This is a genomic window from Phycicoccus sp. Soil803 (assembly GCF_001429685.1).
Lineage (GTDB): Bacteria > Actinomycetota > Actinomycetes > Actinomycetales > Dermatophilaceae > Pedococcus.
Genome location: NZ_LMST01000001.1, coordinates 2,411,913 through 2,635,790, shown reverse-complemented (window position 1 = coordinate 2,635,790; position 223,878 = coordinate 2,411,913). Strand labels below are relative to the sequence as shown.

At 70.8% G+C, this 223,878-nt stretch carries 218 protein-coding genes, 5 tRNA genes, 3 pseudogenes and 2 riboswitches (2 of these 228 running past the window's edge); of the genes and pseudogenes, 125 read left to right on the top strand and 101 right to left on the bottom strand.

Going from position 1 to position 223,878, the window contains the following annotated elements; genetic code table 11:
• Both ASG95_RS12105 and dxs read left to right on the top strand, forming a co-directional pair.
• On the top strand, positions 1 to 690 hold the final stretch of the coding sequence (locus tag ASG95_RS12105) for a glycogen debranching N-terminal domain-containing protein (protein WP_057377625.1). It extends 1,392 nt beyond the left edge of the window; 690 of the gene's 2,082 nt are visible here — the last part of the coding sequence; the start codon falls outside the window, past its left edge; the stop codon is at positions 688 to 690.
• 47 nt (positions 691 to 737) lie between these two features.
• Positions 738 to 2,606, top strand: coding sequence for a 1-deoxy-D-xylulose-5-phosphate synthase (dxs, locus tag ASG95_RS12100; protein WP_057377624.1), 1,869 nt, complete (start codon positions 738 to 740; stop codon positions 2,604 to 2,606).
• On the opposite strand, the gene ASG95_RS12095 is transcribed toward dxs, so the two are convergent.
• Together ASG95_RS12095 and ASG95_RS12090 are read right to left on the bottom strand one after the other, a co-directional pair.
• Positions 2,578 to 4,464 carry a helix-turn-helix domain-containing protein gene (locus ASG95_RS12095; protein ID WP_057377623.1) on the bottom strand — a complete coding sequence of 629 codons (1,887 nt, stop codon included), beginning with the start codon at positions 4,462 to 4,464 and terminating at the stop codon, positions 2,578 to 2,580. The genes dxs and ASG95_RS12095 overlap by 29 nt on opposite strands.
• A gap of 28 nt (positions 4,465 to 4,492) precedes the next feature.
• The gene (locus ASG95_RS12090) at positions 4,493 to 5,257 is read right to left on the bottom strand and encodes a 3-hydroxybutyrate dehydrogenase (RefSeq protein WP_056920824.1); all 765 of its coding nucleotides are present in this window, start codon (positions 5,255 to 5,257) and stop codon (positions 4,493 to 4,495) included.
• A gap of 151 nt (positions 5,258 to 5,408) precedes the next feature.
• Between ASG95_RS12090 and ASG95_RS12085 the strand changes: the two genes are divergently transcribed.
• Positions 5,409 to 6,161 carry an SDR family NAD(P)-dependent oxidoreductase gene (locus tag ASG95_RS12085; protein WP_057377622.1) on the top strand — a complete coding sequence of 251 codons (753 nt, stop codon included), beginning with the start codon at positions 5,409 to 5,411 and terminating at the stop codon, positions 6,159 to 6,161.
• Positions 6,162 to 6,234: 73 nt separating this feature from the next.
• Here the strand turns inward: ASG95_RS12085 and ASG95_RS12080 are convergent, their stop codons facing one another.
• The 4 genes from ASG95_RS12080 to ASG95_RS12065 form a co-directional block, all read right to left on the bottom strand.
• Positions 6,235 to 8,382 (bottom strand): 3-hydroxyacyl-CoA dehydrogenase NAD-binding domain-containing protein, encoded by a 2,148-nt coding sequence (locus tag ASG95_RS12080; RefSeq protein WP_057377621.1) that lies wholly within the window; start codon positions 8,380 to 8,382, stop codon positions 6,235 to 6,237.
• Positions 8,379 to 9,596: a thiolase family protein gene (locus ASG95_RS12075; protein ID WP_057377620.1), complete on the bottom strand. Its 1,218-nt coding sequence runs from the start codon at positions 9,594 to 9,596 to the stop codon at positions 8,379 to 8,381. Before ASG95_RS12075 ends, ASG95_RS12080 begins: the two co-directional genes overlap by 4 nt.
• 179 nt (positions 9,597 to 9,775) lie before the next feature.
• Entirely contained in the window at positions 9,776 to 11,020 is a 1,245-nt protein-coding gene (locus ASG95_RS12070; protein WP_057377619.1) for an HRDC domain-containing protein, read from the bottom strand.
• A gap of 59 nt (positions 11,021 to 11,079) precedes the next feature.
• A complete protein-coding gene (locus ASG95_RS12065) occupies positions 11,080 to 11,667 on the bottom strand; it encodes a DUF3000 domain-containing protein (protein ID WP_082592547.1) in 588 nt (195 codons plus the stop codon).
• A gap of 79 nt (positions 11,668 to 11,746) precedes the next feature.
• On the opposite strand from ASG95_RS12065, the gene ASG95_RS12060 reads away from it, so the two are divergent.
• Together ASG95_RS12060 and hemE are read left to right on the top strand one after the other, a co-directional pair.
• Positions 11,747 to 12,571, top strand: a complete 825-nt coding sequence (locus tag ASG95_RS12060) for a DMT family transporter (protein ID WP_057377618.1) — start codon at positions 11,747 to 11,749, stop codon at positions 12,569 to 12,571.
• Positions 12,572 to 12,589: 18 nt separating this feature from the next.
• Positions 12,590 to 13,624: a uroporphyrinogen decarboxylase gene (gene hemE / locus ASG95_RS12055; RefSeq protein ID WP_056920830.1), complete on the top strand. Its 1,035-nt coding sequence runs from the start codon at positions 12,590 to 12,592 to the stop codon at positions 13,622 to 13,624.
• A 42-nt stretch (positions 13,625 to 13,666) separates the two neighbouring features.
• On the opposite strand, the gene ASG95_RS12050 is transcribed toward hemE, so the two are convergent.
• Entirely contained in the window at positions 13,667 to 14,653 is a 987-nt protein-coding gene (locus tag ASG95_RS12050; protein ID WP_057377617.1) for a DUF4349 domain-containing protein, read from the bottom strand.
• 133 nt (positions 14,654 to 14,786) lie between these two features.
• On the opposite strand from ASG95_RS12050, the gene hemG reads away from it, so the two are divergent.
• The 3 genes from hemG (at position 14,787) to ASG95_RS12035 (ending at position 18,156) form a co-directional block, all read left to right on the top strand.
• Positions 14,787 to 16,307 (top strand): protoporphyrinogen oxidase, encoded by a 1,521-nt coding sequence (hemG, locus tag ASG95_RS12045; protein ID WP_057378883.1) that lies wholly within the window; start codon positions 14,787 to 14,789, stop codon positions 16,305 to 16,307.
• Positions 16,308 to 16,311: 4 nt separating this feature from the next.
• Positions 16,312 to 17,025, top strand: a complete 714-nt coding sequence (hemQ, locus tag ASG95_RS12040; protein ID WP_057377616.1) for a hydrogen peroxide-dependent heme synthase — start codon at positions 16,312 to 16,314, stop codon at positions 17,023 to 17,025.
• A gap of 183 nt (positions 17,026 to 17,208) precedes the next feature.
• Positions 17,209 to 18,156 (top strand): type IV toxin-antitoxin system AbiEi family antitoxin domain-containing protein, encoded by a 948-nt coding sequence (locus tag ASG95_RS12035; RefSeq protein ID WP_057377615.1) that lies wholly within the window; start codon positions 17,209 to 17,211, stop codon positions 18,154 to 18,156.
• 36 nt (positions 18,157 to 18,192) lie between these two features.
• Here the strand turns inward: ASG95_RS12035 and msrB are convergent, their stop codons facing one another.
• Positions 18,193 to 18,624, bottom strand: a complete 432-nt coding sequence (gene msrB / locus ASG95_RS12030) for a peptide-methionine (R)-S-oxide reductase MsrB (protein ID WP_056920835.1) — start codon at positions 18,622 to 18,624, stop codon at positions 18,193 to 18,195.
• Positions 18,625 to 18,793: 169 nt separating this feature from the next.
• Between msrB and ASG95_RS20915 the strand changes: the two genes are divergently transcribed.
• The gene (locus tag ASG95_RS20915; RefSeq protein WP_082592545.1) at positions 18,794 to 20,974 is read left to right on the top strand and encodes an ATP-dependent DNA ligase; all 2,181 of its coding nucleotides are present in this window, start codon (positions 18,794 to 18,796) and stop codon (positions 20,972 to 20,974) included.
• Positions 20,974 to 22,143 (top strand): S9 family peptidase, encoded by a 1,170-nt coding sequence (locus ASG95_RS12020; RefSeq protein ID WP_056920836.1) that lies wholly within the window; start codon positions 20,974 to 20,976, stop codon positions 22,141 to 22,143. The genes ASG95_RS20915 and ASG95_RS12020 overlap by 1 nt, the downstream gene beginning before the upstream one ends.
• Positions 22,144 to 22,171: 28 nt before the next feature.
• On the opposite strand, the gene ASG95_RS12015 is transcribed toward ASG95_RS12020, so the two are convergent.
• A complete protein-coding gene (locus tag ASG95_RS12015; RefSeq protein WP_082592543.1) occupies positions 22,172 to 22,888 on the bottom strand; it encodes a dihydrofolate reductase family protein in 717 nt (238 codons plus the stop codon).
• A 50-nt stretch (positions 22,889 to 22,938) separates the two neighbouring features.
• Here ASG95_RS12015 and zapE point away from each other — a divergent pair, with 50 nt between their 5' ends.
• The 3 genes from zapE to ASG95_RS12000 all read left to right on the top strand — a co-directional run bounded on the left by zapE (position 22,939) and on the right by ASG95_RS12000 (position 25,440).
• Positions 22,939 to 23,943, top strand: a complete 1,005-nt coding sequence (gene zapE, locus ASG95_RS12010) for a cell division protein ZapE (RefSeq protein ID WP_057377614.1) — start codon at positions 22,939 to 22,941, stop codon at positions 23,941 to 23,943.
• A 41-nt stretch (positions 23,944 to 23,984) separates the two neighbouring features.
• The gene (locus ASG95_RS12005) at positions 23,985 to 24,950 is read left to right on the top strand and encodes a polyphosphate kinase 2 family protein (RefSeq protein WP_057377613.1); all 966 of its coding nucleotides are present in this window, start codon (positions 23,985 to 23,987) and stop codon (positions 24,948 to 24,950) included.
• A gap of 109 nt (positions 24,951 to 25,059) precedes the next feature.
• Positions 25,060 to 25,440 (top strand): VOC family protein, encoded by a 381-nt coding sequence (locus ASG95_RS12000; RefSeq protein WP_056920839.1) that lies wholly within the window; start codon positions 25,060 to 25,062, stop codon positions 25,438 to 25,440.
• A gap of 26 nt (positions 25,441 to 25,466) precedes the next feature.
• On the opposite strand, the gene ASG95_RS11995 is transcribed toward ASG95_RS12000, so the two are convergent.
• Complete coding sequence (locus ASG95_RS11995; protein ID WP_057377612.1) at positions 25,467 to 27,113, bottom strand: acyl-CoA dehydrogenase family protein; 1,647 nt, start codon at positions 27,111 to 27,113, stop codon at positions 25,467 to 25,469.
• Positions 27,114 to 27,145: 32 nt separating this feature from the next.
• Between ASG95_RS11995 and ASG95_RS11990 the strand changes: the two genes are divergently transcribed.
• From ASG95_RS11990 to ASG95_RS11975, 4 genes are all read left to right on the top strand, one after another.
• Positions 27,146 to 28,306, top strand: coding sequence for a YihY/virulence factor BrkB family protein (locus tag ASG95_RS11990; RefSeq protein ID WP_235543813.1), 1,161 nt, complete (start codon positions 27,146 to 27,148; stop codon positions 28,304 to 28,306).
• Between the two features lie 32 nt (positions 28,307 to 28,338).
• A tRNA-Gly gene (locus ASG95_RS11985) sits at positions 28,339 to 28,411 on the top strand.
• 22 nt (positions 28,412 to 28,433) lie between these two features.
• Positions 28,434 to 28,504 (top strand) — tRNA-Cys (locus tag ASG95_RS11980).
• A gap of 31 nt (positions 28,505 to 28,535) precedes the next feature.
• Positions 28,536 to 28,610 (top strand) — tRNA-Val (locus tag ASG95_RS11975).
• A 128-nt stretch (positions 28,611 to 28,738) separates the two neighbouring features.
• On the opposite strand, the gene ASG95_RS11970 is transcribed toward ASG95_RS11975, so the two are convergent.
• Positions 28,739 to 28,975, bottom strand: a complete 237-nt coding sequence (locus tag ASG95_RS11970; RefSeq protein WP_057377611.1) for a hypothetical protein — start codon at positions 28,973 to 28,975, stop codon at positions 28,739 to 28,741.
• 946 nt (positions 28,976 to 29,921) lie between these two features.
• Here ASG95_RS11970 and ASG95_RS11965 point away from each other — a divergent pair.
• Entirely contained in the window at positions 29,922 to 30,917 is a 996-nt protein-coding gene (locus tag ASG95_RS11965; RefSeq protein ID WP_082592540.1) for a universal stress protein, read from the top strand.
• A 104-nt stretch (positions 30,918 to 31,021) separates the two neighbouring features.
• Here ASG95_RS11965 and ASG95_RS11960 read toward each other — a convergent pair whose 3' ends face one another.
• On the bottom strand, positions 31,022 to 32,005 hold the full coding sequence (locus ASG95_RS11960) for a universal stress protein (protein WP_056920843.1): 984 nt from the start codon (positions 32,003 to 32,005) through the stop codon (positions 31,022 to 31,024).
• A 547-nt stretch (positions 32,006 to 32,552) separates the two neighbouring features.
• Positions 32,553 to 33,074, bottom strand: coding sequence for a dsRBD fold-containing protein (locus ASG95_RS22070; protein WP_082593824.1), 522 nt, complete (start codon positions 33,072 to 33,074; stop codon positions 32,553 to 32,555).
• 430 nt (positions 33,075 to 33,504) lie between these two features.
• Here ASG95_RS22070 and ASG95_RS11950 point away from each other — a divergent pair, with 430 nt between their 5' ends.
• The 3 genes from ASG95_RS11950 to ASG95_RS21630 all read left to right on the top strand — a co-directional run bounded on the left by ASG95_RS11950 (position 33,505) and on the right by ASG95_RS21630 (position 35,353).
• Positions 33,505 to 34,416 (top strand): universal stress protein, encoded by a 912-nt coding sequence (locus ASG95_RS11950; RefSeq protein WP_057377609.1) that lies wholly within the window; start codon positions 33,505 to 33,507, stop codon positions 34,414 to 34,416.
• A gap of 87 nt (positions 34,417 to 34,503) precedes the next feature.
• Complete coding sequence (locus tag ASG95_RS21345; protein WP_369820377.1) at positions 34,504 to 34,770, top strand: SHOCT domain-containing protein; 267 nt, start codon at positions 34,504 to 34,506, stop codon at positions 34,768 to 34,770.
• 145 nt (positions 34,771 to 34,915) lie between these two features.
• The gene (locus ASG95_RS21630) at positions 34,916 to 35,353 is read left to right on the top strand and encodes a pyridoxamine 5'-phosphate oxidase family protein (protein WP_056920848.1); all 438 of its coding nucleotides are present in this window, start codon (positions 34,916 to 34,918) and stop codon (positions 35,351 to 35,353) included.
• A 381-nt stretch (positions 35,354 to 35,734) separates the two neighbouring features.
• Here ASG95_RS21630 and ASG95_RS11935 read toward each other — a convergent pair whose 3' ends face one another.
• The 4 genes from ASG95_RS11935 to ASG95_RS11920 form a co-directional block, all read right to left on the bottom strand.
• On the bottom strand, positions 35,735 to 38,143 hold the full coding sequence (locus tag ASG95_RS11935; protein WP_255358328.1) for a heavy metal translocating P-type ATPase: 2,409 nt from the start codon (positions 38,141 to 38,143) through the stop codon (positions 35,735 to 35,737).
• A gap of 123 nt (positions 38,144 to 38,266) precedes the next feature.
• Positions 38,267 to 38,839: a DUF305 domain-containing protein gene (locus ASG95_RS11930; RefSeq protein WP_057377606.1), complete on the bottom strand. Its 573-nt coding sequence runs from the start codon at positions 38,837 to 38,839 to the stop codon at positions 38,267 to 38,269.
• A gap of 82 nt (positions 38,840 to 38,921) precedes the next feature.
• The gene (locus ASG95_RS11925) at positions 38,922 to 39,377 is read right to left on the bottom strand and encodes a hypothetical protein (RefSeq protein ID WP_057377605.1); all 456 of its coding nucleotides are present in this window, start codon (positions 39,375 to 39,377) and stop codon (positions 38,922 to 38,924) included.
• A 271-nt stretch (positions 39,378 to 39,648) separates the two neighbouring features.
• On the bottom strand, positions 39,649 to 40,161 hold the full coding sequence (locus ASG95_RS11920) for a hypothetical protein (protein WP_057377604.1): 513 nt from the start codon (positions 40,159 to 40,161) through the stop codon (positions 39,649 to 39,651).
• 313 nt (positions 40,162 to 40,474) lie between these two features.
• Here ASG95_RS11920 and ASG95_RS22425 point away from each other — a divergent pair.
• Positions 40,475 to 40,873 (top strand): annotated as a pseudogene (locus tag ASG95_RS22425) (hypothetical protein); the annotation flags it as partial.
• Positions 40,870 to 41,271, top strand: coding sequence for a hypothetical protein (locus tag ASG95_RS11915; RefSeq protein WP_157581995.1), 402 nt, complete (start codon positions 40,870 to 40,872; stop codon positions 41,269 to 41,271). The pseudogene ASG95_RS22425 and the gene ASG95_RS11915, both read left to right, overlap by 4 nt.
• Before the next feature lie 153 nt (positions 41,272 to 41,424).
• Here ASG95_RS11915 and ASG95_RS11910 read toward each other — a convergent pair whose 3' ends face one another.
• The gene (locus ASG95_RS11910) at positions 41,425 to 42,255 is read right to left on the bottom strand and encodes an ABC transporter permease (RefSeq protein ID WP_057377602.1); all 831 of its coding nucleotides are present in this window, start codon (positions 42,253 to 42,255) and stop codon (positions 41,425 to 41,427) included.
• Entirely contained in the window at positions 42,252 to 43,154 is a 903-nt protein-coding gene (locus tag ASG95_RS11905) for an ATP-binding cassette domain-containing protein (protein WP_200961910.1), read from the bottom strand. The genes ASG95_RS11910 and ASG95_RS11905 overlap by 4 nt, the downstream gene beginning before the upstream one ends.
• A 279-nt stretch (positions 43,155 to 43,433) precedes the next feature.
• On the opposite strand from ASG95_RS11905, the gene ASG95_RS11900 reads away from it, so the two are divergent.
• Positions 43,434 to 45,389 (top strand): thiamine pyrophosphate-binding protein, encoded by a 1,956-nt coding sequence (locus ASG95_RS11900; RefSeq protein ID WP_057377600.1) that lies wholly within the window; start codon positions 43,434 to 43,436, stop codon positions 45,387 to 45,389.
• 102 nt (positions 45,390 to 45,491) lie between these two features.
• Here ASG95_RS11900 and ASG95_RS11895 read toward each other — a convergent pair whose 3' ends face one another.
• Positions 45,492 to 46,436 (bottom strand): S1C family serine protease, encoded by a 945-nt coding sequence (locus ASG95_RS11895; protein ID WP_057377599.1) that lies wholly within the window; start codon positions 46,434 to 46,436, stop codon positions 45,492 to 45,494.
• 102 nt (positions 46,437 to 46,538) lie between these two features.
• Complete coding sequence (locus tag ASG95_RS11890) at positions 46,539 to 47,408, bottom strand: CHAD domain-containing protein (protein WP_057377598.1); 870 nt, start codon at positions 47,406 to 47,408, stop codon at positions 46,539 to 46,541.
• A 159-nt stretch (positions 47,409 to 47,567) separates the two neighbouring features.
• Here ASG95_RS11890 and ASG95_RS11885 point away from each other — a divergent pair, with 159 nt between their 5' ends.
• Positions 47,568 to 47,768, top strand: a complete 201-nt coding sequence (locus ASG95_RS11885) for a three-helix bundle dimerization domain-containing protein (protein WP_056920860.1) — start codon at positions 47,568 to 47,570, stop codon at positions 47,766 to 47,768.
• Between the two features lie 192 nt (positions 47,769 to 47,960).
• Here ASG95_RS11885 and ASG95_RS11880 read toward each other — a convergent pair whose 3' ends face one another.
• Positions 47,961 to 48,659 carry a spermidine synthase gene (locus ASG95_RS11880; protein ID WP_057377597.1) on the bottom strand — a complete coding sequence of 233 codons (699 nt, stop codon included), beginning with the start codon at positions 48,657 to 48,659 and terminating at the stop codon, positions 47,961 to 47,963.
• Between the two features lie 100 nt (positions 48,660 to 48,759).
• Between ASG95_RS11880 and ASG95_RS11875 the strand changes: the two genes are divergently transcribed.
• Positions 48,760 to 49,365: a GNAT family N-acetyltransferase gene (locus ASG95_RS11875; protein ID WP_057378881.1), complete on the top strand. Its 606-nt coding sequence runs from the start codon at positions 48,760 to 48,762 to the stop codon at positions 49,363 to 49,365.
• A 15-nt stretch (positions 49,366 to 49,380) separates the two neighbouring features.
• Here ASG95_RS11875 and ASG95_RS11870 read toward each other — a convergent pair whose 3' ends face one another.
• On the bottom strand, positions 49,381 to 49,869 hold the full coding sequence (locus ASG95_RS11870) for a MarR family winged helix-turn-helix transcriptional regulator (RefSeq protein ID WP_056920862.1): 489 nt from the start codon (positions 49,867 to 49,869) through the stop codon (positions 49,381 to 49,383).
• Between the two features lie 109 nt (positions 49,870 to 49,978).
• On the opposite strand from ASG95_RS11870, the gene ASG95_RS11865 reads away from it, so the two are divergent.
• The gene (locus tag ASG95_RS11865) at positions 49,979 to 50,557 is read left to right on the top strand and encodes an NADPH-dependent F420 reductase (protein WP_057377596.1); all 579 of its coding nucleotides are present in this window, start codon (positions 49,979 to 49,981) and stop codon (positions 50,555 to 50,557) included.
• An 80-nt stretch (positions 50,558 to 50,637) separates the two neighbouring features.
• Here ASG95_RS11865 and helR read toward each other — a convergent pair whose 3' ends face one another.
• Positions 50,638 to 52,836 carry an RNA polymerase recycling motor ATPase HelR gene (helR, locus tag ASG95_RS11860; protein WP_057377595.1) on the bottom strand — a complete coding sequence of 733 codons (2,199 nt, stop codon included), beginning with the start codon at positions 52,834 to 52,836 and terminating at the stop codon, positions 50,638 to 50,640.
• Between the two features lie 127 nt (positions 52,837 to 52,963).
• Complete coding sequence (locus tag ASG95_RS11855; RefSeq protein ID WP_082592534.1) at positions 52,964 to 53,611, bottom strand: hemerythrin domain-containing protein; 648 nt, start codon at positions 53,609 to 53,611, stop codon at positions 52,964 to 52,966.
• Positions 53,612 to 53,750: 139 nt separating this feature from the next.
• Between ASG95_RS11855 and ASG95_RS11850 the strand changes: the two genes are divergently transcribed.
• Positions 53,751 to 54,311, top strand: a complete 561-nt coding sequence (locus tag ASG95_RS11850) for a 1-acyl-sn-glycerol-3-phosphate acyltransferase (RefSeq protein WP_056920866.1) — start codon at positions 53,751 to 53,753, stop codon at positions 54,309 to 54,311.
• Between the two features lie 47 nt (positions 54,312 to 54,358).
• Positions 54,359 to 54,748, top strand: coding sequence for a DUF2237 family protein (locus ASG95_RS11845; protein ID WP_057377593.1), 390 nt, complete (start codon positions 54,359 to 54,361; stop codon positions 54,746 to 54,748).
• Between the two features lie 20 nt (positions 54,749 to 54,768).
• On the opposite strand, the gene ASG95_RS11840 is transcribed toward ASG95_RS11845, so the two are convergent.
• Both ASG95_RS11840 and ASG95_RS11835 read right to left on the bottom strand, forming a co-directional pair.
• Positions 54,769 to 55,164, bottom strand: a complete 396-nt coding sequence (locus ASG95_RS11840; protein ID WP_057377592.1) for a DUF1801 domain-containing protein — start codon at positions 55,162 to 55,164, stop codon at positions 54,769 to 54,771.
• 55 nt (positions 55,165 to 55,219) lie between these two features.
• Positions 55,220 to 57,313 carry an ATP-binding protein gene (locus ASG95_RS11835; RefSeq protein ID WP_057377591.1) on the bottom strand — a complete coding sequence of 698 codons (2,094 nt, stop codon included), beginning with the start codon at positions 57,311 to 57,313 and terminating at the stop codon, positions 55,220 to 55,222.
• Positions 57,314 to 57,627: 314 nt separating this feature from the next.
• On the opposite strand from ASG95_RS11835, the gene ASG95_RS11830 reads away from it, so the two are divergent.
• From ASG95_RS11830 to ASG95_RS11805, 6 genes are all read left to right on the top strand, one after another.
• Complete coding sequence (locus ASG95_RS11830; RefSeq protein WP_235543810.1) at positions 57,628 to 58,167, top strand: (2Fe-2S)-binding protein; 540 nt, start codon at positions 57,628 to 57,630, stop codon at positions 58,165 to 58,167.
• Positions 58,164 to 59,159, top strand: coding sequence for a xanthine dehydrogenase family protein subunit M (locus ASG95_RS11825; RefSeq protein WP_057377590.1), 996 nt, complete (start codon positions 58,164 to 58,166; stop codon positions 59,157 to 59,159). The genes ASG95_RS11830 and ASG95_RS11825 overlap by 4 nt, the downstream gene beginning before the upstream one ends.
• Positions 59,156 to 61,417, top strand: a complete 2,262-nt coding sequence (locus tag ASG95_RS11820) for a xanthine dehydrogenase family protein molybdopterin-binding subunit (RefSeq protein WP_200961909.1) — start codon at positions 59,156 to 59,158, stop codon at positions 61,415 to 61,417. The genes ASG95_RS11825 and ASG95_RS11820 overlap by 4 nt, the downstream gene beginning before the upstream one ends.
• 71 nt (positions 61,418 to 61,488) lie before the next feature.
• Positions 61,489 to 62,322 carry an ABC transporter ATP-binding protein gene (locus ASG95_RS11815; RefSeq protein ID WP_082592528.1) on the top strand — a complete coding sequence of 278 codons (834 nt, stop codon included), beginning with the start codon at positions 61,489 to 61,491 and terminating at the stop codon, positions 62,320 to 62,322.
• Entirely contained in the window at positions 62,319 to 63,080 is a 762-nt protein-coding gene (locus tag ASG95_RS11810) for an ABC transporter permease (RefSeq protein WP_057377589.1), read from the top strand. The genes ASG95_RS11815 and ASG95_RS11810 overlap by 4 nt, the downstream gene beginning before the upstream one ends.
• An 18-nt stretch (positions 63,081 to 63,098) precedes the next feature.
• A complete protein-coding gene (locus ASG95_RS11805) occupies positions 63,099 to 63,863 on the top strand; it encodes a MerR family transcriptional regulator (protein WP_057377588.1) in 765 nt (254 codons plus the stop codon).
• Positions 63,864 to 63,909: 46 nt separating this feature from the next.
• Here the strand turns inward: ASG95_RS11805 and ASG95_RS11800 are convergent, their stop codons facing one another.
• The 3 genes from ASG95_RS11800 to ASG95_RS11790 are packed head-to-tail and all read right to left on the bottom strand — an operon-like array spanning position 63,910 to position 65,519.
• On the bottom strand, positions 63,910 to 64,548 hold the full coding sequence (locus ASG95_RS11800; RefSeq protein ID WP_057377587.1) for a dihydrofolate reductase family protein: 639 nt from the start codon (positions 64,546 to 64,548) through the stop codon (positions 63,910 to 63,912).
• A gap of 10 nt (positions 64,549 to 64,558) precedes the next feature.
• Positions 64,559 to 64,948 carry a TraR/DksA C4-type zinc finger protein gene (locus ASG95_RS11795; protein ID WP_082592526.1) on the bottom strand — a complete coding sequence of 130 codons (390 nt, stop codon included), beginning with the start codon at positions 64,946 to 64,948 and terminating at the stop codon, positions 64,559 to 64,561.
• On the bottom strand, positions 64,941 to 65,519 hold the full coding sequence (locus tag ASG95_RS11790; RefSeq protein WP_057377586.1) for a dihydrofolate reductase family protein: 579 nt from the start codon (positions 65,517 to 65,519) through the stop codon (positions 64,941 to 64,943). The genes ASG95_RS11795 and ASG95_RS11790 overlap by 8 nt, the downstream gene beginning before the upstream one ends.
• 153 nt (positions 65,520 to 65,672) lie before the next feature.
• Between ASG95_RS11790 and ASG95_RS11785 the strand changes: the two genes are divergently transcribed.
• On the top strand, positions 65,673 to 66,809 hold the full coding sequence (locus ASG95_RS11785; RefSeq protein WP_057377585.1) for a DNA glycosylase AlkZ-like family protein: 1,137 nt from the start codon (positions 65,673 to 65,675) through the stop codon (positions 66,807 to 66,809).
• A 16-nt stretch (positions 66,810 to 66,825) separates the two neighbouring features.
• Here ASG95_RS11785 and ASG95_RS11780 read toward each other — a convergent pair whose 3' ends face one another.
• Genes ASG95_RS11780 through ASG95_RS11770 form a run of 3 tightly spaced genes read right to left on the bottom strand, consistent with a single transcriptional unit; the run spans position 66,826 to position 68,983 of the window.
• On the bottom strand, positions 66,826 to 67,263 hold the full coding sequence (locus ASG95_RS11780; protein WP_057377584.1) for a nuclear transport factor 2 family protein: 438 nt from the start codon (positions 67,261 to 67,263) through the stop codon (positions 66,826 to 66,828).
• 36 nt (positions 67,264 to 67,299) lie between these two features.
• Positions 67,300 to 67,758 carry an isoprenylcysteine carboxylmethyltransferase family protein gene (locus ASG95_RS11775; protein WP_057377583.1) on the bottom strand — a complete coding sequence of 153 codons (459 nt, stop codon included), beginning with the start codon at positions 67,756 to 67,758 and terminating at the stop codon, positions 67,300 to 67,302.
• A gap of 55 nt (positions 67,759 to 67,813) precedes the next feature.
• The gene (locus ASG95_RS11770; RefSeq protein WP_057377582.1) at positions 67,814 to 68,983 is read right to left on the bottom strand and encodes a DUF4185 domain-containing protein; all 1,170 of its coding nucleotides are present in this window, start codon (positions 68,981 to 68,983) and stop codon (positions 67,814 to 67,816) included.
• A 67-nt stretch (positions 68,984 to 69,050) separates the two neighbouring features.
• Positions 69,051 to 69,306: riboswitch (cobalamin riboswitch) on the top strand.
• Positions 69,307 to 69,439: 133 nt separating this feature from the next.
• On the opposite strand from ASG95_RS11770, the gene ASG95_RS11765 reads away from it, so the two are divergent.
• Together ASG95_RS11765 and ASG95_RS11760 are read left to right on the top strand one after the other, a co-directional pair.
• Positions 69,440 to 71,914 carry a ribonucleoside-diphosphate reductase subunit alpha gene (locus tag ASG95_RS11765; RefSeq protein ID WP_235543802.1) on the top strand — a complete coding sequence of 825 codons (2,475 nt, stop codon included), beginning with the start codon at positions 69,440 to 69,442 and terminating at the stop codon, positions 71,912 to 71,914.
• Positions 71,911 to 72,963, top strand: a complete 1,053-nt coding sequence (locus ASG95_RS11760; protein WP_235543792.1) for a ribonucleotide-diphosphate reductase subunit beta — start codon at positions 71,911 to 71,913, stop codon at positions 72,961 to 72,963. The genes ASG95_RS11765 and ASG95_RS11760 overlap by 4 nt, the downstream gene beginning before the upstream one ends.
• Positions 72,964 to 73,070: 107 nt before the next feature.
• Here ASG95_RS11760 and ASG95_RS11755 read toward each other — a convergent pair whose 3' ends face one another.
• Entirely contained in the window at positions 73,071 to 74,009 is a 939-nt protein-coding gene (locus tag ASG95_RS11755) for a magnesium transporter CorA family protein (RefSeq protein WP_200961908.1), read from the bottom strand.
• An 88-nt stretch (positions 74,010 to 74,097) separates the two neighbouring features.
• Positions 74,098 to 74,523: an OsmC family protein gene (locus ASG95_RS11750; protein ID WP_057377580.1), complete on the bottom strand. Its 426-nt coding sequence runs from the start codon at positions 74,521 to 74,523 to the stop codon at positions 74,098 to 74,100.
• A gap of 164 nt (positions 74,524 to 74,687) precedes the next feature.
• Here ASG95_RS11750 and ASG95_RS11745 point away from each other — a divergent pair, with 164 nt between their 5' ends.
• The 4 genes from ASG95_RS11745 to ASG95_RS11730 all read left to right on the top strand — a co-directional run bounded on the left by ASG95_RS11745 (position 74,688) and on the right by ASG95_RS11730 (position 78,823).
• Entirely contained in the window at positions 74,688 to 75,347 is a 660-nt protein-coding gene (locus tag ASG95_RS11745; RefSeq protein ID WP_057377579.1) for an HPP family protein, read from the top strand.
• A 42-nt stretch (positions 75,348 to 75,389) separates the two neighbouring features.
• Positions 75,390 to 77,048, top strand: a complete 1,659-nt coding sequence (locus tag ASG95_RS11740; RefSeq protein ID WP_162259400.1) for a GAF domain-containing protein — start codon at positions 75,390 to 75,392, stop codon at positions 77,046 to 77,048.
• 112 nt (positions 77,049 to 77,160) lie between these two features.
• On the top strand, positions 77,161 to 78,108 hold the full coding sequence (locus ASG95_RS11735) for a universal stress protein (RefSeq protein ID WP_057377577.1): 948 nt from the start codon (positions 77,161 to 77,163) through the stop codon (positions 78,106 to 78,108).
• 64 nt (positions 78,109 to 78,172) lie between these two features.
• Positions 78,173 to 78,823, top strand: coding sequence for a response regulator transcription factor (locus tag ASG95_RS11730; RefSeq protein ID WP_057377576.1), 651 nt, complete (start codon positions 78,173 to 78,175; stop codon positions 78,821 to 78,823).
• On the opposite strand, the gene ASG95_RS11725 is transcribed toward ASG95_RS11730, so the two are convergent.
• The gene (locus tag ASG95_RS11725) at positions 78,801 to 79,226 is read right to left on the bottom strand and encodes a pyridoxamine 5'-phosphate oxidase family protein (protein WP_057377575.1); all 426 of its coding nucleotides are present in this window, start codon (positions 79,224 to 79,226) and stop codon (positions 78,801 to 78,803) included. The genes ASG95_RS11730 and ASG95_RS11725 overlap by 23 nt on opposite strands.
• Entirely contained in the window at positions 79,226 to 80,104 is an 879-nt protein-coding gene (locus ASG95_RS21335) for a universal stress protein (RefSeq protein WP_057377574.1), read from the bottom strand. Before ASG95_RS21335 ends, ASG95_RS11725 begins: the two co-directional genes overlap by 1 nt.
• 124 nt (positions 80,105 to 80,228) lie before the next feature.
• Between ASG95_RS21335 and ASG95_RS11715 the strand changes: the two genes are divergently transcribed.
• Positions 80,229 to 80,660 carry a pyridoxamine 5'-phosphate oxidase family protein gene (locus ASG95_RS11715; RefSeq protein WP_057377573.1) on the top strand — a complete coding sequence of 144 codons (432 nt, stop codon included), beginning with the start codon at positions 80,229 to 80,231 and terminating at the stop codon, positions 80,658 to 80,660.
• 85 nt (positions 80,661 to 80,745) lie between these two features.
• Positions 80,746 to 81,336, top strand: coding sequence for a hypothetical protein (locus tag ASG95_RS11710; protein WP_057377572.1), 591 nt, complete (start codon positions 80,746 to 80,748; stop codon positions 81,334 to 81,336).
• A gap of 80 nt (positions 81,337 to 81,416) precedes the next feature.
• Here the strand turns inward: ASG95_RS11710 and ASG95_RS11705 are convergent, their stop codons facing one another.
• The 3 genes from ASG95_RS11705 to ASG95_RS11695 all read right to left on the bottom strand — a co-directional run bounded on the left by ASG95_RS11705 (position 81,417) and on the right by ASG95_RS11695 (position 84,133).
• Positions 81,417 to 82,184 carry an SDR family NAD(P)-dependent oxidoreductase gene (locus ASG95_RS11705; protein WP_057377571.1) on the bottom strand — a complete coding sequence of 256 codons (768 nt, stop codon included), beginning with the start codon at positions 82,182 to 82,184 and terminating at the stop codon, positions 81,417 to 81,419.
• Between the two features lie 228 nt (positions 82,185 to 82,412).
• Positions 82,413 to 83,030 carry an FMN reductase gene (locus ASG95_RS11700; RefSeq protein WP_057377570.1) on the bottom strand — a complete coding sequence of 206 codons (618 nt, stop codon included), beginning with the start codon at positions 83,028 to 83,030 and terminating at the stop codon, positions 82,413 to 82,415.
• The gene (locus tag ASG95_RS11695; RefSeq protein WP_056920890.1) at positions 83,027 to 84,133 is read right to left on the bottom strand and encodes a CE1758 family FMN-dependent luciferase-like monooxygenase; all 1,107 of its coding nucleotides are present in this window, start codon (positions 84,131 to 84,133) and stop codon (positions 83,027 to 83,029) included. The genes ASG95_RS11700 and ASG95_RS11695 overlap by 4 nt, the downstream gene beginning before the upstream one ends.
• Before the next feature lie 90 nt (positions 84,134 to 84,223).
• Here ASG95_RS11695 and ASG95_RS11690 point away from each other — a divergent pair, with 90 nt between their 5' ends.
• Complete coding sequence (locus ASG95_RS11690; protein WP_057377569.1) at positions 84,224 to 84,955, top strand: cyclopropane-fatty-acyl-phospholipid synthase family protein; 732 nt, start codon at positions 84,224 to 84,226, stop codon at positions 84,953 to 84,955.
• Between the two features lie 16 nt (positions 84,956 to 84,971).
• Here ASG95_RS11690 and ASG95_RS11685 read toward each other — a convergent pair whose 3' ends face one another.
• The gene (locus ASG95_RS11685; RefSeq protein ID WP_200961907.1) at positions 84,972 to 86,168 is read right to left on the bottom strand and encodes a CapA family protein; all 1,197 of its coding nucleotides are present in this window, start codon (positions 86,166 to 86,168) and stop codon (positions 84,972 to 84,974) included.
• Positions 86,169 to 86,203: 35 nt separating this feature from the next.
• On the opposite strand from ASG95_RS11685, the gene ASG95_RS11680 reads away from it, so the two are divergent.
• From ASG95_RS11680 to ASG95_RS11660, 6 genes are all read left to right on the top strand, one after another.
• Positions 86,204 to 87,229: a chorismate-binding protein gene (locus tag ASG95_RS11680; protein WP_057377568.1), complete on the top strand. Its 1,026-nt coding sequence runs from the start codon at positions 86,204 to 86,206 to the stop codon at positions 87,227 to 87,229.
• Complete coding sequence (locus tag ASG95_RS11675; protein WP_057377567.1) at positions 87,226 to 88,071, top strand: aminotransferase class IV; 846 nt, start codon at positions 87,226 to 87,228, stop codon at positions 88,069 to 88,071. Before ASG95_RS11680 ends, ASG95_RS11675 begins: the two co-directional genes overlap by 4 nt.
• Positions 88,068 to 88,565, top strand: coding sequence for a TIGR02611 family protein (locus ASG95_RS11670; RefSeq protein WP_235543790.1), 498 nt, complete (start codon positions 88,068 to 88,070; stop codon positions 88,563 to 88,565). Before ASG95_RS11675 ends, ASG95_RS11670 begins: the two co-directional genes overlap by 4 nt.
• A gap of 100 nt (positions 88,566 to 88,665) precedes the next feature.
• A tRNA-Val gene (locus ASG95_RS11665) sits at positions 88,666 to 88,742 on the top strand.
• Between the two features lie 395 nt (positions 88,743 to 89,137).
• On the top strand, positions 89,138 to 89,305 hold the full coding sequence (locus ASG95_RS20890) for a Flp family type IVb pilin (protein WP_082592511.1): 168 nt from the start codon (positions 89,138 to 89,140) through the stop codon (positions 89,303 to 89,305).
• Between the two features lie 276 nt (positions 89,306 to 89,581).
• Positions 89,582 to 90,517 carry a TIR domain-containing protein gene (locus ASG95_RS11660; protein WP_057377566.1) on the top strand — a complete coding sequence of 312 codons (936 nt, stop codon included), beginning with the start codon at positions 89,582 to 89,584 and terminating at the stop codon, positions 90,515 to 90,517.
• Between the two features lie 66 nt (positions 90,518 to 90,583).
• On the opposite strand, the gene ASG95_RS11655 is transcribed toward ASG95_RS11660, so the two are convergent.
• From ASG95_RS11655 to ASG95_RS11640, 4 genes are all read right to left on the bottom strand, one after another.
• A complete protein-coding gene (locus tag ASG95_RS11655) occupies positions 90,584 to 91,624 on the bottom strand; it encodes a glutathione synthetase (protein WP_057377565.1) in 1,041 nt (346 codons plus the stop codon).
• Complete coding sequence (locus tag ASG95_RS11650; protein WP_057377564.1) at positions 91,621 to 92,787, bottom strand: flavohemoglobin expression-modulating QEGLA motif protein; 1,167 nt, start codon at positions 92,785 to 92,787, stop codon at positions 91,621 to 91,623. Before ASG95_RS11650 ends, ASG95_RS11655 begins: the two co-directional genes overlap by 4 nt.
• Complete coding sequence (locus ASG95_RS11645) at positions 92,784 to 93,575, bottom strand: N-formylglutamate amidohydrolase (RefSeq protein ID WP_057378873.1); 792 nt, start codon at positions 93,573 to 93,575, stop codon at positions 92,784 to 92,786. Before ASG95_RS11645 ends, ASG95_RS11650 begins: the two co-directional genes overlap by 4 nt.
• A 656-nt stretch (positions 93,576 to 94,231) precedes the next feature.
• Positions 94,232 to 94,855, bottom strand: coding sequence for an antibiotic biosynthesis monooxygenase (locus ASG95_RS11640; RefSeq protein WP_057377563.1), 624 nt, complete (start codon positions 94,853 to 94,855; stop codon positions 94,232 to 94,234).
• 136 nt (positions 94,856 to 94,991) lie between these two features.
• Between ASG95_RS11640 and ASG95_RS11635 the strand changes: the two genes are divergently transcribed.
• From ASG95_RS11635 to ASG95_RS11595, 10 genes and pseudogenes are all read left to right on the top strand, one after another.
• Positions 94,992 to 96,488 carry a cobyric acid synthase gene (locus ASG95_RS11635; protein ID WP_057377562.1) on the top strand — a complete coding sequence of 499 codons (1,497 nt, stop codon included), beginning with the start codon at positions 94,992 to 94,994 and terminating at the stop codon, positions 96,486 to 96,488.
• A 525-nt stretch (positions 96,489 to 97,013) separates the two neighbouring features.
• A complete protein-coding gene (locus ASG95_RS11630; RefSeq protein WP_157581983.1) occupies positions 97,014 to 97,619 on the top strand; it encodes a hypothetical protein in 606 nt (201 codons plus the stop codon).
• Between the two features lie 229 nt (positions 97,620 to 97,848).
• Positions 97,849 to 99,789: a sialidase family protein gene (locus tag ASG95_RS11625; protein WP_157581980.1), complete on the top strand. Its 1,941-nt coding sequence runs from the start codon at positions 97,849 to 97,851 to the stop codon at positions 99,787 to 99,789.
• A gap of 668 nt (positions 99,790 to 100,457) precedes the next feature.
• Positions 100,458 to 101,210 carry a dienelactone hydrolase family protein gene (locus ASG95_RS11620; RefSeq protein WP_057377559.1) on the top strand — a complete coding sequence of 251 codons (753 nt, stop codon included), beginning with the start codon at positions 100,458 to 100,460 and terminating at the stop codon, positions 101,208 to 101,210.
• Position 101,211: 1 nt separating this feature from the next.
• Positions 101,212 to 101,472, top strand: coding sequence for a DUF6295 family protein (locus ASG95_RS11615; RefSeq protein ID WP_057377558.1), 261 nt, complete (start codon positions 101,212 to 101,214; stop codon positions 101,470 to 101,472).
• Between the two features lie 2 nt (positions 101,473 to 101,474).
• Positions 101,475 to 101,837 (top strand): hypothetical protein, encoded by a 363-nt coding sequence (locus ASG95_RS11610; protein ID WP_200961906.1) that lies wholly within the window; start codon positions 101,475 to 101,477, stop codon positions 101,835 to 101,837.
• A 67-nt stretch (positions 101,838 to 101,904) separates the two neighbouring features.
• Positions 101,905 to 103,323: an FAD-binding oxidoreductase gene (locus ASG95_RS11605; protein WP_235543788.1), complete on the top strand. Its 1,419-nt coding sequence runs from the start codon at positions 101,905 to 101,907 to the stop codon at positions 103,321 to 103,323.
• A gap of 62 nt (positions 103,324 to 103,385) precedes the next feature.
• Positions 103,386 to 104,237 (top strand): annotated as a pseudogene (locus ASG95_RS22065) (class I SAM-dependent methyltransferase); the annotation flags it as partial.
• 1 nt (position 104,238) lies between these two features.
• Positions 104,239 to 104,576, top strand: a 338-nt coding sequence (locus ASG95_RS22060) for a class I SAM-dependent methyltransferase (RefSeq protein WP_235543779.1), incomplete at its 5' end; no start/stop codon positions are given.
• Positions 104,561 to 104,995, top strand: coding sequence for a VOC family protein (locus ASG95_RS11595; RefSeq protein WP_235543777.1), 435 nt, complete (start codon positions 104,561 to 104,563; stop codon positions 104,993 to 104,995). The genes ASG95_RS22060 and ASG95_RS11595, both read left to right, overlap by 16 nt.
• Before the next feature lie 104 nt (positions 104,996 to 105,099).
• Here the strand turns inward: ASG95_RS11595 and ASG95_RS11590 are convergent, their stop codons facing one another.
• Together ASG95_RS11590 and ASG95_RS11585 are read right to left on the bottom strand one after the other, a co-directional pair.
• Positions 105,100 to 107,016 carry an acyl-CoA dehydrogenase gene (locus ASG95_RS11590; protein WP_057377555.1) on the bottom strand — a complete coding sequence of 639 codons (1,917 nt, stop codon included), beginning with the start codon at positions 107,014 to 107,016 and terminating at the stop codon, positions 105,100 to 105,102.
• Positions 107,017 to 107,045: 29 nt separating this feature from the next.
• Positions 107,046 to 107,720: a TetR family transcriptional regulator gene (locus tag ASG95_RS11585; RefSeq protein WP_057377554.1), complete on the bottom strand. Its 675-nt coding sequence runs from the start codon at positions 107,718 to 107,720 to the stop codon at positions 107,046 to 107,048.
• An 89-nt stretch (positions 107,721 to 107,809) separates the two neighbouring features.
• On the opposite strand from ASG95_RS11585, the gene ASG95_RS11580 reads away from it, so the two are divergent.
• Genes ASG95_RS11580 through ASG95_RS11570 form a run of 3 tightly spaced genes read left to right on the top strand, consistent with a single transcriptional unit; the run spans position 107,810 to position 111,328 of the window.
• On the top strand, positions 107,810 to 109,135 hold the full coding sequence (locus tag ASG95_RS11580; RefSeq protein ID WP_082592509.1) for an acetyl-CoA C-acetyltransferase: 1,326 nt from the start codon (positions 107,810 to 107,812) through the stop codon (positions 109,133 to 109,135).
• Positions 109,135 to 110,478 carry a 3-oxoacyl-ACP reductase gene (locus ASG95_RS11575; RefSeq protein ID WP_057378870.1) on the top strand — a complete coding sequence of 448 codons (1,344 nt, stop codon included), beginning with the start codon at positions 109,135 to 109,137 and terminating at the stop codon, positions 110,476 to 110,478. Before ASG95_RS11580 ends, ASG95_RS11575 begins: the two co-directional genes overlap by 1 nt.
• 1 nt (position 110,479) lies before the next feature.
• Positions 110,480 to 111,328 (top strand): MaoC/PaaZ C-terminal domain-containing protein, encoded by an 849-nt coding sequence (locus ASG95_RS11570; protein WP_057377552.1) that lies wholly within the window; start codon positions 110,480 to 110,482, stop codon positions 111,326 to 111,328.
• A gap of 3 nt (positions 111,329 to 111,331) precedes the next feature.
• On the opposite strand, the gene ASG95_RS11565 is transcribed toward ASG95_RS11570, so the two are convergent.
• On the bottom strand, positions 111,332 to 112,816 hold the full coding sequence (locus ASG95_RS11565; RefSeq protein ID WP_162259399.1) for an alpha/beta hydrolase: 1,485 nt from the start codon (positions 112,814 to 112,816) through the stop codon (positions 111,332 to 111,334).
• 123 nt (positions 112,817 to 112,939) lie between these two features.
• Here ASG95_RS11565 and ASG95_RS11560 point away from each other — a divergent pair, with 123 nt between their 5' ends.
• Positions 112,940 to 114,160 (top strand): aromatic acid exporter family protein, encoded by a 1,221-nt coding sequence (locus ASG95_RS11560; RefSeq protein WP_057377550.1) that lies wholly within the window; start codon positions 112,940 to 112,942, stop codon positions 114,158 to 114,160.
• Positions 114,161 to 114,173: 13 nt separating this feature from the next.
• Here the strand turns inward: ASG95_RS11560 and ASG95_RS11555 are convergent, their stop codons facing one another.
• On the bottom strand, positions 114,174 to 114,689 hold the full coding sequence (locus ASG95_RS11555) for a GNAT family N-acetyltransferase (protein ID WP_200961905.1): 516 nt from the start codon (positions 114,687 to 114,689) through the stop codon (positions 114,174 to 114,176).
• Positions 114,686 to 115,342: an NAD(P)H-binding protein gene (locus ASG95_RS11550; RefSeq protein ID WP_057377549.1), complete on the bottom strand. Its 657-nt coding sequence runs from the start codon at positions 115,340 to 115,342 to the stop codon at positions 114,686 to 114,688. The genes ASG95_RS11555 and ASG95_RS11550 overlap by 4 nt, the downstream gene beginning before the upstream one ends.
• A 72-nt stretch (positions 115,343 to 115,414) precedes the next feature.
• Between ASG95_RS11550 and ASG95_RS11545 the strand changes: the two genes are divergently transcribed.
• Together ASG95_RS11545 and thrS are read left to right on the top strand one after the other, a co-directional pair.
• Positions 115,415 to 116,116: a GPP34 family phosphoprotein gene (locus ASG95_RS11545; protein ID WP_057377548.1), complete on the top strand. Its 702-nt coding sequence runs from the start codon at positions 115,415 to 115,417 to the stop codon at positions 116,114 to 116,116.
• A 125-nt stretch (positions 116,117 to 116,241) separates the two neighbouring features.
• Entirely contained in the window at positions 116,242 to 118,227 is a 1,986-nt protein-coding gene (gene thrS / locus ASG95_RS11540) for a threonine--tRNA ligase (RefSeq protein ID WP_057377547.1), read from the top strand.
• 19 nt (positions 118,228 to 118,246) lie between these two features.
• On the opposite strand, the gene ASG95_RS11535 is transcribed toward thrS, so the two are convergent.
• Entirely contained in the window at positions 118,247 to 118,729 is a 483-nt protein-coding gene (locus ASG95_RS11535) for a GNAT family N-acetyltransferase (protein WP_057377546.1), read from the bottom strand.
• 18 nt (positions 118,730 to 118,747) lie between these two features.
• On the opposite strand from ASG95_RS11535, the gene ASG95_RS11530 reads away from it, so the two are divergent.
• The gene (locus ASG95_RS11530; RefSeq protein WP_057377545.1) at positions 118,748 to 119,317 is read left to right on the top strand and encodes an HIT domain-containing protein; all 570 of its coding nucleotides are present in this window, start codon (positions 118,748 to 118,750) and stop codon (positions 119,315 to 119,317) included.
• On the opposite strand, the gene ASG95_RS11525 is transcribed toward ASG95_RS11530, so the two are convergent.
• Both ASG95_RS11525 and ASG95_RS11520 read right to left on the bottom strand, forming a co-directional pair.
• Complete coding sequence (locus ASG95_RS11525) at positions 119,214 to 120,089, bottom strand: hypothetical protein (protein ID WP_200961904.1); 876 nt, start codon at positions 120,087 to 120,089, stop codon at positions 119,214 to 119,216. The two genes, ASG95_RS11530 and ASG95_RS11525, sit on opposite strands and share 104 nt — an antisense overlap.
• A complete protein-coding gene (locus ASG95_RS11520; RefSeq protein WP_157581977.1) occupies positions 120,086 to 120,574 on the bottom strand; it encodes a hypothetical protein in 489 nt (162 codons plus the stop codon). Before ASG95_RS11520 ends, ASG95_RS11525 begins: the two co-directional genes overlap by 4 nt.
• A 36-nt stretch (positions 120,575 to 120,610) precedes the next feature.
• On the opposite strand from ASG95_RS11520, the gene ASG95_RS11515 reads away from it, so the two are divergent.
• From ASG95_RS11515 to pdxS, 6 genes are all read left to right on the top strand, one after another.
• Positions 120,611 to 121,039, top strand: coding sequence for a thiol-disulfide oxidoreductase DCC family protein (locus tag ASG95_RS11515; protein WP_057377543.1), 429 nt, complete (start codon positions 120,611 to 120,613; stop codon positions 121,037 to 121,039).
• 7 nt (positions 121,040 to 121,046) lie between these two features.
• Complete coding sequence (gene pgsA, locus ASG95_RS11510; RefSeq protein ID WP_056920918.1) at positions 121,047 to 121,661, top strand: phosphatidylinositol phosphate synthase; 615 nt, start codon at positions 121,047 to 121,049, stop codon at positions 121,659 to 121,661.
• Between the two features lie 13 nt (positions 121,662 to 121,674).
• On the top strand, positions 121,675 to 122,637 hold the full coding sequence (locus ASG95_RS11505) for a phosphatidylinositol mannoside acyltransferase (RefSeq protein ID WP_057377542.1): 963 nt from the start codon (positions 121,675 to 121,677) through the stop codon (positions 122,635 to 122,637).
• Complete coding sequence (locus ASG95_RS11500; RefSeq protein ID WP_057378868.1) at positions 122,634 to 123,821, top strand: glycosyltransferase family 4 protein; 1,188 nt, start codon at positions 122,634 to 122,636, stop codon at positions 123,819 to 123,821. The genes ASG95_RS11505 and ASG95_RS11500 overlap by 4 nt, the downstream gene beginning before the upstream one ends.
• Positions 123,821 to 124,408 (top strand): hypothetical protein, encoded by a 588-nt coding sequence (locus ASG95_RS11495; RefSeq protein ID WP_056920921.1) that lies wholly within the window; start codon positions 123,821 to 123,823, stop codon positions 124,406 to 124,408. The genes ASG95_RS11500 and ASG95_RS11495 overlap by 1 nt, the downstream gene beginning before the upstream one ends.
• A gap of 217 nt (positions 124,409 to 124,625) precedes the next feature.
• Positions 124,626 to 125,537 carry a pyridoxal 5'-phosphate synthase lyase subunit PdxS gene (pdxS, locus tag ASG95_RS11490; RefSeq protein WP_057377541.1) on the top strand — a complete coding sequence of 304 codons (912 nt, stop codon included), beginning with the start codon at positions 124,626 to 124,628 and terminating at the stop codon, positions 125,535 to 125,537.
• A gap of 118 nt (positions 125,538 to 125,655) precedes the next feature.
• On the opposite strand, the gene kynU is transcribed toward pdxS, so the two are convergent.
• On the bottom strand, positions 125,656 to 126,891 hold the full coding sequence (kynU, locus tag ASG95_RS11485) for a kynureninase (protein WP_057377540.1): 1,236 nt from the start codon (positions 126,889 to 126,891) through the stop codon (positions 125,656 to 125,658).
• 98 nt (positions 126,892 to 126,989) lie between these two features.
• On the opposite strand from kynU, the gene ASG95_RS11480 reads away from it, so the two are divergent.
• Positions 126,990 to 128,528: a helix-turn-helix transcriptional regulator gene (locus ASG95_RS11480; RefSeq protein WP_056920924.1), complete on the top strand. Its 1,539-nt coding sequence runs from the start codon at positions 126,990 to 126,992 to the stop codon at positions 128,526 to 128,528.
• A gap of 154 nt (positions 128,529 to 128,682) precedes the next feature.
• Positions 128,683 to 129,774: a class I SAM-dependent methyltransferase gene (locus ASG95_RS11475; protein ID WP_056920925.1), complete on the top strand. Its 1,092-nt coding sequence runs from the start codon at positions 128,683 to 128,685 to the stop codon at positions 129,772 to 129,774.
• Positions 129,775 to 129,794: 20 nt separating this feature from the next.
• Here ASG95_RS11475 and ASG95_RS11470 read toward each other — a convergent pair whose 3' ends face one another.
• The gene (locus ASG95_RS11470; RefSeq protein WP_056920926.1) at positions 129,795 to 130,310 is read right to left on the bottom strand and encodes a GNAT family N-acetyltransferase; all 516 of its coding nucleotides are present in this window, start codon (positions 130,308 to 130,310) and stop codon (positions 129,795 to 129,797) included.
• Between the two features lie 81 nt (positions 130,311 to 130,391).
• On the opposite strand from ASG95_RS11470, the gene pdxT reads away from it, so the two are divergent.
• The 10 genes from pdxT (at position 130,392) to ASG95_RS11420 (ending at position 140,453) form a co-directional block, all read left to right on the top strand.
• On the top strand, positions 130,392 to 131,000 hold the full coding sequence (gene pdxT / locus ASG95_RS11465; RefSeq protein WP_056920927.1) for a pyridoxal 5'-phosphate synthase glutaminase subunit PdxT: 609 nt from the start codon (positions 130,392 to 130,394) through the stop codon (positions 130,998 to 131,000).
• A complete protein-coding gene (locus ASG95_RS11460) occupies positions 130,997 to 131,758 on the top strand; it encodes a YebC/PmpR family DNA-binding transcriptional regulator (protein ID WP_056920928.1) in 762 nt (253 codons plus the stop codon). Before pdxT ends, ASG95_RS11460 begins: the two co-directional genes overlap by 4 nt.
• A gap of 82 nt (positions 131,759 to 131,840) precedes the next feature.
• The gene (ruvC, locus tag ASG95_RS11455; RefSeq protein ID WP_057377539.1) at positions 131,841 to 132,392 is read left to right on the top strand and encodes a crossover junction endodeoxyribonuclease RuvC; all 552 of its coding nucleotides are present in this window, start codon (positions 131,841 to 131,843) and stop codon (positions 132,390 to 132,392) included.
• On the top strand, positions 132,389 to 132,991 hold the full coding sequence (gene ruvA, locus ASG95_RS11450; RefSeq protein ID WP_057377538.1) for a Holliday junction branch migration protein RuvA: 603 nt from the start codon (positions 132,389 to 132,391) through the stop codon (positions 132,989 to 132,991). The genes ruvC and ruvA overlap by 4 nt, the downstream gene beginning before the upstream one ends.
• Positions 132,992 to 132,994: 3 nt before the next feature.
• Positions 132,995 to 134,098 (top strand): Holliday junction branch migration DNA helicase RuvB, encoded by a 1,104-nt coding sequence (gene ruvB / locus ASG95_RS11445; RefSeq protein ID WP_056920931.1) that lies wholly within the window; start codon positions 132,995 to 132,997, stop codon positions 134,096 to 134,098.
• Positions 134,099 to 134,287: 189 nt separating this feature from the next.
• A complete protein-coding gene (gene yajC / locus ASG95_RS11440; RefSeq protein WP_235543775.1) occupies positions 134,288 to 134,635 on the top strand; it encodes a preprotein translocase subunit YajC in 348 nt (115 codons plus the stop codon).
• Positions 134,636 to 134,647: 12 nt separating this feature from the next.
• Positions 134,648 to 136,429 carry a protein translocase subunit SecD gene (gene secD / locus ASG95_RS11435; RefSeq protein ID WP_057377537.1) on the top strand — a complete coding sequence of 594 codons (1,782 nt, stop codon included), beginning with the start codon at positions 134,648 to 134,650 and terminating at the stop codon, positions 136,427 to 136,429.
• Positions 136,426 to 137,589, top strand: coding sequence for a protein translocase subunit SecF (secF, locus tag ASG95_RS21330; RefSeq protein ID WP_057377536.1), 1,164 nt, complete (start codon positions 136,426 to 136,428; stop codon positions 137,587 to 137,589). Before secD ends, secF begins: the two co-directional genes overlap by 4 nt.
• 14 nt (positions 137,590 to 137,603) lie before the next feature.
• The gene (locus tag ASG95_RS21325; RefSeq protein WP_057378867.1) at positions 137,604 to 138,134 is read left to right on the top strand and encodes an adenine phosphoribosyltransferase; all 531 of its coding nucleotides are present in this window, start codon (positions 137,604 to 137,606) and stop codon (positions 138,132 to 138,134) included.
• A gap of 9 nt (positions 138,135 to 138,143) precedes the next feature.
• Complete coding sequence (locus tag ASG95_RS11420) at positions 138,144 to 140,453, top strand: bifunctional (p)ppGpp synthetase/guanosine-3',5'-bis(diphosphate) 3'-pyrophosphohydrolase (protein ID WP_057377535.1); 2,310 nt, start codon at positions 138,144 to 138,146, stop codon at positions 140,451 to 140,453.
• Between the two features lie 45 nt (positions 140,454 to 140,498).
• Here ASG95_RS11420 and ASG95_RS11415 read toward each other — a convergent pair whose 3' ends face one another.
• From ASG95_RS11415 to ASG95_RS11405, 3 genes are read right to left on the bottom strand one after another with little or no spacing between them, the layout of a single operon-like run.
• Complete coding sequence (locus tag ASG95_RS11415; protein WP_235543773.1) at positions 140,499 to 142,334, bottom strand: DUF349 domain-containing protein; 1,836 nt, start codon at positions 142,332 to 142,334, stop codon at positions 140,499 to 140,501.
• A gap of 2 nt (positions 142,335 to 142,336) precedes the next feature.
• Complete coding sequence (locus ASG95_RS11410) at positions 142,337 to 143,149, bottom strand: peptidylprolyl isomerase (protein WP_057377534.1); 813 nt, start codon at positions 143,147 to 143,149, stop codon at positions 142,337 to 142,339.
• A gap of 5 nt (positions 143,150 to 143,154) precedes the next feature.
• Entirely contained in the window at positions 143,155 to 145,221 is a 2,067-nt protein-coding gene (locus ASG95_RS11405) for a penicillin acylase family protein (protein WP_057377533.1), read from the bottom strand.
• Positions 145,222 to 145,284: 63 nt separating this feature from the next.
• Between ASG95_RS11405 and ASG95_RS11400 the strand changes: the two genes are divergently transcribed.
• The 3 genes from ASG95_RS11400 to ASG95_RS11390 are packed head-to-tail and all read left to right on the top strand — an operon-like array spanning position 145,285 to position 148,604.
• Positions 145,285 to 145,986, top strand: coding sequence for an MBL fold metallo-hydrolase (locus tag ASG95_RS11400; protein ID WP_057377532.1), 702 nt, complete (start codon positions 145,285 to 145,287; stop codon positions 145,984 to 145,986).
• Positions 145,983 to 147,350: a histidine--tRNA ligase gene (hisS, locus tag ASG95_RS11395; RefSeq protein WP_057377531.1), complete on the top strand. Its 1,368-nt coding sequence runs from the start codon at positions 145,983 to 145,985 to the stop codon at positions 147,348 to 147,350. Before ASG95_RS11400 ends, hisS begins: the two co-directional genes overlap by 4 nt.
• A 6-nt stretch (positions 147,351 to 147,356) precedes the next feature.
• Positions 147,357 to 148,604, top strand: a complete 1,248-nt coding sequence (locus ASG95_RS11390; RefSeq protein ID WP_057377530.1) for a 4-alpha-glucanotransferase — start codon at positions 147,357 to 147,359, stop codon at positions 148,602 to 148,604.
• Here the strand turns inward: ASG95_RS11390 and ASG95_RS11385 are convergent.
• Positions 148,584 to 149,207, bottom strand: a complete 624-nt coding sequence (locus tag ASG95_RS11385) for a hypothetical protein (protein WP_057377529.1) — start codon at positions 149,205 to 149,207, stop codon at positions 148,584 to 148,586. The genes ASG95_RS11390 and ASG95_RS11385 overlap by 21 nt on opposite strands.
• Between ASG95_RS11385 and xerD the strand changes: the two genes are divergently transcribed.
• The 9 genes from xerD (at position 149,206) to ASG95_RS11340 (ending at position 157,541) form a co-directional block, all read left to right on the top strand.
• Positions 149,206 to 150,156 (top strand): site-specific tyrosine recombinase XerD, encoded by a 951-nt coding sequence (gene xerD / locus ASG95_RS11380; protein WP_056920941.1) that lies wholly within the window; start codon positions 149,206 to 149,208, stop codon positions 150,154 to 150,156. The two genes, ASG95_RS11385 and xerD, sit on opposite strands and share 2 nt — an antisense overlap.
• A gap of 217 nt (positions 150,157 to 150,373) precedes the next feature.
• Complete coding sequence (locus ASG95_RS11375) at positions 150,374 to 151,189, top strand: ParA family protein (RefSeq protein WP_056921233.1); 816 nt, start codon at positions 150,374 to 150,376, stop codon at positions 151,187 to 151,189.
• A gap of 70 nt (positions 151,190 to 151,259) precedes the next feature.
• Positions 151,260 to 152,171 (top strand): ScpA family protein, encoded by a 912-nt coding sequence (locus ASG95_RS11370; protein ID WP_057378866.1) that lies wholly within the window; start codon positions 151,260 to 151,262, stop codon positions 152,169 to 152,171.
• Entirely contained in the window at positions 152,164 to 152,808 is a 645-nt protein-coding gene (gene scpB, locus ASG95_RS11365) for an SMC-Scp complex subunit ScpB (RefSeq protein WP_057377528.1), read from the top strand. Before ASG95_RS11370 ends, scpB begins: the two co-directional genes overlap by 8 nt.
• Positions 152,805 to 153,767 (top strand): pseudouridine synthase, encoded by a 963-nt coding sequence (locus tag ASG95_RS11360; RefSeq protein WP_056920943.1) that lies wholly within the window; start codon positions 152,805 to 152,807, stop codon positions 153,765 to 153,767. The genes scpB and ASG95_RS11360 overlap by 4 nt, the downstream gene beginning before the upstream one ends.
• A 36-nt stretch (positions 153,768 to 153,803) precedes the next feature.
• Positions 153,804 to 154,886 carry a prephenate dehydrogenase gene (locus tag ASG95_RS11355; protein ID WP_057377527.1) on the top strand — a complete coding sequence of 361 codons (1,083 nt, stop codon included), beginning with the start codon at positions 153,804 to 153,806 and terminating at the stop codon, positions 154,884 to 154,886.
• Positions 154,887 to 154,914: 28 nt separating this feature from the next.
• Positions 154,915 to 155,619 (top strand): (d)CMP kinase, encoded by a 705-nt coding sequence (cmk, locus tag ASG95_RS11350; RefSeq protein WP_057377526.1) that lies wholly within the window; start codon positions 154,915 to 154,917, stop codon positions 155,617 to 155,619.
• 285 nt (positions 155,620 to 155,904) lie between these two features.
• On the top strand, positions 155,905 to 157,362 hold the full coding sequence (gene der, locus ASG95_RS11345; RefSeq protein WP_056920947.1) for a ribosome biogenesis GTPase Der: 1,458 nt from the start codon (positions 155,905 to 155,907) through the stop codon (positions 157,360 to 157,362).
• Positions 157,363 to 157,464: 102 nt separating this feature from the next.
• Positions 157,465 to 157,541 (top strand) — tRNA-Pro (locus ASG95_RS11340).
• A gap of 39 nt (positions 157,542 to 157,580) precedes the next feature.
• Here the strand turns inward: ASG95_RS11340 and ASG95_RS11335 are convergent.
• The 5 genes from ASG95_RS11335 to ASG95_RS11315 form a co-directional block, all read right to left on the bottom strand.
• Positions 157,581 to 158,798 carry a site-specific integrase gene (locus ASG95_RS11335; protein WP_057377525.1) on the bottom strand — a complete coding sequence of 406 codons (1,218 nt, stop codon included), beginning with the start codon at positions 158,796 to 158,798 and terminating at the stop codon, positions 157,581 to 157,583.
• Positions 158,795 to 158,968, bottom strand: coding sequence for a helix-turn-helix domain-containing protein (locus ASG95_RS11330; RefSeq protein WP_162259398.1), 174 nt, complete (start codon positions 158,966 to 158,968; stop codon positions 158,795 to 158,797). Before ASG95_RS11330 ends, ASG95_RS11335 begins: the two co-directional genes overlap by 4 nt.
• Positions 158,969 to 159,000: 32 nt before the next feature.
• Complete coding sequence (locus ASG95_RS11325) at positions 159,001 to 160,545, bottom strand: replication initiator (RefSeq protein WP_057377523.1); 1,545 nt, start codon at positions 160,543 to 160,545, stop codon at positions 159,001 to 159,003.
• Between the two features lie 305 nt (positions 160,546 to 160,850).
• Positions 160,851 to 161,483 (bottom strand): PGPGW domain-containing protein, encoded by a 633-nt coding sequence (locus ASG95_RS11320; protein ID WP_057377522.1) that lies wholly within the window; start codon positions 161,481 to 161,483, stop codon positions 160,851 to 160,853.
• Positions 161,484 to 161,565: 82 nt separating this feature from the next.
• Positions 161,566 to 161,907 carry a hypothetical protein gene (locus tag ASG95_RS11315; protein WP_057377521.1) on the bottom strand — a complete coding sequence of 114 codons (342 nt, stop codon included), beginning with the start codon at positions 161,905 to 161,907 and terminating at the stop codon, positions 161,566 to 161,568.
• A 137-nt stretch (positions 161,908 to 162,044) separates the two neighbouring features.
• Here ASG95_RS11315 and ASG95_RS11310 point away from each other — a divergent pair, with 137 nt between their 5' ends.
• Positions 162,045 to 162,299, top strand: a complete 255-nt coding sequence (locus ASG95_RS11310; RefSeq protein ID WP_157581974.1) for a hypothetical protein — start codon at positions 162,045 to 162,047, stop codon at positions 162,297 to 162,299.
• Positions 162,300 to 162,342: 43 nt separating this feature from the next.
• Here the strand turns inward: ASG95_RS11310 and ASG95_RS11305 are convergent, their stop codons facing one another.
• Positions 162,343 to 162,678: a hypothetical protein gene (locus ASG95_RS11305; protein ID WP_157581971.1), complete on the bottom strand. Its 336-nt coding sequence runs from the start codon at positions 162,676 to 162,678 to the stop codon at positions 162,343 to 162,345.
• Positions 162,679 to 163,313: 635 nt separating this feature from the next.
• Between ASG95_RS11305 and ASG95_RS11300 the strand changes: the two genes are divergently transcribed.
• The gene (locus tag ASG95_RS11300) at positions 163,314 to 163,493 is read left to right on the top strand and encodes a hypothetical protein (RefSeq protein ID WP_057377518.1); all 180 of its coding nucleotides are present in this window, start codon (positions 163,314 to 163,316) and stop codon (positions 163,491 to 163,493) included.
• Between the two features lie 721 nt (positions 163,494 to 164,214).
• On the opposite strand, the gene ASG95_RS22420 is transcribed toward ASG95_RS11300, so the two are convergent.
• The 5 genes from ASG95_RS22420 to ASG95_RS11280 all read right to left on the bottom strand — a co-directional run bounded on the left by ASG95_RS22420 (position 164,215) and on the right by ASG95_RS11280 (position 168,289).
• The gene (locus ASG95_RS22420; RefSeq protein ID WP_162259397.1) at positions 164,215 to 164,709 is read right to left on the bottom strand and encodes an ATP-binding protein; all 495 of its coding nucleotides are present in this window, start codon (positions 164,707 to 164,709) and stop codon (positions 164,215 to 164,217) included.
• A 494-nt stretch (positions 164,710 to 165,203) separates the two neighbouring features.
• Positions 165,204 to 165,977 (bottom strand): hypothetical protein, encoded by a 774-nt coding sequence (locus ASG95_RS21320; RefSeq protein ID WP_057377517.1) that lies wholly within the window; start codon positions 165,975 to 165,977, stop codon positions 165,204 to 165,206.
• A gap of 687 nt (positions 165,978 to 166,664) precedes the next feature.
• Entirely contained in the window at positions 166,665 to 166,877 is a 213-nt protein-coding gene (locus ASG95_RS11290) for a hypothetical protein (RefSeq protein ID WP_057377516.1), read from the bottom strand.
• Positions 166,874 to 167,635, bottom strand: coding sequence for a class I SAM-dependent methyltransferase (locus tag ASG95_RS11285; RefSeq protein WP_057377515.1), 762 nt, complete (start codon positions 167,633 to 167,635; stop codon positions 166,874 to 166,876). Before ASG95_RS11285 ends, ASG95_RS11290 begins: the two co-directional genes overlap by 4 nt.
• Before the next feature lie 9 nt (positions 167,636 to 167,644).
• Positions 167,645 to 168,289 carry a DUF2461 domain-containing protein gene (locus tag ASG95_RS11280; RefSeq protein ID WP_057377514.1) on the bottom strand — a complete coding sequence of 215 codons (645 nt, stop codon included), beginning with the start codon at positions 168,287 to 168,289 and terminating at the stop codon, positions 167,645 to 167,647.
• A gap of 34 nt (positions 168,290 to 168,323) precedes the next feature.
• Here ASG95_RS11280 and ASG95_RS11275 point away from each other — a divergent pair, with 34 nt between their 5' ends.
• A complete protein-coding gene (locus tag ASG95_RS11275; protein WP_057377513.1) occupies positions 168,324 to 168,773 on the top strand; it encodes a YdeI/OmpD-associated family protein in 450 nt (149 codons plus the stop codon).
• Here the strand turns inward: ASG95_RS11275 and ASG95_RS11270 are convergent.
• Positions 168,770 to 169,912, bottom strand: coding sequence for a MalY/PatB family protein (locus tag ASG95_RS11270; protein ID WP_057377512.1), 1,143 nt, complete (start codon positions 169,910 to 169,912; stop codon positions 168,770 to 168,772). The two genes, ASG95_RS11275 and ASG95_RS11270, sit on opposite strands and share 4 nt — an antisense overlap.
• Before the next feature lie 41 nt (positions 169,913 to 169,953).
• On the opposite strand from ASG95_RS11270, the gene ASG95_RS11265 reads away from it, so the two are divergent.
• The 10 genes from ASG95_RS11265 to gcvP all read left to right on the top strand — a co-directional run bounded on the left by ASG95_RS11265 (position 169,954) and on the right by gcvP (position 178,884).
• Entirely contained in the window at positions 169,954 to 170,568 is a 615-nt protein-coding gene (locus ASG95_RS11265) for a CDP-alcohol phosphatidyltransferase family protein (RefSeq protein WP_057377511.1), read from the top strand.
• Positions 170,565 to 171,548, top strand: a complete 984-nt coding sequence (locus ASG95_RS11260) for a DUF881 domain-containing protein (protein ID WP_057377510.1) — start codon at positions 170,565 to 170,567, stop codon at positions 171,546 to 171,548. Before ASG95_RS11265 ends, ASG95_RS11260 begins: the two co-directional genes overlap by 4 nt.
• Complete coding sequence (locus ASG95_RS11255; RefSeq protein WP_056920954.1) at positions 171,545 to 171,877, top strand: small basic family protein; 333 nt, start codon at positions 171,545 to 171,547, stop codon at positions 171,875 to 171,877. The genes ASG95_RS11260 and ASG95_RS11255 overlap by 4 nt, the downstream gene beginning before the upstream one ends.
• Before the next feature lie 25 nt (positions 171,878 to 171,902).
• A complete protein-coding gene (locus ASG95_RS11250; protein WP_056920955.1) occupies positions 171,903 to 172,652 on the top strand; it encodes a DUF881 domain-containing protein in 750 nt (249 codons plus the stop codon).
• Between the two features lie 73 nt (positions 172,653 to 172,725).
• A complete protein-coding gene (gcvH, locus tag ASG95_RS11245; RefSeq protein ID WP_057377509.1) occupies positions 172,726 to 173,115 on the top strand; it encodes a glycine cleavage system protein GcvH in 390 nt (129 codons plus the stop codon).
• Between the two features lie 108 nt (positions 173,116 to 173,223).
• Positions 173,224 to 173,679: an FHA domain-containing protein gene (locus ASG95_RS11240; RefSeq protein WP_056920957.1), complete on the top strand. Its 456-nt coding sequence runs from the start codon at positions 173,224 to 173,226 to the stop codon at positions 173,677 to 173,679.
• Between the two features lie 14 nt (positions 173,680 to 173,693).
• Positions 173,694 to 174,422 carry a MerR family transcriptional regulator gene (locus ASG95_RS11235; RefSeq protein WP_235543769.1) on the top strand — a complete coding sequence of 243 codons (729 nt, stop codon included), beginning with the start codon at positions 173,694 to 173,696 and terminating at the stop codon, positions 174,420 to 174,422.
• A 19-nt stretch (positions 174,423 to 174,441) separates the two neighbouring features.
• Positions 174,442 to 174,939 carry a bifunctional nuclease family protein gene (locus tag ASG95_RS11230; RefSeq protein WP_056921235.1) on the top strand — a complete coding sequence of 166 codons (498 nt, stop codon included), beginning with the start codon at positions 174,442 to 174,444 and terminating at the stop codon, positions 174,937 to 174,939.
• A gap of 214 nt (positions 174,940 to 175,153) precedes the next feature.
• The gene (locus ASG95_RS11225; protein WP_157581965.1) at positions 175,154 to 175,744 is read left to right on the top strand and encodes a MerR family transcriptional regulator; all 591 of its coding nucleotides are present in this window, start codon (positions 175,154 to 175,156) and stop codon (positions 175,742 to 175,744) included.
• Positions 175,745 to 175,821: 77 nt separating this feature from the next.
• Positions 175,822 to 175,929: riboswitch (glycine riboswitch) on the top strand.
• 72 nt (positions 175,930 to 176,001) lie between these two features.
• Positions 176,002 to 178,884, top strand: coding sequence for an aminomethyl-transferring glycine dehydrogenase (gene gcvP / locus ASG95_RS11220; RefSeq protein WP_057377506.1), 2,883 nt, complete (start codon positions 176,002 to 176,004; stop codon positions 178,882 to 178,884).
• A 2-nt stretch (positions 178,885 to 178,886) separates the two neighbouring features.
• On the opposite strand, the gene ASG95_RS11215 is transcribed toward gcvP, so the two are convergent.
• Complete coding sequence (locus ASG95_RS11215) at positions 178,887 to 181,988, bottom strand: AAA family ATPase (protein WP_057377505.1); 3,102 nt, start codon at positions 181,986 to 181,988, stop codon at positions 178,887 to 178,889.
• Positions 181,985 to 183,169: an exonuclease SbcCD subunit D gene (locus ASG95_RS11210; RefSeq protein WP_057377504.1), complete on the bottom strand. Its 1,185-nt coding sequence runs from the start codon at positions 183,167 to 183,169 to the stop codon at positions 181,985 to 181,987. Before ASG95_RS11210 ends, ASG95_RS11215 begins: the two co-directional genes overlap by 4 nt.
• A gap of 135 nt (positions 183,170 to 183,304) precedes the next feature.
• Between ASG95_RS11210 and ASG95_RS11205 the strand changes: the two genes are divergently transcribed.
• The 3 genes from ASG95_RS11205 to ASG95_RS11195 all read left to right on the top strand — a co-directional run bounded on the left by ASG95_RS11205 (position 183,305) and on the right by ASG95_RS11195 (position 186,092).
• On the top strand, positions 183,305 to 184,786 hold the full coding sequence (locus ASG95_RS11205) for a glutamate-cysteine ligase family protein (protein WP_056920963.1): 1,482 nt from the start codon (positions 183,305 to 183,307) through the stop codon (positions 184,784 to 184,786).
• Positions 184,787 to 184,908: 122 nt separating this feature from the next.
• On the top strand, positions 184,909 to 185,454 hold the full coding sequence (locus ASG95_RS21620; RefSeq protein WP_056920964.1) for a hypothetical protein: 546 nt from the start codon (positions 184,909 to 184,911) through the stop codon (positions 185,452 to 185,454).
• A complete protein-coding gene (locus tag ASG95_RS11195) occupies positions 185,451 to 186,092 on the top strand; it encodes an RES family NAD+ phosphorylase (RefSeq protein WP_162259396.1) in 642 nt (213 codons plus the stop codon). Before ASG95_RS21620 ends, ASG95_RS11195 begins: the two co-directional genes overlap by 4 nt.
• Here ASG95_RS11195 and ASG95_RS11190 read toward each other — a convergent pair.
• The 7 genes from ASG95_RS11190 to ASG95_RS11160 all read right to left on the bottom strand — a co-directional run bounded on the left by ASG95_RS11190 (position 186,089) and on the right by ASG95_RS11160 (position 194,005).
• Positions 186,089 to 187,057: an ABC transporter ATP-binding protein gene (locus tag ASG95_RS11190; RefSeq protein WP_057377502.1), complete on the bottom strand. Its 969-nt coding sequence runs from the start codon at positions 187,055 to 187,057 to the stop codon at positions 186,089 to 186,091. The genes ASG95_RS11195 and ASG95_RS11190 overlap by 4 nt on opposite strands.
• Positions 187,054 to 187,827 carry an ABC transporter ATP-binding protein gene (locus tag ASG95_RS11185; RefSeq protein ID WP_057377501.1) on the bottom strand — a complete coding sequence of 258 codons (774 nt, stop codon included), beginning with the start codon at positions 187,825 to 187,827 and terminating at the stop codon, positions 187,054 to 187,056. Before ASG95_RS11185 ends, ASG95_RS11190 begins: the two co-directional genes overlap by 4 nt.
• A complete protein-coding gene (locus ASG95_RS11180) occupies positions 187,824 to 188,708 on the bottom strand; it encodes an ABC transporter permease (RefSeq protein ID WP_057377500.1) in 885 nt (294 codons plus the stop codon). Before ASG95_RS11180 ends, ASG95_RS11185 begins: the two co-directional genes overlap by 4 nt.
• Positions 188,705 to 189,718: an ABC transporter permease gene (locus ASG95_RS11175; RefSeq protein WP_057377499.1), complete on the bottom strand. Its 1,014-nt coding sequence runs from the start codon at positions 189,716 to 189,718 to the stop codon at positions 188,705 to 188,707. Before ASG95_RS11175 ends, ASG95_RS11180 begins: the two co-directional genes overlap by 4 nt.
• A 15-nt stretch (positions 189,719 to 189,733) precedes the next feature.
• Positions 189,734 to 191,311 (bottom strand): ABC transporter substrate-binding protein, encoded by a 1,578-nt coding sequence (locus tag ASG95_RS11170; RefSeq protein ID WP_057377498.1) that lies wholly within the window; start codon positions 191,309 to 191,311, stop codon positions 189,734 to 189,736.
• A 77-nt stretch (positions 191,312 to 191,388) separates the two neighbouring features.
• Complete coding sequence (locus ASG95_RS11165; protein ID WP_057377497.1) at positions 191,389 to 192,951, bottom strand: hydantoinase/oxoprolinase N-terminal domain-containing protein; 1,563 nt, start codon at positions 192,949 to 192,951, stop codon at positions 191,389 to 191,391.
• The gene (locus ASG95_RS11160) at positions 192,935 to 194,005 is read right to left on the bottom strand and encodes a DUF917 domain-containing protein (protein WP_056921236.1); all 1,071 of its coding nucleotides are present in this window, start codon (positions 194,003 to 194,005) and stop codon (positions 192,935 to 192,937) included. The genes ASG95_RS11165 and ASG95_RS11160 overlap by 17 nt, the downstream gene beginning before the upstream one ends.
• A gap of 104 nt (positions 194,006 to 194,109) precedes the next feature.
• Between ASG95_RS11160 and ASG95_RS11155 the strand changes: the two genes are divergently transcribed.
• The gene (locus ASG95_RS11155) at positions 194,110 to 195,591 is read left to right on the top strand and encodes a CdaR family transcriptional regulator (RefSeq protein WP_057377496.1); all 1,482 of its coding nucleotides are present in this window, start codon (positions 194,110 to 194,112) and stop codon (positions 195,589 to 195,591) included.
• An 11-nt stretch (positions 195,592 to 195,602) separates the two neighbouring features.
• Here the strand turns inward: ASG95_RS11155 and ASG95_RS11150 are convergent, their stop codons facing one another.
• Positions 195,603 to 196,223 (bottom strand): histidine phosphatase family protein, encoded by a 621-nt coding sequence (locus ASG95_RS11150; RefSeq protein ID WP_235543767.1) that lies wholly within the window; start codon positions 196,221 to 196,223, stop codon positions 195,603 to 195,605.
• A 25-nt stretch (positions 196,224 to 196,248) separates the two neighbouring features.
• Between ASG95_RS11150 and ASG95_RS11145 the strand changes: the two genes are divergently transcribed.
• From ASG95_RS11145 to ASG95_RS11135, 3 genes are read left to right on the top strand one after another with little or no spacing between them, the layout of a single operon-like run.
• Positions 196,249 to 197,094, top strand: coding sequence for a PhzF family phenazine biosynthesis protein (locus ASG95_RS11145; protein WP_057377494.1), 846 nt, complete (start codon positions 196,249 to 196,251; stop codon positions 197,092 to 197,094).
• Entirely contained in the window at positions 197,094 to 197,633 is a 540-nt protein-coding gene (locus tag ASG95_RS11140) for a DUF1697 domain-containing protein (RefSeq protein ID WP_056920975.1), read from the top strand. Before ASG95_RS11145 ends, ASG95_RS11140 begins: the two co-directional genes overlap by 1 nt.
• The gene (locus ASG95_RS11135; protein ID WP_056920976.1) at positions 197,633 to 198,082 is read left to right on the top strand and encodes an OsmC family protein; all 450 of its coding nucleotides are present in this window, start codon (positions 197,633 to 197,635) and stop codon (positions 198,080 to 198,082) included. Before ASG95_RS11140 ends, ASG95_RS11135 begins: the two co-directional genes overlap by 1 nt.
• Here the strand turns inward: ASG95_RS11135 and ASG95_RS11130 are convergent.
• From ASG95_RS11130 to tdh, 3 genes are read right to left on the bottom strand one after another with little or no spacing between them, the layout of a single operon-like run.
• Positions 198,079 to 198,642, bottom strand: a complete 564-nt coding sequence (locus ASG95_RS11130; RefSeq protein WP_057377493.1) for a dihydrofolate reductase family protein — start codon at positions 198,640 to 198,642, stop codon at positions 198,079 to 198,081. The two genes, ASG95_RS11135 and ASG95_RS11130, sit on opposite strands and share 4 nt — an antisense overlap.
• A 9-nt stretch (positions 198,643 to 198,651) precedes the next feature.
• Positions 198,652 to 199,860, bottom strand: a complete 1,209-nt coding sequence (locus tag ASG95_RS11125) for a glycine C-acetyltransferase (protein WP_057377492.1) — start codon at positions 199,858 to 199,860, stop codon at positions 198,652 to 198,654.
• 3 nt (positions 199,861 to 199,863) lie between these two features.
• Positions 199,864 to 200,901, bottom strand: a complete 1,038-nt coding sequence (tdh, locus tag ASG95_RS11120; RefSeq protein WP_056921237.1) for an L-threonine 3-dehydrogenase — start codon at positions 200,899 to 200,901, stop codon at positions 199,864 to 199,866.
• Positions 200,902 to 201,005: 104 nt separating this feature from the next.
• Here tdh and ASG95_RS11115 point away from each other — a divergent pair, with 104 nt between their 5' ends.
• Positions 201,006 to 201,626, top strand: coding sequence for an L-threonylcarbamoyladenylate synthase (locus ASG95_RS11115; RefSeq protein WP_057377491.1), 621 nt, complete (start codon positions 201,006 to 201,008; stop codon positions 201,624 to 201,626).
• A gap of 3 nt (positions 201,627 to 201,629) precedes the next feature.
• On the opposite strand, the gene ASG95_RS11110 is transcribed toward ASG95_RS11115, so the two are convergent.
• Positions 201,630 to 202,475 carry an aldo/keto reductase gene (locus ASG95_RS11110; protein WP_057377490.1) on the bottom strand — a complete coding sequence of 282 codons (846 nt, stop codon included), beginning with the start codon at positions 202,473 to 202,475 and terminating at the stop codon, positions 201,630 to 201,632.
• A gap of 2 nt (positions 202,476 to 202,477) precedes the next feature.
• A complete protein-coding gene (locus ASG95_RS11105) occupies positions 202,478 to 203,077 on the bottom strand; it encodes a TetR/AcrR family transcriptional regulator (protein ID WP_162259395.1) in 600 nt (199 codons plus the stop codon).
• A 147-nt stretch (positions 203,078 to 203,224) separates the two neighbouring features.
• On the opposite strand from ASG95_RS11105, the gene ASG95_RS11100 reads away from it, so the two are divergent.
• Entirely contained in the window at positions 203,225 to 204,691 is a 1,467-nt protein-coding gene (locus ASG95_RS11100; protein ID WP_057377488.1) for an MFS transporter, read from the top strand.
• A gap of 157 nt (positions 204,692 to 204,848) precedes the next feature.
• On the opposite strand, the gene ASG95_RS11095 is transcribed toward ASG95_RS11100, so the two are convergent.
• On the bottom strand, positions 204,849 to 205,259 hold the full coding sequence (locus ASG95_RS11095) for a VOC family protein (protein ID WP_056921238.1): 411 nt from the start codon (positions 205,257 to 205,259) through the stop codon (positions 204,849 to 204,851).
• Between the two features lie 5 nt (positions 205,260 to 205,264).
• Positions 205,265 to 205,726: a helix-turn-helix transcriptional regulator gene (locus tag ASG95_RS11090; protein ID WP_056920983.1), complete on the bottom strand. Its 462-nt coding sequence runs from the start codon at positions 205,724 to 205,726 to the stop codon at positions 205,265 to 205,267.
• A 34-nt stretch (positions 205,727 to 205,760) separates the two neighbouring features.
• Between ASG95_RS11090 and ASG95_RS11085 the strand changes: the two genes are divergently transcribed.
• The gene (locus ASG95_RS11085) at positions 205,761 to 206,300 is read left to right on the top strand and encodes a hypothetical protein (protein ID WP_235543765.1); all 540 of its coding nucleotides are present in this window, start codon (positions 205,761 to 205,763) and stop codon (positions 206,298 to 206,300) included.
• On the opposite strand, the gene ASG95_RS11080 is transcribed toward ASG95_RS11085, so the two are convergent.
• The 3 genes from ASG95_RS11080 to ASG95_RS11070 all read right to left on the bottom strand — a co-directional run bounded on the left by ASG95_RS11080 (position 206,218) and on the right by ASG95_RS11070 (position 209,468).
• Positions 206,218 to 206,577, bottom strand: a complete 360-nt coding sequence (locus ASG95_RS11080; RefSeq protein ID WP_057377486.1) for a single-stranded DNA-binding protein — start codon at positions 206,575 to 206,577, stop codon at positions 206,218 to 206,220. The two genes, ASG95_RS11085 and ASG95_RS11080, sit on opposite strands and share 83 nt — an antisense overlap.
• Positions 206,578 to 206,700: 123 nt before the next feature.
• On the bottom strand, positions 206,701 to 207,801 hold the full coding sequence (gene cax, locus ASG95_RS11075; RefSeq protein WP_200961902.1) for a calcium/proton exchanger: 1,101 nt from the start codon (positions 207,799 to 207,801) through the stop codon (positions 206,701 to 206,703).
• Between the two features lie 14 nt (positions 207,802 to 207,815).
• The gene (locus tag ASG95_RS11070; protein ID WP_057378864.1) at positions 207,816 to 209,468 is read right to left on the bottom strand and encodes an HAD family acid phosphatase; all 1,653 of its coding nucleotides are present in this window, start codon (positions 209,466 to 209,468) and stop codon (positions 207,816 to 207,818) included.
• A gap of 151 nt (positions 209,469 to 209,619) precedes the next feature.
• Between ASG95_RS11070 and ASG95_RS11065 the strand changes: the two genes are divergently transcribed.
• The 4 genes from ASG95_RS11065 (at position 209,620) to ASG95_RS11050 (ending at position 213,744) form a co-directional block, all read left to right on the top strand.
• Positions 209,620 to 210,132 carry a GNAT family N-acetyltransferase gene (locus ASG95_RS11065; RefSeq protein WP_057377485.1) on the top strand — a complete coding sequence of 171 codons (513 nt, stop codon included), beginning with the start codon at positions 209,620 to 209,622 and terminating at the stop codon, positions 210,130 to 210,132.
• A 251-nt stretch (positions 210,133 to 210,383) separates the two neighbouring features.
• Complete coding sequence (locus ASG95_RS21795; protein WP_057377484.1) at positions 210,384 to 211,571, top strand: D-alanyl-D-alanine carboxypeptidase family protein; 1,188 nt, start codon at positions 210,384 to 210,386, stop codon at positions 211,569 to 211,571.
• 81 nt (positions 211,572 to 211,652) lie between these two features.
• Positions 211,653 to 213,215, top strand: coding sequence for an MFS transporter (locus tag ASG95_RS11055; RefSeq protein ID WP_057377483.1), 1,563 nt, complete (start codon positions 211,653 to 211,655; stop codon positions 213,213 to 213,215).
• A 169-nt stretch (positions 213,216 to 213,384) separates the two neighbouring features.
• Positions 213,385 to 213,744, top strand: a complete 360-nt coding sequence (locus ASG95_RS11050) for an RNA polymerase-binding protein RbpA (RefSeq protein WP_056920989.1) — start codon at positions 213,385 to 213,387, stop codon at positions 213,742 to 213,744.
• A gap of 82 nt (positions 213,745 to 213,826) precedes the next feature.
• Here the strand turns inward: ASG95_RS11050 and ASG95_RS11045 are convergent, their stop codons facing one another.
• The 10 genes and pseudogenes from ASG95_RS11045 to pta all read right to left on the bottom strand — a co-directional run.
• Positions 213,827 to 214,324 (bottom strand): FxsA family protein, encoded by a 498-nt coding sequence (locus ASG95_RS11045; RefSeq protein ID WP_056920990.1) that lies wholly within the window; start codon positions 214,322 to 214,324, stop codon positions 213,827 to 213,829.
• Entirely contained in the window at positions 214,309 to 215,076 is a 768-nt protein-coding gene (locus ASG95_RS11040; RefSeq protein ID WP_057377482.1) for a polyprenol monophosphomannose synthase, read from the bottom strand. The genes ASG95_RS11045 and ASG95_RS11040 overlap by 16 nt, the downstream gene beginning before the upstream one ends.
• A complete protein-coding gene (gene lnt / locus ASG95_RS22055; RefSeq protein ID WP_157581962.1) occupies positions 215,069 to 216,346 on the bottom strand; it encodes an apolipoprotein N-acyltransferase in 1,278 nt (425 codons plus the stop codon). Before lnt ends, ASG95_RS11040 begins: the two co-directional genes overlap by 8 nt.
• A 97-nt stretch (positions 216,347 to 216,443) precedes the next feature.
• Positions 216,444 to 216,797 (bottom strand): annotated as a pseudogene (locus tag ASG95_RS22215) (hypothetical protein); the annotation flags it as partial.
• 345 nt (positions 216,798 to 217,142) lie between these two features.
• Positions 217,143 to 217,553, bottom strand: coding sequence for a hotdog domain-containing protein (locus tag ASG95_RS11030; RefSeq protein WP_056920992.1), 411 nt, complete (start codon positions 217,551 to 217,553; stop codon positions 217,143 to 217,145).
• A complete protein-coding gene (locus ASG95_RS11025; protein WP_082592495.1) occupies positions 217,553 to 218,404 on the bottom strand; it encodes an OAM dimerization domain-containing protein in 852 nt (283 codons plus the stop codon). The genes ASG95_RS11030 and ASG95_RS11025 overlap by 1 nt, the downstream gene beginning before the upstream one ends.
• On the bottom strand, positions 218,401 to 219,990 hold the full coding sequence (locus ASG95_RS11020; RefSeq protein WP_235543763.1) for a lysine 5,6-aminomutase subunit alpha: 1,590 nt from the start codon (positions 219,988 to 219,990) through the stop codon (positions 218,401 to 218,403). The genes ASG95_RS11025 and ASG95_RS11020 overlap by 4 nt, the downstream gene beginning before the upstream one ends.
• Positions 219,991 to 220,048: 58 nt before the next feature.
• Positions 220,049 to 221,680: an amidohydrolase gene (locus ASG95_RS11015; RefSeq protein ID WP_369820376.1), complete on the bottom strand. Its 1,632-nt coding sequence runs from the start codon at positions 221,678 to 221,680 to the stop codon at positions 220,049 to 220,051.
• Between the two features lie 10 nt (positions 221,681 to 221,690).
• Positions 221,691 to 222,893: an acetate/propionate family kinase gene (locus ASG95_RS11010; protein WP_057377479.1), complete on the bottom strand. Its 1,203-nt coding sequence runs from the start codon at positions 222,891 to 222,893 to the stop codon at positions 221,691 to 221,693.
• Positions 222,893 to 223,878 carry the 3' portion of a phosphate acetyltransferase gene (pta, locus tag ASG95_RS11005; RefSeq protein WP_235543761.1) on the bottom strand. It continues 1,075 nt past the right edge of the window, so the window shows 986 of its 2,061 coding nt (coding positions 1,076-2,061); its start codon lies off the right edge, out of view; its stop codon occupies positions 222,893 to 222,895. Before pta ends, ASG95_RS11010 begins: the two co-directional genes overlap by 1 nt.

The following is a 223,878-nucleotide window of genomic DNA, read 5'->3' as shown; positions in this document are numbered from 1 at the left end:
GGGGCGTTGCGGGAGCGCGTGCGGCGGGCGTTCTGGGTCGAGGGCGGTGCGGGCCGCTACCTCGCGATGGCGCTCGACGGGTCGGGCAAACCCGTGGACGGGCTGGGCTCCAACATGGGGCACGCGCTCGGTACCGGCACGCTGGACGCCGCGGAGGCCGCCGCGGTCGGGGAGACGGTGACGGGTGACGAGCTGCTCGACACCTTCGGCGTGCGCACCCTCGGCACCGGCAACGGTGGGTTCAACCCGATCGGCTACCACACGGGGTCGGTCTGGACCCACGACACCGCCATCGTCGCGCTGGGGCTGGCCCGCGAAGGGCTGACCGGGGCGGCTGCCCGCGTGGCGCAGGCCCTCGTCGCGTCCGCCGAGGCGTTCGACTACCGCTGGCCCGAGCTCTACTCGGGGCTGCCCATGCTGGGTCGCCCCTCGCCCTACCCCGCCTCGTGCCGACCCCAGGCGTGGTCCGCGGCCTCGGCCGGTGCCATCCTCACGGTCGCACTCGGCCTGCGCGCCGACCTGCCCGGCGGCGTCCTGCACGTCGAGCCGGTCCTGCCCCTGCCGTTCGGCGCGCTCCGCGTCGACGGCCTGCGGCTGGGTGGCGTGCCCTTCACGGTGTCCGTCAGCCGCGACGGTGAGGTGGAGGTCACCGGGGTCCCGCAGGAGGTCCGGATCAGCCGGGGCGCATAGACTCGGGCGGTTCCCCTGCAGAGATGACAACCGGAAGGACGGCGTGCGTGGGAGTGCTCGAGACCATCACCGGCCCGGCCGACCTCAAGGCGCTGACGCCTGCCCAGCTGCCCGGGCTGGCCCAGGAGATCCGTGACTTCCTCGTCGAGTCCGTCTCCAAGACCGGCGGCCACCTCGGCCCCAACCTCGGGGTCGTCGAGCTGACCATCGCGCTGCACCGCGTCTTCGACAGCCCCCGGGACGCCATCGTCTTCGACACCGGCCACCAGTCCTACGTGCACAAGCTGCTCACCGGCCGGCACGACTTCAGCCAGCTCAAGAAGCAGGGCGGCCTGTCGGGCTACCCGAGCCGGGCCGAGTCCGAGCACGACGTGGTCGAGAACTCCCACGCCTCCACCGCCCTGTCCTGGGCCGACGGCATCGCCAAGGCCCGGCGACTGCGCGGTGAGAAGGGCCGGCACACCGTGGCGGTCATCGGCGACGGCGCACTCACCGGGGGCATGGCCTGGGAGGCGATCAACAACATCGCCGCCGACAAGGACCTGCCCCTGACCATCGTGGTCAACGACAACGAGCGGTCCTACGCCCCGACCATCGGCGGCCTGGCCGACCACCTCGCGACCCTGCGCACCACCCGTGGCTACGAGCGCTTCCTCGACTGGGGCAAGAACACCCTGAGCCGGACCCCCGTGGTCGGCGGAGCGATGTACGAGACGCTGCACGGGATGAAGAAGGGCATCAAGGACATCGTCGCGCCGCAGGGCATGTTCGAGGATCTCGGCCTGAAGTACCTCGGCCCGGTCGACGGCCACGACGAGCAGGCGGTCGAGGCGGCGCTGCGTCGCGCCAGGGCGTTCGGCGGGCCCGTGCTCGTCCACGTCATCACCGAGAAGGGCCGCGGCTACGACCCCGCCCGGCGGCACCAGGGCGACCAGTGGCACGCCATCGGCAAGTTCAACCCCGAGACCGGCCTGCCGTTCGAGGTGAGCGGCCGGATCTGGACCGACGAGTTCAACGACGAGATGGTCGCGATCGGCCGCGAGCGCGAGGACGTCGTCGCCCTCACCGCGGCGATGCTCATCCCGGTCGGCCTCGACGGCTTCGCCGCCGCGTACCCCGACCGCGTCTTCGACGTCGGGATCGCCGAGCAGCACGCCGTCACCATGGCCAGCGGCCTGGCGTATGCCGGCCTGCATCCGGTCGTCGCGGTCTACGCCACCTTCCTCAACCGGGCCTTCGACCAGCTGCTGATGGACTGCGCGCTGCACAAGGCGGGCGTCACCTTCGTCCTCGACCGGGCCGGCGTCACGGGGAGCGACGGCGCCTCGCACAACGGCATGTGGGACATGACGATCGCCTCGGTCGTCCCCGGCCTGCGGCTGGCCGCGCCCCGCGACGGCGACCAGGTCAAGCGCCAGCTGCGCGAGGCCATCGACGTCACCGACGGGCCGACCGTGATCCGTTTCCCCAAGGGTGATGTCGGGCCGGCCGTCGACGCCATCCGCCAGGACGGGGTCGTCGACGTGCTCCACGAGACCTCGACGGACCGGTGCGACCTGCTCCTCGTCGGGGTCGGTGCCTTCGCTGCCATGGCCGTCGACATCGCGGGCAAGCTCGAGGCGCAGGGACACTCGGTCACCGCCGTCGACCCGCGCTGGGTGCTGCCGGTCAGCGACGACCTCGTCGACATGGCTCGCCGCGCAGGTGCCGTCGCCGTGGTCGAGGACAACCTCGTCAGCGGGGGAGTCGGCGCCGCGGTGACCCTGGCCCTGCGCGAGGCCGAGGTCGACGTGCCGGTGCACGTGCACGGCATACCGAAGCGGTTCCTCGACCACGCGTCGCGGGGACAGGTGCTCGAGGAGGTCGGCCTCACCGCGGACGCGGTGGCTACCTCGTTGGCGACCCGCCTGCGCTGAGCCTGTTCACCTGCAGACGCATCAGGCGCAGCGCGAGCTGGAGCTCGAGCGCGTCGTCGGGGCGCTGCCAGTGCGGTCCGAGGAGCGCGGAGATCCGCTCCAGTCGCTGGCTCACGGTGTTGACGTGGACGTGCAGGTCGGTGGCCGCGTGCCGGGGGCTGCCGCCGGCGTCGAAGTAGGCCTGGAGGGTCTTGACCAGCTCGGAGCCGCGGCGGGCGTCGTAGTCGAGCAGGGGACCCAGGTGCTGGGCGACGTACCCACTGACGTCGGGTGCCGACCCGACGACCAGACCCGCGAAACCGAGGTGGCCCGCGCTGGCTCCGGTGCCTGCCAACCCGAGCGAAACGAGCGCGGAGACCGTGCGGACGGCTTCGCGCCACACGGCCGGCAGGTCGGCGCCGAGGGTGGTCGGACCGGCCGCGCCGACGGTCACGGTGGCGAGCCGGCTGAGCCGGCGGGCCAGCTCGGCAGCGGCTTCGTGCGGGTCCTGCGAGGGCAGGAGCGCGACCACGTGGCCGTCGTGCTCACCGACGACCGAGCCCTGCCCGGCTGCGGCGTGGGCGGCGAGGAGCAGGGTGCGGCGCGGGGTGTCGGGGTCGGCGTGGGCGACCAACACGGCGTGGGGAGCGGTGGGATCGATGCCCTGCGCCCGCGCCCGCGTGGCCAGCGACGTCGGGTCGCCGCGACCGCTGACCAGGTCGGCCACGAGGTCGGTGCGGACCCGTTGCTCGGCCTCGGCCGCGGTGCGTTCGAAGAGCAGCACGAGCGCCGTCACCACCGACGCCCGCTCGACGGTGCGCCGGTCGGCGTCGTCGAGGATGCCCACGCCCCCGAGGACGAGGGTGCCGAGCGGGGTCTGGGGGGCCTTCACGCCGATCGCCCACTGGTCCGTGCCGGGGTCGTGGGCGAGCCGTCCGGTGCTGTCCGTCTCGCGGACGGCGCGCGACCGGGCCAGCGCACCGGCGTTGCCGTCGTCCGGCAGCGGGGCCGACCCGTGGGTGCTGAGCAGCTCGCCCTCCGAGCTCAACAGCACCACCCAGCCCCCGAGCAGGTCGCCCAGTGCCTTGGTGATGTCGTCGACCCCTCCACCCGCGAGCACCAGCTCGGCGAACCGGTCGTGGGCAGCGGCGGCGCGCTCCACCCCGGCCGTGTGGCGTCGGACCTCCTCGGCGCTGCGGGTCTGCACGATCGACACCGCGGCCAGCGCCGCGAGCGAGCCCAGCAGGGCCACCTGGTCGGGGGAGAAGGGGCGCGGGGAGCGGTTGGCCGCGAACAGCACGCCCACGAACTCGTCCTCGACGAGCAGCGGCGTGCCGCAGATCGACACCAGACCCTCGTCCCCGACGGCGCTGTCGATGGTGCCGGTGTGCTGGAAGCGGTGGTCGTGGAGGTAGTCGGCGCTCCAGTAGGGCTTGCGCGTCGAGGCCACCAGCCCGCCCAGGCCGTCGCCGAGCGACAGCCGCACCTCCTGGAACTCGGCGCTCACGGAGCCGTCGGTCGCGCGCATGAAGGTGTCGCCCGCCTCGGGGTCGAACAGCGTGAGGTAGGAGACGTCCGTCCCCAGCAGCGCCCTGGCCCGGCGGACGATCGCCTCGAGGATGCCGCTGGGGTCACGCATCGCAGCCAGGTCACGAGCTGTCTCGACGAGGCCGGTGAGCTCGGCCTCCCGGCGACGCCGCGAGTCGAACGCAGCGCGCACCCGCAAGGCCAGCTCGCGGGCCTCGTCGGCGGCCTGGGCCGCAGCGGCGTCGTCGGTCGCGGCGGTGCCGGGCACCACCGCCTCGAGCTCGGCCGCCGGAGCACCCTGCGCGAGCAGGCGCAGCAGCGTCATCGCGGGGGAGTCGTCGTGGGCGTCCATCGAGTCGGATCCTAGGCGGCGGACCCGCTCAGTGGGCGGTCCAGCCGCCGTCCATCGAGAACGACGAACCAGACACGGAGTCCGCCGCCGGGCTGCACAGGAACGCCACCAGCTCGGCCACCTCGTCCGGCTCGACCAGCCGCTTGAGGGCCACCGGCGCCAACATGACCCGGTCGACGACCTCGTCCTCGGAGATGCCGTGGGTGCGGGCCTGGTCGCTGATCTGCTGCTCGACCAACGGCGTCCGCACGTAGGCCGGGTTGACGCAGTTGCTCGTGACCCCGTGCTCGCCACCCTCGAGCGCGGTCACCTTCGACAGGCCCTCGAGCCCGTGCTTGGCGGAGACGTAGGCGGCCTTGTAGGCGCTGGCCCGCAGCCCGTGGACGCTCGAGACGTTGACGACCCGGCCCCAGCCCTGGTCGTACATGTGGGGCAGGACGCGTCGGGTCAGCCGGAACGGCGAGGTCAGCATGAGCCGGATGATCAGGTCCCAGGTCTCCACCGGGAACTCGTGCAGCGGGCTGACGTGCTGGATCCCGGCGTTGTTGACCAGGATGTCGACGGTGCCCGGCAGGGCGTCGACCGCGTCGAGGTCGGCCAGGTCCACCGCGAGCGCCTCGACCGCGCCGACCCCGTCGAACCGGGAGAGGCCCTCGGCGTCGCGGTCCACGGCATACACGCTCGCCTTGGCGGCGACCAGCCGCTCGACGCAGGCGGCCCCGATGCCGCTGGCGGCCCCGGTCACCAACGCGCTCCGTCCGGACAGGTCGAGCAGCGTCGGCGTCATCGGCATGCGGCGAGACTAGGTGCGGCGCGAGCACCCGAGCATGTGGTGCCAGCCCACAGTTCGCCGCCGACCTGTGGTGCGTCGGGACCCCCTCGGGCGGGCGCCGTGTGGGGCGGTGTCGGGGGTGGTGTCGGGGGTGGTGCCTAGCGTCGTGGCCATGGACCTGGAGGAGAGCACGGTCGTGGTCACCGGGGGCGCGACGGGGTTGGGCGAGCACCTGGTGCGGTCGTTCGCCGACTGCGGCGCCCGCGTGGTCATCGCCGACCGCGACGCGGCGGCGGCACAGCTGCTCGCCCGTTCGGTCCGCGAGCGTGGCGGGTCGGCCAGCGCCTGCCGGTGCGACGTCACCGTGGAGCGTGACCTGCAGGCGCTCCTGGCCCTGGCTGGGGACTTCGGCGGTGTCGACGTCCTGGTCAACAACGCGGGTGGCTGGGGGACAGCGGCCCACCAGTACCCGGACGCAGCGTTCGAGGAGTGGAGCCAGGTCCTCGACCTCAACCTGCGGGCTCCGATGCGCCTGCTCCAGCTCAGTCTGGACGGGATGCGCCGGCGCCGCCGGGGCGCCGTCGTCAATGTGGCCTCCAGCGCGGGGGTGGCGTCGTCCGCCTACGGCAGCCCTCCGTATGCCGTGGCGAAGGCCGGCCTCATCCGCCTCACTACCGCGCTGGCCGGGTTGCAGGCCGAGGGGGTCCGAGTCACCTGTGTCGTGCCGGGGTGGATCGGGCTACCGAGGGCACACACCGAGCGAGCGGCCCTCGACCCTGCCGAGCAGGCCAGGGTGCCCGCGCTCGTGCCGCCCCACCTGGTCGCCGGCGAGGTCGTGCGCCTCGTCCGGGAGGACGTCACGGCCGGCACCGTGGTCGAGCTGCTCGACGGCACCGATCGCCGGGTCGTCCCACCCGCACAGTGACCTGCTGACCTGCTGGTGGCCGGCACACCGTCGCTCCGGTATGCCGGCCACCGGCCCTTGCTGGGACCCTCGCCTAGGCGGGGACGCTCGCGGCGCCCGGCGGCAGGAAGCGCCGCCCGGTCACCTTCTCGGCCACGCCTGCACGGTCGAGCAGGGGAGTGAGGCCGCCGTTCCAGAACTGGAACCCGGCACCGGTGATCATGGCCAGGTCGAGGTCCATCGGCGCAGCGACCACGCCCTCGTCGAGCATCCGGCGCGCCTCGTCGGCGAGCACGCCCAGCACCCGCTCACGGACCTCCTCGGTGGACAGCACCACCGGGTCGGCCGGCTTGTCGAAGAGCGCCTCGACCTCGGGGTCGACGACCGGCTTGCCCTCGGGCCAGGTGTAGATGGCCGACTTCTTCGCCGCGACGACCTTGCGCAGGTTCTCGGACACGTAGAAGCGGTCGGGGAACGCCTTGGCCAGGGTCTCGTTGTTGTGCAGCGCGATGGCCGGACCGACCAGGCCGAGGAGGATGAACGGCGGCATCGGGGCGAGCCCGGCGAACGCGCGGTCAGCGACCTCGATCGGCGTGCCCTCGTCGACGACCTTGGCGACCTCGCCCATGAACCGGCCGAGCAGGCGGTTCACGATGAACGACGGGCTGTCCTTGACGAGGATGGTGGTCTTCTTCAGGCCCTTGCCGGTGGCGAACGCTGTGGCCAGGGTGGCGTCGTCGGTCTGCTCGCCCTTGATGATCTCGAGCAGCGGCATGACGGCGACCGGGTTGAAGAAGTGGAACCCGACGACCCGCTCGGGGTGGGCCAGCCCGGAGGCCATCTCGGTGATCGACAGCGACGAGGTGTTGGTCGCGAGGACGCACTCGGGGCTGACGATCGCCTCGACCTCGGACCACACCTGCTGCTTGACCGACATCTCCTCGAAGACCGCCTCGATGACGAAGTCGGCGTCCGCGAAGCCGTCCTTGGACGTCGCGCCGGTGACCAGGCCCTTGAGCCGGTTGGCCTTGTCGGAGCTGACCCGCTTCTTGCCGAGCAGCTTGTCGACCTCGCCGTGCACGTAGCCCACGCCCTTGGCGACCCGCTCCTCGTCGAGGTCGGTCATGACCACCGGCACCTCGAGCCGCTGGGCGAACAGCAGGGCGAGCTGGCTCGCCATGAGTCCGGCGCCCACGATGCCGACCTTGGTGACCTTGCGGGCCAGCGCCTTGTCGGGCGCGCCGGCCGGGCGCTTGGCGCGACGCTGCACGAGGTCGAACGAGTACAGCCCGGCCCGCAGCTCGTCACCCATGACGAGGTCCGCGAGCGCCTCGTCCTCGGCCGCGAAGGCCTCGTCTCGGGTGGCGGTGCGCGCCTGGCCGACGAGCTCCAGCGCGCGGTAGGGCGCGGGGGCCTGGCCACCGGTCTTGAGGTCGACCAGGCCCTTGGCGGCCTTGATGGCTGCAGTCCACTCGGCCTCGTCCGTCGAGACCGCAGGCCGCTCGACCGTGGTCTGCCCGGTCAGGACCGAGGCGGCCCAGAGCAGCGACTCCTCGAGGAAGTCGGCCGGCTCGAGCAGGACGTCGGCGAGGCCCAGCTCGAAGGCCTGCGGACCCTTGAGCATGCGGTTCATGTTCATCGGGTTCTCGATGATGACCTTGAGGGCGTTCGCCGGGCCGACCAGGTTGGGCAGCAGGTAGCAGCCGCCCCAGCCGGGGACCAGGCCGAGGAAGGTCTCCGGCAGCGCGAGCGCGGGCACCCCGGCCGAGATGGTGCGGTAGTCGGCGGACAGCGCGATCTCCACGCCGCCACCCATGGCCGCACCGTTGACGAACGCAAAGGTCGGCACGGGCAGGTCCATGATCGCCGCGAAAGCGGCGTGTCCCGCGCGAGCCACCTCGAGCGCCTGCTCGCGGTCCGCGGCCTGCGAGACTGCCTTGAGGTCGGCACCGACGGCGAAGATGAACGGCTTGCCGGTGATGCCGACGGCCTGGATCTCGCCCGCCTCGGCGCGCGCCCGCAGGGCGTCCACCGTGGTCTTGAGACCGGCGATGGTCTGCGGGCCGAAGGTGTTGGGCTTGGTGTGGTCGAAACCGTTGTCCAGCGTGACCAGGGCCAGCGTGCCGGCCTTGCCGGGGAGGGTGACGTCGCGCACCGGGGTGTGCGTCACGACCTCCTCGAACGCGGGGGCGGTGGTCGCGGCGGTGGTCGTGGCGGTGGTGTTCGTCGTGGCGTCGCTCATGCCGCGACCTCCTTGCCGTAGTCGGCGTGGTGGGGGTTCTCCCAGATCACGGCGGCACCCATCCCGATCCCGATGCACATCGCGGTCAGGCCGAAGCGCACCTCCGGGTGCTCCTCGAACTGGCGGGCGAGCTGGGTCATCAGCCGCACGCCGGACGACGCGAGCGGGTGGCCGATGGCGATCGCGCCGCCGTACTGGTTGACGCGGGGGTCGTCGTCGGCGATGTCGAAGTGCTCGAGGAAGGCGAGCACCTGCACCGCGAACGCCTCGTTCAGCTCGAACAGGCCGATGTCCTCGATCGACAGGCCGGCCTTGGCCAGGGCCTTCTCGGTGGCGGGGACGGGACCGATGCCCATCACCTCTGGCTCGACACCCACGAAGGCGAAGTCGACGAGCCGCATCTTCACCGGCAGGCCGAGCTCGCGGGCCGCCGTCTCCGACGCCAGGATGCAGGCGGTGGCACCGTCGTTGAGCCCGGCCGAGTTGCCGGCGCTGACGTTGCCGTGCGGGCGGAACGGCGTCTTGAGCGTGGCGAGGTCCGCCACCGTGGTGCCCGGGCGCGGGGGCTCGTCCTGGGTGGCCAGACCGTAGCCGAGCTCCTGGTGACGGGTGGCGACAGGCACGAGGTCGGGCTGGATCTGCTCGTTCGCGTAGGCCTTGGCGAGCTTGTCCTGCGACCCCACGGCATACGCGTCGCTGCGGTCCTTGGTGATCGACGGGTAGCGGTCGTGCAGGTTCTCCGCCGTCGAGCCCATGACCAGGGCGGACGGGTCGACCAGCTTCTCCGCGACGATCCGCGGGTTGGGGTCGACGCCCTCACCCATGGGGTGGCGGCCCATGTGCTCGACGCCACCGGCGATGGCGATGTCGATGGAGCCGAACGCGATCGAGCTCGCGGTGGTCGTCACGGCGGTCATCGCACCGGCGCACATCCGGTCGACCGAGTAGCCGGGGGTGGTCTTGGGCAGGCCCGACAGGAGGGCGGCCATGCGTCCGAGGGTGAGTCCCTGGTCGCCGATCTGCGTGGTGGCGGCGATGGCCACCTCCTCGACGCGCTCCGGGGGGAGCTCGGGGTGGCGGCGCATCAGCTCGCGGATGCAGCGGATGACGAGGTCGTCGGCGCGCGTCTGGGCGTACATGCCCTTGTCGCCGGCTTTGCCGAACGGTGTCCGGACACCGTCGACGAACACGACCTCATGAAGGGTGCGGGGCACGGGTGGCCTCCCTGGGTATGTGGATCAAGCTCGGGGTGGTGGTCCACCGGTGTGCCGGTGGGTTACCCGCTTGATGCTACTCTGCGGTAACAAGCGGGTCACCGGACCTCGCGAGTGAGAGCCGTCACCCAGGCAGGTATCTCTCCACTTGGAACGAAACCTGCATTGCGGGAACCCGGTCAGGCGTCGGGGTTGGCCTCGAAGGCCGCCTCGATCATCGGCGCGACGACCGCGGTCTGCCAGTGCCGGGCGCCGAGCCCGGACAGGGCGTCGGCGAACGCTGCCGCCGTGTGCTGCTCCGGCGGTGACCAGATCACGCGGCGCAGGGGCTCCGGCGACAGGACGTTCTCGACCGGGATCTCGTGCTCGGTGGCGAACGCGGTCAGCGCCTCCCGGGTGGCCGTGAGCCGGGCTGCGGCGACCGGGTTGCGCTCGGCCCACGACCGCTGCGGCGGCGGGCCGTCGGAACGCAGGGTCATCGGCGGCAGGTCGGCTTCCGGGATCGCATTGGCCCGGGTGATGGCGTCGAGCCACTGGCGCTGGTAGCGGCGGACCGAGCGGTGCCCGCTGGGCAGGGCGCCGGTCTCGGTGGGCGACTCCATCGCGACCTCGACCAGCACGGCATCGGGCAGCACCCGGCCGGGGGAGACGTCGCGGTCCTGGGCGATCTGGTCGCGGGTCTCCCACAGCTCGCGCACCACGGCGGCGATCCTGCGGTGCCGGACCCGGTGCATCCCGCTGGTACGGCGCCACGGGTCGACCCGCTGCGCAGGACCGGTGAAGTCGAGCAGCGCCTCGAACTCCTCGCGCGCCCAGCTGTCCTTGCCCTGGCGGGCCAGGTCGACCCCCATCAGGTTGCGGACGTCGACGAGCACCTCCACGTCGAGCGCGGCGTAGCGGAGCCAGGGCTCCGGCAGGGGGCGGGTGGACCAGTCGACCGCCGAGTGCTCCTTGGCCAGCGAGAGGCCCAGGTAGTGCTCGACGACGGCCGCCAGGCCGACCCGCGGCAGACCCAGGAGGCGCCCCGCGAGCTCGGTGTCGAACAGCTGCTGGGGTCGCAGTCCCACCTCGGCCAGGCAGGCCAGGTCCTGGGTGGCGGCGTGCAGGATCCACTCGGCGCTGCCGATCGCGTCGTTGACCGGGGACAGGTCGGGGCAGGCGATCGGGTCGATCAGCCAGGTGCCGGAGCCTTCCCGACGCAGCTGCACGAGGTAGGCCCGCTGGCCGTAGCGGTAGCCGCTGGCGCGTTCGGCGTCGAGGGCGACCGGGCCCTCACCCGCGGCGATCGCCCGGGCCGCGTCCATCAGCGCCCGCTCCGACTCGACCACCGGCGGCACCCCGTCGACGGGCATGTCGAGAGGAGTCAGCGGCGGGGCTGGCTTCTGCTCGGGCTCCACCGCCTGGTCGGCGTCGGTGTCGGTCACCGGCTCAACCTATCGGCCCAGCGCGTCCCGGCACTTGCTGACGCTCAGCACCCCACCGTTCAACGACGTGGTCCGGGCAGGGCGATGACGCCTTCCGGCAGCGGCGGGAGGCCCGCGATGGTGCACAGCAGGTCGGACCAGGCGACCAGGTGGGCACCGACGTTGCCGGCCACCGGCGTCCACGAGGCGCGGACCTCCATCTCGACGCTGGCGGGGCGGTCGGACAGCCCCGCGAAGCTCTCGGAGACGACCCGGGTGACCGTGCCCGCCTCCGCGGTGTAGCCGAGGTGGTGGCTCTTCAGCGCATCGGTCAGCCACGACCACCCGACCGCCCCGAGCATCGGGTCGTTGGCCAGCTCTGGCTCGAGCTCGGCCCGGGCGAAGGTCACCGCCCGCCAGGCGCCGTCCCAGGGGTCCGGGACCGACGGGTCGTGCAACAGCACGAACCGTCCTGAGGCGAGCTCGTCCTCGTCCGCAGCGGCACCGACGACCTCGGCGGTGAGCGCCACGGCATACGGCGCGATGCGCTGGGGAGCGGGGACCTCGGTGAGGCGGATCTCGGGGCGCAGCCGCGCCCCGCGCAGGTCGCTGAGCGCCTGCGTGAACTCGGGAGATTGGTCGCCAGGGACCGTTCGGCTGCCCACCATCAGAGGGTATGCCGCGGCGTCGGATATCACAGGGAGGTTGCCGTCCGCGTCGTGTCGCGGTGACCGGTACCGTGCGCGGATGCTCTCCCTGCTCGCGCTCGCCTCCAGCGCGTGCTGGGGGACCTCCGACTTCTTCGCCGGGTTGTTCTCCCGGCGCCGGCCGGCTGTCGCCGTGGTGGGTTGGACCCAGTCGCTCGCGTTCGTCGTGCTGTGCGTCGTCGTGGCGATCCGCTGGGACCACGTCACGTGGAGCGGTTGGCCGCTGTGGTCGGTCGGCGCCGCGGTCTCCGGCGTGGCCGGGCTGCTCTGCTTCTACACCGCGCTCGCCACCGGCACCATCGGCGTCGTCGCTCCCATCGCGGCCCTCGGTGTGGCCGTGCCCGTGTTCCTCGGGGTCGCCACCGGGGACGAGCCCTCCTCCTGGACCTGGGTCGGCATCGTGGTCGCGGTCGTCGGGGTGACCCTCGCCTCCGGGCCCGAGCTGAGTGGCGGGGTGTCCCCGCGGCCGGTGGTCCTGGCCGGCATCGCGGCGGTCGGGTTCGGGCTGGCGCTGTTCTGCATCGACCGGGGCGCGCGCTCCTCCACCCTGATGACCCTCTGGGGGATGCGTGGGGTGTCGTTCGTCGTCTTCGCGACCCTGGCCCTCGTCGTGCGCAGCCGCGGTGGCGTCGTGGTGAAGGAGCTGCCGCCCCTGCTGCTCATCGGCTGCGGCGACATGGGTGCGAACCTGCTGTTCGGCATCGCGTCGTCCCGCGGGCAGGTCAGCGTCGCCAGCGTCCTCGGCTCGCTCTACCCGGTCGTCACCATCCTGCTGGCGCGGCTGCTGCTCAAGGAGAAGCTGCGACGCATCCAGCAGGTGGGCGCGGTGCTCTCGCTCACGGGCGCGGCGATCATCGCCCTCTAGGCCACCTAGAATCTCCCGGTGACCTCCCCCCACGACTCTGCCCTGGTCCGTGCTGCCCGCCGCGAGCCCGTCAGCCACACGCCGGTGTGGTTCATGCGCCAGGCCGGGCGGTCGCTGCCGGAGTACCGCGCGGTCCGTGAGGGCATCGGCATGCTCGACTCGTGCCGCCGCCCCGACCTCGTCACGGAGATCACCCTGCAGCCGGTGCGCCGCCACGGCGTCGACGCCGCGATCTTCTTCTCCGACATCGTGGTGCCGCTGGCTGCCGTGGGGGTCGACCTCGACATCGTGGCGGGGGTGGGCCCGGTCGTCGCCAAGCCGATCCGCACCCGCGCGGACCTCGACCGGCTGCCCGAGCTGACCCCCGACCACGTCCCGTACATCACGGAGGCCGTCGGTCTGCTGACGGCTGAGCTGGGGGCGACCCCCCTCATCGGGTTCGCCGGCGCCCCCTTCACCCTCGCCAGCTACCTCGTCGAGGGCGGCCCGAGCAAGAACCACGAGCACACCAAGGCGCTGATGTACGGCGACCCCACGCTCTGGCACGACCTGTGTGCCCGGCTGGCCCAGATCTCGGGTGCCTTCCTCGACGTGCAGGCCGCGGCCGGCGCCTCCGCCGTGCAGCTCTTCGACTCGTGGGTCGGTGCGCTCCCGCGCGCCGACTACGAGCGCTTCGTGGCCCCGCACTCGACCGCCGCGCTCGCCGCGGTCTCGGGCCGCGGCATACCGACGATCCACTTCGGGGTCGGCACCGGTGAGCTGCTGGCGTCCATGGGCGCCGTCGGCGCCGATGTCGTGGGCGTCGACTACCGCGTGTCGCTCACTGACGCACTGGCCCGGCTCGACGGCCGGTATGCCGTGCAGGGCAACCTCGACCCCGCGCTGCTCTTCGCTCCGTGGGAGGCGTTGGAGGCCAAGGTGCGCTCGATCGTCGAAGAGGGCCGGGCCGCCCCGGGGCACATCTTCAACCTGGGCCACGGTGTCCCCCCGGACACCGACCCCGACGTGCTCACCCGGGTCGTCGAGCTCGTGCACGAGGTCGGTCAGCGCTGACGCACTCAGGCGCTGACCGACCTCGGCATGCCCCCACGGGACCTACTGCGGCAGGACTGTGGGCGACGGGTTCACCGGACGTCGCCGACGCAGGTACCACCACACCGGAAGGCCCAACAGGGCGAACAGGGCGAGGAAGGGGAGCAGCGCTCCGAGGACGGTGAGCAGCACGCTCAGCGAGGCGGTGAACGCGTCCCAGCCGCCCTTGAGCCCGACGAGGAAGCCGGCCTGGTCGGGCTCCTCGACGATCGCGCCCGGCTCGGTGGTCAGGCTGATCTGGATGGGGGAGCGGGCCACGCTGCCCTTGAGGGACGCGAGCTGCGCCTCGAGCGCCTCCAGGTCCGACTGGCGACGGGTCAGCTCGGCCTCGAGGGCGACGATCTGGTTGAGGTCCTTGGCGTCCTCGAGGAAGGCGCGCACCCGCTCGACGCTGACGCGCATCGTCTGGAGGCGTGAGGTGGTGTCGACGATCTGGCCGCCGACGTTCTCGCTGGAGCTCGTGGAGCGGATGACGGTGCCGACCGACCCGAGCTCGGCGATGACCCGGTCGAGCTCGGCGGAGGGCACCGAGATGGTGATCTCGCCATAGGTCGTCGCGGTGACCTTGGCCGACTCGGCCAAGGGTGCGTCACCAGCCGCCGTGCCGATGTTCTCCGACAGGACGATGCCCTGGGCGGTGGCGGTGGTGGCCCGTACCTTGGCCACGGCCTGGCCGATGTTCTTGACCTTCAACGCGATCGAGGCTCGACGGGCCAGGGAGTCCTGGCTGGCGGCGAGGTTGGCGGTCGTCACCGGGTCGGCCGACGACCCGCTGGCGCCCTTGCCGGGGCTGCCGGCGGACGAAGGCGTGTTGCCGGAGTCGGCGGCGCGACCGCCGGACTCGTCGGAGAACCCCGCTTGGGGGCTCGAGGCGGCCGAGTCGGCCGAGCTGCCGGCGCTGTCGTCGCCGGCGCACGCGGCGAGGGCAAAGGTGGCGAGGAGGGCTGCGCCGATGGCGGCAGCGGTGCGGTGCGAACGAACACGGATCATGGCGACTCCCTGGTGGTGGAGCGGGTCGTGGAGAGGTCGTGCGGCGGTGCGGATACCGGTGCGACTCGTGCCGTGCGCTCGACGTTCCCACCCGGTGGTGTCGAAAGAGTCACGATCTTGAAAGGGTGTGGGCATGGTCGGGTCACGAATCCTCATCGTCGGGGGAGGCATCGCTGGGCTTGCCTGCGCTTGGGAGCTGTCGCATGCGCTTCCCGACGCGACCATCACCCTGATCGATGCCGCCGACCGCCCGGGTGGCAAGCTCCGCCGGGAACCAGTGGCCGGGGTCGCTCTGGACGTGGGCGCCGAGTCGGTGCTTGCCCGGCGACCCGAGGCGCTCGACCTGGCCGCCGAGCTGGGACTCGGCCTCGACGTCGTGCACCCGGCGACCACCGCTGCCTCGATCTGGTCGCGCGGCGACCTCCACCCGATGCCCCAGGGGACGCTCATGGGCATCCCCTCGTCGGCGTCCTCGGCGCTCGGCATCCTGTCGCCCGAGGAGGTGGCCAGGGCGGAAGCCGAGCAGCCCTGGGAGGCTGGCGAGTTCGACGACGTGTCAGTCGGTGACTACGTCTCGGCACGGTTGGGTGACGCGGTCGTCGACCGCCTCGTCGAGCCCCTGCTGGGTGGCGTGTATGCCGGTCAGGCCAGGTTGCTGTCGCTGCGCGCCTGCCTGCCCCAGGCCTTCGAGGCGGCCCGTCGCGGGGAGTCGCTGACCGCTGCCGCGGGAGCGGGGGCCGCCGCCGCGCAGCCGACGGCCGACCAGTCCGCGCCGCCACCCGTCTTCGCGGGTCTGGCCGGCGGGGTCGGACGACTCGCCGAGGTGCTGGCCGAGTCGCTGCGGGCACGTGGAGTGACGATCCGCAGCGAGACCATCGTCCGCGAGCTGCACCGTGAGCCGGTCACCGCGGGCTCCGCGGGCTCGGGGGGTGCGACGGGGTCGACGGGCTCGACGGGCTCGACGGGGTCGACCGGGTCGAATGGTGGCGGCTGGACGGTCGTCGTGGGACCGCAGCCCCGACCTGAGCGGCTGCGCGCCGATGCCGTGGTGCTCGCCACCCCGGCGGCCCCGACGAGCCGGCTGCTCGCGCCCCACCTACCGGTGGCGGCGAGGGCCTTGCGGGAGATCGACTACGCCTCGATGGCGATCATCACCCTCGCGGTGGGTGCCGATGGCCCGCAGACCCCGCCCCTCCCCGGCTCCGGGTTCCTCGTCCCTGCGGTGGAGGGGCGCACCATCAAGGCGAGCACGTTCTCGTCGACCAAGTGGAAGTGGACCGCCGACGCCGCTGACGACCTGTCCTTCCTGCGGGCGTCCGTGGGTCGCTACGGCGAGACCACCGACCTGCAGCGACCCGATGACGAGCTGGTCGCGATCGCGGTGGCCGAGGTCAGCGAAGCCCTCGGGCACCAGCTGCCCCGCATCGTCGACACGCACGTGCAGCGGTGGGGCGGGGCCCTGCCGCAGTACACCGTCGGTCACCTCGACCGGGTCGCGAGGATCCGGGCCGACACCGCGACGGCACCCGGGCTGGAGCTGGCCGGCGCGGCATACGGTGGCGTCGGTGTCCCGGCCTGCATCGCCAGCGGTCGCTCCGCGGCGCAGGCCGTGGCCACCCACCTGCGGGCGCGGTCGGCCGGCGCGGGAGGATAGGGGCATGAGCGAGCCGCACCCCTCCAACCCGAACGCCGCCCGGATCCGCGAGATCAACGAGTCGATCCGCTACGCGATGTGGTCGGTGTTCGCGGTCACCGCCCCCCTGGGTGACGACCGCGAGGTGATGGCCAAGGAGGTCGAGGAGCTCTTCGCGTCCCTCGAGGCGGACGGTGTCGTGACCCGTGGCGTCTACGACGTCGGCGGCCTGCGTGCCGATGCCGACTTCATGGTGTGGTGGCACGCCGAGCGGGTCGAGGACGTGCAACGGGCCTACCGCGCCCTCCTGCGCACCGACTTCGGCCACCTGCTCGAGCCGACCTGGTCGGCGGCGGCGCTGCACCGGCCGGCGGAGTTCAACAAGAGCCACATCCCCGCGTTCCTCGCCGACGAGGCGCCCAAGGACTTCATCTGCGTGTACCCGTTCGTGCGGTCCTACGAGTGGTACCTGCTCCCCGACGCCGAGCGCCGCGACATGCTCCGTGAGCACGGCCAGCAGGCGCGCGACTTCCCCGACGTGCGCGCCAACACCATCGCGTCGTTCGCGCTCAACGACTACGAGTGGATCCTGGCCTTCGAGGCGGACGAGCTGCACCGGATCGTCGACCTGATGCGCGAGCTGCGGGCGTCGAGGGCGCGGATGCACGTCCGCGAGGAGCTGCCCTTCCACACCGGTCGGCGGGTGGAGGTCGGCGAGCTCATCGCCTCCCTGCGCTGACCCCTGCCCCAGCTTTATCGGGTCTAGCCAGAAGGTTGACCCTCGCCACACTTCGGAACCGGTGTGCAGGTCAACCTTCCTGTGGAAAGCCAGCTGTCCACAGGTCTTGGGGACGCATCCAGCCCTCCACAGGCGCAGATCGGGGATGCGGCGGACTGTGATCCACCACAGCACCATGCCTGCATGAACCCGCTCCTGGCCCCGCTCAGCACCCTCGACCACCAAGTGTTTACGACAAAGGAGGCGGCCAGCCGGGGCCTGACCCCTTTCGACCTGGTGCGACTGGTGAAAGCCGGGGAGCTCGAACATCTGGCCAGGGGGGTGTACGCGTTTCCGGGCGCCGAGGGCGAGCGGGCCGAGCAGCGACACCTGCGCCTCGCGGCCGGGGTATGCCGTCTCTACCCCGACGCGGTGTTGACGCACCACTCCGCAGTGTTGGCTCTCGGACTCCCGGTCTGGGGCGCGAACCTGTCGAAGGCGCACCTTGCGAGGAATGTTCCGGCCGAGCGGATCGCGCAGCACTGGGTGATCAGACCGCGGCCGCCCTGGCTCGAGCAGGTGAAGGGATCGGTGGGATCGTGCGCCTCGGTGGCGGCCACCACCGTCCACCATGCATTGGAAAGTGGAAGCGTGGCCGGCATCGTGGCAGCAGACTTCGCGCTTCATGAAAAGCGGTTGACGGTGCCGGAACTGGAGGCGATGGCAGCGCACGTGGCGGGTTGGCCACGCTCACACCACGTGACGACGATGTTGGCGCACATGGACGGCCGCAGCGAGTCGCCGGGCGAGTCGCGCCTGCGGGTCGACCTGTCGATGGCAGGCATCGACGTGGTCCCGCAGGTGACCATCACCGATGCGTCAGGAAAGTTCGTCGCCCGAGTCGACCTGCTGGTCCGCGGCACCAATGTGGTGATCGAGTTCGACGGATTGGTGAAGTATCGCGACCGCGGATTCGAAGCACTCGTGGCAGAGAAGGCGCGCGAGGACGAGCTGCGTCGTCTCGGCTTCGTCGTCCTTCGGTTCGTCTGGTCAGACTTGGCCAACCCTGGCCGGATCGTGCGACGGGTACGCGAGGCGATGGCTGCTTCCCCCCACAACGTTGACCTTCACCCCGGTTCCAAAGTGGGGTGAAGGTCAACGTTCCTGCTAGACCCGATAAAGGTGGGGTCAGGCGGGGGTGGCGTCCTTGGGGCGCATCGTCAGGCTGATGCTGTTGATGCAGTAGCGCTGGTCGGTCGGGGTGCCGTAGCCCTCGCCCTCGAAGACGTGTCCCAAGTGACTGCCGCAGTTGGCGCACCGGACCTCGACCCGCTTCATGCCCATCGTGACGTCCTCGATGTACTCCACCGAGTCGCCGGCGAGCGGCGAGTAGAACGACGGCCAGCCGCAGTGGCTGTCGAACTTGGTGTCCGAGGTGAAGAGCTCCGCGCCACAGGCCCGGCAGGCGTAGACGCCCTCGGTCTTGGTGTCGGTGTACTCACCGACGTAGGGACGCTCGGTGCCAGCCTGGCGGAGCACCTGGTACTCGGCCGGGCTGAGCTCGGCGCGCCACTCCTCGTCGGTCTTGGACACGGCGTACGTGCGGTCGGTCTGCTCCATGCTCACGCTGCGACTCCTTCGCGGGACGGTGACGGTGTTTCGTCGGCTGTGCTTGCTCCAGATGGGCCTCACGACCATCTCAACGCAATCGGTGCCCATTCTGGTCCCACCTCTCCTTACGACCCGATGACGGGCGCACGGTGACGGAGGCCCCGGCTAGGCTCGCGCCATGGCGGCCAAAGCAACCGAGCTGGAAGTCCCGGGGGGTCCTGAAGGGTCGCGGTTGGTCCGTGTCTCGAGCCCTGACCGGCTGATCTGGCCCGACGACGGGATCAGCAAGCTCGACCTCGCGCAGTACGCGGTGGAGGTGTCCGACGGCTTCATGGGGGCCCTGGGCAACCGTCCCGTGACGCTCCAGCGCTTCCCCGAGGGCATCACCGGCGAGGAGTTCTGGACCAAGAACCCGCCCAAGGGCATGCCCGACTTCATCAACCCGGTGATGTGCACCTACCCCTCGGGGCGCAAGCACCTCCAGGTGGTCGTCGACGAGCCGGCGGCGGTCGTGTGGGCGATGCAGATGAACACCGTGACGTTCCACCCCTGGCCGGTGCGCACCAGCAACGTCGACAACCCCGACGAGCTGCGCATCGACCTCGACCCCCAGCCCGGGCGCGACTTCAAGGACGCGGTCGAGGCGGCCCTGGTCCTGCGCGAGCTGCTGACCGAGCTCGGGCTCACGGGGTGGGCCAAGACCTCCGGCAACCGCGGCGTGCACGTCTTCGTCCGCGTCGCGCCCACGCACGAGTTCCTCGACGTGCGACACGGGGTGATCGGGATAGCGCGTGAGCTCGAGCGTCGGCTGCCCGACCTCGTCACGACCTCGTGGTGGAAGGAGGAGCGGGGCGAGCGGGTCTTCGTCGACTTCAACCAGGCCTGCCGTGACCGCACCATCGCGTCGGCCTACAGCCCGCGCCCGCTGCCCGGCGCGCCGGTGAGTATGCCGGTGAGCTGGGACGCGCTCGCGGGCGTCAGCCCCGGCGACTTCACCGTGCGGACCGTGCCCGGCATCGTGGGCACGGACGGCGATGCCTGGGCCGGGATGGACGATGCCGTGGGCGATGTGTCCGCGGCGATCGCGTTGTGGGACAAGGACCTCGAGGAGCGCGGGCTCGGCGAGCTGAACTTTCCCCCGGACTACCCGAAGATGCCGGGGGAGCCGCCCCGCGTGCAGCCGAGCAAGCGCCGCAAGGACAAGACGGACGAGGACTACATGCCGCCCAAGGCCTTGCGCGACGCCGACCTCCGCACGGTGTGGGGCCCGGTCGTGCCACCGGTGGCGCCGATGCTCGCCAAGCCGGTCAAGGGCATCCCGACCGGCGACTACCTGTTCGAGCCGAAGTGGGACGGCTTCCGGTCGATCATCTTCCGGTCGGGTGACCAGGTGGAGATCGGCAGCCGCAACGAGAAGCCGATGACCCGCTACTTCCCCGAGGTGGTGGAGGCGGTGCTGGCCAACTTCCCGGAGAAGTGTGTGGTGGACGGCGAGATCGTCCTCATCGGCGCGAGCGGTGACCGGCTCGACTTCGACGCCCTCCAGCAACGGATCCACCCTGCCGCCAGCCGGGTGAAGAAGCTGGCGGCCGAGACGCCGGCGAGCTTCGTCGCGTTCGACCTGCTGGCGATCGGCGACGACGACCTCACCGAGCGACCGTTCTCGGAGCGCCGCGCGCGCCTGGCCGAGGCCTTCGCGAACGTTCAGCCACCCATCCACCTGACCCGGGCCACCGATGACCCGGCGGTCGCGCAGGAGTGGTTCGAGCAGTTCGAGGGCGCCGGGCTCGACGGGGTCATCGCCAAGCCGCTCGACATCGCGTACGTCCCGGACAAGCGCCTCATGCTCAAGATCAAGCACGAGCGCACTGCCGACTGCGTGGTGGCCGGCTACCGCACCCACAAGAGCGGCGACGAGGCGATCGGCTCGTTGCTGCTGGGGCTGCACACGGAGGACGGCTCGCTCCAGAGCGTCGGCGTCATCGGGGCCTTTCCGATGGCCCGGCGCAAGGAGCTGTTCGAGGAGCTCCAACCCCTGGTCACCGACTTCGACCACCACCCGTGGGCCTGGGCGGCCGAGGAGATGGGCAGCCGCACGCCGACCAGCGGTGCGACCTCCCGGTGGAACGCCGGCAAGGACCTGTCCTTCACACCGCTGCGCCCCGAGCGGGTGGTCGAGGTGAAGTACGACCACATGGAGGGCAGCCGGTTCCGCCACACGGCCCAGTTCGTGCGTTGGCGTGCAGACCGTACGCCGGAGTCGTGCACCTACGACCAGCTCGAGGAGCCAGTCAGCTTCGACCTCGCGGACGTGCTGGGCGAGGCTGCCGTGGCCAGAGCCGTGACGGGGGAGCAGTAGTGGCGGCGGCGTCGACGCCGGGCCGCAAGGCGGCCATCGCCGGAGCGGTCACCGCGGGCTCGCTCGCCGCGGCGGGCGCCCTCAGCACCGTCGGCGCGGCGTCCTACTTCGCCCGTCGGGTGCTGACACCCGACCGCCAGCGCCCGGACGACACCCAGATCCTCGCGGTCGACGCCGACTCGGTGACGCTGGGCGTCAGCCCGGACACGCTCTCGCCCGGTCGCTACGGACTCTGGCTCGACGGCGACCGAGGTCACGCGCGGGTGGGGGAGGTGCTCGAGGTGCACGAGGGCTCCGGCCGGGTGCGCCGTGAGCTCCTGGGCGTCGACTTCGGCCAGCTCACCAGCGGCTTCGGCCGCTGGAACCAGTACTACTTCGCCAGTCCACCGGACCGTGCGCTGGGGTTGCGCACCGAGTACGTCGACGTCGACACCGAGCTCGGCACCATGCCGGCCTGGGTCGTGCCCGCGCCCGCCCCGTCGGACCGCTGGGCGATCCTCGTCCACGGTCGCGGCGCGCGGCGTCAGGAGGGGCTGCGGGCGGTGCGCCCCCTGCACGCGGCGGGCATCAACGTCATCATCCCCAGCTACCGCAACGACCTCGGTGCCCGCAGCGGCCCTGACGGTCGCTACAACCTCGGTCTGTCCGAGTGGCGCGACATCGAGGACGCGGGGCTGCTCGCGGTCCAGCGGGGTGCGCGTGAGCTGGTCCTGGTGGGCTGGTCGATGGGTGGCGCGATCGTGCTGCAGACCCTCGCGCGGTCCTGGCTCGCCGAGCACGTGAGCCACGTGGTCCTCGACGCACCGGTGATCGACTGGGGAGACGTGATCGCGCACCATGCGCGAGCCAACGGCATACCCGCTCCCATCGGTGGGCTGAGCCGGGCCCTGATGGGACGGCGGTCGGCGCGCCGGCTCGTGGGCGTGCACGACCCGGTGGACGTGGCGAAGACCAACTGGGTGTCGCGGGCCGGCGAGCTGGCGCACCGCATCCTGCTGATCCACTCGGTCGACGACGAGTTCGTGCCGGTCGGCCCGTCGCTGGCCCTCGCGGGGGCGCGGCCCGACCTCGTGACGATGGAGCGGTGGGACCGCGCCAGGCACACCAAGGAGTGGAACGTCGACCCCGAGCGCTGGGAGGCCGCGGTGTCGGAGTTCGTCGGCTCCTGACGATCCAGCGACTGACCCCGCTCGTGGGTCAGCGGTTGACGAACCAGCGGCTGAGGATGGTGCCGTCCTCCTCGAGGAGGAGCGTCGGCGACGCAGGCAGGTTGAGGTGCGGACCGCGGGCGATGGTGGGGTGCTCGCCGCCGACGAGGATCGGCGACCACGTGAGGTCGAGCTCGTCGACGACGCCTGCCGCCAACATGCTGTTGAGCAGGCTCGGGCCACCTTCGCAGAGGATCTGGCGGAAACCCTTGTCCTCCAACATGTTCCGCATCTTCACGAAGTCCACGGCCTGATCGCCCACCGTCAGGACGAACTCCTCCCCGATCAGGGAGCGCGAGGCGTCCAGCGTGGCGGGGTCGGCACCCTCGCGGGTGATCAGGTAGACCGACCCGAACGGACCGTCGACCACGCTCGGCGGCACCGCGCCCTGGTGGCTGACCACCATGAGCACGGGCGCCCTCGGGTCCTCGGCGCGCAGGGACGGGTAGGCCTCGGCCCGCACGGTGCCCGCACCGACGATGACGACGTCGGTGAGGCGACGCAGCAGGTCGAAGACCACATGGTCGGCCGGCGTGTTGATGCTCCCCGAGCGGTCGTCGGCACCGTTGGCCGCACCGTCGAGGCTGGCCACGAAGTTGGCGCGCAGCCAGCGGCGGGCGGGCGCAACGTAGAGATCCGCGAGGGTGGCGGCGTCGACGTTCACACCGGGGGCATGGGTGCTGGACGAGTCGAGCAGCAGGCGCATGTCCCACAGTGTTGCATTTATCCCCTGACTCCTCTCACTAGGCTGCGCTCGTGCCTGGCTCGCTCGTGGACCGATTCCCGCAGCTCGACCGTGGGCGGTTGGTGCGCGAGCTCGTGCCACCGCCCCGCTTCGATGCCGAGCGCTTCACGACCTACCGACCCGATCCGGCCGAGCCGTCCCAGGCCGCGGCGGTGACCCGGCTGGAGGGGTATGCCGCGGGGCTGGGACAGCGCGCGGGTGGCGGGTGGTTCGGGCGCCGCAAGGCCCCGGCGGACAACGGGCGCGGGATCTACCTCGACGGTGGGTTCGGGGTCGGCAAGACCCACCTGCTCGCGTCGCTGTGGCACGAGGCCGATGGTGAGAAGGCCTTCGGGACGTTCGTGGAGTACACGAACCTCGTGGGCGCCCTCGGATTCCAGCCGACTGTCGAGGCGTTGAGTGGGCACCAGCTGGTGTGCATCGACGAGTTCGAGCTCGACGACCCGGGCGACACCGTCCTGATGGCCACGCTGCTGTCGCGGTTGGCCGGCGCCGGTGTCTCGCTGGCCGCCACGTCGAACACGCTGCCCGACGCCCTGGGCCAGGGACGGTTCGCGGCGGAGGACTTCCTGCGCGAGATCCAGGCGCTCTCGGACCGCTTCGAGGTGCTCACGGTGGACGGGCCCGACTACCGACACCGCGACAGCGTGGACAGCCCGCCGCCGTCCTCCGAGGAGGAGGTGCGCGCGGGCGTCGACACCGAAGGCGGCGTGCTCGACCACTTCGTCGACGTCACGCGGCACCTCGCCCAGGTGCACCCGAGCCGCTACCGCGCGCTGCTCGACGGGGTCACCGCAGTCGGTTGGACGCACGTGCGCCCGGTCACCGACCAGGCCGTGGCGCTGCGCCTCGTCGTGCTGGCCGACCGCCTCTACGACGCGGACATCCCGCTCTACGCGAGCGGGCTCCCGCTCAGCGAGGTGTTCTCCGCGGAGATGCTGGCCGGCGGCTATCGCAAGAAGTACTACCGGGCCATCTCCCGGTTGACTGCCCTCGCGCGGCACGACCCGGGCTGACATCCCTCGCGCGGTCTGACCTGCACTGACAGGATGCAGGAATGAGCAAGGGCAAGAAGGGCAGCGGCAAGAAGGACGAGAAGGCCAAGGGCAGCAAGAAGGGCAAGGACGGCAAGAAGTCCAAGGTCGCCGGCCTCGACGCGACGGTGGCCTCGGACAAGGGCGTCCCGGCGCCGTCGAGCTTCGCCGACGCGCTGCGGGTGGGCGAGGGCTTCATCCTCGCCGACCTCGACACCCGCTCGACCCCCGGCTTCGACGGCGACAAGGCCGCGGGCGAGGAGGCCCTGGCCGCCCGGGCCGGCGAGATCAGCCAGTTCCAGGAACGGCTGTATGCCGAGTCCAAGGGGCCCGTGCAGCGTTCCCTGCTGCTCGTGGTGCAGGGAATGGACACCTCGGGCAAGGGCGGCATCATGCGCCACGTCGTGGGCCAGATGGACCCGCAGGGCGTGAAGTACACCGCGTTCAAGGCTCCGTCGCGGGAAGAGCGGGCGCACCCGTTCCTGTGGCGGATCCGCAACGCCCTGCCGGCGCCGGGCCAGGTCGGCGTCTTCGACCGGTCGCAGTACGAGGACGTCCTGATCGTGCGGGTCCACGAGCTGGTGCCCCGCGCGACCTGGTCCCGGCGTTACGCGCAGATCAACGACTTCGAGGCCAAGGCGGTCGCCGACGGCACGACGATCATCAAGGTCATGCTCAACATCTCCTCCGACGAGCAGAAGGCCCGGCTCACCGAGCGCCTCGAGCGGGAGGACAAGCACTGGAAGTACAAGCCGGGCGACGTGGACGAGCGGATGCACTGGCCGGAGTACCAGGCGGCCTACCAAGCGGTCCTCGAGAAGACGTCGACCGACGCGGCGCCCTGGTACGTCGTGCCGGCCGACCGCAAGTGGTACGCCCGCCTGGCCGTCCAGAACCTCGTCCTCGAACACCTCGAGCGGATGGACCCGCAGTGGCCAGCCGCCGACTTCGACGTGGAGGCCGAGAAGGAGCGACTCGCCAAGTCGTAGGGCGCCCGTGAGCGCGCGGTGGGACCTGCCGCGATGACTTCTGCTGGCGCGCCCGGTCAGTACCGGTGTCGGAGCAGGCTCTGACCACGACCCACGGAAGGAAGCAACGATGCTCAGCGAGTCCAAGGCCTTCAGCGGATTCTCGGTGCCCGACACCGAGGCCGCCCGCGCGTTCTACGCCGACACCCTCGGACTGGAGGTGACCGAGGACCACGGCATCCTCAGCATCCAGCTCGGGGGAGGGCACCGCGCCATCGCCTACCCCAAGCCGGACCACGAGCCGGCGGGCTTCACGATCCTCAACTTCCCGGTGCCCGACATCGAGGCGACGGTCGACGAGCTGACCGCGCGAGGGGTGTCCTTCGAGAAGTACGAAGGCACGCAGATGGAGACCGATGCGAAGGGGATCTTCCGCAAGGGCGGCCCACTGATCGCGTGGTTCACCGACCCGGCCGGCAACGTGCTGTCCGTGATCGAGGACGCCGGCTGACGGACCTGACCGACCCGTGACCTGCCCTAGGCGATGAACGCCCGGTCGACGATCGCCCGGGCGTGGGCGGCCGACAGGCCTGCGTCCAGGGTCCCGAAGGTCACGCCGTGCTGCCCCCCGAGGCGGCTGGCGACGAAGGCGTCGGCCACCTCCGTCGGGGCGTGGCGGGCGAGCAGGGCGGCCTGCAGGGTCACCGCGAGGTGCTCCACGACCTGGCGTGCCCCAGCCTCGGCACCCGGCTCCGCGGCATACCGGACGACGTCGTCGACGCGGGCGATGGCGGCGTCGAGGACGGCGCTGTGCCCGTGCGCCAGCGCGAGCTCCTTGCGGAACGCCTCGACCGACACGGGTTCGCGGGTGATCGCCCGCAGGACGTCGAGCGCGTTGACGTTGCCCGAGCCCTCCCAGATCGAGTTGAGCGGGGCCTCGCGGTAGAGGCGAGCCAGGCCGTTCTCCTCGACGTAACCGTTTCCGCCCAAGCACTCCAGCGCCTCGGCGACCATGGGCGCGGTGCGTTTGCAGACCCAGTACTTGCCCACGGCCACCCCCAGCCGCGAGAGCGCCGTGTCGCCCTCGTCCACCGCGTGGGCCAGGCGTAGTGCAAGTGTCGTCGCGGCCTCGACCTCGAGCGCCAGGTCGGCCAGGACGTTCTGCATCAGCGGCTGGTCGACGAGCAGCCCCCCGAAGGCCGAGCGGTGTCGGGCGTGGTGGACCGCCCGCACCAGCGCCGCGCGCATCGTGGATGCCGAGCCGAGGATGCAGTCGAGTCGGGTGGCCGCCACCATGTCGAGGATCGTGCGGATGCCGCGGCCCTCGTCGCCGACCCGCACACCCCAGGTGCCGTCGAGCTCGACCTCGGACGACGCGTTGGACCGGTTGCCGAGCTTGTCCTTGAGGCGTTGCAGCGCAAAGGAATTGCGCGTGCCGTCATCGAGAGCGCGGGGCACGAGGAAGCAGCCCACGCCTGCCTCGGTCTGGGCCAGCACGAGGAACCCGTCACTCATCGGTGCGGAGCAGAACCACTTGTGACCGGTCAGGCGGTACGTGTCGCCACCCTCCACGGGACCGCCCGGGGTGGCGACCGCCCGCGTGGTGTTGGCGCGCACGTCCGAGCCGCCCTGCTTCTCGGTCATGCCCATGCCCACGAGGGCGCCACGCTTCTGGTCGAGTGGCCGCAGCCCGAAGTCGTAGCTACGAGAGGCGAGCTGGGGGAGCCAGCGCTGCTGGAGGGCGGGGTTGGCTGCGAGAGCCGGCGCGGCGGCATACGTCATCGAGATGGGGCAGAGGTGACCCTGCTCGTTCTCGGACCAGGCGATGAAGCCCGCGGCGCGACGCACGTGCGCCCCGCTGCCGGACGGCTGCGTCCACGGCTCCGCGGTGAGCCCGGCGCCGACGCCGACATTCATCAGCTCGTGCCACGCCGGGTGGAAGTCCACCTCGTCGAGGCGTTCGCCGGTGGGGGAGTGGGTGCGCAGGACCGGCTCGTTCTCGTTGGCCTGCACCGCCCATTCGCGCGCCTGCGCGCTGCCGGCGCGGGCGCCCAGGGCGCAGACCTCGTCGTATGCCGCCTGGCCGGCCCAGCGCCGCAGGCCCTCGTCCAGCGCGGGCTGGGACGTGACGGTGTTGACGTCGGGGAGTGGGGGTACCTGGTTGGTCACGGCGTGGGTGGGCACGGGGGCACACTATGCCGGGATACCGTGACGGGGTGACTCCCAAGGCCCGGGTACGGCGCGCGTTGCTCCGCGTGCCCGGCGCCATGCCCGCGGCGAGGCTCACGGTGGAGACGATCCGGGTCTGCCTGCGCTACCGGGTGACCGGTCTGGCGTCGGAAGCCGGCTTCTTCATGTTGCTGTCGCTGCCGCCCCTGGTGCTCGGGCTGATCGGCGGGGTGGGGTACGTCGGCGGCTGGCTGGGTCAGGACATCGTCGACCAGGTCATCGACGGCATCCAGACGTTCTCGGAGCGCTTCCTGGTGGCCGACGTGGTCACCGGCACGATCCTGCCCACCGCCGACGACGTGCTCAAGAACGGCCGGGGCGACCTGATCTCGCTCGGCTTCCTGCTGTCGATCTGGTCGGGGTCGAGAGCCCTCAACGTCTTCGTCGACACCATCTCGATCATGTACGGACAGTCCGGGGTGCGGGGGATCGTCCGCACCAGGGCGCTGTCGCTGACCCTCTACTTCCTCTCGCTCGTCGTGGGGATCGTGGTGGTCCCGCTCGTGGTGATCGGCCCCTCGTGGCTCGGGGACCTGCTGCCCGAGGAGGTGCACTTCCTGACCTACCTGTACTGGCCGGTGGTGAGCGTCCTGGCTGTCGCCAGCATCGCGACGTTGTTCCACATCTCGACGCCCAAGCGGTCTCCCTGGCTGCGCGACGTGCCCGGTGCCGTCCTGACGCTGGTGATCTGGGTGCTGGCGTCGTTCGTGCTGCGCGGGACGATCACCGCGTCCGTCAAGGGCGGGACGTCGATCTACGGACCGCTGTCGACGCCGATCGTGCTGCTGATCTTCCTCTATGCCCTCGCGATCGCCGTGCTCATCGGTGCGGCACTCAACGCCGCCATCAGGGTCATGTGGCCGGTCGAGGACCGGCTCTCCCTGCGGGCCAAGGGCGTCGCCTGGGCCAGGGGCTGGCTGAAGCGGCGCAGGGCCGGCGGGGGGCCCGTGAACGCCCCACTCGACGCCACTGACACCCGCGCTGCGGGGCAGGACGAGCAGCTGTCGACGTCGGTGCAGGGGCTGCGCGACGAGGCCCGAAAGCCGCTCACACCGATGCCACGCAAGCCCGGAACCGACTCGGACGACACCCAATTTGGAGACGACGCCGATGATCGGATAATGTCTGCACGCACGCGCAGCGGGTGAAACACCCCGTTCAACACCAATAGCGCGTGTAAGCGGATGTAGCTCAGTTGGTAGAGCGCAACCTTGCCAAGGTTGAGGTCGCCGGTTCGAGCCCGGTCATCCGCTCGGAGGGTTTGACCGCCTTCACGGTGGAGTGGCCGAGAGGCGAGGCAGCGGCCTGCAAAGCCGCGTACACGGGTTCAAATCCCGTCTCCACCTCGACACGTACGAACCCGAAAAGCACCACCCGGGGCGATTGGCGCAGTGGTAGCGCGCTTCCTTGACACGGAAGAGGTCACTGGTTCAAACCCAGTATCGCCCACCATCGATGACGAAGGCCCTGACCCGCGCAAGTGCGGGTCAGGGCCTTCGTCATGGCGCGCCCGTCGACACCTCCGTCGCGCTCGGTCTGGCTTGCGTGCGAGGAGCCGGCTCCGACACAGGTGGGGGGCCTCATCCCAGGCTGAGGAGGAGCAGTCCGCCGACACACGCGGCGACGAGGCCGATGGTGGCCACGTAGAGCAGGGCTGAGGTTCCCACCACGCCTTCCCCCATCACGTCAGGCTCCCGCGAGAAGCGGTACATCACCACCAGTAGGGACGGCAGCAGCACGGCGTTGAGCACCTGGGTGAGCACCAGCACCGGAACGAGGGAGACGCCAGGCAGGAGGACGGCACCCGCCGTAGCCACCCCTGTGGATCGTCTGCAGCACCGGCCCCCTCGGCAGGCGTGACGCCTTGACGTCACCCTCCCCAAGCAGCATGCCCCTGACGGGGAAGCCGGCCGCCACGAGGAGCCTGCCGTCAGCCTCCTGACCCAACCGGGCGAAGGGCGGTCCGGAAACGTGCGTACATCAGCCTCGGCGACTTCTCGGACGCGAACGAATGCACCACCGATGAAAGACGCGAGCTGGTCCTGACCGACCGTGGCGCGGACGACCAGCGCGGGCTGCTCGGACAGCCTGACGGCCTCGACCTGGTACTCGGATGGCTTCGTCTCACCGGTCATGCGGCACTCGAGTGCTGCTCGGCTCAGTGAGCCAAGGGCTGCTCCATCACGAACGCCCCTGCCCGCTGGCCGTGGTGCGCGCCCAGGACTGAGGAGTCCGGGACGACCGACGCAGGCCCCGGACAGCACGGCGCGTCCGGGGTCCTGACGTCTGGCGAACTGCCGCGCGTCCGGGGATGACCAAGGGTCCCGGATACGACCGCACGAGGGTCCCGGGTACCACTGCAGGTCCATGGCGCCACCGCACTACAGGACCAGGTTCGGACCCGGTGAGGCAGCCAGCTCAAGCACCTGTGCTGCGGGGGCGTCGTCTCGAGCCGCAGCCCCAGCTGTCCCGCGTGAGCAGGAGGTCGCACGGAGGCGTCTCGAGCAGTGACGTGTCGATGCTGTTGGGCTGACCGCTTCGGGTCGGGTGGACTCCCAGGACGAGAACGTCATCGGGCTCTGGCAATTTCACTGTCCCGGTGACCGGTGGAGCGTCACAGGGACCAAGGGCCTGTCTTCGGGCTACAGCCGCCGCCCCGGTCGAGCTCATCACGTATTCGGGACCAAGGCCCCGGGTGCCCCCGCCGGACTCGCTCCATCGTGGTGGAACGGGACGTAGGCGTCCCGGGACGAAAGGATCGAGATGCCGCGCTCAAGCCCAGTCGTCGTCGGTTATGACGGTTCAGGACGTGCCCTCTCAGCTCTGAAGTGGGCCGCCCGCGAAGCCGGCGATCGCGGACTTCCCCTTCGGGTCGTCCGGGCCATTCCGTATGCCGCGGTGCTGGAGGCCGCTCCAGGGCTCGCCCCTGGGCACCGCACCACTCACGAGGACAAGGTGCTGGACGAGGGCATTCGGGTCGCGAACATGCTTCTGGATCCGGATCAGGTGAGTGGGGTGTCCATCCCCGGGCACCCGGCGGGCGTCCTCGCCGATGCCTCAGCCCATGCTGCCCTGGTCGTCGTCGGCCAGCGCGCACAGGACGGTCCCGTCTCCAGTGCTGTCGGTTCCACCTCGCTGGTCCTGGCTGACCGGGCGCCCTGTCCGGTCGCGGTTGCCCGGGGAGCCCTTGCGCCGGAGCGCTCCCTCCTACCCGTCGTCGTGGGGGTCACCGAGGATAAAGGCTCGCGTGCCGCCCTTGACTTCGCCGCAGAGACGGCCGAGCTCCGGGATGTGCCGCTGACCATCGTGTCGGCTTGGTCGCTTCCTCCGACCCGAGAGTGGGCCCGGAGCTCGCCCGACTTCGACACCGTCGCTCAGGTGGCCCGCCACCTCAAGGCGCGGGCCGCAGCCGTTGCCGAGGCGAGCAAGATCTACGTCCACCGGCACCATCCCGCGGTGGCAACGCGGACCGAGGTCGAGCCCCTCGACGCAGCAACGGCGCTCGAGATCGCCTCCCACCGAGCCGGTCTGCTGGTGGTCGGGGCCACAGGCGGTCGCGGACCGGGTTCTGGTGGACGGTCCGGTGACGCAGGACGAACCTGGTTGCCCGGGCGGGGCCAAGTCGCACGGGCAGTCCTGGGTCGCGCCGCCTGCCCGGTGGTGGTCGTACCCGTGCGCACCGCCACTGCGGACGAGGCAGGAGCCTCGTCGCACGAGGTGGACACCGACGCCACTGATAGCGCTCCGACCAGCGTCTAGTAGCACTCCGGCCAACGTCGCCAACAGGTCTGGTCCAGGGTGGCTCGGCGGCGGCGGTGCACCGTGGCAGGGGCGAAGGTCCTCCATCGGCGTCACCGTGCTTCTCAGAGGCGTTCGCGCACTGGGGGCACCGGAAGGTGGAACTCGCGGCGGCGGTGCGAGGTCCCGGCCGTTTGGGTCGAGGTCTGGTCCGAGGCCGAGACGACTGCTACTGGGCAGTGCGCGTCGTGGAGGACCCGCTGCGAGACCGAACCGAGGACCAATCCCTTGGCACTCCCGCGGCCCCGGGTGCCCAGCACGAGGAGCGCGGCGTTCTCGCTCTGCCGTGCAAGCTCTGCCACGGGGTGGCCCCGCACCACGTGCCGACACACGTCCACCGTGGGGAACTCGCTGGCATAGCCCGCCACCGCCTCGGCCACAAGGGCGCGTTCCTGCTCATCGGCCTGCTGCCAGTCCACCGACCACGCCAGCGCTGCTGCCGTCGCGTCGACGTCGAGGTCCCACGTGTGCACGACGGTGACCCCCAGCTGCTGGCGCTCGGCTGCCTCGAACGCGAAGCGGAGGGCTGCCGCGGAGTCGGCAGAACCGTCCACGCCGACGATCACCCGCATCTCGGAGAGAGACCTGCTGGGTGCCTCGTGAACCACGACGACCGGACTGTGCGCGCGCGGCGCGACGTACGACGAGACCGATCCCATGAGCAGCCCGCGTACCCTGCCCACCCCGCGAGCACCGACGACGACCAAGGCAGCCGAAGACGATGCCTCGACGATGGCTGCCCCGGGATCGTCGGGCACGACCCTCGCAGCGACCTCGAGCGTGGGGTGGCCGGCGCGAGCGCGCTCGACCGCGGCCGCGGCAGTCTCCTCGGCTGCGGCGTGGATCGCGCTCGACGGCTGGGGTGGCACCGGCCCACCGGGTCCAGCCGAGCGAGCCGCGGGGTAGTCAGGCGAGTAGGCCTGGAGTACCACCAGCGGGGCCCGACGCCGGTCTGCCTCGGCGGCTGCCCAGTCGAGTGCGAGCTCTGCGTGCGGCGAGCCATCGACACCGACCACGACGGGTTGGCGACTGTCTTCGTGGGCGTTCATGGCTTCTCCCTAGTACGACCACCTGGTGCAACCAGACTCCCCAGCAGTCACACCATGGGACAGGGCCCTTGGTCCCGGGGCGCAGCTCAGACCGAACGAACTCCGAGCACGCGGGTGACGGCCATGGCGGCGACGCCGGAGGGGCCCGCCACCAGTCAGGCCAGGGCGCCGACCGGAACGGTCTCGAGGAGCTGGCGAACGGGCGCGACGAGGCTTGCCGAGACGAGCATCGCCCCGCCAGCGCCAAGAGCGGGAGCAAGGGGTCCGAGCGCAGGTCACCCACCCCGCCCCGTCGTGGGGTGCGCAGGCCCCACGCGACGCCCAGTTGGCCCGTCCCGAGCGCCAGCAGGGCGGCCGTCGCGCGAACCCGGCGGACTCACTGCTGTCGCGACCAGGGCTTGCCCCGTGAGGAATCTGTCCCTGAGTGCCGTGCGCCAGCCTCAGTTGGCCTCGGAGGTTGTCAGCCCGTCCAGCACGGATCCGTCGGTGAGCGAGTTGAGCGCTCGGTTTCCGGGCGACGAATTGGGCTGCACACGGACTCACGTCATCAACGCGCCCGGAGGCTCACGTCGTGCTCGCCGGTGATCCCTTCGATGTCGTCGGCCGCCGTCTCCAGCAGCTGGTCGGCAAGACGTCGCAGGGCCCGGGCCACCGCAACCTCGTCACCGATCTCAGGGACGGCGCGGTCGTGGCCGCTGCGGTGGCTACGGCCGTGTGCCGTCAGGTGCTCGGGCGAGTCGGACAGCAGCACCACGGTGGCTTCGGCGTCGTCGTCCGAGCCCAGGATCGACACGCGAACCTCCCAGTCACGCACGCGTGGATGTGCTCCGGTCCGATGGGGCTGAGAACTCGTGGGCCTGGGCTCGGCTGCACCCTCGGGGTCGTGCGATGTGACCCGCAGTATCGAACCGGGTCCGGGGTACAGCAGCCCCTCGTGGCCGTCGCTCCAGCGGACGACGTACGGAGGCTCCCCGTCGTCCCCACGGGCCTCGAGCACCTCGCCGTCACGCAGAGGGCCGTCGATGTTGGGTGCGGCGAGGATGATGCGATCTCCGGGCTTTGCTCTCATGGTCTCCTCCAGAAGGTCTTGGCCATTCAAGGCTCCTCCCACCGGGCGTCGGGCGGTAGGTCCAAGGTCCCGGCGTCCGCGACATCCGGCCTCGGGGAGTCGTGCCGGAGGTGGTGGACAGGACCAATGCCCCTGTCCGCCGCCGGCAGGGCCGAGGACAGTGGGGGCGAGCTACCGCCGTCGGCCAGGACGCGGGCAGGATGGACAGGGGCAGCACCGTGACCAGCTCGGCAGGATCAGCGATCCCGGCTCGGATGCCCGCGTGGGAGGTCACTGGTCAAGCGGGCCGACTGTGCGCGCTCGGCGGGACGTCGTTGAGCAGGGACTTTCGGCCCTCACCCAGCGGGGTGGGGAGCCGCATGCTCTCACCGGGGCAATGGCAGGTCGGGAGTTCCGCGAGCCAGCCGGCCCCTAGCTCAGGAGGAACGTCATGGTCGACCAGTCAGAGCACCGCCTGGCCAAGGGAATTGTCGTCGGGTATGACGACTCCCCGGGCTCCATCGCGGCCCTGGAATGGGCTGCGATCACGGCAAATCGGTGGGGCGCGACCCTCACGGTGATGCACAGTGTCGACCTTGCGGCGGCACCCATGGAGCCGGCCTACGACGTGGCTCGGCTTCCGGACAGCCTCGGCGAGGCGGGCCGCGAGCTCCTCGGTGATGGGGTCGCTCGGGCCCGGCAGCTGATGACCCAGCCCTCGGAGGTGGCCGGCTTGTTGGCCCTCGGCTCCCCGGCCGCCGAGCTCGTCAACGCGTCCAAGGATGCCGACCTCGTCGTGACCGGCAGTCGTGGACGGGGCCCGTTTGCGGCCGGGCTGCTGGGCTCGGTCGCTTACGCGGTCACGGCGCACGCTGCCTGTCCAGCCGTAGTGGTGCACCCGGAGCGTCCGGTCCAACCGGGTCACGACCATCCCGTCGTCGTGGGCGTTGACGAGTCGCAGGCGTCGGAGAGTGCTCTGGACCTCGCGGCCGAGATGGCAGCCATCTCCGACGCTGCCCTGCACATCGTGCACGTGGCCCACGGCTCCTTCTCGCCAGACGCCCAGGCCTACGTCGAGAGCGCCCTCGCCGGCACCGAGCACACGAAGGCGGTGCGCGCGCACGCGGAGGACCTGGTCGGTCGTGCTGCTCGCCGGGCTCAGGCGACCTTCGCGAACCTGCCCATCGAGACGGAAGTCTTGTACGGCAGCGCAGGGCACGTGCTGAGCCCGCTGGGTGCACACGCGGGACTCATCGTTGTGGGCACCCGAGGACACGGCGGGTTCGCGGGGCTGCTGCTCGGCTCGGTCAGCCACACCGTCATCCACGAGTCGTCATGTCCCGTCGTGGTCGTGCGCGGCTGACAGGCGGCAGATCCTTCGGGACCTTTGGCACAGCCCACGGGAACCAGCCCATGCAACGCTGACAGCCTGGAACAACAACCCGACGAGGTGAGCCTGATGATGGACTGGGTGGACGGGGAAACCAGCTTGATGATGATCGTCGTCATGGTGGTTCTGACCATTCTGCTGGTGGTCGGTCTCGTGGTGGGGATCAATGCTCTGTATCCCTCTGCGGGACAGGGCGATCGCACACCTCCTGCGCAGAATGGGCCACCTCGCACGGCAGCGGAGGAAGAGCTTGAGCTGCGGTACGCGCGCGGGGAGATCGACGCAGAGACGCTCGCCCGGCAGCGAGCAGTGCTGCGCCAACGATGAGACCTCCGTCCGCGAACTGCCCGCGGGACTCCGCGAGGCTCGCCGAGCTGCGGTGGCTACGGAACATTTGCCCCGAATCGGCGGGGCGGCACGTCGACCGCCACAGCCATCTTCACCGCACCGACGTAATGAACAGAGTCTGGTCATGACCCCACCACAGGACGAGAAACCCCACACCGGCAATTTCGCTGAATTGTCGGAGACCGAGTGCGAGGAGCTCCTGACGCACCACGCGGCCGGCCGAGTCGGTTTCATGGCGGGTGAGGGGCCGCAGATCTTGCCAGTGACCTATCAATACCGTGCCGGCAGAGTGATCTTCCGTACGTCCCCCAATGGCCCTCTGGCTGGGCTCGTCCGGCGAACCAGTGTCGCCTTCGAGATCGACGCAATTGATGAGCAGAACAAGTCCGGCTGGAGCGTTCTCGTTCTCGGATTCGCTGAAGCGATGACACACGACCAGCTCCTCGCATCGGCCTGGGAGACCGGACCGGTGCCCTGGGCGGACGGAGCTCGCAACCTCTTCATTGAGATCGAGCCGCGTAAGATCAGCGGCCGCGCGGTGACGTCAGCCACCCGCGGCTGACCCCACCGACGTGCCGCCGCTGCAACGCGCTTCTGAGCCGGACGTGCTGGCGCTGGTCACCTCGCGGCGCTGTGAAGGTTGCAGGTGATGCGCGAGTTGACGCCACGCAGAGGTCCTAGTCCGGGTGACGGGGAACGCGAGGCTCCCCGCGCCTCTTCCCCTGAATCCCTCCGGCGCGGGGCTCCTCTTCCCGAGGTGAGTGTGCGCCTGAGCCGGACCCGCTGCAATGGTCAGTACTAGGCATGTACCCCCTCCCTGGCCAGTGCGAGAATGAATCGCGTGTGCCGCTGCTCCGGGGTGCCGGTCGCGAACAGGACGGCCGGGTCGGCCGGAGGAGACTCCCATGGGTGAGGCTGAGGACAGCGCGGTGGTTCGTGCGGGTCACAGGTGTTGGGCACGCAGTCGCAGGGCATTGTCGATGACGCTGACGGAGGACAGGGCCATCGCGGCGGCAGCGATCATCGGCGACAGAAGTAGCCCGAAGGTGGGGTAGAGGACCCCGGCGGCGATCGGGATTCCTGCGACGTTGTACATGAATGCGAACACGAGGTTCTGGCGGATGTTGCCCATCGTGGCTTGGGACAGCTTCCTGGCGCGGACGATGCCGGTCAGGTCGCCCTTGAGCAGCGTGATGCCCGCGCTCTCGATGGCCACGTCGGTGCCGGAACCCATGGCGATGCCCACGTCCGCCGCAGCCAGAGCTGGGGCGTCGTTCACGCCGTCGCCCGCCATCGCGACCACGCGTCCTTCGCCGCGGAGCCGCTTGACGACGTCCGCCTTGTGGTCCGGCATCACCTCCGCCTCGACCCGGTCGATGCCAAGCCTGCGGGCGACCGCTTCCGCGGTGACGCGATTGTCCCCGGTGAGCATGACCACGTCGATTCCTTCCTCGCGCAGCGCCTTCACCGCGGACGGCGTGGTCTCCTTGACTGGGTCGGCGATCGCGACGATCCCGGCAACCTGGTCGTCGACGCTCGCGAAGATCACCGTGGCACCATCCTCGCGCAACCGGTCAGCCTGCCTCATCAGGCCGCTCGGGTCGAGACCTTCACCGGACAGGAACCTGGCGCTGCCGACCCGCACCCGGCGCTGGTTCACGGTCCCGACGACGCCCCTGCCGACCGGCGCGTCGAAGTCGGTCACATCCGGCACGGTCAACCCGGCATCGGTGGTGGCGTTGACGATCGCCGCGGCGAGCGAGTGTTCGGAGGCGCGTTCGACCCCGGCGACGAGCCGGAGCAGCTCGTCGCGGTCGAAACCGGACGCGGTGACGACCTGCGTGACGGAGGGTTTGCCCTCGGTGAGGGTGCCGGTCTTGTCCACGACGAGCGTGTCGACCTTCTCCATCCGTTCAAGCGCCTCGGCGTTCTTGACCAGGACCCCGAGCCCCGCGCCGCGGCCGACGCCGACCATGATCGACATGGGGGTCGCGAGCCCGAGTGCACACGGGCAGGCGATGATCAGGACGGCCACGGCCACCACGAGGGCGTGGGCCAGTCGCGGGTCCGGTCCGACCGTGGCCCACACGGTGAACGCGATGATCGCGATGACGATGACTGTGGGCACGAACCAGGCGGCCACCCGGTCCGCGACCCGCTGGATCGGTGCGCGAGAGCGTTGCGCGTCGGCGACCATCTGCACGATCCGGGCCAGCATGGTGTCCCGGCCGACCTTCTCGGCCCGCACCACCAGCGACCCGGACCGGTTGATCGTCCCCCCGATCACCGTGTCGCCCACGGTCTTGGTCACCGGCATCGACTCACCCGTCACCAGCGACTCATCCAAGGTGGACCGGCCCTCCTCGACGGCCCCGTCCACCGGAACCTTCTCACCCGGCCGGACCCGGAACCGGTCACCAACACCGACCCTGTCCAAGGTGACCTCCTCCTCGTTCCCGTCCACGTCGATCCGCCACGCGGTATCCGGGGTCAGGTCGAGCAGGGCCCGGATCGCCCCAGAGGTCTGCTCCCTGGCCTGCAGCTCCAGCACCTGCCCGAGCAGCACGAGAGTGGTGATGACCGACGCGGCCTCGAAGTACACATCGACCGCACCATCCATCCGGAACGCGTCTGGGAAGATCCCCGGTGCGACGGTGGCGACCACGCTGAACAGCCACGCGACACCGGTGCCCATCGCGATGAGCGTGAACATGTTCAGCTTCATGGTGCGGACTGAGGTCCAGCCGCGCTGGAAGAACGGCCACCCGCCCCACAGCACCACCGGTGTCGCCAGAGCCAATTGAACCCACGCCGAGGCCCTTGGGGAGATGACGTCGTGGATCGCCGGGATCAGGTCCCCACCCATCCCGAGGATGACCACAGGGAACGAGAGGGCGACCCCGACCCAGAACCGGCGCCTCATTTGCGCCAGTTCCGGGCTGGGACCGCTGTCCGCGGTCACCATCACGGGTTCGAGAGCCATCCCACAGATCGGGCACGACCCCGGACCGGGGCGCCGGATCTCCGGATGCATCGGGCAGGTCCACTCCGCGACCTCACCGGCGCGAACGGCAGCCGCGCCAGCAGGGGATTCCCCGTGCCCGGCAGGGTCGTGCCCGGCCTGGTCGTGCCCGCCGTGGTCGTGCCGGGCATGGTCGTGACCGGCGTCGAGGGACACGTAGTTCTGCGGGGCGGCGTCGAACTTCGCCTGGCAGTGCCCTGAGCAGAAGTAGTAGTTCTGCCCGTCGTGGTCGGAGCGGTACTCGCTCGTTGCCGGGTCGACGTCCATCCCGCAGACAGGGTCCTTCACCACGGTGTGCGCTACGGGCGCGAGGTCAGCGTGCGCGTTCATATCGTTCATAATACCCCCCAGGGGTATGTACTCAACGGGTGGGAGTTGTCGCCGCACTGGCGCGCGACGGGCCGAAGGCCCGGTCGGCCGCGTCCATAGGCAGCAGCCGACCGAGCTGGCAGGTCAGGACTTCAGAAGGTCTTTCATCACGGCGATCTCGGCCGTCTGATCCGCCTCGATCTTCTTAGCGAGGGCGATCGCGTCGGGATTCTTGCCGTCGGCCTGTTCCGTCTTCGCCATCTCGACCGCACCCTCGTGGTGCTCGATCATCATGGTCAGGAACATCCGGTCGAACGCAGCTCCGTCAGAGGAGTCGAGCGACATCATGTCGGCGTTGGTCATCATGCCGGGCATCCCGTCAGAGCCGTGGTTCATCCCGCCCATGCTGCCGCCGGAGGGCACGTCCTTGCCCCAGGCTTTGAGCCAAACCGACATCGTCTTGATCTCCGGTCCCTGAGCCGCCTCGATCTTGGCGGCCAGGTCCTTCACCTCAGCAGTCGAGGCGTGCGAGGCGGCCATCTTTGCCATCTCCACTGCCTGCTCGTGATGAGGAATCATCGACTGCGCGAACGTCACGTCCGCGTCGTTGAACTCACTACTCGAACTACTGCTGCCGTTGCCTGCGTCATTTCCGCACGCGGTCAAAGCCAGCGCTGCCACCAGGGCCAGCGCGAGCACACCAATAAATCGCTTCATCACGGGTCGTCCAATCAGGTCTATACGAATGTGGGCATGCAGAAACCGCGGACCACCGCCTCCTGGGCGGGTCCGCTGGGGATCAGCAGCGCCGAATCGACAGATTGATCAAAGACGGCGGATCGGGGTCCCGACCATGGGGCCCAGGCGCGCGAGCTGGGGCACTCACCAGCCGGTAGAGCGGAAGGGCAGGCGCGTTCCCCAGCATCCGCAGGAGAACGGTCAGCGCCAGAGCCAGAACGGCCATGCACATCTCCGCCATACCCGAGTCCATGCTCGACGCCCCAGCGGAGACCACGGCACCCATCGCTTCTAAGGGAGCCGCGATCCCATGCGCGGCAGCCGCCATCAGGTCCTGGCCGGCGGCCAGCGGCGCAGAGGCCGGAGCATGCGTCGCGACCGCGTGCACGGACGGGTCCATCCCCCCGCCGTGGCTGTTCATGCCATGCATCGCGACAATCCCCACCAGGAGGACGAGCAGGCCAACGAACCACAGCGCGCGCCGCGCCGCAGTCCCAGACCGACCCAGAGTGCTCATTGCTCCCCAGTGTAAGCAGGACCCCGGGCGGGCAACCCAGGGCTATCGTCCCGTTCACCCCCGAACCCGGTCGAGACCTCGGCCCACTCATTCATGCTTGTGCCCCCATCGTCGGGTGAACCACTGACCTCAAGAAGCGAGAGCAGGGGCGCCGCGGTTCCGTGGAACATCGGGACGAGGGCACGTGGGGCCCGATTGAAACTTCCGGATCACCTTCTGGATCTCGTCGTGGTGAATCAACTGGACAGTCGCGGGGAAGGGAGGTCACAACTCAGTCGAGTGCCTCGCAGACGGCTTGCCTCACCGCGTCACCGGCCTTGGGGGTGGCGCTGATCGGGCCGGTCGCGAAGTCGAGCTCGTCGTGTCCGACGTGCGTCACGAGGCGCCGATTGTCGATCTCGACGTACTCGAACAGCCCGGAGCGCGTGACGGCATAGGGCGCCCCACTCGAGTCGAGCGACAGGGTCAGGTTGAAGTCTCCGCCGCGCACGATCGAGCGCGAGGTGTCGGCAGAGGAGTAGAAGTGGCCGATGTAGTGGACGTGGCGGACCTCGCGGTCTGGCCACCGGGCGACGCTTCGCTGGACGTCGAAGTCGACGAGGAGGACGAAGTCGCCGCAGCTCCCGGCATTGTCACCGAAGGCCTGGTAGTCGGCGACAGCGTCGGCGAGGGTGTAGCTGAAGGACGTCTCGAAGTGCTCTGGGCCGCTGGCAGAGGCTGGGGCGGCCACCGCCAGGGCGAGTGGGAGGAGCGCCAGGGTCACGGCGGATCGGGTGGGGGACATCGAACTCTCCTTTCAAGGGATGTACATGCATCAGCGCACGGAGGTCGAGACTCGCTCGACTGGTGGCCCATGGCGGCGGACTCACCTGACTGGCCGGAGGCGCCCTGCCTGCGTTCCGCCCAGAGGTCGAGCCGAGAACTGGGTTGGCAGCCAGAGTGCGAGCCCGTGGCATCCGGCAGTGTTGGTGCGAGCGGTGATCGGCTTCTTCACAGCAGCTGCCTTTCGAGGTTCTTCCAGACTCCTCGTGGCTTCCGGCGGTCGCATCGGTTGATTGGCTTAGTACCTCCGGGCCTGTCGACGTGGGACCGACAATGCGCAGCAGATGCTGGACGAGGCGCAGGCGATGGTGCGCACGGCTGGCTCGTCGAACGTCGAGCTGGTCGCCGACGACCTGTTCGCCAGCGCCTTGCCCGAGGCGGGGTTCGACCTGGTGCACGCGCGGTTCCAGCTCGCGCCGCTGGGCAGGATGGCCGAGCAGGTTGCGGCCCACCGCCGGCTCCTCGCGCCCGGCGGCATACTCGTGCTCGAGGACCCTGACACGCGAGGCAGGGCTCGCGCCCGAGGTGCGCGCCGAGGTCGTCGCGCTCGAACCCGGACACCCGTATCTGCGGCTCCCTCGTGCATAGCCCGCGTGAGCCATTGTCGGCTCCGTTGGTGCGGCAAGAGACTTGCTTATCGGTGTGTCAACCGGAGAAGGGCGGAGACATCATGAAGAAGACAATTCTCTCAATAGCGGCAGGCGGGATCTTCGCGTGCGTCAGCGCGATGCTCGCACCGCCGGCGTGGGCGGCCAGCGGAGGACTGGCCGATACGTGGACCTCTGTGGACGCGGACGGAAGCACCCAGACACTGAGCATTACCGGATCCGGCGGCCAGGCCTATGCGATCGTCTACGACGACGAGTCAGCCACAGGCGCCTGCAGCGGCGCCCCTGCCCGGATCGTCGGCCCGGGCTTCGTGGACGGCAACGACGTCGTCATGGAAGGCACGCTTGTCTGCCTGCCTGGCGGGAACCCGTTCCGGTCGCGGCTGGCGATCGGCTTCAGCTACGACGCCGGCACCGACACCCTCACGGACTCCTTTGGAATCGTCTGGCATCGAGCGGGGTGACTCGAGCGGTTGCGGACGGACGTTGGGGGAGTGGTTCGTGCTCAGAGGGGATGCCCATGGTCGTCAGCGGACGGTGCGAAAGTCGTAGAAGAACGGCCCCTGACCTGCGAAAGCGCGGGTAGGGGCCGTTCGCGTGGGGAGGATCGCCCAAGGTCACTTCACCTCGGCGCGTCGGACGACGAACAAACCGACCGCCATCGGCAACAGAAACCACACCACACCGGAGGCGGCGAGGTGCTGCCACTGTTGGCTGGTGAGGGTGCCTTCGAACAGGGGTCGCTGGGCGTAGCTGTAGTCGACCCAGGGCTGTACGTCGGCGAACCACCTCTGGTTTGCGGCCATCAGGCCCAGCAGCGGTGGCAGGACGAGGGTGTAGACGAAGTACGTCACGATCGCCCCCGCCGAGTTCCGGATCACCAAGCCCAGCATGAACCCGAACAGCATGCCGAGGACGCTGCCGAGGACGATCAGCGCGAAGTGGGCGGCGGAGACGTTCCAGACCGGATCCACGCCCGCGACGGCACTCCCGAGGAGGGTGCCGAGGACACCGACGACGAGGGCGACGAACATCGACACGACTCCCACGGTCGTGGCTGCGAGGAACTTGGCGTGGAGCACCCGACCGCGATGCGGCACGAGGGTGAAGGTCGTCAGGCCGCTGCGCTGGCTCCACTCGCTCGTCACCGCCAGGATCCCGATCATGGGCAGGATCACCGTCATCGGCGCCCCGATGGCTGCGGCGAAGTTGTCGAAGGTCAGCTGGTCGTCCGGGGCGAACACGATGATGGCTGCGGTGGCGAGGACGTTGGTGATGACCAGGCTGGCCATCAGCCAGAAGCCGGAACGCGTATTGAACATCTTGCGCAGCTCGACCCCGATGATGCGGGTGAGGGGGATCCGCGGCTGCGGCCTGCGGGTGCGACCGACGACCGCGTCCGGCTGCGAGGTCGCCGGGGCCGAGGGCGTGAGGACGGTGGTGGTCATGCTGCTGCTCCTTCGCGCTGAGTGTCTGCGGTGAGCTCAAGGAACATCTCCTCGAGCCCGGCCCCTTCGGCGGCGCGGAGCTCGGTGAGCACCACATGCGCGTCCAGTGCGATCTGGCCGACCTGGTCTGGGGAGGCCTCGGTGCGCACGCTGCCGTCAGGGTGTGCGGTAATGCTCAGCCCGGCGGACTCCATCGCCCGTGCGAGTGCCGCCGCATCGCGGGCGCGGACGATGGTGCCGGCGGCTGCCAACAGGTCGGACTTGGTGCCCTGCGCCACGAGTCGTCCGTTGCCGATCACCACGAGGTCGTCGGCGACCACCTCGATCTCGTGCAGGAGGTGGGAGGACAGGAGGACGGTGCCGCCCTGGTCGGCGAACCCACGCAGGAGGTCGCGCATCCACCGGATGCCGGCGGGGTCGAGGCCGTTGGCCGGCTCGTCGAGGATGAGCACGCCGGGATCGCCGAGAAGGGCGGTCCCGATACCGAGGCGCTGCCGCATCCCCAGGGAGTAGTCCCGGACGCGCCGGTCGGCCTCGTGGGAGGTGAGGCTCACCAGGTCGAGCATCTCCTGGACCCGGTTCCTGGGAAGGCCCATCGTCCGCTGGGCCAGGGTGAGGATCTCGCGACCGGTCCGGCCGGCGTGCTGGGCGGAGGCATCCAGGAGGACGCCCACCTCCGTGCCGGGGTTGGGGAGGTCGGTGAACCGGCGTCCGTCGACCATGACGGTGCCAGAGGTGGCGGGCGTGAGCCCGACGATGATGCGCATCGTCGTCGACTTGCCTGCGCCGTTGGGGCCGAGGAAGCCGGTCACCCGACCGGTGGCCGCGGTGAACGAGACGTCGTCGACGGCGGTCATCCCGCGGCCATACTTCTTGGTGAGTGATTCTACGGTGATCATGTCGAGCATCGTGGCCCGGGCGGCGGCACGGCCACATCGGGGAGAGGCCGGATGCTCCCCCTGAGCCGACCCTGATGCCGTCTCAGGGTGCCGGACCTCGGGTGCCGAGGAACTGCGCCCACGGAGACGGTGCGCGGCGGGTCCCCCGCGCGGACAGGGCGTCACGGATCGCCGCCTGCGGCTTCATCGTTGCGAGAAGCGGCTCGGCGGCCGTTTTCGTGGCTGGCTCCAAGGTGTGTACTGAGCCGGTATCGGTTCGCGCGGGCCCGAGGAGCGTCCATGGACAGCACCACGACGTCATGGCACGAGGTGCCACCGCAGGACGTGCCCGACGAGGGCAGGGTGCGAAGTGTCACCGTCGACGGGCGCTCGATCGCACTCACCCGATGTGGGGGACATCTCGGGGCGCTGGAGAACCACTGCCCCCACCAGGGCGGCCCACTCGGCGAGGGGTCGATCGAGGGCGGGCTGCTCCGCTGCCCCTGGCACGGCTACGACTACGACCCGATCACCGGCGCACCTCCGGGGGAGCTGGCCGACCACCTGGACGACCGGGTCGCCGCCTATGAGGTCGAAGAAGGCCCCGGCGGCGTCCAGGTGCGGCTGCCCGACCGGTTGGCGCCTGGCCGCACGGTCGCCGACGTGCTCGTCGAAACCCTTGTCGCCCATGGCATCGACACCGTCTTCGGGATGGTCGGCCACTCGAACCTGGGGTTTGCCGATGCCCTCCGGCATGCCGAGGAGCGTGGTGAGCTGAGATTCGTCGGCATCCGGCACGAGGGCGCGGCGGCGTTCGCGGCAAGCGCGTACGGCAAGCTCACCGGACGGCCCGCGGCGTGCTTCGCCATCGCCGGGCCGGGGTCCACGAACCTGCTGACCGGTCTGTACGACGCCAAGCTCGACGGCGCACCCGTCGTGGCCATCTCGGGACAGGTCCCGTCCAGGGTGCTGGGCCGCGGGGCCTTCCAGGACCTCGACCTGAGCGCGGTGTTCCGTGACGTGGCGATCTCGACGACCACCGTGCAGGCGGGCAGCGACCACGCCGAGCTGGCCGCGCTAGCGGTCAAGCACGCCCGCGACGGCCGCGGCGTCGCGCACCTCGTGCTGCCCGATGAGGTGCAGGCGCAGCCCTCGTCAGCACCAGCGGGGTCCCCGGACGGTCGCTACTCCCACAGCCCCGTTGGCCCGGAGCCGGACGCACTCGCGAGGGCCGCCGAGCTCGTCGCGTCGGCGGTGCGCCCGGTCCTCGTTGTAGGGCACGGCGCTCGCGGCGCCGGGCGCGAGGTGATCGCGCTGGGCGAGCAGCTCGGCGCGCCGGTGCTCACCACCTTCAAGGCCAAGGGCCTGGTCCCGGACACCCACCCGCTGGGCGCGGGCGTCCTCGGACGCAGCGGCACGCCAGTCGCGAGCTGGCTGATGAACGAGGCCGACCTGCTCGTCGTGGTCGGAGCCTCCTTCTCCAACCACACGGGCATCGCGCCGTGGCAGCGGATCGTGCAGATCGACGACACTCCCACCGCGATCGGACGCTTCGACGCGGTCACCGCCGACCTGCTCGGCGATGCGGCCGTCGCGGTCCCAGCCCTTGCTGAGGCGGTGCGGGTGGCCGGGGCGCGGGCCCAGGACCAGCGCGACGACGTGGCTGCGCGGTGGGCGATCTGGCGGGCCGAGAAGGCCCGCCGGGTGGCCGACGACCGCGGTCGCGGTGTGTCGGCGGCCGCGGTCTTCGCCGCGCTCTCCGAACACCTCCCGGTCGATGCCGTGGTGGCCGTCGACGTCGGCAACCACGCCTACTCGCTCGGCCGCTACCTCGAGTCCAAGGGCCAACCGGTGCTGATGTCGGGCTACCTCGGCTCGATCGGCTTCGGCTACCCGGCGGCGATGGGTGCCTGGGCCGCCGACCCCACGCGGCCGGTCGTCGCGGTCACCGGCGACGGAGGCTTCGGCCAGTACGCCATGGAGCTGACGACGGCGGTGCACCACGGCATACCCGTCAAGCACGTGCTGCTCAACAACAACTCGCTCGGCAAGATCAGCAAGGAGCAGCTGGCGGCCGACTACCCGGTGTGGCACACCTCGCTGACCAATCCGGACTGGGCCGCGTATGCCGCGCTGTGCGGCGCCCGCGGAATCCGCGTCACCCAGCGCGGGGAGCTCGATGCGGCGATGGTCGAGCTGTTCGCCACCGAGGGTCCGGTCCTGTTGTGTGTGGAGCAGGACCCTGAGCTCTTGTGAGCCACCCTCGCGCCACGCGCGAGGTGAATGGACTCGGACGGAACGCGTGTCCTCGAGAGGCTGCCCGGCTGCCCGGCTGCCCGGCTGCCCGCGGGCGCGTCTTCAGTCCGGTAGCTCGCTCGGCAGCACCACTGCATCGACGAGGGCGCCGTTGCGGATGACGGTGACCTCCATGCGCCGACCGATCGCATCGGCGAACAGGCGCTTCTGCAGCGACTGGGCGTCGCCCAGGGGGGCGCCGTCGATCGCGAGCACCAGGTCGCCGGCGAGCAAGCCACTCTTGGCGGCGGGGCTGCTCTCGACCACCTCGACCAGGCGCAGTGCGCCGCGCTGTCCGTAGCGCTCGGACTGGGCGGGCGTGAGTCGGGCGGGGGTGCTCACCATGCCGAGGTACGCACGCCGCACGCGCCCGTCGTGCATCAGGGCGTGGATGATCTGGTGCGTCGTGGCGTTGATGGGCACCGCCATCCCGAGGCCGATCCCTGCGACAGCGGTGTTGATCCCCACGACCCGGCCTCGGCTGTCGGCCAGGGCTCCGCCGGAGTTGCCCGGGTTGAGGGCGGCATCGGTCTGGATGACGTCCTCGATCAGGCGCGCCGTCGTGCGGGTGCGCACCGGCATGCTGCGCCCGAGGGCACTCACGACACCTGCGGTGACCGTCCCGGAAAGGCCCAGCGGGTTGCCGACGGCCACCACGAGTGAGCCCACGAGTAGTGAGCTCGCGTCGCCGAACTCGGGGGGTGCTGGCACGTCGCGATCAGCTCGGATGACGGCAAGGTCTGACAACGGGTCGCGGCCCACGACCTCGAAGCGAGCCTCCGTGCCATCGGCGAACTCGGCACTTCCCCCTCTGGCATCGCCGACCACGTGGGCATTGGTGACCAAGTGCGCTTCCCTGGTCAGGACCACGGCCGATCCCGTGGACTCCCCGCGGCGCGACCGGATCCGCAGGGCGGCAACCTTGGGCGTCAGCTCCGCCGCGACGGAGGTGACGATCGCCGAGTAGGCGTCCAGGGCGGCCGACTCTGCCGCCGGGTCAGTGCTCACGCCTGTGACAACGAGCGCCCCTGAGGCGGGATTCCGGGGTTCACCGAGGGCGAACGGCAGGAGCAGAGGCCGAGGGGCTTTGGCGCGGCGTCGGGCGCGCACTCAGGTGAACAGCCGTCGGGCGAGGCGCTGGGCCTTGACCTCGGTCTCGCGGGCGCGTCGCTGCTCGGCTTCATGGAGCAGACCGAAGGTGAAGCTGCTCTCGCCGGGGGCCTGGTCGGCCACGTCGGCAAGGCGGCGAAGCAGCTGGGCGCTGACCACGCTGTCCTGGTGCTCACCGAGCAGCGCCTGCAGCCGTCGGTAGCGGCGTGCGGCCTTGGTGGCTCCTGTCGACTCGACGCTGGACACCACCTCCGCCGCGTAGCGCGCCCGCTTGGCCGCCTTCCGGGCCCGGTGCATGTCCTCGACGTCGTCGGAGCGGTGCGCGTGCCTGAGTCGCTCGGCGACAGTGCGGTCCGCACGCCGCACCATGGGGGTGAGGGTGGACTCGGCCCGGCTGGCCTTGGCGGTCCAGGGCGGTTCGGTGCTCCATCGCTCGAGATGGTCGACCAGTGCGCGATGCCGTTCGCTGGTCAGCGCCGCGACCACGGCCGCCCAGTGCTGGAGTCGGTCGTGGCCGAGCTCGACGTCGATCCGAGTGCGTACCGGGCCGACGACCAGCTCCTCGTCGAGGCCGGCGACCAGCGCATCGAGTCGGTCCTGCAGGACCTGCAGGTCGCGCACCGGGCTCAAGGTGCCGGCCCACCAGCGCAGCTCGCGATCCAAGTGCGTGGCGGCCGGCGTGTCAAAGAGGGGCCCGTAGACGCGCAGGACGCTCCGGGCTCGGCGGGCCGCGACCCTCCCGGCGTGGACGACCGACTCATCGCCCTCCCGGAGCCTGTCGTCGGCGGTCAGCAGGGCCGTGAACTGCGCTCCCAGGTACGGCCCGACGAGTGACGCGGCACTGCCCGGGGTCGTCGTGGAGCCACTCATCGACAGACATCCTCCCTTCGCAGGGCCACCTGCACTCGATGCGTTTCGGGCGTCCCCGCGCGGGTCGGGACCCTCGTATTGTCGCGGACGGTTCCGTTCGGCGCGGGCTGCCGCGAGACTCCTCTTGCCCCGGCCCCGGGCCGGGATCACACTGACCGGATGAACGCGCACGACGAGGTAGCCGCACTCGACGAAGTCCAGGAGCGGCTGTCCCAGCGGTTCCCGGACCTGGGGCCCGACGTGGTCGAGGCGGCCGTCCGCGTGGCGCACTCCCAGCTCACCGGCCCGATCCGGGACTTCGTGCCGGTGCTCGTCGAGCACATCGCCCGAGACCGCCTGGGCTCGCTGGTGAGGCGCTAGCAGGGGGCGGCGGCCTGCCGCGATCACCCGGCCCAGGCTGGGTGACCAGACAGAGAGGACCGCGATGCCCGTCCGTCACGGCACGATGAACACCGCCCGCCCGGAGCGCTACGCCAAGCAGCTCGCCGGGCCCACCTCGAGCGGTTCGGTCAGCGCGACGAGCTCGATGTCGTCTGGCAGCCGGCCTAGGGCTCAACGACGCGGTCGGACCGCCAGGTAGACCGTGTTGGTGGACTCACCACCGGTCAGCGGGTTGGGGAACCGGACGACGTGGGCGGAGGCGTGGTCGAAGACCTCGCCCATCCGCCGCACCACCTCGGGCTCGGGTGGCTCGTCCGACCACAACGCGAACGCGCCGTCGTCGGTGACCATGCCGGCCAGCCGGGCGAAGCCCTCGACCGTGTAGAGGTCGCCGTGGTCGTCGCGCAGCAGCCAGTCGGGTGCATGGTCGATGTCCAGCAGGACCGCGTCGTAGGTGCGGTCGGCGCGGCCCGTGCGCACCAGGTCGAAGAAGTCGTCGAGCACCAGGCGCACGCGCGGGTCCGCGGCCATGCCCTCGGTGTCGGGCAAGAGGTTGCGCTGGTGCCACGAGATGACCTGCTCGAGCGCCTCGACGACGGTCAGCTCGGCCACCCGGTCGTCCTCGAGGGCGGCCAGCGTGGTGTAGCCCAGGCCGAGCCCACCGACCAGCACGGTGAGCGACTCGCCGGCCACCGCTGCGAGGCCGATGCGCGACAGCTCCTCCTCCCCGGTGGTGAACTGGCTGGACATCAGGAAGTCGTCGTCCAGCTTCACCTCGTGCACGTCCCGCTCGGTCACGCGGTCCCAACGCCGGCGGAGGCTGATGACGCCCCAAGGGGTGTCGGCCCAGTCAAGCTCCTCGATCCTCACCTCCCGAGACTAGTCGCGTCGTCGGCGGCGTCAGGCCGAGCCGTCGCCCGTGGCGCTGTCGACGGCCGTGGCTGTCGGCGGCTGGTGGGATGCTGCGGCCATGGGAGGACAGGACACCAGCACGACCACCACCCGCTCGTTCACGACGCGACTGCTCACCGAGGAGACCTGGCCGGACTTCGCGGCGCTCGTCGAGGCGAACAACGGCGTCTGGGGCGGGTGCTGGTGCATGGGCTTCCACCCCGAGGGTGTCGGTGCAGGCAAGACGGTCGCGGGCAACAAGGCCGCCAAACAGGCCCACGTCCGTGCGGGCACGGTCCACCAGGTGCTGGTCTACGAGGGTGACGACTGCGTGGGCTGGTGCCAGTTCGGGCCGCCCGTCGAGCTCCCCAACATCAAGAACACCAAGGCCTACGCGAAGGAGCTCACCCGCGAGCCGGACTGGCGGATCGGCTGCATCTTCACCGGCAGCCGGCACCGCGGGCAGGGTGTCGCCCGGGCCGCGGTCGCGGGGGTCATCGAGGCGATCCGGGCAGCCGGCGGGGGAGTCGTCGAGGCCTACCCGGAGCAGGTCGAGGCGCGGCCGCCACAGCGCGGCGCCTACTTGCACACCGGCCCCGAGACCTTGTTCGAGGAGTTCGGCTTCGAGCGCGACCGCCAGATCGCCAAGTGGCGCTGGGTGATGCGGCTCGACGTCGCGGGCTGAGCCGTCAGTGCCGGCTCAGCTGGTCGCTTCGTACAGCGGAGCCAGGGCGCGGTCGGTGTCGAGGGTCGGCAGGAGGGCGTCGCAGATCTCGCGGAGCTGCCTCACCTGGGCCGGGGTCAGCGGGTCCAACACGTGCCGCCGCACGGCCTCGACGTGACCGGGCGCCGCCGCGACGACGGCCTCCCAGCCGGCGGTCGTGAGGCGGGCGTTGGTGGCCCGTCCGTCCTGGGGACACGGGAACCGCTCGACCAGCCCCCGGTCCTCGAGCCGGCGCACGACGTGGGAGAGCCGGGGGAGGGTGGCGTTGGTGCGCGCCGCGAGGGCCGTCATCCGCAGCGTGCGCTCGGGCGACTCGGAGAGCATCGCGAGCACGTAGTAGTCGAAGTGCGTGAGCTGGGAGTCACGGCGCAGCTGCGCGTCGAGCGCGCTGGGCAGCAGCTCCACCACGGCGATCAGGCGCAGCCATGCCGCGCGCTCGTCCGCGTCCAGCCATCTCGGTTCCATGGGACGAGTCTAGCGAATACTTGAAGGAACAACTAAATCGTGTATGGTGTTACTTGAAGCAACAACCAAACCGAAGGCGACACCCGTCGCCCAGACCCAGGAGCACCTCATGGCACACCTCTCCATCATCGGCACCGGCAACATGGGCCAGGCCATCGCGGCCGTTGCGGGCCGCGGCGGACACACCGTCCAGCTGCTCGGCCAGGGCGACACCGCGACGCAGGTGACCGGCGAGATCGTGGTCCTCGCCGTCCCGTACCCGGCCGTCAGCACCGTCCTCGCCGAGCGTGGCGAGAGCCTGGCCGGCAAGGTCGTCGTCGACATCACCAACCCGCTGAACTTCGAGACCTTCGACTCCCTCACCGTCGCCTCCGACGGCTCCGCCACGGCCGAGATCGCCGAGGCACTCCCGCAGTCCCGCGTCCTGAAGGCGTTCAACACCAACTTCGCGGGCACCCTCGCCGCGGGCACCGTCGGCCCGCTCGGTACCACGGTCCTCATCGCCGGCGACGACGCCGACGCCAAGAGCGACCTGGCCGGGGTGATCACCTCCGGTGGTCTGGAGGCCATCGACGCGGGCTCCCTCTCGCGCGCTCGCGAGCTCGAGGCGATCGGCTTCCTGCAGATCACCCTCGCCGCCGGCGAGAAGGTCGCCTGGACGGGTGGCTTCGGCGTCGTCGCCGCCTGACCCAGCCCGGCTGACCAAGCCAGCCACGTATGCCGCGTCCGCCCCGGAGAGGGGCGGGCGCGGCATACGTCGTCTGGACGTCAGCTGGTGAGGAGCACGAGCTGTTGGGTGGCGCGGGTCATCGCGACGTAGCGGTCGACGGCACCCTCGATGCCCGCGCCGAAGGCCTGCGGGTCGACCAGCACCACGAGGTCGAACTCCAGGCCCTTGGCGAGCTCGGGCGTGAGCGACCGGACCCGGCCGTTCGCCGCGAAGGACGGGTCGCCGACGACGCACGCGACGCCTTCGGGATGGGCAGCGAGCCAGGTGTCGACGACCGACCGGAGGTCTGCGGCAGGCCCGTGCACCACCGGCAACCCGTTGCTGCGGATGGAGGTCGGGACGTTGGCGTCGGGCAGCGCGGCGCGGATCACCGGTTCGGCCTCGGCCATCACCTCCTCGGGCGTGCGGTAGTTGATGCTGAGCGAGGACAGCGTGCTGCGGTCCAGCCCCACCCGCTCGAGCCGCTCCTGCCACGACTCGGTGAAGCCGTGCCGGGCCTGCGCCCGGTCACCCACGATCGTGAAGCTGCGGGAGGGGCACCGGGCCAACAGCATCTGCCACTCGGCGTCGGTGAGCTCCTGTGCCTCGTCGACGACGATGTGCGCGAACGGTCCGGCGAGCAGGTCCTGGTCGACGTCCCGGAGGGCGTCCTCGTCGACCCAGCGGTCCTTGAGGTCCTGTCCCTTGAGCATCGACATGACCTTCATCTCGGAGTCGTCGGTCGCGATGAGGTGCTCGACCACCTGCGCCATCTGCTCGCGCTCAGCCGCGACCGCCGCCTCCTGCCGGCGCCGGCGGCGGGACGCCTCGGGGTCGCCGAGCCGCTGCCGGGCGGCATCGAGCAGGGGCAGGTCGGACGTCGTCCAGGCCTGGGCATCCCTGCGCTGCAGCAACCTCACCTCGTCCGGGCTCAGCCACGGGGCGCACATCCGCAGGTAGGCCGGTACCGACCAGAGGTCACCGACCAGGTCGGTCGCCTCGACGAAGGGCCAGGCCCGGTTGAGCGCGTCCTGCAGCTCGCGGTCCTGCTGGAGCGACCTGCGCAGCAGCTGGGTCGGCACGTCCTCGTCGTGCTGGTCGACGATGATCGTCACCAGCTCCTCCCAGACCTGGTCGCGCGCCTCGTTGTGGGGAGTGCCCGGGTCGGCGGCGTCGAACGCCGTCGCCCAGTCGTCGGGCGTGAGCCGCGCGTCGTCCCAGGGCGTGGTGACCGTCATCGCCTCGGTCGGTGGTTCCTCGTAGAACCGCACGGCCTGGTCGACCGCACGCACGAGGTCGGCCGAGGACTTGAGGCGGGCCACCTCGGGGTCTGCCTCGACCTGCGCGGTGCCGCCCTCGGGCACGAGGTCGCGCACGGTACAGGTCTGGACGCCCTCCTCACCCAGGCTGGGCAGCACGTCCGAGACGTAGGCGAGGTAGGGCTGGTGCGGGCCCACGAACAGCACGCCACCGCGCCGGTGACCCAGCCTCGGGTCCGCATAGAGCAGGTATGCCGAGCGGTGCAGTGCCACGACCGTCTTGCCCGTGCCGGGCCCACCGTCCACCACGAGCGCGCCGCGGGAGCTCGCTCGGATGATGGAGTCCTGGTCGGCCTGGATCGTGCCGAGGACGTCGCGCATCCGCGCCGAGCGGTTGCTGCCCAGGCTGGCGATGAACGCCGACTGGTCGTCCAGGGCCGCAGCGTGACCCGTGAACCCCTCCGCGGTGAAGACCTCGTCCCAGTAGTCGTTCACCCGGCCGCGTGACCAGCGGTAGCGGCGCCGGAAGGTCAGGCCCATCGGGTTCGCGTGGGTCGCCGCGAAGAACGGCTCGGCCGCCGGGGAGCGCCAGTCGACCAACAGCTGGCGGCCGGTGCGATCGGTGAGCCCGAGCCGGCCGACGTAGACCGGCTCGCCTCCGTCGCTGGCGGCCGAGCCGGCGGACACCATGTGCCCGAGGCACAAGTCGAGCCCGAACCGACGCAGGGCGCGCAGCCGAGCGGTCAGCCGGTGCACCTCGAGGTCGCGTTCCAGCACCTCCTGGCCGGCTCGCGCCGGTGCCGTGCGCTCGGCACCCAGGCGCTCGGACAGCTCGGTGATGGTCTCCTCGAGGCTCTGTCGGATGGCCTGGAAGTGGTCCTCGTCGCGGGCGATGAGGCCCGGGTCTGCCTTCGCAGAGAGGTGGTCCGGCAGGTCGAACGCCCCTGCATCCTTCACCTCGAGACCCTGAGCCCCTGCTTCGCGGTCGACCTCGTGCATGCGGCGGCTGCCCCCTTCGTTCGTCCCGGTCACGAGGGACGATTCTCAGGCAGCAGCAGGGCCTTGCCGCAAGGCCCCCTGTGCGCTATACGTTGGAGAGGGAGGACAGGTGGACTTCCCGCAGCACCTATCGGCGTGGAGGGGTCGCCGCCCAGATCGGTGCGATCTCCTTGCGGTACCCGCGCCCGAAGATCCCTCCGATGATCGACAGGACCGGCGCGGGCACGCTCGCGGTGATGCCCGCACGCTCCTCGGGTGACGCGCCGTCGAGCACCCACGAGAAGAACCGACCGCCGCGGGCCAGGCCGGTCTTCCCGAACGCCCTGCCCATCGCCTTGATCTCGGGGGTGTCCTTCTTGGCCTGGTAGACCGGTTCGAGCTCGGCCTCCTCGTGGTCGAGGTGCGCCACCGTCACGGTGCGCAGGGTCTCGAAGCAGGCCTTGGCAGCGGTGGCCTGCGCGTCGCCGGGGTCGCGCAGCAGACCGGCCATGGCGACGCGGGTCTCGGCGAGCGCGGCAGCCATGGTGTCGTGCTCGGCGTCCATGGCGTCGAGCAGCTCGGTGCTCACTCCCACCGCGTGCAGCGCCGGCCAGGCGATCTGGTGCTCGCCCTCGTGGTGGTGGGTGAGCTGGTCGTCGAAGTTCGCCCACGCGGTGGCGAGCTGGGCGGCCCTGGCGCGGTCGCCGGGCTGGAACGTCCCGAGCGCGGTGATGAACCGGTCGAGGTCGCGCCGGAAGGCGCCGTGGATGGCCTTGTTCATGCTCATCTCTCCCATGGCAGGACTGTAGGGCCGCAGCCCGGATCCGTGAACCGTCAACAGGCGGGGCCGGGTAGCCTTCCCTCACCGATCCGCATCCCCTGCGGGGCTGGCACGTGCGCCTTCCCCCCGGGAGGGGCCCCACCGAGAGGCACTGATGAGGAGTCGACTCGCCAGCCTCGTGCTGCGGGCCAGCCGCTGGACCGCCGTGGGGGAGGTGCCCCGGACCGGGGTCCTCGTGGGCGCGCCGCACACCTCCAACTGGGACTTCGTGATGATGCTGCTCATCATGTGGCGAGGTGGCGTGACCCCTCGGGTGCTGATCAAGAAGGAGCTGTTCAAGGGTCCGTTGGGCTGGCTGCTGCCGAGGCTTGGTGGGCTCCCGCTCGACCGGGACAACCCTGGAGCCGTGGTGCGGGAGCTGGTGCGTGAGGCGCGCAGTGGCGAGCCCTTCCTGCTGATCCTCGCGGCCGAGGGTACGCGCCAGAAGGGCGAGTACTGGAAGTCCGGGTTCTGGCGCATCGCGCGCTCGGCCAAGCTCCCCATCGCCCTGGCCTTCATCGACGGGCCTACTCGCACAGCAGGATTCGGTCCGACGATCACGGCCACTGCTGACGTCGTGGCCGACATGGACAAGGTCAGGGAGTTCTACCGCGACAAGCGCGGCATCCACCCCGAGCTGCGCACCGAGCCCCGCCTGCGCGAGGAGCAGCGCTAGGGCAGACTGCAGTGAGGCAGCTCTCGACCAGGACCGGAGGAGGCAGCGTGGCGGAGCGCAACGTCCTGGGTGGCGAGCTGGAGCAGTGTGGCACGAGCCCGATGACGGGCTTCTACCGCGACGGCTGCTGCACGTCGGGGCCGGAGGACCTTGGCAGCCACACGATCTGTGCCGTGGTCACGAGCGAGTTCCTCGAGCACCAGCGCGGCATCGGCAACGACCTCGCGACCCCGATGCCCGAGTACGGCTTCCCCGGCCTGGTGCCGGGTGACCGCTGGTGCGTCACCGCCCTGAACTGGGCCCGGGCCCACCGGGACGGAGCCGCAGCGCACGTCGTGCTCGCGGCCACCAACGAGGCGGTGCTGCGGGTGGTGCCCCTCGAGGCCCTGCGTCAGCACGCCGTCGACGTGCCGCCGGACCTGAGCTCGCTGACCTGAGCTCGCTGACCTGCGCGGGCTCAGCCCTTCTTGAGCTGTCGCCACCCACCGGCGCGGTTGTTGGCGATGATCTGGCGCAAGAACTCCAGGAGCGCCGGCTCGTCGATGGGGTCGCCCTCCCAGAACGCGATGGTCCGGGCGGTGGTGTTGTCGTGGCCGCCGGTCACGAGGCCGTGTGGGTCCGGCACGATCGCACCGTCGTAGACGAACAGGTTGACGTGGTCCTTCGTGGCCAGCAGCGCACACACGTTGCCAGCCAGGACGAAGTAGGGCTGGACCCGTCGCTTGACGACCTCGCGCACCTCGGGATCGGCGGTGTGGATGATGTCGCGCAGGTGCTGGCACAGCTCGCGCTGCCAGCCCGGCAGCGGCTCGAGGTAGGCGTCCACGCCCGGGTCCCGGTGGTAGGTGTCCATGAGAGGTAGACCGGCGCGCTGGGGCCGACTCATCGGCATACCGGCTTGCTGGTGGTCAGTGCAGCGGCCCGCTCGGGGCGATGGCCGAGGCGAGCGGGAAGAGGACGGTGAAGGTGGATCCCTGCCCGAGCACGGAGTCGACCCTGATCGTGCCCTCGTGCCCGTCGACGATCGCCTGCACGATCGACAGCCCGAGGCCGGTGCCCTGCACGGCGCGCTCGGTGGCGTCGGTCGACCTGAAGAACCGGCGGAAGACCTGTCGCTGGTCCTCCTCCGAGATCCCGTAACCGCTGTCGCTGACCACCAGTCGCGCCTTGGCGCCGCCCCGCTCGTCCCGCACGGTGTCGAGGGTCAGCGTCACGATGCCGCCGTCGGGCGTGAACTTCACCGCGTTGGACAACAGGTTCAGGACGACCCGCTCGATGGCGGTGTCGTCGCCGTCCACCGTGACCGGTCGGCTGGCGATCTCGTGGCGCAGGTGGAGGTTTCGCCGCTGGGTGAGAGGACCGGTGGCCTCCCAGGCGTGGTCGACGATGGCGGCGAGGTCGCAGGGTCGTTTGGCCAGGTTGAGCTGGCCCGACTCGATCCGCGAGTTGAGCAGCAGGTCCTCGATCAGGCCCAACAGCCGTCGTCCGTTGCGGTCGATCCGGGACACCAGGTCGAGCTGCTTGGGCGACATCTCCCCGACGGCCCCGTCCTCGAGCATCTCGGTGTACCCGAGCACGCTGGCCAGCGGGGTCCGGAACTCGTGGCTGACGGAGGAGAGGAAGTCGGTCTTGGTCTGGTCGAGGGCGGTGAGCTCCTCGACCGCGTTTCGCTCGCGCTGCAGCGCGAGCTGGACCGCCTCGGACGCGACCCGGCGCTCGGTGACGTCCTCGGCAACGCCGATGTAGCCGATCACCGAGCCGTCCTGGTCGACGATGGGGCTGATCGTGAGGTCGACCACGATCCGCTTCTGGTCGCTGGTCACCCAGGTCCAGTCGCGGGTCTCGCTGCGGCCGGCCTGGTCGAGCCCGTGGACCAGCACCTGTGGGCCCGGCGACAGGCCGAGCTCCGCGGCCCGGGCGGCCACCTCGGCCGGCTCGTGCAGCTCGACCCAGTTGAGCGAGCCGACGACGTCCTCGGACTGGTAGCCCAGCAGGTTCGTGGCCCCGCGGTTGAAGAGGGTGATGGTGCCGGTGGAGTCGGTGCCGATGATGGCGGTGGCCGCTGCCGAGTTCAGCACGGTCTGGGTGAAGGTCGCCTCGCTGAAGAGGTCGGCCAGCGCGTCGCGACGCTGGGCCGACGCCACGGCCAGCGCCAGACCGGTGACGGCGGCGGTGACGAGGAACGCCTGCGTGAGGGCCCCCACCGTCTCCGGGGCGACGGCGCCGGACTTTCCGGCGATGGCGAACGGCCCGTAGCCCTCGCTGGTGAGCCCGACCACGATGACCCCCAGCACCGCCAGCTGGGTGGCGAGGGCCCGCAGGTCCAGCCGCGTCGCCCCCCAGACGAGGACGGGCAGGGGGAGGAAGGCGAGGGGAAGGCCGTTGGTCGACGCGAAGACCCAGAGGGTGACGGCGAGCAGGACGATGCCCTGGAGGAGGTCCTCCAACCGCCACGGGATCGTCGCCTTGGTGGAGACGGCGACCCCGAGTGGCGCGAGCGTCAGCACTGCAGCCGCATGGGAGGCGGTCACGGCGTACGCGGTCGGGAAGAAGGTGCGGTCGAGGGCGTAGGTGACGATGAGGCCGGCCAGCACGCCGAAGACGAGCGCCCCCGCAAGCGTCGCGAGCAGGAGCCGCCCCAGGTCGTCCAGCGCGGCCAGCCTGGGGCGGCGGCCGCCCCGGGTCATCGCCCACCAGACCACCGCGGCCTCGGCGGTGTTGGCGAACCCGAAGTAGGTCGCCACGAGCGGTGTCCGTCCGCCGTACCAGTTCGCCAGGCCGCTGCTCACGACCATCCCGGCCAGCACGATGGCAGCTCGTCGGCGGTTCGGTCCGGTGGCGAGCAGGAACGCGATCCCCAGACCCGCGGCCGGCCACCAGACGGCCACCGACGAACCCGGTGGGGCGAACCGGACCGCCGTCGCGCCGAGGACGAAGATGCCGACCAGCACCAGCCCTGCGGCCACGTCCCACCGACGGAGGAGGGCAAGCGCGCGGTTCACCGCGCTCCGCCCGGCCCCGGCCCGACCAACCCCCGAGCCACCGGCGGCACGGGAGGGCGATCCTCCTGGCAGGTGGGCATGGGTCATTCTTGCGCAGCAAGCACCCAGAGGTGGGGGACATCGGAGGTGTCGCCTCGCGAGGAAACTCGGCAGAGGTTCCACCCGGATCTCCCACATCGTCCGTCTAGTGGGTGTGGAGTGGTGTGCGGGAGGCAGGAAAGGGGGCCGGCGTGGAGCCGCGTGAGGACGACGTCCCAGACCTCGCGACACTTTCCGACGCTGGACTAGTCTCCGGACTGAGGAAGGGAGACGCCGTGACCGTGCAGTCCAGCACCACCCCCGCGGTCTCGTTCACGCTCAACGGCGCCCCCATCGAGGTGGCCGTCGAGGCCGGGGTGAGCCTCCTCGACCTGCTGCGCGAGCGCCTCGACCTGACCGGCACCAAGAAGGGCTGCAACCAGGGGGCCTGCGGGGTCTGCACCGTCCTCGTCGACGGCCGGCGCGTGCTGGGGTGCCTCACCCTCGTGGCGCAGCTCGACGCCCGCGAGGTGACCACGATCGAGGGCATCGGCACCCCCGAGCAGCCGCACGACCTCCAGCGGGCCTTCATCGGCGCCGACGGGTTCCAGTGCGGCTACTGCACCTCGGGCCAGATCTGCTCGGCCTTGGGGATGTTGCGCGAGCTCGCTGACGGCGTGCCGAGCGCTGTCGCCGAACACGTTGCAGCGCAACCCGGTTCGAGTGAGCTGGAGGTGCGCGAACGGATGAGCGGCAACCTGTGTCGCTGTGGCGCCTACAACGGCATCGTGGACGCCATCACTGCCTACGCCGACGCCGCGGGCGGTCACCGATGAGACCGGTCTCGTATGCCGTGCCCGCCAGTGTCGACGAGGCGCTGGCGGCCATCGCCGACCTGCCCGGCGCGAAGTTCCTCGGCGGGGGGACCAACCTGGTCGACCTCATGCGCGAGGGGATCGAGGCGCCCGCCGTCCTGGTCGACGTGACCAGGCTGCCGCTGGCGGAGATCACCGAGACCGCCGACGGTGGTCTGCGCATCGGGTCCGGCGTCCGCAACACCGACCTCGCCGCGCACCCGTTGCTGCGCGAGCGCTACCCCGTCGTGGCCCAGGCAGTGGTCATGGGTGCCTCCGGCCAGATCCGCAACATGGCGACCGTGGGGGGCAACCTGCTGCAGCGCACCCGGTGCCTCTACTTCTACGACCATGCGGCCGCCTGCAACAAGCGCGAGCGGGGCGCTGGCTGCGACGCCGCCGCCGGCCACAACCGGATGGGCGCCGTCCTCGGGGCGAGCGAGCACTGTGTGGCCGTGCACCCGTCCGACCTCGCGGTGGCGCTGGTGCTGCTCGACGCCCAGGTCGAGGTGGTGAGCCGCAGCGGCACCAGGCTGATCCCCATCGGCGACTTCCACCGCCTGCCGGGCCAGACCCCCGACGTCGACACGACGCTGGCCGCCGACGAGCTGGTCACGGCCGTGCTCCTGCCGCCGGAGCCCCTGGCCCTCCGGTCGCGCTACCGCAAGGTCCGCGACCGTGCTTCCTATGCCTTCGCCCTGGTGTCGGTCGCTGCCGCACTCGAGGTGCGTGACGACAGCGTCACCCAGGTGCGGGTCGCCCTCGGCGGGGTGGCCCACAAGCCTTGGCGCGCAACGGTTCTCGAGGAGCAGCTGACTGGTCGGCCCGCCACCGACGAGGAGTTCGAGCGCGCCGCCCGGGCCGAGCTGGCGCAGGCGGTCGGAGGGCCCGACACCGAGTTCAAGATCGGGCTGGCGGTCCGCACCATCACCGCGACCCTGCGCCAGCTGCGCGACGAAGGGGGTGCGGCTTGACGATCGCCCCGGAGCGCACGACCACGACCGCACCGCCGACGGAGGCTCCGGCCGGCGCCCCCGGCCCGGCCATCGGGCGTGCCGTGGACCGGGTCGACGGGCTGGCGAAAGCCACGGGTACGGCACGGTTCTCGGCCGAGTACCCGATCCCGGGACTGACCCACGCGGTCCTCGTCCACGCGCCGATCGCCCGCGGTCGCATCACCGCCCTGGACACCACGGTCGCCGAGGCGCACCCGGGCGTGGTCCTCGTCCTCACCCACCACAACGCCCCGCGCCTCACGCCGCCGCCCGCCCGGATGAACCCGATGGACCTGTCGACCATGGCGGCCGGCAGCACGATCCCGTTCCTCAACACCGACGAGGTGCACGTCGACGGCCAGCCGGTCGCGGCCGTCGTGGCCGAGACCCTCGAAGCCGCCCAGTACGCCGCCTCGCTGGTCCGGGTCGAGTACCTCGAGGTCACACCGACCGGCGACTTCGACGCCGAGCTCGGCAACTCCACGCCGGTCCGCTCGATGCCCGTCATGCCGCCGACCGGCGGCAAGCGCGGTGACGCGCGGGCGGCATACGGGAGGTCGCCGGTGCAGGTGGACCTCGCCTTCAGCACCCCGCAGCACAACCACAACGCCCTCGAGCCGCACGCGACGACCGCCGAGTGGGACGGTGACCGGCTCACGGTCTACGAAGGCTGCCAGAACATCGACTGGACCCAGAAGTACCTCGCCAAGCGGTTCGGGATCCCTGCCGGTGACGTGCACGTCGTGGCGAAGTTCGTCGGCGGCGCGTTCGGGGGCAAGTCGAAGGTGTGGGCCGCGACCCTCATCGCCTGCATGGCGGCGAAGGTGGCCCAGCGACCGGTGCGGCTGGCGCTCACCCGCGAAGGTGTCTACCGCACCGTCGGGGGGCGCACCCCGACCCGACAGCGGGTGGCGATCGGCGCCTCGGCCTCGGGCCACATGGAGGCCCTGATCCACGAGGTGACCTCCCGCAAGGGCCGGGTGGGTGGCGAGGCCGACCAGGTCGTGGCCTGCAGCCTCGACCTCTACGACGCCGCGGCGATCCTGGCCGAGCAGCGGATCGTCGAGCTGGACCTCATGCCCAACACCGCGATGCGCGCGCCGGGGGAGGCGCAGGGCAGCTTCGCCGTCGAGTCCGCGGTGGACGAGCTCGCCGTGGTGCTGGGGCTGGACCCGGTCGACCTGCGGCTGCGCAACCAGCCGGGGGAGCGCAGCCCGGTGCACGGCACCCGCTACTCGCACCGCCGGCTCGCGCAGACCCTCGAACGCGGACGCGATCTCTTCGGCTGGGCCGACCGACCCGCGCCCGGCACCCGCGACGGCAAGGACCTCGTCGGGTGGGGCGTCGCCGCAGCCATCCACCCGTCCTGGGAGTTCATCGCGAACGTCCAGCTCACCGTCGACGCGACCGGTGGCGTCACCCTGGCCTGCGCGTTCCACGAGATGGGCATGGGCACGGCGACCGTGGTCGGCCAGATGGTCGCGGACTGCCTCGACGTGCCGCTCGAGCGGGTGACCGCCGTCTACGGCGACTCCGACCTGCCGATGGGTCCCGGCGCCGGTGGCTCGGGGCAGACCGCCAGCCTGGCCGCCTCGGTCGAGCGGGCCTGCCGCGCGATGCGCAAGCGCCTCGACTCCCTGGCCGATCGCGTGGGTATGCCGGATGGTTCCGACCCGGGGGAGGTCCTGTCCCGCGCGGGCGAGGGATCGCTGACCGTGGAGGTCGGGGCCGACAGCGGACCGCGGGCGACGTGGGGGCAGGTGCGGTTCCTGTCGAAGATGGTGCTCGACAGCCGGCGGTGGATGAAGGCGGCCACCGGGGCGCACTTCTGCGAGGTACGGGTCGACGCCGACACCGGGGAGCTCCGCGTGACCCGGTGGACCAGCGTGTTCGACGTGGGCCGGGTCGTGAACCCCAAGACCACCCACAGCCAGCTGCGCGGCGGCATCGTCATGGGTCTGGGACTCGCGATGGGGGAGGAGACGCTGATCGACACCCGCAGCGCGCGGATCATGAACCCCAGCCTGGCCGAGTACCACGTGCCGGTCCATGCGGACGTGCCCCACCTCGACATCCACACCCTCGACGACCCCGACCCGCAGATGCCGCTGGGCATCCTCGGAGCCGGTGAGGTGGGCATCGTCGGGGTCGGTGCCGCCGTGGCCAACGCGGTGCGCCACGCCACCGGTCGCCGGGTCACCGACCTGCCGCTGACGCTGGACCGCATCGTGGGCTGATCAACCGTCCCGGGGGCGCCTCGGAACCGGGCTTGACCTTGACGCAGGGTCAGGGTTGCACCCTTTGCGTCATGACCACACCATCACCCATCATCGAGATCGTCGGGCTCACCAAGTCCTACGCCGACCACGAGGTGCTCAAGGGCGTCGACCTGACCGTCTCCCAGGGCGCCATCCACGCCCTGCTCGGCACGAACGGAGCCGGCAAGACCACCGTCGTGCGGATCCTGTCCACCCTGCTCAAGGCCGACGGCGGCACGGCCGTGGTGCACGGCCACGACGTCGCCACCGCCCCGGACCGGGTCCGCGAGTCCATCAGCCTCACCGGCCAGTTCGCGGCCGTCGACGAGGTCCTCACGGGGCGCGAGAACCTCGTCCTCGTCGCCGAGCTGCGCCGACTCCGTGAGGCGAGCGCTGTCGCCGACGAGCTGCTGGCACGGTTCGACCTCACCGAAGCGGGCGGACGCCGAGCGGGCACCTACTCCGGCGGCATGCGCCGCCGGCTGGACATCGCGATGAGCCTGATCGGCAACCCGCCGGTGCTCTTCCTCGACGAGCCGACCACCGGGCTCGACCCGCAGTCGCGGCTCGAGGTCTGGGCCACCATCCGGGAGCTCGCCGGACGAGGCACCACGGTGCTCCTCACGACGCAGTACCTCGACGAGGCCGAGCAGCTGGCCGACCGGATCGCGATCCTGCACGAGGGTCGGATCATCGCGGACGGCACGCTGGCCGAGCTCAAGCAGCTCTTCCCGCCGGCCGAGGTCGAGTACGTCGAGAAGCAGCCGTCGCTCGAGGAGATCTTCCTCGCCGTCGTCGGCCACGACCACGACCACAACGACCACCACGACACCCACGCGCACGCACCCGCCGCCCCGTCGACCCCTGCAAAGGACGCCCGATGACCACCGACCTCGTCCACGACACCACGGTCCTGCTCAAGCGCTCGCTCCGGCACATCCTGCGCAGCCCCGACACCATCATCACCACGGCGGTCACGCCGATCGCCATGCTGCTGCTGTTCGTCTACGTCTTCGGCGGCGCGATCGACGTCGGCGGGGCCAACTACGTCACCTACCTGCTCCCGGGGATCCTGCTCATCACCGTCGCGTCCGGGATCGCCTACACCGCGTTCCGGCTCTTCACCGACGTCTCGGGCGGCATCTTCGAGCGCTTCCAGTCGATGCCGATCACCAGGTCGGCGCTGCTCTGGAGCCACGTGCTCACGTCCGTCGTCGCCAACCTGACGTCGCTCGTGCTCGTCGTGCTGGTCGCCCTGGTGATGGGATTCCGCACCGGTGCAGGGGTGCTCGCCTGGCTCGCGGTCCTCGGGATCATGGTGCTGTTCACGCTCGCCCTGACCTGGCTGGCCGTGATCCCGGGCCTCACGGCGAAGTCGGTGGACGGCGTGAGCGGGTTCTCCTACCCGCTGATCTTCCTGCCGTTCGTCAGCTCGGCCTTCGTGCCCACGGCGGGGATGCCCGGCCCGGTGCGCTGGTTCGCGGAGCACCAGCCGGTCACCTCGATCGTCAACACCATCCGCGCGCTCTACGCCGAGCAGCCGTTGGGCAACGACGGCTGGCTCGCCCTGGCGTGGTGCGTCGGGCTGCTGCTGGTGGCCTACGCCCTGGCGATGCGCACCTACCGCACCAAGGTCGCCTGAAGCGCGAGGATGGGAGCCATGCTCACGATCAGCCAGCTCGCGTCGTACGCCGGCGTGACCGTGCGTGCCGTCCGGCACTACCACGCCAAGGGCCTGCTGCCCGAGCCCGAGCGCGACGCGTCGGGATACCGGCGCTATGACGCGGCCGCTGTCGTCGAGCTCGTGCGGATCCGCACGCTCGCCGACGCCGGCGTCCCGCTGGCCAGGGTGCAGGAGCTGCTGGTCGCGGATGACGAGGAGTTCGCGGCGGCGGTCGAGGACATCGACCGCCGCCTGCGCTCGGAGATCCGCCAGCGCCAGCGGCACCGCGAGCGGATCGCGCAGCTCGTCGCGGGCGAGAGCCTCGCCCTGCCGCCGGAGGCGGTGGCCTACCTCACGCGGCTGCGCAGCCTGGACGTCCCCGAGGAGATGGTCGAGGCCGAGCGCGACGCGTGGATCCTCGTGGCCGCGCAGATCCCCGAGCGGATGGCGTTCTACATGGAGACGAAGGAGCGACAGCTCGACGACCCCAACGTGCGTGACCTCTACCGCGACCTGGCTGAGATCACGCAGTGGTCGGCGGACGACCCGCGCCTCGACCAGGCGGCCGAACGGCTGGCCGCGCAGTTCGAGCAGGTGCCCGACGACGCGTGGGACGAGGAGATGCTGCCCCAGGACCTCGCCGACCTGCTGGACGGCGTCTTCCTCTCGTCCGTGCCCGGCGCCCGTCGCATCCTCACGCGGCTCGAGCAGCTCGGCTGGACCGGGTGGACCAACATCCAGCGGCTGGAGCCAGCCGGCTGACGGCGCGGTGTGCCACGTAGCCGAGCCACGCGGCATACCGCACCGCTCAGGCGGTGGCCTTGCGCGTGAAGGTGAGGTGCGTGACCCCGCTCGGGGTGGAGACCGCCTCGATGTCGTAGGTGTCCTCGATGCCCTCCAGGCCGTCCCAGATCCGCACCCCACGGCCGAGCAGGATGGGCACCTGCACGAGGTGCAGGTGGTCGACCAACCCGGCGAGGACGAAGTCGCGGACCACCGTGGCGCCACCGCCGATCCGGATGTCCTGGTCTCCCGCTGCCGCGCGAGCCTGCTCCAGGGCCTCGGCCGGGCTGGCGTCGAGGAAGTGGAACGTCGTGCCGCCCTCCATCTCGATCGAGGGCTTGGCGTGGTGGGTCAAGACGAAGGTGGGCGTGTGGAACGGCGGGTTGGGCCCCCACCAGCCCTGCCACTCGGGGTCGTCCTGCCAGCCGGGCGGCCCGAACTTGTTGGCGCCCATGATCTCCGCACCGATGCCCGGGGTGTGCCTTTCGGCGAAGGCGTTGTCGCCCCCGAGCGACCCCCGGCTCTCGTCCCAGTAGCGGGTCGCGAACATCCACTCGTGGAGTCGCTCACCGGCATGGCCGAAGGGGGCCTCGAGGGACTGTGGCTCGCCGGTGGCGAAGCCGTCGAGCGAGATCGACAGGTTGTGGACCCGCGTGATGGACATGGTGCTCTCCTCAGGTGGTGGACTGGACGTGCGCGACGCAGGTGCGAGCCGTCGGCCTGGCCTCGAGCCTCGCTGGCGCGATGGGCTCGCCGCACACCTCGCAGAGACCGTAGCTGCCGCCGCGCAGTCGGGCCATGGCCGCATCGATCTGGGCTAGCTGGTCCTGAGCCGCGCCGATCAGGGAGGACAGCTGCGAGCGTTCGTAGGCGATGGTCTGGCCCTCGGGGTCGTGCTCGTCGTCGGCGTTGGAGTCCTGCGAGGCAGCGAACAGCGACTGGAGGTCGCTGTTCATGGACGCCAGCCGAGCACGCACCTCGTCGCGCTCCTCGCGGAGCCGCTCGTCGACGGCGTCGCGGTCGACCTCCACGGCGGACTCTCCAGGACCGTCGGGCTCAACCATGGAGGGTCGGTCGGTAGACGAGCTCCTGGATGTCATGGTCGAGGGTCCGGTGCTCGACCAGCTCCAGGTCGAAGTCGGCAGCCCCTGCGAAGATCGGACCCAGACCGGTCTGGCCGGTGATGACCGGGAAGATCGACACCTGGACGAAGTCGACGAGGCCTGCGGCCATGAGGGCCCGGTTCATCGCGAGGCTTCCGTGTGAGCGCAACGGCATATCGGACTCCTCCTTGAGGCGGGCGACCACGTCGAGGGCATCGCCCCTCGCGATCGTGGCGTCCGGCCAGTCGAGCGGTCCGTCGAGGGTCGACGACACCACGATCGCTGGGAGGTTCACCATGAGTGTGACCCACGGGTCGCGCACCTCGGGGTCCTCGGTGCTGTCGGCCAACATGTCGACGAACGCCCGGAAGGTGTTGGCGCCGAACACCATCCGCTGGTCCTCGGCGTAGAGGTCGAGGCGGTGGTCGAGCAGCTCCGGGCCCTGCTTCCCCCAGTAGCCGGTCCAGTCGCCGCTGGCGGCGCCGTAGCCGTCGAGGCTGCTGAAGACGTCGAAGGTGTAGGTGGCTGTCATGGGTCTCTCCCGTCCTGTGGGTCGTGTGGGCGTTCGGTTGCTACCGATGCAGACCCGCGCCGACCGGCGAACTCATCGTCGCCCATCGCCTCACGGTCCGCCCGCTGGCCGAACAGGGAGCCTTTCGTCCGGAACTCGTGCGAGGCTCCGCCCATGGACGTGCGCAGGGCCGAGGTGTCCGTGTCGTGGAGCCAGGCACTGGCCTGGCGGCTGGAGCGACACCTGCTCGCACCCGCGGGGTCGGAGTCCGTGGCCGGGGTCGTCCGTCGGCTCGGCGCGGTGCCCTCGATGGACGAGTCGCTCGCTGAGCTCGCGGTGCGGACCCGCCGGACGTCCTCGCGGCCCGGCGAGCTGGCGAAGGCCTTGGCAGCGGGGACGGTCATCAAGGTCTTCGCCTTCCGCGGTGCCGTGCACTACCTGTCGCCCGAGGACGGCGGTGCCTACCTGGCCCTCCGGGCCGCGGGACGACAGTGGGAGCTGCCCAGCTGGGTCGACTACTACCGCCTCGCGCCCGAGGACTGGCCGGACTTCCGGGCGGCCGTGCGGGACGCGCTACACGATGGTCCCCTGACCCTCGCCGAGCTGGGCGACACGCTGACCCGGCAGGCGGCATACCGGCACCTCAAGCCGGTCTTCGACGACGGTGCCGGCACCCTCATCAAGCCCCTCGCCTGGCAGGGCGACATGGGCTTCGGCCCGCCCCGCGACGGGCGGGCCACCTTTCAGCGGCTCGACACCAACCCCCGCTGGGCCGGGATCCCGGACCTCGACGTCGCGGGCCCGGCTGCCATCAGGGCCTACCTGGGCACCTATGGTCCGGCGACGGTCGACCACGTGCACTACTGGCTGGGCAGCGGCCTGAGTGCGGGACGCAAGCGGCTGAACGGCTGGCTGCACGGTCTCGGCGACCGGCTCGTGCCAGTCGACGTGGATGGCACGGTGGCGCACGTTCTGCGCGAGGACGTCGACGGGCTGGCGGCTACCCGGCCCACCGACGCCGTGCGGTTCCTGCCCGGCCACGACCAGTGGGTCATCGGCCCCGGGACCAAGGATGCGCACGTGACACCGCCAGCGTGCCGGGAGCTGATGACGCGCAAGGCCAACCCCGTCACGCGAGCAGGCGTGGTCTGCGGGACCTGGGCGCGGCGGGGCGACGCGCTCACGGTGAGCTGGCTCGACGCCGCGAAGCGCCCCGACGCGGCCCTGGAGGAGGAGGGTGACCGCCTGGCGTCACTGCTCGGCGGCGGGCTACGGGTGCGGCTCACCTCCCCGACCCGACCTGCAACCTGAGTGCCCCGGAGGGTGCTCAGGTTGCAGACTGGTGCGGGGGTGGTCGGTAGAGCTCCGCGACGGCCGCCTCGATGTCGTCACCCTCGACGTCCACCGGCTCGACGTAGAGACGACCCTCGGCGACCAGGTCGTCGCGGATGACGAGCACGATGACACCACGCATCGAGAAGCCGGAGCCGTCGACGTGGTGTCCGCGCCAGTCGACCTCCGCCCACTCGGTGTCGCCGTCGACGATGTGGGCCAACAGCTCGGCGTGGAAGTCGGGGACTCCCTCGAAGACGGAGGTCCAGTTGGCGAGCACCTGGGCGCGGCCCCGGAAGGCGCGGCCGGGGTGCGCCGGCTGGGCACTCACGTAGTCCTCGGCGAAGTGCGACGCGAAACGATCGGCGTCGTGGGCGTTCTGGGCCTCGGTGAGGCGCTCCATCATGCTCGTCATCATCGGCCTGCTGTTCATGGGCACCTGCTGTTCATCGGCCTGCTGTTCATCGGCTCAGACCCACCGCCGCACGCGAGACCGGTAGGCGTCGTACTCGGCCCCGAACTTGCCGGCCAGGTAACGCTCTTCGGGACGGATCGCGCCCCACCAGAGTGCGGCCACTCCGATCGGCACGAGGACCAACGCCCAGAACGAGTGTGCGAGGAGCGCCCATCCGACGTCGAGGGCGACGAGCCCCACGTAGAGCGGGTTCCGGCTCAGCCGGAACGGCCCCGACTGGAGCACGAGAACGGTGGCGCCGCCGGGCAGCACCGCGGTGTCGTGGGTGACCATGTGGGCCAGCGTCCAGCCGTTCCACAGCACGAACGCGACGACCAGGGCCCAGCCGACCCACCGGACTGCCGAGCCGGTGACCGCGACGGGGTCGGCCGTGGCCGCGCTCAGGAGGAGCCCCGCGGCGAGCGGCACCCCCAGGGCCACCGGTGGCCAGATCCGGAACGCAGGCGCATCCACGACTGCCATCGTCGCCCGACGCCGTCCGGTCGGCAAGGGCCGGCGGCCGGTCAGGTCAGGGCCGGTCGAGCTCCGCGAAGACCGGGCGACCCAGGGACGGGTCGGTGAGCAGCCGGCTGAAGTCGGTGGTGTTGCGCGAGATCGAGATGAGCAGCTTGCCGTCGGCCAGCGTGATGCCGGGGTGGGCCAGCGGCGCGTACTGGAGCTGCCCGGACGGGTCCTGGAAGTCCGCCCGCGTGCCGCGCCGGGCGGTCCAAGGGCCGACGGGGGAGTCGGACGTCCAGGCGTAGACGGTGTTGCCGAGGTCGCCGTCGCGCTTGGAGACGATGACGTACCTCCCGTCGAGCACGTCCACAGACAGGGTCTGGGAGACGCCTCCGCGAGCCGGCAGGACGACCGCCGCCCGCGACGGCTCGCCCACCCAGGCCGTCCCGTCCCAGAACTGCCACGTCGCGCGGTCGCGCGCGTCGGCGATCGGTGCGCGGGCGGCATACAGGGCCCGTCCGAACGAGTCCTTGCTGGGCAGGCGGGTGCCGTAGACGTAGAGCCAGCCACCCCGGACCGTCATGGCCGAGCCCCAGTTGACCTGGTCGGCGGCAGTGCTGTCGGGGGTGATGTCGAGCTGCTCCCGCAGGGTCGGTGCACCCCCGGGCGCGACGTCGAAGAGGGACGCGCTGCTCCCGAGGTAGGTGAAGTCGAGGCCGCCCGCAGTGCCCCGACGGATGCGGGCCGAGACGACGACGAGTACGTCGCCCTCGGGCCGGGACACCGACACCACGGACATCGGCCAGTGCACGACACCATCGGCGCGGTCCGGGATCACCGGCCCCTGACCGGCCGCCTCGACCTGCGACGTGCACAGGCCGCTCGTCACGAGCATGGAGTTGGCGACGATGCGCGGGGTGATGCCGTCGCCCCGCACGGTGTCGCCGAACACCCACACGATCCGGTCGTCGGGAAGCCGCGCGCTCGCCCCGATGTCGCCGGCCTGCCACAGGGGGAGGTCCAGACCCGCGACGATCCGGTTGAGCTGGGTCACCGTCACCGCCGGCGGCTTCCCGGTCGGCGTCACCCGAGCGCAGGTCGGCGTCAACCGCGGGTATGCCGCGTCGCCGGGCGTCGTGCCACCGCCGCCACCGGGCGTGGTGGAGCAGCCCGCGAGCACCGCGGTGAGCACCAGCCCGGGCGCTGCGCCCCCGAGGAGGGAAGGGGTGGCGCGGCGCATGGCGGCAATCCTAGGGACGCGACACGCGGACCCAACATGTGGTGCCACGAATTCGCACCACCACCCGCATATGGTGTCTCTTGCTGGTCCGGAGGCCGCGCAATCGGTCTCCGGGGCAAGAGGGAACCCGGTGTGAATCCGGGACTGCCCCGCAGCGGTAAGCGGAAACGACCGCCGTCATCAAGCACTGCTCGCACCACGCGGGTGGGAAGCGACGGCCAGTAGGAACCGCCCCGACGACCCGAGCTCGCCAGAGCTCACCCCACGGTCGCCGAGGCGAAGGTCCGCGAGTCCGAAGACCTGCCAGCGACCGCACACGCCGTGTGCGGTGAGTCGTGGCCTCGAGGGCGGGTCACACGACCTGCACAGACGACCGCACCCGGTTTGCCGAGGCGGTGGCTGTGTCGTCGTCCCCTCCTCGACCCGCGGCACCGAATCGCTCGCGAGGAGAGAGCAGTGACCGACACGACCACCGAGGTCATCGACGACATCCCGGCCGTCGAACCCCCGACCGCCCGCCGCACGACCATGGCCGTGCGCAAGCGCAACGGCGACAGCGAGCCCGTCGACGTCATGAAGATCGTCCGGGCGGTGGAGCGCTGGTGCGACGACCTCACCGAGGTCGACCCGATGGCCATCGCCACCCGCACCATCAGCGGCCTCTACGACGGCGCAACGACGGCCGAGCTCGACCGGCTGTCGATCCAGACCGCCGCGGAGATGACGGCCGCCGAGCCCGAGTACTCGCGGCTGGCCGCCCGCCTCCTGTCCAACTACATCGACAAGGAGGTGCGCGGCCAGCAGATCGCGTCGTTCAGCCAGGCCGTGCGGCTCGGCCACCTCGAGGGGCTGATCGGTGACGAGACCGCTGCCTTCGTCGAGGCCAACGCCCGCAAGCTCGACCACGCGGTGGACGTCAGCAACGACCGCCGGTTCGAGTACTTCGGGCTGCGGACCGTCTACGACCGCTACCTGCTGCGCCACCCCGACACCCGGATGGTGCTGGAGACGCCGCAGTACTTCCTGCTGCGGGTCGCCTGCGGCCTGTCGCACACGCCACAGGAGGCGATCGGGTTCTACCGGCTGATGGCGTCGCTGGCCTACCTGCCCAGCTCGCCGACCCTCTTCAACTCCGGCACCCGGCACACCCAGATGTCGTCGTGCTACCTCGTCGACTCACCCCAGGACGACCTCGAGTCGATCTACGACCGCTACGCCCAGGTCGCCAAGCTCTCGAAGTTCGCGGGTGGCATTGGCATCTCGTGGTCACGGGTGCGGTCGCGCGGGGCCCTCATCCGTGGCACGAACGGCCACTCCAACGGCATCGTCCCGTGGCTGCGCACCCTCGACTCGTCGGTGTCCGCGGTCAACCAGGGTGGTCGTCGCAAGGGTGCCGCGTGCGTCTACCTCGAGCCGTGGCACCCCGACATCGAGGAGTTCCTCGAGCTGCGCGACAACACCGGCGAGGACGCCCGGCGCACCCACAACCTCAACCTCGCCAACTGGGTGCCCGACGAGTTCATGCGCCGCGTCGAGGCCGACGAGCAGTGGAGCCTCATCGACCCGAACGAGGTGCCCGAGCTGCCGGATCTCTGGGGGCCGGCCTTCGAGGAGGCGTATGCCGCCGCGGAGCGCGACGGGCGCTTCGTGCGACAGGTCAGCGCGCGCGAGCTCTACGGCAAGATGATGCGGACCCTGGCCCAGACCGGCAACGGCTGGATGACCTTCAAGGACGCCAGCAACCGCACCTGCAACCAGACCAGCGACGACCAGCGCCCGGGAGCCCCGGTGGTGCACCTGTCGAACCTGTGCACCGAGATCATCGAGGTCTCGAGCAACGACGAGACCGCGGTCTGCAACCTCGGCTCGGTCAACCTCGCCCAGCACCTCACCCCCGGGCGCGACGCGGTCGACTGGGAGAAGCTGCGCGCCACGGTCCGTACCGCGGTCACCTACCTCGACCGGGTGATCGACATCAACTACTACCCGAGCGAGGAGTCGGCGGCGTCCAACCCGCGCTGGCGCCCCGTGGGGCTGGGCGTGATGGGGCTGCAGGACGTGATGTTCGCGTTGCGCCTGCCGTTCGACTCGCCGCAGGCGCAGGAGCTGTCCACGCGGATCGCCGAGGAGGTCTACCTCTCGGCCCTGGAGCGGTCCAGCCAGCTGGCCGCCGAGCACGGTGCGCACCCGGCATACGAGCAGACGCGCGCCGCGCGTGGTGACCTGCAGCCCGACCTCTGGGACGTCACGCCGACCCAGACCGAGCGCTGGGTCATCGTGCGCAAGGCCATCAAGGAGAACGGACTTCGCAACTCGCTGCTCATCGCCATCGCCCCGACGGCCACGATCGCGTCGATCGCGGGCGCCTACGAGTGCATCGAGCCGCAGGTGTCCAACCTGTTCAAGCGCGAGACGCTGTCGGGGGAGTTCCTCCAGGTCAACACGGCGCTGGTCCGCGAGCTCAAGGCGCGTGGGCTGTGGACTCCCGAGGTGCGCGAGGCGATCAAGCGCAGCGACGGGTCGGTGCAGGGCATCGCGGAGATCCCCGAGGACGTCCGGCTGCTCTTCCGCACCGCGTGGGAGCTGCCCCAGAAGTCGCTCATCGAGCTCGCCGCCGCTCGTCAGCCCTACATCGACCAGAGCCAGTCGCTCAACCTCTTCCTCGCGTCGCCGACGATCGGGAAGCTCAGCTCGATGTACCTCTACGCGTGGAAGGCCGGGCTGAAGACGACCTACTACCTGCGGTCGCGCCCGGCCACCCGCATCCAGCAGGCCACCATCTCGATGGCCTCCACCCGACCGGACACCGCGCCGGCCGCCAGCGGGGCACCCGCCGTCCTGACCCTCACCCCGACCGACGAGGCAGTGTCCGATCAAGCCGTGATCGCCTGCTCCCTCGAGAACCCCGAGAGCTGCGAGGCCTGCCAGTGACCATCGACCAGACGACCGACACCACCGTGGCCACCGACCACTCGGCCACTCGGATGCTCCTCGACCCGGGGATGAACCTCACCCTGCGGCCGATGCGCTACCCGCACTTCTACGAGCGCTACCGCGATGCGATCAAGAACACCTGGACCGTCGAGGAGGTCGACCTGCACTCCGACCTCAAGGACCTGCAGCGGCTGACCGCCGCCGAGCGGCACCTCGTCGGCCGGCTGGTGGCGTTCTTCGCCACCGGCGACACCATCGTCGCGAACAACCTGGTACTCAACCTCTACCAGCACATCAACTCCCCGGAGGGCCGGCTCTACCTGAGCCGTCAGCTGTTCGAGGAGGCCGTGCACGTGCAGTTCTACCTGACCCTGCTCGACACCTACGTCCCCGACGAGAAGGAGCGGCACGAGGCGTTCTCGGCCGTCGACAACATCCCGTCGATCAAGGACAAGGCCGACTTCTGCTTCCGGTGGATCGACTCGGTGTTCGACCTCGACAAGCTGGAGACGAAGGAACACCGACGGGCCTTCCTGCTCAACGTGATCTGCTTCGCGGCCTGCATCGAGGGACTGTTCTTCTACGGCGCGTTCGCCTACGTCTACTTCCTCCGGTCGCGCGGCCTGCTCAACGGTCTCGCGAGCGGCACGAACTGGGTGTTCCGCGACGAGTCGATGCACATGGCCTTCGCGTTCGACGTGGTGGAGACGGTGCGCCGCGAGGAGCCGGACCTCTTCGACGACGAGCTCGCCGACCAGGTGCGGGCGATGATGCGTGACGCCGTCGACGCGGAGGCGCAGTTCGCGCAGGACCTGTTGGGCGGGGGAGTGGCGGGGCTCTCGACGACCGACATGCGCACCTACCTCGAGTCGGTGGCCGACCGCCGGCTGGAGCAGCTGGGGCTCGAGCCGGAGTACGGCTCGAAGAACCCGTTGGCCTTCATGGAGCTGCAGGACGTGCAGGAGCTGTCGAACTTCTTCGAGCGTCGCGTCTCGGCCTACCAGGTCGGCGTGTCGGGATCCGTCGAGTTCGGTGAAGAGTTCTAGGGACGAGGACTTCTAGGCGGGGGGCGAGCAGGTATGCCGGGTGGTCACCATGGGGGGCGACCGCCCGGCATACCCCTGTCGTCGCTCACCACCAGCTCACCACCAGATCACCACCAGCCCTGGCGGCGCGCCCAGCGCAGCAGCCACAGGCTGATCGACGCCATCACGGCGAGCACGATGATGAGCTGCACCCAGTGGGTGCTGCCGTTGACGATGACGTTCATGCCGTAGATCGACGCGATGGCGGTGACCGGCAGCGTGATCGCCGCGATGACGGCCAGCCGCTCCATCGCCACGGTCATCTTCGTGGTGACCCTGGTCTGGTAGAGCTCGATCACCCCGAAGAGGAACTGGCTCTCGCCGTCGGCGAGGCTGCGCACCCGGTCGAACTGCTCGGACAGGTCGCGGGCGTGGCGCTGCGACTCCTCGCTGGCGAACCGCTCGAGCGAGGCCAGCCGCCCGTAGATCTCGTGCGCCTGCCCGGCCTGGGTCCGCGAGATCAGCAGCTCGTGGCGCAGCAGGAAGAGCTCCTCGAGCAGCTCCTCGGGCTGGTGGAAGTCCGAGCCCATCACCCGCATCTCCAGCGCTGGGAGCCGGCTCGCGACGTCCTTGACCGCCGCACTCTGCCGTCGCGCCACCGCCGACCCGATCGCGTAGGACAGCTCGCTCGGGGTCTTCGGCCGGAACCGACCGGCCCGCATCCGCTCCTGGACGGTGCGGGTCTCCTCCGTCGCGTCTGCGAGCGACACGGCCGGGTTGCGCGGCCCGTGCACGGTCACGAGGTAGCGACGACCCACGAGCTGGTCGAGCTCGAGCATGTGGACGTGACCGCCCTCGCCGGCCAGCGGCGTGTGCACGATGACGAACGTGTGGTGCTCGTAGCCGTGCACGGACGGCACGAAGTTCCTCTCGCGACACGCCTTCACGACCAGGGGGTGGGCGTGGAAGTGGTCGCGCAGGAGCGCCTCGGCGGCGTCATCGAACTCGGGGATGTCGACCCAGACGAAGCCCTCGTCGCGGCGCAACAGGTCGTCGACCTGCCTCACGTCGTGCTCCTCGAGCCCGGCGTCGGACACCCACCAGGCGTCCATCACGGCTGTTCGCTCCAGCTCCGCGCTGGCCCGAGCCCCGGCCTCAGCCGGTGAAGCTCGTCTCCAGCGTGATCGGGATCTTGAGCGCCTGGCTCACCGGGCAGTTGGCCTTGGCGTCCTGCGCTGCCTCCTCGAACTGCTCGGCGGTGATGCCGGGGACGTTGCCGACGACCGACAGTGCGCTACCCGTGATGCCGGTGCCCGGCTGGAACGTCACCTTGGCGGTCGTGTCGAGAGAGGTCGGCGGGTGTCCCGCCTTGTCCAGCGCAAGGGACAGGGCCATCGAGAAGCAGCTCGAGTGCGCTGCCGCGATGAGCTCCTCGGGGCTGGTCTTGCCGTTCGGCTCCTCCGACCGCGCGGCCCACGACACGTCATACGTGCCGATCCCCGAGGACTCGAGACTGACCTGGCCGGCGCCCTCGAAGAGGGAGCCCTCCCAGTGCGTGACGGCGGTGCGGGTGGTGGCCATGAGTTCTCCTTCGAGCAGCGGAACGGTCGGCCCCAATCTAGGCGCTCCGCCGACAACCGCAACGGGCGGGACGAAGGGCCCTGTCCCGGGCCTCCTCGGCGCGGCACCGTGGGTGGCGGCGAGCGGCCGCACGTTCGCCGCCACCGAGGAGAGGAGCACCCCCGATGCTGGTGCGTGAGCTGCTGACCCGTGACGTGGTCCACGTGCGCGACACCTCGGCCCTGGACGCCGCCGTCCGGGTGCTGGCCGAGCAGCGCGTGTCCGCCCTGCCCGTCGTGGACGCCACCGGTCGGGTCGTCGGCATCCTCAGCGAGGCGGACGTGCTGCGGCTCCACCTGTCCGCGGACCCTCGGGCCCACCTGCGCCCCGTGGCGGACGCCCCCGCGGAACCGTGGCCGGCGACGGTCCTCGAGGTGATGAGCCCCGACCCCGTGGTGGCCCACGAAGGAAGTGACGTGGCCGAGGTGGCTCGGGTCCTGGCCGACACCGGCTGGAAGAGCCTGCCCGTCGTGGACGGGCAGCATGCGCTGGTCGGCATGATCAGTCGCAGCGACGTGATCCGGGAACTGTCCACGCGCGACGCCGACATCTGGCTCCGGGTGGTCAGGGAGCTGGCCCAGCTGGACCGACCACGGTGGACGGTCTCGGTCGCCCGTGGCGTGGTGACGGTCAGCGGGGTCCGTGGAGGGCGGGACGCGAGACTGGCCGCCGCCGTGGCCGCGACCGTCCCCGGCGTGCGCGACGTCGTGGTGCAGGGCACCGACGAGCCGGAAGGCGTTGACCCTGCGGAGCAGTCCATGAAGGACTCAGACCCGGCTGACTGACAACGCCCCGTGTCGGTCGACGTCGGACCCTACGATGAGGCCGTGGAACCAGAGCCGACACCGCCCGAGCAAGGACCGGGCACGATCGCCCGCTTGTCCGGGCTGGACCTCGACGACCTGATCGAGGAGCTCCGGTCCCGCGCCGGGAGCGCGCGCACGGCGCAGGACCGGCTGGGCGCCCTCCTCGACGCCGTCGTCGCCGTCACCTCCGACCTCGAGCTGGCTGCCGTGCTGCGCCGCATCGTCGAGTCCGCGTGCCAGCTGGTCGACGCCACCTACGGCGCCCTGGGAGTGCTCGGCCCCAGCGGTGAAGAGCTGATCGAGTTCGTCACGCACGGGATCTCGGACGAGGCCCGGGCCGCCATCGGGCCTCTGCCGCACGGCCGTGGCCTGCTCGGGATGATCATCACCAGCCCGCACCCGCAGCGGGTCGACCGGATCAGTGAGCACCCCGACTCCTACGGCTTCCCCGCCAACCACCCCCAGATGACGAGCTTCCTGGGGGCGCCGGTCCGGATCCGTGACCAGGTCTTCGGGAACCTCTACCTCACCGACAAGCGCGGCGCCGAACGCTTCACCGAGGACGACGAGACGATCCTCACCGCCCTGGCCGCAGCCGCGGGGGTGGCGATCGACAACGCGCGGCTCTACGACCGCAGCGTGACCCAGCAGCACTGGGGCGAAGCGACCCGGGACCTGGTGTCCGCGCTGCTCGCGGGGCGATCCGAGGAAGAGGTGCTCGCCGAGGCGACCCAACGGGTGCTCGACCTCACCGGCGCCGACTGCGCCCTCATCGCCCAACCCGTGGGGAAGGACCTGGTCGTCGTGTCCGCCGCAGGTCCGAAGGCACCGGTCGTCGGCACTGTCCTGGACGATGCCGAGGCGAGGGCCGCCCTGGCCTCGGCGCCCACCGACCCCGACCCTGCTGCGGACCACGCCGTGGTCCCGCTCACGGCGGGTGCGCCGACCAACCCGCTCGGCGTGATCGTCGTCGCGGGGCTGCCCCCCGAGCTCGGCGGCTCCTCCGCGCCCCTGCTCGACTTCGCCCAGCGGCTGGCTGTGGGGATCACGGCTGCCAGGTCGCAGCGGGAGCAGGCACGCGTCGACCTCCTGGAGGACCGCGACCGAATTGCCCGCGACATGCACGACCACGTCATCCAGCGGCTCTTCGCGACGGGGATGTCGCTGCAGTCCGCCAGCCGCCTCACCAGCGAGCCGACCGCTCGCGACCGCATCGAGACGGCAGTGGACGAGGTCGATGCCGTGATCAAGGACATCCGCCACACGATCTTCGCCCTCAACCGCGCATCGGACGCCCGCAGCCTCGCGTCCGAGATCACGACTATCTGTGACGGCGCCGTGGTCAGCCTGGGGTTCGCGCCCTCACTGACGATGAGGGGGAGTGTGTCCGACGTCCCCGACGACCTGGCGGCCGACCTGTTGGCTGTGGTGCGCGAGGCGCTCAGCAACGTGGCTCGGCACGCGCGAGCCAGCGAGGCGGAGGTCGTGGTCGAGGTGGGGGAGTCGGTGCGGGTCCGGGTGCGAGACAACGGCATCGGCCTGACCGACGGAGTCACCCGCTCCGGGCTCGACAACCTAGGGCGTCGGGCCAGTGGGTGGGGTGGCCGGTTCGAGCTCGCTGCGGCTGAGTCCGGGGGAACGCTGCTCGACTGGGAGATCCCCCTCTCGGCGACCCGCTGACCTTCGACTGCCGAGCCCGCGACCCGAGCCCGCCACCCCCCCGCGGAACCCACCCGCCAACCCGGGACCTAGGGCCCTGTCGACCGCCGTCACCGCCGAACAGGATTGAGCCATGACGCCGCACCTCGATGCCCCGGCCAGGGCAGACGGCCGACTGGACGTCGGGAGCGTCCTCGGAGCCCCGGTCGTCGTCGGCTTCGACCAGAGCCCTGCGTCGGTCGCTGCCGTGCAGTGGGCGGCCACCCAGGCTGCCCGGCTCGGGGCCGAGCTCGTGGTCCTCAGCGCCTCGGAACCACCCCTCCCGACCGCCACCGGCGGCGACGCCCTCGGCACGGGATCGGACCTGTGGAGGGCGAGCCGGTCGGCCGCCGGCCGTGGGGTCTCGCTCGCCCGGGAACGCAACCCCGAGGGCGCCATCGCGGCGGTCGGGGTGGTCGGCGGCCCGGCCGGCGAGCTCGTCGCCCGCTCCAGCGAGGCGGGTCTCGTGGTGGTGGGCCGCAACCGTCGCAGCGCATTGCAGGCAGCGGTCCTCGGGTCGGTCTCGTTCGCCGTGGCGATGCATGCGCGGTGCCCCGTCGTCGTGGTCGGCGACGGTGCCGGGAGCGAGCCCGGTCCCGCGGCGCCCGTCGTGGTCGGGGTCGACGGCTCACGGCCCGCACGCGGGGCGGTGGGGCTCGCAGCCGAGCTCGCTCGCGTGTGGCAGGCGCCCCTGCACGTCGTGAGCACCTGGCACGCGCCGGTCGCGACGGGGTGGCCCGACCTCCCGGCGGACGCCTCGGTGGTCACGTCGACCGAGCCTTGGGTATCGGCCGCCCGCGCCGCGGTGACCGCCGCGATCGGGCAGGTCACGGCGGCATACCCCGAGCTCACGGTCACCGGGAGCGTGGTCGAGGGCCGCGCCGACGACGTGCTCGTCGACCTGTCGCGGCACTCCGGGCTGGTGGTCGTCGGGAGCCGGGGACGCGGCGGCTTCGCGGGTCTGATGATGGGCTCGGTGAGCCACGCCGTCATGCGCAGGGCCGGCTGCCCCGTCGCGGTGGTGCGGCGCGGCTCGCTGTGAGCAGGCATCATGGGTATGCCGTCGCGCTGCCTTCGAGGGCCGGCCGGCTGAGAGGGTGGAGGGCATGACGATCAGCGTGTACCTGCTCGACGACCACGAGGTGGTCCGCCGCGGCCTGCGCGAGCTCCTCGAGGTCGAGGACGACCTCGAGGTGGTGGGTGAGTCGGGCTCGGCCACCGAGGCGGCCCGGCGTATCCCTGCACTTCGGCCCCACGTGATGGTCCTCGACGCGCGGCTGCCGGACGGGTCCGGGATCGACGTGTGCCGCGACGTCCGCTCGGTCGACCCGCACATCCAGGCGATCATCCTGACGTCGTACGACGACGACCGGGCGCTCACCGCCGCGGTGGCCGCCGGAGCCGCCGGCTACGTCCTCAAGGACGTCCGGGGCTCGGACCTGGTGGCCTCCATCCGTCGGGTGGCCGCGGGGGAGTCACTCCTCGACCCTGACGTGGTGCAGCGCCTGCGGCAGGCCTGGGGCCACGAGCAGCCGACCGACCCGAAGCTGGCCGCGTTGACGCCGCAGGAGCGGCGCATCCTCGACTGCGTCGCTCAGGGCCTGACCAACCGCCAGATCGGCGAGTCCCTCTCACTGGCGGAGAAGACGGTCAAGAACTACGTCACGTCGGTGCTGGCCAAGCTCGGCATGGAGCGGCGCACCCAGGCCGCTGTCTACGTCGCCGGGCAGGGAGTCAGACCAGCGCGCGACCGGTGATGCTCTGGGTGCGCACGCGCACCCACGTGCTCGGTCCCGGGTGCGGCGGGACCCACGGCGCGCGCGCCGCCTGATCGAGCCGACGGACGTCCGACTCGTCGTCGACGACCAGCGCCGTCCCCTGGACGACGACGCTCCAGCCGGTCCTCGTCGAGGCATCGAACTGGTCCACCTCGAACGCGACCGGGTCGCGGTCGACCGCGGCCTGGATCTTGGAGTCACCCGTGGTCCGGAAGCACACGTCGACGCCGTCGACCGTGTGCACCACCGGCAGGATGGTCAGCTCACCGTCGAGGTGGAAGGCGAGCCGGCCGACCGGGACCTCGACGAGCTTCGCGAGGCACTCGTCGAGGTCGAGGACCTCGAGACCCGTGTGGTCGGTGGGACGGACGATGTCGGCCATCACGCACCCCCACTCGAGCGAACCACCATCACCGGGCAGTGCGCGTGGTGGAGGACTCCTTGGCTGACCGACCCGAGCAGCAGGCCGGTGAACCCACCCCGACCACGACTGCCGACGACGAGCAGCTCGGCTCCGCGCGAGTGGTCGACCAGGGCCTCGACCGGGTGGGCGCGCAGGACGTGCTGGCGGACCTGCACGTCGGGGTACTTGTCCGACCAGCCGGCGATCGCCGCTGATGCCACGGCGTCCTCCTCCTGGGCCACGACGTGGGTGACGTCCTCGGTCGCGAGCGCGGCCAGGCCGGTCACCTCGTCGAGGAACCACGCATGGACCACGGTCAGCGGCACACCGAGCCGGTCGGCCTGCTCGAACCCAGCGGCGATCGCCGCCTCGGAGATCCCGGACCCGTCCGACCCGACGACCACCCCGGGCCGGTCGGGGAGCTGTTGGGGGAGCTCGCGCACGACCACGACCGGGCAGAGGGCGTGGGCCGCGACGTCAAGCGAGGTCGAGCCCAGCAGGACGCTCCCCAGGGCGCTGCGGCCCCGAGCGCCCACGACCAGACAGGTGGCATCCCGCGACTCGTCCACGAGCAGGGCAGCGGCGTTGCGGTACGCACTCGCGGTCGTGACGTGCACGCTCGGAGCCAACGCTCGGACCCGATCGGTGGCGGCGCCGAGGATCTCGTCTGACTCGGTCGTGTGCACGTCGAACCCGGCCTCGACCGTGGGGCCGCGCAGCGGCATCATCCGCGCGTAGACGAGGTGCAGCGGCGCGTGGGCGCGCTGGGCCTCGGCAATCGCCCAGTCGAGGGCCCGGTCGTACGGTGGCTGTCCGTCGACCCCGACGACGACGGGGCGGGTGGTGGTGGACGACATGGCTCCTCCTAGCCTCCTGCCGGCCTGATCTGCCGGACCTGTCCTCAGCGTCACCCCGAGGACGACGGCAGGACAGGGACCTTGGACCCTGATCCCTGCGCGGCCCCTGGGGAATCGTGGACGCATGGAAACGCAGACCGAGCTCACCGTCGCCCAGTGCTGGCAGGCCCTCAGGGAGGGCGTGGTCGGGCGCATCGCCGTGGTCCACGACAGGCGGCCCGACATCTTCCCGATCAACTACGCCGTCGACCACGGGACGGTGGTCTTCCGGACCGGTTCGGGGACGCTCTTCACGTCCTCGGACGGCACCTTCGTCGCCTTCGAGGTCGACGGCTACGACGTCGAGCGGGCCGAGGCGTGGAGCGTCGTCATCCGTGGCGTCGCCCACGAGGTCTACCAGCTCGACGACGCGCTCGAGGCGATGCGACTGCCCGTGCATCCCTGGCACGACGCGCCCAAGCCCCGCATCATGCGCATCCACCCCGACTCGGTCACCGGCCGCCGGTTCGTCGTCAAGGGCGGCTACCAATCCCGAAGTCGGGACCTTCGGCCCTGAACGCCCGGCTCTGTCGACGCCAGAGTTGAGGTGTCAGAACGGAATACAACGCGGGTGCCACGCACCCGAAGGAGGAACCACCACCATGCGACGACGCACCCTGGATGCCCTGCTCACGACCGGCGGCCTCATCGTCGCCGCAGTCCTGCTGGTGGTTGGGGGACTGATGACGTGGGCCAGCAGCTTCGTGGACAACGAGGTCCACTCGCAGCTCTCGGCCCAGCACATCACCTTCCCGGCGAAGGGCAGTGAGCAGCTCAACGACCCGCTCGTGAAGCCCTACCTCGAGCAGTACGCCGGACAGCAGCTCACTACGGGCGCACAGGCCAAGGCCTGGGCCGACCACTACATCAAGGTGCACCTCGACGAGTCGACCGGTGGGAAGACCTACTCCGAGCTGAGTGCCGCCGCCCGGGCCAACCCGGACGACCCGAAGGCCAAGGCCATGGTCGACCTCGCCTTCAAGGGCGAGACCCTGCGCGGCCTGCTGCTCAACGCCTACGCCTTCGGCACCATGGGCACCATCGCGATGTATGCCGCGTGGGTCAGCTTCATCGGGGCGGCGGCGATGCTGGTGCTCGCGCTGCTCGGCTTCCGGCACCTGCGCCGGGTGCCGGTCGAGGAAGAGGTCGGCCACGGCTCACGCCACACGGCGGTGAAGCCGGCGATCGCCTAGGCCGCACCGACCCACGGACCAGAGCCCTCGCCCCCCTGCGGCGGGGGTTCTGCCGCGTCTGGCGCAGAAGGCAGCTGGCCTCAGAAGGCGGTGTAGCCGCCGTCGGCCACCAGCACCGAGCCGGTGACGAACGAGGACGCGTCGCTGGCGAGAAAGATGACCGCCGGGGCGAGCTCCTCGACCGTGCCGTAGCGCTGCATGGGGGCGTCGTCGATCCAGTGCTGGCGGAACTTCGGGTCGTCGACGGGGGACATGTCCGTCTTGATGTAACCCGGTGCCAGGGCGTTGACCCGCACCCCGTGTGGCGCCCACTCGGCGGCCAGGCTGCGGGTCAGGTGGTGCACGGCAGCCTTGGACGCGTTGTAGGCGGGTTGCCACTGGGGCCGGTTGACGATGAACCCCGACATCGAGCCGATGTTGACGATCGACCCGGCGCCCTGGTCGACGAAGTGTCGCCCGAAGGTCTGCGAGCAGGTCCACACCGCATCGAGGTTGACGGCCATGACGGCACGCCAGTCCTCCGGGGTCACGTCGAGGGCCGGAGCGTGCACGCAGGCGCCGGCGTTGTTGACCAGCACGTCCACCCGGCCGTGCAGCGACAAGGTGGCCTCGAGCACGCGTTGCACGTCGGCCGACACCGTGACGTCGGCGGCCACGAAGTCGGCCCGGACGTCGTTGTCGCGCAACGACCCGAGTACCTCCTCGGCAGCCTCGGCGTCGCGGCCCACGAGGACGACCGCTGCCCCGGCGTCACCGAGGGCGCGGGCGAAGCCGGCACCGAGTCCTCGGGTCCCGCCGGTGACGACGGCGACGCGGCCGGCAAGGGAGAAGCGCTCCAGTGCGTTCATCCGACCAATCTAGGGCTCGGGAACCCGCACGACACCGGTGCCGACGCGGCATACCCACGCCTCCGCGGTCGGCGACGACGCGCCGAGAGTCGGCCATTGGCCCGCTTCCCGGCGCGAAACGGGCCCCTGGGCGCCGAAAGTCGGCCAATGGCCCGCTTTCCCTTGCGAGATCGAGCTCGCACGTCGGAAGTCGGCCACTTGGTCGCTTCCCCGCCGGGACGGCGCCGGTCAGCGGCCGAGCAGCTGCTCGAACGGCACGGGGTCGGCGAACTCGTCGACCCGGTCGGTCCCCGGCGGGCGCCCGGTGAGGAGGTCGGCGAGCTCGCCGGCTGCCACGTCGATCCGGCCCGAGAGACCGGTGTCGAGCGTGCCGCCGCTGCCCCAGTCCTCCGACGCGGCGAACACGGCGGTCGGGACGGTGATCGCCTTGAGGTAGGCGAACATCGGCCGCATGGCGTGCTCGAGGACGAGCGAGTGACGGGCCGTCCCGGCAGTGGCCGCCAGGAGCACCGGCGTGCCCCGCAGGGCGCCGTCGTCGAGGACGTCGACGAAGGTCTTGAAGAGCCCGCTGTAGGACGCCTGGAAGACCGGCGTGACGGCGATGACGGCGTCGGCGTCACGCACCGCGTCAAGGGCCGTCCGGAGCTCACCGGTGGCGAACCCGGTGAGGAGGGCGTCGGCCATCGCGTGCGCGTGCTCGCGCAGGTCGACGGTGACGACCTCGGCCTCGTCGCCGCGCTCCAGGAGCGCGTCGCGGGTGGCGGTGGCCAGCCGGTCGGCGAGCAGCCGGCTGCTGCTCGGCTGGCCGAGACCGGCCTGCACCACCACGACTCGACGGGTGCTCATCGGGTGACCTCCAGGTCCTCGTGCTTCGTGGCGCCGGCGGCGAGCCGGCTGGCGTGGGTGGGGGCGTCGGGCACGTGGGCCGGCTTGCGAGCCGCGGCGATCTTGCGCAGCTCGGGCACGACCTGGGTACCGAGCAGCTCAACCTGCTCCATGGCGGTCTTGTGCGGGAGCCCGGCGTGGTCGACGAGGAACAGCTGGCGCTGGTAGTCGCCCACCGCGTCGGCCATGCCGGCGTACCGCTCGATGACCTGCTCGGGCGAGCCCACGGTCAGCGGCGTCTCGCGGGTGAAGTCCTCGAGCGACGGACCGTGTCCGTAGACCGGCGCGTTGTCGAAGTAGGGGCGGAACTCACGCACCGCGTCCTGGCTGTTGGCCCGCATGAACACCTGGCCGCCGAGGCCGACGATCGCCTGGTCGGCGGTCCCGTGGCCGTAGTGGGCGAACCGGCGGCGGTACAGCGCGACCATCTGCTTGGTGTGGCTCATCGGCCAGAAGATGTTGTTGTGGAAGAAGCCGTCACCGTAGTAGGCCGCCTGCTCGGCGATCTCGGGGCTGCGGATCGACCCGTGCCACACGAACGGCGCGATGCCGTCGAGGGGACGCGGCGTCGAGGTGAAGGACTGCAGCGGGCCGCGGTACTTGCCCTCCCAGGTGACGTTCTCCTCGGTCCAGAGCCGGCGCAACAGCGCGTAGTTCTCGACCGCGAGCGGGATGCCGTCGCGGATGTCCTTGCCGAACCACGGGTACACCGGGCCGGTGTTGCCGCGACCCATCATCAGGTCGATGCGACCGTCTGCGAGGTGCTGCAGGTAGGCGTAGTCCTCGGCCAGCCGCACCGGGTCGTTGGTGGTGATCAGCGTCGTGGAGGTGGAGAGCACCAGGCGCTCGGTGACGGCGGCGAGGTGGGCGAGGAGCACGGTCGGGTTGGCCGGGGCGGCGAACGGCGGGTTGTGGTGCTCGCCGGTGGCGAACACGTCGAGCCCGACCTGCTCAGCCAGGCGGGCCAGCTCCACGGTGTGCTTGATCCGCTCGTTCTCGCTGACCGTCGTCCCGGTGGTGGGGTCGGTGGTGACGTCGCCGACCGTGAAGATTCCGAACTGCATCTCGCTCGCGCTCCTGGCTAGGTAGTTTCAATTTCAACTATCGTAACGGTGCGACCACCCGGCGCATTCCCGTGCGGCAGAGTGTGGCGCATGGCCGCCCCGTCCTCAGTCCCCGACCCCGCCCGCACCCGCTATGACCGGATGCGCTGGAACACGCCGCTGTCGCATGACCACGCGGCGCTCTTGCTGGAACGCCTCGCGGTGGGGGAGGGCGACCGGGTGACCGATCTGGGCTGCGGGTGGGGTGAGCTCCTGCTGCAGGCCGTGGAGCCCACCGGCGCCACGGGCATCGGGGTCGACACCGACGCCGACGGGCTGGAGCGGGGCCGTGCGCTGGCCGTGGCGCGCGGTCTCGACTCGCGGGTCAGGTTCGTCGAGGCGGAGGGGGCCTCGTGGGACGAGCCTGCCGACCGGCTGCTGTGCATCGGGTCCAGCCACGTGCTCGGGGGCACCGGTCCTGCCCTCGCCCGGCTGGCCGAGCTGACCCCGCGCGGTGGACGGCTGCTCTTCGGTGACGCCTGCTGGACCGCCCCGCCCACTGCCGTGGCGGCCGAGATGTTCGAGGAGGTCGAGTCCCTGACCGACCTGCTCGAGCACGTGCACGCCAGCGGGTGGCGGGTGCTGCACCTGTCGACCGCCGACCAGCGGGAGTGGGACGACTTCGAGTCGACCTGGCGCGCGGCCCGGCAGGAGTGGCTGATCCGCCACGGCGACGACGGCCGGGCTCCGGAGGTGCGCAGCAGGCTTGACGCGCAGCTCGACGCCTACGTCCGCACCTACCGGGGCGTGCTCCAGTTCTGCTACCTCGTCCTCGGTCGCTGAGCGCAGCGGTGGAGGGTCACCGTGGAGCGGTGGCGAGGTTCGCGCACTGACCGGCCTGCTTCCAGAGCGCCAGGAGCCGAGCGCTGTCGGCAGCCGACGGCGGCCTGGGTATGCCGTCCGCGCCGATCAGCATCGGCGTCCAGACTGCTTTGCGCACCGCACTGGTCGTGGTGCGCTTGGTGCCCTTGGCCGCCTTCACGTCGATGGACAGGGTGAGCACCCCGGACCGAGAGTCGGGCTCGTGGCTGCGCCACCAGACGAAGTTGCCGAAGCCGTAGTCGACGTAGGACCGGCCGAGCCACCCGGCTCCGTTGACCCGGTGCGAGTGCCCCCCGACGATGATGTCCGCGCCGGCCTGCTCGAGAGCCTGGGCGGTCTGCACCGAGAGCCGGTCAGGGCACTTCTGGTAGTCCAGGCCCCAGTGCAGGAAGACGACCACGACGTCGTAGCGGGCGGCTGCCCTGCTGACGGCGTTGCGGAGCCGGGTCACGGGTGAGGCGCTGGCGATGCCGCCCTTGCCCGGGCCTGCCGAGTAGCGCGCCAAGGTCATCTCGAAGACCTCCGAGGCGCCGAAGACCGCCACCTTCAGGCCCTTGGCCGACAGGACCGCGGGCGCGAAGGCCTCGTCCTCGTCCGTGCCGATGCCGACGATCGGCACGGGGCTGGCCTGCTTCGCCGCCAGCGTGTCCTGCAGCCCCACCGGTCCGTAGTCGACCCCGTGGTTGTTGGCCATGCTGACCGCGTCGATGCCGGCGCCCTTGATGGTCTCGAGGGCCGAGGCGGGTGCCCGGAAGTGGAACTCCTTGCCGATCTTGGTGCCGCGCTCGGTGATGGCGGTCTCGAGGTTCACCATGGCCAGGTCGGCTGCGCCGAGGGACGACTGCAGCTCGTCCAGCCCGTGGGGATCCCGGGCCAGCGGGGCCAGGTAGTCCTCGAAGTGCACGTCACCGGCGAACGCCATGGTGAGGGTGCCGGGGTCCGACGGGGGAGCCGTGGTGGTCGTGGTGCTCGACGCAGTCGGCGCTGCGTCAGACGTCGACGGCGATGGAGCGGTCGTGGCCGTCGCAGGGCTGGTGCCGGCGGCAGGGGCCGGGGTGGCGGCCTGACAGCCCGTGAGGGCCACCACGACGGCCAGCACCAGGGTCGGGGCCAGCGTCGGGGTCAGTCTCGGGGCCGAGCGGGCGGCAGCCGCGGCAACGGCGAGAGGGCGCATGATCGGGAAGTCTAGGTCGGCCTAGGATCGCCCACGTGGAGGCGGCGACCGGACATGCGAGGTTCGGCTCGGTCCTGGCCACCCAACCCGTCGAGGTCCGCCACGACCTCGACTCCCTGGCGAGCGGCTTCTGGGCCGTCGTCGCCGAGTTCGAAGGCAAGGTCACGGCCGTGCGCTTCGCCCAGGTGGACCGCTCGGCACCCGCCGGGCGGCCGACTCCCTGGGTGCCGCTGGAGGGCGAGTGGCACACGAGCCTGGACCACGCGGCATACCTCGCGGGGGTGGGCGAGATCCGCGAGCGGATCGCCGCGGGCACCGTCTACCAGGTGAACCTCTGTCGGGTGCTCTCGCACGAGCTGCCCGAGGAGGCCGATCTCGACGGGCTCGCGCTGCTCCTCGAGCGCGGCAACCCGGCACCGCACGCGGGGCGGGTGGTGGTGCCGTCCGCGGGGCTCGACGTCGTGTGCGCCAGCCCGGAGGCGTTCCTCCTGCGGGACGGCGACCGCCTCGAGTCCCGCCCGATCAAGGGGACGGCCACCAGCCTCGACGCGATGCTGCCCAAGGACTACGCGGAGAACGTCATGATCGTCGACCTCGTGCGCAACGACCTGTCGCACGTCTGCCGGGAGGGGACCGTGCAGGTCGACCACCTGTGTCGACCCGAGGAGCACCCCGGGATGGTGCACCTCGTGTCCGCCGTCTCGGGACGGCTGCGACCGGGTGTCGGCTGGGGCGAGGTGCTGGCGGCGACCTTCCCCCCGGGTTCGGTCTCCGGCGCGCCCAAGCACACCGCCCTGCAGGCCATCGTCGACCTGGAGCCGACTGCCCGTGGCCCGTACTGCGGCGCGATCGGCTGGGTCGACGCCGACCGCGGGACCGCGGAACTCGCCGTCGGCATCCGCTCGTTCTGGGCGCAGAGGGACGGCACCGGGCAGCGGTGGCTGCGGTTCGGCACCGGCGCGGGGATCACGTGGGGGTCCGACCCCGAGCAGGAATGGGTGGAGACTCAGGTGAAATCCCGACGTCTCGTGGGGCTGGCGTCTGGGAAGGTGGAGGCATGAGCAACGAGCCACGCGTGTGGGTCAACGGTCGGCTGACCGCGGTCGACGAACCGTCGATCACGGCGCTCGACCACGGGGTGACGGTCGGCGACGGCGCGTTCGAGACGGCAAAGATCGACCGTGGCCAGGTGTTCGCCGCGACCCGGCACGCCCGGCGGCTCGACCGCACCCTCGCCGGGCTCGGCCTGCCTGCTGCCGACCACGACTACATCGCCGAGGGTGCCAAGGCCGTCCTCGGCGCGGGGGAGCAGATCGAGTTCGGTCGGCTGCGCTACTCCGTGACCGGTGGGGCGGGCCCCCTCGGGTCCGACCGCGACGACAGCCCGCTCACCTACATCGTCACCGCCGGCGCCCAGCCGCGCCCGCCGCAGAGCGCGTCCGTCGCCGTCGTCCCCTGGACGCGCAACGAGCGGTCCGCCGTGGCCGGGCTCAAGACCACCTCGTATGCCGAGAACGTCGTCGCGCTCGCGTACGCCAAGGAGCGCGGGGCGATCGAGGCGGTCTTCGCCAACACGCGTGGCGAGCTGTGCGAGTGCACCGGGTCGAACATCTTCGTAGTCGTGGGTGGGGCGATCCTCACCCCGCCGCTGGACTCGGGCTGCCTGGCCGGGATCACCCGCGAGGTGACGATCGAGTGGTGCCGTGAGGACGGGCTCGAGGTTCGCGAGGAGGCCCTGCCGCTGGAGATCCTGCGCGAGGCCGACGAGGTCTTCATCACCAGCAGCACCAAGGACGTCCTGGCCATCCACGGCGTCGACGACCGCGCCCTGGAGCCGGGGCCGGTCACGGCTCGGGCCGCGTCCGTGTTCGCCCGGCTCTGCGTCGAGCGGATGGACCCGTGAGTGAGCGTCCCGGGCCGGTCACGCCGGGGGAGCCGGTCGTTGATGAGGTGGTCGACGAGGTTGTCGACGAGGTTGTGGACGACGAGGTCGACGAGGTCGACGACGACTGGGAGTGGCGGCGCCGGATCCGCGCGAACCCGGCGGTGTACCCCGTCTACCGGGCTGCTGTCATCGTCCTCGGGCTCGTCATCGCGGTGGTCGGGCTCGCCCTGGTGCCGCTCCCGGGACCGGGGTGGCTGATCGTCTTCGCCGGGATCGCGATCCTGGGGTCGGAGTTCGAGCCGGCGCAGCGGCTGCTCGACTGGGCCAAGGCCAGGCTCAAGGACTGGAGCGAGTGGCTCGCCCCCAAACCCCTGTGGTTCAAGGGTCTGGTCGGGCTGGTGACGCTGGCGCTGGTGCTGGCGATCTTCTACGGGCTGTTCCTCCTTTCGGGCGTTCCGAGCTTCTTCCCCGACGCCATCGAGGACTGGATCGAGGGCCTGCCCGGGCTCTGACCGGGGTTGGTCGCCGGGCGGGGGGCCGATTTCACCTCGCGCGCCCGATCCGGCTATTCTTCGGCAGGCCCGAAAGTCACCCTTGCGTGACGAGGGCACTGGACGTGTAGCTCAGTTGGTTAGAGCGTTCGCTTCACACGCGAGAGGCCAGGGGTTCGAGTCCCTTCACGTCCACCATCACCAAACAGCCCCGGATCTGCCGATGCAGATCAGGGGCTGTTTGCCGTGATGGGTCGAACCTTCAGCGGCGTGCGTGCCGAAGGTCACTGAGATCCGCTCCACCAGAGGGTGCTCGCCAAGAGATGCCCTGCGCGGAGAGCTGCACATCGTCCAACCGGCCTACGCCGTTCGCGCTCGAGGTCGACCGTTTGGGGTCGCTCGAATGGCGGACGACGCGCGCTCGGGCGGCGTCTATCCTTACGTTCCGGCCAGCCCCCTGGAAGTGCACTGCACGGGCGCTGGCCGGCCCATTGGTGGGAGGGATGTGCTCCCTCAAAGGGAGGAGCCTTCCGGTCAGGTGGTCTGCCACCCTCGGACCATCCGTTGGCACCCCATGAGGATGGAAGTCTCCAATGTCCAAGCACATCACCAAGTTCCGGGCCCTCCTGACCGAGCGCGGCGCCACCGCCGTCGAGTACGGCCTGATGGTCGCCCTCATCGCGCTCGTCATCATCGTGGCCGTCGCGTTGCTGGGTACGAACCTCTCGACCATCTTCCACGACGGCGCCACCAGCATCTGAGTCCTGCGATCCTCGGGGCCCCCTGACCCGGAGGATGCGTCGCTCTCGTGGCTCTCACCGCTGCTGGAAATGGCGCGATACGCACGCTTCTCGTGGCTGCGCCCCGTACGGTGCATGCGTGGACGGGGGAAGGGACGAGCAGGTCATGCGGCTGCGGTGTGCCGGCACGTGCCGGATCTGTGGCGTCGGCGCGGCCAGCCGCCCGGGCCTTTGCCCGAGGCTGCTTCGGTACGCTGATCGGTAGAGAGCCGGTCGACGTGAGAAGTGGGAGTACCCATGGCCAAGCCCCGCATCTTCCTGGGCTCGTCGGGCAGACAGGCCAAGTTGCTCAAGGCGCTGGCCCGTGGGCTCGAGGACGTAGCGAACGTCGAGCCGTGGACCGCGACCTTCAATCCTGGTACCACCACCCTCGGACGGCTGGTCGAGCTGACTCGTGAGGTCGACTTCGCGGCCTTCGTCTTCGCCCAGGACGACTGGACCCGCGCCGAACCCAACACCCCAGACGCCGATGCAGCGGCCACGGGCCAGGCCTCCCCACGCGACAACGTCGTCTTCGAGGCGGGACTCTTTGGCGGTGTCCTTGGTATGGAGCGAACGTTCATCCTGCACGCGAACGGGGCAAAGTTGCCGACCGACCTGCTTGGCCTGACCTGCGTCCGGTATGGCGACGCGACCAAGGCGGCCGAGGTCAAGGCTGTCAACCAGAAGTTGCGTAAGGCGATCGAGGACATCGGTGGACTGTCCCGGATCGAGGGCCTGTGGTGGCAGTTCTCGATGACCGAACGAAGCACGTTGGAGCCCTCTGCGGTGAGCCTGTTGCAGATCTCACGGGACCGCGACCGCCTGCTGGAAGTCAACGGCCGCGCCTGGCAGGAGGACGGCACCCTGTCCGCCCGCTACTGGAGCGAGGCGACCAAGGAGATGAAGGACCACGGCGGCATCTTCTACGCGTGGAAGGGCGAGCGCCCGCGTCACGCGAACGCACCGGCAATCCATGGAACCGGCGAGATCAAGCTCGAGACGGAGGACCGCGCCGCCGGCTTCTGGACCACCCGGTCGGACGACGAGCCCACGCTCAACGCCCGGACGTCCGGCGTCTACCTGAGGGCCGACGCCGATGACCTCAAGGTCCTGGACGGGCGTGACAATCAGGCTCGCGCGGCCCTGATCGCCGAGCGAATCCTGGACTGGAAGTCGCTGGCGAACTCCTGAGGGCTCGTCGCCTCGCGCAGGCGCGGACCGCACGAGGAGATCGAAGGCTGCATGGCGCCTGCTGACTCAACTGGTCGCGAGCCGAGAGTTGTCGATGTGGCTGTAGTACTTGCGGATCCGGACCTTTCGCTCCAGCTCGCCGATGATCACGTGCGCGAAGTTCACGTCGTACAGCGCCTGAGCACTGCCGATGCCGCCCGGGCTGAAGACGTTGATCTCCATGAGCTTGTCACCCACTATGTCGAGGCCCACGAGGAACATGCCGTCGGAGACCAGTTTCGGCCGGACGATCTCGACCATTTCCAGCATCGTGTCAGTGACGGTGGCCTTCGCGACCTCGCCGCCGGCCGACATGTTGGAGCGCATGTCATTGGTCTTGTTCATACGTCGGAATGCGGCGTACTTGCCTTCGTGCTGGAGCGGCTCGCCGTTCATCACGAAGAGGCGGATGTCGCCGTTCTTGGCTTCCGGTAGGTACTCCTGCGCCACGACGTAGCCGTCGCGCGAGATGGCCTCGATGATCTGGTTGAGGTTGGGCCCTTCCTTGCGGTCGATCAGGAAGACGCCACTGCCACCAGAGCCTTGGAGCGGCTTGAGCACAGCCTTGCCCCCGAGGTCGTCGATGAAGCTGCTGATCAGTGCCTGGTCGCGCGAGATGAGCGTGCGTGGCCTGACGATCTCCGGGAAGTGCTGGAAGTACGCCTTGGACAGCGCATTGGCCAGGCTGGTGGGGTCGTTGACGACGAGTACCCCGCAGCTCGCAATCAGCTGGCCGAATGCCACTCCGGCGTTGTTGGCCCAAGGCGCCGACTCGGCGTCGTCGGCGGGGTCGTTGCGGAGCATGACCACGTCGAACTCCTCGAGCCCGATCAGCTGCTCGACGTCGGGCTTCTTCACGTCATCGAGGTGTCGCTCGAGTGAGCGGTAGTTCTTCGCGTGACCCATCCGGGCCTTGGCGCTCAGCGAGCCGTCGGGCTCGTAGGAGAAGTCACCGACGCCAACGAACCACGCCTCGTGGCCCATGCTCTTGGCGGCCATGGCGAGCCGGTTGGTGGTGTAGCGCGGGTCCTCGGTGTTGACGTCGTTGACGACGAAGGCGATCTTCACGACACCCCTCCCAGGAGTGTGCTGAGCTCATTGGTCGTTGCGGCCAGTTCGATCCGGCGGACTGCCGCAGGGTCGGCGAGGTACCGGGGTATGAGCCGAGCAGGCAAGAGCGCGCCCTTCTCATCCAGCTCGGCGATGAGGGGCAGATCGTCGAGCGAGAACTTGCCGCGCCAGAGCAGGTCGAGGCTCCCGCCCTCGCGCAGGTGCGCCAGCAGGTCGACCAGGCCCCGGAGATAGATGGCGTCCTTGGTCATCCCACCGGCGCGGTAGACCCGCATCACTGTGTTGAAGGCACTTCCCCGCGGGAATCCGGCCTCGAGCAACCCGCCGTGGGCCTGGGAGAAGCTCGCCCCCGCGACGAGCCGGTGCACCGTGACGACCCGACCGGCGAGCTGGCGCAGCCGGAACGCGGTGAGCCCGCCACAGGCTACCTCGGCCAGCACGGCCAGCCCCTCCTGCGTCTCGTCATAGCCCGCCAGGCCGGTGCCGAGTACTTTCACCAGCTGAGCGGCGCCGTTCACCTGGGTCACGAGGTGGGTGCCGACCTCATGGTGCAGCAGGCCCTCCGCCCGAGCACGTTGCACGGAAGCCTCTGTGCCGATGAGCAGGGTGTCACCCGAGACCATGACCCCGTTGACGTCTGGCCTGATCTCCGCATGCATCTCGATCTCGGGGTCCTGCTCGCGGTAGTGCCCGATCTCGGCCAGCGCGAGTTCGAGGAACTCCTCAGCGTCGAGCGACGCACCCCGGGTCTCTGCGGACGGCACGGCCTCCAGCACTGACTCGGCCTGCTCACGCAGCGCCGGCGACACCCCGCCGTACAGCTCGATGCTCAGGCCGAGGAAGTCGTCGGTATCGCGGGCGCGCAGCATCTCCAGCTGCAACTCCATCTCGCGATGCTTGGCGCGCAACAGGTGAGCAAGCGTGGTGTCCTCCACCGACCCGATGTCGATCGCGGCGAGCTGCTCGACCACGACCTCGGGCTCCACCTCGAGCTCCCGGTAGGTGAACACGGGCTCCGTGACGTCGCCGTCGAGGAACTCGGCGCGCACGTCCGCGGCATTCACCGGCGTGACCTCGAGCAGGAACTTCATGCTGGCCGAGAGCTGGGCCAGAGCATGATCGACGGCGCGGTCAGGCGCACTCAGCGGAGATCTGGTCATCGGAGTCGATCCAGCTCCTCTCTCAAGCCGGGCAGGGCCGCCTCGAGGGCCACACTGGCACACTCGAGCGCAGCCTGGTTGAGCTCACCGGTCCACTCGTCCATGAAGGTCTTCTTGAATTCCAGGGCCAGCACACAACCCACCCGCGGATAGCGGTCGTGCACGAACCAGGCGATGTTGCGCCCCTCGAACGCGACGTTCTCGCGGGCGTCCATTGGTCCACAACCCAGGTCCTTCGAACGCAGATCCCTCATGAACCGCTCGAGCAGTGGTTGGAACAGGTCGTGGTCGACGCTGCCGGTGCCGACGTTCACCTCCGGGTTCTCGTGCGCCGGGGCAGCCGGCTGGTCCTCGCCGTCGCGGCGGTGGTTGTAGGAGTGCACGTCGAGCAGGACGAACGGTCCACGCTCGGCAACCTGGTCGAGGCGCGCGCCGAGAGCGTCGAAGAACGCGTCGTACGTCGCGAGGCTGCCCTCGAACTGTGCGTCCGGGAGGTCTCCGTCGCGCCACACCTGGAGCCCCCAGCAGTCGTCCGGGGTGCGATAGATCGCTTCGCGGCGCGGCCGATTGAGGTCGCACTCGAACCGGGACCGATGGGTCAGCACCCGGTCGGGCACGACCGCGGCGATCCGGTCCGTGTAGGGGTCTTCCTCCCGTAGGCGCTCGGCGTCGTCAAGCACCATCAACTCGACGAGGTCGGGGCGCACATCGTGTCCGGCGTGGACGGAGGTGGCGACCACCGGGCCCGTCCAGTCACCGATGAACTCAACGATCTCGGAAGTAGCCATGTGCACGACTTACCCGCCCCGCGGCCGGTTCACACACCCGTCCTGTGCCGCCCGGTCCGGGGAGGTGCACGAAGCAGCGACCTGACGCGCTTTCGGGCCAACTGCTTGACTGACAAGATCGTGCCGGGAGCGAGGGTGGAATCCACTGGGTCCCTTCGGCACGCGCCCGGGCGGCTGGCTCGATCACCGAGCCCGGGTTGGCTGAGTGTCGACGTCTAGGAGGATGCGATGCGCAACGAGGCCATGGAGCGTCTGGGTGTCCTGGTCGGGCCGTGGCGGACGACGATGCGAAATGCGTGGTTGGCCGCAACGAATAGCGGGTCGCTGGGAGGCGTCCGAGGACCACGGAACCACGTGGCGCAAGGACTTCGACCTCATCTTCGAGCGTGCGTAGGGAGTCTTGCGCGTCAGCGCTTGTCTCACGTAGCTGAGGGCTGAGCCGACAACGCGTGCAATGACGTGCTGGCTCCGAGCCGGTCGTGCTCTGCGGGGCGGGAGCTGGCTCGGTCTTGCCGTGGGCGACTCATCGAACACTGGACATGCATGGGCTGGGGAGCCCTGAGAAGCCACATGCAGGCGTCAACGCCTAGTCGCGCGCGCCGTCGAGTGCACCGCATGGTGACCCGACGGCGCACGACCGCGGTTTGACCGTGGAGTCAGACCAGCTCAGGCACGTGCAGGTGGGCCATGGCCACGTCCATCTCGGCCACGTCGTCGACCTTTGCGTCGAGCCGTTCGCTGGCCCGGTGGCGAAGGTCCTTGGCCGCCTCGCGCGTGGCCTCGAGCTGGGCCCGCGTCTCGAAGGTCACCGTGCCGACGATGCGGCCGGAGTCCCGGCTGATCATCAGGTTCGCGCTGCAGAACCCGTCCCACTCCTGCAGCGTCGGAAGGATGAGTGTCTTGTAGACGTCGATGGCCCGGTCGGCAAGTCCCTGGTCCCCACTGAGCCACGTGATGCGAGCGCAGGCCCCATCAGGGCTCGCGTGGTCGCGGTGCATCACGGCGACCTCCCAGGTCGCGACCTCGCTGGACGTCGCCCCAAGGGTGTCCTCCGCGTCGGATCGCAGGGGCTTCACCTGTTCGGCGCTGGCCTGCATGGCGGCCTCCGACTCCCACGAGGTCGTGGCGATGCAGCGGCCCGACTCGCGGTCGACGAGCAGCGACATGCCGGCACAGCCGTCCATGGCTGTCACGGCGGGGAAGACCTGGTCCCGGACGTGGGCGATCCCGTCCTCGACCTTGGAGCGATCCGCCTGGATCGTGGTGGTACGTGCGTACACGACGTGCTCCCTTGATCGGGGCAGCGCCCCGACGGCGCTGCCGTCACCGGTTGATCTTTCTCCTCCGGCGTGGGTCCGTCTAGGGACAATTGGGGCGGCCTCGGGATCCCCGCCGTGGGTTCGTAGGCTGAGCACCGTGAAGGGGTCACTGCTGGTCGCCGGGACGACGTCGGACGCCGGCAAGAGTGTGGTGACCACGGGGCTGTGCAGGCTGTTGGCCCGCCGCGGGGTCCGGGTGGCTCCGTTCAAGGCCCAGAACATGTCGAACAACTCGATGGTCGTCGCCGGCCCGGACGGGCTCGGCGCCGAGATCGGCCGCGCCCAGTGGATCCAGGCTGTGGCTGCGGGGGCCACGCCCGAGGTGGCGATGAACCCCGTCCTCCTCAAACCGGGGAGTGATCGGCGCAGCCACGTCATCCTCAACGGGCACCCGGCCGGCCTGATCTCCTCAGCCGAGTTCGCAGGGTCGCGAGGGTCGCTCGCGAAGGCGGCGTTCGCGGCATACGACGACTTGGTATGCCGTTTTGACGTGGTCGTCTGCGAAGGCGCCGGAAGCCCCACCGAGATCAACCTGCGGGAGCACGACTACATCAACATGGGGCTGGCGCGGCACGCCGACATGCCGGTCATCGTCGTCGGAGACATCGACCGAGGCGGTGTGTATGCCGCGTTGCACGGCACCGTGGCGCTCCTCCAGCCGGCGGACCAGCGACTGGTGGCCGGGTTCGTGGTGAACAAGTTCCGGGGGGACGAGACCCTGCTCGAACCGGCCAACCGCGAGATCGAACGCATCACAGGTCGCCCGGTGCTCGGGGTGATCCCGTGGAGCCCCGCCGTGTGGTTGGACTCGGAGGACGGCCTCGACCTCGCGGGACGAGCGGCCGACGCCGAGCACCCGCTGGTGGTTGCGGTGGTGAGGTTCCCACGGATCAGCAACTTCACCGACCTGGACGCCCTCGGGCTGGAGCCCGACGTCGACGTGCGGTTCGCGTCCCGACCACAGGACCTCGCGGACGCGGACCTCGTCGTGCTCCCCGGGACCCGGGCGACCATCGCGGACCTGGCCTGGCTCCGGCATCGTGGCCTCGACCGTGCCGTCGTCACCCACGCCGCCGCCGGACGCCCCGTGCTCGGCATCTGCGGCGGGTTCCAGATGCTTGGACGCACGATCAGCGACCCGGATGGTGTCGAGGGCGCGGCCGGGACGGTGGTCGAAGGACTGGGGCTGCTCGACACCACGACCACGTTCGCGCGCGAGAAGGTCCTGCGCCTCTCGCAGGGAACGGCGTTGGGCGCAGCGGTGTCCGGCTACGAGATCCACCACGGGGTGACCACCACCGGTGGCGAAGAGGAGTTCTTCGGCGGCGCCCGCCGACAGCACGTGCTCGGGACGATGGTGCACGGCAGCTTGGAGTCCGACGGCTTCCGGCATGCGCTCCTGGGCGAGGTGGCCGCGCGGGTGGGCCGCCCGCACACCGCCAGTGGAGTCAGCTTCGAGGCGGCTCGGCAGGCCCGGCTCGATCTGTTGGCTGACCTGGTCGAGGGGTGCGTCGACATGGACGCGATCGACGCCCTGATCACCAGAGGAGCACCGGGCGGGCTGCCGGCTCTGCCGCCCGGGGACTCGCGGTGAGCGGCCGCGCGACCCATCACTGAGAGAAGCAGCCCTGCGGTTGGGCGGCTCGGGATGGGCCTTGAAGAGGATCCGATCCTTGCTCTGACTCGACCGGCCGTGGGCCAAGAACCTCCTGGGAGTCAAGTTCACCCATCGGATCGACGTTGAGCTCTGGGCGTTCTGTATCGGGGCTCGGAAGGTACCTCTTGCTCTCGAGCCTGGCCATGGGACTCGCCGATCTGCTCGGCAAGTGGCACCCCCGTGGCGGGAGCATCCGGGGAACGGTGGGATCGAGCGTCCCACCCCTGATCGCGTTGGTGGCCCAAGGGTTCTGGGGCTGATGCTGGCTGGCGGTCCAGCCTCCAGCCGTCGTGTTCTGGTCCACCGTCGTGTTCTGGTCCACAGTCGTGTTCTGGTCCACAACGGTGTCGGCCACGCGGCCACACGGATGGCCCCCGGCGCGGATGCGGACGGCTGACGCTGGTCGCCATGCTGCTGAGATCAACCACCCGAGCGACAAACGTGGAAGCCGAGGAGCCGACCATGCAACGACCACTTGTCACATCCGTGGCCGCGCCCGCCGCCCCGGCCGTCGTGCCGCCGGTCGCCGCGCCCTCAACGGGGTCGTGCGCGGTCTTCGGCCACGAGATCGACAACCGAACGGTCGCCGCCGGCAACCCGCGGTGCCGACGGTGCGGCCAGCCGTTCCTGTTCGAGGACGGCAGGGTCAGCCACACCCGCCACGTGCTGGGCTGCTTCCTCCGCCATCACACCTACATCCGCATCGACCGACGCGCCGGACACAACGAGTACATGTGTGTTCGCTGCGGGCATCCGCTGCTCCTCGCCGTGGACGACGACCCCCACGAGCCCTTGGCGGCGTTTCCCAAGCGGGTCCGCTATCTGTGCGGCGTGTTCGGCCACGCCGTCCACGAGGTCACCGCCCGGAGCGGCTTCATCGAGTACGGCTGCGACTGCGGGCACAGCTTCCTGCTCGCGAAGGAGGGCCTCACCCGGGTCACGCACCCGTTCATCTGCCGGGTGTCGGGGCACCGAGTGGCCTTCGTGGAGCAACGCGGACGGTGCCACGAACACCGTTGCCTCGACTGCGGGCACACGTTCGGATGGATGGACGCCGACGCGGGTTGACGAGACCCACCGGGTGATCCGTCACGCGGTTCGGAACTATGGGTCGGCTGTGTACCTGATGGTTGCGGTCGCCAACGAAAGTCGTCTTGTGCCTGCGTCACGGGTGGTTTGCACTCTCCTGCGCCTTTTGGTGGACGCGGCGACTGTGACTTGGGGCGACGATGACGGGTGGGCGCACCCGCAAACCGACGGCACTGGAGGCCCGACCGGGTGCGTGTTGGGAGGCGTCATGGCGTCCAGAACTCTTGTGGCGGGCGTCGCCGTTGCCGCGACGGTAGCCCTGGTCAACGTGGCCCCCGCGGAGGCGCGGGATCGGCCCTTCTCCACCTTCCGCATGGTCGTCCGACCTGTGCTCGACCCCGGTGACGGGGGCAGCACCACGGGGGGCAGCGGCCAGTTCAGCAAGGTAGCCATCGAGAGGTACCGCTGCAGCGTCGCTGCCGGCGCGGCATACGGCACCCCCGCCGGCGCCATGGACATCTCGTGCAACGACACCGAGCCCTATCGTCAGGACTTCAACCCGGACAACGAGCTCGCGATCGCGGTCAACCCCAAGGTGCCGACCCACCTTCTTGCGGGATCCAACGACTACTTCTACCGGTTCAACAACTCGACCGGTGTGAGGCAGGCGCTGGTCCCAACCGGCTTCTTCACCTCGATGGACGCGGGGTCGACGTGGGTCGACGGCCAGGTCCCGCTCGTCAGCGGCAACGGTGCCGGTGATCCGTCACCGGCGTTCAACGGCAAGCTGTCCGGGAGCTCGGCAGAGACAGGCTGGGCGATGATGGCGCAGCTGGAGAACACCGGTGGCCAGGGCGGCCCTTACGTGTCGCAGGGTGACGTCTCGGTCAGCTGGTCCGCCGACGGAGGCATCACGTGGAACGAGCCTGTGACCGTGATGAAGGGCAAGGGGGCCGGCATCGGCCCGGCCAACAGCGCGCTGTTCTTCGACAAGGAATGGCTGACCGTCGACAACCACCCGAGCTCGCCGTTCTACGGGCGCGCCTACCTCGTGGCGGCGCGGTACCTCAACGGGCTCCAGGGCTCGTACAACGAGTCCCCGGTGTACTTCGCCTACTCCGACGACGGTGGCAGGACCTGGTCCAACCCGAAGGAGATCTCTGGCACGAACCCGGTCTGCAGCGCCCAGAGCGCGGGCCCGGCAGGGGAGTGCGACGAGGACAGCTTCCCGATCCCTGAGGTCGCCACGAACGGTGACCTGGTCGTGCACTTCGCCAACGGCAACGTCGACGCGGGCTGGGAGACGGCGGGCGAGTACGAGCAGACCCTGCTGGCGGTGAAGTCCACCAACGGTGGCGCCACGTTCGGCGCGCCTGTCGTCATCGCCCCGCTCGAGGACGGCGCTGCGGACACCCCGTTCAGCGTCATCGGGCGCCAGACCGTGACGGGACACCAGATCCGGTGGCAGTCACCGGGCACCATCACGGCCGACCCGACCAACACACAGCACTGGGCGGTCGTCTACAACGACAACTTCGCGGGAGTGCACGACAACGCCCCTGCCAGCTGTCTGAACGACATCCCGGGTTCAGCTCCGGACTACAACCCGTGCGATGCCGTGACCAACACGAACATCTACCTGGCTGAGAGCTGGAACGGCGGGGCGTCGTGGACGCCACGGATCACCCTCGACGGCTCTGCGGGTGACCAGTGGTTCCCCTGGGCGGACTTCCGCTCCGACGGCTCACTCGTGGTGGCCTACGACTCCAACGAGAACATGGCCGATCCCGGCGATGACCGCGACGACACCTTCAACCACGTGTTGCTGACTGTCGCGCCGCGCACCCCGGCTGGCGGGGCCGCGGTGATCACCGGCCGTGAGGTGCTGGTGCCCAACGGCGCTGGGCGTCAACCGACGGAACAGGTCGACATCTCCGTGACGCACTGGAGCGGACAGTACGTGCCTCAGAGCGCCTGGCCCCGCATCTGCGGCCCGGACGGTTACACCGACCCGCCCGTGGTCGACGCAACCGGCAAGGACTGCAACGTCTTCGACGGTGACTACACCGGTCTCGTGGTCGGTTCCGACGACCACGTCAACGTGGTCTGGACCGGGCTGAACCGGTGGGCTGTCTCGCCCCAGACGGACGCCTACACCGGGCTCCCTCACGACGGGTACGCCCAGGATGCGATGTTCTCCCGCAGGTAGACGCGTCATCGCCCTTGGGCCGGAGCCGGGGCCTCCTGCGGGGGACGGGGCCGAGACTGCGTCGTTCGATCCTTGAGGTTTTGGTGGGCCCGGTCGCGTTCCCCCTGCAAGCAACCGGACCCACCAAAGCCCTGCCCCTCCTTGCCGCTATCGACTTCCCCCGAAGTCGATCCGGCCCCCAACTCGGAGGTTAGGGCCAGGTCAAGAAAGAGTCATCACTTGGTATGGGGCCGGTATTGCCAGATCCGCTTCTGTCCCGGTTTGCCACTGAATAGACTGACCGTTCGGTGGATCCCGCCTCGGCCGAACGGTGGACCCAGTCGCGGGGCCTCCATGGCGAGGGATCCGGGCCTCCATGACGAGGGAGGTGAGCCTCCATGGCGAGGGAGTCAGCGCACCTGGACTAGGACCGCAAGGGGTCGCCGTCCAGATCGTGCTCGGTACTGTGATCACAGCGCGGTTGGGGCCTGCACCCCCACTTGCCCACGCCGCGTAGCCGCCCCGCCCACACCCCTGTAGGGAGGGGCGGCGCCCGAAGCAAGCGCACCGCCCCGCATTGTCATCCTGGGCAGTGGGCAGTGGGCAGTGGGCAGTGGGCAGCGGGTCGGGCCTTGGCCTCATGGCGGGTGTCAGGGCCGACGTGGCGGGCGAGGCATAGCATCCGAGACGTGAGCGACTCCCTCAGTGCGACCACCGTCTTCCTCACCGGCGCCGACGACGCGGAGGTCGAGGCCTACCTCGCCCGTCCCGACGGCGAGCACACCCGTGGGGGAGTGGTGGTGATCCACCACCTGCCCGGCTACGACCGGGCCACCAAGGAGGTGGTGCGCCGGTTCGCCGAGCTCGGCTACGACGCGATCTGCCCCAACCTCTACAGCCGCGAGGCCCCGGGAGCAGACCCGTCCGACGCAGCCGCGACAGCCAGGGCGCAGGGTGGCGTGCCCGACGCAAGGCTGGTCGACGACGTCGGTGCCGCCGCGGCATACCTGCGGGCACTGGCGACCAGCAACGGCTCTGTCGGCGTGATCGGGCACTGCTCAGGCGGCCGGCAGGCCGTGCTCGCCGCGTGCCGCCTCGACCTCGACGCGGCGGTGGACTGCTACGGCGCCTTCGTCACGGGCGAGCCGCCGCAGGGCTACCCGCTGAAGGTCACCAACCTCGTCGACCAGCTGCCGGACCTCAGGGCGCCGCTGCTGGGACTCTTCGGCAAGGAGGACAAGACGCCGAGCCCCGAGCACGTCAAGGAGCTTGACCAGCGCCTCACCGAGCTCGACAAGCCCCACGAGTTCCACTCCTACGACGAGGCCGGCCACGCGTTCTTCGCCACCGACCGCCCGAGCTACCGCGTCGCCGCGGCCAACGACGGCTGGGAGCGGATCGCGTCCTTCTTCGACACCCACCTCGCCGGACGGGAGAGCTGAGATGTGCACCTACGCAACGGTTTCCGAGCAGGTCCAGGGCAGCGCCAAGGGTCCCGGAGGCCCGTGGTTCCACGTCACCGACGCCACCGTCTACTACGACCACCCCGCCCACGCGATGGCCGAGCACACCCTCAACATCGACCTCGCCGACCCCTCGCGCGGCCCGGGGGCCCGGCTGGCCGTCGAGCTGACCCGCGACTCGGCCACCCGGCTCGTCCGGGCCATCGAGGAAGCCCTCGCCTCCGCACCGGAAGGCATGTGACCGTGGCCGAGGTGACCGAGCTCCACGTCTATCCGGTCAGCGGCGAGCCCGGCCGTGACCTCGAGGAGGCCGCCGTCGACTCCGAAGGCCTGGCCGGCGACCGGCGCAAGAAGGCGGCGGTCCACGTCGTGGCGGCTGCCGACGTCGCGCCCGACACCCGGGCCAACCTCGTGGTGTCGCTCACCCCGGTCGAGCTGGAGGCAGCCATCGGTGGGCTTCTCGTCACCGGCGGCGTCGAGCTCGAGGTCACCGGCACCGCCCGCAACTGCCCGGGGGTGTATGCCGCCGTGCGTCACCCGGGCGTCGTGCGCGTCGGCGACGAGGTGACGGCAGTCGCTCCGGACGGCGCTGTCGATGCGGGCTGAGCTGCCCGGAGACCAGGTGCTGACAACTTGCGTGACGAGTGTCGGCACGGCGGCATAAGGTCAGGGTGTGCCGGACTTCGTCTCCGCTGGGACTGGGCGGATCGTGAAGGCTCCCACGGACGCTCGTGCGCGCCACGACGCCGCCGTGGGTCGTCTTGCTGCCAGCTACGCGGCCATCCCGCTCGATGCCCCGGTGCGGCTGGCCAAGAAGACCTCCAACCTCTTCCGGGCCCGCGCGCGCACCGACGCGCCCGGGCTCGACGTCGCCCTGCTCGACCAGGTGATCGCGGTCGACGCCCAGGCCCGCACCGCCGACGTGCAGGGCATGTGCACCTATGAGCACCTCGTCGAGGCGACCCTGCCGCACGGCCTCGCGCCGCTCGTGGTGCCCCAGCTCAAGACCATCACCCTGGGTGGCGCCGTCACCGGGCTCGGCATCGAGTCGACCTCGTTCCGCAGCGGTCTGCCCCACGAGTCGGTGCTGGAGATGGACATCCTCACCGGGGCGGGCGAGATCGTCACCGCCCGACCGGAGGGGGAGCACGCCGACCTCTTCCACGGGTTCCCCAACTCCTACGGCACGCTCGGCTACGCCACCCGGCTGCGGATCGCGCTCGAGCCGGTCGACCCCTTCGTCGCCCTGCGCCACGTCCGGTTCCACGACGTCGAGTCGCTCGTCGCCACGATGGGCCGGATCTGCGACGCAGGGGAGCACGAGGGGGAGCGGGTCGACTACCTCGACGGTGTCGTGTTCTCCGCGACCGAGTCCTACCTCACCCTGGGCAGGAAGACGGCCCAGCCCGGACCGGTCAGCGACTACACCGGCCAGCAGGTCTACTACCGCTCGATCCAGCACGGCTCGCCGCTGCCCAAGGTCGACCGGCTCACGATCCACGACTACCTCTGGCGCTGGGACACCGACTGGTTCTGGTGCAGCCGGGCGTTCGGCGCGCAGAATCCTCGCGTGCGCCGGCTCTGGCCGCGTCGCTACCGGCGCAGCTCGTTCTACTGGAAGCTCATCGCGCTCGACCACCGGTTCGACGTCGCCGACCGGTTGGAGGCGCGCAAGGGCCGCCCGCCGCGCGAGCGCGTCGTGCAGGACATCGAGGTGCCGCTGGGGCGGACCGCCGAGTTCGTCCACTGGTTCCTGCGGGAGATCCCCATCGAGCCGATCTGGCTCTGCCCGGTCCGCAGCAAGGACCAGTGGCCGCTCTACCCGCTGAAGCCGGGCCAGACCTACGTCAACGTCGGCTTCTGGTCCAGCGTGCCCCGCGACCCGGCCGAGCCCGACGGCGCGGCCAACCGCCTCATCGAGGAGCAGGTCACCGCCCTCGACGGGCACAAGTCCCTCTACTCCGACGCCTACTACGACGAAGCCCAGTTCTGGCGCCTCTACGGCGGCGACACCTACGCCGACCTCAAGCGCCGCTACGACCCGAAGTCCCGACTGCTTGACCTCTACTCCAAGGCGGTGCAACGCAAGTGACGATTCTCAGGACCAACCGGACCGACTCCCAGCACAGCTCCCCGGGCCCCGAAAAGCTGTCGATGGCTGAGATCCTCGATGCCGTGACCGCCGACGACGTGCCGCTGCGGTTCACCGCCTTCGACGGCTCCGCCACCGGCCCGGAGGACGCCCCCTACGGCCTCGATCTCAAGTCACCGCGGGGCGCGAGCTACCTCGCCACCGCGCCCGGCGACCTCGGCATGGCGCGCGCCTACGTGGCCGGCGACCTCGACCTCACCGGGGTCCACCCCGGCGACCCCTACGAGCTCCTCGACGCGATGGGCAACCTGCACTTCCGGATGCCGCCGCCCAAGACCGCCGCGGCCATCGCCCGGTCGCTCGGTGTCGAGCTGCTCAAGCCGCCGCCGCCTCCCCCGCAGGAGGCGCTCCCGCGCTGGCGCAGGGTGGCCGAAGGCCTGCGGCACAGCAAGACCCGCGACGCCGAGGCGATCCACCACCACTACGACGTGTCCAACACGTTCTACGAGTACGTCCTCGGGCCGTCGATGACCTACACCTGCGCGTGCTACCCGCACGACGGCGCCACCCTCGAGGAGGCACAGGAGAACAAGTACCGCCTCGTCTTCGACAAGCTCCGGCTCAAGGAGGGCGACCGGCTCCTCGACATCGGCTGTGGCTGGGGCGGGATGGTCCGGTATGCCGCGCGGCGGGGCGTGCACGTCGTCGGCGCCACGCTCTCGGCCGAACAGGCGAGCTGGGCGCAAGAGGCCATCCGCCGTGAGGGTCTGCAGGACCTGGCCGAGGTGCGTCACAGCGACTACCGCGACATCCACGAGACCGGGTTCGACGCGATCTCCTCGATCGGGCTGACCGAGCACATCGGGGTGCGCAACTACCCGGCCTACTTCGCCTTCATCAAGAACCACCTGCGCNCCTTCATCGACCGCTACGTGTTCCCCGACGGCGAGCTGACCGGCTCGGGCACGATCATCGCCGCCGCCCAGGACGCAGGTCTCGAGGTCCGCCACGAGGAGAACCTCCGCGAGCACTACGCCCGCACCCTCGCCGGCTGGTGCGCCAACCTGGTCGACAACTGGGACGCCTGCGTCGACGAGGTGGGCGAGGCAACGGCTCGGGTGTGGGGCCTCTACATGGCCGGCTCGCGGGTGGGCTTCGAGCGCAACATCGTGCAGCTCCACCAGGTGCTGGCCGTCAAGCTCGACGACCGGGGCCAGTCTGACCTGCCCTTGCGACCGTGGTGGAACGCCTAGTGGAGCAACGACTCTCGCTGGTGACCCTGGGAGTCTCCGACCTCGACCGGGCCGAGCGCTTCTACACCGCCCTGGGCTGGGAGCGGGGCAACGACGACGACGGGGTCGCCTTCTTCCAGTGCGGAGGGATGGTGGTCGCGTTGTGGGACCGTGGCGCGCTGGCCGAGGACTCCGTCGTCGAGGACAACGGTGGGTGGGGCGGGGTGACCCGGGCCCTCAACCTCCGCAGTCCGGCGGAGGTCGACGAGGTCCTCGACCAGGCGGAGGCCGCCGGGGCCGTCATCGGTCGCCGCGGTGCCGACACGTCGTGGAGTGGCTACACGGGGATCTTCATCGACCCCGACGGCCACCCGTGGGAGGTCGCCCACAACCCGTTCTGGACGGTCACCGACGACGGCCGCACCCTGCTCCGCGGCTGAGCCACGCGGCATACCGGCACGTGTTGCCACTGGGTGGGCAGGGACCCGCCGATTGGCGGGTCTGGTGAGGCTCAGGTGGCAACAAGTGCGGGCAGACGGGCCGGTCAGGCGAGGGGGGACAGCAGCTCGGTGCCGAGCCAGGCTTTCGGGATCCCGAACGCGTCGACCAGCTCCTGGGCGTGCGGGCGCAGCGCCGCGCACAGGTCGTTGACCGCGGCCGTGACCTGCTTGCTGCGCGCCGGGGTGATCCGCCCGTGCTCGAGGAACCAACCCTTGTCGGCCTCGATGCTGCTCAGCGCGTAGAGGTCGCACACCCGCGACAGCGTCTGGGCGGCTGACGGGTCGTCACACCGGTCGATGGCCGCGACGAACGACTCGAGGATGGTGCGGTCGACGTGGGCGCGGGCCGCCTCGATCACGTGGTCCTGGGCGTCGTTGAAGACGTCGAAGAGCTCGGCGCCGGGCTTGCCGGTCTTGCGCAGGCGCAGCGCCAGGGTCTCGAGCAGGTGCTTCTCGCGGTCCTCGAAGAGGTCGAGCTGCCAGCCGCGGTCGGTCGGGCCCTTCTCGCTGTCGCGGCCCGGTGCGGAGTCGATGAGGCGCTGGATCAGGCCCCGCGCGGAGGTGCGCTCGATGACGGCGCCGGCGAACTGCCGAGCCCCGAACCGCACCATGCCCAGGGTGTCGAGGTCGCCGAACGCGTCGCGGTAGTTGGTGAGCAGCCCCTTGGCGACGAGCTGCAGCAGCACGGTGTTGTCGCCCTCGAAGGTGGTGAAGACGTCGGTGTCGGCCTTGAGGGCGGGCAGTCGGTTGACCGCCAGGTAGCCGGCGCCGCCGCAGGCCTCCCGGCACACCTGGATCGTCGCGGTCGCATGGGCCGTCGCGACCGCCTTCGTGCCCGCCGCCCGTGACTCGAGCTCGCGCTGTTGGTGGTCGTCGGCGGCATCACCGGCCGACTGCACGTCGTGCATGAGCCCGACCAGCTCGTTCTGGGCGAACTGCAACGCGTAGGACTTGGCGAGCGCGGGCAGGAGCTTGCGCTGGTGCACGCGGTAGTCGAGCAGGATCACCTCGTCGGTGCCGCCGGGAGGGGCGAACTGGCGGCGGTGACCGGCATACGTGATGGCCAGGGTCAGGGCGGTGCGGGTGGCCGCGCCGGCACCACCGGCCACGCTGATCCGTCCGCGCACCAGCGTCCCGAGCATGGTGAAGAACCGACGGGTCGGGTTGTCGATGGGCGAGGTGTAGGCGCCTTGCTCGTCGATGTCGCCGTAGCGGTTGAGCAGGTTGGTCCGCGGCACGCGCACCTGGTCGAACGACAGGCGGCCGTTGTCCACCCCCGGCAGCCCGGCCTTCGCGCCGCAGTCGCCGATCGTCACGCCAGGCATGGCGGCACCGGACTCGTCGCGGATCGGCACGAGGACGCAGTGCACCCCGTGGCTCTCGCCCTCGGTGACCAGCTGGGCGAAGACGGCGGCCATCCGTCCGTCGCGGGCGGCCCCGCCGATGTAGTCCTTGCGGGCGCGCAGGTCGGGCGTGTGGACGACGAGCTCGTCGGTGGCCGGGTCGTAGGTGGCGGTGGTGCCCAGCGACTGCACGTCGGAGCCGTGCCCGGTCTCCGTCATCGCGAAGCAGCCCGGCAGCGTCGCGTCGATGATCGAGGGGAGGTATGCCGTGTGGTGGCGTTCGGTGCCGAGGTTCGCCACCGCCCCTCCGAACAGTCCCCAGTGCACCCCGGCCTTCACCATGAGCGACAGGTCTGCGTGGCCGAGCAGCTCGAAGGCGGTCACCGAACCGCCCAGGTCGCCGTTGCCGCCGATGGCCTTGGGGAAGCCGCGCTTGGGGTGGCCGGTGGCGGCCAGCGCCTGCACCTGGTCGGCGATCCGCGCCCGGTAGGACTCGAGGTCGAGCGGCTCGCTGGGAGGGGCGAACCGCTCCGGGTCGAGGTCGGTCCTGGCCTCGTCGCGGATCGCGGCCCAGCGACCGTCGAGGGTCTTCTGGAGGGCAGTGGCGAGAGTGGTCATGGGGAGCTCCTGGGTCGGTGCTGCTCAGGTCAGGGGGTCTCGTCGGGCCAGGCAGCGGAGAGCCCGCCCCAGGCCAGGTCGGTGAGGTGTTGGGTCAGCTCTGGTCGGCTCATCGCGTCGGTCTCCGCCAGCCACTGGTCGGCCGCGGCGCGCACCATCCCCACGAGGCCGGCACCCCACACCTTTGCGGGTGCGGCGTCGCGTCCGGCGCGGGCCAGCGCCTCCGCGATCACGAGGGACATCTGTGCCGCGATGTGGCCGGTCACCGGCGCCGCCGGGTCTCCTGCCGGCTGGTCGAGCAGGGGAGCGGTCACCACGAACCGGTAGACCTCCGGGTCCTTCTCGACCAGCGTGAGGTAGGCGTCGATGGCCCCGGCGATCAGCCCCCGCGGCGAGGAGTCCGCGCTCGCGAGGTCGTCACCGGCCGCGCCGGTGGCCTGCGCCAGGTTGCGCAGGATCAGCGCGTCGACGCTCTCCGACACCGCGGCATACAGGCCCTGGCGGTCGGTGAAGTGGCGGTAGACGACGGTCTTCGAGGTGCCGGCCACGGCGGCGATGTCGTCCATCCCCACGCCTGCCCCGTGCTGGCGGATCGCGCGCAGGGTCGCGTCGACCAGCTCGCGGCGGCGGGCTGCCCGGTGTTGGTCCCACCGGGTGCTGCGGCCGTCGGGAGCCGGGCTCGCCGGCTGCGTGGTCGTGGTCACAACGCTGGACAGTAGCAGGTACTAGGTGTACCTGCTACTGTCCGTATCAGTTACTTGCCCCACAGTCCGACCCACCTCAGGAGCACCCCGTGTCCCCCTCAGCGTCGTCATCCCGATCCGTGTCCCGGACCTCCGGCCAGCCCCGTCGGGCTGCCGTCATCGGCGGCAACCGGATTCCCTTCGCGCGCCAGAACGCCGCCTACGCGAAGGCCTCGAACCAGGACATGCTGACCGCCGCCATCGAGGGCCTGGTGGCCCGGCACGGCCTGGCGGGGGAGCAGGTGGGCGAGGTCGCCGCTGGTGCGGTGCTCAAGCACGCCCGCGACTTCAACCTGACCCGCGAGTCGGTGCTGGGGTCGAGCCTGTCTGCCCGCACCCCTGCCTACGACGTGCAACAGGCCTGCGGCACCGGACTCGAAGCGGCCATCCTGGTGGGCAACAAGATCGCGCTGGGCCAGATCGAGTCCGGCATCGCGGGTGGCACCGACACCGCCTCGGACGCGCCGATCGCCGTCAACGAGGGCCTGCGCGAGACGCTCCTGACGCTCAACCGCGCGAAGACCCCGGGGCAGCGCGTGAAGGCGCTCACCGGGCTGCGCCCCAGCCAGCTGGTGCCCGAGATCCCGCGCAACGTCGAGCCCCGCACCGGGCTGTCCATGGGTGAGCACATGGCCCAGACCGCCAAGCAGTGGGGCATCAGCCGCGAGGCCCAGGACGAGATCGCCGCGGCCTCCCACCACAACCTCGCCGCCGCCTACGACCGGGGCTTCTTCGACGACCTGATGACGCCGTTCCTCGGGCAGACGCGCGACCAGAACCTGCGCCCCGACTCCACCGTCGAGAAGCTCGCCACCCTGAAGCCGGTCTTCGGCAGGGGTGAGAGCGCGACCATGACGGCGGGCAACTCCACGCCGCTCACCGACGGTGCCTCTGCCGTGCTGCTCGGGTCGGACGAGTGGGCCCAGGAGCGCGGGCTGCCCGTGCTCGCGCACCTCGTCGACGCCCAGACGGCCGCCGTCGACTACGTGACCGGCAACGAGGGCCTGCTGATGGCCCCCGCCTACGCCCTGCCCCACCTGCTGGCCCGCCAGGGGATGAAGCTGCAGGACTTCGACCTGGTCGAGATCCACGAGGCCTTCGCCGCCACCGTGCTCACCACCTTGGCCGCTTGGGAGAGCGAGGAGTTCTGCCGCGACCGGCTGGGCCTCGACGCGCCAATCGGAGCGCTCGACCGCGACCGGCTCAACGTCAACGGGTCGTCCCTCGCGGCCGGTCACCCGTTCGCAGCGACGGGTGGCCGCATCGTCGCCTCGCTCGCAAAGATGTTGCACGAGAAGGGATCCGGTGCCCGTGGCCTGATCTCGATCTGCGCCGCGGGTGGCCAGGGTGTCATGGCGATCCTCGAGGCCGCGTGATGGCGGGCACCTACGCCGGCCTCGTCAACAGCCCGGTCGGCAGAAAGCTGGCGACCCAGCTGGGGCTGCCTCGCCCCGCCACGCTGCGCAGGTATGCCGTGGGCGAGCCACTCGTGGAGGGGTCCGTCCTCGTCGGTGGGCTCGGCCCGGCACCCGTCGCGGAACGCGTGCGTGCCCTGCTGAAGAGCGAGGGGATCGACACGGTGGACGAGCTGGCTGACGGCGACCGGGTCGCGGCCGTCGTCGCCGACCTCACCGAGGCCGCAGAACCGAGCGACCTCGACGCCCTGCGGGCGCTCGTGGCGCCAGCCCTCAAGGGCCTGCGTCCCAGCGGTCGGGTCATCGTGGTGGGCCGGGAGCCCAGCAGTGCCAACGGTTTCGCGCAGGCGGCGACGCGACGGGCTCTCGAGGGCATCACCCGGTCCATCGGCAAGGAGCTCCGTGCGGGAGCCACCGCGAACCTCGTCCTCGTCGGTGACGGTGCGGAGGCCAATGCCGACGCGGCGGTGCGCTTCCTGCTGTCGGGCCGCGCGGCATACGTCGACGGTCAGGTGGTGCGCGTGGGGCCGGGCACGCCCACCGAGCCCGCCGACTGGGCAAAGCCGTTGGCCGGCAAGGTCGCTGTCGTGACCGGGGCCGCCCGGGGGATCGGTGCCTCGATCGCGGACGTGCTGGCCCGTGACGGTGCCACGGTCGTCTGCGTCGACATCCCTGCCGCCGGCGACTCGCTGGCCCGCACCGCGAACCGGGTCGGCGGCACGGCGCTGCAGCTCGACGTCACCGCTGACGACGCCGGACGCCAGATCCTCGACCACGCCACCGCCCGGCACGGCGGTCTCGACATCGTCGTGCACAACGCCGGCATCACCCGCGACAAGCTGCTCGCCAACATGGACGAGGCCCGCTGGTCGTCGGTGCTCGACGTCAACCTCGGGTCGATCCTGCGGATGAACGAGGTGCTGCTCGCCGACGGGGGCATCCGCGACGGCGGCCACGTCGTCCTCGTGTCGTCGATCGCCGGCATCGCGGGCAACCGCGGCCAGACCAACTACGGAGCGTCCAAGGCCGGGGTGATCGGACTCGTCGACGCGCTGGCGGCGGACGACGGCCTCCGGGCTCGGGGCATCACGGTCAACGCCGTGGCACCGGGTTTCATCGAGACCGAGATGACCGCCAAGGTCCCCTTCGCCACCCGCGAGGTCGGCCGGCTGCTCAACTCGCTCAACCAGGGCGGTCTGCCGGTGGACGTCGCCGAGACCATCGCGTGGTTCAGCCAGGACGCGAACGCGGGCGTCACCGGCAACGTGGTCCGCGTGTGCGGCCAGAGCCTGCTGGGGGCGTGACGTGGCGGTCCGCACGCTGACCGAGTCACCTTCTCTGGCACCGCTGTTCGCGAAGGCAGCGCTCACGCAGCGCGGTCGGCGGGGCGACCTCCCAGACGCCGCGCTGCGTCGCGAGGGCGTCGTCGTCGACCGTGACCACCTGCTCGGCTACCAACGGGTCTGCGGGTTCGGGGGGAGCGACGTGCTCCCGCACACCTACCCGCACGTCCTCGGGTTCCCCCTCCAGGTCGCGCTGATGGCCGACCGGTCGTTCCCGCTGCCCTTGCCGGGGCTGGTCCACCTCGAGAACCAGATCACCGTGCACCGCCGGCTCACTGCCGACGACCTCATCGACCTCACCGTCCACGCGGAGCACCTGCGCCCCCATCCGAAGGGCCAGCTCGTCGACCTGGTCACCGAGGTCGACGTCGACGGCGAACGGGTCTGGGAGGGTCGCAGCACTTACCTGCGGCGCGGCCGCCCGAACCCCGACGTCGACCGCGGTGAGCCGGCGCCGCCACTGCCCGACGGGCCGCCCGCCGGCATCGTCCGCGTCCCCGAGGGGCAGGGCCGGGCGTATGCCGCGGTGTCGGGTGACGTGAACCCGATCCACCTGCGTGCGCTCACCGCCAGGGCGATGGGCTTCCCGCGCGCCATCGCCCACGGGATGTGGACGGCGGCTCGCACGCTGGCCGCCCTCGGCCCCGGCACCACCGGGCCCAGTGCGTCCCACGTGTGGTTCGCCAAGCCCGTCCTGCTGCCCAGCACCGTCGAGCTGGTCGTGGCCGACGCAGGCGCGGTCACGGTGGCCGGCCTGCGATCCGCCAAGGAGCCGCCGACCACCCACCTGACGCTGACGTTGGAGCACTGAGCCTCACGCTGCGCAGCGGGTGCCGTCCGACGGGAGGCTGAGGGAGATCAGGTAGGCGTCGACGAGCGCGTCAATGCAGGGGTCGCGGGTGAAGGCGGCGTGGGCGAAGCCCTCCCAGGTGATCAACGTCGAACCGTTGCCGAGGACCCGTGTCATGCTCACCGCGCCGGCATACGGGGTGGCGGGGTCGTGGATCGTGCCGATCACCATCAGCGGTGGTGCGGCCTCGGCCACGGGTACCGGCAGGGTGTGCTTCGGTGCGGTCCAGAACGAGCAGCCGAAGAGCTGCCAGGTGCCCCACACCCCAAAGGTCGGGTAGGACTTCTTGAAGTGCGCGGCGAGCCTCCGGATCTCCGCCTCCGTCGGTGCGGCACCGCTGTCGGTGCAGTTGATGACGAACCGTCCGTCGCTCTCCGTGGTGTCGTCGGGGTCGTTGCCCGAGGCGTCGCGCAGGTCCCACAGGGTGCCGGAGTCGCCGTCGTCGGCCTCGATCAGCCCGGCGGCCAGGTCGGGCCACCGGTCGACGTCGTACAGCGACGAGGCGACGGCGTCGAGCACCTCGCTGCCGCGCATCGGTTCGTCGCCCTGGGGGCGCCCGCTCCGGATCGGCGAGCGGTCGGCCTCGGCCACCAGCGCGGCGATGAAGGCGCGGACGTCGGTCAGCCGAGGGCAGGACCGGTCGAGGCACCAGGCGATGAACTCGTCGAGCGAGTCCTCGAACCCTTTGACCTGGTGCTCTGCCGTGACGACCGCCGAGGTCTGCGGATCGGTGGGGGCGTCGAGCACGCCAGCGCGGATGGCGCCGGGGTAGAGCCGCGCGTACTCCGCCCCCAGCTTGGCTCCGTAGGACCCTCCGACGAAGGTGAGCTTCGTCTGTCCCAGCGCGGCGCGGATGGCGTCGATGTCCGCGGCCGCGGCGGTGGTGCCGAAGAGGGAGGCCCGGTCGCCGAGGCTGGTGAGGCACTCCTCGGTGAAGGTCCGAACGACCCGGGCCGCCGCGGCATACCCCGCGTCGGTCGACACGTCGGGCAGGGTGGCGGGACGCTTCACGTGCTCGCACCTGATCGGGTTGGAGTGCTTCACCCCACGAGGGTCGAAGCCCACCACGTCGAACTCGGCCAGCAGCCGGTCGGACAGCCGGCCGACGAGGAAGGCGTGGTTGTCGACCCCGGACGAGGCCGGCCCACCGGGCACCAGCAGCACGATCGGTCGCGTGGCGTCCAGGTCGTGGCCGGTCGTCGCCCTGATCAGCTGGAGGACGAACGTCCCGGCCGCCGGGCGGGTGCGGTCGAGCGGCACAGTGAGCCTGCCGCAGCTGAAGCTGAGCCGGGCCAACCGCTCCGGCGGCACCGGCGGGGCCGACAGGTCGGTGACGCCCTGGCAAGAACCCCATCGGACACCGGTCGCGTCGGACTCGTCCGGCTCTCCCGAACACGAGGCCAGACTCAGGGCAACTGCCGCGACCGCGGCGGGCACACGGCGCCGCACGCGACCAGTACAGCAGCGGGCCGGGCCCAGCGCGATCACCCACCCGAGCCATCTTGGGGCGGACCCCAACTGTGCCATCGCGCGATGGGGACGGAGCGGTCCGGTGGCCCTAGGGTCAGCAGCATGGAGTCCCCAGCCGACGGGCCGAAGCCGTCCCCGCGGTTCGGTGCCCTGCGCGAGTCGGCTCGGGGCGCGGCCCGCGCCGTGGGTGAGGCGGTCCGCCACGCCGGACCCGAGCGGGACGCTGCGGTGCTGATGGGCAAGGCGGCCCTCGCCACCGTCCTCGCGTGGCAGTTCGCGGTGCGAGTGCTGCACAGCCCGGCACCCTTCTACGCGCCGATGGCGGCCCTCCTCGTGGTGGACCGCACCATGGTGCGCTCCCTCTTTGCCAGCGCCCAGCGACTGGTGGCCGTCATCGTCGGCATGAGCGCAGCCTGGTTGGTCGGCGCCACGCTCGGGGTGCACTGGTGGAGCATGTTGCCCGTCATGGCGCTCGCCCTGCTCGTCGGCCGGTGGCGCCGGCTGGGCGACCACGGCATCCAGGTCCCGACCATGGTGCTCCTGTCGCTCATCACCGTCGGTGGGACGGACACGGAGTTCACCTACCTCACGATCGTGGAGACCCTGGCTGGCGGCGTCATCGGGGTGCTGACCAACGCGATCGTGGTGGCACCACTGCACATCCAGCAGCCGCGTGACCAGATCCGCGCGTTGACACGACAGGTCTGCCTGCTGCTCAACGACATCGCGGCCGGCCTGCGCGAGGGCTGGGACGGCGACCAGGCCCGGGGCTGGTTCGACACCAGCACCGACCTCCTCAGGTCGGCCCCGGACATCCACGCCTCGATCGAGACCGGCCAGGAGAGCACCCGGTTCAACCCACGCGACAACGTGCGCCGGCTGCAGGTCGACTGGGAGGGGTACGCGCAGACGGTCGAGGCGATCCGGCGCGGTCAGTGGCAGGTGAGCGGGATCGCCCGGACCCTCGTGGACGCCGCCGATGACGAGGCGAACCAGCCGAGACCGACCCAGCGCTTCCTCGACAGCTATGCCGGCGCGCTCGACGAGATCGCCGGCGCCCTGAGCCACTTCGGGCTGGAGGGGGAGAAGGAGCAGGCCGTCGTCCGCGGCTACCTGCAGTCCGCCGAAGAGATCCTCACCGAGCTGGAGAACGTGGTCCGCACCACCGAGCTCGAGGACGAGCGGGCCTGGCCGGCCTACGGCGCCATGCTGCTCGACGCCCAGCGCCTGATCCGGGAGCTGGCGGTGCACTCGAGGACCGCGGTGATGCCCACTGACAGCGGCCCGATCCGCAAACCACCTGGCCGCATCGTCGGACGATGACGTCGGCGGGTCGTCAGCGGCCGTCGAGGCGCTTGGCGAAGTACCGGGAGAGGTCGGAGTCGGCGTAGTGGCCGAACCGGATCGTCGGCTCGTACCCCTGCCCCTGGTATAGCGCGATCGCCTCGGGCTGCATCATGCCGGTCTCCAGCGCCAGGACCTCCACGCCGGCCGTCCGGGCCGAGTCCTCGAGGGCGGCCAGCAGCCGTCGCGCGAGCCCTTGGCGGCGCAGGGTGGGGGAGACGAACATCCGCTTCACCTCGGCGCAGCGGCCACCGATGGCGGCATCGAGCTCTGACCGCAGCCGCCAGCCGCCCATCGCGACGGGCGACCCGTCCACCAGTCCCAGCAGGAAGCGGCCGCGCGGCTCGTCGAACTCCGTCGGGTCGACGGGGGAGTCGTCGGGTCCGCCGTAGATCTGCACGTAGTAGTCCTGCACCTCGGCGGCCACGAGGGCCTGCACCCGCGGGTCGGTGAACGCCACCTGCTGCACGGACCACGCCGGGGCAGGGTCAGGGATTCGCGCGGTCACGAGCCGAGGGCCGCGACAGCCTGCTCGACGGGCACCTTGCCCGACACGAGGTCGACGGTGCGTCCCCGCCCCGCGCCCGTGACCAGCAGCTCGGCGAGCACGGCGGCGACGTCGCGCCGGGTGACCGAGCCCCGGTCGAGCCCCTCGCCGAGGGCCACCCGACCCGTGGGCTCGTCGTCCGTGAGCCGCCCGGGCCGCACGACCGTCCACTCGAGCGCGGTGCGTGCCCGGAGGTCGTCGTCGGCCGCCCCCTTGGCCCGCAGGTACACCTGGAACACGTCGTCGCTGTCGGGGTCTGCTCGCTCTGTGCCCATCGCCGACACCATGAGGTAGCGGGTCACCCCGGCCTGCTCGGCGGCATCGGCGAGCAGTGCCGCAGCGGCCCGGTCCACGGTCTCCTTGCGGTCCGCGCCACTGCCCGGACCGGCACCCGCGGCGAACACGACCGCGTCAGCGCCGGCCACGGCGGCGGCCAGCTGGTCGACGGTGGCCTTCTCGAGGTCGACCACCTCACCGCGAGCGCCCTGCTTGGCGAGGTCGGCGAGGTGGTCGGGGTTGCGCACCAGGCCCACGGGCTCGTGACCGGCGTCCGCCAGGAACCGCTCGAGGTGCAGGGCGATCTGGCCGTGGCCTCCGGCGATGACGACGATCATGGAGCCTGTCTACCACCACGTTGTGTGCCCTCGGGCACTGTCGAGGGCGCGTGCGTTTCCTACAGTGAGGACATGACGCGACGCCCGCTCACCGCCGAGTTCCTGCTCCTCGCCCTGGGCGACGAGGACGGCCGGCCGCGGATCGACAGCACCAAGCTCAAGGCGGCGGTCGCCGGCGCGGCAATCGTCGACCTGGCCCTCGACGGTGCCCTTCGGCTGAGTGAGCCCGGCGACCCCGAGCACAAACCCGGACGGCTGGTCCGCACGACCCGCCACGTCGCCGACCCGTTGCTGGCCGAGGTGGCGCGGCTGTCGCACGACCGCAAGCCGAAGGACGCGGTCGGCCGGATCGGCGGCGTGAGCGCGTGGAAGGACCGGGCCGGCAGCCTCAAGGACGCCGTGCTCAGCGACCTCGCGGCCCAAGGAGTCCTGAGCCGCGAGCAGGGCAAGGTGCTGGGGCTCTTCCCGAGGACGTCCTGGCCACTCGCCGACCCGGCTGTCGAGCGCGAGGTGCTCGGCCGGGTCCGGGCCACGGTGGTGGGTGGTGTCGAGCCCGACGAGCGAACCGGCGCCCTGGTGGCCCTCCTGCACTCGGTCGACCTGCTGCCCAAGCTGTTCCCGGACGAGCCCAAGCGCGAGGTCCGGGCCCGCGGCAAGGCGGTCGCCGACGGTGACTGGGGTGCGGAGGCGGTGCGCAAGGCGGTCCAGGACGTGCAGACCGCCATCACGGCGTCCATCGTCGCCTCGACGGTCGTCGCCAGCGGCGGCAGCTGACCGGCCGCGCGCAACTCGCGCGCGAGGGTTGCGAGGCGGCCGATAGCATCGGTATGCCGCCTGCGGGCCTCCGCGCGCGGCATACCGACAGCCCCATCACCCAACCAGCAGGAGAAGCCACCACCATGTCTGCCCAGATCACCGTCAACGTCGCTGGAGACGAGCGATCGGTGCCGGAGCAGACGACCGCTGCCGAGCTGTTCGAGGGTGACCGCGCCGTCCTCGTCGCACGGGTCAACGGTGAGCTCCGCGACCTGGCCCACGTGCTCTCCGACGGCGACGCCGTCGAGCCGGTCACCGCCCAGGAGCAGGACGGCCTGGACGTCCTGCGGCACAGCGCTGCCCACGTGCTGGCGCAGGCCGTGCAGGAGGTCAACCCCAAGGCCAAGCTGGGCATCGGGCCGCCGGTGCGCGACGGCTTCTACTACGACTTCGACGTTGCCGAGCCGTTCACCCCCGAGGACCTCAAAGCGCTCGAGAAGGTCATGCAGCGCATCGTCAACGAGGGCCAGACCTTCGCCCGTCGCGAGGTCAGCGACCAGGAGGCGGCCGCCGAGCTCGCCGACGAGCCCTACAAGATCGAGCTGATCGGGCTCAAGGGCGGCGCGGCCGGCGATGCTGCGGAAGGCGCTGACGTCGAGGTCGGTGGCGCCCAGCTCACCATCTACGACAACCTCAAGCGGGACGGGTCACGGGCGTGGGGCGACCTGTGCCGTGGCCCGCACGTGCCGTCGACCAAGGTGCTCGGCAACGCGTTCAAGCTGATGCGCAGCGGCGGCGCCTACTGGCGTGGCAGCGAGAAGAACCCGCAGCTCCAGCGGGTCTACGGCACCGCGTGGCCGACCAAGGACGAGCTCAAGGCCTACCTCGACCGGCTCGCCGAGGCCGAGAAGCGCGACCACCGCAAGCTCGGCGCCGAGCTCGACCTGTTCAGCTTCCCCGACGAGCTCGGCTCGGGTCTCGCGGTGTTCCACCCCAAGGGCGGGATCATCAAGCGCGAGATGGAGGACTACGTCCGCCGCCGCCACATCGAGGAGGGCTTCGAGTACGTCGGGACCCCCCACATCAGCAAGGACGGGCTGTTCCACACCTCGGGCCACCTGCCCTACTACGCCGACACCATGTTCCCGCCGATGGAGTTCGAGGGCACCGAGTACCGCCTCAAGGCGATGAACTGCCCGATGCACAACCTCATCTTCCGCTCGCGCGGGCGGTCCTACCGCGAGCTGCCGTTGCGGTTGTTCGAGTTCGGCTCGGTCTACCGGTTCGAGAAGTCCGGCGTGGTCCACGGCCTGACCCGGGTGCGCGGCATGACCCAGGACGACTCGCACTCCTACGTCACCGCCGAGCAGGCGCCGGGCGAGGTCAAGCACCTGCTCGACTTCTGCCTCGGCCTGTTCCGCGACTTCGGCCTTGACGACTTCTACCTCGAGCTGTCGACCCGCGACACCGAGGGCGACAAGAAGGACAAGTTCATCGGGTCCGACGAGGAATGGGAGGTCGCGACCGCGGTGCTCGAGCAGGTGGCTGAGGAGTCCGGGCTCGAGCTGGTGCCCGACCCCGGTGGCGCGGCCTACTACGGCCCCAAGATCTCGGTGCAGGCGCGGGACGCCATCGGCCGCACCTGGCAGATGTCGACCATCCAGTACGACTTCAACCAGCCCGCGCGGTTCGGTCTCGAGTACCAGGCGTCGGACGGCACCCGCAAGCAGCCGGTGATGATCCACTCGGCGAAGTTCGGCTCGATCGAGCGCTTCATCGGCGTGCTCGTCGAGCACTACGCGGGTGCGTTCCCGGTCTGGCTGTCCCCAGTGCAGGTGGTGGGGATCCCGGTCGCCGAGGACTTCAACGACTACCTGTGGGACGTGCTGTCGCAGATGAAGGCCAAGGGGATCCGGGTCGAGCTCGACGAGAGCGACGACCGGTTCCCGAAGAAGATCCGCAACGCCTCGAAGTCGAAGGTGCCGTTCGTCCTCATCGCCGGTGAGGAGGACCGGGCCAAGAACGCCGTGTCCTTCCGCTACCGCAACGGCGAGCAGAAGAACGGGGTGCCGATCGCGGACGCGATCGCCGAGGTCCTCGAGGCCGTCGCCTCACGCCGTCAGGTGTAGTCGGGGCGGACCGGCGCCGTCAGGTGCCGTCGGGTGCTGTGGGAGACCACGTCATGAGCACGTCCGGGGCGTGCTCCTCGTTGTCACCGTCGGTCCACTCGACCGCGACGAACCCGTGGCGGCGGTAGAAGCGCAGCGCATCGTGGTTGTCCTGGAAGGCCCACAGCCGCAGCCCGCCCGGGAAGCGCTCCTTGGCGAGGTCGACGAGACGGCTGCCCAGCCCCTGCCCGGTGTGCGAGTGGTCGAGGTAGAGGTGGCCGAGCTGGTCGGGCGCCATGAGGGCGAGGAAGCCGATCATCCGTCCGTCGAGGACGGCGACGTGGACCTCGAAGTCGGGCAGCAGGACCTCGCGCACGAACGGCAGCACGGTCTCGCGGGGGTGGGCGATCATGGGGATCGCCGGCACCGACTGCTCCCGCACCCGCCAGAACAGCTCGGCCAGCTCGACGGCGTCGTCGGGTACGGCGCGACGGATGGTGGGCTCGGAGGCGGTCTCGGGCACGCCTCATAGGATCACGACATGACGGACGCGATGCAGCCCGACACGGAGTTCGCCGGTGCCAAGGACGGCTTCGAGCGCCTCTGGACCCCGCACCGGATGGCCTACGTCACGGGGGAGCGCCCCAGCGAGGACGCCGGTGACGGCTGCCCGTTCTGCGCAGCGCCGGACAAGGACGACCAGACCGGCCTCATCGTGCACCGCGGCAGCACCTGCTACGTCGTGATGAACCTGTTCCCCTACAACCCCGGCCACGTCCTGGTCTGCCCCTACCGCCACGTCTCGCTCTACGTCGAGCTGACCGACGAGGAGACCAGCGAGTTCACCCGGCTGACCAAGGAGGCCATCGCCGCGATCGACGCCGCGTCCGGGCCGCACGGTTACAACATCGGCATGAACCAGGGAGCCGTCGCCGGCGCGGGGGTGCAGGCCCACCTGCACCAGCACATCGTCCCGCGCTGGGGTGGTGACTCGAACTTCCTGCCGGTCATCGGACAGACGAAGGCGCTGCCGATGCTCCTCGAGGACGTGCGGTCACGGCTCGTCGCAGCGTGGCCGGGTGGGGCAGCCGCTCCAGCGGCAGGAAGCTGAGCAGGCAGACCACCAGCGGCAGGAAGTGGATCTTCAGCATCACGTAGGTGCTGAGGTGGAAACCCGCCCAGAAGAGCAACGCGGCACACAGCGCTCTTCCCTTGAGCCACAACAGGACCGGCGAGGTGAACTCGGCCACCAGGACGACCCACTGCAACGCATGGGTGAGCGCCGGGTGTGACCCGACCCAGGGCCCGATGCCGTTGGGACGACGGGTGAGCGCCCAGATGAGCGTCGCGCCGTTGGCCCAGCCCCAGCCACCGAAGCGCATCTTGGCGCTGGCCGACAGGAAGTAGATCGAGACCGCGCCGATCTGCACCATGCGGATCGCCCAGCCGGCGGCCTGCGACTGCACGTCGACATCGGAGAGACGGGCTCGGCCGACGGTCGGCAGGACGAACAACGCCACCACGAGGGCGAAGTGGTCGTGGTCGACCTTGGAGTAGGCGAACGCGTTGCTCACCCAGTCGAGCATGCCGACGGCACACACCCACCCCGCGAGTCGTGGCAGGCGGCCGGTGACCGCGATCGCAGAGCTGACCAGCACCACGGCCAGCAGCACTCGGACGTAGTCGTGGGAGGGGGCCGGCAGGTGAAGCAGCGTGCGCACCTCCAGCCCGCGGTAGAGGCTCGGGGGCACGTCGCCGTGCGGGATCGGGTCGGTGACGATCCACAGCACGTCGAGCCACACGAAGGCGTAGACGAAGACCCGCAGCCAGGCCACCCGCGCGAGCGGGAGCTCCGGGGCGAAGAACCTCTCGACGCGGTTCACTGCGCACCCCCTGGCAGGCCAGAGGGCTTGGGCTGCAACGGGGCACGGACCTGCCACGTCGCGAGCGTGTAGATGGTGGTCGCGCCGGTGCCGATCTGCGTGGACGTGTTGCGCAGGTAGATCACGACGTACGCGGGCTGGTGGGGGAGGCGGCGCGCGTGCAGCACGGCGATGTCCTGCAGCAGCTCGGGGTGGGCGATGATCCGCGGAGCCTGGCCCTCGATCTCGGCCCGCTCGATGCCGATCATCTCCTTGGACAGCGGCACCCGCACGACCTCGCCGTCCACGGTCAGGGCGTCCATCGTCAGGGAGTTGATGACCCCGTCGTTGCGCACCGAGAAGGCGTACTGCGACATCGGGGCGAACGGCCACCAGTCGTCGTCGCCCACCCACGTGCCGAGGCAGACGGTCGTCACCACCGCCGCGGTCACGGCGAGCCGCCACAACACGGCATACGGACCCAACGGCCTGGACGTCCCCCTCACGCGGTCATGCTCCCACGCGGGTGACAGACTGGAACCATGGACATGGAGCGGGGACTGCTCATCTTCGACGGGGACTGCGGGTTCTGCACGACCAGTGCGCGGTTCGCGACCCTGTGGGTCGACCGTCGCGACCGCTACGACATCAAGCCCTGGCAGCAGGTCGACCTCGCCCGCTTCGGCCTGACCGAGGCCGACTGCATCGAGGCCGCCCAGTTCGTGCGCCCCGACGGCACCGTCGCGGCGGCCCACCTCGCCATCGCCGAAGGGCTCAAGCACGGCGCCCCGCCGTGGCGGCCGCTCGGCCACCTGGTCACGCTGCCGGGGGTGCGCTGGCTGGCCGGCCGCGTCTACACGTGGGTCGCCGACCACCGCTATGCCCTTCCGGGCGGGACGCCCGCGTGCGCACCGGCACACCTGTCGGACGGCACGGTGGCCGGGAAGTCGGGCTCAGCCTCAGTAGGCTGACCCCACCATGCTCAACAAGTACGCACGCGCCCTCTTCACGAAGATCTTCACCCCGGTCGCCCGGCTGCTCCTCAAGCTGGGCATCAGCCCTGACGTGGTGACCGTCGTCGGCACGCTCGGCGTGTGTGCCGGCGCGCTGGCGTTCTACCCGCGCCACGAGTTCTTCTGGGGCACCGTCGTCATCACGCTGTTCGTCTTCTCCGACACCGTCGACGGCGTCATGGCGCGGATGTCCGGCCGGTCCGGCAAGTGGGGCGCCTACCTCGACTCGACCCTCGACCGCGTGGGCGACTCGGCCATCTTCGGCGGGCTCGTGCTCTGGTATGCCGGGAAGGGCGACGACTTCCTGATGGCCGGTCTGGCGCTGGCCTGCCTCATCCTCGGCAGCGTCGTCTCCTACGCGAAGGCCCGGGCCGAGGGGCTCGGCTTCACCGCCAACGTCGGGATCGCCGAGCGCGCTGACCGCCTCGTGGCGGTCCTCGTGATCACCGGGCTCGTGGGACTGGGGCTGCCCGAGGTCGTCCTCACCATCGTGCTCGCCCTGCTCGCGGTCGCCAGCCTCGTCACCGTCTTCCAGCGGATGCTGCTCGTGCGCCAGCAGGCGCTCGGCCAGACCTCCTGACCGGGCTGGTGTCATGACCGGGCTGGGCGACCTCCTCGCCGTCAGCGGGTACCGCCTCGGGTGGGGCGCCGTCCGACGGCTCCCCGAGCGCACGGCATACACGGTCTTCGAGCAGCTCGCCGACCTCACCACCGCCCGTGGCGGCAAGGGCGTGCAACGGCTACGGAGCAACTACGCGAGAGTGCGCCCCGACCTCGACGAGTCCGCGCTCGACAGCCTGGTGCGCGAGGGCATGCGGTCCTACCTGCGCTACTACTGCGAGGCGTTCCGACTGCCCGACCGCAGTGCGGACGACGTGGCCGCGTCGGTGCGGGTCGAGGGCGACGGGCCGGTGCGAGCCGAGCTCGCCGCTGGGCGCCCCGTCGTGTGCTTCCTCGGTCACCTCGGCAACTGGGACCTCGCCGGCGCCTGGGGCACGACCGACCTCGCGCCGGTCGTGACCGTCGCCGAGCGCCTCGAGCCCGAGGAGGTGTATGCCGAGTTCCTCGCCTTCCGGGAGTCGCTCGGCATGACGATCCTGCCGCTGACCGGCGGTGGTGACGTCTTCGCCCAGCTCCGGGGTCACCTGACCAAGCCGGTGCTGATGCCCCTGCTGGCCGACCGCGACCTCACCGACCGCGGTGTCGAGGTGGACCTGTGCGGTCACCGCTCGAAGATGGCCGCGGGCCCGGCCGCCCTGGCCCTGGCGACGGGTGCGGCCCTGCACCCCGTGTCGATCCACTACGAGCGCCTCGACCGGCCGAGCTGGAAGCACCGCACCGTCATCACGTTCCACGACCGGGTCGAGGTGCCGACCACGGGGGCGACCCGCGCGAAGGCGGTGGCCATGACGCAGCAGTGCGCGGACGCGCTCGGCGCCGCCATCGTCGAGCACACGGCCGACTGGCACATGCTGCAGCGCGTGTTCCTCGACGACCTCACGCCGAGCGTCGACGAGTCCCCGCGGGCGGATCGCGTGACCGGGACGTGGCCATGAGGATCGGCATCGTCTGCCCCTACTCGTTCGACGTGCCGGGTGGGGTGCAGTTCCACGTCCGCGACCTCGCGGAGCACTTCCTCGGCCAGGGGCACCACGCCTCGGTGCTCGCCCCCGCCGACGAGGACACCCCACTGCCCGGCTACGTCGAGTCCGTCGGGCGGGCGGTCCCGGTGCGCTACAACGGCTCCGTCGCCAGGCTGAACTTCGGGCCGCTGACTGCCGCCAGGGTCGGTCGCTGGCTGGAGGCAGGCGACTTCGACGTCCTCCACATCCACGAGCCGGTCACACCCAGCATCTCCCTGTTGGCGCTCTGGTCCGCCGAGGGCCCGGTCGTGGCGACCTTCCACACCTCGAACCTGCGGTCCAGGGCGATGCAGGCGGCCTACCCGTTGCTGCGCCCCAGCCTGGAGAAGATCAACGGGCGGATCGCCGTGTCCGAGGACGCTCGGCGCACCGTCACCACGCACCTGGGGGGCGACGCCGTCGTGATCCCCAACGGGGTCAACGTCGCTCGCTTCGCCGACGCCGTGCCGGCCGAACGCTGGACCGGCACCGACACCGCCCCGACCATCGCTTTCCTCGGCCGGATCGACGAGCCCCGCAAGGGACTCCCGGTGCTGGCTGCCGCCATGCCCGCGGTGCTGGCGAAGCACCCCGGCGCCCGCGTCCTGGTCGCCGGGCCGGGTGACGTCGAGGCCGCCCGCGAACGCCTCGACCCGGCGGTCGCGGCGGCCACCGAGTTCCTGGGCATGGTCAGTGACGAGGACAAGGCGGCGCTGCTCTCGTCCGTCGACCTCTACGTGGCGCCCCACACCGGCGGCGAGAGCTTCGGCATCGTGCTGGTCGAGGCGATGAGCGCCGGGGCCCCCGTCGTGGCGAGCAACCTGCCGGCCTTCGTCCGCGTCCTGGACGGTGGGCAGGCCGGCTGCACGTTCGCCAACGAGGACAGCGCCGACCTCGCCCGCCACCTGGTGCGGCTCCTCGGTGACCGCACCGAACGCGAACGCCTGGGGGAGACCGGGCACCGGCGGGCCTGGGTCTTCGACTGGTCGGTCGTGGCCGAGGACGTCATGGCGGTCTACGACACCGTCACCCACGGGACCGACGAGCTGCGGGCCGAGGCCTCCGTCGACACCCGATGGACCCGGCTGCTGCGCGGCCGTCGAGGAGGCGAGGACTGATGGACTCACTCACCTGGGGTGTCGTCGTGGTGGCGGTGCTGCTCGGCGTCGCCTGGTACCTCTCCTACAGCGCAGCACGCCTGGACCGTCTCCACACCCGGGCCGAGGGTGCGCTGTCGGCGCTGGACGCCCAGCTGGTGCGTCGGGCCGAGGCCACCCTCGAGCTGGCCAACTCGGGAGCCGTCGACCCGGCCAGCGCCCTGATGCTGGCGGGGGCGGCCTCGGAGTCCTTGGAGGCGCACAACGAGCGGGCGCTCGAGGACGACCTGCTCGACGGCCAGAGCTTCGGCGCGCGCGAGGTCCTCGAGAGCGACCTCACCGAGGCGCTCCAGGCAGCCCTGACCGCGGAGGTCGTGGCCGACCTGCGGGCGGAGGGCACCGACGCCCTCGGGGCCAGCGCGCTCCAGCGGGTCGAGGCGGCCGGGGTGCGCGTCCAGCTGGCCCGGCGGTTCCTCAACGACGCGGTGACCGACGTGCGTCGGGTCCGCCGCAAGCCCGTGGTGCGGCTGTTCCGGCTGGCCGGGCACGCCGACCTGCCGCGCACCGTCGAGTTCGACGACGAGCTGCCCCCCGCCGTCCGCGACTGAGCGCACCCGCGTTCCCGGCCGCGCGGCATACCCGCCTGTTGTCCCGCCACTTCTGGCCACTGGTGCTGCTCCGCGGCTGCATTCCGGGGCTCCGGTGCGGCATGGGTGGCCCGAAGTGCGAGACCGAGCCGGGGTCGGGGGTGCCGTCGGGACCCACTAAACTCGGGTGTGAAGCGCGTTCCCCGCGCTGCGCCCTGCACATTCTTGGAGTGACCCCATGTCCGCGGACACCAGCAGCCCCAGCCAGCCCACCACCGGCACGTCGCGCGTCAAGCGCGGCATGGCCGAGATGCTCAAGGGCGGCGTCATCATGGACGTCGTCAACGTCGAGCAGGCCAAGATCGCCGAGGACGCCGGAGCCGTCGCCGTGATGGCGCTCGAGCGCGTCCCGGCCGACATCCGCGCCCAGGGTGGCGTCTCGCGGATGTCCGACCCCGACATGATCGACGGCATCATCGAGGCCGTCTCGATCCCGGTCATGGCCAAGGCCCGCATCGGCCACTTCGTCGAGGCCCAGGTCCTGCAGTCCCTCGGGGTCGACTACATCGACGAGTCCGAGGTGCTGACCCCGGCCGACTACGCCAACCACATCGACAAGTGGAACTTCACGGTGCCCTTCGTCTGTGGTGCGACCAACCTGGGTGAGGCCCTGCGCCGGATCACCGAGGGCGCGGCGATGATCCGCTCCAAGGGTGAGGCCGGCACCGGCGACGTCTCCAACGCCACCACGCACATGCGCCAGATCCGCCAGCAGATCCGCAAGCTCCAGAATCTGCCCGAGGACGAGCTGTTCGTCGCGGCCAAGGAGCTCCAGGCGCCCTATGACCTGGTCAAGGAGGTCGCCGAGCTCGGCAAGCTCCCCGTCGTGCTGTTCACCGCCGGTGGCATCGCGACCCCGGCCGACGCGGCGATGATGATGCAGCTCGGCGCCGAGGGTGTCTTCGTCGGTTCCGGCATCTTCAAGTCCGGCAACCCGGCCCAGCGCGCCGAGGCGATCGTCAAGGCGACCACCTTCTTCGACGACCCCGACGTGATCGCCAAGGTCTCGCGCGGTCTCGGCGAGGCGATGGTCGGCATCAACGTCGACGAGATCCCCGAGCCGCACCGCCTCGCCGAGCGCGGCTGGTAGCCCACCCCCGACCCGCAGCTTTATCGGGTCTGGCAAGAACCTTGACCCTCACTCGGCTTCCGAAGTCGAGTGAGGGTCAACCTTGTCCCTTGACCCGATAAAGCTGGGCCGGGTGGGGTCAGGTGACGGTGCTGCGGGCGCGGAACTCGTCGCGCTCGTACTCGCGACCGTCCAGCACCGCCGCGACGTGCTCGGCGGCCGCGACCACGTCGGCGTGCGAGAGGTAGAGCGGGCTGAAGCCCAGCCGCACGATGTCGACCTCCCGGAAGTCGCCGATGACGCCGCGCGCGATGAGCGCCTGCACCACGGCATACGCCTCCGGGTGTCGCAGGCTCACCTGCGAGCCGCGTCGCGCCCCGTCGCGGGGCGTCGCGAGGGGGAGCTCGACGCCCAGGGCGTCGAGCGCCTCGATGAACAGCCCCGTCAGCGAGAGCGACCGGGCCCGCACGTCCTCGATCGAGAGCCCGTCGTATGCCGTGAGCGCACCTTCCAGCGTGAGCAGGCTGAGCAGGGGAGCGGTGCCGACCCTGGCGCGGGTGATGCTGGCCGCGGGGGCGTAGTCGGTGGACATCCCGAACGGGTTGGCGTGGCCCTGCCACCCCGACAGCGGGTTGTCGAACGCGGCCAGGTGCTCGCGCCGGACGTAGATGAACGCCGGCGCGCCCGGGCCACCGCTGAGGTACTTGTAGCCGCAGCCCACCGCCAGGTCGGCGCCGCCCTCGTCCAGCCCCACCGGCATGGCGCCCGCGGAGTGGCACAGGTCCCAGCAGACCAGGGCGCCGACGGCGTGGGCGGCGCGGGTCAGGGCGGGCAGGTCCCACTGCTCGCCGGTGCGGTAGTCGACCTGCGAGTAGGCGGCCAGGGCCAGCGACTCGCCCAGCTCGGCGATCCGGGCCGGCGCCTCCGGGGTCGGCACGAGCTCGAGGGTCAGGCCGAGCAGGTCGCAGGCCGAGCGGGCGATGTAGACGTCGGTCGGGAACGAGTCCGGGTCGGTCAGCACCGTGCTGCGTCCCGGCCGCATCCGGGACGCGGCGACGATGGTCTTGAAGAGGTTGACCGAGGTCGAGTCGGTCACGACGACCTGGCCGGGAGCGGCGCCCACGAGCGAGCCGATGCGGTCACCCACGCGCTCGGGCGCACCCCACCAGTCGGACTCGTTCCAGGCCCGGATGAGCTGCTCGCCCCACTGCCGCGCCACCACGTCGGCGGCCGTCCGCTCGGCCTCGACCGACAGTGCCCCCAGCGAGTTGCCGTCGAGGTAGATCACGCCCTCGGGGATGCGGAAGGCGCTGCGTCGGTCAGTGGCTGAGTGCTGCGCGTCGAGGTCGCGAGCGCGGGCGGCGAGGTCGGTCATGTCCGCAACCTATCGGGGCGGTGGCCGGCGATGTCAGGGCCCCGAGGACCCCGGTTTCGAGGGGGGGGTCCGGCGTACCCTGACGCTGGGAGGTGGACATGGCGGGCGCACTCACCATCGAGGAGCTGGAGCGCGAGGCCGACCAGGCCTGGTGGCGCGGCGACGGCGCCGCGTCGATGGCCGCGTCTGAGGAGGTCTACCGACGACGGGTGGATGCCGGTGACCCGGCGGGTGCCGCCCACCAGGCGCTCACGCTCACTCTCGAGTGGGTGACCCGCGGAGACATCGAGGTCGCCTCCGGCTGGCTCAACCGGGCCCGCAAGCTGCTCGCCGGCCTGGCCCCGTCCGCCGACCACGGCTACCTCGCCTATCTCGAGGCGACCATCGCGATGGACGCCGAGGGTGACTCCGGGCCGGCCCACGAGGCCGCCGCCATGCTGTCCAGCATGGCCGCGGCGTTCGACGACCCAGCGCTGGCCTGCTTCGCCCTCGTGCTGTCCGGGGTCGCGGCGGTGCGGGACGGGCACCCGAGGGAGGGCTTCGGCGACCTCGACGAGGCGATGCTCCCGGTGCTGGCCGGCCAGGTGCCCGCGCTCTGGTCCGGGGACATCTACTGCTCGGTGATCCACCTCTGCGAGGGCCTCGGTGACCTGGCCCGGGTGCGAGCCTGGACCGATGCGCTGGAACGCTGGGCGATCCCCCAGTCCCAGACCTTCATGTATGCAGGGGTGACCAGGATCCACCAGCTCCAGCTGATCGCCGCGGAGGGCGGCTGGGACGTCGTGGAGAGCGAGCTGGGGCAGCGCAGCGAGGGACTGATCGGGTCGCACGGCTGGCTCGCCGGTGCCGGGTACCACGAGCTCGGTGAGGTGCGACGGCTGCGTGGCCAGGTCGGCCCGGCGAGGGAGGCCTTCGACGCGGCACTCGCGCTGGGGGTCGACCCCCAGCCGGGCCTGGCGCTCCTGGCCCGCGCTGCCTCCGGTCCGTCGGCGGGACTGGCCTCCCTCCGGGCCAGCCTCGGTCAGCGCGGCCGACTCGAGCGCGCCCGCCTGCTCCCCGCGGCGGTGGGGCTGGCCCTGGAGGCCGGCGACGCGGCATACGCCCACTCGCTCGCCGAGGAGGCCGAGGCCACGGCCGAGCGCTACGGCACCCCTGGCATGCTGGCCGGGGCGGCCCGCGCGCGGGCCTCGGTGCTCCTGGCCGAGTCGCGTCCGGAGGAGGCGGTCCCGCACCTCGAGCTCGCGGCCCAGGTCTACCGCGACCAGCGCTACCGCTACGCGAGCGCCCAGGTCCACGAAGGGCTCGCGGAAGCACACCGGCTGCTCGGCCGTGACACCGCGGCCCGCGCCGAGCTCGCCTGCGCCCACGAGATCTACCGCCAGCTGGGCGCGGTGACCGACCTCGCGCGGTTGTCGCCGCCGACGCTGCCCGCCGGGCTCACGCCGCGCGAGGCCGAGGTGCTGGCCTGCGTCGCCTCCGGGGCGAGCAACCGCGAGGTGGCCAGGGCGCTGTTCATCAGCGACAAGACGGTCGGTCGGCACCTGGCGAACATCTACCTCAAGGCCGGGGTGAGCTCCCGCACCGCCGCCGCCGCGTGGGCTCGGACCCACGGCATCGCCACCCGCGAGCCGGTCTGACCCTGGACGAACGCTGGGTCTGCACCATCTGCACCACTGGTGGCGCAGCGACCTGCACGATCCGCCCGACGCGACGCCAGTGCCGCGGCTCCTAGCGTCGACGGCACGAGGTCGCACCCGCTGGAGGTCGACCCGGACCCGGAGGGAGCACACCATGACCACACTCGAGCAGCCGGCCGTCACGACGACCGAGGAGCAGGACACCCAGGACCCGCAGGCCGTGGCCGAGCGGATGGTCCAGGTCCTCAACGACGGCGCGATCACCGTCCTCGGGAGCATCGGGCACCAGCTCGGTCTCTTCGACGTCCTCACCACGCTCCCGTGGGCGACCAGCGAGCAGGTGGCCGATGCGGCCGGCCTGACCGAGCGGTACGTCCGCGAGTGGCTCGGCGGCGTCGTCACCGCCGGCTGGGTGGAGTACGAACCGGACGGGCGGCTCTACCGGATCCGCCCCGACCACGCGCCGTTCCTCTCCGGGACGGGCGTCGACAACATCGCCCGCACGATGAGCCTGGTCACCCTCATGGGAGAGGTCACGCCGAAGGTCCTCGAGACCTTCCGCACCGGCGGCGGGCTCGCCTACGCCGACTACCCGGGCTTCCACGACGGCCAGGCCGCCGACAGCGCCGCCGTCAACGACGCCTCCCTCATCGACGCCATCGTGCCGCTCACCGGCGTCGTGGACCGGTTGCGGGCCGGCATCGACGTCGCGGACATCGGCTGCGGCGAGGGACACGCGGTGAACCTGCTGGCGCGCGAGTTCCCGAACAGCCGGTTCTGGGGCTTCGACTTCAGCCCCGAGGCACTGGTCCCGGCCCGCGCCGAGGCCGCGGCCTGGGGCCTGACCAACGCGACGTTCGTCGAGTGCGACGTCGCCAACGAGGCCGAGGAGGAGGCCTACGACCTGGTGACGGCCTTCGACGCGATCCACGACCAGGCGCACCCGGCGACGGTGCTGTCCAACATCCAGCGCTCGCTACGTCCGGGTGGGACGTTCCTGATGGTCGACATCAAGGCCTCCAGCCACCTGGAGAACAACCTGGAGCTGCCGTGGGCCAGCTTCCTCTACGCGATCTCCACCGTGCACTGCATGTCGGTGTCACTCGGTCAGGACGGCGACGGGCTGGGGACGGTCTGGGGGACCGAGCTCGCGACCCAGATGCTGCGCGAGGCCGGGTTCGCCGAGGTGCACCAGTACGAGCTCGAGCAGGACCCGTTCAACGCCTACTTCGTTTCTCGGCGGTAGGGGTCGGGCGTCCACTGAGGTCAGTCCGGCAGCACCATGAACAGCACCGGGAGGTGGTCGTCGGGGAGCCACCAGGGACGCCCCTCGCCGACCACCTGCCAGCCGGTGCGCCGGTAGAGCTCGACGGCGGAGGCGGTCTCCTGCACGACGTCGAGCACCGGGGTCCGCCCCGACCCGCGGATCGCGTCGACCGCCGTCGCGAGCAGCGCGGTGCCGATGCCCCGGCCGACCACCGTGTGGTCGACGAACAGCACCGCGACCGCGGCGAGCTCCTCGCGCGGACGGCCGGCACCGGCAGTCCACAGGTCGGCCTCGAGCCCGGGCTCGACCCGCGACACGGCCACGTGGCCGACCACCCGGTCACCGAGCTCGGCGACCCACGCAGCGTCCTCGTCGGCGCGGGCGATGAACGACTCGACCGGGAACGGCAGCGGCCAGTTCTGGGGGTACCCGGAGTGCGGCTGCTGGGCGGCCAGCACGTCGGCCAGGGCCGGGATGTCATCCGCAGTGCGCTCGCGCACCACCACCTCGCTCATGGCGTCACTGTAGGGGGGCCAGTCCTGCGCAGTGACAGGCCGGGGCGTGGCCGCTACCCCCGCGGCCGTAGCATTCCGGGCGTGACCGACCAGCCCACCATCGGAGTGCTCGCCGTCCAGGGTGACGTGCGAGAGCACCTGTATGCCGTGGAGCAGGCGGGCGCGCGCGCCACCACCGTGCGTCGCACGACCGAGCTCGACGGGGTCGACGCCCTCATCATCCCGGGGGGCGAGTCGACCACCATGGACAAGCTGGTCCGGGCCTTCGAGCTGCGCGACCCGCTGCGTGAGCGGCTGGGAGCGGGCATGCCGGCCTACGGCTCCTGCGCGGGCATGATCATGCTCGCCGACCGGATCGCCGACGCGCGTCCCGACCAGCAGACCCTCGGGGGGCTGGACATCACGGTGCGGCGCAACGCGTTCGGGCGGCAGGTCGACTCCTTCGAGGAGGACCTGCACATCCGCGCCATCGGCGGCGCTCCCATGCGTGCCGTGTTCATCCGCGCGCCGTGGGTCGAGGAGGTGGGGGAGGGCGTCGACGTGTTGGCCCGCGTCGAGGACGGACCCGCCGCAGGTAGGATCGTCGCCGTTCGTCAGGGGTCGCTGATGGCCACCTCCTTCCACCCGGAAGTGACCGGTGACCACCGGTTCCACCAGTTGTTCGTCGAGATCGTGAGAGGCAAGGCATGAGCGGCCACAGCAAATGGGCAACCACGAAGCACAAGAAGGCTGCCATCGACGCGAAGCGGGGCAAGCTCTTCGCCAAGCTCATCAAGAACATCGAGGTCGCGGCCCGCACGGGCGGCGGTGACCCGACCGGCAACCCGACGCTCTACGACGCGATCCAGAAGGCCAAGAAGACCTCGGTCCCCAACACCAACATCGACAACGCGGTCAAGCGCGGGTCCGGTGCGACGGCTGGCGGCTCCGACTGGGAGACGATCACCTACGAGGGCTACGCGCCCGGCGGCGTCGCCGTGCTCATCGAGTGCCTGACCGACAACCGCAACCGCGCGGCGGCCGAGGTGCGCACTGCGCTGACCCGCAACGGTGGCCAGCTGGCCGACCCCGGCTCGGTGTCCTACGTCTTCGACCGCAAGGGCGTCGTCATCGTCCCCAAGGGCGACAAGACCGAGGACGACATCCTCGAGGTGGTGCTGGAGGCCGGCGCCGACGAGGTCAACGACCTCGGCGACTCCTACGAGATCATCTCCGAGGCCACCGACTTCGTGGCCGTCCGCAAGGCGGTCCAGGACGCCGGCATCGACTACGACTCCGCCGAGGCGTCGTGGGTCCCCAACCTCAAGGTGCCGCTCGACGCCGACGGCGCGCGAAAGATGATCCGCGTGATCGAGGCCCTCGAGGACTCCGACGACGTGCAGGACGTCTTCGCCAACGGCGACATCAGCGACGACGTGCTCGCCGAGATCGAGGACGACGAGGAGTAGAGGCGTGTTGCTGCGCTCGCAGGTGCGGGCCGGTGTGTAGCGTTTGACCGAACACCTGTTCGGACATGAGGGAGCTGCAGTCGTGCGCGTACTCGGGGTCGACCCCGGCCTGACCCGGTGTGGCATCGGGGTGGTCGAGGGAGGTCGTGGCCGGCAGGTCCGGCTGGTGGCCGTCGGGGTCGTGCGCTCGCCGGCGACCGAGCCCACCGCCGAGCGGCTGCTCTACCTCCAGACCGAGCTCGACACCTGGCTCGACCGGTTCCAGCCCGACGCGATCGCCGTCGAGCAGGTCTTCGCCGACGTCAACGTCGCCAGCGTCATGCACACCATGCAGGCCTCGGCCATCCCGCTGCTCGCCGCCGCCCGGCGCGGGCTGCCGGTCGAGCTCCACACGCCCACGTCGGTGAAGGCCGCGGTGACCGGCTCCGGCCGCGCCGACAAGGCGCAGGTCACCGCGATGGTCACCCGCATCCTGCGGATGGAGTCCGCCCCCAAGCCGGCCGACGCCGCCGACGCCCTCGCGATCGCGATCTGCCACCTGTGGCAGGGAGCCGCGTCCAGCCGCCTGCAGGACGCGGCCCGCGCGGAGCAGGCCCGGCTGCGGTCGGTGGGCCGAGCCGCGGTGGCCCGGTGATCGCCAGCGTCCGTGGCGCGGTGCGCCACGTCGGCCTCGACCGCGTCGTCGTCGAGGTCGGGGGAGTCGGCATGCTGCTGCACACCACCCCGGCGACCGCGTCGGCCCTGCACCTCGGTCAGGAGGCGCTGCTCGCCACGACGCTGGTCGTGCGCGAGGACTCGCTGACCCTCTACGCCTTCGGCTCCGACGACGAGCGCGACATCTTCGAGCAGGTGCAGACCGTGTCGGGGGTCGGGCCCCGGATCGCCCTCGCCATGCTGTCCGTGCTCGCGCCCGACCGGCTGCGCGCCGCCGTGACCAGCTCCGACCTCGCGACGCTCACCAAGGTGCCGGGCATCGGCAAGAAGGGCGCCGAGCGCATCGTGCTCGAGTTGCGTGACAAGCTCGGGATGCCGTCCGGCGCGGCCGCCGGCGCGACCGCGGCCCCGGCAAGCCCCACCGACGCCTGGCGCGACCAGGTGGCCGAGGCCCTCGTCGGGCTCGGCTACTCCGCCAAGCAGGCCGAGGACGCGGTGTCCCGTGCCGCCGAGGCGGCGCCCGCGGGGGCCGACGTCTCGGCGATGCTCCGCGCCGCCCTCCGCGAGCTTGGGCGCTAGGCCATGGCTGACGGCTTCTCCTCCGAGATGTTCGAGGACTCCTCGATCGACGCCACGTCGCGCGTGGTCGACGCCGACAGCGAGGCCGACGAGCGCACTGTCGAGGCAGCCCTGCGACCTCGGCGCCTGAGCGAGTTCACCGGACAGACGCGGGTGCGCGACCAGCTCTCCCTGGTGCTCGAGGCGGCCCGTCGGCGCGGGACCCCACCCGACCACGTGCTGCTCTCCGGACCGCCGGGGCTGGGCAAGACCACCTTGGCGATGCTGATCGGCACCGAGCTGGAGCGCCCCATCCGCATCACGAGCGGCCCGGCGATCCAGCACGCCGGCGACCTGGCCGCGGTGCTCTCGTCGCTGATGGAGGGCGAGGTGCTCTTCCTCGACGAGATCCACCGGATGTCCCGGTCCGCCGAGGAGATGCTCTACCTCGCGATGGAGGACTTCCGGGTCGACGTGATCGTCGGCAAGGGTCCCGGCGCGACCGCGATCCCGCTCGAGCTCCCGGCCTTCACCGTCGTGGGGGCCACGACGCGGGCCGGCCTGCTCCCCGCCCCGCTGCGCGACCGGTTCGGGTTCACCGGCCACCTCGACTTCTACGCCGCCGAGGACCTCGTGACGATCCTCGAGCGGTCGGCCCGGTTGCTCGAGGTGTCGGCCGACACCGACGGCATCACCGAGATCGCCCGCCGCTCCCGGGGCACCCCGCGGATCGCCAACCGCCTGCTCCGCCGGGTGCGGGACTGGGCGCAGGTGCACGGGCGGCAGGTCGTCGACGAGGAGGCGGCCCACGCGGCCCTCGCCCTCTTCGACGTGGACGACCGTGGCCTGGACCGGCTCGACCGCGCCGTGCTCGACTCCCTGTGCCGCCGGTTCGGCGGTGGTCCGGTGGGGCTGTCGACCCTGGCCGTGGGCGTGGGGGAGGAGGCCGACACGGTCGAGACGGTCGCCGAGCCGTTCCTCGTGCGCGAGGGCTTCATCACCCGCACCCCACGCGGACGGGCCGCCACGGCCCTGGCCTGGGAGCACCTCGGGCTCACCCCGCCGGCCGGGCAGGTCGCCCAGCCGAGCCTCCCGCTCGACACCGGCGAGGGCCGCTTCGGGAGCTGAGCTCCGCCGCAGCAACACCCTTCAGCTTCGCCAAAGGTCACAATTGGAACGCGGCCACGGTGGGGCACGTTGGTCGGTATGCCGTGCGTCACCTACACTCGGGCGGTCCCCCGGCTGGAGTCGGGGACCTGCGTGTGCCCGACTGCGTGGCGCCGCACACCGACTGCCCCAACTCGAAGGGACTGCTCCATGACGTTAGGCATGCCGGCCACGCTGACGGCGGTCACGGCTTCCGGCGGGGGCTCGCCCGTCGCCAGCCTGCTGATCTTCGCGCTGCCCGTCCTGCTGATCGTCTTCATGGTGTTCAGCCAGCGGCGTCGTCAGCGCGAGGTCCAGTCGCTCCAGGCGGCGCTGGTCGTCGGTGACGAGGTCTGCACGACGTCCGGGCTGTTCGGCACCATCAAGTCCCTCGACGACAAGACCGCCACCCTGGAGATCAGCCCCGGGGTCACCGTCCGCTTCGACCGGCGAGCCATCGGCACCAAGACTGTGCCGACCGGCCCAGCTGACCCGGGCACACCCGGCACCACCGAGTAGAGGTCCCTGCACGTGGCAATCAACCCGTACAACCGCAAGCCGCTGAAGATCCTGTCAGCGCTGGCGGCCGTCACCCTCGGCCTCTACGGCCTCCTCTTCGCCGCGACCACCTGGGGTGACGCGCAATGGGCACCCAAGCTGGGGCTCGACCTCGACGGCGGCACGCAGCTGGTGCTCAAGCCGGTGCTCGTCGGGGCGAACAAGGTCACCAACGAGCAGCTGAGCCAGGCCCGCGACATCATCGTGCAGCGGGTCGACGCCAACGGTGTCGCCGGCGCCGAGGTGACCACGCGCAACAGCGAGGACATCGTGGTCAGCGTGCCGGGCAAGAGCCTCGACAAGACCACCGAGGACGCGATCCGCAAGTCCTCGCAGATGCGGTTCCGCCCGGTGCTGGCCACCGCCCCGGGCACCAACCAGCCGGTGCCCACCGGGACCTCGACCGGCACCGCGACCGGGACGGCCACCGGCACCGCGACCGGGACGGCGACCGGCACGGTGCCCAAGGCGACCGGCACGGCCACCACGGCCGGCTCCGGGGTGCCCGGTGCATTCGTCAAGAGCACCACCGAGCCGACGGGGTCCGCCACCGCTAGCAGCACGACGGCACCGACCGGCTCGACGGCCAAGCCGGCCAACTCCAGTGACCTCGCCTGGATCACCGACGACATCTCCAAGGCCTACCAGGCGCTCGACTGCTCGGTCCCCGGTGTGACCGACAAGATCGTCGATGACCCCGCGAAGCCCCTCGTGACCTGCAGCGACGACGGGGCCGAGAAGTACGTGCTCGGCCCGGTGGTCGTCAACGGCGACCAGATCGCCGACGCCGCCGCCGGTTACCGACCGCTGTCCAACGGGCAGCCGTCCAGCACCGTCGAGATCAGCCTGACCTTCAAGTCGTCCGGCACCAAGGCCTACGGCGAGGCCAGCAAGCGGATGGTCTCGCTCGAGTCGCCGCGCAACCAGATGGCCGCCACCCTCGACTCGCGCGTCATCGTCGCGCCGTACTTCGAGGCGGCCATCCTCGACGGACGGGCCAGCATCTCCGGCTCGTTCACGATCGAGTCGGCCCGCGACCTCGCCAGCCAGCTGAAGTTCGGCGCGCTCCCACTGTCCTTCACGCTGCAGACCCGCGACCAGATCAGCCCCACGCTCGGCAGCGAGCAGCTCCGGATGGGCCTCATCGCGGGCATCATCGGCTTCGCGCTGGTGTTCCTCTACTCGCTCGCGCAGTACCGCGCCCTGGGCCTGGTCACCGTCGCGTCGATCATCATCGCGGCGTTGCTGACCTATGTCGCGATCGCCATCCTGGGGTGGTCGCACAACTTCCGCCTCGACATGGCGGGGGTGACCGGCCTGATCGTGGCCATCGGTGTGACCGCCGACTCGTTCATCGTCTACTTCGAACGCATCCGTGACGAAGTCCGCGAAGGACGGCCACTGCGGGCAGCCGTCGACACCGGTTGGCGCCGGGCCCGGCGCACCATCCTGGCCGCTGACGGGGTGAACTTCCTGGCCGCCTTCGTGCTCTACCTGCTGGCGTCGTCGAACGTGCGCGGGTTCGCGTTCACGCTCGGCCTCACCACGCTCATCGACCTGCTCATCGTGGTGCTCTTCACCCACCCGCTCGTCGCACTGCTGGCGGGCACGAAGTTCTTCGGTGGCGGACACCGGTGGTCGGGTCTCGACCCCGAGCGCCTCGGCGCCAAGGCCCAGAAGCCCCGGTATGCCGGGCGCGGACGGGTCGCGATGCCCACCAACGCACGGACCGCGAGCGACGGGAGCGCGCTGTGATCAACTTCGCCGTACTGGGCAACGACCTCTACACCGGGAAGCGGTCGGTCGACTTCGTCGGTCGTTACAAGCGCTGGTACGCGCTCTCCGGCGTGTTCGTGCTGATCGCCGCCCTCGGCCTCGTCTGGCACGGGCTCAACCTGAGCCTCGAGTTCCGCGGCGGCTCGGAGTTCCGGGTCTCCAAGGTGGCCTCGGGCCAGGACTACGAGGCCAGGGCGAAGGATGCCGTGGGCACGGTGCCGAACGCGGGTGCCGCCGAGGTGACCAAGGTCGGCACCGGCACCGTCCGCGTGCAGACCGAGAAGCTGGGCGAGAACGACATCCGCTCGGTGCAGTCGGCGCTGGCCAGCGAGTTCAAGACCGACCCGGGCAACGTCTCGGCCTCCTTCGTCGGACCTTCGTGGGGCGCCTCGGTCAGCCAGAAGGCGCTGAAGGCCCTGCTGGTCTTCCTCGGGCTCGTCTCCCTCGTCATGGCGGTCTACTTCCGCACCTGGAAGATGGCCGTCGCCGGGCTGGTCGCCCTGCTCCACGACCTGTTCATCACCGTGGGGATCTACGCGCTGGCCGGGTTCGAGGTCTCGCCGGCGACGATGATCGGCTTCCTGACGATCCTCGGCTACTCGCTCTACGACACGGTCGTGGTGTTCGACAAGGTCCGGGAGAACACCACCGAAGCGCTCGGCAACGGTCGGATGACCTACCAGCAGGCGGCGAACCTCGCGGTCAACCAGACGCTGGTTCGCTCGATCAACACCACCATCGTGGCCCTGCTGCCGATCGCGTCGATCCTGGTGATCGGCTTCGTCTTCCTCGGTCCGGGCACCCTGCTCGACCTCGCGCTGGCGCTCTTCGTCGGTATCGCGGTGGGCGCCTACTCGTCGATCTTCATCGCCACCCCGCTCCTGGTGCACCTGCGCCTGAAGGAGCCGGCGATCATCGACCTCGACAAGAAGGCGACGCGCTACCAGGCCCGCCACGGTGGTGTGGTCTCGTCCTCGGACGCCGCACCGGTGGAGCACGAGCCGGATGCCGAGGAGCTCGCCGAGGGCCGGGAGCCGGTCCCGTCGGCGGCGCGCACCGGTGCCGTCCGCGAGACGCACAAGTACGCGACCAGCGGTCCCCGCAACCAGCCCAAGCGCCCCCCGAAGTCTCGTCGGTGAACAGCGGCACGTCGGTGAGCGAGTCGCTCGCCGCCCGGGTCACCGCGCGGCTGCGTGACATCCCGGACTTCCCGACGCCCGGGATCCTGTTCAAGGACGTCACGCCGGTGCTCGCCGACGGCGAGGTCTTCGGCGACATCATCCGCGACATGGCCGACCGGCGCCGCGGCAGCATCGACGTCGTCGTCGGCATCGAGGCCCGCGGCTTCATCTTCGGGGCAGCCCTGGCGCACGAGCTCGGCATCGGCTTCGTGCCGGTCCGCAAGGCGGGCAAGCTGCCCGGAGCCGTGCACGGCCTGACCTACGACCTCGAGTACGGCTCGGCCACCATCGAGATCAACCAGGACTCCTTCGTCGGTGGCGAGCGGGTGCTGGTCGTGGACGACGTCCTGGCCACGGGCGGCACCGCAGCAGCCGCGTGCGAGCTGCTCGACCAGGCCGGGGCCGAGGTGGTGGCGTTCGAGACGCTCGTCGAGCTGGCCTTCCTGCCCGGGCGCGAGCGGTTGTCCGGACGCGAGATCCACTCGACCGTGGTGGTCACGTAGGCTTCCGACATGACTGAGGACGTCGTCACCGGGCCGGTGCCCACCGGCGCGTCCTCGGCGAACCGCGTCCGCGCCCGACTGGCCAGGTTCGGCAGTCGCGGGGGCCCGACCAACCCGGTCCTCGAGCCGTTGCTCCAGACCGTGCGGGCCACCCACCCCAAGGCCGACCTGACCGTCATCGAGCGGGCTTACGTCGTCGCCGAGGAGGCCCACCGCGGCCAGAAGCGCAAGTCCGGCGACGCCTACATCACCCACCCGCTGGCGGTCACGACGATCCTCGCCGAGCTGGGCATGACGCCGGCCACGCTGGCAGCGGCGCTGCTGCACGACACGGTGGAGGACACGGCATACAGCCTCACGCAGCTCGAGAAGGACTTCGGGCGCGAGGTCGCGATGCTGGTCGACGGCGTCACCAAGCTCGACAAGGTGACCTACGGCGACGCGGCGCAGGCCGAGACGGTCCGCAAGATGGTCGTCGCCATGGCGCGCGACATCCGCGTCCTCGTCATCAAGCTCGCCGACCGCCTCCACAACGCCCGCACCTGGCGCTACGTCTCGGTCGAGTCCGCCCAGCGCAAGGCGCGCGAGACCCTCGAGATCTACGCGCCCCTGGCCCACCGGCTCGGCATGAACACCATCAAGTGGGAGCTCGAGGACCTGTCGTTCGCGACGCTCTACCCGAAGGTCTACGACGAGATCGTCCGCCTCGTGGCCGAGCGCGCGCCGGCCCGTGAGGAGTTCCTGTCGGGGGTGCGCGAGCAGGTCAGCGAGGACCTCAAGGGCGCCAAGATCAAGGCGACGGTCACCGGCCGCCCCAAGCACTACTACTCGGTCTACCAGAAGATGATCGTGCGCGGCCGCGACTTCGAGGACATCTACGACCTCGTCGCGGTCCGCGTGCTGGTCGACTCGGTGCGCGACTGCTACGCCGCGCTCGGTGCCCTGCACGCGCGGTGGAACCCCCTGCCCGGGCGGTTCAAGGACTACATCGCTATGCCGAAGTTCAACATGTACCAGTCGTTGCACACGACGGTCATCGGGCCCGAGGGCAAGGCCGTCGAGATCCAGATCCGCACTCACACGATGCACCGCAGGGCGGAGTACGGCGTCGCCGCGCACTGGAAGTACAAGGAGGACGGCACCGCGCCGAGCGCCGGCACCAAGGAAGGCGAGACCGGCCCGATCAACGACATGGCGTGGCTGCGCCAGCTGCTCGACTGGCAGAAGGAGACCGCCGACCCGGGGGAGTTCCTCGACTCGCTGCGGTTCGAGATCAACGCCCGCGAGGTCTACGTCTTCACCCCCAAGGGTGAGGTCGTGGCGCTGCCGGCCGGGGCGACGCCCGTCGACTTCGCCTATGCCGTGCACACCGAGGTCGGGCACCACTGCATCGGGGGCCGCGTCAACGGTCGCCTGGTCCCGCTGGAGTCCACCCTCGAGAACGGCGACGTCGTCGAGGTCCTCACCTCCAAGGCCGACGGCGCCGGCCCGTCCCGCGACTGGCTCACCTTCGTCAAGTCGCCGCGGGCCCGCAACAAGATCAAGCAGTGGTTCTCCAAGGAGCGCCGCGAGGAGGCGATCGAGACCGGCAAGGACGCGATCGCCCGCGCCATGCGCAAGGAGGGCCTCCCGCTCCAGCGGCTGCTCACCGTCGAGACCCTGACCGGGCTCGCCTCCGAGCTGCGCTACCAGGACATCGACGCCCTGTATGCAGCGGTGGGCGAGGGGCACGTGTCCGCCCAGCACGTGGTGGGCCGGCTCGTGGCCTCCCTGGGTGGCGAGGAGGGCGCGTCCGAGGACCTCGCCGAGGCGACCACCCCGACCCGGTCGATGCGCCGTCGCTCGGGCGATCCGGGCGTGGTCGTGGTCGGCACCGCTGACGTGTGGGTCAAGCTCGCGCGCTGCTGCACGCCCGTGCCCGGCGACCCGATCATGGGTTTCATCACCCGTGGCAACGGCGTCTCGGTCCACCGGACCGACTGCACCAACGCGGAGTCGCTGCTCTCGCAACCGGATCGGATGATCGAGGTCGAGTGGGCGCCGTCATCGGCGTCGGTCTTCCTCGTGCAGCTCCAGGTCGAGGCGCTCGACCGCAACCGCCTGCTCTCGGACGTCACTCGGGTGCTGTCCGACCAGCACGTCAACATCCTGTCGGCCTCGGTGCAGACGTCACGCGACCGCGTCGCCATCAGCAAGTTCACCTTCGAGATGGGCGACCCCAGCCACCTCGAGCACGTCATGAAGGCGGTCCGCAAGATCGACGGCGTCTTCGACGTCTACCGGATCACCGGCACCAAGGCCACGGCCGCGAAGGCCTAGCCGAACGGCATACCCCGCCTCGACGCGGCATACGAAAGCCGTTGTCTAGGAACCGAACTCGTCGACGTTCCCGCGAGCCTGGGCCAGCCACTGCTCCTGCGCCTCGAGCTTGGCCTGGGCGTCCTTGACCTTCTTCTCGTTGCCGGAGGCCTGCGCCTTGGCCAGGTCGTCCTTGAGCGAGGCGACCGAGGCCTCGAGCTGGTCGACCATGCTCTGGGCGCGAGCCGCGACCTCGGGGTTGGACTGCTTCCAGCGCTGGTCGTCGGCGTCGCGGACGGCCTGCTCGATGCGGCGCATCCCCTTCTCCATGCGGTCCACGTCCCCACGAGGCACCTTGCCGGCCGCGTCCCACTTGTCCTGCAGGGCGCGCAGCGCGGCCTTGGCCGTCTCGAGGTCGGTGACCGGCAGGATGGCCTGGCCCTCCTTGAGCAGCTCCTCCTTGACGGCGAGATTGCCACGGAACTCCTCGTCCTCCTTGGCCGAGATCTCGTCCTTGGCCGTGAAGAACGCGTCCTGGGCCGCCTTGAACCGCTCCCACAGCGCGTCGTCGTCGGCGCGGGAGGCGCGACCGGCCTGGCGCCAGCGGTCCATCAGTCGCTTGAAGGCGCCGGCGGTCTGGCCCCAGTCGGTGCTGGCGGACAGCGCCTCGGCCTCCTTGACCAGCTCCTGCTTGGCAGCCTTGGCCTCGGCCTGGGTGCCTTCGAGCTGGGCGAAGTGCACCCGGCGGGCCTTGTCGAAGGAGTTGCGGGCCTGGCTGAACCGCTGCCAGAGCGCACCCTCGGTCTCGCGGTCGAGGCGGGCGCCGCCACGCTGGTGCTTCTTCCACTCGTCGAGCAGCTCACGCATCCGCGCGCCGCTGCTCTTCCACTGGATCTTGTTCTCGGGCTGGCCGGCGATCTGCTCGGCCTCGGCGACGATCGCCTCGCGCTCGACGGCGGCTGCGGCCCGGGCGGCGCTGCGCTCGGCGGCCTCGGTCTCCTTGCGCGCCTTCACCAGGGTCTCGATCTCGGCAACCTTGGCGTCGAGGATGGCGAGGTCGCCCACGACGTTGGCCTCGGCGCAGTGCTCGCGCAGCTTGGCCAGGCCCTCGGTCGCGTCCTTGGACGAGAGCTCGGTGGTCGTCAGCCGCTGGTGCAGCAGCTCCGCCGAGGCGTAGAGCTCGTCGTACTTGCGGGCGAAGTAGTGCAGCGCCTCCTCGGAAGTCGCGCCGGGGTAGGCGCCGACCTCGCGCTCACCGTCGCCGGTCTGCACGAAGACGGTCCCGTCCTCGGCGACCCGACCGAACGTCTCCGACGGCGGCCCGGGCGGAGCCGCGACGGTCAGCGCCGCAGGCTGCGCGTGGGCGACCTTGCGGACCGCGGCCGGGGTCGGCACGGGGCCGGGCTTCGGGGTGGGGCGAGGCACCGGCTTGGCAGCGGGAGCTGCTGCGGGCGCGGCGGGCTCCGGGACGGCCTCGGCAGCAGGCTCGGCCACGACGGGCTCGGGAGTCACCTCCGGGGCGACCTCGACCTCGACCTCAGGTGCAGCCTCGGGCTCGGTGGCGGCCTCGGGCTCGGTGGCAGCCTGAGCGTCGGGTGCAGCCTCGGCGGCAGGGGCCGGCTCGGGAGCTTGCTCGGGCTCGGGTGCTGCCTCGGCTGCGGGCTCCGCCGCCTCAGGCTCGGGTGCTGCCTCGGGCTCGGGTGCCGCCTCAGGCTCGGGTGCTGCCTCGGGCTCGGGTGCTGCCTCGGCTGCGGGCTCCGCCGCCTCGGGCTCGGGTGCTGCCTCGGCCGCAGGCTCCGCCGACTCGGGCTGCGGTGCTGCGGTGTCGGGGGCCTGGCTGTCGTCGGGCTCGGGCGTGCTGCTGTTCGAGGTGGTGTCGGCCGGGGGAGTCTGCTCGGTCACGGTCAGGCCTTCTTCTCGGTCACAGCAACCTTGAGGATGCTGATGGGCGCGGCAGGGGCACCATCGGTGGCGCCTCCACTCACGCCTGCTGCGGCGATCTTCTCGACAATATCCATACCGCCGGTCACCGTGCCGAAGATGGAGTAGCCGCCACCCTCGGTCGGGAGCTTGGTGTCCTTGTAGACCAGGAAGAACTGGTCGGCGTTGCTGTTCGGGTCGCTGGTGCGGGCCATGGCCAGCGTGCCCTTGGGGTAGGTGCCGTCCTTGGGTGCGTTCTCGATGCCGTAGGAGTACCCGGGACCGGAGCCGGTGCCCCCGAGCGGGTCACCGCACTGGAGCACGAAGATGCCCTCGGTGGTGACGCGGTGGCAGGGCGAGTCGGCGAAGTAGTTGGCCTTGGCCAGCGCGACGAACGAGGCGACCGTCTGCGGTGCCTTCGCGCCGTCGAGCTGGAGCGTGATGTCGCCGCAGTTGGTGGTGACGACGGCGGTGAACGTCTTGCCCGCAGCGGTCGCCTTGTCGGGCTTGGCGGCCTTGGGCACCTCGGACGGGGGAGCGGGCGCTGCGGTGCAGCCCTCGACGGCGGCGGTGGTGGCGCTGGTCGCGCTGGGGGTCGTGGGTGCCGCCGCGGGGGTCTTGGTGTCGTCACCGAGCTGGGTGGTCAGGAAGACGAACGCGGCCACGACCACGAGCACGGCCGCCACGACGACGGCCACCTGGCGGTTGCGAGCCGCCTCGCGCTCCTTGAGGGCCTGCTTGGCTTCGAACTTCTCCGCACGGCGGCGCGCCCTGGCGCGCTCCTGTTCCCTGGTCACGGCCGTCAGTCTAGGCAGGGACCCTCGGCGAGGTCGTCGTTGGGCACGGGCAGGAGCAGTCCCTGCAGCCACAGGGGTTGCTGGTCGTCGACGTGCGGCGACCCGGCCGAGCCGGCCGTGCCGTGGGGCACGACCCAGCGGCTCCGCGAGCGGTCGGCGAGGTCCCAGATGTAGCGCGCGGCCGGTGCCTGGACGAACAGGTCGTCCGAGTCGGGGAGGCTCGATGTCGCGAACACGCAGTCCCGGTCTCCGGAGGCACCGACCCGGTCGGGCGGCTGCTCTCCCGGTGGGCCGATCCGGATCGGCGCCAGCCGGTGGCGCTCGCCCCACCGGGCCTCAGGAGCTGCCGCTGCCTCCTCGAGGGCCGCGGCCAGCTCGGCGGCGACGTCGAAACCCTCGGGCGGCTGGGCCAGGAACGACTCCAGCCGCACCGACACCCGCAGCGCCAGCGACATCCACGGGTCGAAGATGCGCGGCAACCCGGACCCTGTCGCCAGGCCGTCGAAGACGTCGAGTCGACACAGGCGACCGACCAGCGCGGCCCGCAGCACGGCATACCGGTGCGCGAGGGCGCTGTCGGCATCCATCCGGCAGTCCCACGCCAGCAGCTCGTCGCGCAGCGCGGCGGCAGCTTCGGTGAGCCCCGTCAGCCCGGCCAGCCTCGGCAGGATGCGCCGCGCGGGCGCGTGGAGGGTGTCAGTGTGGATGTGCTGGAGGGCGTCCGCATCGAGACGCGGCGTCGCGGCCAGCAGGTCGGTGATGCGGTGGGCGCGGTCCGGGCTCGCGAAGTCACGCCCGAGCGGCGCGGTGTGCCGCGTGGCGTGGTTCGCGTGCACCGCGACGTCGGTGACGGCTGCCTCGGCGTGGTCGAGGTAGCCGGTCCACGCGTGCTGGGGCTCCCACCCGGGCACCGGCCCTTCGCGGTTCGCGGCGTCGCGGTCCGGGACCAGGCCGGCGGTGAACTCCAGCACCGTGCCGTCCCGGTCGGCGGTGAGGACGGCGTTGACCGGCTCGACCCAACCGCGCCAGGCCTCTCGGACGTCCTGCGCGGAGCGCGCCCGCAGGAGCGCGAGCGACGCGGCGAGTCCGGCATCGCCCTCCACCCGCGGGACCATCCGCACCGACAGGCACCGGGCGCCGACCTCCCCGACGACCACCGGTCCGCGCCCGGTCTCCACGACCTCCACGTCGACCTGGTCACCACCCAGCACGGACACCACCTCGTGGTGTGCGGTCACCGGGGCCCAGCCGTCCGCCTCACGCGACTCGACGCCGTCGGCGGACCGTCGCAGCTCCTCCTCGAAGACGTCGTGGCAGTCGGACATGGCGTTGGTGATGCCCCACGCGACCGGTCCGGCATGCGCGAAGTGCGGCGTCCCGGGCACGCCGACGAAGGCGATCCCGACGACGTCGAACTCAGGACAGGCGAGCCGGACCTGCTGGTAGACCCCGGGCAGCTCGAGCGACCGGTGCGGGTCACCGGCGACGAACGGCCGGGACGTCGCAGAACGGGCGCCCGCGACAGCCCAGGCATTGCTGCCGCTGGCTGCCACCCCGTCCCAGTCCGCGACGGACGGGTGCCGCGGTCCGCACAGCAGCTCCCAGGCACCCGGTGCCTCTCGACGCACCCGGTCGCGCCAGAGCTTGTCGCCCAGCGTCCCGAAGAGGAGGTGCTGGGTGAGCAGGACGCCGATGGGGGTCCAGGGGTCCCAGTGCCCGGGCTCGAGGGCGCCGAGCTCCGGGGCGGCCCCGCGCGCCAGGGCGTCGCCCAGGCCGTCGTTGACGCCCTGGGCGTAGGCGGCGACCCACGCGGAGGTCTCCTCGTCGAGGCGGTCGAAGCACCTGCGCGCCGTGTCGGTGATCCTCGCCCGGCGGGCGAACACGTCCCACTCGACCCAGACGGCGCCGAGGTGCTCGGCCAGCCGACCCTCCGAGCGCCGCCGCTGCACCTCGAGCTGCCAGGCCCGGTCGGTCGCGCAGACCTTGCCCTGCACGCGGGACAGGGCGACGACGTCCGGGGCCCACAGCTGGGGCACTCCCCACGTGTCCCGCCTCACGGTGCTCTCGCTCATGCCAGCCGACGCTAACCGACCGGGCCCACCGCGGTGGTGGGGGATCGCGGATACAGTGCGGCCGTGCTCACCGTCGCCTTTCCTGCCGCCGCCTTCGACACGAACTGCTACGTCCTCGCTCCGGCCGCGGGGGAGGAGTGCGTCATCGTCGACCCGGGCATCGGCGTCGAGGAGACCCTGCGGGAGGTGCTGACCCAGCACCGGCTCCGGCCGGCAGCCGTCCTGCTCACCCACGGCCACGTCGACCACGTCTACTCGGTGACCCCGGTGTGCGGCGCCGACACCGCGGCCTACATCCACGGCGACGACCGCTACCGGCTCAAGGACCTGCTCTCGAACGTCGCCCCCGGGCTGCTCGGCATGCTCGAGCAGCAGTTCGGCCAGCGGGCGACGTGGACCGAGCCCACGAACGTCGTCGAGGTGACCGACCGCGTGACGCTCGACCTCGCCGGGCTGGGCTTCGAGGTGCTGCACGCCCCTGGACACACGGAGGGCTCGGTGATGTTCACCGTCGACGAGGTGCCCGACGGGATCGCCGACCAGGTCGACGTCGACCGCACCCTCCTCAGCGGCGACGTGCTGTTCGCCGGCTCGATCGGCCGCACCGACCTGCCGGGTGGTGACCCGGCGGCGATGGACCGGTCGCTGCGCGAGGTCGTCCTGCCCCTCCCGGACTCCACGCTGGTCCTGCCCGGTCACTACCAGGCGACCACGATGGACCGCGAGCGGGCGACCAACCCCTATTTGCAAGGATTGGCCCCGTGAAGATCACCCCGATCAGCGGCTTCCCCGAGTTCCTCCCGGCCCAGCGGATCGTCGAGCAGCACTTCCTCGACGTCATCCGCGAGACGTTCGAGCTGCACGGGTTCCCGTCGATCGAGACCCGGGCCGTCGAGCCGGTGGACCGGTTGGTGGGCAAGGGTGGCGACGCCGACAAGGAGATCTACGGGATCCACCGGCTGGCGCGGGACGACGACGGTCCGGAGGACCGCTCCGGTGAGCTCGGCCTGCACTTCGACCTCACCGTGCCGTTCGCCCGCTACGTGCTGGAGAACGCCGGCCACCTGTCGTTCCCGTTCCGGCGCCACCAGATCCAGAAGGTGTGGCGTGGCGAGCGACCCCAGGAGGGTCGCTACCGCGAGTTCACCCAGGCCGACATCGACGTGGTCGACGTCGGCGAGCTCGCCCCGCACTTCGAGGCCGAGATGCCGCTGGTCATCGCCGAGGTCTTCCGCAAGCTGCCCGTCGGCCGGATGGTCATCCAGGTCAACAACCGCAAGATCCCCGAAGGCTTCTACCTCGGCATCGGCATCGAGGACGTGGCCGGCACCCTGCGGATCGTCGACAAGCTCGACAAGATCGGCCCCGCCAAGGTGAAGGCCCAGCTGGTCGAGGTAGGGCAGACCGCCGAGCAGGCCGACCAGTGCCTGGCCCTCGCGGCGATCCGGTCCGAGGACCTGTCCTTCGTCGACCAGGTGCGCGCGCTCGGGGTCCAGCACCCGACCCTCGACGACGGGCTCGACGCCCTGGCCGCGGTCATCCGCGCAGGCCTGGACAACGCCCCGGGCGCCCTGGTCGCCGACCTGAAGATCGCCCGCGGTCTCGACTACTACACCGGCACCGTCTACGAGACCCAGCTGGTCGGCTTCGAGTCGTGGGGCTCGTTCTGCTCCGGTGGCCGCTACGACTCGCTCGCCTCCGACGGGAAGACGACCTACCCGGGTGTGGGGATCTCGATCGGGGTCTCGCGGCTGCTCGGCCTGCTCATCGGCAAGGGGCTGCTGACGGCGAGCCGGTCCACGCCGGCGTGCGTCCTCGTCGCGGTCAACGACGAGGAGAGCCGGGCCGTCTCCACGCGCGTCGCGACCGAGCTGCGCGCCCGCGGCATACCGTGCGAGGTGGCGCCCAAGCCCGCCAAGTTCGGCAAGCAGATCAGGTATGCCGAGCGGCGCGGCATCCCGTACGTCTGGTTCCCCGGCGCAGCCGGCGACGACGGCGAGGGAGGCGACCAGGTCAAGGACATCCGCTCCGGCGACCAGGTCGACGCCGCAGCCACCACGTGGGAGCCTCCGGAGCAGGACCTCCGACCGCAGATCCTGCGCGTCGAGACCACCACCGACCAGAGCTGAGCCGCCATGGACGCCACCCGGCCCCTGACCGAGTCCCGCACGAGCGGGGTGCAGCTGCACGTCACCTCGCTGCCCGGTGGGCGGCTCGGCCAGCCGGCCCGTGACTTCGTGGACTGGCTGGTCGAGGCGGGGCAGTCGGTGTGGCAGGTGCTGCCCGTGTCGATCCCCGACCAGCACCGCTCGCCCTACAAGTCGCCGTCGGCGTTCGCCGCCTCTCCAGCGCTGCTGGAGCACCCGGACGCCCCGGTCACCGAGCAGGAGCTCGCCGACTTCGCCGAGCGGGAGGCCTACTGGGTCGACTCGTGGACGGCCTTCGGCGGTGACCTCGCCGACCAGGTGCGGTTCGACCGCGAGTGGTCCGCGCTGCGCGACTACGCGCACGAGCGCGGCGTCCGCATCCTCGGTGACGTGCCGATCTACGTCGCCCCCGATGCCGCCGACGAACGGGCCTGGCCACAGTTCTTCCGCTCCGACGCCGTGGCCGGCTGCCCGCCCGATGCGTATGCCGCGACCGGCCAGCTCTGGGGCAACCCGCTCTACCGCTGGGACGTCCTGCGCGACGACGGCTACCGGTGGTGGATCGAGCGGCTGCGGCGGACGTTCGCGCTCTTCGACCTGGTCCGCGTCGACCACTTCCGGGGCTTCGCGGCCTACTGGGCGATCCCGGCAGGTGACGACACGGCACTCAACGGCCGCTGGGAGCAGGGTCCGGGCCGGGAGGTCTTCGACGCGGCGCTCGGTGCGCTCGGCCCGCTGCCGGTCCTCGCCGAGGACCTCGGCGACATCGACCAGCCGGTGATCGACCTGCGCAGGGCGCTCGGCTTCCCGGGGATGGCCGTGCTGCAGTTCGCCTTCGAGCCGGCCTACCAGTACAACGCCCACGACCCGCAGAACCACGAACCCAACCAGGTCGTCTACACCGGCACCCACGACAACGACACGGTCTGCGGCTGGTGGTGGGACCTGCCCGACCACCGTCGACAGCTGGCCCGCGAGGCCTGTCGTCAGGCGGGGGTCGGCGTCGACGTCGACGCCGAGCCGTCCTGGGGGTTCATCGAGCTCGCCCAGCGCGGGCCGTGCGGGTTGTCGATGATGCAGGCGCAGGACGTGCTGGCCCTCGGGTCGCAGGCCCGCATGAACGCGCCCGGCATCGAGGGCGGCTGGTCGTGGCAGATGGCTCCCGGAGCACTCACGGCCGACCACGCCGCCCGGCTCCGGTCCCTCACCGAGGAGTCAGGCCGCCTTCCCCGCTGAGGCGGGCGGGCGCAGCCCGGTGTCGCGCAGCTCGAGCAGCGCCAGTGACCTGATCGTCTCCTCGTCGCCGCGACGCCAGGCGCCGGTCGGGTCGGCCGAGATCGCGGCCAGCTTGCGCATCGGCTGACCCGCCATCGCCCGCAGGGCGAAGAGGTCGAGGTCGGCGGCGTTGTCGATGAACCGCTGCGCGGCGCTCGCCCGGCGGACGAACCGGCCACGCAGGACGAGCCAGACCAGGCCCACGATGAGGATCGGCACCAGGGCCGTCACCCAGCCGAGGATGTTCGCGAGCCGGGTCACGGCGTCGACGAGGTCCGTGCCGGCCTGTTCGATGGTCGTGCCGGCCCCGCTGACCTGGCGGAACGGCGCGGCGATCCGGTCGCCGACGAGCGGCAGGTCCCGCACGGAGTCGCCGGCGCTGTTCATCTGGTCGCGGAACCCGGACCCGGCGCTCTGCAGCTGTCGCCCCGGCGCAGCGAGCTCCATCGTCGTGTCATGGACGAGTCGTCCGACCCATGCCCACAGGCACACCCAGGCGACGATTCCGACGTCGGCGAGGATCTGGAGCGTGCGGCGGCCCGGCAGGTCTGCATAGAGCTTCATGCCGCCTAGACTCCCATCCGTGCCACCCTCGAGCGCGGTCGAACGCGCGGCCCGCGGCTGGCTGAACCATCTCGACGTCGAGCGCGGCGTGGCCGCGAACACGCTGAAGTCCTACCGGCGCGACCTGGCCCGCTACGCGGCATACCTCGCCTCGAAGGGGGTCCACGACCCCACCGGCATCACCGAGGCGCACGTGAGCGACTTCCTCGCCACGCTCCGTGAGGGCAGCGCCGAGCACCCACCGCTGGCGGCGTCGTCCGCGGCGCGCACGCTCGTCGCGGTGCGCGGCTTCCACCGGTTCCTGGCCCTCGAGGGCGACGTCGACACCGACGCGGCCGGCGCGGTGAGCCCGCCGCGGCCACCGGCCAGGTTGCCCAAGGCGATCAGCATCGAGGACGTGGAGCGGCTGCTCCAGGCGGCCAGCGTCGGGGACACGCCCGCCTCGCTGCGCGACCGCGCGCTGCTGGAGGTGCTCTACGGCGCCGGGGCGCGCATCTCCGAGGCGGTCGGGCTCGATGTCGACGACATCGACCCGCGTGAGGGAGTGGTGCGGCTCTTCGGCAAGGGCAGCAAGGAGCGGATCGTCCCGCTCGGCTCGTATGCCGCGGACGCCCTCGGCGCGTACCTCGTCCGCGGGAGACCGACCTTCGCGGGCAAGGGCAAGGGGACGCCCGCGGTGTTCCTCAACCAGCGGGGCGGGCGGCTGTCGCGCCAGTCCGCGTGGGCCGTGCTGCGGGGAGCCGCGGAGCGCGCCGACCTCGGCGGGCACCTGTCACCCCACACGCTGCGGCACTCGTTCGCGACCCACCTCCTCGACGGCGGAGCAGACGTGCGGGTAGTGCAGGAGCTGCTCGGCCACGCGTCCGTGACCACCACCCAGATCTACACGCTCGTCACGGTGCAGCGACTGCGTGAGGTCTATGCCCAGAGCCACCCCCGTGCCCGCTGATAGGGTCGTGCCGATCAGCGCGAGGCTGACCGACGAACGCCAACTCACCGGGAGTGAAACGCCTGTGGAATCTGAGGTGACCACCCAGGAGCAGTCGCCGCCCACCCTTTCGGGCGCCACCTCCGAGTCGGCCCCCGACGGCGATGGTCGTGATCACGTGCACCTGCCCGGCACCGAAGCCGCCGGCGCCGGACAGCTGGGTCCGACCGGTCGACCGATGCCCGTCTTCCCCGATCCCGCGCCGCTGGCCGCCCACGGCCCGGCGCGGATCATCGCCATGTGCAACCAGAAGGGTGGCGTCGGCAAGACGACGACGACCATCAACCTCGGTGCCGCGCTGGCCGAGGTGGGGCGCCGGGTCCTGCTCGTCGACTTCGACCCGCAGGGTGCCCTGTCCGTCGGTCTCGGGGTGCGGGCCAACGAGCTCGACGTGACGATCTACAACTTGCTGGTCGAGCGCGGTCACGACGTCCGTGAGGTCATCCAGCAGACCTCGACCGAGAACCTCGACGTCATCCCGGCCAACATCGACCTGTCCGCCGCGGAGGTCCAGCTCGTCGGTGAGGTCGCCCGCGAACAGATCCTGGCCCGCGTGCTGCGCCCGGTCATGGACGACTACGACGTCATCATGATCGACTGCCAGCCCTCGCTGGGGCTGCTCACCGTCAACGCCCTCACCGCCGCCCACGGCGTCGTGATCCCGCTCGAGTGCGAGTTCTTCGCGATGCGCGGGGTCGCCCTGCTGGTCGAGACCATCGACAAGATCACCGACCGGCTCAACCCGCGGCTCCAGGTCGACGGCATCCTCGCCACGATGTACGACTCGCGCACCCTGCACAGCAAGGAGGTCGTGCGCAGCGTCGTGGACCACTTCGGTGACCAGGTGTTCCACACGGTGATCAGCCGCACGGTGAAGTTCCCCGACGCCACCTTGGCGGCCGAGCCGATCACGACCTACGCCTCGACGCACGGCTCCGCCGCGTCCTACCGACAACTCGCCCGAGAGCTGATCGCCCGTGGTGGGGCGGCCTGACGAGGTGAGTCAGGAGGTCATCGCCGCTGCGCCGGGAGGCGCGGTGCAGCCCAGTGACGCCCAGGCAGGAATGACTCCCGGTGGAGTCATCCACCGTCGCGGTGGGTCCACGCCCTTCGAGGTGCACCTGGTCAACTTCTCGGGTCCGTTCGACCTGCTCCTCGGCCTGATCAGCAAGCACAAGCTCGACATCACCGAGATCGCGCTGGCCCAGGTGACGGACGAGTTCATCGCCCACATCAAGGCCGCCCAGAAGTCCGACACCGAGTGGGACCTCGGGCAGGCGTCGGAGTTCCTGCTGATCGCCGCGACCCTGCTCGACCTGAAGTCCGCGCGGCTGCTCCCGCAGACCGGCCCGCAGGACGAGGAGGACCTCGCCCTGATCGAGGCCCGCGACCTGCTGTTCGCCCGGCTGCTGCAGTACCGCGCGTTCAAGGACATCGCCTTCACCTTCGGCGAGCGAATGGCCACGGCCGGCCGGATGACCCCGCGCCAGGCCGGGCTCGAGCCACAGTTCGCCAAGCTGCTGCCCGAGCTGGTCATGGGCATCACGCCCGAGCAGCTCGCGATGATCGCGGCCCGGGCGATGGTGCCGAAGATCGCCCCGAGCGTCGGTCTCGACCACCTCCACGCCCCGCAGGTGAGCGTGCGGGAACAGGCCGGCATCCTCGGCGCGCGACTGCGGTCGGAACGGGTCTGCTCGTTCCGGGCGCTGGTGGCCGACGCGGACTCGACGCTGGTCATCGTGGCGCGCTTCCTGGCGCTGCTCGAGCTGTTCCGCGAGGCCGCGATCGCGTTCGAGCAGGCCGAGGCGCTCGGCGAGCTCACCGTGCGCTGGACCGGCGCCGACGACGGCGAGATCGAGGTCAGCGACGAATTCGACGAGCCGGACGAGTCCGACGAGCTGGACGAACCGGGCCAGCCGGGCGCCGAAACACCACCACGCACCACCGAGGACGACGGAGACAGCGACGATGAGTGACCTTGAGGTCGTGCCCGACCACGGGCCCGACGAAGGCGTCGAGGCGCCCGCCGACGAACAGTTCGCGTTCGACGTCAGCGACTTCCCGGGCGGTGCCCGCAGCGCCATCGAGGCCGTCCTGATGGTCGTCGACGAGCCGATCACCGAGATCTCGCTGGCCTCCGCGCTCGAGCTCCCCGTCGACGACGTGCGGGCGCACCTCACGGCGCTGGAGGAGGAGTATGCCGCGCAGCAGCGTGGCTTCACGCTGCGCTCGGTGGCCGGTGGCTGGCGGGTCTACAGCCGATCCGACTACGCGCCTGTGGTCGAGAAGTTCCTCCTCGACGGCCAGCAGGCCAAGCTCACCCAGGCCTCGCTCGAGACCCTGGCCGTGATCGCCTACCGACAGCCGATCTCCCGTTCGCGGGTCAGCGCGGTCCGCGGCGTCAACGTCGACGGCGTCGTCCGCACCCTCCTGAACCGCGGCCTGATCGAGGAGCTCGGCTCCGACGGTGACGGCGGGGCGTTCCTCTACGGCACCACCGACTACTTCCTCCAGCGCCTCGGTCTGGGCAGCCTCGAGGAGCTGCCCGCCCTGGCGCCCTACCTCCCCGAAGTCGACGTGCTCGACGAGATCGCAGAACAAGGACGCGGATGACACCCCCACGCAGCAGAGACAGCGCCGGCAGAAGCAATACCGGCCGGCCCGGCGGCAGCCAGGGCCACGGCGGTCGCTCAGGCGGTCGTACCGGCGGACCGCGAGGCGGTGGCCCGACGGCCTCCGAGGGCGGTCGCCCCGAGCGGCCGCAGCGCGGGAGCTCCGGCACGACCAAGAAGAGCCAGCCGACCCGGGTGCCCCGGGAACGGGCCACCCCCGAGGTGGACGTGCACGACCCCGACGGCATCCGCCTGCAGAAGCTGCTCGCCGCCGCCGGGGTGGGCTCACGCCGGGTCTGCGAGAACCTCATCTCCGACGGCCGCGTCGAGGTCGATGGTCACGTCGTGACCGAGCTGGGCGTGCGCATCCGACCCGACCAGACCGTCCACGTCGACGGGGTCAAGGTGCAGCTCGACGAGACCCGGGTCTACTTCGCGTTCAACAAGCCGCTCAACGTCGTCACGACGATGAACGACGAGCTCGGCCGGATCAGCATCGGCGACTACGTGGGTGACCGCCACGAGCGGCTGTTCCACGTCGGCCGCCTCGACGCCGACACGGAGGGCCTGCTGATCCTCACCAACGACGGCGAGCTGGCCCACCGGCTGCAGCACCCCCAGTACGGCGTCCTCAAGACCTACCTCGCCCAGATCCGTGGACCGGTGCCGCGGGACATCGGCAAGCAGCTGCGCGAGGGCGTCCAGCTCGAGGACGGTCCGGCCTCGGTCGACTCGTTCCGGGTCGTCGACTCCCAACCGGGGAAGGCGCTGGTCGAGGTGATCCTCCACGAGGGGCGCAAGCACATCGTGCGGCGCCTCCTGGACGCCGTGGGTCACCCCGTCCTCAGCCTGGTCCGCGTGCAGGTCGGTCCGATCAGCCTCGGCGACACCAAGCCGGGCAAGATGCGCAAGCTCACCAAGGAAGAGGTTGGCCGCCTCTACACCGCCGCTGGAATGTGAGCGCACGTCCTGCCGCCCGTCGGTAGCCTTCGCGTCGTGACCACCAGCGTCCGCATCGTCGGCACCGGCCTCATCGGCACCAGCCTGGGCATCGCCCTGTCGCGGGCCGGGTATGCCGTGGTGCTCGCCGACCCGTCGCCGACCGCGGTGTCGCTGGCGCGCGACCTGGGAGCCGGCGCCGTCGCCTCCGACGGCGACACGGCGCCCGACATCGTCGTGGTGGCGGCGCCGCCCGACGTGGCAGGGTCCGTCGTGGCCGACGAGCTGGCCGCGTGGCCGGACGCCGTGGTCACCGACGTCGCCTCGGTCAAGGTCGCGGTGCTTGAGGACGTGCGGCGTCGCGGTGGCGACCTCACCCGGTATGCCGGGTCGCACCCGATGGCGGGCCGCGAGCGCTCCGGTGCGGTCGCCGCCCGCGGTGACCTCTTCGACGGCCGGGCCTGGGTGGTCGTGCCGAACGAGCAGTCGTCGCCGTCCTCGGTCGAGGCCGTGACCGCTCTCGCGACGGCGGCCGGCGGCACGGTCTCCACGATGGACCCGGCCGAGCACGACGCTGCCGTCGCGGTCGTCTCGCACGTGCCGCAGCTGGCCTCGTCGCTCGTGGCCGGGCGACTGCGCGACCTCACCGACCCGGCAGTGGCGTTGTCCGGTCAGGGGATCCGCGACGTCACCCGGGTCGCCGCGAGCGACCCCCAGCTGTGGACCCAGATCCTGGCCGGCAACGCCTCGGCCGTCCGCGAGGTACTCGCCCACGTGCACGCCGAGCTGACCGAGGTGATCGGTGCGCTCGACGTCCTGACCGATGGTGACGGGGTGGGAGCCCGTGAGGTGCTCGCGCGGATCGTCGCGCAGGGCAACGCCGGTCACGCGCGGATCCCGGGCAAGCACGGTGCCGCCCCCACGGCATACAGCGTCGTCGTGGTGCTCGTGCCCGACCGGCCGGGCGAGCTGGCGCGGTTGCTGCACGACGTCGGCGACGCCGGCGTCAACCTCGAGGACCTGCACCTGGAGCACGGCCTCGGGCAGCCGTTCGGCCTGGCCGAGGTCTCCGTGCTCCCGGCCGTCGCGGAGCGCCTGGGCGACGAGCTGACCGCCCGCGGTTGGCGACTGCACGGCTGAGCTCCACCCGCCGTTAGTCTTGCCTGCCATGGAGAGCAAGCACCTCGTCGTGGCTGTCGACGGACCATCCGGCTCGGGCAAGTCCAGCGTCTCGCGCGCGGCCGCCTCGGCGCTCGGCATCGGCTACCTCGACACCGGCGCGATGTACCGCGCCGTGACGTGGTGGTGCCTCGAGCAGGGTGTGGACCTCGACGACCAGGAGGCGGTCGCGCAGGCCACCCGTGACATCCCGCTGGAGATGGGCACCGAGCCGACCACCCCGAGCGTGCGGGTCGGCGGTCGCGAGATCGAGGACGACATCCGCACCACGCGAGTGAGCGAGGTCGTCTCGAAGGTCGCGACCAACACGCTCGTGCGCCCGATCCTCCAGCAGCTCCAGCGCGAGCTCATCGACCGGATCGCCACCGAGACCGGGGGAGTGGTGGCCGAGGGCCGGGACATCACCACCGTCGTCGCCCCCGATGCCGACGTTCGGGTGCTGCTGACCGCCAGCGTCGAGGCCCGGCTGCGGCGCCGGTCCAAGGAGCTGCACGGCCACGACGCCGACCACGCGGTCGAGGCGACCCGTGACCAGATCGTGCGGCGCGACGCCGACGACTCGACCGTCTCGGAGTTCACCGAGGCCGCCGAGGGCGTGCACCTGGTCGACACCTCCGACCTCGACTTCGAGCAGAGCATCGACGCCCTCCTCGACGTCGTCCGACGTGAGGTGCCGCACAAGGTCCCCGCGTGACGGTCGCCTCGGCGACCGGTCCGAGCGGCCTGACCCCCGTCTGGCGGGTCCGGATCAACATGGTCGTCGGCCGGATCCCGTTCGGCACGCTCTACCGGGGCGAGGTCGTCGGTCGCAGCCGGGTGCCGCGGACCAGGCCGGTGGTCTTCGTCGCGAACCACGCCGGCTTCCTGAGTCGGCCTCCCTCCGTCGCTGTCATGGCCACCCTCAAATGTGCGCGACAATGGTGGGCGGCCCCGCGGCACACCTGTCCGCGACCACCCCCGAACCACGCAAGGAAACCCCGTGAGCGAGAACCTGACCGACGACTCGACTGTCGAGCGCGCCCTGCGCGTTGGGCTGGAGGAGTTCGACCTCAGTGAGGAGGACCGCTCCCTCATCGACGGCGAGTACGACGAGGACGGCTACGCGATCACGGACGGGCCGCTGCCCGTCGTCGCAGTCGTCGGGCGTCCCAACGTCGGCAAGTCCACCCTGGTCAACCGGATCCTCGGCCGCCGCGAGGCCGTCGTCGAGGACGTGCCCGGGGTCACCCGCGACCGCGTCGCCTACGACGGTGAGTGGACCGGTCGCCGGTTCACCCTCGTCGACACCGGCGGCTGGGAGATCGACGCGACGGGCATCCACCTGCGCGTGGCCGAGCAGGCCGAGGTGGCCGTCGACCTCGCCGACGTCGTGATGTTCGTCGTCGACGCCACGGTCGGCGCCACCGACGACGACGAAGCCGTCGTCAAGCTGCTGCGTCGCTCGGGCAAGCCCGTCATCCTCGTCGCCAACAAGGTCGACGACCAGCGCACCGAGGCGGATGCGGCAGCGCTCTGGAACCTCGGCCTCGGGCAGCCCTGGCCGGTCTCTGCCCTCCACGGCCGGGGGAGCGGTGACGTGCTCGACGCCGTCCTCGACGTCATGCCGTCGATCTCCGCCAACGCCGACGCCTACCAGCGTGGTGGCCCGCGCCGGGTCGCCCTCGTGGGTCGTCCCAACGTCGGCAAGTCCTCCCTGCTGAACAAGCTCGCCGGTGAGGACCGCGTCGTCGTCGACAACGTCGCAGGCACCACCCGCGACCCGGTCGACGAGTTCATCGAGCTGGGTGGCAAGACCTGGCGCTTCGTCGACACGGCCGGCATCCGCCGCCGGGTCCACCAGGCCCGCGGCGCCGACTTCTACGCCTCGCTGCGCACCCAGACCGCGCTCGAGAAGGCCGAGGTCGCCGTCGTCCTCATCGACGCCGAGCAGTCCATCGCCGAGCAAGACGTCCGCGTCGTGCAGCACGTCATCGACGCCGGCCGCGCCCTCGTCATCGCCTACAACAAGTGGGACCTGCTCGACGAGGAGCGGCGCCACTACCTCGAGCGCGAGATCGAGCGCGAGCTCGTCCAGGTGCCGTGGGCACCACGCGTCAACATCTCGGCCCGCACCGGTCGCTCCGTCGAGAAGCTCGTCCCCGCCCTGGAGCGCGCCCTCGACTCGTGGGACTACCGCGTCCCCACCGGTCGGCTCAACGCCTTCTTCGGCGAGATCGTCGCCGCCCACCCGCACCCGGTGCGCGGTGGCAAGCAGCCCCGCATCCTCTTCGCGACGCAGGCCTCGACCCGCCCGCCGCGGTTCGTGATCTTCGCCTCCGGCTTCATCGAGGCCGGTTACCGCCGCTTCCTCGAGCGCCGGTTGCGCGAGGAGTTCGGCTTCGAAGGGACGCCGATCGAGGTGTCCGTCCGGGTGCGCGAGAAGCGCAAGCGCCGCTAGCCGGCAGCACGGCATACCGATTTCAAGCGGAGGTATGCCGTGCGCTAAGGTTTCGTTCGCTCCCGCGGTCCTGCTTCGGCTCGATTTCGCGTGGGCAAGCCACGGGCTGTGGCGCAGCTTGGTAGCGCACTTGACTGGGGGTCAAGGGGTCGCAGGTTCAAATCCTGTCAGCCCGACCAACCGGGCCCTGACCTGTTCACGCAGGTCAGGGCCCGTTCTCATGCTCCACCGGCAGACGTGGCCGGATCGACGAGGACGGGCGCCAAGTCCCCATTTTGTCCCCACCAGGTGGAGAAGCGGGTCCCAGCGGCGAGCAATGCAGCGTGATCTGGGTGCAGGTACCTCGCAGTCACGGCGGGGTCCTGATGGCCAGCCACCCGCTGCAAGACGTAGAGGTCGGTCCCCGCGTCGGCCATCCAGGTCAGGGCCGTGTGCCGCAGGCCGTGGCGCACCAGCCCTGCTAGGCCGAGCCGCGACACAACCTCGTCCCACTTCGTAGCGTCGCGGAGCGTTGCCGTCGTGATGACGCCACCGCGGGGACCGATCACCAGACGCGAGCTCGCAGTCCTATCGAACGTGAGCCGCTCCAGTGTCGGCCGGAGAGGGTCGATGATCGGCACGATCCGGCGACGGCGACCCTTTGTCGTCTTGGTGATGAGGCCGCCCCGACCTGGGTACGTCTGCCGTTCGACCTGGATGAGGCCGGTATTGAGGTTGACGTCGCCGACGACCAGCCCCGAAACCTCACTGATCCTCATGGCCGTGGTGGCAAGCAGCGTCACCACATCGCCCCAGCACTGTTGGTTGCCCTGCCCGATGACGGCCGCGACGAGACGATCCAAGGTGGCGACATCAGGCAGCGCAAGCTCGCGCGGGTTCGTCTGGTCAGGCTGCGACATCGCGCGGCGGCCGACGTGCTGCCTGCGGGCACGGTCCTTTGCAGGGTTCCGCGAGATCAGTCCGTCACGCATCGCCTGGTCCAGGACGAGCACGAGCGCGGCCACGGTGTTCTTGACGGTGGAGGACCCGTACTCGGCCTCCCACCGATCAATGGCCCTGTCGATGACACCAGCCGTGACCATCGACACTGGCAGTTGGCCGAGGGTCGGCAGTACCCTGCGGCGAAGCCCAGCCGAATACGGATCCATGGTGGATGAGGCATCGATGCCGCGAGCCCAGCTTGTCCCGATCGACGCGATGTAGGCAGCCAATGTCTGCCCCGGATTGACTCCGGTCCGCGCGACGCCGACCTGCTCATCTATCCAGGTCTGAGCCGCGTGTTCGCTGGCGAACTGGCGCGTTGTCTCCTCGCGGTGATGGGTGACCGGGTGAGTCCAGCGCGCACGAGCCAGGTATCGAGGGCCGGCCTGTGCCTGGCGTACCCGGATGTCCCCACGAACGACCGCGCCGATGGGTGGCTCGAGTGTCTTTCTCACGACGCGGCCCTCTCGTTCACCTGATTGGAGACCCACGTCCCGATGAGGGCGCGTGGGTACCTGTAGACGCTGCCGATCTTCACGAAACTCGGCCCGACGTCGTCCAGCCGCCACCGTCGGACGGTAGACGGGTTCACGCGGAAGTGCTCGGCCACTTCCTCAGTGGTCATCAGTTCATGGGATTCCATTGCACTTCCTCGGTTCAGGCAGCGTCATCGCTACTGGAGTGTTGGTTTGCCGAAAGGTTGTCCACAGGTGGGTCGGTGCCCGCGACGATGGCTTTCGCGCGCTCGTACTGGTCGCGTCTGCGGTCGTGTTCGCGCATGGAGTCCATGACGACGCGGGCCCAGTCGCCCTGGGTCACCGGGACCTCCACCCAGACGAAGCGTGGTTTGCCGTCCTCGGTGAGGGTGTCGGCGGCCATCCGGTTGGCGTCGTCGGGCTGAATGCCGGCGGCGGACAGGACCTGCTCGACGACAGCGCGGCGATCGGCCTTGTGCTGGGACAGGGTCTTGCCGGACCACCCGCGGGAGACCAGGACGCGGCGGCCGCCGAGGCCGAGGTGTTCGCGGTCGTGGGCCTTGGAGGCGCAGTGGCCGGGGACCAGACCGGGGCCGGGGTTGTTCGGTTGGGTGCCGTAGCGCAGCCAGTTGGCGCACTCGGGCGTGCAGGGCAGCCAGCGGATCTGGTCGTGCAACCGGTCGATGTGCGCCTCGTAGGCGGGGTCGGGGTCGTCCTCGTCGGCGTAGGTGTCGGTGATCGACTTGGTCAGGTACTTGGTCAGGTACCGCACCGCCCGGGCGGAGTCCTTCGACCCGCCCAGAATGCCCTTGACGTCGACCTGCCGCCCGAACGTGACCACGTGCGCCGGCTGCGCTGCCTGGTCGTCGTCGACGTCGGCCAGGGCCTGATCCCAGCTGGGCAGTGGGTAGCCGGTGTCGGGGTCGCGGTAGGCCCCGTCGTCCCACACCGGGGTCCGCTCCACGTAGACCGGGGTGTCCATCTGGGGCCACCACAGAGCCAGGTAGGTGGCCCTCGTGACGGCCTTCAAGGTGGCGCGGGGGATCGCGCCGCGGAGGGCGACGTGGAAGTGCGGGGCCAGCCGTTTCTGGGCCTCGATCGCGCCGAAGTACTGCACCCGGTACCCCGCGCAGCGGCGCAGATTCTGAAACCAGCGGTCCATCAGCCTGGGGAAGTGCAACGCGTCCAGCGCGGCGCGCCGGTAGTCATACCGCTCCGGACGCACCGGCACGCCCCGGCCGGGGTATACGCGACCGTAGGAGCCCAGCGTCAGTGTCACGAACATGGACGGCCGGTACTCCTTGCCCTCCCCGGCGGCGAATACCGCGCCCACGGTGCGGTCCTGCACCGGTTGCTGCGGCAGCTGCGGCATCCCGTCGAGGCGCCTCGTCGAACGCACCCGCCGCGCCTGGGTGGCGTCGTCATCGGCGTCCGCAACGTCAGAGGGCACGTCATCGCGGTCCTCCGTCGGCGGTTCGGTCATCTTGCCTACTTCCGGTTCGCGGGTCAGGTGCCAGCCCTCGGTGCACTGGGTGATCCGCAGCCGGCGTGCCTTCGCCGCGCAGGCGTGGCACTTGGATTCCAGCGTCGTGCCGCAGTCCAGCGCCCGGACCACCGACTCCCCGGTGACCCGGTCGGTGACCCGGCGGACCACCGGGCGCACGCAGACGCCCTCGAGGGACGCAACGAGGCGGACTACGTGGTCTCTGAGCGGAGGTGTTGCCATGCAAACCATTCAGACCGCTCGGGACGCCTCAGTCCACCAATCGTCAACCTTCTGTGTGATCCTTTACGAAGTCTTGAACGTCGCTGTGTCCCAACAGAATTCGCTGAGTCTGCATTGGCTGGCAACATCCGGCATCAGACTGAAAACAACCGCAAACAACCACAACCAGGGACCGGCAGGGTAGGAACGCCTGCAGCAGCGGCTCCGCAGTCGATCACACCCGACGCCCGATCAGGGCCCACGCGGCGCGTTGCGGACGCATCCCATCATGCCTGCGGATTCAAGGAAGCCAGGAACCGCGGCCCTCAGGCCCGGGACCGTCCGACGATGCTTCGCACTGTCGCACCCGCGACCAGCAGTAGTGCACCAGCCGCGAGCAACAACCAGCCAGGCCCTGGGAGCGGAATCAGCAGCAACCCGAGCGCCACGGCAAGCCAACCGATCAAGACGTCCGGATTTCGGCTCAGCCACCGGCGACGCTCGATTCGTCGTTCCGCTTTCACCTCCAGCCAGGGCGTCAGTCGTTCGGGCCCGACGATGCTGGCGATATCCGGCAACCGGGCCGAAGCAACGGCAACTGTGGTCACGGCCCCGTCATCCACCTTCACGATCTGACGGCGTTCTCCGTCCCAGACATCGCCGTCGATGGACCAAGGCATGAACGTGACATAGGCGTCCCACAGTTCTGGGTCGGTCGCGTCCAGCCATCCCGTCATGGCGTACTGGCGGTCCTTCTCGGAAGTCTTGCCGGCTGCCGTCCGCAGCACGTCGGCGGCTACGTGAACCGCGGACGGGTCGGTCGGCTTCAACTCGGGGATGTCCGTCTGGAAACGGACTGCGTCTCCCTGGATGGCACGCAGCACCGCCTGACCCATCTTGTCCAGTTGCGCGGCGGTTAGATCGTCACCTTCGATGAGGTACTCCTCGAGCTCAGACACGCGTCAGAGTCTCGCCCAAACGAGCGCCCAAGCGCCTGGATTTACCGCGACGGGCGCGTCCGCTCGTGCCGGTGAGTGTGAATCAGTCGAGTCCGGATGCGCCCTGCTGCACCTCGTTCTCTACTGCCTTGAGACAGTCGAGTAGGTCCTTCGATTCGGGGAACTCGCGTCGAAGGACCTGCAGACGGATCGGTCCCCATCGGCGCCGGCGCACCTTGACTACGTTCGTGCGAGCCGTCCAGCCAGCAATCTGGGCCCACAGTCCGTACAGCAATGCGCTGGGAACGTCGGTACCCGCGTTGCCTTGCGACCACAGCAGGACTTCACGAGGACCGCCTGCGATCGAGTAGTGATGGCCGTTGGCCTCGAAGTCCTTCCACAGAACGCTGCCTCCGCGCTGCCAGCCATCATCGAGCTCGTCCACTCCGGAATCCTCACATGCCGAACCCGCGGGGTTCACGCATTTGCCGCGGAGGGCGACTCGCTCGTGCCAAGTTCCGGTGGGGGCGCAGCCCGGACTGTTCTGCCGCGAGCCGCGCCACGCCTATGTAGCCTTCTTAAGTGGAGGGCACAGGTTTGAGTTTTCACATCAATTCGGTCAGTGTGCCGATCGTTCTCGTGTTGGCAATCGCAATCGCGCTGTACGCCAGGAACGTGTCCGGCGGTTGGATGCGGCCCTGGATTAGCGTCAAGCCCGTGTGGTGGTTCGTGCTTCTCTTCCTCGTGCCCTGGATCGGCTTGCCCCTTCTCGTCGTGAACCTGATCATGCACAGGCACACGCCAGGAGCCATCACTGGCCGCAATGCCGCCGGCTGAACGCCCGATCAGGCCGAGTTCGGGTACGCGCCTGCGCGGCGGGTCACTCGGTGTAGTCCTCCAGGGCGAGGATCACGTCCAGCCTCCATCGTTCATCGACCCGCGCGATCCCTGCCGTGACACCTTCGGCGTCCACGATCGGTCCTCGCAGGATCTTCACCGGCGGTGGTAATCCCACGAACGGTGCTTCCGCCGCCACATCGGGCGGGGCCATCTCGATGTCGAAGAACTGCTCCTCGGCCTTCGCAAGTGCGTCTTCCACGCCTTGTGGGTCGGCTCGGGCGACCGCATCCAGGCCGCGTCGAAAGGACTTAGTCATGATCTCTTTCGGCTTCGGCAAAGCAGCCGTCTGGGCTACACCCTGTTCGTTCAACCACATGTGGTCACTATGGCAGCGTCGCTACCAAGGGACGGATCGACCTTTACGCTCATGTCGCGATGGGGACGTTTCCGTGTGCCGCCGCAAGTCGCTGAATCGTCAGCGGATCACGGAGGCCCGGACCCCGGTGTCTTTGCTTTGAAGAATTGACCTCTAACAACCATCAAGGCGGCGCTTCGCGCCGCTGGGGCCGGGGCCCCGCGATGGGGCCCCGCGCTTAGGCGCTTCGCGCCACGCGCACCCCACCGCACCCCGGCCCACCAGTCAAGCCTCCGAGCCGCCGAGCCGCCGAGCCGCCGAGCCGCCGAGCCGCCGACCCGCCGACCCGACGACCCGACGACCCGACGACCCGACGCGGCAGCATCCGGCAGGCACTCCGAGCCGGTCAAGCCCTCGGACCCAGCACGGTCCAGGTGCACACTCCGTGTACCGCCGCATCACCACCGGCGCCAGGGGAGGGCTGGACAGTCTCTCCGGCCTGCCTTCTGGCTCCGCTATGGGTCGGTGGCTCTCCCTGCACCCCTCGACCATCGTGACCAGGACGAGCGTGCCTCATTGTGACCAGCCACAAATGGCCACGTGGATTCGTGCAATCGCCATAGCGCCGACGCGTCACATCGCCATACGGTCGCAGCATGGTCGGGGACGACTTCGAACCACAGTTCACGGACACGGCGCTGCTCCACGAGATCGAGCTCTTGGCCGACGTAATGGCCGCTGCCGCTCAGGTCGACGGCCGACTCACGATCGCACAGCTCGATGGGGCCCTCGGCGTGGCTATTCCGGAGCCCGCGGCGGCACCGGAAGCGGTCTAAGACCGCCACGTCATGTCCCCGGGTAACGACCCTTCGGAACGTGCCACACCTGGGCACGCCCGCGAGACGGCGGAGGACATGTGCCCGGAAACACCAGTGCCCCCACCTCCAGAGAAGTGGGGGCACTGCCTCGGTCGACATGGCCAGGCTCCCCTGTGATGCCAGACGTCGCCCGGATGGCTCAGTCACCCCGGACCTCACTGCTGGACCCGGACATTCGCCATCGAGTGCGGCGTGCGGGGTCCGGGCAAGCGCCATCACCGATGGTAGCCGCGGCGGGTGCCGATGCACACCTCTCGCGGGGTCGCGCCAGTGCCCGCCCCGCGCGTCCGATGCAGCCCAACGGCGGGGCGGGCCTCCAGCGTCGGAAAACTGCCGGTAGCACGCATGTGGCGCCGCCAAGCCTGCGCGTCTCCGCCGGGAGGCTAGGCGAGTCGGCTTTGGCGGCGTACCTTTTTCCGCACGTCCTCTTTGGGCCAGCGGGAGGGCGTGGGTTGTGCCGTTGGCGTGCCCCCTGTAACGCCAACTGCGCACCCGCGCCCGCCCGTGCACCACCACCTCGACTGGGTGGCGCCCGGTGAGGTTCTGGATGCTCGCACTTGCCGCGCGCCACTCAGGGTGGCGGTGGAATATCGTCGGCCCAGACCCCGCCACCTAAAGCCAACTTGGGGTTCACGCTCCGCCGCGTAGCCTCGGGCAGAGCAGCGGCCACGGGGCGCGCTCAGAGCGGATCTGGAGGCGACAACTCTCGTGCCGGTGTGGATGAAGTGTCCAACCCGTAAGGCCGAGGTTGTCCTGGTGCGGAAAGCCACCTGTCTGGACCGTCGGCGAGGACGAACCTGGCCCACACTGACTTTCCGTCGCGTGCGAGCGTGATGCCCCACGTCGAGCTGAGCAGTTCAACCAGGTGCAGCCCTCTTCCGCCGGTAGCCAGTCCAGGTCGGCACACAGGGTCCGCCTCCGGCCCGATCATCGACCGATCGCGGACTATCAGACTCAGCGTCCCGTTGATGCGCCCCACCGTGACCGTAAACGGGGTTACGGCGTGGATGACCGCGTTAGTTGCAAGCTCGCTGACCACTAACCGCAGCACGTCGACCTCTGATGACAGGCCGTTGTGAATCAGATGCTTCGTGACGAACGCGCGGGCGTGCCCGACGTTTCTGGGGGTGCCCGCCCACGTGGCCTGGCGCGTCCACAGTGGCGATTGACTCATTGCCCGGCCGCCTTCGCGAGGTCGCTGACACTCCTGCACACGGCGGGGTCTGGGGCGTGGGCACTCTTCGGCCAGTCTGCTCCCGGTCAACACCGCCATGCAACCACCCCGCGGACGGGCTGCGGCTCGTGCTCCGTGAGGGGGCATTTGCTCAGACTCGCGGACTCGCTCAGCCGGCCTTATCGGCGCACCCTCTTCGCACGTCCTCTTTGGGCTAGCGGGGTGCGGTGGCGTCGCACACGCGCCCCCATCGACCTGGGCGGGGGGACACCGGGACGGGGACGCGCGCAGCAAGCATGCGCGCACCGGGCCTAAAGGGGTATGGCTCGTTTGAGCCATTGCGTTCCGGGCCGAAAGGGCGGAGCCTTCGAGCGGGAGCTGGGTGCCCACGTCGGGGGAATGCTGCAGGGCGTGGGCGCTTTGCTGTCGCGCACGTGGTCGTGCCGCCCGCGGGGCGCGCGCATAACTGTGCCGCCCAGGACATCATGGGGCCCTCAGTAATCCACACCCTGGACCGGCACCATCAGGGGTGCCGCCCGTGACGACGTCCGAGCAGCTTCTAGCAAGGCCGGCGGATCGCCGTTGAACCGGTCGACACCCTCGGCGATACAGATCAGCATCATCTCGACCGACCGCACCGGGTGCGTCCACTTCAACAGCACCCGCGGTCCGAGGGCCTCGCGCATCACCCCGACCTCGCCGAAACTGACGCGGTCTCCCAGGAATGTGCCGCCCTGCACTAACCAAGCCCCGGCCTGTGCTAGCTCACGACATGTCGACGCCAACTCGGAGGACGCCATGCCCTTCGTGTTGACCAGCACCCGGACTCTGCCGCCCGCCGGGCTCACAGCCTCTCGCACCGCGGCCACCTGGGCTGTGAACGAGTCCCGACCTGGACGACTCATCGCCGCCGCGGTGGCCACGATTGCGACCTCCGCCGCGCCAGACTCGACAAGCTCACGCGCCTCCTCGACCAGGAAGTCTGTCGAAATGGGTGCACCAGCACGGAGCTCGGCGAAACCCGGCGCCGTCCCCACCTCGACCGACGAACCCGCGGTGCACTCCACGGCCAAGGCAACGTGCTCTGGCCGACACAACACCACCGGCATCCCAACCTTGGTCGCGTACGAACACCCCTCACGCACGCCGGCTTCGTCGAGCTCCGGCCAGTGCAACCGATGCTCCAAACGCGCAGCCAACTCCCTCGGCCCGACCACCACACGCTCAACGTCGACCCCGCGCCGCGCCCCCACCTCGTGTCCGCCCATAGCCCGCCCCTGTCGTCGAACTTCACCCAAAGTAGCGGAAAACGCCTGGCTCCACGAGGGCAGCGAGGTCAACGTAGCGCCCCCAAGGCAGCGCCTGGGACGCCGCACGAGTGACCCCTTGAGACTGTCGGCATGAGCGCGCATGGGCCAGACGCCCTGAGTGGCCAACTGAGTGACAATCGCCCCGCGCTTCGCTGCACAACGGCAGATGAGGATCGATCCCCGAATCAGGCCGAAAAGTCCCCAAAAGGTCCCCAACGGTCTGAACGCCATGCACGGAAATACCTCCTGAAACCGAGCGCAGCACTTCACGTTGAGCAGGCCCCAAGACCCCCGCCGGTCTGGGGGTCAAGGGGTCGCAGGTTCAAATCCTGTCAGCCCGACTAGCGGGGTCCGACTTGTCCACACACTTCGGGCCCCGTTTTCATGCCCTGACCAAGGCGCCCGAGATCCCACCTCTCGGGCCTCAAGGGCCCTCGAAGGTCCGAGAGCTGGGATCTCAGAGCGATCCCGGGACTGGGGGACTCGACACGGACGCCAACTGGCTCATCGTCCATGGCACGGTGACCCACGCCAACGGCGAGCGGTTCGAGTTCACGGATCCCTGTCTCCTCACCTCGGAGGCGGACGAATGGCAACGGGAACGGGTCAGCTACCCGCGCCGGTAGTGGGTGCAGCGGTGCCCTCTCACTCGCTGTTACCGCGGAGAGACCTCAGGCCGGCTCGGACCGCGACAGCCACGACGCCCACGACCAGCCCGGCCACGAGACCCATGCCCGATGTGCCGATGAGGGAGTCGATCCGCTCGTAGGAGTCGCCCCACGTGAGGGCGAACACCGATCCGACGCCGAGGACCACACCGCTGACGCAGCAGAGCGCGACGAGCCGCAGGTCGCTCACGAGGCGTGTCCAGTGGCGACCCAGGCGGAGGCGGTCAGGGTGAACGGACCATCTGGGAGCCGGCTCGCGCACTCTGCCTTGAGGGCCTCCCGGCCCGCATCGTCGAGGTCGGCGACGTAGGCGCCGGCCGGCCCCACGCCATACGTGAACGGCTCCCACCACTCGTCCACACTGGCGAAGCCCACCTCCACGGACAGCATCCCCGAGCCGACGTCGGCCAGACCGGCCTCGGAGAACAGCTCCGCCAGGTGGCCCTCGCGGGCACCGGCCAGACCCCGCTCTCCTCCGGCCAGCGGGTCGAGCTCGTGCACGGCGTCCCAGAACAGCGAGAGCGGTCCGCCCCCGCCCGCGTGGTCCCAGACGCACGCGGACACGGTGCCGCCCGGCCGGGTCACCCGACCCATCTCCCGCAGACCCACGAGCGGGTCACGCATGAAGTGCACGACCAGCTGGGCCAGCGCGGCATCGAACGACGCGTCGTCCCACGGCAGGTCCTCGGCGCTGCCTGCGCGGGCGTCGACCCCGGGCAGGCGGTCACGGAGTGCTGCGACGAACGACTGCGACGGGTCGACGGCGGCCACCCGGTCGGCGCCCGCCACCTCGACGAGGACCGCGGTCAGGGCTCCGGGGCCGGCGCCGACGTCGAGCACCCGCTGACCCGCCGACACCCCGGACGCCTTGACGAAGGCAGGCGCCAGTGGCTCGGAGAAGCGCCCCATGAAGCTGCCGTATGCCGCGGCCGTCACCTCGAAGCCCATTGTCCGACGCTACTCGTGCACGTGCTCGGTCATCCACTCCACGAGCGGTCGAACCCGCCGCCACTCGGCCCGCACGTGGTCGACCGCCTGGGGTGTGGTCAGCCAGGACGGGGTGCCGACCCGCTGGATGGCCATCATCTCCTTGCGCCGCAGGAGCTCCAGCCGAGGGTGGTCGGCTGCGAAACCCTTCGGCCGCGTCTTGAGTGCCTCGCCCTCGAGGGCGAAGCCGGCCGTGGTCAGTTCCGTGGCGACCTGCTCGAGCCGGGCCCCGGAGGCGGGAATGTCCACCGCGGCCCGGTAGCGGCCGGTCTCGGCGGGGGAGTGGGCGCGGAAGCCGCCGCCCACGGCCAGGCCGTCGCCACTGACCTGGACGTAGTAGCCGATCCCGGTGGCCACGCCGACGAACGCGCCCTGGTGGGTCTTGTACGGCGACTTGTCGTGGCTGAACCGGATGTCGCGGTTCGGGCGGAACAGCCGCGCGGGACCGAACTCGTCCTCCAGCGCGTCGGCCAGGGCGAGCATCGGCTCCCGGACGTCGCGCTCCCACTGCGCCTTGTGCTGCGCCCAGAACTCCTTGGTGTTGGTGTCCTCGAGCTCCTGGTAGAACGTCACGCCCCAATGCGGGAAGCCGCCAAACGCGCTGCTGTCAGCCATGCCCCACACTGTGGCACGCGGCATACTCGGGCGCATGAAGTTCACCACCGAGGTGCTGCAGACGGGGAAGACGACCACCGGCCTGGTCGTGCCGGACGAGGTCGTCGAGGCGCTCGGCGGCGGCAAGCGGCCGAAGGTCGCGGTGACCATCAACGGCAAGACCTACCGCAGCAGCGTGGCGTCGATGGGTGGGCGCTACCTGGTCGGCGTCAGCGCCGAGAACCGCGCACTCACCGGGGTGTCCGGCGGCGAGGTCGTCGAGGTCACGCTCGAGCTCGACACGGCGCCGCGCGAGGTCGAGGTGCCCCCGGACTTCGCGGCGGCGCTCGACGTCGTGCCCGAGGCGAAGGCGGTCTTCGCGCGACAGTCCTACAGCCACCAGCGCGCCCACGTCGACGCGATCAACGGTGCCAAGGCTCCCGAGACCCGCCGTCGACGGATCGACAAGGCCATCGAGATGCTGCAGGCGCAAGCCGACAGCTAGAGCGCCGCGGCGATCCGGAAGACCGCCTCGCGGACGATGTCGGGCGACGTCCCGAAGTTCAGCCGGGCGTGCCCCTTGCCACCCTGCCCGAAGCCCGGCCCGGGGTGGAGCGCCACGCGGGCGCGCTCACGCAGCACCGCTGCCGGGTCGTCACCGAGGTCGAGGGCCGTAAAGTCGAGCCACGCGAGGAACGTGCCGTCCGGCACGCGGTAGCCCACCTCGGGCAGCTGCTCCGCCAGGAGGGTCGCGAGGAGCTGCCGGTTCGAGTCCAGCCCCGCAAGGAGTGCGTCGAGCCAGGGCCCGCCGTCGAGGTACGCCGCCCGGTGCGCGATGACGCCGAGGTGGCTCGCGCCGTGCGACACCTCCTCCGGCATGCGGGCCAGGTCGGCGACCGCCTCCGGGCCGGGCACCGCCATGGCCGCCTTGAGGCCGGCGAGGTTGAAGGCCTTCGATGCCGACATGAGCGCGATGGCCCGGGACCCGGCGGGCAGCGAGGCCACCGACGTGAAGGTCGCCGGGGCGTGGACGACCGGTGCGTGGATCTCGTCGGCCACGACCCGCACGCCGGACGAGTGCGCGAGCTCCAGTGCCGCGGTGAGCTCCTCGGGCGTGTGCACCGCCCCCGTCGGGTTCTGCGGGTTGCACAGCAGGTATGCCGCGCGGGCGCCGTCGCTGGTCGCGTCGGCGAAGGCCCGCTCCAGCGCGGCGAGGTCGAGCCGACCGTCCTCGCCCAGCGGTGCCTCGACCACCCGGTGACCGAGGTGGCTCACGAACTGGAAGAAGGGCGGGTAGACCGGGGAGTTGACGACCACCGCGGCACCGGGGTCGGCGACCAGCTTGAGGACCTCGACCACCCCGAGCATCACGTCAGGGACGATCTCCATCGTGGCGGGATCGGGCTCCCAGCCCCATCGCTTCGCCGCGAAGGCCGACAGTGCCTCCGCGTAGTCCGCCGCCCACGGGTAGCCGGTGTCGCCGCGCGTCATGGCATCCGCCACCGCCTGCTGGATGGGCTCGGCCGGCACGACGTCCATCTCGGCGACCCAGAGGGGCAGGATGTCCGGGTCGTAGAGCCGCCACTTGACGCTGCGGCGCTCGCGCAGCCGCTCCAGCCCGGGGCCGACCAGCGGGTTGTCCATGCCTGCGAACTCTACGGGGGGCTGGCCGTTAGGCTGCCAGCGTGTCAGCACCAGGAGAACGGGGGAGGGTCGTCGGCGAGCCCGCGGTGACCGACCGGGTCCTGACGCTGCCCAACGTGCTGTCGGTGCTGCGGCTGGTCGGCGTGCCGGTCTTCCTCTGGGCGATCCTGTCCGAGCACGACGTGCTCGCGCTGGTCGTCCTCATGCTCTCGGGGGTCAGCGACTACCTCGACGGCAAGATCGCCCGACGGTTCGGCATGGAGTCCCGGCTCGGCCAGCTCCTGGACCCGTTCGCCGACCGCCTCTACATCGCGACGACGCTGTTCGGCCTCGCGTGGCGCGACATCATCCCGTGGTGGCTCGTTGTCGCCCTCGTGGGGCGCGAGGTGCTGCTCGCGGGTGTGCTGTGGTGGATCAAGCGCTACGGCCAGACCGGGCTGCCCGTGCACTTCGTCGGCAAGGCCGCCACCTTCAACCTCCTCTACGCCTTCCCCCTCCTGCTGCTCGGTGAGGGCTCGAGCACCTTCGCCGCCTGGGCCCTGCCGATCGGCTGGGCGTTCGCGTGGTGGGGGACCGTTCTCTACTGGGTCGCCGGGGTCATGTACATCGTGCAGGCCCGCCAGGTGGTGGCCGCACACACGGTGCCGGCGACATGACCACGCCACACACCTCACACCGCGACGCCGGCCCGCCGTCCACCCCGCCGGGCCGCCGGCCCGACGAGTCGATGACGCTGCTCATCTCGATGATGGAGCGCCCCCTGGACCCGGGGTATGCCGCGGCGGCAGCCCAGCGCGAAGCCGCCGGCCTGCCGCCCAGCACCGGCACCCGCACCATGACGGTCGCCGTGGCGGCCGTCGTCGCGGGCCTGCTGCTCACCCTCGGGGCCCTCGCCCTGCGCACCCCCTCGACCTCGGCCATCCGGGCGAAGGCCAACCTGGTGAGCCAGATCGAGAGTCGCCGGGCCGAGGTGGACCGGCAGGAGGCGCAGCTGCGTGCGGTGCAGGCGGAGGTGGACCGCCTGCAGGCGCAGGCGCTGGGCCAGGACGAGACGTCGCTCCAGACCCGGCTAGCGGCGCTCACCCTCGCCTCCGGAGCCGAGAAGGTGTCCGGTCCCGGCATCACGGTCGTGCTCGACAACGCCCCCGGCAGCGACGGCACCAGCGCCGACGGCAACCCGCGCACCGACGCGGACAAGGACGAGGGCAAGGTCTTCTCCAAGGACCTGCAGGTCGTCGTGAACGGGCTGTGGGAGGCCGGGGCCGAGGCGATCGCGGTGAACGGCCAGCGCCTGACGTCGAGGTCGGCCATCCGGTTCGCGGGTGAGGCCATCCTCGTCAACTACCGACCGCTGGCCAGGCCCTACCGGATCAGCGTCATCGGCGACCCCGAGGACCTGCAGGTCGAGTTCGCCGCCAACGACGGTGGCGCCTACGCGCGTGCCCTGCAGGACAACTACGGCATCCGTGTTTCCATTGACGCGGCCAAGAGCCTGTCGCTGCCCGCGGCGACCTCGCTCACGGTCCGCGAGGCCATGGTGCCGAAGCCGAAGTCCAGCGCGCCGGCCACCACCGCCACGACCACCCCGTCCACCACCCAGTCCACCACACCGTCCACGTCGGAGAGTTCACCGTGATACCCCTGCTCGGCCTGATCGGCGGCGTGCTGGTGGGACTCCTCTGGGGTCCCGACGTGCCCGTTGCGCTGCAGCCCTACCTGCCCATCGCCGTCATCGCCGCCCTCGACGCCGTGTTCGGCGCCGTGCGGGCCGTGCTCGACGGGATCTTCAACGACAAGGTCTTCGTCGTGTCGTTCCTCGCGAACGTCGTGGTGGCCGCCTTCATCGTCTTCCTGGGCGACCAGCTCGGCGTCGGGTCGCAGCTGAGCACCGGTGTCGTGGTCGTCCTCGGGGTGCGGATCTTCTCCAACGTGGCCTCGATCCGCCGGCACCTGTTCAAGGCATGAGCGGCGCAGCCATGGGCGAGGACGCGTGAGCACCGACGGCCCCGAGGACACCTCGGGCTCGTGGGGCAGGTTGCTGCGCATGGCGCGGCCCCGTGCGACGCGGGCGAACGCGTTCGCGGCCCTGCTGGCCATCGTGCTCGGCTTCGCCATCGCGACCCAGGTCCAGCAGACCAACCAGAGCGGGCTGGAGCAGCTGCGCGAGGACGAGCTGGTCCGCATCCTCGACGACGTCAGCCAGGAGCAGGACCGGCTCGCGTCCGACTCGCGCGAGCTGGAGACCAGCCGCGACCGGCTGGTGTCCGGTGTCGACTCCAGTGCCGAGGCCCTCAAGTCCGCCCAGGAGCGGCTCGACACGCTGGGGATCCTCACCGGCACCTCGCCGGCCACCGGACCGGGCATCGTGATCAACATCAACGACCCCGACCACAAGGTCACAGCAGCCCGCCTGCTCGACGCCCTCCAGGAGCTGCGCGACGCCGGCGCGGAGGCCGTGCAGATCGGTGACGTGCGCGTCGTGTCGGACACCTGGTTCGCCGACGTCGACGGCGCGATCGAGATCGGCGGCGAACGCGTCGAACCCCCCTACGTCATCACCGCCATCGGCGACAGCGCCACGATGGCATCCGCGATGGAGATCCCCGGTGGCGTCAGCGAGTCTGTCCGCGGTGATGGCGCCCTGCCCTCCGTGCGGCAGTCCGACGACCTCGCGATCACCGCGTTGCACAGTCTGAGCGAGCCTCGTTACGCTCGCCCCGTCCCGGCACCATCGCCCTGACCCGCCATCGCCCCGACGGCAGCGGCGTGCAGTTGTTCGAAGGCAGCCCCACCCCCATCCACCGAGGAGCAGCATGAGCGAGCTGGACTACCCGCAGGACCTGCGTTACACGGCCGAGCACGAGTGGGTCCGGTCCGGTGACGACGGCACGGTGCGGATCGGGATCACCTCGTTCGCCCAGGACTCCCTGGGCGACGTCGTCTACGTCAGCCTCCCCGCGGTGGGCGACACCGTGTCCGCTGGCGACGCCTGCGGCGAGGTCGAGTCGACCAAGTCCGTGAGCGACCTCTACGCCCCCCTCGCCGGCGAGGTGACGGCCGTCAACGAGTCGCTCGACGCCACTCCCGAGCTCGTCAACACCGACCCGTACGGCGAGGGCTGGATGTACGAGCTGCGTCCCGCTGACGCCGCGGCCGTCGAGGCCCTGCTCGACCCGGCGGCATACCAGGCCCAGCTCGGCTGACCTGCGCGTCGCTCGTTCGCACAATTCGCTGCGGACGGGACCGGCGTCCCTTTAGGTTTGTGCTTTGCTAGGGGGGCGGACAGAACCACCACGAGGGAGTGCGGACCCATGAACGGCAGCGAGAACGACGAGCACACGTCCCGGCCCCACGAGCCGACGACGATGCGGCTGCCCGGGATCAACGACCTCGAGCAGGTCGACACCAGCGCCGAGGCCGAGGTCGCCCTCAGCAAGGCCGACCAGGCCACGGTCGACGCGCTGCGCCCGGGCACGGCACTCCTGGTGGTCCTGCGCGGACCCAACACCGGCGCGCGGTTCCTGCTCGACGACGACGAGGTCAACTCGGGGCGCCACCCCGACAGCGACATCTTCCTCGACGACGTGACCGTCTCCCGCAAGCACGCGACCTTCCGTCGGGTCGGCGACACCTTCGTGGTGCGTGACGTGGGTTCGCTCAACGGCACCTACGTCAACCGCGAGCGGATCGACGAGGTCACGCTCCAGACCGGCGACGAGGTCCAGATCGGCAAGTTCCGCCTGGTGTTCTACGCCGGCAGGGCCTGAGTCACCCACCGCTGGTGAGCCCTCGCACGACGCCGCAGTCCATGACGATCGGTGCGGTGCTCGCTGCCCTGACGCCGGACTTCCCGGACGTCACCATCTCCAAGATCCGCTTCCTCGAGGCAGAGGGCCTGGTGACGCCGGCCCGCACCGGCTCGGGCTACCGCACCTACTCCGGCGCTGACCTCGACCGGCTCCGCTACATCCTCACCGCCCAGCGCGACCACTTCTGGCCGCTCAAGGTGATCGCGTCGGCCCTCGACGCCATGGACCGTGGGTTGACCCCCGAGCGCCACGAGTCCGGTATGCCGCGGCCGTCGGTCCCGGCGCCGGTCACCGACCCCGAGGTGCCCACCGCTGCCGAGGTCACCCGGGGCGGGACGTTGCGGCTGACCAAGGCCGAGCTGGCCGCGTCGGCCGGCCTCGACGCCGGCACGGTGGACGCCCTGGAGACCTTCGGGCTCCTGCACGCCGACGCCACCGGGCACTTCGGTGACGCCGCGCTGACGGTGGCGCACACCGCCGCCGAGCTCGCGGCATACGGGCTCGAGCCGCGACACCTGCGGCCGTTCCGCACCGCGGCAGACCGCGAGATCGGCCTCGTCCAGCAGGTCGTCACGCCGCACCGCCCGACGTCCGGCAAGGGCGCCCGCGCAGGTCAGCCGAAGGATCCGACCGGTGACGTGCTGCGCCTGTGCATCGCGTTGCACACCGCCCTCGTGAGGGACGGGCTCCAGCGAGGCTGAACAGCGTTAAGGTGGGATGGTGAAGGTCCTCGAGGTCCTCGGTGTCCGCGTCGAGATGCCCACCAACCACCCCATCGTCCTGCTCCGCGAGCGAGACGGTGACCGCTACCTGCCGATCTGGATCGGCGCCGCGGAGGCGACGGCGATCGCGTACGCCCAGCAGGGCATCGAACCGCCCCGGCCGCTGACCCACGACCTGATGAAGAACGTCATCGAGGGCCTGGGCCACCGGCTCACCGAGGTGCGGATCGTCGAGCTGCGCGACGGCGTCTTCCACGCCGCCCTGATCCTCGACGGCACGACCGAGATCTCGTCGCGCTCGTCGGACGCGATCGCCCTCGCCCTGCGCACCGGCACGACCATCGTCGCGGGGGAGTCGTTGCTCGAGGAGGCCGGTGTCGCCATGTCCGGCGAGGAGGACAAGGACGACGAGGTGGAGAAGTTCCGGGAGTTCCTGGACCACGTCTCGGCCGAGGACTTCGAGACCAAACCCGACGAAACCGGGACATCCGGCTAGCGGTTCGTGCACAAAACCTTGAACCTCAACTGAACATCGAAGGTTGGTCCGCATGGCGCGACACGCCGAAGCGCAAAGGTCGAGTGGTAGTTGACCTCGGGTTCTGCGCCACCGTACCTTCGGCACAGACCCGTAATGCGACCGGTGTAGTTACACCGTGCCACGTTGCGCGGAGACCACGACCCGAGCACGACCAAGCAGAAGTCTTCAGGAGGTGAGCGCTGTGAACCCGAGCAACGAGGCTCCGCACGGCCACACGAGCGTGCCGGCTGCGGCACAGGGGCTGTTGTTCACGGACGACCTCCCGGAGCTGAGCGACGACATCGGCTACCGCGGACCCACGGCGTGCAAGGCGGCCGGCATCACCTACCGCCAGCTCGACTACTGGGCCCGGACCGGCCTGGTCGAGCCGTCGGTGCGCGGCGCCACAGGCTCCGGCACGCAGCGGCTCTACGGCTTCCGCGACATCCTCGTCCTCAAGGTCGTCAAGCGCCTCCTCGACACCGGGGTCTCGCTGCAGCAGATCCGGGTGGCCATCACCCACCTGCGCGAGCGTGGCGTCGAGGATCTGGCCCAGATCACCCTGATGAGCGACGGTGCCTCGGTCTACGAGTGCACCTCGGCCGACGAGGTCATCGACCTGGTCCAGGGCGGCCAGGGAGTCTTCGGCATCGCCGTCGGTCGCGTCTGGCGCGAGGTCGAGGGCGAGCTGGCCCAGCTGCCCAGCGAGCGCACCGACGACGAGGTGCCCGCAGAGCACCCCGGTGACGAGCTCCGCGAGCGTCGTGCGGCCAGGTTGGCCTGACCGCACGCCCCATTCGTCCCATCCGGCCCGTCGTCCTCTCGAGGACGGCGGGTCGTGTTGTAGATTGGCACCGCTGAACATCCCGCGCGGGAGAGTCCCCGCGTGCACCCGGACGGGTCGCACGGCGGGGCGCCGAAGGGGCAAACTCCCCGGAACCTCTCAGGCGCCAGGACTGCGTGGGACAGGCACCTCTGGAGCGGCCAGTGCGGCGTGACAGAAGGGGAGGCGATCCGAGCAATCCGACGTTCAGGAGCCTCATGTCCGCCCAGTTCACCACCGACCTGCCCGAGTTCGCCGGGCGCCACATCGGTCCGTCCGAGTCCGACGTCGACGCGATGCTCGCCGCAGTCAGGCACTCGTCGCTCGAGGCCCTGGTCGACCACGCCCTCCCGGGCGCCATCCGCACCGACGGTCCGCTGCGGGTCGACCCCGCGGACTCCGAGGCGGCCGTCGTCGAGGAGCTGCGCGGCATCGCCCGGCGCAACCACGTGATGACCTCGATGATCGGGCTGGGCTACTACGGCACCATCACGCCCGCGGTCATCCAGCGCAACGTGCTCGAGAACCCCGCCTGGTACACCGCCTACACGCCCTACCAGCCGGAGATCTCGCAGGGCCGGCTCGAGGCGCTGCTCAACTTCCAGACCGTGGTCAGCGACCTGACCGGCCTGACCACCTCGGGGGCCTCGCTCCTCGACGAGGGGACCGCAGCCGCCGAGGCGATGACCCTGATGCGCCGCTCCAGCAAGGCCGCGGCCGAGGCCGTCCTGCTGGTCGACCGGCACGTCTTCCCCCAGACCCTGGCCGTGATGCAGACGCGGGCCAAGCCGCTCGGCCTGCCGGTCGTGGTGGCCGACCTCGACGGAGTCGACTCCGCCGACGCCCTGCGCGCCGCGGCCGGCGACCGCCCGGTGTTCGGCGTGCTCGTGCAGTACCCGGGGGCCGACGGCGAGCTGCGCGACTGGCGCGCGCTGGCCGCTGCTGCGCACGACGCGGGCGCCCTCGTCACCGCGGCGGCCGACCTGCTGGCCCTGACCCTGGCCACGGCGCCGGGGGAGTGGGGAGCGGACGTCGCGGTCGGCACCACCCAACGCTTCGGCGTGCCGATGGGCTTCGGTGGGCCGCACGCGGGCTACATGAGCGTGCGCCAGGGCCTGGAGCGTTCCCTGCCCGGTCGCCTCGTCGGCGTCAGCGTCGACACCGAGGGAGCACCGGCCTACCGCCTCGCCCTCCAGACGCGAGAGCAGCACATCCGCCGCGAGAAGGCGACGTCGAACATCTGCACCGCCCAGGTGCTCCTCGCCGTGATGGCCTCGATGTATGCCGTCTACCACGGCCCGAGCGGCCTCGCCGCGATCGCGCGGCGGGTCCACGGCCACGCCGTCACCCTCGCCGACGGCCTCACCGCCGCGGGAGCCGATGTGCAGACGTCGGTGTACTTCGACACGGTGACGGTGTCGGTGCCGGGACGGGCCGACGAGGTCCTCAGCCAGGCGGCGCAGCGCGGGGTCAACGTCTGGCGCGTGGACGCCGACCGCGTCTCGATCAGCGTCGACGAGACCACCGACCTGCGCGACCTCGAAGCCGTCTGGAGCGCGTTCGGGGCGACCGGCCCGAGCGAGGTCACGATCGGTGACCTCCAGTGGCCGTCGGAGCTGGTCCGCACCAGCGACTACCTCACCCACCCGGTGTTCAGCAGCCACCACAGCGAGACGTCGATGCTGCGCTACCTGCGCCGGCTCTCCGACCGCGACTTCGCGCTGGACCGCGGCATGATCCCGCTGGGGTCGTGCACCATGAAGCTCAACGCGACCACCGAGATGGTCGCGGTGACCTGGCCCGAGTTCGCCGAGCTGCACCCGTTCGCACCGGCCCACCAGACCGAGGGCATCCGCGGACTCATCGGCGAGCTGTCCGACTGGCTCTGCGAGATCACCGGCTACGACGCCGTGTCCCTCCAGCCGAACGCGGGTTCGCAGGGTGAGTTCGCGGGCCTGCTCGCCATCCACGCCTACCACGAGGCGAACGGCCAGTCGCAGCGCAACATCTGCCTGATCCCGGCCAGTGCCCACGGCACCAACGCCGCGTCCGCGGTGATGGCGGGCATGAAGGTAATCGTCGTCAAGACCGCCGCCGGTGGCGACGTCGACATGGACGACCTCCGGGCCAAGATCGAGCAGCACCGCGACGACCTCGCCGCGATCATGGTCACCTACCCGTCCACGCACGGCGTCTTCGAGGACACCATCACCGAGCTGTGCGCCCTCGTGCACGACGCCGGTGGGCAGGTCTACGTCGACGGGGCCAACCTCAACGCCCTCGTCGGGTTGGCGCGTCCGGGCAAGTTCGGGGCGGACGTCTCGCACCTGAACCTGCACAAGACCTTCTGCATCCCGCACGGCGGCGGTGGCCCCGGGGTCGGCCCGGTCGCAGTGCGGTCGCACCTGGCCCCGCACCTGCCCAACCACCCGCTCGCCGCGGAGGCCGGTCCCGAGGGCGGTGTCGGACCCATCTCCGCCGCCCCCTACGGCTCGGCCAGCATCCTGCCGATCTCGTGGGCCTACGTGCGGCTGATGGGCGGCGCCGGCCTGACCCGGGCCACCCAGGTGGCGGTCCTCAACGCCAACTACATCGCCACCCGGCTGCGCGAGCACTACCCGGTGCTCTACTCCGGCCACGACGGCGTGGTCGCGCACGAGTGCATCCTCGACCTGCGCGACCTCACCCGGCGCAGTGGCGTGACCGTCGACGACGTGGCCAAGCGGCTCATCGACTACGGCTTCCACGCCCCCACCATGTCCTTCCCGGTGGCGGGGACGCTGATGGTCGAACCGACCGAGAGCGAGGACCGCTACGAGATCGACCGGTTCTGCGATGCCATGATCGCCATCCGGCACGAGATCGCCGAGGTCGAGGCCGGTGAGGTCGCGGTCGCCGACAGCATGCTGCGCAACGCGCCCCACACCGCCAAGGCCCTGGCCGGCAAGTGGGAGTACCCCTACGAGCGCTCGGCCGCGGCCTTCCCTGTCGGTGTCGAGGCCGCGGACAAGTACTGGCCGCCGGTGGGTCGTATCGACGGCGCCTACGGCGACCGCAACCTCGTCTGCAGCTGCCCGCCGCCGGAGGCGTTCGAGAGCTGAGGTCAGGCCGCGGGGGCGGACTCGCCGGTGCCTGTCTCGAAGGTGCTGGTCACCTGCACCGACGAGCCGCGCTCGGTCTTGCGGACCACGACCTGGCTCGGGATCCGGGTGCGCAGCTCGGCGACGTGGCTGACCACCCCGACGGCCCGTCCGCCCTCGCGGAGGTCGTCGAGCACGGCCATGACCTGCTCGAGGCTCTCGTCGTCGAGGGTGCCGAAACCCTCGTCGACGAACAGGGTCTGCAGGTCGAAGCCACCGGCCTCCTCGCGGACGGCGTCGGCGAGCCCCAGCGCGAGGGCGAGCGAGGCCATGAACGACTCGCCGCCGGACAAGGACGTCGTCGCCCTCGCCTGACCGGTCCACAGGTCGAGGACCTCGAGGCCCAGACCGCTGCGGGCGCCGCGGGCGGCCAGCCCGTCGGTGTGGCGGAGCTGGTAGCGACCCTCACCCATGTGGGAGAGCCGCTCGTTGGCCAACGTCGCGACCTTCTCGAGCCGCGCGGCCAGCACGAACGCGGACAGGCGCATCCGCAGCTCGTTGCTCGGGCTCGTGCCGGCGACCGTGTCGGCGAGCTCGCGGATGACCCGGTGGTGCGCCTCTGCTTCGGTGATGCGCCCGCACCGGGCACTGATGCTGCCGCGGACGCGGTCGAGGCCGCTGATCGTGCGGCGCACCAGGGTGTCAGCGGCCACGGCAGCCGTGTGGGCGACGTGGGCGGCCTCGCGGGCGGCGGCCAGGGCCGCGAGGTCCACGTCGGCGGACTCGAGCGCCTTCTGGACCTCGGGCTCGGCCAGCGTGGTGCGGGCCACCACGGCCGCTTCGTCGTGAGCCGCGACGGCCGCACGGAGCCGGGCCACCTCGGCGACCGGTAGCTGTCCGGCCCTGGCCTCCGCGGGGCCCGCAAAGCCTGCGGTGCGGAAGGAGTCGTCGGTCGCGGCGACCACCGTGGTCGCGTCACGCTCGGCGCGCTCGAGCTCACCGACCGCGGCGGCGTGGGCCGCGGCGGCCATGACAGCCTGGGCGTGGCGGGCGCTGGTGGCGGACAACCGGTCGGGATCTCGGAGCTGCACCGCGCCCGAGCTGTCCGGCGCGTCGCGGATGCCGGTCTCGGCGCACGGACAGTGCTCAGCGTGCTCGCCGAGCGCCTCGGTCAGGGCGGCGCGGTCCATCTCCAGCTGGCGACCGACGTCGTCGACCCGCAAGGCGAGGGTCGCGCAGGTCTGGCGGTCCTCCGCGAGCGTGGTCGTCAGTGCCTCGACGGACGCAGTCAGGGTGGTCACCCGACGGCGCGCCCGGTCCACGCCGCGCGCGCCCGCGGTGGCCTCGTCGAGGCGCTGGCGGGCCAGCGCGACGGCCGCTTCGAGGGCGGCCCGGTCGCCCGACTCGCCGCCGAGCTGCTCGCGGAGCTGGACCAGGGTGGCTGCGAGGGCTGCTGCGGAGCGTTCGATCGCGGCCAGCTCCTCCGCGGCCCGCTGCCACGCGGCCTCCGCCTCGGAGACCTGCTCCGCCGTGACCAGGTCGGCCGAGGAGGCGAGGTGGGGGTGGTCCTGGGCTCCGCAGACCGGGCACGGCTGGTCGTCCTCGAGCCGGCTGGCCAGCTCGCCGGCCATGGCGTCGAGTCGAGCCTGGCGGCGGTCCTGGTAGAGGTCGCGCAGGTCCTGGGTCGTGGTGCGTTGCGCGGCCAGCGCGGCGTGGCAGGCCGTCTCGCGGTCGAGTGCCTGGTCGAGGCTGCGGCGGGCACCGAGCAGCGTACCGGCGCGCTCCAGTCGGGTCCTCGAGGACTCCAGCTGCGCCGCGCCCTGCTCTGCGGCGGTCAAGGCGGTCGTCGCCTCGACCAGCTCCGTCCGCACCGCGGCCAGACGCTCGGTGGACTGTGCGACGCTGCGGGTCGCGGTGGCCAGCTCGCCCTCGAGCCGCTTGGCCACCTGCTCCCGCTCGTGCACCGCTGACTGGGTGCGCTGCGCGGTCGCCAACGCCTCGGCGCCGGCGTCCAGCCGCTCGATGACCGCTTCGACGGCGGTCGAGCCGCGTCCGTCGAGGGCCCACCGGGCCACGTCGGGCCGGGTCGAGTCCATCCGGCCCCGTGCCGTCTGCAGGGCTGTGGTCACCCGGTCGAGGGCCTTGAGGTCACCTGCGACCGAGGCCGCGCGCTCGGCCAGCTCGATCCGGGCCGCGGCGGCGTCGCGCCGCTCGGCCCCGGCCTCGAGGGCAGTCACGGCTGCCCGTGCGGCGAGCCCGCGCGACCGCCGGGCCACGGTCTCCTGGGCCAGGGCATGGGCCGTCGAGGCGGCTTCGTCAGCCAAGCGCGTCGCGTCGACCGCGGCCAGCCGAGCGGTGGATCCCTCGTCGAGCGCCCGCCGGGCCGCATCGAGGGCCGCCGGGAGCTCGTCGAGCGGCAGGTCGGACCAGTCGCGCGACCCGTCGCCGAGGTCGGGGGCATCGGCCAGCACGTCGGCGAGGACCGCCAGCTCGGCGTTGAGGGAGGCGCGCTCGTCAGCCACGAGGGCGGCAGTTTCCTTGCGCTGCATGGCAAACCAGTCCTCGAGACCCGCGAACGACGACACGTCGAACAGCCGTTCAAGCAGCGACCGGCGCTCCTCGGGGGTGGCTCGCAGGAAGGCGGCGAAGTCGCCCTGGGGGAGGAGCACGACCTTGCTGAACTGCTCGAGACCCATGCCGAGCACGTCCTTGACGACCTCGGCGATCTCATCGTGACGGGTGCTCAGGGCCGCCCACTCGGTGCCACGTCGCTCCCAGAGCACCGCCCTGGCCTGCACCTTGGTCTCGCCCTTGCCCCGGGCCCTGGGACGCAGGAACTCCGGCGAACGCTCGATCTTCAGCCGGCGGCCGCTGGCGGTGAACTCGAGGGTCACCGACGGGACGGTCCCTCGCTCTGCGTGGTCGCTGTGCAGCTGCTTCTTCGAGCGAGCGCCGGGGACGTCGGCATACAGGGCGAACGCCACGGCGTCGAGCAGGCTGGTCTTGCCCGCGCCGGTCGCGCCGCGGATCAGGAAGAGCCCCCCGGCCGAGGCAGCGTCGAGGTCGACCTCGACGGTGGCCGCGAACGGACCGAAGGCGGTCACCTGGAGCCGGTGGAGCCTCACGCGACGCCCCGTTGCCGGGCGGGCAGGGTCAGCGGGAGCTGGCCCTCGTCATCGGCACCGGCACGCTGCACCCGCACGGCCTCCACGCCGGCGGCGAGCACGGCGCGCTCCTCCTCGGACGGTCCGTGGCCGCCCCGGACGTGGCCGAGGAACGAGCAGCACACGTCGAGGTCGGACTCCGCGGCGGTGCGCTGGGTGTAGCTGCGCACGGGCACCGGGGCGCCCTGCGGGTCGAACTGCAGCACCAGGGTGTGGGGGAAGCGCCGTCTGAGCTGCTCCATCGCCCCCAGCGGACGGACCGGGTCGGTCAGGGTCACCTGGCACCAGGCGCGTTCGGCGGGGGTCAGCGCAGGGTCGGTGAGCAGCAGGTCGATGTCGCCGCGCAGGACGGCCAGCGGGCGCTCGACGGGTGCGTCCACGGCCTCGACGCTCACCCTCGACCCGGTGACGTCGACGAGCCAGGACCCCTTGGTGTGACCGGCCTCGCTGAAGGACAGCGGCACCGGTGAGCCGCTGTAGCGCACCGCCTCCCCGACCCGTTGGCGCCCGTGCAGGTGGCCGAGCGCCACGTAGTCGGCGCCGGCGAAGACCTTCGGGTGCACCGCGGAGACGCCACCCACGGAGATGTCCCGTTCGGAGTCGCTGGTCGCCCCGCCGGTGACGAAGGCGTGCGCCATGACGACGGAGGGCCCGCCCCGGGCGGCGCGGTCTGCGTCGACCCTGGCCATCGCGGCGCGCAGCACCCCGGCGTGCGAACGCTCGGAGGCCTCGAGGGGGTCGGCCGCGACCGCCGGCTCCAGGTAGGGCAGGGGGTAGACGGCGACACCGTCGACGACGACGGGCACGCCGATGGACTCGGTCGAGGTGCGGATGTGCAGCCCGGCGCGGGACAGCAGCTCGCTGGCGAACCCGAGGCGGATCGCCGAGTCGTGGTTGCCGCTCGACAGGACCACCGCAGCGCCGGCGTCGATCAGGCGCGTGACGGCGATGGAGAGCAGCTCGACCGTGTCGGGGGAGGGCAGGGCGCGATCGTAGACATCACCCGAGACGAGGACGGCGTCCACCCCCTCCGCCCTGACCGTCTCCACGAGGTGGTCGACGAACGCCGCCTGGGCGCCGAGCAGCCCCACCTGGTGGAAGGAACGCCCCAGGTGCCAGTCGGAGGTGTGGAGGAACCGCACGCCTGCAGGCTAGGAGAGCGGACCGACAGCCGTTGGCAGGCGCGCCCTGCGCATGGTTAGGTCGTCACACATCGACCCATCCTGAGGCAAGGCGCCACACCGGTGTCACGACCAGGCTCAACCGGAGGAGGTTCCGTGGGCGAAGAGGTCAACGCGCAGAGCTATACGCGCGAGCAACGCCAGCGGTACCGCGAGAAGGTCCGGCAGAACCTCGACGTCTTCGAGCGGATGCTGGCCCAGAGCCAGTTCGAGTTCGACCGGCCGATGACCGGCATGGAGATCGAGCTCAACCTCGTCGACGACGCCTACCAGCCCAAGTTCGCCAACGCCGAGGTTCTCGAGGCGATTGCCGACCCCGGCTACCAGACCGAGCTCGCCCAGTACAACATCGAGCTCAACGTCCCGCCCCGCCCGCTCCCGGGCGACTCGGCGATCGAGCTCGAGGACGAGATGCGCGCCTCGCTCAACGCCGCCAGCGCGGCCGCCGAGAAGCGGGGCGCCCACATCGTCGCGGTCGGGATCCTGCCGACGATCATGCCCGAGCACTTCGAGGGTGACTGGATCAGCGCGAACAACCGCTACACCGCGCTCAACGACTCGATCTTCTACGCGCGTGGCGAGGACATCTACCTCGACATCGAGGGGCCGACGGGGGAGCGCATCGCGACCTACTGCGACTCGATCGCCCCCGAGTCCGCCTGCACCAGCGTGCAGCTGCACCTCCAGGTCGCGCCGCAGGACTTCGCCGCACACTGGAACGCCGCGCAGGCGCTGGTCGCGCCGCAGATCGCCCTGGCGGCCAACTCGCCCTACTTCTTCGGCAAGCGGCTGCATGCCGAGACGCGGATCGAGCTGTTCAGCCAGGCCACCGACACCCGCAGCATCGAGCTGAAGAACCAGGGCGTCCGTCCCCGCGTGTTCTTCGGGGAGCGCTGGATCACCTCGATCTTCGACCTGTTCGAGGAGAACGTCCGCTACTTCCCGGCCCTGCTGGCCGAGGTCAGCGACGAGGACCCGGTGGCCATGCTCGACGCCGGTGAGGCTCCCTCGCTGCCCGAGCTGCGGCTGCACAACGGCACCGTCTACCGCTGGAACCGGCCGATCTACGACATCGTCGGCGGCACGCCCCACCTGCGCGTCGAGAACCGCGTCCTGCCGGCCGGCCCGACGCTCGTCGACGTGCTCGCCAACGCGGCCTTCTACTACGGCGTGATCCGCAAGCTCGCGTCCGACGATCGTCCGCTGTGGACGAAGATGAGCTTTGCCGCTGCGGAGCAGAACTTCCACAACGCCGCCCGCGACGGCATCGAGTCGCGGCTCTACTGGCCGGGGTTCGGGGAGGTGCGCGCCGAGGAGCTCGTCCTCCGCCACCTGCTGCCGATGGCTCACGAAGGCCTGGCCGACTGGGGCGTCTCGGAGGCCGTGCGAGACCGCTACCTGTCCGTCATCGAGGGCCGCTGCAAGACCACCACGAACGGCGCGACCTGGCAGACCGATACGGTCGACCGGCTCGAGGCCGGGGGTCTGGACCGTCAGAAGGCGCTGGCCGAGATGCTCAGGCTCTACGCCCAGCACATGCACAGCAACGAACCGGTGCACACCTGGCCACTGCCCTGACACCGGCCGCCGGTCGTGTCGGCGCGGCGCGCTACCCTGTCGGTACACCTTGACGCCCTTGACGCCCTGAGGTCGTCGTGGCCGAGAGCAGCGGGGCGCGAGGCGGACCGGCAGGAGGACTGATGACGGCACGGATCCGCACCACCACGGCGGTCGACGCGCTCACCGAGGCGGTGCGCACCCGGGTGGAGCAGCGTGCCGCCGAGCTGGCGGCCCAGGGGCGCCGGCTCGACCTCGGTGACGTCGAGGCGATCGCCGACCGCATGGTCGCCGCCCTGCCGACGGTGCACCCCCTCGACCAGCCGCTCGGCCCGTTCTACGACACGGCCGGCCTGGTCGCCTGGTTGGGCATCTCCCGTCAGGCGCTCTTCGACCGGGTGCGCCGAGGCACCGTGCTGGCCTGTCGCACCGCCGACGGGCACCTGCTCTACCCGTCGCTCCAGTTCGGCCGCAACGGTGCGGTCCGCCCGGGTGTGCAGGAGGCGGTGGGTGCCTTTGTCCGCAAGGGGGCCGACGGCTGGTCCATCGGTGCCTGGCTCACGACGCCGTCCGCGGTGTTCGACGGCCACAGTGCCGTCGACTACCTCGTGGTGCACCGTTCGTCCCCGACCTCGGTGGCGCGCGTGACGGCAGCCGCCGCCGCGGACGCCAGCCAGTGGGCCGCGTGACGGGCCGAGAGCGGACCGCCCTCGGTCCGCCGCCCGCCTCCGTGGCCGGCTTCCCGGCATACTCCGTCGGCGAGGGCACCGACCTGTTCCGCGCCCACGGGCGCGGCCTGGGCCCGTGGTGGTTCGGGAACGACGGGACCGGTCGGTTCGACCTCCGGACGCCGCGGGGCACCTGCTACGTCGCGCTCGACCCGTTGAGTGCGTTGCGCGAGAGGCTGGGCCCGGTCCTCGGCGGCTCGCAGGCGGTCCCCGAGAGCCTGCTCGAGGAGTCGGTGGTCTCGCGCTTGCGGCTGTCCGCGGCGCGCGACGTCGCCAACACCCAGGACCGCGGTGCGGCAGTGTTCGGGGTGACCCGCGAGCTCGAGTCGACCGTGCCGTATGCCGTGCCGCAGGCCTGGGCGCGCGCCTTCGACGAGGCGGGGTTCGGGGGAGTGCGCTACGGCCCGCGGTTCACGCCGGGCGACTCGAGCGCACTGGCGTTGTTCGACGCCGAGGGAGCTGCGGACTGGCCGGTCGACCCCGATCCCGTTCCGGCGCAGCAGGTTCCGGGCGCTCCCGCGGCCTTGCCGAACCCTCGACGCAGCGACCTCACCGTGGTGCGACCGCCGCGCACGCGCGCCGTCCGCGAGGGCAGCTAGCCGGTGGCAAGGCCCTCGACGGCAAGGTTGTCGGCCTCCTCGGCCCGGTGGCAGGCGACCTCGCGACCGTCGTAGGGGCGCAACACCGGCGCCTCGGTCCGGCACCGGGCCACCGCCAGGGGGCACCGGTCGACGTAAGCGCAGGCCGACGCCGCGCGGGCTCGCTCGGGGGCCCCGGAGCTGACGCGGGTCAGGGGGATGCGCTGGACGCCCAGCTCGGGGACCGCGGCCCGCAGGGCGCGGGTGTACGGGTGTCGCGGACTCGTGAGCACCCTGGCCGTGGGACCGCGCTCCATGACGACCCCGCCGTAGAGCACCACGCTGGTCTCGCACAGCCGGTCCACCACCGCGAGGTTGTGCGAGATAAGCAGGTAGGCCAGCCCCCGCTGCTCACGCAGCCGCTCGACCAGGGCGAGCACCCGGTCCTGAACGGTCACGTCGAGGGCGCTGGTCGGCTCGTCCAGGATGAGGAGCCGTGGCTCGAGGGCCAGGGCGCGAGCGATGAGCACCCGCTGGCGCTGCCCTCCGGAGAGCTGGTGCGGGTAGTGCGTCATGACCTCCTCGGGAAGACCCACCTCGGCAAGCAGGGAGGCTGCTCGCTCCTGTCGCCCGCTGCGTGGGACGCTGCGGTGCACGGCCAGCGGCTCCACGACCTGCGCGAGCACCGGCATCCGCGGGTCGAGGGCGCCGTCACCGTCCTGGAAGACGATCTGCACCTCACGGCGATACCTGGCGAGGTCACGTCCTCGGAGGGCGAGGACGTCGCGGCCGTCGAACGTCACCGAGCCTGCGCTGGCCCGGTGGAGCCGGACGAGGGTGCGGGCGATCGTGGTCTTCCCCGACCCGGACTCGCCGATCAGCCCGACGCCGTAGGGACCGACCGGCACGTCGAGGTCGACGCCGTGGACCACGGGGGTCTGCCCGTACGCGATCCGGAGCCCCTCCACGGACAGCAGCGCGCTCATGTCGTCCTCCGTCCACCGATGACTGGGACTGCCGCCAACAGCTCGGCGGTGTAGGCAGCCTGCGGATCGTGCAGCACCTGGGCCGTGGGGCCGCTCTCCACGACCTGTCCCCGCCGCATCACGATCACGGCGTCGGCGAGCTCGCCGATCACGGCCAGGTCGTGCGAGATGAACATCAGGGCAGTTCCGTGCACGTCCCTGAGCCGACGCAGCACCTCGATGACCTCCGCCTGGACGGTGACGTCCAGGGCGCTGGTCGGCTCGTCCGCGATGACGACCTCCGCGCGAAGGGCCGACACGATGGCGATGGCGAAGCGCTGCGCCTGCCCACCGGACACCTGGTGGGGGTACCGGCCCAGGATCGCGGGGCTGAGCACCACCTCCTCCAGCGCGGCGCTCATGCGTGCCGCCACCTCGCGGCGCGGCACGCCGTGCAGGCGCAGCGTCCGGGCGAACACCGTGCCCAGCCGCATCGTGGGGTTGAGTGCGGCCCGGGGGCTCTGCATGATCATGGCGACCCTGCGACCGCGGATCTGCCGCCACTGCCGTTCCGACTTCCCGAGCAGCTCCTCGCCGTCCAGCGTGATGCTGCCGCTGACCGTGGCACCGGCATACCGGCTCAGGCCCATGACGGCCAGCGCGGTCTGCGACTTGCCCGACCCGCTCTCGCCCGCGACACCGGTCACCGAGCCGGGCTCCAGGTCGAGCTCGGGGACGTGGGCGACGGTGCGGTCGCCGTACTCGACCCGCAGGTCCCTGATCCGGATCATCGGTGTCCTCGTTTCGGGTCCAGCACGGTCTGGAGGCCGTCGCCGATGAAGTTGAAGGCTGCTGCCAGCAGGAGGATGGCCAGACCGGGAAAGGTCACGACCCACCATGCGGTGGTGGCCATCCCCTGGCCCTGGCTCACCATCAGCCCCCACTCCGGGCTCGGGTCCTGGGCTCCGAGCCCGAGGTAGGACAGGGTGGCGGCCGTGAGGATGATGCCTGCCGCGTCGAGCGACATCTGCACGAACACCGACGTCGCGGCGTTGGGCAGCACGTGCCGGGCCAGCTGGCGGACCCAGCCGGCCCCGATGACGCGGGCTGCATCCGCGTAACCCTGGGTCCTGATCGACGCTGCCTGGGCTCGCGCAAGCCGGGCGTACCAGGGCCACCACGTCACGGAGATGGCGACCGCGGCGTGCGAGGCGCTCGGGGTCAGCACGGCGGCCAGCGCGACAGCCAGGAGAAGGGCCGGGAACGCCAGGAAGACATCGGTGACCCGCATGAGCAACGCGTCTGCCTTGCCCCCGACGTACCCGGCGACGAGGCCCACGGTCAGGCCGACCACGCCGGCGACCGTCACGACGAAGAGCGCGATCGCGAGCGAGATGCGACTTCCGTAGAGGACCCGGCTGAGGATGTCTCGACCGATCCCATCGGTGCCGAACCAGTGCTCCGAGCTCGGGGGCAGCAAGGCGGCGGAGGGGTGGGTCGCCGAGATCGCGTCGGCGGGGAAGGGCGCCAACCAGGGGGCCAGCAGGCCTGTGGCAACCATGATCGTCGCCATCACGAGGCCGATGGTCAGCAGGGGCTGCCGCTGGAGGCGGTGCAGCCTCGCGGTGAGGCGGCCCCGAGCCGGGCGGGAGGCGGTGGTGGGCCGGCTCATGACCGCACCCGGGGGTCGACGTAGGCCTGGCACAGGTCGACCAGGAGGTTGAGGGCAACGTAGATGAGAGCGACGAAGAGGGTCACGCCGAGGATGGCGGGGACGTCCAGCGACTGGATGGAGTCGATGGCGTAGCTGCCGAGGCCGGGCCAGTTGAAGACGGACTCGACGATGAAGCTGTTCGTCAGGGAGTAGGCGAACACGAGCGCGACGATGGACAGGATGGGGCTCAGGGAGGGGCGCAGCGCGAACCGGGTGAGCACCGACCGCTCGGAGAAGCCCAGCGCCCGCACCATCCGGACGTGCTCCTCCGCGAGGTTGTCCAGCATGGCGGCCCGGGTCACCATGGCGCACGCACCGACCGGATAGGCCGCGAGCGTGGCCACCGGCAGCGCGAGGTGGTGCAGCCCGCTGAGGAGCACCGGCCAGTTGCCGGTCAGGAGGGCGTCCACCAGCGGGACCTTGACCACCGTGAACAGCGGGCTGGTCGCATCCAGCGCTGGGTCGTACTGACCGGCGACCGGGAACCAGCCGAGCCGCGAGAAGAAGAGCAGCTGGAGCAGCAGGGCCAGCCAGAACACCGGGAAGGAGACCGAGAGGATGGCCACGACCTTGGCGACGACGTCGCCGAGCCGACCCTGGGACCGCGCCGCGAAGATGCCCAGCGGGACCCCGACGAGCACTGCCACGACGATCGCGGCGATGACGAGGACCAGGGTGGTCGGGACCACCCGGACCAGGTCGTCCAGGACCGGCGCCTTCGTGTGGAGGGACGTGCCCCAGTCGCCCCGCAGGACTCCACCGAGGTAGCGCAGGAGCTGTTGGGGCGGTGGGTCGTCCAGGCCGAACTGCCGACGCGCAGCGGCGAGCTCGGCCGGCGTCGCCTTCGGTCCCGCGTAGGCGATCGCCGGGTCGCCCGGCACCAGCCTGGCGATGAGGAAGGTCAGGACCATGACCCCGAAGACGACCGCCACCGCCTGGGCCAGCCGCCCGACCAGGAACTTGACCATGTCGTCACCCCCTCGTCATGACTGGGGGACCAGGTCGTGGACGAACACCACGTTGGCGTACGACGGGTTGTCCACGTAGCCGCCGACGGACGAGGAGTACGCCCGGTGGTAGGTCTCGACTCCGAGGACGGGGGAGACGGCCTGGTCGAGCAGCGTCTTCTGCAAGCGCAGGTACTCCTCCTGCACCTTGTCGCGGTCGGTGGCCGTCAGCGCCTGGAGCCGGTCGATCGCGGCGTCCGCCGCGGGGTCCTTCCAGTAGGCCAGGTTGAAGCTCACCGCAGGTGCGGACCGGTAGAGGTTGACGAACCAGGAGAACGGGTCCGCGTAGTCGGGGTACCAGTAGAAGAGGAAGATGTCCTGGCGCTTCGCCCGGTCGGCGGACTTGCCCAGGGCCCACTGCGTCTCCCACGCCAGGCCGCGTGCCCGCAGGGTGATCCCGACCTTCGCCAGGTCCGACTTGATGAGGGACACCGTCGTGGCCAGCTCAGGCGTGCCCGAGGCATAGGTGAGGTCGAGGGACAGGGGCCGGGTCCCGGGGCCGTAGCCGGCCTGCTGGAGCAGCTCCTTGGCGCCGGCCGGGTCCGTCACCTGGCGGACCTCTGGGCTGTGGCCGAGCAACCCCTCCGGGACGACCCCCTGGGCCGGGGCCACGCTGCCCTTGAGCGCGGTGACGATGCCCTCGTAGTCGATGGCCTTGGCGACCGCTCGACGCACCCGCACGTCCGCCAGGGGACCGCTGGCGGTGTTGAACATGGCGATCATGTTCTCGAACGAGGGCTGCGTCGACGTGTGGACCCCCGTGGTCGACTTCAGGGACTGGAACAGCGGTGGCGACAGGCGCCCGACGAAGCTCACCTGACCGCTCTGGAGCAGTTGTGCTGCGGTGGTCTCCTGGGGAACGACCCGGAAGCGCAGCTGCTCGTAGTGCTCACCCTGCCAGCCTCGCCAGTACGTGGGGTTGGCCTTGAGGGCCAGCTCGTTCTCCTGGCCCTTGTGGTAGTCCTCGACGACGTAGGGTCCCGTGCCTGCCGTGTGCCCGGCCTCGAACCAGGCCGCCAGGTCTGCGGGAGCCGCTGCCGCCGTGTCGTAGATGAACGCGCCGTAGGCGGAGGAGGCGATGAGGTCCATGGGGGCTGCGTACTTCAGCTGGAGCTCCAGCGTGGTGGCGTTCGGTGCCGTGACCGTCTTGACCGGGTCCCACTCGTAGGACGCGCCGCCGGCGAGCTTGATGGTGCGCTCGATCGCGGTCTTCGCCGCGCGCGCGTCAGCCGGTCTGCCGGTGCTGAACGTGACGCCGGGGTGGAGCGTGAAGGTCCAGGTCAGCCCATCCCGCGAGGAGGTCCAGGAGTCGGCGAGCAGGGGTTTGACCGTGCGCGACGCACTGTCGTACCTCGTGAGCTGCTCATAGATGTTGTTCATCGCGATGACCTCGTTGGAGTAGGCCGTCGCGGGATCCCAGCCGGTCATCACCTCGAGGTTGTTGGCATAGGTGAACGTGGTGCTTCCGCTGGCTTGCCCCTGGGGTGGAGTGCCGGTGCACGCGGCGAGGAGCAGGACCGCCGCAGAGGCGGTCGCAGTGAGGACGGTACGCATGACAGCTGCTCCTGACGCTCGGTGAGGGTGGGGCCCCCGTGGTGGTGAGACAGGTGGCGAGGGATTCGGTGTCGTCATCACTGCCGCCCCAGGGGACCGACGGCCTTGACGCTGATCCGGGCAACCGGCTCGGTGAGGTAGGCCAGGGGGATCTCGTCGATCTCGACCACCTCGACGAACTCGGGGTCGGCGCCGGCGTGGATGGCGCGGGCGGTCGCCTGCGCGGACGCCGCGGAGATCGCCTCGGCCCGGCCGTTCGAGAGCGACACCACCTCGTCCCAGCGTCCACTCACCTGGGCGATGGCGGCGCCGATCGCGTTGGCGACGTCGTAGTGCTCCGGACGATGGATTCGTGACACTCCCTCCAGCGACTCCGGGATGAGCACGGAGCCACCGCCCACCACCACGAGGGGGGTGTCGCCGCGGCCGAGCTTCATCCGGTCGACCGCGTCCGCGAGCATCTCGTCGGCGGCCGCGAGGGCGGCCGCCAGGGTTGGTCGGTGCTCGTCAGGGACCCTGGTGGTTCCGAAGGCGGCCCGTCCGCCGAGCACCGCCGCGTCGCTCATCGTGGGCGTGTCGCCCCCGAACGCCAGCCCCTCCTGCGGCAGCCGGTAGCCGACGCTGTCCGGGCCGATCCCCACACCGTCGGAGTTGCTGTGCACGACCGTTCCGCCGCCGAGCGCGATTGCCAGGACATCCGGCATCCGGAAGTTGGTGCTCACACCTCCGATGTCGACGCTCGCCGCCGACTCACGGGGGAAGCCGTTGACGAGCATGCCGAAGTCGGTCGAGGTGCCGCCGACATCGGCGACCAGGGCGTCGGTCAGCCCGGTGAGGAAGGCCGCCCCACGAATGGAGTTGGCCGGGCCCGAGCCGATGGTCAGGATGGGGAAACGCACGGCGTACTCGAGACCCATCAAGGTCCCGTCGTTCTGGGCGAACAGCACCGAGGCGTCGATCTCGTGCTCAGCCAGGGCCGTGGTCAGGGCGCTCGCCACCTCGCGGGCCACCCGCGTCAGCGCTGCGTTGAGTACCGTGGCGTTCTCGCGGGGCAGCAGTCCCAGCGTGCCGATCTCGTGGGACAGGGACACCACCACCTCGTCCCCGAGGACCTCGCGGGCGATGTCTGCGGCCGCGAGCTCGTGCTGGGCCGACATCGGGGAGAAGACCGCAGAGATGGCCACCGCGTCGACCAGACCGCGCACGGACTCGAAGAACACCCTCGTGGTGCCCGCGTCGAACGGGACGATCTCGCGGCCGTCGTACTCGAAGCCACCCTCGACCACCACGGCGTGGCCGCCCACGGCGCGGACGAGGTCCTCGGGCCAGCCGAGGAACGGCGGTGCGCCCAGCGTGGACGGCGCGCCCACCCGCAGCACGGCGACGCTGTGCAACCGGCGCCGCTCGAGGACGGCGTTGGTGGCGTGGGTCGTGCCGAGCATCACGTGGCTGATCCGCTGTGGGTCGACCCCGGGCTGCGCAGTCACCGCTGCGATGGCGGCGCGGATGCCGGCGGTGACGTCCTTCGACGTCGGCTGTTTCGTCTTCGCGACGACCTGGTCGTCACGGTCGAGGACCACGGCGTCGGTGTGGGTCCCGCCCACGTCGATACCGAGGCGGAGATCAAGCGTGTGCGGCATGGGAACCCTCCACAGGGACGAAGTCGATGTCGTAGCCGAAGGCCCTCGGACCGGCGATCTCGATCCCGGCCGCCGTGCGCCAGATCGGCGCCGAGGGAAAGGCGATGACCACGACCCGCTGGCCGTAGCGCACCCGCTCGGTGGCGATCGCGTCGGCGGTCTGGCTGTCCACGAGCGTGATCAGGTCGGGCACGATCGCGAGCACGGTGCCGTCCTCGAGGGCCACCAGGTTCTCGTTCTGCACCTCGACCCGCACGTAGCGGCCGGCGTCGGCGCCGTAGCCCTCCACGACGATGCTTCCGCGCACGAACCCACCGGCTGTGTGCCGCTCGACGTCGACCACCTTTCCCTCCACGAGCCGGATGGCGCCGACGACGTCGACCAGAGCTGCCACCGGATCGGCCGCACCGTCCACCGCGCGCCCGATCTGCAGGGCTCGCGTCACGCTCCCCTCGATGACCGCGCCTCGGGCCTGCCCGACCGTCATGACGTAGTCGGCCATTGCCGCTGCCCCGCCGAAGACCTCCGCCGCCGCGCGCGCCAGCCGTTCGGCCCAGCGCCCGTCGACGGGACGCAGCAACACGACGTTGCGGCGCTCGTCGGCCACGACGATGAGCTCCGGCTGCAGTCCCGCGACGTTCATCGACACCATGTGCACCTCGGGGAAGGCACGGCCGATCGCGTCGGCGTCGACCACGGGTAGACCAGTCCGGGCCGCGGCGGCCAAGGGGAAGAGGCCGTTGCCGCCGCCGATCTCGCTGGCCATCAGCGCGACCACCGGCGCACCCAGCGCCTGCTCCACCGCGTCCCGAAGGTAGGTCACCTCTTGGCCGGACCCGAGCTTCTCCGCTCCCACCGACGGCGCACCGATGCCGCCGACCGGCATGAGGATGCCGTCGTCGGGCAGGTCGTCCAGGGTGACCAGCCGGACGGGGCCGAAGTCGCGCAACGCCTGCCGCGCGATGAGGGCGTCCGTCGCGACCTCCCCGCCACCGCCGGTGCCCAGCACCGCACACCCTCGGGCCAAGGCCTCTACATCCGTTGCCTCGATCATCATGGTGCCCGACGCTAGTGACGTTGACGGCGTTACTCTTGGTCCAGGGATACAGAGTCTTGAACGCCATTGGATCCGCAGTACAGATTGCCGAGGAGTCGCAGGTGGACGTGACCGTCGAGGACCTGCTCCGAGGCCCCGCCGGAGCCTGGCTCAGCCCGCGGGTCGTGCCCGACAGCCCTCGCGGGATCGACCAGGCCACTCTGCTCGAAGACGTCTCCTTCAGCGATGCGCTCCGCCCTGGTGCCGTGGCAGTGTTGAGCCGGGCCGCTGAACGCGGGGCCAGCGGCTACCGGTTCGACGTGCTCGTCCGCGACGCGGTCGCCATGGAGGTGGCGGCGCTCGTGGTCCGGGCGTCCACCCGCCGGTCGGTCACGGCCGAGAGCCTGGCGTTGCGTGGCCGGGTGGCCCTGCTGGAAGTGGCCGACACCGCCGACCCGCTCCAGGTGCTCGACTGGATCGGCGCCGTGGTCAGCGGGGACTCCCGGGCCGACCTCGCCAGGCTCGCCGCTGCGGCAGCATTCGAGCCGGACGAGTCGCAGCCCGTCGACGCCATCATCGAGGAGCTGACCCGGCTGACAGGGGTGACTCTCGCGCTCGGGTCCGAGGACCTCGATGTCACGGGCGTCGGAGCGGAGATCGTCGTCGACGGCCTCGCGTCCGGCACGGTGGTCTCGACGGAGGACAGCCCCCGGGCGACGGTGGCCTGCCGGTTGGCCGCCGCCACGCTGTCCGCCGCGCTGACCGAGCGCGAGCACACGGTGATGCGGCCAGTGCGCTCCGCCTCGAGTGCCCTTGGCCAGCTGCTGCTGTGCTCGCAGGCCAGCCTCGCGACGGTGGCCGGCCGCGCGGTCGACGCCGGGCTGGCGGTGGACGGGTGGCACTGTGCCGTGCGGGTCACTGTGGACGGCGCCTCCGGCGAGCCCGACGAGGCGGTCCTCGCCGCCTTGGAGCAGCAGGTGGCCCAGGTGATCGCCCGCCGTGGCCGCGACCCCCGCGTCTCCTGGACGGTCGCCCGGCCCGACGTCTCGGTGGTCCTCGTGCGGACCACTCGGGCGGACCCTCGGCGTCGCAGCGAGCCGCTCGGCCGGGTCATGGTCGACGAGGTGCTGCGCGAGGTGTTTGACCGGGCTCCGGACGACCGGTTCCGCGTCGGGGTCGGCACCCCCCATGACGGCGCCAGTGGCCTGCGGATCTCGGTGGAGGAGGCGCGGATCGCCCTCGCGTCCGCCCAGCTGAAGGACGATGCCGTCAGCATCGCGACCTTCGACGCGCTGGGGCTGCGGCGGATGCTGGCGGAGTGGCTGGCCACCGACACCGCACGCGACACGGTGCGCGACCTGCTGGCGCCGCTCGACGCGCTGGGCCCGGAGAAGTCCGCCCTGGCGGTCGAGACGCTGCACGCCTACCTCGACGAGCGGGGCTCCCTCAAGCGTGCCGCCGCACGACTCAACGTGCACCGCAACGCAGTGGTCTACCGGATGGGGCAGATTGCCGACTGCCTGCCCTACGACCTGACGGACGCCGACGACCGCTTCACCCTGCAGCTGGCCTGCCGGGCGAGGCTCATGACGGCCAAGCCCTAGACCGGCACAGGTCAGTGGCCGGCGACGGCCGGCCCGTGGTTCCAGACGCGGATGGCGGGCTGCTCGCGCTCGAACTGCAGCACGCTGACCGACCCCGCGTCGAGCAGCAGCTGGGCGCCCAGGCGCGGCTCCTGGCGCAGGAAGACGCTGGTGAGGACCCGCAGGCAGTGGCCGTGCCCGACCAGGGCGACGTCCCCCTCGGCCATCGCGGCGAGGGCGCGCTTGACGACGCGGGAGGCGCGGGCCGCCACCTCCTCCACGGTCTCGCCGGGGGTGTCGCCCGGCGGCACGCCGTCACGGAACACGGTCCAGTCGTAGCCGAGCTCGTCCCGGATCTGCGGCGTGGTCAGGCCTTCGTAGCCGCCGTAGTCCCACTCGAGGAGGTCGTCGTCGACCTCGGGCGTCAGTCCCGCGAGCTCAGCGGTCCGTCGCGCGCGCTGCAGCGAGGAGCTGAGGGTGAGGACGAAGTCGTAGTCGGCGACCAGCCGACCGGCCTGACGGGCGAGCTCCTCACCGTGCTCGGTCAGCGGGACGTCGGTGCGCCCGGTGTGCCTCCCCGACCTCGACCACTCCGTCTCGCCGTGGCGCAGCAGCACGAGTCGGCCATCTGGTGTCGCGGGCGGCGAGGTCACGGCGCCAGTCTGACAGAGTGGGCGCATGCGCTTGAGGTACCGGCTGCTCAACGTCTTCGCGCACGCGGACGACCCGTTCTCGGGGAACCCACTGTGCGTCTTCGAGGACGGCTCGGCACTCTCCGACGGCCAGATGCTCGCGCTGGCACGGCAGTTCAACCTCTCCGAGACGACGTTCCTCGTGGCCCCGGCAGCGGGCGCCGACGCGGGGGTCCGGATCTTCACGACGTTCTTCGAGATGCCCTTCGCCGGGCACCCGACGCTCGGCACCGCCCACGTCGCCCGCGAGCTCCACGGGCTGGGTGACCGGCTCGGCCTGTCGATGCCGGCCGGCGTGATCCCCGTGGCGGCACAGGGAGACCGGTGGACCCTCACCGCCAACTCCGGCCACGTGGAAGCAGACCTGGCCGTCGACGACGTCGCGGCGGCCCTCGGGCTGGACCCCGAGGACCTCGTCGGTCCCGTGCAGCAGGTCAGCGTGGGCACCTCCCAGGTCATCGCCCAGGCCGCCTCCGTCGAGGCAGTGCGGCGCGCCCGAGCCAGGCCCGAGCTGCTCGGTGGGTATGCCGGCATGGGCGCCAGAGGTGGCGAGACGCTCGTCTACGTGTGGTCACCCTCGGGGGAGGGGCGGATCGAGGCGAGGGCCCTGGTCAGCGACGGCCAGGCCGTGTCGGAGGACCCTGCCACGGGATCGGCATGCTCGAACCTCGGTGCGTGGTTGGTGGCCCAGGGCCGGTCGGGTCGCTGGACGGTCAGCCAGGGGGAGCAGGTCTCGCGGCCCTCGTCCCTCGAGCTCGGCGTGACCGAGGAGGGGACGGTCACGGTCGGCGGGCTGGTCCGCGTCGTGGGGTCCGGAGAGGTCGTGCTCTGATGGCGGGCTACATCGTGTTCCTGCGGGCGGTCAACGTCGGGAAGCGCCAGCTGAAGATGGCCGACGCGCGAGAAGTCCTGTCGGACAACGGTTTCGGTGACGTCGAGTCCCACATCCAGACCGGCAACTTCTTCGTGTCCTCGCCGCTGCGCAGTGTGCCGAAGCTCGAGACCGAGGTGGGTCGGGTCCTCAGTGCCCATGCCGGCTTCGACATCGTGGCCATCGCCCGCAAGCCCGCCGAGCTGCCGGCCCTGCTCAAGGAGGTGGACGGCATACCGGAGCAGGTGAAGGGGGAGACGAGTCGCTACGTCAGCTTCTGCACGACCGCACCGTCCGCGGCCGCGACCAAGGAGCTGCACGCGCAGGAGGCCGCGCGCGAGCGCGCCACCGTCATCGGGAAGGATGTCCTCATGGAGTTCGCGGTGCCGTTCAACGAGGCCAAGCTCACCGGCGCGCGCATCGAGAAGATCCTTGGTGTCCCGGGGACGGCCCGGAACATCACCGTCGTCCGCGCGCTGGCGCAGAAGTGGGGTGCCTGATGGCAGAAGAGACCGGCGGCACGGGTACCGGCCACCGCTCGATCAGCATGACCCGGGTCGAGAAGGGGCTGTACGAGGTCACCAACGCCAGGGGCGGCACGATGCTCCTGGGCGGGGGAGGGGACTCCACCGACTTCACCCCCGTGGAGCTGTTGCTCGCCGCGATCGCCGGCTGCAGTGCCACCGACGTCGACTTCATCACGACCAAGCGAGTCCAGCCGACGTCATTCACGGTGACGGGGGCGGGGGAGAAGCTGCGGGACGACGACGGCAACCGGATGGGCGACCTCCGGGTGGAGTTCTCGGTGACCTACCCCGAGGGCGCTGACGGTGACCGAGCCCGGGAGATGCTGCCCAAGGCGATCGCGATGTCCCACGACCGGCTCTGCACGGTCACCCGCACGGTGGTGCTGGGCACCCCCATCGTCAGTGGGATGGCGCAGGACTAGGGGCGGTCGACCAGGTAGCGCAGGAACACCACTCCGTCGCCGAAGGTGTGCTGCTCGGCCAGCCGCAGGGCGACGGTGGCGTCACGGGGCAGGGCTGGAGTTCCACCACCGACCGAGACCGGGTGCAGGTAGAGGGAGACCTCGTCGACCAGGCCGGCCCGGAAGGCCTCGGCCGCCAGGGTCGGGCCACCGATGCCGAGGTCGGCCCGCGACGTGGCCTTGCGCTGCGCGAGGCCGGCGGCGCCGAAGTCGTGCACGAGCTCGGTCCGTGGGGTGTCCACCTCCGTCAGGGTGCTGGAGACGACGACCTTGTCGGCGGCCTGCCAGATCCGCCGGTAGTCGGCAGACACCGAGGATCGGTCCGACCCGTTGTCGTCGCTCGCCCAGTAGCGCATCACCTCCCACATGCGACGGCCGTAGACATAGGTGCCGACGGTGCGCTCACGGTCGTTGACGAAGGCGTGCACCTCCTCGCTCGGCACTGCCCAGGCGAAGCTCCCTGAGGCATCGACGGTGTAGCCATCGAGCGAGGCGATCGCGGAGTAGAGGAGCCGGGCCACGGTCCCGCCTCAGGCGACCCGGTCGCGAGCGTCCACGAAGGCGGCGACGCAGGCCCGCACGTCGTCCTCGGAGTGGCCCGCTGACAGCTGCACGCGGATGCGCGCCTTGCCCTGGGGCACCACGGGATACGAGAACGCGATGACGTAGACGCCCTGCTCGAGCATCGCGTCGGCGACCTGGGCGGCCAGCCGCGCGCCGTCGTCGCCGGGGAACATGACCGGGGTGATGGCGTGCTCGCCGGGCAGGAGCGTGAAGCCGGCATCGGTCATCAGCTCGCGGAACAGCACCGAGTTGGCCTGCAGCCGGGCCCGCGCGTCCTGCGAGCCGGCGGCGATCTCGAGGGCCTTGAGGGAGCCGGCTGCCACGCTAGGGGCGACCGCGTTGGAGAAGAGGTAGGGACGGGACCGCTGCCGGAGCAGGTCGACGATCTCGCGGTGCGCACTGACATAGCCTCCGGAGGCGCCTCCGAGGGCCTTGCCCAGGGTGCCGGTGACGATGTCGACCCGGTCCATCACCCCGAACCGTTCGGGGGTCCCGCGACCGCCAGCACCCACGAACCCGACGGCGTGGCTGTCGTCGACGAGCACCATCGCCCCGAACTCGTCGGCGAGGTCGCAGATCTGGTCGAGCGGGGCCAGGAACCCGTCCATCGAGAACACCCCGTCGGTCACGACGACCTTGCGTCGCGCGCCGCCCTCCGTGGCTGCCTCGAGCTGCGTGCGCAGGTCGGCCATGTCCGCGTTCTTGTAGCGGAACCGCCTGGCCTTGGACAGCCGGATGCCGTCGATGATCGAGGCGTGGTTCAGCTCGTCCGAGATGATCGCGTCCTCCGCCCCGAACAGCACCTCGAACACACCACCGTTGGCGTCGAAGCAGGAGGAGTAGAGGATGGTGTCCTCCATCTGCAGGAAGTCGGACAGCGCCCCCTCCAGCTGCTTGTGCAGCTCCTGCGTGCCACAGATGAAGCGCACGCTCGCCATGCCGAAACCCCAGTCCTGCAACGCCTTTGCCGCGGCGGCCTCGACGTCCGGGTGGTCGGCCAGACCCAGGTAGTTGTTGGCGCAGAAGTTGAGCGCCTCCGCCCGGACGCCGTCGGCGCGGGCGGTGGTGATGTGGGACGACTGCGGCGAGGACAGCTCGCGCTCACGCTTGTAGAGGCCGGCTTCCTCGATCTCACGCAGGGTCGCGGCCAGCTCGTCCTTGACGGTGCCGTACATCGCTCAGCTCCAATCCATGATGACCTTGCCGCACTGCCCTGACCGGGCCGCGGCGAAGGCGTCCGGCCACTGCTCGGCAGGGAGGCGGTGGGTGATGACCGACGCGATCCGGTCGCGCAGGACGGGTGAGTTCCCGAGCATCGAGCTCATCGCGTACCAGGTGTCGTACATCTCGCGGCCGTAGATGCCCTTGATCGTGATCATGTGCGTGATGACCCGGCCCCAGTCGATGGGGAAGGGGTCCTTGGGCAGGCCGAGCATGGCGACCCGCCCGCCGTGGTTCATGTGGGCGAGCATGTCCTCCACGGCGCTGGGCACCCCGGACATCTCCAGGCCGACGTCGAAGCCCTCCTTCATGCCCAGGGTCTGCATCGCCTCCCCGAGGTCTGAGGTGCGCACGTTGACGACGAGGTCCGCGCCGGCGTCCTTGGCCAGCGCGAGGCGGTAGTCGCTGAGGTCGGTGACGACGACGTGCCGGGCCCCGACGTGGCGGGCCAGCGCGGCGGCCATCACGCCGATCGGTCCTGCTCCGGTGATGACGACGTCCTCGCCGGCCATCGGGAACGAGAGTGCCGTGTGGGTGGCGTTGCCCAGGGGGTCGAAGACCGCACCGAGGTCGGGGTCGAGGTCGTCGGGCTGGACCCAGACGTTCGAGGCAGGGATCACGACGAAGTCGGCGAAGGCTCCGTCCCGGTTCACCCCGATCCCCTTGGTGTGGATGCACATGTGACGTCGGCCGGCCCGGCAGTTGCGACACGTCCCGCAGACGATGTGCCCCTCGCCGGAGGCGCGCTGGCCGACCTTCACCGAGTCGACGTCCTCGCCCACCTCGACCACCTCGCCGTAGAACTCGTGGCCGATGGTCATCGGCGCCTTGACGGTCGAGGCCGCCCAGTCGTCCCACTGCTCGAGGTGGAGGTCGGTGCCGCAGAGGCCGGCCCGCAGGACGCGGATCTTGACGTCGTTGGGGCCGGGTTGCGGTTCGGGGACGTCCACCATCTCCAGTCCGGGGCCGGCGTGGGTCTTCACGAGTGCTCGCACGCCGAACAACATAGCCGTCCGTTCCCGGCCCGCGTATGCCGTGGGGTCACCACCGCGGCCCAGCCATGCGCACCTGCCGGGACCACGCGGCATACAGTCACTGCATGGCCCGCTATCTCGACGTGCACCCGGTGGACCCGCAGCCGCGGGCGATCGGCCAGGCGGTCCAGCTGATCCGCGACGGGGGGCTGGTCGCGTACCCGACCGACTCCGGCTACGCGCTGGGCTGCGCCCTGGGCAACCAGGAGGGCAAGGAGCGGATCGTGCGGATCCGGCACCTCGACGACAAGCACCACTTCACGCTCGTCTGTGCCGACTTCGCCCAGCTCGGCCAGCTGGTGCACATCGACAACCGGGTGTTCCGCGCGATCAAGGCGGCCACGCCGGGTCCGTACACGTTCATCCTGCCGGCCACCAAGGACGTGCCCCGCCGCCTGCTGCACCCGAAGAAGAAGACCGTGGGTGTCAGGATCCCCGACAACCGCGTGGTGCAGGCGCTGCTGGCCGAGCTGGGGGAGCCGATACTGTCGAGCACGCTGATCCTGCCCGAGGAGACGGCGCCGATGACCGAGGGCTGGTTGGTCAAGGAGGAGCTGGACCACCAGGTCGACGCGGTCATCGACGCGGGGGAGTGTGGCACCGATCCCACGACGGTGGTCGACTACTCCGACGGCACTCCGGAGGTCACCCGAGTCGGTGCGGGAGACCCGTCGCCGTTCGAGTGAGGGCTACATCTCCTCGTGGGTGTCGGGGTCGCCCCCGAACAACCGCCCGTCGGGGCGACCGAGCGCGGTGATGGCCGCCATCTCGGGCTCGGTCAGCTCGAACCCGAAGACGTCGAGGTTCTGCCGCTGACGCTCTGGGGTCGCCGACTTGGGCAGGGCGAGGGAGCCGAGCTGGACGTGCCAGCGCAGGATGACCTGCCCGGGCGTGACCTGGTGGGCGGCGGCAGCCTCGGCCACCGCGGGCTCGTCGAAGGGCGCCTGTCGCTTGCCCATGGGACTCCAGGCCTGGGTGCGGATCCCCAGCTCCTCGTGGACCGCTCGCATCTCGGCCTGCGGGAAGTAGGGGTGCAGCTCGATCTGGTTGACGGCCGGGGTCACGCCCGACTCGTCGATGATCCGCCGCAGGTGCGCTGGCGTGAAGTTGCTGACCCCGATGGTGCGCACCAGCCCGTCGCGCTGGGCCTCGACCAGGGCCTGCCACGCCTGCGGGTAGCGGTCCTGGCTCGGGTTGGGCCAGTGGATCAGGGCCACGTCGAGCTGCTCCACCTGGAAACGGCCGGCCGAGTCACGAAGTGACTGCAGCGCCAGCTCTTTCGCGTGGAAGCGACCCGGGATCTTGGTGGTCAGGGCCACCTCGTCGCGTGGGAGACCGGAGCGGCGCAGCGCCTCGCCGACCTCGGTCTCGTTGCCGTAGTTGACGGCCGAGTCGAGCAGTCGGTAGCCCGCCTGCAGCGCGGAGACCAGCGCCACGATGCCGTCCTCGCCCGTGAGCGGGTAGGTGCCGAAGCCGATCGCCGGCAGCGTGGTGCCGTCGTTCAGCTGGTATGCCGTGGTCTCGCCGGTGCCCATGGTCAGCGGGACACGGTCGATACCGGTGCGCCGAACCGCAGTCCGTCATAGACGAGGTCGACCAGGGCCAGGGTGGACGACGGCGGCGTGCTCTTGGGGTCGCTGGTGAGGCAGATGCCACCCAGGGCCCGGATCAGCTCCGGAGCCGCGACGTCCTGGCGGATGACGCCGGCCTCGGTCGCGGGAGCCAGCACCCGCTCGGCCGCCGCGCGCATGGTGGCCCGGGTCTGCTCGAACTGGCCGGCCCGGCTGCCGTTCATCATGGTGCGCAGCAGCGTCACCATGCCCTGCTTGACGGCGTAGAAGTCGACGAAGCCGCGCATCCACTCGCGCAGCGCCTCGCCGGGGTCGTCGCTGGTGGCCAGCTCCCGGGACCGCTGGTCGAGGGCGTCGATCTGCGCGCCGTAGACCGCGAGCACGAGGTCCTCGCGGGTGGGGAAGTGGCGGTAGAGCGTGCCGATGCCCAGGCCGGCGGCCTTCGCGATGTCGTCGAGCGAGGCGTCCGCACCGCGGTCGGCAAAGGCGGCCGTGGCGGCGTCGAGGAGCCGCGACCGGTTGCGGGCGGCGTCCGCGCGCATCGCTTTGCCCTCGTCAGGGGACATCCAGGCCACCACCTTGCATAACCGGAGGGATCCTCCGTATAGTTTCAGAAGCGGAGTGAATCTCCGCTTCCATCCTTCGCAACGACGCGGAGGGATCCTCCGCTTCAAGGCCATCATAGCTCGCGCTGCCTGGAAGGACCTCCATCCATGAGCTCCACTGTTGCCCCGGCCACGTCCGCCCGGACCTGGCTCACTCTCACCGTCGTGCTGACGACCCAGATGATGATCGTGCTCGACGCAGCCATCGTGAACATCGCGTTGCCCGACATGCAGCAGGCGCTGCACATCGCGCCGGCCAACCTGTCCTGGGTCGTCAACGCCTACACCCTCGCCTTCGGGGGACTGCTCCTGCTCGGCGCCCGCGCGGGTGACCTGTTCGGTCGCCGTGCCGTGTTCGCCGTCGGCATGGCGCTGTTCACCGTCGCCTCACTGCTCGGCGGTTCCGCCGACGCGGGAGCCCACCTGTTCCTGGCCCGCGCCGCCCAAGGGGTCGGCGCCGCCCTCGCGGCACCGTCCGCCCTGGCGATCCTGATGGGTCTCTACCCGCGCGTCGAGGACCGCACCCGCGCGATCGGCTACTACACGATCGTGTCGGCGAGCGGTGCAGCCATCGGCCTCATCGCCGGGGGACTGCTCACCAACTACGCCTCGTGGCGCTGGGTGATGTTCGTCAACGTCCCGATCGGCCTCGTGGTGCTCGCGCTGTCGCGCACCGCCCTGCCGAACAGCCGCGCCCACCACGGCCGGATCGACTACGCCGGCAGCCTGCTCTCCACGGCCGGGATGACCGCGCTGGTCTACGGCTTCATCCGGGCGGCCGCCGACGGCTGGGGGAGTGCGACTGCGCTTGCCTCGTTCGCCGTCGCCGTTGCCCTCCTGGCCGGCTTCGTCGCCGTCGAGCGCGCCGTGGAGCACCCCATCACGCCGCTCCACCTGTTCGCCGACCGCGAGCGGGCCAGCGCCTACGTGGCCCGGATGTTGTTGGTGGCAGGGAGCATGGGCGCGTTCTTCTTCCTCAGCCAGTACTTCCAGCTCGTCCTGGGCTGGTCGCCGGTGCGCACCGGGCTGGCGTTCGTGCCGTTCCCGGTGTCGGTCTTCGTGAGCTCCCAGCTGGCCACCCGGGTGTTCGTCCCGCGGTTCGGGGGCCGGAGCGTGATGCTCGTGGGGATGGTCCTGTCGGCCATCGGCCTGGTCATGCTCACGCGCCTGGGTGTCGACACCACCTACCCGCAGCTGATCGGCTCCATGGTGGTCTTCGCCGTCGGCAACGGGACGGCCTTCGTGCCGCTGACCGCCGCGGGGATGGCCCGCGTGGCACCCCAGGAAGCGGGAGTGGCCTCTGGGCTGGTCAACGTGACCCAGCAGGTCGGGGGAGCGGTCGGCCTGGCGATCCTGGTCACGGTGTTCGCCACCGCCGGGCCCGGAGCCGCCTCAGGTCCGGCGGCCAGCGCCCACGCCAAGGACCTGTTCGTCCTCGGGGCTGACCGAGGGTTCGGCGTCGCCGCGGCGTTGATCGCCGTGGCGGTGGTCCTGGTCCTGGCCGTCACCCGGCCACGTCGTCGCACGCCGGTGGTCGCGCCGAATGAGGCACTGGCGCTGGAGCCGGCGGCCTGACCAGCTGACCGTCGGTGCGCCCACCCCGGCTCGACAGGGGGTGGGCGCACCGTCACGTCCCGGGGTGTGCGGGGAGGGGCAGGAGGGCGTTACTTGACATAATGTCGATTATCGGCGTTCTACTGTGAACCCAAGACAGCGCAGAACCGCCGTGCCGTCAGCGCCGCTCCTGGATCCGGATCAGGTTGCCTGCGGGGTCCCGGATCGCACAGTCGCGCACCCCGTAGGGCTGCTCGGTCGGTTCCTGGACGACCTCGGTGCCGCTGGCCTGGACGCGCTCGAACGTGTCGTCCAGGTCAGCCGTGGCCAACAGGATCCCGCCGTAGGTGCCCTTGGCCATCATCTCGACGATCGTCCGGCGTTCCTCGTCGGTGATGCCGGGGTCCACGGCTGGCGGGTGCAGCACGATGGACGTGCCGGGCTGGCCGGTCGGGCCGACCGTGATCCACCGCATGCCCTGGTAACCGACGTCACCGCGGACCTCGAACCCGAGGATGTCGCGATAGAAGCCGAGCGCGGCCTCCGGGTCGTCGTGCGGCAGGAAGCTCGAGTGAATGGTGATGTCCATGGCGGTCACGCTAGCTGTGGCTCGACGGCCGGCGCTTCTCGATTCCTGACCGGTCGGGTGACCTGTTTGGCCACGCAGGACGGGATCCCCGCGACCGACTCAGCCGCCTCGCGCCGGTAGGTGCTCGGCGGCATCCCGACCAGCTCGGTGAAGCGGGTGCTGAAGGTGCCGAGCGACTGGCAGCCGACCGCGAAACACACGTCGGTGACGCTCAGGTCGCCGCGACGAAGCAGGGCCATCGCGCGCTCGATCCGCCGGGTCATGACATAGCCGTAGGGCGACTCGCCGTAGGCCTTGCGGAACTCACGACTCAGGTGCCCGGCCGACATGTGCGCACCCCTGGCCAGGGCCTCGACGTCGAGCGGCTGCGCGTACTCCCGGTCGATCCGGTCCCGGACCCGCCGCAGCACCGCCAGGTCGCGCAGCTGCTGGGGGCGTGGGGCATCGGCGGGCACACGGGTCGTCACACACCGATCGTGCCACGAGGTGCCGGGTGGGACCATGGGCGGACTGTCTGGCCAGGAGGACGTGATGGACCTGTCGAGCTTCTATGCCTTCCTGTCCGCCAGCTGCTTCACGCTGGTCGGACTGTGGTGGAACGTGCTCGAGCGACGGCCCCAGCTGTTGTCCACGCCCGAGGTGCGCAAGCTCGCCGGTGGCATCTACCTGTCGTTCCTCCTGCCGGCCCTGATGGGCCTCTTCGCCCAGGTCGCTCCGGACCGACCGTTCATGTGGCGCACCACGTTCGGGCTGGTGTCCGTCGTCGGGATCGTCTCGACCTGGCGCCTGATCCAGCTCGACGGTCGGGTCCCCCACCCCGGGCCGTTCCGCCGTCACCGGTGGGTCGTGGTCGTCCTCTACACCGCGATCCTCGTGCTGGGACTGGTGCCGTCGCTGGCTGGCTCGATCGGGCTGACGCCGGTCCAGCTCGCGGCCATCGCCCTCATCTGCCTGGTCGTCATCGCCCACGGGCTGACCTGGGAGTTCCTGACGCAGGACGAATCCGCTTCAGCGACAGCGCTTCCACCTCGTAGCGACTGACCGTCACCGTGCCCGTGCGGAAGAACCGCCGCCGCAGGGCACCGACCACCTCGACGAGGTCCTGCGCCTTCAGGCCGCGGGCGCTGCGCCGGGTGCGCGCCGACCAGCACGACACGTCGATGGCGTCGACGCGCCCGGCGCCGGTGTCCGCCGAGCGTGGTACCACCACCCGCAGCTGGGCCACCCGGTCCCCGCTGGGCAGCTCGCGCTCCTGCCCGTCCACGCTGATCCGACCGACCAGCCTGACCTCGTTCGTCCACTCCGCGGAGTCATCCATGGGTCAACCGTGCTGCCCCTCCCCCGCTTGTTCCATCCCTGCAACCAACGCCTGGGGACAAGTCCGTGGCTACCCGCGGTCTGTGGACGACGTGGTCCGTGGACGACTCCGCCCGTGGGCAGCTCAGCCCCACCAGAACGACGTGGCGATCACGGCATACACCGCGATCAGGGCGGCACCCTCGATCCAGGTGGACTCACCGTCGAAGGTGATGAACGCCGTGAGGATCACGGCGATCACGACCGACACCACCAGCATCGGCGCGAAGACCAGGGTGAGGGACGCGAACCCGAAGACCGCGGAGAGGACCACGAGGAGCGGCGCGAGGACGAGGGCGATCTGGATCGGGGAGTTGATGACGATCGAGAACGCGTACTCCGACCGGTTCTGGGCAGCCAGCTGCACCCCCACGACGTTCTCGATCGCGTTGCCGGCGATCGCGACGATGACCAGGCCTGCGAAGGCGTCCGAGATGTTGAGCGCGTCCATGGCCGGCTCGAGCGCCACGACGAACCAGTCGGAGACGAAGGCAGCGGCGGCCGCAGCGACGGCGAGCAGGCCGACCGCGAGCCACACCGGCCACCGCGGCGCCTCGGCGTGCCCAGCGCCCGGGTCCGCCTCGCCACCCGACTGCTTCCGCAGCGACGCGGGGAGGGTGAGGGCGAAGAGCACGAGCAGCACGACCGACACGATCAGGGAGAGCGTCTTCTCGTGCGCCGCGGCCGGGGTGTGCACGTAGTGGGCCAGCGATGGCACGACCATCGCCGCCACCGAGAGCACCATCAGGACGATGATGCTGCGGGCCCGCTCGGAGTTGAGCTGCTGGGTGCCGTGCTTCAGCCCGCCGACGAGGAAGGCCAGCCCGAGCACGAGGAGCAGGTTGGCCAGGATCGAGCCGATCAGGGCCGCCTGCACCACCCCGACCAGCCCGGCCTTGAGGGCGAACAGCGCGATGAACAGCTCGGGCAGGTTGCCCAGCGCCGACTGCAGCACCCCGGTGGCCCCCGGGCCGAACCGGTCGCCGAGCTGCTCCACCGACCGTCCCACCAGCGAGGCCAGGAGGGTCACCGCGACCGCTGAGGCCACGAAGGGCAGCACCGCTCCCCCGCCGGCGAACCGCGTCACGGCCGCGGCGAGCACGGCCAGCCCGCCGGCGCCGAGGATGACGTGGTCGGACCGGACGAAGGTGGGCTGGGTGGTCGTCCGGTCGGTCGTGGTGGGCACGGCGGTGGACGTGCTCAGGGCAGGTAGTACATCGGGTTCGGCAGCTTGACCACGCGGTCGGCACTGCCGCCGACCAGGTCGCTGTACTGGTCGCCGAAGTTGGCCACCACGTCGTACCCGAGGTCACGCTCCACGTGCTTGCGCACCGTGGACTTGTACTCGACGGTGCTGCACGTCGGGTACTTCACGCAGTCGGCCGGGGTGACGTACGCCGGGGGCGTCGTGCCGGTGACCCACTTGGTGAAGTAGTTGTCGGAGGTGAACCCGGTGTAGCCGACCTTGGCGAGGTTGCCGAGCGTCGCCGCCTTCTGGTTGTCGTTGCGCCCGGTCAGGCCGACCAGGGTGCAGCCGGCCGCCGACGCGTCGTTGGCGAGCGAGACCATCCCCGGAGTGGCGAGGAACTTCTGGGGCTGGACCCACTGGGTGTCCTGGACGGTCGGGTTGAAGACGAACTTCATCGCCCCGACCTCCATCTCGTAGCCCCACAGGGTGGTGTCGTCGGCGTCGAGCACGACAGCCGGGTGCTGACCCCGACTGGCCTCGGTGGCGCAGGTCTGCGGCAGCCCGCTGCGCTGCTGCCCCACGATCTTGGTCATCTCCGAGATGTACGGCGACGAGGTGGTGTTGGCGGCGCCGGAGCCCGTCGGGTCGCCGTAGTAGGCGTAGATCGTCTTCTTGACCGAGTCGATGTTGGGGATGCCCTCTCCCCCGGCGGTCAGCCCGCTCGACCCGTCCGGAGCCATCGTGAAGTGGGTCCGGGGAGCCAGCCAGGGCTCGTCGACCCCGGGCAGGTCCGGCGACGGCAGGTAGTAGGTGGGGTTGGGCAGCTTGAGGCTGTGGTCGGCATACCCGCCCTGCAGGTCGGAGAACTGGTCGCCGACGTTGAGGACGATGTCGTACCCGAGGTCCTGCTCGATGTGCTTGCGGGTGCCGGCCTTGTACTCCACGGTGGTGCAGGTCGGGGCGGCGACGCAGGCGAGGTAGGCCGGCGGCGTGGTGCCCGAGTTGTACTTGGTGAAGTAGTGGTCGGACGTGAAGGCCGTGTAGCCGACCTTGGCCAGGTTGTTGACCGTGTGGGTCTTCTGGCTGTCGCTGCGCCCGGTCAGCCCGAAGATCGTGAAGCCCATCGCCTGGGCGTCGTTGACGAAGTCGACCATGCCCGGGGTGGCCGGGAAGCGCTCGCCGTCGACCCACGGCGCCTGGGCAGCGGGGGTGAAGACGAACTTCATGTCGCCGACCTCCATCTGGTAGGTCCAGAGGGTGGTGTCGTCGGCGTCGAAGACGATCGCGGGCTGCCGGTGATGACGCTTGGCGTCGGCCAGCAACCGAGGCAGCGCCCGGCGCTCCTTGGCGATGATCGCGCTCAGCTCACGGATGTAGGGCGAGTCGCTGGGGTTGGCCTGACCGGTGCCGGTGGGGTCGCCGTAGTAGGCGTAGATCGTCTTCTTGACCGAGTCGATGTTGGGGATCCCCTCTCCCCCGACCCGCGTCCCGCTCGACCCGTCGGCCGCCATCGTGAAGTGGGTGCGCGGGGTCAGGCGGTGGTCGGGGCCGGGCGACGCGTGGGCACTCGCCGCACCGGCGCCGGCGACCGTGGCAGCGGCGAGCGCGACCACGGCGGAGCCGGCCAGCACCCCCGTGCGCCTGCTGTGGGAGGAAATGGGCATGGACGCACGCTCCTGGAACTCGTGGTTGGCGTTGGGGTGGGGAGACCGCGGTGCCGGGGATGACCGGAACGTCACCGCGCTGACGCCCGGAGGCTATGCAGGGGCTGACCTGCGCGGAAGTGACATACGTCATGGGTGGCAGACTCGGATCATGGAGGCCCACGACGTCCTGCGTCCGATGACCGATGCCGACGTACCCGCCGTGCTGCAGCTCAACGCCGACCACGTGGAGCTCCTCTCCCCCATGGACGGCGAACGCCTCGCGCGGCTGCGTGGCTGGGCCACCCGTGCAGACCTCATCCAGTGCGACGGCGAGACGGCGGGGTTCGTCCTCGTGTTCGGCCCGGGCACGGAGTACGACTCCGCGAACTACCGCTGGTTCACGGAGCGGTTCGGTGACCGCTTCGACTACCTCGACCGGATCGTCATCGACGACCGGTTCCGGCGCCGGGGCCTGGCCTCCGCGGTCTACGACGCGGTCGAGGCGTCGGCGGCGCCCAGGGGCCGCCTGGTCCTCGAGGTCAACGTCGACCCCCCGAACGAGCCCTCCCTGGCCTTCCACCGGCGACGGGGGTTCGTGGAGGTCGGTCAGCTCGGTCCTGCCGGGCACCGGGTCAGCCTGATGGCCAGGAGTTCTCCGCCGAAAGCAGGAGACGGACCGTGACCTTCCGGGGTTACCCTGCGTTGAGGTAGCAGAGCCGCCCGAGGGGGGTGGCGGACGAGGGAGTGGCAATCGTGGTCGGGCTCGGAATGCGAGCCAGTGTGGTCGCAGGTGCTTTTGCTGTGGTGACGCTGGCAGGTTTCTCGCCGGCCTACGCCTCGAACACGACCCCACCCGTCACATCGTCCACAAGCACCACAACGACCCCGCCCCCTGCGTCCACCGTCGCGAGCCACACACCCGCGACCGGCAGCGTGACCACCGGGAGCGGCACCACCTCCGCAGGCGCGACGGCTACCCTGGGCGCCGGTGGCGAGAACACCCTCAGCCCGGCGGAGCTGGCCGCGCAGATCGCCGCGGCGGACGCCCTCACCGAGGACCTGACCGCCTCCAACGCTGGGATCGCTGCGGCCGCCACCAAGCTCGACCGGCTCGCCCTCGAGGCCAACGAGCTCCTGCAGAAGTACGCCGCCGCACGGGACGCCGAACGCGCTGCCCGCGAGGAGGCCAACCGCAACGTCCTGCTCTACCAGCAGCTGAGCACCCGACTGGGCGAGGACCGCCGGGCCCTGGGCCAGTGGGCCTACCTCGCCTACGCCGGCACGGGCGGCAGCATCAGTGACATGGGCACGCTGCTCGACACGCTGGCCAAGCCGGCGGCGGAGGCGAGCGACACCGCCGCCCAGCTCTCCTACCTCAGTGACCAGCGCAGCTGGCAGATCGAGCGCGTCCAGAACCAGACCCAGCTGCAGCGCGCCATCGCGCTCAAGGCGGTCGAGGCGAGCACCCGTGCGACGGAGGCCGCCACCGCGGCCGCCGACGCGAAGAAGAAGCTCGACGTGGTCGTCAAGGAGCAGAAGGCCCAGCTCGACGCCACCCGGCAGCTGCACGCCGAGCAGGTCGCCAAGGCCGGACCGGTCGCCGGGCTGCTCCTGGGCAGCGGCGATCCGGCCGCGATCGAGGCCACGAAGCGACTGCGCGCCGCGCTGGTCGTCCCCGGCGTGCTCGCCGACGGCTCGGTCAAGGCGTGCAGCACCAACGAGGGCGAGTACCCCAACGGCAAGATCCCCGTGGCCGCCCTGTGCCCGCTGTTCGGAGCCGCCGGCCAGAGCCTGCGCCCGGGCGCCGCAGCGGCGTTCAACGCCATGAGCATCGCCTACCAGAAGGACACCGGCTCCCCCATCTGCGTCACCGACTCCTACCGCTCCTACGCCGAGCAGGTGTCCGTCAAGGCAGTCAAGGGCAAGTGGGCGGCCACCCCTGGGCGCAGCGAGCACGGCATGGGTAGGGCCGTGGACCTGTGCGGCGGGATCAACAACTTCGGCACCCCCGCCCACCTCTGGATGAAGCAGAACGCCCCGCTCTACGGGTGGTTCCACCCGGACTGGGCCGAGCCGTCCGGCTCGCTGCCCGAGCCGTGGCACTGGGAGTATGCCGGCTAGTCACCGCACCACCCCGACTCGCCGTCGCTTCTGGGTACGAATACCCATCTGGCGGACCGGCCGCTGTGCCACCCTTCACGCATGACAACAGAGGCGGCACCGTCACGGTCGACGACGTCGGAGCACCAGGCTCACCGCAGGGCCTGGTACTGGTACGACTGGGCCAACTCCGCCTTCGTCACGACGGTGGGGACCGTCCTCTTCGCGCCCTACCTGACCACCGTCGCCAAGGAGGCCGCCTGCCCGGGCCAGGACAGCGATGCGGCCTGCCACGTCGACCTGCACGTCATCCCGGCAGCAGCCGACCTGCCCAGCGGGGTCTGGCAGGTCGGGCTGGGCCTGACGCTGCTGGGGCTCGCCGCCCTCGTGCTCACCGTGGTCCAGCTGATCCGCAACCGGCCGAACCTGCTGCCGACCGGCATCCCGTTGGCCGTCGCCGGAGCGGGTGGTCTCCTGCTCGTCCTGACCGCACCCCTCGACCCGGGTTCGGTCGCCTCCTACACCGTGACGCTGTCGACCATCATCAGCGCGGTCCTGCTCGTCTTCGTCGGGGCCATCGCCGACCGCACCCCGCGTCCGGCGCGGCTGCTCGGTGGCTTCGCCTGGGCCGGGGCCGTGGCCGCCTCGCTCCTGTTCTTCCTCCGCGGCGAGAACTGGCGCTTCGGGTCGGTGATGATGATCCTGGCCACGATCGCACTGGGTTCGTCGCTGGTCGTCTACGACGCGATCCTCTGCCGGATCGCCTCCCCGGACGAGCGTGACGACGTCTCGTCGCGGGGCTGGGCGCTGGGCTACCTCGGAGGTGGCCTGCTCCTCGCGATCAACCTCGTCATCGTCTCCAAGCCCGACCTGGTCGGGGTCGACAAGGGCATGGCCGTCCGGATCAGCATGCTGTCAGCCGGCCTGTGGTGGGGCCTGTTCACGCTCATCCCGGTGCGTGGCCTGTGGAACCTGCGTGGCGGCGAGATCGCCCGGGTCGAGGAACCCTCCGCCGGGATCGTGCGGGGCAGCTACGCCCAGCTCGGCCACACCTTCCGCGACCTGCGGACCTACCCCCACACCCTGATGTTCCTGCTCGCCTACCTGTTCTTCAACGACGGCATCCAGACCGTCATCTCCTCGAGCAGCCTCTACGGCGCCGAGGAGCTCAAGTTCGCCCAGGAGCAGCTCATCGCGCTCATCCTGCTCGTGCAGTTCGTGGCCTTCGGAGGAGCCCTGCTGTTCGGCCGGTTCGCCCGGCGGTACGGCGCGTGGCGCACGATCCTCGGGTCCCTCGTCGCGTGGTCCGGCATCGTCGTCGCGGCGTTCTTCGTGCCGGAGAAGGCGTTCATCCCCTTCGTCGCCCTCGGCGTGCTCATCGGCATCGTCCTGGGTGGCAGCCAGGCGCTCAGCCGTTCGCTGTTCAGCCAGCTCGTCCCCAAGAGCCGCGAGGCGGAGTTCTTCGCCTTCTACCAGGCGATGGAGCGCGGCACGTCGTGGTTCGGCACGCTGCTCTTCGGCCTGGTCCACCAGCTGACCGACTCCTACCGCCCGGCCATCGTGGCGCTCATCGTCTTCTTCGTGCTGGGCTTCGTCCTGCTCCGCAAGGTCGACGTGCGCCAGGGCATCGTCGACGCCGGCAACGAGGTGCCCGCCGTGGTCTGAGGTGTGACTTGCGTCACATCGGCCAACGCTGGGGCGTGTTGGTTCGTCATCACGGGTACATACCTCGCGGATTCGGAACATTGAACCCATCCGCGGCGTTGGCAGTAACGAATCCCTTTCGCCCCCACCCGAGCGGGCAGGGTACCAAGCACGTTGGGAGAACCCCCTCATGGCAGAACGCACCCTCCGGGGCAGCCGAATGGTTTCGCACAGCTTGGAGACCGACGACCACGTCGTTCCGAGCGAGCGCCAGATCACCGCGTACGTGTGCCCCCTGGGCCACCGCACCGAGCTGCCCTTCTCGATCGAGGCCGAGATCCCGCCCACGTGGGAATGCCGCTGCGGCGAAGAGGCCCGGCTGGTCGACGGACCCGAGCCCGTGGCCAAGCAGGTCAAGCACGTCCGCACCCACTGGGACATGCTGCTCGAGCGTCGCTCCATCCCGGAGCTGGAGGAGCTGCTCGAGGAGCGACTGACCCTCCTGCGTGAGTCGCGGGGCGAGAAGCCGCGCCGCAAGCGCACCGCCTGACCCACCCCGACCTCCCAAGACACGACGAAGGCCACGCCCCCAGGGCGTGGCCTTCGTCATTCCCGGTATGCCGCGTGGCCGGCTAGAGGACCTCGCCCTCGATGATGTCTGGTCCCGACGGCGGCTGGCCGCCGGCTCCCCCACGCCCGGTGCCGAAGATCCCCCCGAGGAGCCGCTTGGCCACGACGGCCTCGAGCGCGGTCCGGGCGATCGGGCGGGTCAGCGGCAGGATGAAGAAGAAGCCGACGATGTCGGTCAGGAAACCCGGAGCGAGCAGCAGCGTGCCGCCGACGAGGACCAGGGCGGCGTCCGCGAGCTGACGGCTGGGCATCTGCCCCGTGTTGAGGGCGGTGGTCAGCGCCTTCCAGGCCCGCGCACCCTCGCGCCGGACCAGCCAGGCTCCCAGCGCGGACTCGACGAGCAGCAGCACCAGGGTCTGCCAGCCGCCGATCGCCTTGCCGACGGCGATGATGGCGGCGATCTCCAGGACCGGGACGACGAGCAGCAGGACGAACACCACCGCCAGCCAGCGCGGCCGGCGTCGGCGGGCGAAGGGGGTGCGACCTACAGCCGGTGCCATGTGGGCTCCCGACGGCCCAGCCGACGCACCTGGTCGGCACGGTGCGACAGGCCCCATGCGGTGATCCGCTGGAGTGACTCGCGCATGATGTCGCCGCTCATCTTGGAGTCACCGATCTCGCGCTCGACGAAGGTGATCGGCACCTCGACGACCCGGAGCCCGAGCCGCACGGCCCGCTGGGTGAGGTCGACCTGGAAGCAGTAGCCCTGCGACGCCACGTGGTCGAGCCCGATGGTCTCGAGCGCGCTCGCGCGGTAGACGCGGTAACCGGCCGTCGCGTCGTGCACCGGCATCCCGAGGAGGGCCCGCGTGTAGATGTTGGCCCCGACGCTGAGCGCCTTGCGGTGCAGCGGCCAGTTCACGACGCTGCCGCCACGCACCCACCGGGCGCCGATGACGAGGTCGGCATCGGGCAGCGCAGCGAGGAGGGCCGGGAGCTGCTCGGGCTGGTGGGAGCCGTCGGCGTCCATCTCCACGATGGCGCCGTAGCCCTGGTCCAGGCCCCACGCGAAGCCCGCGAGGTAGGCGTTGCCCAGCCCCTGCTTGCCCGGCCGGTGCAGGACGTGCACCTGCGGGTCCGCGGCGACGAGCTCGTCGGCCACGGCACCGGTGCCGTCCGGCGAGTTGTCGTCGAGGACGAGGACGTCCGCGGAGGGCACTGCCGCACGCAGCCGTTCGACGATGCGGGGCAGGTTCTCGCGCTCGTTGTAGGTCGGGATGCAGACGAGCACCCGGTCGATCTGGTCAGACAACGACGCGGTCCCTTCGTTGGTGAGCCGGTGCGGGCGGTCCGTCAGCGGCGCGCTCGACCCTAGCGGTCCTGCGCCGCAGCCACAGGCCGAGTGCCAGGAGTCCGACGAACGCGATCCCCGCGGCATACTCCGGCAGGGGGCCCAGCCGGTCGGACGGGGTAACCTCGGTGCGGACCACCGGCGACCCGTAGCGGGCTGCTGCGGTGAACAACGAGGTCTTGTCCACGTACGTTCCGTCGGGGTTGATGAAGCCGCTGACGCCGACCGTCGAGACGTGCACGACCGAGCGTCCGTGCTCGATGGCGCGCAGCCGGCTGATCGCGAACTGCTGCTCGGACTCGGCCGTGTAGCCGAACGTCGCGTTGTTGGTCTGCACCGCGAGGATGCTGGCGTCGCGCCCCGGTTGGAGCGTGGAGTCGCGCATCAAGCCGTCGTAGGCCACCTCGAAGCAGATGGTGGGGATGATCCAGTAGGGCCGCTCCCCCGCCACCGGCACCTCGAACCCACCGGGCCGGTCACCGCGGGTGAAGTCCTTGGTGACCAGGTCGACCTTGTCGCTGAAGTTCCGGAAGAAGCTGCGGTACGGGATGTACTCGGCGAACGGCACAGGGTGCTGCTTGACGTACCGCTGCGGAGCGCCCCCACCCGGCCGGTAGAACAGGCTGGCGTTCGAGATGTAGGGATCCGGTCCCTGCAGGACCGCTCCGACGAGCAGTGGCGCCTTGACGGTCTGCAGCGCGAGCTGGATGTCGGCGGCCGCGTCGTCGTTGAGCAGCGGGTCGATATCGGACGAGTTCTCCGGCCACACGACGAGCGTGGGCGCGGCGTGCCCGGTCGCGACCGCCCCGAGGGTCCCCTGGACGTGGTTGTCGAGGACCTTGCGGCGTTCGGCGTTGAAGTCCAGGCCGGGCTTGGGCACGTTGCCCTGCACGAAGAGCACGGACACCGCCCGCCCGTCCGTGGGCGGGGTCGTGGCCACGGCGAGCCCGAGTGGTGCCAGCGCGAGGACGACCAGCGCGGCACCCAGGGACCGGTATGCCGCGGGGAGGCTGCGGCGGGGACGCCCGACGCGGTGGGTCAGCTCACGCCCCGCGAGGTGGAGGAGCACCCCGAGCGCCGCGACCGCGAAGGTCAGGCCGGGCGCGCCGGCGAAGCGCGCCAGTGGTGCCAGCGGGCTGTCGGCCTGGCTGAACGCGAGCCGGGCCCACGGGAAGCCCCCGAACGGGGTCGTGCCGCGCGCCCACTCCTGCAGCACCCACGCCAGCGGCACCGCGGCATGTGCGAGGGGTCGGAGCCGGCGAGCCGAGCAGGGGACGCTGGACGGCGGCGGTGACGGCGCACATCACCGCGATGTACAGCGCCTCGAGGGTGCACAGGGCGATCCACGGGAGGTTGCCGACGTAGACGCCTGACCACGACAGGGTCGGCAGGAAGAAGCCGAGACCGTGGGCGAGGCCGAGCAGGAGCGCGAGCCGCCACCGGGCGCCGAGCGCGGCGGCGGACAGCATGCCGACGCCGACGGGCGCGAGCCACCAGACGTCGTGCTCGGGGAAGGCCTGCGCGGTCAGGAGGCCGGAAGCCGTGGCGACGACGAGGCGGGTTCCCGCTCGCAGGCTCAGGGTCGACGGGGTTTGGGTCGACAGGGGCACGGGACCACGGTAGGACACGGAACGGCCCGCGCTGCCGTTGGGACCAGCAAGGGGCCGACTGGGTGCCGACATCCTGCTGTTGTCTACTGAGCGCGCGGGCCGTACCGCCGTCCACCACCGCCTCGAGCGGGGCACCAGTTCGGGGTCACACGTCACTGCTGGCAGGGCGGTGGCTGCGCGCGCTAGCCACCGGGCAATGCATGCTTCTCCGGTCTGGCTTCCCCCTGGTCGACGGTCCATCAGTGAACAACCGTGGGCCAACTTACCGCCGCGACGGCGGGTGTCAACCCGGAGCTCACCCAGGGGAACGCGCATTTGCGCAGGTCATGCGGGTCGTCCAAAACCGTTGTGCTGCAAGGAATCTGTGGGCAATCGACGAACGGTCGGCGTGTCGCGTGCGACACGCCGGGATCCGCCTCAGGGAGTCGGCGTCGGTGGCGGAACCACGACAACACCGCGCGCTGTCGTGGCCACGACGGGAGGGTCCAGGAGATCGGCCGCGGACTCGCCGCGATCGGGCGCGCCCCGTCCCACCACTCGGACCTCGAACTCCATCTCGCGGCTGCGGGTCCCTGCCCGCACGAGCCGGGCCTCGATCTCGATGACGTCACCGGCCCGGACGGGCGCCTTGAACTGGACGTCGGAGTAGGACGCGAACAGGCCCTCGTCGCCGTCGGTGCGGATGCACATCTCGGTGGCCACGTCACCGAAGGCCGCGAGCGAGTAGGCGCCGTCGACGAGGTTGCCGGCGTAGTGCGCGTGGCTGTACGGGACGTAGCGGCGATGCGTGACGGTGAGGCCGACGGTCGCTCCGGTGGGGGCGGTCATCACTTCTCCTTCGAGCGGGGGTCCGAGGGGGCGAGCGCGTGCACCAGGTAGCTGGCCACCTCGCCGGGGGTGGTGCCACGTCCGAAGATCCGGTCGACCCCGAGCTTGGGCGCCGACCCCTCCTCGAACCGTGGACCGCCGACGACGAGCAGCGGCACCTGACCGGCAGGGTAGGCCTCGCGGAAGGCCGCACTCATGGTGGTGGTGTTGTGGATGTGGGCGTCGCGCTGGGTGACGACCTGGCTGACCATCACGGCATCGGCCTTCTCGGCCCGGGCCCGGGCGACGAGCTCGGGCACCAGCACCTGGGCGCCGAGGTTCACGACCTTGATCTCGCGGTAGTACTCCAGGCCCTTCTCCCCCGCGAAACCCTTGATGTTGAGGATCGCGTCGATCCCGACCGTGTGGGCGTCGGTGCCGATGCAGGCGCCGACCACGACGAGCTTGCGCCGCAGCCGGCCCTTGATCGCCTTGTTGACCTCGGTCGGGCTGAGCAGCGGAAACTCCCGCTCCACGACGGTGACCTCCCGGAGGTCGACCAGGTGGGTCGCGCTGCCGTAGACGACGAAGAAGGTGAAGTCGGGCCCCATCGGCTTGGCGTGCACGAGCAGCGCCGGCTCAAGGCCCATCTTGGCGGCGAGCTGGAGGGCGGCGCCCTCGGCCCGCTTGTCGTGCGGGACGGGCAGCGTGAACGACACCTGCACCATGCCGTCGCCGGTGGTGTCGCCGTAGGGCCGGACGATGTCGGGCGTCTTCCGCGCGGCCTTGGCCCCCTTGGTGGTGGCCTTGACGGGCATCGGGTCGAGCGGCATCGCCTTGTCGGTGGTGCGCGGGTCCTGGGCCGGGGTCATCGGGTCTCCCCCGTCTCCAGGAGGGTCGTCGCGGGGTTGTCGTAGCCCTCGGCGCGGACCACCACACCGTCGAGGCCCTTGCCCGCGTTCGCGGGGCGCTTCATCAGGCCGAAGGTGCCATCGGCGATCGCCTCGAGCAGCGGCGCCTTCCCGGGCTCCTCGGTGATGGTCGTCAGCAGGTCGATGGCCTCGGACAGCACTCCCCTGGCCCGGGTCTGGATGAACCCGTCGCGGGGCGGGTGGAAGTCCTCGGTGAGGCCGCCGGCGGCGTTGAGGACGTACCGCACGTTCTGCAGGGCCAGGTCGCGGTCGGACAGGAACGGCGTCACGACCGCCTCGGTCATCATGCCGACCAGGAGGATCCCCTGACCGGTCATGGCTCCGACCAGGTTGAAGAACCCGTCGAGGAGGTAGCCGCGGAAGACGTCGCCGGTCATGTGCTTGGTCGGCGGCATCCACTTCAGCGGCGCGTCGGGGAAGAGCTGCCGGGCCAGCAGGGCGTGGGCCAGCTCCATCCGGAACGAGTCGGGGATCTCGGGGTTGATCTCGAAGGCGTGGCCCAGGCCGAGCTGCCAGTCCTCCAGCCCGGCCTCCTTGGCGAAGTACTCGTTGAGCAGCTGGCTCACGGTGACCGTGTGCGCTGCCTCGACGGCGTCGGCGGTGGTGAGGTAGTTGTCCTCGCCGGTGTTGATGATGATCCCGGCTCGGGCGTGGATCTGGCGGCTGAACCGCTGGTCGACGAATGTCCGGATCGGGTTGATGTCGCGGAAGAGGATCCCGTACATCGAGTCGTTCAGCATCATGTCGAGCCGCTCGAGCCCGGCCAGGGTGGCGATCTCGGGCATGCACAGGCCGGATGCGTAGTTGGTCAGCCGGATGTAGCGACCCAGCTCCTTGGACGTCTCGTCCAGGGCCGCCCGCATGAGGCGGAAGTTCTCCTGGGTGGCGTACGTGCCGGCATACCCCTCCCGGGTGGCGCCCTCGGGCACGTAGTCGAGCAGCGACTGACCGGTGGAGCGGATCACGGCGATGATGTCGGCGCCCTCGCGGGCGGCGTTCTGCGCCTGCGGGATGTCCTCGTAGATGTCGCCGGTGGCGACGATGAGGTAGATCCAGGGGCGCTGCTCCGGGTCACCGTGCCGCTTGATGAGGCGGTCGCGGGCGGCCCGCTGCTTGTCGATGGTCCGGATGCCGCGGCTCACCTCGCGGCGCGCGTCCTTGGCTGCCGCGGTGGCGGCCCTGCCCTCCGGGAGCCGGAACTGGACCGAGCCGCTGGCGGCCTTCTGCGCCAGGGTCAGCAGGTCGGGGGCCTCTCCCCTGCGCAGCGCGTCGAAGACCGGGTTGGTGATGCCGTGCTCGAGCCCCACCTCCGCGCGGACGGCGTCGACGAGGTGGTTGACCCACGGCACCCGCTCGTGGTCCGCGCCGCCCAGTCCGGCGAGGCGCAAGGTGGCCCGCTCGACGCTCACGGTGGTGTGGCTCTGGGCCAGCTTCACCACGGGCCGGCCGGCCTTGCGGGCCAAGGTGCGGGCCCGGCGGACGTCGGCCGGGTCGAGGTCGAGGAGAGGTTTCACACGCGAAGACACGCGGCAAATCTAGCAGTGGGAGAGAGGATTTGCGGTCAAGGGTGGAGCGGGCCGCAAATCATCCGGCATCGAACACGGTGCGACCGCGCACCACGGTGCGCAGGCAGGTCGGGGCCGGCTCCCCCGGGGACAGGTCCGGGAGCCCCGGCGTCCCCGAGCGGGGGTCGGTCGACCAGGTCTGGATCCGGTCGTCCGGCGCCTGCACCACGAGGTCGCCCACCTCCCAGACGGCGAACGTGGCGGGCAGCCCGAGGTCGAGGTAGCCCCGGTCGTCGAACCCTGCGGCCCGCCAGCCCCCGCGGGTGTGGGCCAGGAAGGCCGACCGGGCGGACACCCGCTGGCTCTCGTCGTGGTGGAACGCCGCGGCCCGGACGGCTTCCCACGGGGCGAACGGGGTCACCGGGGAGTCGGACCCGAAGGCGACCGTCATCCCCGCCGCCATCATCGACGCGAACGCGTTCATCGGAGCGCTGTCGCCGCCGTCGCGACCGTGCACGCGGTCGGGACCCAGCCGCGCGGCATACATGCCCTGGTCGCCGCCCCAGAACGCGTCGAAGGCCGGCTGCACGCTGGCGCCGACGCCGAGGCGCACCAGCCGCTCGATCCCGTCGCGGGAGACCATCTCGAGGTGCTCCAGCCGGTGCCGCGACCGGGTGACGACCGGGGCGCCCACCAGCTCGGCGGCGGCCTCGAAGCCCGCCACGGCGGTGTCGACCCCGGCGTCACCGATGACGTGGAACCCCGCCTGCAGCCCGGCCAGGGAGCACGCCGCGACGTGGTCGCGGACCTGCTCGACGGTGAGGTAGGCGTTGCCGGTGTGCCCCGGGGCGTCGGCGTACGGCGCGCGCAGGTGGGCGGTGCGGGAGCCCACTGAGCCGTCGATGTTGAGGTCTCCCGCCAGTCCCCGGGCGCCGCGCAGGGTGGCCACGTCGCGAGCCTCCGCCTCGTCGGCGACCAGCTGGGCCCAGTAGCCGATCGTCTGGGGGCCGTCGCCGCGCTCCCCCGCTGCCAGCACCTCGGCGAAGTCGTCGGTGCCCGAGAGCGTCCGCCCGCCGTTCTCCTGCACCAGCCCGATGCCCGCGGCGGCGGCCGACTGGAGGGCGAGGTCGATGTCGGCCTGCCGCTGGGCCGGGGTGCCGGCGCCGTTGAAGGCCTCGCGGGCGGCGTGGTGGGCGTCGCGCGTCACCAGGCCGTCACCTTCCCAGCCGGGCAGCTCACGGGCGCCTGAAGCGGCGGCCAGGGCAGAGGAGATGACGGCGGAGTGACCGTCCACACGGGGCGAGTAGACGACCCCGCCGTAGGTGGCCCGGTCGAGCTCGGCCCCGGTGTGCGGCCGGTGCTCGGCCCAGTGGTCCTGGTCCCAGTTCGGGGCGTAGACCGGTCGTCCCTGGCTGCGGCGGGCGGCGTCCTCGATGCGGCTCAGCGCCTCGGCCACGGAACGGGTCGTGCCCAGGTCGACGCCGCGCAGCCCGGCGCCGGTCTGTGACACGTGCGCGTGCGCGTCGACGAAGGCCGGGGTGACCAGGGCGCCGTCGAGGTCGACCACCTCGTCGACGGCATCGACGTGCACGGCGGCGGCGTCGTCGCCGCCGATCCACGCGATCGTGCCGGTTGCCTCGTCGACGACCATGGCGTTCGCGAACGGGTCGATCGGGGTGTAGACGAAGCCGCCGCGGTAGAGGGTGCTCACGTCCAGCACCCTAGACGGGGCCGTCCTCCCCCAGGACGGCGAGGCAGGCCCGCGCGATCTCCAGCTCCTCGTTGGTGGGCACGACGTACGCGGGGATCCGGCTGTCCGGTGCCGTGACCAGCCGTTCCGGGTCGCCGGCGACGTTGGCGAGCGGGTCCACCTCGACTCCGAGTGCGGCCAACCCGCTGAGGACGGCATGCCTGACCTCGGTGCTGTTCTCGCCGATGCCCCCCGTGAACGCGATGGCGTCCACGCGTCCCAGCGCCACGGCATACGCCCCGACGTACTTGCGCAGCCGGTAGACCATCACGTCGAACGCCAGCGCTGCGTCGGCGTCGCCATCGGCGCGCCGGCCTTCGAGCTCGCGCAGGTCGGAGACGCCCGCGAGGCCCAGGAGACCGCTGGCCTTGTTGAGCGCCTCGTCGTATGCCGTGGCGTCCAGGTCGGCGACCCGGGCCAGGTAGGCGCCCAGCGCCGGGTCGACGTCACCCGAGCGGGTGCCCATGACGAGGCCCTCGAGCGGGGACAGCCCCATCGAGGTGTCGATGCTCCGCCCGCCCTGCACGGCACAGGCGCTGGCGCCGTTGCCGAGGTGGAGCACGATGACGTTGCAGTCGCCCGGGTCGCGGCCGAGCAGCTCCGCCGTGCGTCGGGACACGAAGCGGTGCGAGGTGCCGTGGAAGCCGTAGCGCCGGACCTGGTGACGCTCCCGCCACGTCAGCGGCACGGCATACGTGTGGGCGTGTGCGGGGAGGCTCTGGTGGAAGGCGGTGTCGAAGACTGCCACCTGCGGTACGTCAGGAAAGGACTCCCGGGCGCTGAGGATCCCCTCGAGGTTGGCGGGGTTGTGCAGCGGCGCCAGCGGCACGAGCTCACGGATCGCCGCGATGACCCCGTCGTCGATGACCACGGGTTCGGTGAAGCGGGGTCCGCCGTGGACGACCCGGTGACCCACCGCGAAGGGCGGGCTCGCCACCAGGTCGGGTCCGTGCTCGCGCAGTGCCGAGCGGGCCGCCTGGAGCGCGGCGCGGTGGTCCGGGCAGCTCACGTCGACCTCGTGCGTGCGGCCCTGGCTGGTGTGGCGCAGGTGGCCGGCGCCACCGATCTGCTCGACGATGCCGGTCGCCGCGGTCGCGCCGGTCGTCGTGTCGAGGACCTGGTACTTCAGCGACGACGAGCCCGCGTTGACGACCAGCACCGTCCGCGCGGCCATCAGGCGCCGGCCTGGATGGCGGTGATCGCGATGGTGTTGACGATGTCGCGGACCAGCGCCCCGCGGGACAGGTCGTTGACGGGTCGGTTGAGCCCCTGGAGGACGGGGCCGATGGCCACCGCCGAGGCGCTGCGCTGCACGGCCTTGTAGGTGTTGTTGCCGGTGTTGAGGTCGGGGAACACCAGCACGGTGGCGCGCCCGGCGACCGGGCTGTCCTTGAGCTTGGTCGCCGCCACGTGCGGGTCGACGGCGGCGTCGTACTGGATCGGGCCCTCGACGAGCAGCTCGGGAGCCCGCTGGTGGACCAGCGCGGTGGCCGTGCGCACCTTGTCGACGTCGGCGCCACTGCCCGACTCCCCCGTCGAGTAGGAGAGCATCGCCACGCGTGGCTCGATGCCGAACTGCTGGGCCGTGCGCGCCGAGGAGATCGCGATGTCGGCCAGCTGCTCGGCGGTGGGGTCGGGGTTGACTGCGCAGTCGCCGTAGACGAGGACCCGGTCGGCGAGGCACATCAGGAAGACACTGGAGACCACCGAGACGTCCGGCGCGGTGCGCACGATCTCGAGGGCCGGCCGGATGGTGTGGGCCGTCGTGGTGATGCACCCCGAGACCATGCCGTCGGCCAGTCCCTGGTGCACCATCATCGTGCCGAAGTACGACGGGTCGACCACCCGGTCGCGGGCCTGGTCGAGGGTGACGCCCTTGTGGGCGCGCAGGGTGGCGTAGTCGCTGGCGAAGGTCTCGCGCAGCGCGCTGGTGGCCGGGTCGACGACTGCGGCCGCGGAGATGTCCACACCCAGGCGCGCGGCGTTCGCGCGGATGGTCTCCTCCGGGCCCAGGAGGGTGAGCCTGGCGATGCCCCTGGCCAGGACCGTGTCGGCCGCGAGCAGGATGCGGTCCTCCGCACCCTCGGGCAGCACGACGTGGGCACCGGACGCGCGGGCGTCCTCGACGAGGCGGTGCTCGAACATCAGGGGCGTGACCG

Excerpts from the sequence above, each read along its gene's own strand:
- ASG95_RS12095 (WP_057377623.1), bottom strand. The coding sequence starts at position 4,464 with ATGGACGCCCACGACGACTCCCCCGCGATGACGCTGCTGCGCCTGCTC.
- ASG95_RS12090 (WP_056920824.1), bottom strand. The coding sequence starts at position 5,257 with ATGCCGATGACGCCGACGCTGCTCGACCTGTCCGGACGGAGCGCGTTG.
- ASG95_RS12085 (WP_057377622.1), top strand. The coding sequence starts at position 5,409 with ATGGACCTGGAGGAGAGCACGGTCGTGGTCACCGGGGGCGCGACGGGG.
- ASG95_RS12080 (WP_057377621.1), bottom strand. The coding sequence starts at position 8,382 with ATGAGCGACGCCACGACGAACACCACCGCCACGACCACCGCCGCGACC.
- ASG95_RS12065 (WP_082592547.1), bottom strand. The coding sequence starts at position 11,667 with ATGGTGGGCAGCCGAACGGTCCCTGGCGACCAATCTCCCGAGTTCACG.
- ASG95_RS12060 (WP_057377618.1), top strand. The coding sequence starts at position 11,747 with ATGCTCTCCCTGCTCGCGCTCGCCTCCAGCGCGTGCTGGGGGACCTCC.
- ASG95_RS12050 (WP_057377617.1), bottom strand. The coding sequence starts at position 14,653 with ATGATCCGTGTTCGTTCGCACCGCACCGCTGCCGCCATCGGCGCAGCC.
- hemG (WP_057378883.1), top strand. The coding sequence starts at position 14,787 with ATGGTCGGGTCACGAATCCTCATCGTCGGGGGAGGCATCGCTGGGCTT.
- hemQ (WP_057377616.1), top strand. The coding sequence starts at position 16,312 with ATGAGCGAGCCGCACCCCTCCAACCCGAACGCCGCCCGGATCCGCGAG.
- ASG95_RS12035 (WP_057377615.1), top strand. The coding sequence starts at position 17,209 with ATGAACCCGCTCCTGGCCCCGCTCAGCACCCTCGACCACCAAGTGTTT.
- msrB (WP_056920835.1), bottom strand. The coding sequence starts at position 18,624 with ATGGAGCAGACCGACCGCACGTACGCCGTGTCCAAGACCGACGAGGAG.
- ASG95_RS20915 (WP_082592545.1), top strand. The coding sequence starts at position 18,794 with ATGGCGGCCAAAGCAACCGAGCTGGAAGTCCCGGGGGGTCCTGAAGGG.
- ASG95_RS12015 (WP_082592543.1), bottom strand. The coding sequence starts at position 22,888 with ATGCGCCTGCTGCTCGACTCGTCCAGCACCCATGCCCCCGGTGTGAAC.
- ASG95_RS12005 (WP_057377613.1), top strand. The coding sequence starts at position 23,985 with ATGAGCAAGGGCAAGAAGGGCAGCGGCAAGAAGGACGAGAAGGCCAAG.
- ASG95_RS12000 (WP_056920839.1), top strand. The coding sequence starts at position 25,060 with ATGCTCAGCGAGTCCAAGGCCTTCAGCGGATTCTCGGTGCCCGACACC.
- ASG95_RS11965 (WP_082592540.1), top strand. The coding sequence starts at position 29,922 with ATGCCGCGCTCAAGCCCAGTCGTCGTCGGTTATGACGGTTCAGGACGT.
- ASG95_RS11960 (WP_056920843.1), bottom strand. The coding sequence starts at position 32,005 with ATGAACGCCCACGAAGACAGTCGCCAACCCGTCGTGGTCGGTGTCGAT.
- ASG95_RS22070 (WP_082593824.1), bottom strand. The coding sequence starts at position 33,074 with ATGAGAGCAAAGCCCGGAGATCGCATCATCCTCGCCGCACCCAACATC.
- ASG95_RS11950 (WP_057377609.1), top strand. The coding sequence starts at position 33,505 with ATGGTCGACCAGTCAGAGCACCGCCTGGCCAAGGGAATTGTCGTCGGG.
- ASG95_RS21630 (WP_056920848.1), top strand. The coding sequence starts at position 34,916 with ATGACCCCACCACAGGACGAGAAACCCCACACCGGCAATTTCGCTGAA.
- ASG95_RS11935 (WP_255358328.1), bottom strand. The coding sequence starts at position 38,143 with ATGAACGCGCACGCTGACCTCGCGCCCGTAGCGCACACCGTGGTGAAG.
- ASG95_RS11930 (WP_057377606.1), bottom strand. The coding sequence starts at position 38,839 with ATGAAGCGATTTATTGGTGTGCTCGCGCTGGCCCTGGTGGCAGCGCTG.
- ASG95_RS11925 (WP_057377605.1), bottom strand. The coding sequence starts at position 39,377 with ATGAGCACTCTGGGTCGGTCTGGGACTGCGGCGCGGCGCGCGCTGTGG.
- ASG95_RS11920 (WP_057377604.1), bottom strand. The coding sequence starts at position 40,161 with ATGTCCCCCACCCGATCCGCCGTGACCCTGGCGCTCCTCCCACTCGCC.
- ASG95_RS11915 (WP_157581995.1), top strand. The coding sequence starts at position 40,870 with ATGAAGAAGACAATTCTCTCAATAGCGGCAGGCGGGATCTTCGCGTGC.
- ASG95_RS11910 (WP_057377602.1), bottom strand. The coding sequence starts at position 42,255 with ATGACCACCACCGTCCTCACGCCCTCGGCCCCGGCGACCTCGCAGCCG.
- ASG95_RS11905 (WP_200961910.1), bottom strand. The coding sequence starts at position 43,154 with ATGATCACCGTAGAATCACTCACCAAGAAGTATGGCCGCGGGATGACC.
- ASG95_RS11900 (WP_057377600.1), top strand. The coding sequence starts at position 43,434 with ATGGACAGCACCACGACGTCATGGCACGAGGTGCCACCGCAGGACGTG.
- ASG95_RS11890 (WP_057377598.1), bottom strand. The coding sequence starts at position 47,408 with ATGAGTGGCTCCACGACGACCCCGGGCAGTGCCGCGTCACTCGTCGGG.
- ASG95_RS11885 (WP_056920860.1), top strand. The coding sequence starts at position 47,568 with ATGAACGCGCACGACGAGGTAGCCGCACTCGACGAAGTCCAGGAGCGG.
- ASG95_RS11875 (WP_057378881.1), top strand. The coding sequence starts at position 48,760 with ATGGGAGGACAGGACACCAGCACGACCACCACCCGCTCGTTCACGACG.
- ASG95_RS11870 (WP_056920862.1), bottom strand. The coding sequence starts at position 49,869 with ATGGAACCGAGATGGCTGGACGCGGACGAGCGCGCGGCATGGCTGCGC.
- ASG95_RS11865 (WP_057377596.1), top strand. The coding sequence starts at position 49,979 with ATGGCACACCTCTCCATCATCGGCACCGGCAACATGGGCCAGGCCATC.
- helR (WP_057377595.1), bottom strand. The coding sequence starts at position 52,836 with ATGCACGAGGTCGACCGCGAAGCAGGGGCTCAGGGTCTCGAGGTGAAG.
- ASG95_RS11855 (WP_082592534.1), bottom strand. The coding sequence starts at position 53,611 with ATGGGAGAGATGAGCATGAACAAGGCCATCCACGGCGCCTTCCGGCGC.
- ASG95_RS11850 (WP_056920866.1), top strand. The coding sequence starts at position 53,751 with ATGAGGAGTCGACTCGCCAGCCTCGTGCTGCGGGCCAGCCGCTGGACC.
- ASG95_RS11840 (WP_057377592.1), bottom strand. The coding sequence starts at position 55,164 with ATGGACACCTACCACCGGGACCCGGGCGTGGACGCCTACCTCGAGCCG.
- ASG95_RS11825 (WP_057377590.1), top strand. The coding sequence starts at position 58,164 with ATGAGACCGGTCTCGTATGCCGTGCCCGCCAGTGTCGACGAGGCGCTG.
- ASG95_RS11815 (WP_082592528.1), top strand. The coding sequence starts at position 61,489 with ATGACCACACCATCACCCATCATCGAGATCGTCGGGCTCACCAAGTCC.
- ASG95_RS11810 (WP_057377589.1), top strand. The coding sequence starts at position 62,319 with ATGACCACCGACCTCGTCCACGACACCACGGTCCTGCTCAAGCGCTCG.
- ASG95_RS11805 (WP_057377588.1), top strand. The coding sequence starts at position 63,099 with ATGCTCACGATCAGCCAGCTCGCGTCGTACGCCGGCGTGACCGTGCGT.
- ASG95_RS11800 (WP_057377587.1), bottom strand. The coding sequence starts at position 64,548 with ATGTCCATCACGCGGGTCCACAACCTGTCGATCTCGCTCGACGGCTTC.
- ASG95_RS11795 (WP_082592526.1), bottom strand. The coding sequence starts at position 64,948 with ATGGTTGAGCCCGACGGTCCTGGAGAGTCCGCCGTGGAGGTCGACCGC.
- ASG95_RS11790 (WP_057377586.1), bottom strand. The coding sequence starts at position 65,519 with ATGACAGCCACCTACACCTTCGACGTCTTCAGCAGCCTCGACGGCTAC.
- ASG95_RS11785 (WP_057377585.1), top strand. The coding sequence starts at position 65,673 with ATGGACGTGCGCAGGGCCGAGGTGTCCGTGTCGTGGAGCCAGGCACTG.
- ASG95_RS11780 (WP_057377584.1), bottom strand. The coding sequence starts at position 67,263 with ATGAACAGCAGGCCGATGATGACGAGCATGATGGAGCGCCTCACCGAG.
- ASG95_RS11770 (WP_057377582.1), bottom strand. The coding sequence starts at position 68,983 with ATGCGCCGCGCCACCCCTTCCCTCCTCGGGGGCGCAGCGCCCGGGCTG.
- ASG95_RS11750 (WP_057377580.1), bottom strand. The coding sequence starts at position 74,523 with ATGGCCACCACCCGCACCGCCGTCACGCACTGGGAGGGCTCCCTCTTC.
- ASG95_RS11745 (WP_057377579.1), top strand. The coding sequence starts at position 74,688 with ATGCTGGTGCGTGAGCTGCTGACCCGTGACGTGGTCCACGTGCGCGAC.
- ASG95_RS11735 (WP_057377577.1), top strand. The coding sequence starts at position 77,161 with ATGACGCCGCACCTCGATGCCCCGGCCAGGGCAGACGGCCGACTGGAC.
- ASG95_RS11730 (WP_057377576.1), top strand. The coding sequence starts at position 78,173 with ATGACGATCAGCGTGTACCTGCTCGACGACCACGAGGTGGTCCGCCGC.
- ASG95_RS11725 (WP_057377575.1), bottom strand. The coding sequence starts at position 79,226 with ATGGCCGACATCGTCCGTCCCACCGACCACACGGGTCTCGAGGTCCTC.
- ASG95_RS21335 (WP_057377574.1), bottom strand. The coding sequence starts at position 80,104 with ATGTCGTCCACCACCACCCGCCCCGTCGTCGTCGGGGTCGACGGACAG.
- ASG95_RS11715 (WP_057377573.1), top strand. The coding sequence starts at position 80,229 with ATGGAAACGCAGACCGAGCTCACCGTCGCCCAGTGCTGGCAGGCCCTC.
- ASG95_RS11710 (WP_057377572.1), top strand. The coding sequence starts at position 80,746 with ATGCGACGACGCACCCTGGATGCCCTGCTCACGACCGGCGGCCTCATC.
- ASG95_RS11705 (WP_057377571.1), bottom strand. The coding sequence starts at position 82,184 with ATGAACGCACTGGAGCGCTTCTCCCTTGCCGGCCGCGTCGCCGTCGTC.
- ASG95_RS11700 (WP_057377570.1), bottom strand. The coding sequence starts at position 83,030 with ATGAGCACCCGTCGAGTCGTGGTGGTGCAGGCCGGTCTCGGCCAGCCG.
- ASG95_RS11695 (WP_056920890.1), bottom strand. The coding sequence starts at position 84,133 with ATGCAGTTCGGAATCTTCACGGTCGGCGACGTCACCACCGACCCCACC.
- ASG95_RS11690 (WP_057377569.1), top strand. The coding sequence starts at position 84,224 with ATGGCCGCCCCGTCCTCAGTCCCCGACCCCGCCCGCACCCGCTATGAC.
- ASG95_RS11685 (WP_200961907.1), bottom strand. The coding sequence starts at position 86,168 with ATGCGCCCTCTCGCCGTTGCCGCGGCTGCCGCCCGCTCGGCCCCGAGA.
- ASG95_RS11675 (WP_057377567.1), top strand. The coding sequence starts at position 87,226 with ATGAGCAACGAGCCACGCGTGTGGGTCAACGGTCGGCTGACCGCGGTC.
- ASG95_RS20890 (WP_082592511.1), top strand. The coding sequence starts at position 89,138 with ATGTCCAAGCACATCACCAAGTTCCGGGCCCTCCTGACCGAGCGCGGC.
- ASG95_RS11660 (WP_057377566.1), top strand. The coding sequence starts at position 89,582 with ATGGCCAAGCCCCGCATCTTCCTGGGCTCGTCGGGCAGACAGGCCAAG.
- ASG95_RS11650 (WP_057377564.1), bottom strand. The coding sequence starts at position 92,787 with ATGACCAGATCTCCGCTGAGTGCGCCTGACCGCGCCGTCGATCATGCT.
- ASG95_RS11645 (WP_057378873.1), bottom strand. The coding sequence starts at position 93,575 with ATGGCTACTTCCGAGATCGTTGAGTTCATCGGTGACTGGACGGGCCCG.
- ASG95_RS11630 (WP_157581983.1), top strand. The coding sequence starts at position 97,014 with ATGCAACGACCACTTGTCACATCCGTGGCCGCGCCCGCCGCCCCGGCC.
- ASG95_RS11625 (WP_157581980.1), top strand. The coding sequence starts at position 97,849 with ATGGCGTCCAGAACTCTTGTGGCGGGCGTCGCCGTTGCCGCGACGGTA.
- ASG95_RS11615 (WP_057377558.1), top strand. The coding sequence starts at position 101,212 with ATGTGCACCTACGCAACGGTTTCCGAGCAGGTCCAGGGCAGCGCCAAG.
- ASG95_RS11590 (WP_057377555.1), bottom strand. The coding sequence starts at position 107,016 with ATGACCACTCTCGCCACTGCCCTCCAGAAGACCCTCGACGGTCGCTGG.
- ASG95_RS11575 (WP_057378870.1), top strand. The coding sequence starts at position 109,135 with ATGGCGGGCACCTACGCCGGCCTCGTCAACAGCCCGGTCGGCAGAAAG.
- ASG95_RS11560 (WP_057377550.1), top strand. The coding sequence starts at position 112,940 with ATGGAGTCCCCAGCCGACGGGCCGAAGCCGTCCCCGCGGTTCGGTGCC.
- ASG95_RS11550 (WP_057377549.1), bottom strand. The coding sequence starts at position 115,342 with ATGATCGTCGTCATCGCCGGAGGCCACGGCCAGATCGCCCTGCACCTC.
- ASG95_RS11545 (WP_057377548.1), top strand. The coding sequence starts at position 115,415 with ATGACGCGACGCCCGCTCACCGCCGAGTTCCTGCTCCTCGCCCTGGGC.
- thrS (WP_057377547.1), top strand. The coding sequence starts at position 116,242 with ATGTCTGCCCAGATCACCGTCAACGTCGCTGGAGACGAGCGATCGGTG.
- ASG95_RS11530 (WP_057377545.1), top strand. The coding sequence starts at position 118,748 with ATGACGGACGCGATGCAGCCCGACACGGAGTTCGCCGGTGCCAAGGAC.
- ASG95_RS11515 (WP_057377543.1), top strand. The coding sequence starts at position 120,611 with ATGGACATGGAGCGGGGACTGCTCATCTTCGACGGGGACTGCGGGTTC.
- pgsA (WP_056920918.1), top strand. The coding sequence starts at position 121,047 with ATGCTCAACAAGTACGCACGCGCCCTCTTCACGAAGATCTTCACCCCG.
- ASG95_RS11505 (WP_057377542.1), top strand. The coding sequence starts at position 121,675 with ATGACCGGGCTGGGCGACCTCCTCGCCGTCAGCGGGTACCGCCTCGGG.
- ASG95_RS11500 (WP_057378868.1), top strand. The coding sequence starts at position 122,634 with ATGAGGATCGGCATCGTCTGCCCCTACTCGTTCGACGTGCCGGGTGGG.
- ASG95_RS11495 (WP_056920921.1), top strand. The coding sequence starts at position 123,821 with ATGGACTCACTCACCTGGGGTGTCGTCGTGGTGGCGGTGCTGCTCGGC.
- pdxS (WP_057377541.1), top strand. The coding sequence starts at position 124,626 with ATGTCCGCGGACACCAGCAGCCCCAGCCAGCCCACCACCGGCACGTCG.
- kynU (WP_057377540.1), bottom strand. The coding sequence starts at position 126,891 with ATGACCGACCTCGCCGCCCGCGCTCGCGACCTCGACGCGCAGCACTCA.
- ASG95_RS11480 (WP_056920924.1), top strand. The coding sequence starts at position 126,990 with ATGGCGGGCGCACTCACCATCGAGGAGCTGGAGCGCGAGGCCGACCAG.
- ASG95_RS11475 (WP_056920925.1), top strand. The coding sequence starts at position 128,683 with ATGACCACACTCGAGCAGCCGGCCGTCACGACGACCGAGGAGCAGGAC.
- ASG95_RS11470 (WP_056920926.1), bottom strand. The coding sequence starts at position 130,310 with ATGAGCGAGGTGGTGGTGCGCGAGCGCACTGCGGATGACATCCCGGCC.
- ASG95_RS11460 (WP_056920928.1), top strand. The coding sequence starts at position 130,997 with ATGAGCGGCCACAGCAAATGGGCAACCACGAAGCACAAGAAGGCTGCC.
- ruvB (WP_056920931.1), top strand. The coding sequence starts at position 132,995 with ATGGCTGACGGCTTCTCCTCCGAGATGTTCGAGGACTCCTCGATCGAC.
- yajC (WP_235543775.1), top strand. The coding sequence starts at position 134,288 with ATGACGTTAGGCATGCCGGCCACGCTGACGGCGGTCACGGCTTCCGGC.
- ASG95_RS11420 (WP_057377535.1), top strand. The coding sequence starts at position 138,144 with ATGACTGAGGACGTCGTCACCGGGCCGGTGCCCACCGGCGCGTCCTCG.
- ASG95_RS11405 (WP_057377533.1), bottom strand. The coding sequence starts at position 145,221 with ATGAGCGAGAGCACCGTGAGGCGGGACACGTGGGGAGTGCCCCAGCTG.
- ASG95_RS11390 (WP_057377530.1), top strand. The coding sequence starts at position 147,357 with ATGGACGCCACCCGGCCCCTGACCGAGTCCCGCACGAGCGGGGTGCAG.
- xerD (WP_056920941.1), top strand. The coding sequence starts at position 149,206 with ATGCCGCCTAGACTCCCATCCGTGCCACCCTCGAGCGCGGTCGAACGC.
- ASG95_RS11385 (WP_057377529.1), bottom strand. The coding sequence starts at position 149,207 with ATGAAGCTCTATGCAGACCTGCCGGGCCGCCGCACGCTCCAGATCCTC.
- ASG95_RS11375 (WP_056921233.1), top strand. The coding sequence starts at position 150,374 with ATGCCCGTCTTCCCCGATCCCGCGCCGCTGGCCGCCCACGGCCCGGCG.
- ASG95_RS11370 (WP_057378866.1), top strand. The coding sequence starts at position 151,260 with ATGACTCCCGGTGGAGTCATCCACCGTCGCGGTGGGTCCACGCCCTTC.
- scpB (WP_057377528.1), top strand. The coding sequence starts at position 152,164 with ATGAGTGACCTTGAGGTCGTGCCCGACCACGGGCCCGACGAAGGCGTC.
- ASG95_RS11360 (WP_056920943.1), top strand. The coding sequence starts at position 152,805 with ATGACACCCCCACGCAGCAGAGACAGCGCCGGCAGAAGCAATACCGGC.
- cmk (WP_057377526.1), top strand. The coding sequence starts at position 154,915 with ATGGAGAGCAAGCACCTCGTCGTGGCTGTCGACGGACCATCCGGCTCG.
- ASG95_RS11330 (WP_162259398.1), bottom strand. The coding sequence starts at position 158,968 with ATGACCACTGAGGAAGTGGCCGAGCACTTCCGCGTGAACCCGTCTACC.
- ASG95_RS11325 (WP_057377523.1), bottom strand. The coding sequence starts at position 160,545 with ATGGCAACACCTCCGCTCAGAGACCACGTAGTCCGCCTCGTTGCGTCC.
- ASG95_RS11305 (WP_157581971.1), bottom strand. The coding sequence starts at position 162,678 with ATGTGGTTGAACGAACAGGGTGTAGCCCAGACGGCTGCTTTGCCGAAG.
- ASG95_RS11300 (WP_057377518.1), top strand. The coding sequence starts at position 163,314 with ATGGTCGGGGACGACTTCGAACCACAGTTCACGGACACGGCGCTGCTC.
- ASG95_RS22420 (WP_162259397.1), bottom strand. The coding sequence starts at position 164,709 with ATGAGTCAATCGCCACTGTGGACGCGCCAGGCCACGTGGGCGGGCACC.
- ASG95_RS21320 (WP_057377517.1), bottom strand. The coding sequence starts at position 165,977 with ATGGGCGGACACGAGGTGGGGGCGCGGCGCGGGGTCGACGTTGAGCGT.
- ASG95_RS11285 (WP_057377515.1), bottom strand. The coding sequence starts at position 167,635 with ATGGGCTTCGAGGTGACGGCCGCGGCATACGGCAGCTTCATGGGGCGC.
- ASG95_RS11280 (WP_057377514.1), bottom strand. The coding sequence starts at position 168,289 with ATGGCTGACAGCAGCGCGTTTGGCGGCTTCCCGCATTGGGGCGTGACG.
- ASG95_RS11275 (WP_057377513.1), top strand. The coding sequence starts at position 168,324 with ATGAAGTTCACCACCGAGGTGCTGCAGACGGGGAAGACGACCACCGGC.
- ASG95_RS11270 (WP_057377512.1), bottom strand. The coding sequence starts at position 169,912 with ATGGACAACCCGCTGGTCGGCCCCGGGCTGGAGCGGCTGCGCGAGCGC.
- ASG95_RS11260 (WP_057377510.1), top strand. The coding sequence starts at position 170,565 with ATGACCACGCCACACACCTCACACCGCGACGCCGGCCCGCCGTCCACC.
- gcvH (WP_057377509.1), top strand. The coding sequence starts at position 172,726 with ATGAGCGAGCTGGACTACCCGCAGGACCTGCGTTACACGGCCGAGCAC.
- ASG95_RS11240 (WP_056920957.1), top strand. The coding sequence starts at position 173,224 with ATGAACGGCAGCGAGAACGACGAGCACACGTCCCGGCCCCACGAGCCG.
- gcvP (WP_057377506.1), top strand. The coding sequence starts at position 176,002 with ATGTCCGCCCAGTTCACCACCGACCTGCCCGAGTTCGCCGGGCGCCAC.
- ASG95_RS21620 (WP_056920964.1), top strand. The coding sequence starts at position 184,909 with ATGACGGCACGGATCCGCACCACCACGGCGGTCGACGCGCTCACCGAG.
- ASG95_RS11190 (WP_057377502.1), bottom strand. The coding sequence starts at position 187,057 with ATGAGCGCGCTGCTGTCCGTGGAGGGGCTCCGGATCGCGTACGGGCAG.
- ASG95_RS11185 (WP_057377501.1), bottom strand. The coding sequence starts at position 187,827 with ATGATCCGGATCAGGGACCTGCGGGTCGAGTACGGCGACCGCACCGTC.
- ASG95_RS11180 (WP_057377500.1), bottom strand. The coding sequence starts at position 188,708 with ATGAGCCGGCCCACCACCGCCTCCCGCCCGGCTCGGGGCCGCCTCACC.
- ASG95_RS11175 (WP_057377499.1), bottom strand. The coding sequence starts at position 189,718 with ATGGTCAAGTTCCTGGTCGGGCGGCTGGCCCAGGCGGTGGCGGTCGTC.
- ASG95_RS11170 (WP_057377498.1), bottom strand. The coding sequence starts at position 191,311 with ATGCGTACCGTCCTCACTGCGACCGCCTCTGCGGCGGTCCTGCTCCTC.
- ASG95_RS11165 (WP_057377497.1), bottom strand. The coding sequence starts at position 192,951 with ATGCCGCACACGCTTGATCTCCGCCTCGGTATCGACGTGGGCGGGACC.
- ASG95_RS11160 (WP_056921236.1), bottom strand. The coding sequence starts at position 194,005 with ATGATCGAGGCAACGGATGTAGAGGCCTTGGCCCGAGGGTGTGCGGTG.
- ASG95_RS11145 (WP_057377494.1), top strand. The coding sequence starts at position 196,249 with ATGCGCTTGAGGTACCGGCTGCTCAACGTCTTCGCGCACGCGGACGAC.
- ASG95_RS11140 (WP_056920975.1), top strand. The coding sequence starts at position 197,094 with ATGGCGGGCTACATCGTGTTCCTGCGGGCGGTCAACGTCGGGAAGCGC.
- ASG95_RS11135 (WP_056920976.1), top strand. The coding sequence starts at position 197,633 with ATGGCAGAAGAGACCGGCGGCACGGGTACCGGCCACCGCTCGATCAGC.
- ASG95_RS11125 (WP_057377492.1), bottom strand. The coding sequence starts at position 199,860 with ATGTACGGCACCGTCAAGGACGAGCTGGCCGCGACCCTGCGTGAGATC.
- ASG95_RS11115 (WP_057377491.1), top strand. The coding sequence starts at position 201,006 with ATGGCCCGCTATCTCGACGTGCACCCGGTGGACCCGCAGCCGCGGGCG.
- ASG95_RS11110 (WP_057377490.1), bottom strand. The coding sequence starts at position 202,475 with ATGGGCACCGGCGAGACCACGGCATACCAGCTGAACGACGGCACCACG.
- ASG95_RS11105 (WP_162259395.1), bottom strand. The coding sequence starts at position 203,077 with ATGTCCCCTGACGAGGGCAAAGCGATGCGCGCGGACGCCGCCCGCAAC.
- ASG95_RS11100 (WP_057377488.1), top strand. The coding sequence starts at position 203,225 with ATGAGCTCCACTGTTGCCCCGGCCACGTCCGCCCGGACCTGGCTCACT.
- ASG95_RS11095 (WP_056921238.1), bottom strand. The coding sequence starts at position 205,259 with ATGGACATCACCATTCACTCGAGCTTCCTGCCGCACGACGACCCGGAG.
- ASG95_RS11085 (WP_235543765.1), top strand. The coding sequence starts at position 205,761 with ATGGGCGGACTGTCTGGCCAGGAGGACGTGATGGACCTGTCGAGCTTC.
- ASG95_RS11080 (WP_057377486.1), bottom strand. The coding sequence starts at position 206,577 with ATGGATGACTCCGCGGAGTGGACGAACGAGGTCAGGCTGGTCGGTCGG.
- ASG95_RS11070 (WP_057378864.1), bottom strand. The coding sequence starts at position 209,468 with ATGCCCATTTCCTCCCACAGCAGGCGCACGGGGGTGCTGGCCGGCTCC.
- ASG95_RS11065 (WP_057377485.1), top strand. The coding sequence starts at position 209,620 with ATGGAGGCCCACGACGTCCTGCGTCCGATGACCGATGCCGACGTACCC.
- ASG95_RS11055 (WP_057377483.1), top strand. The coding sequence starts at position 211,653 with ATGACAACAGAGGCGGCACCGTCACGGTCGACGACGTCGGAGCACCAG.
- ASG95_RS11050 (WP_056920989.1), top strand. The coding sequence starts at position 213,385 with ATGGCAGAACGCACCCTCCGGGGCAGCCGAATGGTTTCGCACAGCTTG.
- ASG95_RS11045 (WP_056920990.1), bottom strand. The coding sequence starts at position 214,324 with ATGGCACCGGCTGTAGGTCGCACCCCCTTCGCCCGCCGACGCCGGCCG.
- ASG95_RS11030 (WP_056920992.1), bottom strand. The coding sequence starts at position 217,553 with ATGACCGCCCCCACCGGAGCGACCGTCGGCCTCACCGTCACGCATCGC.
- ASG95_RS11025 (WP_082592495.1), bottom strand. The coding sequence starts at position 218,404 with ATGACCCCGGCCCAGGACCCGCGCACCACCGACAAGGCGATGCCGCTC.
- ASG95_RS11010 (WP_057377479.1), bottom strand. The coding sequence starts at position 222,893 with ATGGCCGCGCGGACGGTGCTGGTCGTCAACGCGGGCTCGTCGTCGCTG.